This window comes from Enterobacter adelaidei (assembly GCF_041937165.1).
Lineage (GTDB): Bacteria > Pseudomonadota > Gammaproteobacteria > Enterobacterales > Enterobacteriaceae > Enterobacter > Enterobacter adelaidei.
This window is the reverse complement of record NZ_CP154353.1, coordinates 3720783-3951468: the sequence shown is the minus strand read 5'-3', so window position 1 is coordinate 3951468 and position 230686 is coordinate 3720783. Positions and strand designations below refer to the sequence as shown.

The 230686-nt window shown below is 54.1% G+C and carries 208 protein-coding genes, 5 tRNA genes, 1 other RNA gene and 3 pseudogenes (1 of these 217 running past the window's edge); 145 read left to right on the top strand and 72 right to left on the bottom strand.

The annotated features are described in order from the left end of the window. On the bottom strand, positions 1–1303 hold the 5' portion of the coding sequence (qseC, locus tag AAHF05_RS19180) for a quorum sensing histidine kinase QseC (RefSeq protein WP_129324661.1). The gene continues 35 nt to the left of window position 1, outside the view; only the first 1303 of its 1338 coding nucleotides appear in the window; its start codon is at positions 1301–1303; the stop codon falls past the left edge of the window. Further along, a complete protein-coding gene (gene qseB, locus AAHF05_RS19175; RefSeq protein ID WP_129324660.1) occupies positions 1300–1959 on the bottom strand; it encodes a quorum sensing response regulator transcription factor QseB in 660 nt (219 codons plus the stop codon). Before qseB ends, qseC begins: the two co-directional genes overlap by 4 nt. 138 nt (positions 1960–2097) lie before the next feature. On the opposite strand from qseB, the gene AAHF05_RS19170 reads away from it, so the two are divergent. The 4 genes from AAHF05_RS19170 (at position 2098) to ftsP (ending at position 7248) form a co-directional block, all read left to right on the top strand. Further along, on the top strand, positions 2098–2499 hold the full coding sequence (locus AAHF05_RS19170) for a YgiW/YdeI family stress tolerance OB fold protein (RefSeq protein ID WP_108090468.1): 402 nt from the start codon (positions 2098–2100) through the stop codon (positions 2497–2499). 118 nt (positions 2500–2617) lie between these two features. Further along, positions 2618–4876, top strand: a complete 2259-nt coding sequence (gene parC, locus AAHF05_RS19165) for a DNA topoisomerase IV subunit A (protein WP_129324659.1) — start codon at positions 2618–2620, stop codon at positions 4874–4876. 163 nt (positions 4877–5039) lie between these two features. Continuing rightward, on the top strand, positions 5040–5777 hold the full coding sequence (gene plsC / locus AAHF05_RS19160; RefSeq protein ID WP_049005051.1) for a 1-acylglycerol-3-phosphate O-acyltransferase: 738 nt from the start codon (positions 5040–5042) through the stop codon (positions 5775–5777). A gap of 58 nt (positions 5778–5835) precedes the next feature. After that, positions 5836–7248, top strand: a complete 1413-nt coding sequence (ftsP, locus tag AAHF05_RS19155) for a cell division protein FtsP (protein WP_028017172.1) — start codon at positions 5836–5838, stop codon at positions 7246–7248. A gap of 32 nt (positions 7249–7280) precedes the next feature. Here ftsP and AAHF05_RS19150 read toward each other — a convergent pair whose 3' ends face one another. Further along, positions 7281–8756 carry a TrkH family potassium uptake protein gene (locus AAHF05_RS19150; RefSeq protein ID WP_028017173.1) on the bottom strand — a complete coding sequence of 492 codons (1476 nt, stop codon included), beginning with the start codon at positions 8754–8756 and terminating at the stop codon, positions 7281–7283. Positions 8757–8956: 200 nt separating this feature from the next. On the opposite strand from AAHF05_RS19150, the gene AAHF05_RS19145 reads away from it, so the two are divergent. Beyond that, positions 8957–11128 carry a YgiQ family radical SAM protein gene (locus AAHF05_RS19145; RefSeq protein WP_049005048.1) on the top strand — a complete coding sequence of 724 codons (2172 nt, stop codon included), beginning with the start codon at positions 8957–8959 and terminating at the stop codon, positions 11126–11128. 33 nt (positions 11129–11161) lie between these two features. Here AAHF05_RS19145 and dkgA read toward each other — a convergent pair whose 3' ends face one another. Continuing rightward, positions 11162–11989, bottom strand: coding sequence for a 2,5-didehydrogluconate reductase DkgA (gene dkgA / locus AAHF05_RS19140; RefSeq protein WP_049005047.1), 828 nt, complete (start codon positions 11987–11989; stop codon positions 11162–11164). Between the two features lie 105 nt (positions 11990–12094). Beyond that, positions 12095–13258, bottom strand: coding sequence for an alcohol dehydrogenase (gene yqhD / locus AAHF05_RS19135; protein ID WP_129324658.1), 1164 nt, complete (start codon positions 13256–13258; stop codon positions 12095–12097). Between the two features lie 195 nt (positions 13259–13453). Here yqhD and AAHF05_RS19130 point away from each other — a divergent pair, with 195 nt between their 5' ends. Further along, positions 13454–14353: an AraC family transcriptional regulator gene (locus AAHF05_RS19130; protein WP_129324657.1), complete on the top strand. Its 900-nt coding sequence runs from the start codon at positions 13454–13456 to the stop codon at positions 14351–14353. A gap of 46 nt (positions 14354–14399) precedes the next feature. Here AAHF05_RS19130 and yghB read toward each other — a convergent pair whose 3' ends face one another. Next, on the bottom strand, positions 14400–15059 hold the full coding sequence (gene yghB / locus AAHF05_RS19125) for a DedA family general envelope maintenance protein YghB (protein WP_028019647.1): 660 nt from the start codon (positions 15057–15059) through the stop codon (positions 14400–14402). Between the two features lie 143 nt (positions 15060–15202). Then, complete coding sequence (metC, locus tag AAHF05_RS19120; RefSeq protein WP_129324656.1) at positions 15203–16390, bottom strand: cystathionine beta-lyase; 1188 nt, start codon at positions 16388–16390, stop codon at positions 15203–15205. A 251-nt stretch (positions 16391–16641) separates the two neighbouring features. Between metC and exbB the strand changes: the two genes are divergently transcribed. Together exbB and exbD are read left to right on the top strand one after the other, a co-directional pair. Further along, positions 16642–17373, top strand: a complete 732-nt coding sequence (gene exbB, locus AAHF05_RS19115) for a tol-pal system-associated acyl-CoA thioesterase (protein ID WP_028019649.1) — start codon at positions 16642–16644, stop codon at positions 17371–17373. A gap of 4 nt (positions 17374–17377) precedes the next feature. Beyond that, on the top strand, positions 17378–17803 hold the full coding sequence (gene exbD, locus AAHF05_RS19110) for a TonB system transport protein ExbD (RefSeq protein ID WP_028019650.1): 426 nt from the start codon (positions 17378–17380) through the stop codon (positions 17801–17803). 45 nt (positions 17804–17848) lie between these two features. On the opposite strand, the gene AAHF05_RS19105 is transcribed toward exbD, so the two are convergent. Both AAHF05_RS19105 and AAHF05_RS19100 read right to left on the bottom strand, forming a co-directional pair. Further along, positions 17849–18301, bottom strand: coding sequence for a hypothetical protein (locus AAHF05_RS19105; protein WP_028019651.1), 453 nt, complete (start codon positions 18299–18301; stop codon positions 17849–17851). 1 nt (position 18302) lies between these two features. After that, a complete protein-coding gene (locus AAHF05_RS19100) occupies positions 18303–18707 on the bottom strand; it encodes a hypothetical protein (protein ID WP_028019652.1) in 405 nt (134 codons plus the stop codon). 103 nt (positions 18708–18810) lie between these two features. Here AAHF05_RS19100 and AAHF05_RS19095 point away from each other — a divergent pair, with 103 nt between their 5' ends. Together AAHF05_RS19095 and AAHF05_RS19090 are read left to right on the top strand one after the other, a co-directional pair. Further along, positions 18811–19314, top strand: coding sequence for an ESA_00282 family adhesion-associated protein (locus AAHF05_RS19095; protein ID WP_028019653.1), 504 nt, complete (start codon positions 18811–18813; stop codon positions 19312–19314). 81 nt (positions 19315–19395) lie between these two features. Then, positions 19396–19884 carry a TIGR00645 family protein gene (locus tag AAHF05_RS19090; protein WP_023309169.1) on the top strand — a complete coding sequence of 163 codons (489 nt, stop codon included), beginning with the start codon at positions 19396–19398 and terminating at the stop codon, positions 19882–19884. 45 nt (positions 19885–19929) lie between these two features. Here the strand turns inward: AAHF05_RS19090 and AAHF05_RS19085 are convergent, their stop codons facing one another. After that, the gene (locus AAHF05_RS19085) at positions 19930–20970 is read right to left on the bottom strand and encodes an aldo/keto reductase (protein WP_129324655.1); all 1041 of its coding nucleotides are present in this window, start codon (positions 20968–20970) and stop codon (positions 19930–19932) included. A gap of 229 nt (positions 20971–21199) precedes the next feature. Here AAHF05_RS19085 and AAHF05_RS19080 point away from each other — a divergent pair, with 229 nt between their 5' ends. The 3 genes from AAHF05_RS19080 (at position 21200) to AAHF05_RS19070 (ending at position 23798) form a co-directional block, all read left to right on the top strand. Further along, positions 21200–22747 carry a methyl-accepting chemotaxis protein gene (locus AAHF05_RS19080; protein ID WP_028019655.1) on the top strand — a complete coding sequence of 516 codons (1548 nt, stop codon included), beginning with the start codon at positions 21200–21202 and terminating at the stop codon, positions 22745–22747. Positions 22748–22874: 127 nt separating this feature from the next. Continuing rightward, positions 22875–23129, top strand: coding sequence for a hypothetical protein (locus AAHF05_RS19075; RefSeq protein WP_049005040.1), 255 nt, complete (start codon positions 22875–22877; stop codon positions 23127–23129). A 390-nt stretch (positions 23130–23519) separates the two neighbouring features. Beyond that, positions 23520–23798, top strand: coding sequence for a hypothetical protein (locus tag AAHF05_RS19070; protein ID WP_028019657.1), 279 nt, complete (start codon positions 23520–23522; stop codon positions 23796–23798). A 10-nt stretch (positions 23799–23808) separates the two neighbouring features. On the opposite strand, the gene AAHF05_RS19065 is transcribed toward AAHF05_RS19070, so the two are convergent. Further along, entirely contained in the window at positions 23809–24399 is a 591-nt protein-coding gene (locus AAHF05_RS19065; RefSeq protein ID WP_023333391.1) for a TetR/AcrR family transcriptional regulator, read from the bottom strand. 141 nt (positions 24400–24540) lie between these two features. Here AAHF05_RS19065 and AAHF05_RS19060 point away from each other — a divergent pair, with 141 nt between their 5' ends. The 3 genes and pseudogenes from AAHF05_RS19060 (at position 24541) to AAHF05_RS19050 (ending at position 27408) form a co-directional block, all read left to right on the top strand. Beyond that, positions 24541–25569: a sugar phosphate isomerase/epimerase gene (locus AAHF05_RS19060; protein WP_129324654.1), complete on the top strand. Its 1029-nt coding sequence runs from the start codon at positions 24541–24543 to the stop codon at positions 25567–25569. 51 nt (positions 25570–25620) lie between these two features. Beyond that, positions 25621–26517, top strand: coding sequence for an alpha/beta fold hydrolase (locus tag AAHF05_RS19055; RefSeq protein WP_129324653.1), 897 nt, complete (start codon positions 25621–25623; stop codon positions 26515–26517). Beyond that, positions 26507–27408 (top strand): annotated as a pseudogene (locus AAHF05_RS19050) (alpha/beta hydrolase). Before AAHF05_RS19055 ends, AAHF05_RS19050 begins: the two are co-directional and overlap by 11 nt. Positions 27409–27481: 73 nt before the next feature. On the opposite strand, the gene AAHF05_RS19045 reads toward AAHF05_RS19050, so the two are convergent. Then, positions 27482–27814, bottom strand: a complete 333-nt coding sequence (locus AAHF05_RS19045) for a YMGG-like glycine zipper-containing protein (RefSeq protein ID WP_028019661.1) — start codon at positions 27812–27814, stop codon at positions 27482–27484. A gap of 160 nt (positions 27815–27974) precedes the next feature. Then, a complete protein-coding gene (gene yghU / locus AAHF05_RS19040; RefSeq protein WP_129324652.1) occupies positions 27975–28841 on the bottom strand; it encodes a glutathione-dependent disulfide-bond oxidoreductase in 867 nt (288 codons plus the stop codon). A gap of 245 nt (positions 28842–29086) precedes the next feature. On the opposite strand from yghU, the gene AAHF05_RS19035 reads away from it, so the two are divergent. The 42 genes and pseudogenes from AAHF05_RS19035 (at position 29087) to AAHF05_RS18830 (ending at position 76276) form a co-directional block, all read left to right on the top strand. Then, positions 29087–30676, top strand: a complete 1590-nt coding sequence (locus tag AAHF05_RS19035) for an ABC transporter substrate-binding protein (RefSeq protein ID WP_049005036.1) — start codon at positions 29087–29089, stop codon at positions 30674–30676. Positions 30677–30721: 45 nt separating this feature from the next. After that, a complete protein-coding gene (locus tag AAHF05_RS19030) occupies positions 30722–31675 on the top strand; it encodes an ABC transporter permease (RefSeq protein WP_010435561.1) in 954 nt (317 codons plus the stop codon). Positions 31676–31679: 4 nt separating this feature from the next. Continuing rightward, entirely contained in the window at positions 31680–32525 is an 846-nt protein-coding gene (locus AAHF05_RS19025) for an ABC transporter permease (RefSeq protein WP_129324651.1), read from the top strand. Continuing rightward, positions 32518–33495: an ABC transporter ATP-binding protein gene (locus AAHF05_RS19020; RefSeq protein ID WP_049005035.1), complete on the top strand. Its 978-nt coding sequence runs from the start codon at positions 32518–32520 to the stop codon at positions 33493–33495. The genes AAHF05_RS19025 and AAHF05_RS19020 overlap by 8 nt, the downstream gene beginning before the upstream one ends. Further along, the gene (locus tag AAHF05_RS19015; RefSeq protein ID WP_129324650.1) at positions 33492–34469 is read left to right on the top strand and encodes an ABC transporter ATP-binding protein; all 978 of its coding nucleotides are present in this window, start codon (positions 33492–33494) and stop codon (positions 34467–34469) included. Before AAHF05_RS19020 ends, AAHF05_RS19015 begins: the two co-directional genes overlap by 4 nt. A gap of 109 nt (positions 34470–34578) precedes the next feature. Beyond that, a complete protein-coding gene (gene gss / locus AAHF05_RS19010; RefSeq protein WP_129324649.1) occupies positions 34579–36441 on the top strand; it encodes a bifunctional glutathionylspermidine amidase/synthase in 1863 nt (620 codons plus the stop codon). 129 nt (positions 36442–36570) lie between these two features. Next, positions 36571–37122, top strand: a complete 552-nt coding sequence (locus AAHF05_RS19005; protein WP_028019669.1) for a peroxiredoxin — start codon at positions 36571–36573, stop codon at positions 37120–37122. A 20-nt stretch (positions 37123–37142) separates the two neighbouring features. After that, complete coding sequence (locus AAHF05_RS19000; RefSeq protein ID WP_129324648.1) at positions 37143–38375, top strand: protein-disulfide reductase DsbD; 1233 nt, start codon at positions 37143–37145, stop codon at positions 38373–38375. Between the two features lie 20 nt (positions 38376–38395). Further along, positions 38396–38953, top strand: coding sequence for a sigma-70 family RNA polymerase sigma factor (locus AAHF05_RS18995; RefSeq protein WP_129324647.1), 558 nt, complete (start codon positions 38396–38398; stop codon positions 38951–38953). Further along, positions 38940–39569, top strand: a complete 630-nt coding sequence (locus tag AAHF05_RS18990; RefSeq protein ID WP_049005029.1) for an NrsF family protein — start codon at positions 38940–38942, stop codon at positions 39567–39569. Before AAHF05_RS18995 ends, AAHF05_RS18990 begins: the two co-directional genes overlap by 14 nt. A 662-nt stretch (positions 39570–40231) precedes the next feature. Next, positions 40232–40732, top strand: coding sequence for a type VI secretion system contractile sheath small subunit (tssB, locus tag AAHF05_RS18985; protein ID WP_028019673.1), 501 nt, complete (start codon positions 40232–40234; stop codon positions 40730–40732). A 33-nt stretch (positions 40733–40765) separates the two neighbouring features. Beyond that, on the top strand, positions 40766–42313 hold the full coding sequence (gene tssC / locus AAHF05_RS18980) for a type VI secretion system contractile sheath large subunit (protein ID WP_028019674.1): 1548 nt from the start codon (positions 40766–40768) through the stop codon (positions 42311–42313). An 18-nt stretch (positions 42314–42331) separates the two neighbouring features. Further along, the gene (tssK, locus tag AAHF05_RS18975; RefSeq protein WP_028019675.1) at positions 42332–43681 is read left to right on the top strand and encodes a type VI secretion system baseplate subunit TssK; all 1350 of its coding nucleotides are present in this window, start codon (positions 42332–42334) and stop codon (positions 43679–43681) included. Then, entirely contained in the window at positions 43678–44397 is a 720-nt protein-coding gene (tssL, locus tag AAHF05_RS18970) for a type VI secretion system protein TssL, short form (RefSeq protein WP_129324646.1), read from the top strand. The genes tssK and tssL overlap by 4 nt, the downstream gene beginning before the upstream one ends. Further along, positions 44397–46064, top strand: a complete 1668-nt coding sequence (locus AAHF05_RS18965; protein ID WP_129324645.1) for an OmpA family protein — start codon at positions 44397–44399, stop codon at positions 46062–46064. Before tssL ends, AAHF05_RS18965 begins: the two co-directional genes overlap by 1 nt. 13 nt (positions 46065–46077) lie before the next feature. After that, entirely contained in the window at positions 46078–46569 is a 492-nt protein-coding gene (gene hcp / locus AAHF05_RS18960) for a type VI secretion system effector Hcp (protein ID WP_028019678.1), read from the top strand. Between the two features lie 172 nt (positions 46570–46741). Further along, the gene (gene tssH / locus AAHF05_RS18955) at positions 46742–49402 is read left to right on the top strand and encodes a type VI secretion system ATPase TssH (protein ID WP_129324644.1); all 2661 of its coding nucleotides are present in this window, start codon (positions 46742–46744) and stop codon (positions 49400–49402) included. A 5-nt stretch (positions 49403–49407) separates the two neighbouring features. Beyond that, positions 49408–51765: a type VI secretion system Vgr family protein gene (locus tag AAHF05_RS18950; protein WP_129324643.1), complete on the top strand. Its 2358-nt coding sequence runs from the start codon at positions 49408–49410 to the stop codon at positions 51763–51765. Positions 51766–51879: 114 nt separating this feature from the next. Next, positions 51880–52422, top strand: a complete 543-nt coding sequence (locus AAHF05_RS18945; protein WP_129324642.1) for a DUF3828 domain-containing protein — start codon at positions 51880–51882, stop codon at positions 52420–52422. Between the two features lie 13 nt (positions 52423–52435). After that, positions 52436–55222 carry a hypothetical protein gene (locus AAHF05_RS18940; protein WP_206737114.1) on the top strand — a complete coding sequence of 929 codons (2787 nt, stop codon included), beginning with the start codon at positions 52436–52438 and terminating at the stop codon, positions 55220–55222. Further along, positions 55209–55805, top strand: a complete 597-nt coding sequence (locus AAHF05_RS18935) for a hypothetical protein (protein ID WP_129324641.1) — start codon at positions 55209–55211, stop codon at positions 55803–55805. The genes AAHF05_RS18940 and AAHF05_RS18935 overlap by 14 nt, the downstream gene beginning before the upstream one ends. An 87-nt stretch (positions 55806–55892) precedes the next feature. Next, positions 55893–56192, top strand: coding sequence for a hypothetical protein (locus AAHF05_RS18930; RefSeq protein WP_129324640.1), 300 nt, complete (start codon positions 55893–55895; stop codon positions 56190–56192). Then, positions 56189–56416, top strand: a complete 228-nt coding sequence (locus tag AAHF05_RS18925) for a DUF1311 domain-containing protein (RefSeq protein WP_129324639.1) — start codon at positions 56189–56191, stop codon at positions 56414–56416. Before AAHF05_RS18930 ends, AAHF05_RS18925 begins: the two co-directional genes overlap by 4 nt. Positions 56417–56460: 44 nt before the next feature. Then, the gene (locus tag AAHF05_RS18920; protein WP_129324638.1) at positions 56461–56724 is read left to right on the top strand and encodes a PAAR domain-containing protein; all 264 of its coding nucleotides are present in this window, start codon (positions 56461–56463) and stop codon (positions 56722–56724) included. A 2-nt stretch (positions 56725–56726) separates the two neighbouring features. Continuing rightward, positions 56727–57929: a hypothetical protein gene (locus AAHF05_RS18915; RefSeq protein ID WP_374936412.1), complete on the top strand. Its 1203-nt coding sequence runs from the start codon at positions 56727–56729 to the stop codon at positions 57927–57929. Next, positions 57926–61342 (top strand): ImcF-related family protein, encoded by a 3417-nt coding sequence (locus tag AAHF05_RS18910; RefSeq protein WP_129324636.1) that lies wholly within the window; start codon positions 57926–57928, stop codon positions 61340–61342. Before AAHF05_RS18915 ends, AAHF05_RS18910 begins: the two co-directional genes overlap by 4 nt. A gap of 1 nt (position 61343) precedes the next feature. Further along, a complete protein-coding gene (gene tssA, locus AAHF05_RS18905) occupies positions 61344–62954 on the top strand; it encodes a type VI secretion system protein TssA (RefSeq protein WP_374936411.1) in 1611 nt (536 codons plus the stop codon). A 58-nt stretch (positions 62955–63012) separates the two neighbouring features. Beyond that, on the top strand, positions 63013–64782 hold the full coding sequence (gene tssF, locus AAHF05_RS18900) for a type VI secretion system baseplate subunit TssF (RefSeq protein ID WP_129324634.1): 1770 nt from the start codon (positions 63013–63015) through the stop codon (positions 64780–64782). After that, on the top strand, positions 64746–65828 hold the full coding sequence (gene tssG, locus AAHF05_RS18895; protein WP_129324633.1) for a type VI secretion system baseplate subunit TssG: 1083 nt from the start codon (positions 64746–64748) through the stop codon (positions 65826–65828). Before tssF ends, tssG begins: the two co-directional genes overlap by 37 nt. Before the next feature lie 31 nt (positions 65829–65859). Further along, positions 65860–66384 (top strand): type VI secretion system lipoprotein TssJ, encoded by a 525-nt coding sequence (gene tssJ / locus AAHF05_RS18890; RefSeq protein ID WP_129324632.1) that lies wholly within the window; start codon positions 65860–65862, stop codon positions 66382–66384. Between the two features lie 11 nt (positions 66385–66395). After that, positions 66396–68867: a type VI secretion system Vgr family protein gene (locus AAHF05_RS18885; RefSeq protein WP_129324684.1), complete on the top strand. Its 2472-nt coding sequence runs from the start codon at positions 66396–66398 to the stop codon at positions 68865–68867. Then, complete coding sequence (locus AAHF05_RS18880; RefSeq protein ID WP_129324631.1) at positions 68867–69736, top strand: DUF6402 family protein; 870 nt, start codon at positions 68867–68869, stop codon at positions 69734–69736. The genes AAHF05_RS18885 and AAHF05_RS18880 overlap by 1 nt, the downstream gene beginning before the upstream one ends. Continuing rightward, positions 69733–70128, top strand: coding sequence for a DUF6201 family protein (locus AAHF05_RS18875; protein ID WP_332614408.1), 396 nt, complete (start codon positions 69733–69735; stop codon positions 70126–70128). Before AAHF05_RS18880 ends, AAHF05_RS18875 begins: the two co-directional genes overlap by 4 nt. A gap of 129 nt (positions 70129–70257) precedes the next feature. Continuing rightward, positions 70258–70416: pseudogene (locus AAHF05_RS18870) on the top strand (type VI secretion system tip protein VgrG); the annotation flags it as partial. Beyond that, positions 70367–71371, top strand: a complete 1005-nt coding sequence (locus AAHF05_RS18865; RefSeq protein ID WP_129325500.1) for a hypothetical protein — start codon at positions 70367–70369, stop codon at positions 71369–71371. The pseudogene AAHF05_RS18870 and the gene AAHF05_RS18865, both read left to right, overlap by 50 nt. A 5-nt stretch (positions 71372–71376) precedes the next feature. After that, positions 71377–72462 (top strand): Imm72 family immunity protein, encoded by a 1086-nt coding sequence (locus tag AAHF05_RS18860; protein WP_129325499.1) that lies wholly within the window; start codon positions 71377–71379, stop codon positions 72460–72462. Positions 72463–72499: 37 nt separating this feature from the next. Further along, positions 72500–72646 (top strand): hypothetical protein, encoded by a 147-nt coding sequence (locus AAHF05_RS18855; protein WP_164989137.1) that lies wholly within the window; start codon positions 72500–72502, stop codon positions 72644–72646. Between the two features lie 261 nt (positions 72647–72907). Then, entirely contained in the window at positions 72908–73315 is a 408-nt protein-coding gene (locus AAHF05_RS18850) for a hypothetical protein (protein ID WP_129325498.1), read from the top strand. 43 nt (positions 73316–73358) lie between these two features. Beyond that, a complete protein-coding gene (locus AAHF05_RS18845; protein WP_129325497.1) occupies positions 73359–73607 on the top strand; it encodes a hypothetical protein in 249 nt (82 codons plus the stop codon). Positions 73608–73925: 318 nt separating this feature from the next. Beyond that, positions 73926–74390 (top strand): type VI secretion system baseplate subunit TssE, encoded by a 465-nt coding sequence (tssE, locus tag AAHF05_RS18840; protein WP_129323764.1) that lies wholly within the window; start codon positions 73926–73928, stop codon positions 74388–74390. A gap of 40 nt (positions 74391–74430) precedes the next feature. Beyond that, on the top strand, positions 74431–74883 hold the full coding sequence (locus tag AAHF05_RS18835) for a hypothetical protein (protein WP_241697865.1): 453 nt from the start codon (positions 74431–74433) through the stop codon (positions 74881–74883). A 37-nt stretch (positions 74884–74920) separates the two neighbouring features. After that, positions 74921–76276, top strand: coding sequence for a VasL domain-containing protein (locus AAHF05_RS18830; protein ID WP_129323762.1), 1356 nt, complete (start codon positions 74921–74923; stop codon positions 76274–76276). Between the two features lie 110 nt (positions 76277–76386). On the opposite strand, the gene AAHF05_RS18825 is transcribed toward AAHF05_RS18830, so the two are convergent. Both AAHF05_RS18825 and AAHF05_RS18820 read right to left on the bottom strand, forming a co-directional pair. Further along, positions 76387–76462 (bottom strand) — tRNA-Phe (locus tag AAHF05_RS18825). 95 nt (positions 76463–76557) lie between these two features. Continuing rightward, the gene (locus AAHF05_RS18820) at positions 76558–77274 is read right to left on the bottom strand and encodes a DUF554 domain-containing protein (RefSeq protein ID WP_028018403.1); all 717 of its coding nucleotides are present in this window, start codon (positions 77272–77274) and stop codon (positions 76558–76560) included. Between the two features lie 181 nt (positions 77275–77455). On the opposite strand from AAHF05_RS18820, the gene AAHF05_RS18815 reads away from it, so the two are divergent. Further along, complete coding sequence (locus tag AAHF05_RS18815) at positions 77456–79591, top strand: ornithine decarboxylase (RefSeq protein ID WP_129323761.1); 2136 nt, start codon at positions 77456–77458, stop codon at positions 79589–79591. Between the two features lie 54 nt (positions 79592–79645). Here AAHF05_RS18815 and AAHF05_RS18810 read toward each other — a convergent pair whose 3' ends face one another. Both AAHF05_RS18810 and AAHF05_RS18805 read right to left on the bottom strand, forming a co-directional pair. Further along, positions 79646–80338: a response regulator gene (locus AAHF05_RS18810; RefSeq protein WP_049004965.1), complete on the bottom strand. Its 693-nt coding sequence runs from the start codon at positions 80336–80338 to the stop codon at positions 79646–79648. Then, positions 80328–81953: a sensor histidine kinase gene (locus tag AAHF05_RS18805; RefSeq protein ID WP_049004964.1), complete on the bottom strand. Its 1626-nt coding sequence runs from the start codon at positions 81951–81953 to the stop codon at positions 80328–80330. Before AAHF05_RS18805 ends, AAHF05_RS18810 begins: the two co-directional genes overlap by 11 nt. 345 nt (positions 81954–82298) lie before the next feature. Here AAHF05_RS18805 and AAHF05_RS18800 point away from each other — a divergent pair, with 345 nt between their 5' ends. The 8 genes from AAHF05_RS18800 to citG are packed head-to-tail and all read left to right on the top strand — an operon-like array spanning position 82299 to position 89610. Then, on the top strand, positions 82299–83660 hold the full coding sequence (locus AAHF05_RS18800; protein WP_128347269.1) for a 2-hydroxycarboxylate transporter family protein: 1362 nt from the start codon (positions 82299–82301) through the stop codon (positions 83658–83660). A gap of 17 nt (positions 83661–83677) precedes the next feature. Then, on the top strand, positions 83678–84541 hold the full coding sequence (locus AAHF05_RS18795; protein ID WP_128347270.1) for a fumarylacetoacetate hydrolase family protein: 864 nt from the start codon (positions 83678–83680) through the stop codon (positions 84539–84541). Positions 84542–84554: 13 nt separating this feature from the next. Further along, the gene (gene citC, locus AAHF05_RS18790; RefSeq protein WP_129323760.1) at positions 84555–85577 is read left to right on the top strand and encodes a [citrate (pro-3S)-lyase] ligase; all 1023 of its coding nucleotides are present in this window, start codon (positions 84555–84557) and stop codon (positions 85575–85577) included. Positions 85578–85593: 16 nt separating this feature from the next. Then, the gene (gene citD, locus AAHF05_RS18785; RefSeq protein ID WP_025760234.1) at positions 85594–85887 is read left to right on the top strand and encodes a citrate lyase acyl carrier protein; all 294 of its coding nucleotides are present in this window, start codon (positions 85594–85596) and stop codon (positions 85885–85887) included. After that, positions 85884–86759 carry a citrate (pro-3S)-lyase subunit beta gene (citE, locus tag AAHF05_RS18780; protein WP_023306921.1) on the top strand — a complete coding sequence of 292 codons (876 nt, stop codon included), beginning with the start codon at positions 85884–85886 and terminating at the stop codon, positions 86757–86759. Before citD ends, citE begins: the two co-directional genes overlap by 4 nt. A 10-nt stretch (positions 86760–86769) precedes the next feature. After that, positions 86770–88287 (top strand): citrate lyase subunit alpha, encoded by a 1518-nt coding sequence (gene citF / locus AAHF05_RS18775; protein WP_129323759.1) that lies wholly within the window; start codon positions 86770–86772, stop codon positions 88285–88287. Between the two features lie 2 nt (positions 88288–88289). After that, positions 88290–88829: a citrate lyase holo-[acyl-carrier protein] synthase gene (gene citX / locus AAHF05_RS18770; RefSeq protein WP_128347273.1), complete on the top strand. Its 540-nt coding sequence runs from the start codon at positions 88290–88292 to the stop codon at positions 88827–88829. Next, positions 88807–89610 (top strand): triphosphoribosyl-dephospho-CoA synthase CitG, encoded by an 804-nt coding sequence (citG, locus tag AAHF05_RS18765; RefSeq protein WP_129323758.1) that lies wholly within the window; start codon positions 88807–88809, stop codon positions 89608–89610. The genes citX and citG overlap by 23 nt, the downstream gene beginning before the upstream one ends. Positions 89611–89689: 79 nt before the next feature. On the opposite strand, the gene AAHF05_RS18760 is transcribed toward citG, so the two are convergent. The 4 genes from AAHF05_RS18760 to mutY all read right to left on the bottom strand — a co-directional run bounded on the left by AAHF05_RS18760 (position 89690) and on the right by mutY (position 93647). After that, positions 89690–90946 carry a nucleoside permease gene (locus AAHF05_RS18760; RefSeq protein ID WP_049004957.1) on the bottom strand — a complete coding sequence of 419 codons (1257 nt, stop codon included), beginning with the start codon at positions 90944–90946 and terminating at the stop codon, positions 89690–89692. A 217-nt stretch (positions 90947–91163) separates the two neighbouring features. Beyond that, positions 91164–92240 (bottom strand): membrane-bound lytic murein transglycosylase MltC, encoded by a 1077-nt coding sequence (gene mltC / locus AAHF05_RS18755; RefSeq protein ID WP_028018392.1) that lies wholly within the window; start codon positions 92238–92240, stop codon positions 91164–91166. Positions 92241–92296: 56 nt separating this feature from the next. After that, positions 92297–92569 (bottom strand): oxidative damage protection protein, encoded by a 273-nt coding sequence (locus AAHF05_RS18750; RefSeq protein ID WP_023309138.1) that lies wholly within the window; start codon positions 92567–92569, stop codon positions 92297–92299. Between the two features lie 25 nt (positions 92570–92594). Next, a complete protein-coding gene (gene mutY, locus AAHF05_RS18745) occupies positions 92595–93647 on the bottom strand; it encodes an A/G-specific adenine glycosylase (protein ID WP_192831221.1) in 1053 nt (350 codons plus the stop codon). 144 nt (positions 93648–93791) lie between these two features. Between mutY and trmB the strand changes: the two genes are divergently transcribed. The 3 genes from trmB to AAHF05_RS18730 are packed head-to-tail and all read left to right on the top strand — an operon-like array spanning position 93792 to position 95610. Next, positions 93792–94511: a tRNA (guanosine(46)-N7)-methyltransferase TrmB gene (gene trmB, locus AAHF05_RS18740; protein ID WP_049004955.1), complete on the top strand. Its 720-nt coding sequence runs from the start codon at positions 93792–93794 to the stop codon at positions 94509–94511. Continuing rightward, positions 94511–94837, top strand: a complete 327-nt coding sequence (locus tag AAHF05_RS18735; RefSeq protein ID WP_014885198.1) for a YggL family protein — start codon at positions 94511–94513, stop codon at positions 94835–94837. The genes trmB and AAHF05_RS18735 overlap by 1 nt, the downstream gene beginning before the upstream one ends. A 56-nt stretch (positions 94838–94893) precedes the next feature. Next, positions 94894–95610, top strand: coding sequence for a DUF2884 domain-containing protein (locus tag AAHF05_RS18730; RefSeq protein WP_008499762.1), 717 nt, complete (start codon positions 94894–94896; stop codon positions 95608–95610). Here AAHF05_RS18730 and AAHF05_RS18725 read toward each other — a convergent pair. From AAHF05_RS18725 to AAHF05_RS18700, 6 genes are read right to left on the bottom strand one after another with little or no spacing between them, the layout of a single operon-like run. Then, positions 95496–95744 (bottom strand): hypothetical protein, encoded by a 249-nt coding sequence (locus AAHF05_RS18725; protein ID WP_332614626.1) that lies wholly within the window; start codon positions 95742–95744, stop codon positions 95496–95498. The two genes, AAHF05_RS18730 and AAHF05_RS18725, sit on opposite strands and share 115 nt — an antisense overlap. Before the next feature lie 57 nt (positions 95745–95801). Beyond that, positions 95802–96944: a radical SAM family heme chaperone HemW gene (gene hemW / locus AAHF05_RS18720; RefSeq protein WP_128347278.1), complete on the bottom strand. Its 1143-nt coding sequence runs from the start codon at positions 96942–96944 to the stop codon at positions 95802–95804. After that, positions 96937–97530, bottom strand: coding sequence for an XTP/dITP diphosphatase (locus AAHF05_RS18715; RefSeq protein WP_129323757.1), 594 nt, complete (start codon positions 97528–97530; stop codon positions 96937–96939). Before AAHF05_RS18715 ends, hemW begins: the two co-directional genes overlap by 8 nt. A gap of 3 nt (positions 97531–97533) precedes the next feature. After that, the gene (gene yggU / locus AAHF05_RS18710; protein ID WP_129323756.1) at positions 97534–97830 is read right to left on the bottom strand and encodes a DUF167 family protein YggU; all 297 of its coding nucleotides are present in this window, start codon (positions 97828–97830) and stop codon (positions 97534–97536) included. After that, positions 97827–98393, bottom strand: a complete 567-nt coding sequence (locus AAHF05_RS18705; protein ID WP_028018384.1) for a YggT family protein — start codon at positions 98391–98393, stop codon at positions 97827–97829. Before AAHF05_RS18705 ends, yggU begins: the two co-directional genes overlap by 4 nt. Positions 98394–98414: 21 nt before the next feature. Then, entirely contained in the window at positions 98415–99116 is a 702-nt protein-coding gene (locus AAHF05_RS18700) for a YggS family pyridoxal phosphate-dependent enzyme (RefSeq protein WP_129323755.1), read from the bottom strand. Positions 99117–99133: 17 nt separating this feature from the next. On the opposite strand from AAHF05_RS18700, the gene AAHF05_RS18695 reads away from it, so the two are divergent. Next, complete coding sequence (locus tag AAHF05_RS18695; RefSeq protein WP_129323754.1) at positions 99134–100132, top strand: type IV pilus twitching motility protein PilT; 999 nt, start codon at positions 99134–99136, stop codon at positions 100130–100132. Here the strand turns inward: AAHF05_RS18695 and ruvX are convergent. From ruvX to metK, 8 genes are all read right to left on the bottom strand, one after another. Continuing rightward, a complete protein-coding gene (gene ruvX, locus AAHF05_RS18690; protein ID WP_006811925.1) occupies positions 100126–100542 on the bottom strand; it encodes a Holliday junction resolvase RuvX in 417 nt (138 codons plus the stop codon). The two genes, AAHF05_RS18695 and ruvX, sit on opposite strands and share 7 nt — an antisense overlap. Then, entirely contained in the window at positions 100542–101102 is a 561-nt protein-coding gene (locus AAHF05_RS18685) for a YqgE/AlgH family protein (RefSeq protein WP_028018381.1), read from the bottom strand. Before AAHF05_RS18685 ends, ruvX begins: the two co-directional genes overlap by 1 nt. A gap of 87 nt (positions 101103–101189) precedes the next feature. Beyond that, the gene (gene gshB / locus AAHF05_RS18680; RefSeq protein WP_129323753.1) at positions 101190–102137 is read right to left on the bottom strand and encodes a glutathione synthase; all 948 of its coding nucleotides are present in this window, start codon (positions 102135–102137) and stop codon (positions 101190–101192) included. Positions 102138–102156: 19 nt separating this feature from the next. Continuing rightward, positions 102157–102888, bottom strand: a complete 732-nt coding sequence (gene rsmE, locus AAHF05_RS18675) for a 16S rRNA (uracil(1498)-N(3))-methyltransferase (RefSeq protein ID WP_129323752.1) — start codon at positions 102886–102888, stop codon at positions 102157–102159. 52 nt (positions 102889–102940) lie between these two features. Further along, on the bottom strand, positions 102941–103648 hold the full coding sequence (gene endA / locus AAHF05_RS18670) for a deoxyribonuclease I (RefSeq protein WP_028018378.1): 708 nt from the start codon (positions 103646–103648) through the stop codon (positions 102941–102943). Positions 103649–103742: 94 nt separating this feature from the next. Beyond that, positions 103743–104240 carry a SprT family zinc-dependent metalloprotease gene (locus AAHF05_RS18665; RefSeq protein ID WP_129323751.1) on the bottom strand — a complete coding sequence of 166 codons (498 nt, stop codon included), beginning with the start codon at positions 104238–104240 and terminating at the stop codon, positions 103743–103745. Positions 104241–104299: 59 nt separating this feature from the next. Continuing rightward, positions 104300–105697, bottom strand: coding sequence for a galactose/proton symporter (galP, locus tag AAHF05_RS18660; RefSeq protein ID WP_028018377.1), 1398 nt, complete (start codon positions 105695–105697; stop codon positions 104300–104302). Positions 105698–106041: 344 nt separating this feature from the next. Beyond that, positions 106042–107196, bottom strand: coding sequence for a methionine adenosyltransferase (gene metK, locus AAHF05_RS18655; RefSeq protein ID WP_129323750.1), 1155 nt, complete (start codon positions 107194–107196; stop codon positions 106042–106044). Positions 107197–107858: 662 nt separating this feature from the next. Here metK and yqgB point away from each other — a divergent pair. The 3 genes from yqgB to speB all read left to right on the top strand — a co-directional run bounded on the left by yqgB (position 107859) and on the right by speB (position 111106). Beyond that, positions 107859–107990 (top strand): acid stress response protein YqgB, encoded by a 132-nt coding sequence (gene yqgB / locus AAHF05_RS18650; RefSeq protein ID WP_127312443.1) that lies wholly within the window; start codon positions 107859–107861, stop codon positions 107988–107990. 8 nt (positions 107991–107998) lie between these two features. After that, positions 107999–109975, top strand: a complete 1977-nt coding sequence (gene speA, locus AAHF05_RS18645; RefSeq protein WP_028016973.1) for a biosynthetic arginine decarboxylase — start codon at positions 107999–108001, stop codon at positions 109973–109975. A gap of 210 nt (positions 109976–110185) precedes the next feature. Further along, positions 110186–111106, top strand: a complete 921-nt coding sequence (speB, locus tag AAHF05_RS18640; RefSeq protein WP_025757725.1) for an agmatinase — start codon at positions 110186–110188, stop codon at positions 111104–111106. Between the two features lie 86 nt (positions 111107–111192). Here the strand turns inward: speB and AAHF05_RS18635 are convergent, their stop codons facing one another. Continuing rightward, positions 111193–111951: a M48 family metallopeptidase gene (locus tag AAHF05_RS18635; protein WP_129323749.1), complete on the bottom strand. Its 759-nt coding sequence runs from the start codon at positions 111949–111951 to the stop codon at positions 111193–111195. 272 nt (positions 111952–112223) lie between these two features. Here AAHF05_RS18635 and tkt point away from each other — a divergent pair, with 272 nt between their 5' ends. The 7 genes from tkt (at position 112224) to AAHF05_RS18600 (ending at position 120593) form a co-directional block, all read left to right on the top strand. Further along, the gene (tkt, locus tag AAHF05_RS18630; RefSeq protein WP_049004948.1) at positions 112224–114215 is read left to right on the top strand and encodes a transketolase; all 1992 of its coding nucleotides are present in this window, start codon (positions 112224–112226) and stop codon (positions 114213–114215) included. Positions 114216–114540: 325 nt separating this feature from the next. Continuing rightward, positions 114541–115560 (top strand): erythrose-4-phosphate dehydrogenase, encoded by a 1020-nt coding sequence (gene epd, locus AAHF05_RS18625; RefSeq protein WP_049004947.1) that lies wholly within the window; start codon positions 114541–114543, stop codon positions 115558–115560. Positions 115561–115609: 49 nt separating this feature from the next. Further along, a complete protein-coding gene (pgk, locus tag AAHF05_RS18620; RefSeq protein ID WP_128347284.1) occupies positions 115610–116773 on the top strand; it encodes a phosphoglycerate kinase in 1164 nt (387 codons plus the stop codon). Between the two features lie 92 nt (positions 116774–116865). Then, complete coding sequence (fbaA, locus tag AAHF05_RS18615; protein WP_028016969.1) at positions 116866–117945, top strand: class II fructose-bisphosphate aldolase; 1080 nt, start codon at positions 116866–116868, stop codon at positions 117943–117945. Between the two features lie 187 nt (positions 117946–118132). Beyond that, a complete protein-coding gene (locus AAHF05_RS18610; protein WP_028016968.1) occupies positions 118133–118987 on the top strand; it encodes a small-conductance mechanosensitive channel MscS in 855 nt (284 codons plus the stop codon). Between the two features lie 145 nt (positions 118988–119132). After that, entirely contained in the window at positions 119133–119768 is a 636-nt protein-coding gene (gene argO, locus AAHF05_RS18605; protein WP_021242063.1) for an arginine exporter ArgO, read from the top strand. A 93-nt stretch (positions 119769–119861) separates the two neighbouring features. After that, a complete protein-coding gene (locus AAHF05_RS18600) occupies positions 119862–120593 on the top strand; it encodes an oxidative stress defense protein (RefSeq protein WP_028016967.1) in 732 nt (243 codons plus the stop codon). A gap of 42 nt (positions 120594–120635) precedes the next feature. Here the strand turns inward: AAHF05_RS18600 and argP are convergent, their stop codons facing one another. Further along, a complete protein-coding gene (gene argP, locus AAHF05_RS18595; RefSeq protein WP_008499727.1) occupies positions 120636–121529 on the bottom strand; it encodes a DNA-binding transcriptional regulator ArgP in 894 nt (297 codons plus the stop codon). Between the two features lie 127 nt (positions 121530–121656). Between argP and rpiA the strand changes: the two genes are divergently transcribed. Together rpiA and serA are read left to right on the top strand one after the other, a co-directional pair. Beyond that, entirely contained in the window at positions 121657–122316 is a 660-nt protein-coding gene (gene rpiA / locus AAHF05_RS18590; protein WP_003860091.1) for a ribose-5-phosphate isomerase RpiA, read from the top strand. A gap of 267 nt (positions 122317–122583) precedes the next feature. Then, the gene (gene serA, locus AAHF05_RS18585; protein ID WP_028016965.1) at positions 122584–123816 is read left to right on the top strand and encodes a phosphoglycerate dehydrogenase; all 1233 of its coding nucleotides are present in this window, start codon (positions 122584–122586) and stop codon (positions 123814–123816) included. Positions 123817–123857: 41 nt separating this feature from the next. Here serA and AAHF05_RS18580 read toward each other — a convergent pair whose 3' ends face one another. From AAHF05_RS18580 to zapA, 3 genes are all read right to left on the bottom strand, one after another. After that, positions 123858–124454 carry a 5-formyltetrahydrofolate cyclo-ligase gene (locus tag AAHF05_RS18580; protein WP_129323748.1) on the bottom strand — a complete coding sequence of 199 codons (597 nt, stop codon included), beginning with the start codon at positions 124452–124454 and terminating at the stop codon, positions 123858–123860. 24 nt (positions 124455–124478) lie between these two features. Further along, a non-coding RNA gene (gene ssrS / locus AAHF05_RS18575) (6S RNA) lies at positions 124479–124662 on the bottom strand. Between the two features lie 41 nt (positions 124663–124703). Continuing rightward, the gene (gene zapA, locus AAHF05_RS18570) at positions 124704–125033 is read right to left on the bottom strand and encodes a cell division protein ZapA (protein WP_006811891.1); all 330 of its coding nucleotides are present in this window, start codon (positions 125031–125033) and stop codon (positions 124704–124706) included. A 168-nt stretch (positions 125034–125201) separates the two neighbouring features. Between zapA and AAHF05_RS18565 the strand changes: the two genes are divergently transcribed. From AAHF05_RS18565 to AAHF05_RS18530, 8 genes are all read left to right on the top strand, one after another. After that, positions 125202–125780: a YecA family protein gene (locus AAHF05_RS18565; protein WP_028016963.1), complete on the top strand. Its 579-nt coding sequence runs from the start codon at positions 125202–125204 to the stop codon at positions 125778–125780. A gap of 31 nt (positions 125781–125811) precedes the next feature. After that, positions 125812–127125 (top strand): Xaa-Pro aminopeptidase, encoded by a 1314-nt coding sequence (pepP, locus tag AAHF05_RS18560; RefSeq protein ID WP_129323769.1) that lies wholly within the window; start codon positions 125812–125814, stop codon positions 127123–127125. Further along, complete coding sequence (gene ubiH / locus AAHF05_RS18555) at positions 127122–128300, top strand: 2-octaprenyl-6-methoxyphenyl hydroxylase (protein ID WP_129323747.1); 1179 nt, start codon at positions 127122–127124, stop codon at positions 128298–128300. Before pepP ends, ubiH begins: the two co-directional genes overlap by 4 nt. 12 nt (positions 128301–128312) lie before the next feature. Further along, a complete protein-coding gene (gene ubiI, locus AAHF05_RS18550; protein WP_028016960.1) occupies positions 128313–129515 on the top strand; it encodes an FAD-dependent 2-octaprenylphenol hydroxylase in 1203 nt (400 codons plus the stop codon). Between the two features lie 397 nt (positions 129516–129912). After that, positions 129913–131007 carry a glycine cleavage system aminomethyltransferase GcvT gene (gene gcvT, locus AAHF05_RS18545; RefSeq protein ID WP_129323746.1) on the top strand — a complete coding sequence of 365 codons (1095 nt, stop codon included), beginning with the start codon at positions 129913–129915 and terminating at the stop codon, positions 131005–131007. A 23-nt stretch (positions 131008–131030) separates the two neighbouring features. Beyond that, on the top strand, positions 131031–131420 hold the full coding sequence (gcvH, locus tag AAHF05_RS18540) for a glycine cleavage system protein GcvH (RefSeq protein ID WP_129323745.1): 390 nt from the start codon (positions 131031–131033) through the stop codon (positions 131418–131420). A 124-nt stretch (positions 131421–131544) separates the two neighbouring features. Beyond that, positions 131545–134418, top strand: a complete 2874-nt coding sequence (gene gcvP / locus AAHF05_RS18535; protein WP_129323744.1) for an aminomethyl-transferring glycine dehydrogenase — start codon at positions 131545–131547, stop codon at positions 134416–134418. Between the two features lie 70 nt (positions 134419–134488). Then, positions 134489–135232, top strand: a complete 744-nt coding sequence (locus tag AAHF05_RS18530; RefSeq protein WP_028016956.1) for an SDR family oxidoreductase — start codon at positions 134489–134491, stop codon at positions 135230–135232. Positions 135233–135264: 32 nt separating this feature from the next. Here AAHF05_RS18530 and bglA read toward each other — a convergent pair whose 3' ends face one another. Next, on the bottom strand, positions 135265–136698 hold the full coding sequence (bglA, locus tag AAHF05_RS18525; protein ID WP_129323768.1) for a 6-phospho-beta-glucosidase BglA: 1434 nt from the start codon (positions 136696–136698) through the stop codon (positions 135265–135267). A 116-nt stretch (positions 136699–136814) separates the two neighbouring features. Next, entirely contained in the window at positions 136815–137546 is a 732-nt protein-coding gene (locus AAHF05_RS18520; RefSeq protein ID WP_129323767.1) for a MurR/RpiR family transcriptional regulator, read from the bottom strand. Between the two features lie 265 nt (positions 137547–137811). Between AAHF05_RS18520 and AAHF05_RS18515 the strand changes: the two genes are divergently transcribed. Next, positions 137812–138471, top strand: coding sequence for a hemolysin III family protein (locus tag AAHF05_RS18515; RefSeq protein WP_028016953.1), 660 nt, complete (start codon positions 137812–137814; stop codon positions 138469–138471). An 84-nt stretch (positions 138472–138555) separates the two neighbouring features. Here the strand turns inward: AAHF05_RS18515 and ygfZ are convergent, their stop codons facing one another. Next, complete coding sequence (ygfZ, locus tag AAHF05_RS18510) at positions 138556–139536, bottom strand: tRNA-modifying protein YgfZ (protein ID WP_028016952.1); 981 nt, start codon at positions 139534–139536, stop codon at positions 138556–138558. A 294-nt stretch (positions 139537–139830) separates the two neighbouring features. Between ygfZ and sdhE the strand changes: the two genes are divergently transcribed. Beyond that, on the top strand, positions 139831–140097 hold the full coding sequence (gene sdhE, locus AAHF05_RS18505) for an FAD assembly factor SdhE (RefSeq protein WP_010435322.1): 267 nt from the start codon (positions 139831–139833) through the stop codon (positions 140095–140097). Next, positions 140078–140488, top strand: a complete 411-nt coding sequence (locus AAHF05_RS18500) for a protein YgfX (RefSeq protein WP_028016951.1) — start codon at positions 140078–140080, stop codon at positions 140486–140488. Before sdhE ends, AAHF05_RS18500 begins: the two co-directional genes overlap by 20 nt. A 6-nt stretch (positions 140489–140494) precedes the next feature. On the opposite strand, the gene fldB is transcribed toward AAHF05_RS18500, so the two are convergent. Continuing rightward, positions 140495–141016 carry a flavodoxin FldB gene (gene fldB, locus AAHF05_RS18495; RefSeq protein WP_028016950.1) on the bottom strand — a complete coding sequence of 174 codons (522 nt, stop codon included), beginning with the start codon at positions 141014–141016 and terminating at the stop codon, positions 140495–140497. 101 nt (positions 141017–141117) lie between these two features. Between fldB and xerD the strand changes: the two genes are divergently transcribed. From xerD to lysS, 5 genes are all read left to right on the top strand, one after another. Next, positions 141118–142014, top strand: coding sequence for a site-specific tyrosine recombinase XerD (gene xerD, locus AAHF05_RS18490; protein WP_024906583.1), 897 nt, complete (start codon positions 141118–141120; stop codon positions 142012–142014). Between the two features lie 28 nt (positions 142015–142042). Beyond that, a complete protein-coding gene (gene dsbC, locus AAHF05_RS18485; protein ID WP_028016948.1) occupies positions 142043–142756 on the top strand; it encodes a bifunctional protein-disulfide isomerase/oxidoreductase DsbC in 714 nt (237 codons plus the stop codon). 5 nt (positions 142757–142761) lie between these two features. Then, on the top strand, positions 142762–144495 hold the full coding sequence (recJ, locus tag AAHF05_RS18480; RefSeq protein ID WP_129323743.1) for a single-stranded-DNA-specific exonuclease RecJ: 1734 nt from the start codon (positions 142762–142764) through the stop codon (positions 144493–144495). Positions 144496–144585: 90 nt separating this feature from the next. After that, positions 144586–145684, top strand: a protein-coding gene (gene prfB / locus AAHF05_RS18475; RefSeq protein WP_129323742.1) for a peptide chain release factor 2 whose coding sequence is annotated in 2 segments (ribosomal slippage) — positions 144586–144660 and positions 144662–145684 — 1098 coding nt in all. Because the reading frame shifts where the segments join, the coding sequence is not laid out codon by codon here. 9 nt (positions 145685–145693) lie between these two features. Next, entirely contained in the window at positions 145694–147211 is a 1518-nt protein-coding gene (gene lysS / locus AAHF05_RS18470; RefSeq protein WP_129323741.1) for a lysine--tRNA ligase, read from the top strand. A gap of 38 nt (positions 147212–147249) precedes the next feature. Here the strand turns inward: lysS and idi are convergent, their stop codons facing one another. Further along, positions 147250–147792, bottom strand: a complete 543-nt coding sequence (gene idi / locus AAHF05_RS18465; RefSeq protein ID WP_374936410.1) for an isopentenyl-diphosphate Delta-isomerase — start codon at positions 147790–147792, stop codon at positions 147250–147252. Between the two features lie 213 nt (positions 147793–148005). Here idi and actS point away from each other — a divergent pair, with 213 nt between their 5' ends. After that, positions 148006–148698, top strand: a complete 693-nt coding sequence (actS, locus tag AAHF05_RS18460) for an amidase activator ActS (RefSeq protein WP_206737104.1) — start codon at positions 148006–148008, stop codon at positions 148696–148698. Positions 148699–148778: 80 nt separating this feature from the next. Beyond that, positions 148779–148852: transfer RNA gene (locus tag AAHF05_RS18455), tRNA-Gly, on the top strand. Positions 148853–149523: 671 nt separating this feature from the next. On the opposite strand, the gene AAHF05_RS18450 is transcribed toward AAHF05_RS18455, so the two are convergent. The 5 genes from AAHF05_RS18450 to AAHF05_RS18430 form a co-directional block, all read right to left on the bottom strand. Next, entirely contained in the window at positions 149524–150594 is a 1071-nt protein-coding gene (locus tag AAHF05_RS18450) for an ABC transporter ATP-binding protein (protein ID WP_128347295.1), read from the bottom strand. Further along, positions 150587–152356, bottom strand: coding sequence for an ABC transporter permease (locus AAHF05_RS18445; RefSeq protein ID WP_374936409.1), 1770 nt, complete (start codon positions 152354–152356; stop codon positions 150587–150589). Before AAHF05_RS18445 ends, AAHF05_RS18450 begins: the two co-directional genes overlap by 8 nt. 80 nt (positions 152357–152436) lie before the next feature. Next, a complete protein-coding gene (locus tag AAHF05_RS18440; protein WP_028016941.1) occupies positions 152437–153525 on the bottom strand; it encodes an ABC transporter substrate-binding protein in 1089 nt (362 codons plus the stop codon). Positions 153526–153693: 168 nt separating this feature from the next. After that, entirely contained in the window at positions 153694–154389 is a 696-nt protein-coding gene (locus AAHF05_RS18435; RefSeq protein WP_129323674.1) for a response regulator, read from the bottom strand. Beyond that, positions 154373–156013 carry a sensor histidine kinase gene (locus AAHF05_RS18430; RefSeq protein ID WP_129323673.1) on the bottom strand — a complete coding sequence of 547 codons (1641 nt, stop codon included), beginning with the start codon at positions 156011–156013 and terminating at the stop codon, positions 154373–154375. The genes AAHF05_RS18435 and AAHF05_RS18430 overlap by 17 nt, the downstream gene beginning before the upstream one ends. A 178-nt stretch (positions 156014–156191) precedes the next feature. Here AAHF05_RS18430 and yjdI point away from each other — a divergent pair, with 178 nt between their 5' ends. Together yjdI and AAHF05_RS18420 are read left to right on the top strand one after the other, a co-directional pair. Continuing rightward, a complete protein-coding gene (gene yjdI / locus AAHF05_RS18425) occupies positions 156192–156422 on the top strand; it encodes a 4Fe-4S mono-cluster protein YjdI (protein WP_008499689.1) in 231 nt (76 codons plus the stop codon). A 10-nt stretch (positions 156423–156432) separates the two neighbouring features. Continuing rightward, positions 156433–156705: a GNAT family N-acetyltransferase gene (locus AAHF05_RS18420; protein WP_115876217.1), complete on the top strand. Its 273-nt coding sequence runs from the start codon at positions 156433–156435 to the stop codon at positions 156703–156705. Between the two features lie 26 nt (positions 156706–156731). Here the strand turns inward: AAHF05_RS18420 and AAHF05_RS18415 are convergent, their stop codons facing one another. Then, the gene (locus AAHF05_RS18415) at positions 156732–157343 is read right to left on the bottom strand and encodes a LysE family translocator (RefSeq protein ID WP_129323672.1); all 612 of its coding nucleotides are present in this window, start codon (positions 157341–157343) and stop codon (positions 156732–156734) included. A 115-nt stretch (positions 157344–157458) separates the two neighbouring features. Here AAHF05_RS18415 and AAHF05_RS18410 point away from each other — a divergent pair, with 115 nt between their 5' ends. Further along, entirely contained in the window at positions 157459–157929 is a 471-nt protein-coding gene (locus AAHF05_RS18410) for an Lrp/AsnC family transcriptional regulator (RefSeq protein WP_114978561.1), read from the top strand. Positions 157930–157965: 36 nt separating this feature from the next. Here AAHF05_RS18410 and AAHF05_RS18405 read toward each other — a convergent pair whose 3' ends face one another. Together AAHF05_RS18405 and AAHF05_RS18400 are read right to left on the bottom strand one after the other, a co-directional pair. Then, a complete protein-coding gene (locus AAHF05_RS18405) occupies positions 157966–159195 on the bottom strand; it encodes an amino acid permease (protein WP_028016935.1) in 1230 nt (409 codons plus the stop codon). Positions 159196–159332: 137 nt separating this feature from the next. After that, a pseudogene (locus tag AAHF05_RS18400) lies at positions 159333–159776 on the bottom strand (multidrug/biocide efflux PACE transporter); the annotation flags it as partial. 105 nt (positions 159777–159881) lie between these two features. Here AAHF05_RS18400 and AAHF05_RS18395 point away from each other — a divergent pair. From AAHF05_RS18395 to AAHF05_RS18365, 7 genes are all read left to right on the top strand, one after another. Further along, on the top strand, positions 159882–160748 hold the full coding sequence (locus AAHF05_RS18395; RefSeq protein WP_129323670.1) for a LysR family transcriptional regulator: 867 nt from the start codon (positions 159882–159884) through the stop codon (positions 160746–160748). 93 nt (positions 160749–160841) lie between these two features. Next, positions 160842–162020: an acetyl-CoA C-acetyltransferase gene (locus AAHF05_RS18390; protein WP_028016932.1), complete on the top strand. Its 1179-nt coding sequence runs from the start codon at positions 160842–160844 to the stop codon at positions 162018–162020. 236 nt (positions 162021–162256) lie between these two features. Then, on the top strand, positions 162257–163093 hold the full coding sequence (kduI, locus tag AAHF05_RS18385) for a 5-dehydro-4-deoxy-D-glucuronate isomerase (protein ID WP_129323669.1): 837 nt from the start codon (positions 162257–162259) through the stop codon (positions 163091–163093). 63 nt (positions 163094–163156) lie between these two features. Next, on the top strand, positions 163157–163918 hold the full coding sequence (kduD, locus tag AAHF05_RS18380; protein WP_129323668.1) for a 2-dehydro-3-deoxy-D-gluconate 5-dehydrogenase KduD: 762 nt from the start codon (positions 163157–163159) through the stop codon (positions 163916–163918). Positions 163919–164230: 312 nt separating this feature from the next. Continuing rightward, positions 164231–165646, top strand: a complete 1416-nt coding sequence (locus AAHF05_RS18375) for a sugar porter family MFS transporter (protein WP_108090399.1) — start codon at positions 164231–164233, stop codon at positions 165644–165646. A 212-nt stretch (positions 165647–165858) separates the two neighbouring features. Continuing rightward, a complete protein-coding gene (gene wzz(fepE), locus AAHF05_RS18370) occupies positions 165859–166983 on the top strand; it encodes an LPS O-antigen length regulator Wzz(fepE) (RefSeq protein WP_374936408.1) in 1125 nt (374 codons plus the stop codon). A gap of 89 nt (positions 166984–167072) precedes the next feature. Then, the gene (locus AAHF05_RS18365; RefSeq protein ID WP_129323666.1) at positions 167073–167765 is read left to right on the top strand and encodes an aspartate/glutamate racemase; all 693 of its coding nucleotides are present in this window, start codon (positions 167073–167075) and stop codon (positions 167763–167765) included. Positions 167766–167792: 27 nt separating this feature from the next. Here the strand turns inward: AAHF05_RS18365 and AAHF05_RS18360 are convergent, their stop codons facing one another. Then, the gene (locus tag AAHF05_RS18360; RefSeq protein ID WP_129323665.1) at positions 167793–168191 is read right to left on the bottom strand and encodes a helix-turn-helix domain-containing protein; all 399 of its coding nucleotides are present in this window, start codon (positions 168189–168191) and stop codon (positions 167793–167795) included. 189 nt (positions 168192–168380) lie between these two features. Between AAHF05_RS18360 and AAHF05_RS18355 the strand changes: the two genes are divergently transcribed. Further along, positions 168381–168929: a flavodoxin family protein gene (locus AAHF05_RS18355; protein ID WP_028016925.1), complete on the top strand. Its 549-nt coding sequence runs from the start codon at positions 168381–168383 to the stop codon at positions 168927–168929. Between the two features lie 20 nt (positions 168930–168949). Here the strand turns inward: AAHF05_RS18355 and AAHF05_RS18350 are convergent, their stop codons facing one another. After that, complete coding sequence (locus tag AAHF05_RS18350) at positions 168950–169882, bottom strand: LysR family transcriptional regulator (protein ID WP_129323664.1); 933 nt, start codon at positions 169880–169882, stop codon at positions 168950–168952. Positions 169883–170004: 122 nt separating this feature from the next. Between AAHF05_RS18350 and lysA the strand changes: the two genes are divergently transcribed. Then, a complete protein-coding gene (gene lysA / locus AAHF05_RS18345) occupies positions 170005–171267 on the top strand; it encodes a diaminopimelate decarboxylase (protein WP_129323663.1) in 1263 nt (420 codons plus the stop codon). On the opposite strand, the gene AAHF05_RS18340 is transcribed toward lysA, so the two are convergent. Continuing rightward, a complete protein-coding gene (locus AAHF05_RS18340; protein WP_049006174.1) occupies positions 171237–172274 on the bottom strand; it encodes a LacI family DNA-binding transcriptional regulator in 1038 nt (345 codons plus the stop codon). The genes lysA and AAHF05_RS18340 overlap by 31 nt on opposite strands. A 232-nt stretch (positions 172275–172506) precedes the next feature. On the opposite strand from AAHF05_RS18340, the gene AAHF05_RS18335 reads away from it, so the two are divergent. Beyond that, positions 172507–172992, top strand: coding sequence for a GNAT family N-acetyltransferase (locus tag AAHF05_RS18335; RefSeq protein WP_129323662.1), 486 nt, complete (start codon positions 172507–172509; stop codon positions 172990–172992). On the opposite strand, the gene galR is transcribed toward AAHF05_RS18335, so the two are convergent. After that, on the bottom strand, positions 172953–173969 hold the full coding sequence (gene galR / locus AAHF05_RS18330; RefSeq protein WP_049006176.1) for an HTH-type transcriptional regulator GalR: 1017 nt from the start codon (positions 173967–173969) through the stop codon (positions 172953–172955). The two genes, AAHF05_RS18335 and galR, sit on opposite strands and share 40 nt — an antisense overlap. Before the next feature lie 425 nt (positions 173970–174394). Between galR and aas the strand changes: the two genes are divergently transcribed. Together aas and lplT are read left to right on the top strand one after the other, a co-directional pair. After that, on the top strand, positions 174395–176554 hold the full coding sequence (gene aas / locus AAHF05_RS18325; protein ID WP_129323661.1) for a bifunctional acyl-ACP--phospholipid O-acyltransferase/long-chain-fatty-acid--ACP ligase: 2160 nt from the start codon (positions 174395–174397) through the stop codon (positions 176552–176554). Continuing rightward, on the top strand, positions 176547–177740 hold the full coding sequence (lplT, locus tag AAHF05_RS18320) for a lysophospholipid transporter LplT (protein ID WP_028016918.1): 1194 nt from the start codon (positions 176547–176549) through the stop codon (positions 177738–177740). Before aas ends, lplT begins: the two co-directional genes overlap by 8 nt. 47 nt (positions 177741–177787) lie before the next feature. Here lplT and AAHF05_RS18315 read toward each other — a convergent pair whose 3' ends face one another. The 3 genes from AAHF05_RS18315 to mutH all read right to left on the bottom strand — a co-directional run bounded on the left by AAHF05_RS18315 (position 177788) and on the right by mutH (position 180000). After that, positions 177788–178828: an NADP(H)-dependent aldo-keto reductase gene (locus tag AAHF05_RS18315; protein ID WP_374936407.1), complete on the bottom strand. Its 1041-nt coding sequence runs from the start codon at positions 178826–178828 to the stop codon at positions 177788–177790. A gap of 132 nt (positions 178829–178960) precedes the next feature. Next, positions 178961–179179 (bottom strand): YgdI/YgdR family lipoprotein, encoded by a 219-nt coding sequence (locus AAHF05_RS18310; RefSeq protein ID WP_114978579.1) that lies wholly within the window; start codon positions 179177–179179, stop codon positions 178961–178963. 128 nt (positions 179180–179307) lie between these two features. Continuing rightward, positions 179308–180000: a DNA mismatch repair endonuclease MutH gene (gene mutH / locus AAHF05_RS18305; RefSeq protein WP_129323659.1), complete on the bottom strand. Its 693-nt coding sequence runs from the start codon at positions 179998–180000 to the stop codon at positions 179308–179310. A gap of 683 nt (positions 180001–180683) precedes the next feature. Here mutH and rppH point away from each other — a divergent pair. From rppH to recD, 12 genes are all read left to right on the top strand, one after another. Continuing rightward, positions 180684–181214 carry an RNA pyrophosphohydrolase gene (rppH, locus tag AAHF05_RS18300; RefSeq protein ID WP_013098553.1) on the top strand — a complete coding sequence of 177 codons (531 nt, stop codon included), beginning with the start codon at positions 180684–180686 and terminating at the stop codon, positions 181212–181214. A 12-nt stretch (positions 181215–181226) separates the two neighbouring features. Beyond that, entirely contained in the window at positions 181227–183473 is a 2247-nt protein-coding gene (gene ptsP, locus AAHF05_RS18295) for a phosphoenolpyruvate--protein phosphotransferase (protein WP_028016914.1), read from the top strand. 194 nt (positions 183474–183667) lie between these two features. After that, complete coding sequence (gene lgt, locus AAHF05_RS18290; RefSeq protein WP_023309046.1) at positions 183668–184543, top strand: prolipoprotein diacylglyceryl transferase; 876 nt, start codon at positions 183668–183670, stop codon at positions 184541–184543. A gap of 6 nt (positions 184544–184549) precedes the next feature. Then, the gene (gene thyA / locus AAHF05_RS18285) at positions 184550–185344 is read left to right on the top strand and encodes a thymidylate synthase (RefSeq protein ID WP_129323658.1); all 795 of its coding nucleotides are present in this window, start codon (positions 184550–184552) and stop codon (positions 185342–185344) included. Between the two features lie 184 nt (positions 185345–185528). Continuing rightward, positions 185529–185993: a prepilin peptidase-dependent protein gene (locus tag AAHF05_RS18280; protein ID WP_108090390.1), complete on the top strand. Its 465-nt coding sequence runs from the start codon at positions 185529–185531 to the stop codon at positions 185991–185993. Continuing rightward, the gene (locus AAHF05_RS18275) at positions 185984–186544 is read left to right on the top strand and encodes a prepilin peptidase-dependent protein (protein ID WP_129323657.1); all 561 of its coding nucleotides are present in this window, start codon (positions 185984–185986) and stop codon (positions 186542–186544) included. The genes AAHF05_RS18280 and AAHF05_RS18275 overlap by 10 nt, the downstream gene beginning before the upstream one ends. Continuing rightward, positions 186541–186942, top strand: a complete 402-nt coding sequence (locus tag AAHF05_RS18270) for a DUF2509 family protein (RefSeq protein ID WP_129323656.1) — start codon at positions 186541–186543, stop codon at positions 186940–186942. Before AAHF05_RS18275 ends, AAHF05_RS18270 begins: the two co-directional genes overlap by 4 nt. Further along, complete coding sequence (locus AAHF05_RS18265) at positions 186927–187250, top strand: prepilin-type N-terminal cleavage/methylation domain-containing protein (RefSeq protein WP_128347306.1); 324 nt, start codon at positions 186927–186929, stop codon at positions 187248–187250. Before AAHF05_RS18270 ends, AAHF05_RS18265 begins: the two co-directional genes overlap by 16 nt. Positions 187251–187262: 12 nt before the next feature. After that, positions 187263–190637: an exodeoxyribonuclease V subunit gamma gene (gene recC / locus AAHF05_RS18260; RefSeq protein WP_332614603.1), complete on the top strand. Its 3375-nt coding sequence runs from the start codon at positions 187263–187265 to the stop codon at positions 190635–190637. Positions 190638–190776: 139 nt separating this feature from the next. Further along, entirely contained in the window at positions 190777–193659 is a 2883-nt protein-coding gene (ptrA, locus tag AAHF05_RS18255) for a pitrilysin (RefSeq protein WP_129323654.1), read from the top strand. Then, positions 193656–197198 carry an exodeoxyribonuclease V subunit beta gene (gene recB / locus AAHF05_RS18250; protein WP_129323653.1) on the top strand — a complete coding sequence of 1181 codons (3543 nt, stop codon included), beginning with the start codon at positions 193656–193658 and terminating at the stop codon, positions 197196–197198. Before ptrA ends, recB begins: the two co-directional genes overlap by 4 nt. Beyond that, the gene (gene recD, locus AAHF05_RS18245; RefSeq protein WP_129323652.1) at positions 197195–199015 is read left to right on the top strand and encodes an exodeoxyribonuclease V subunit alpha; all 1821 of its coding nucleotides are present in this window, start codon (positions 197195–197197) and stop codon (positions 199013–199015) included. The genes recB and recD overlap by 4 nt, the downstream gene beginning before the upstream one ends. Before the next feature lie 34 nt (positions 199016–199049). Here the strand turns inward: recD and argA are convergent, their stop codons facing one another. Then, a complete protein-coding gene (gene argA, locus AAHF05_RS18240; RefSeq protein ID WP_028016905.1) occupies positions 199050–200381 on the bottom strand; it encodes an amino-acid N-acetyltransferase in 1332 nt (443 codons plus the stop codon). Between the two features lie 227 nt (positions 200382–200608). Here argA and amiC point away from each other — a divergent pair, with 227 nt between their 5' ends. After that, on the top strand, positions 200609–201862 hold the full coding sequence (gene amiC, locus AAHF05_RS18235) for an N-acetylmuramoyl-L-alanine amidase AmiC (RefSeq protein ID WP_028016904.1): 1254 nt from the start codon (positions 200609–200611) through the stop codon (positions 201860–201862). A gap of 89 nt (positions 201863–201951) precedes the next feature. On the opposite strand, the gene AAHF05_RS18230 is transcribed toward amiC, so the two are convergent. The 3 genes from AAHF05_RS18230 to AAHF05_RS18220 form a co-directional block, all read right to left on the bottom strand. Beyond that, positions 201952–202028, bottom strand: a tRNA-Met gene (locus AAHF05_RS18230). A 44-nt stretch (positions 202029–202072) separates the two neighbouring features. Further along, positions 202073–202149, bottom strand: a tRNA-Met gene (locus AAHF05_RS18225). Between the two features lie 44 nt (positions 202150–202193). Then, positions 202194–202270 (bottom strand) — tRNA-Met (locus AAHF05_RS18220). Between the two features lie 208 nt (positions 202271–202478). On the opposite strand from AAHF05_RS18220, the gene mltA reads away from it, so the two are divergent. Further along, on the top strand, positions 202479–203576 hold the full coding sequence (gene mltA / locus AAHF05_RS18215) for a murein transglycosylase A (protein WP_028016903.1): 1098 nt from the start codon (positions 202479–202481) through the stop codon (positions 203574–203576). Positions 203577–203652: 76 nt separating this feature from the next. After that, positions 203653–204459 (top strand): tRNA cyclic N6-threonylcarbamoyladenosine(37) synthase TcdA, encoded by an 807-nt coding sequence (gene tcdA, locus AAHF05_RS18210; protein ID WP_049005906.1) that lies wholly within the window; start codon positions 203653–203655, stop codon positions 204457–204459. Here the strand turns inward: tcdA and csdE are convergent. Together csdE and csdA are read right to left on the bottom strand one after the other, a co-directional pair. Beyond that, entirely contained in the window at positions 204450–204896 is a 447-nt protein-coding gene (csdE, locus tag AAHF05_RS18205; RefSeq protein ID WP_108091058.1) for a cysteine desulfurase sulfur acceptor subunit CsdE, read from the bottom strand. The genes tcdA and csdE overlap by 10 nt on opposite strands. Next, positions 204896–206101 carry a cysteine desulfurase CsdA gene (gene csdA, locus AAHF05_RS18200; protein ID WP_129323651.1) on the bottom strand — a complete coding sequence of 402 codons (1206 nt, stop codon included), beginning with the start codon at positions 206099–206101 and terminating at the stop codon, positions 204896–204898. The genes csdE and csdA overlap by 1 nt, the downstream gene beginning before the upstream one ends. A 192-nt stretch (positions 206102–206293) precedes the next feature. On the opposite strand from csdA, the gene AAHF05_RS18195 reads away from it, so the two are divergent. The 4 genes from AAHF05_RS18195 to rlmM all read left to right on the top strand — a co-directional run bounded on the left by AAHF05_RS18195 (position 206294) and on the right by rlmM (position 209314). Next, positions 206294–206521: a YgdI/YgdR family lipoprotein gene (locus AAHF05_RS18195; RefSeq protein WP_028016899.1), complete on the top strand. Its 228-nt coding sequence runs from the start codon at positions 206294–206296 to the stop codon at positions 206519–206521. Between the two features lie 347 nt (positions 206522–206868). Beyond that, positions 206869–207786: a glycine cleavage system transcriptional regulator GcvA gene (gene gcvA, locus AAHF05_RS18190; protein WP_028016898.1), complete on the top strand. Its 918-nt coding sequence runs from the start codon at positions 206869–206871 to the stop codon at positions 207784–207786. A 39-nt stretch (positions 207787–207825) separates the two neighbouring features. Further along, positions 207826–208221, top strand: coding sequence for a DUF423 domain-containing protein (locus AAHF05_RS18185; protein ID WP_028014272.1), 396 nt, complete (start codon positions 207826–207828; stop codon positions 208219–208221). Next, a complete protein-coding gene (gene rlmM / locus AAHF05_RS18180; RefSeq protein WP_049005912.1) occupies positions 208214–209314 on the top strand; it encodes a 23S rRNA (cytidine(2498)-2'-O)-methyltransferase RlmM in 1101 nt (366 codons plus the stop codon). Before AAHF05_RS18185 ends, rlmM begins: the two co-directional genes overlap by 8 nt. Before the next feature lie 60 nt (positions 209315–209374). Here rlmM and xni read toward each other — a convergent pair whose 3' ends face one another. The 5 genes from xni to queF form a co-directional block, all read right to left on the bottom strand. After that, on the bottom strand, positions 209375–210130 hold the full coding sequence (gene xni / locus AAHF05_RS18175; protein ID WP_049005913.1) for a flap endonuclease Xni: 756 nt from the start codon (positions 210128–210130) through the stop codon (positions 209375–209377). A gap of 112 nt (positions 210131–210242) precedes the next feature. Further along, the gene (locus AAHF05_RS18170) at positions 210243–211610 is read right to left on the bottom strand and encodes an L-serine ammonia-lyase (RefSeq protein WP_108091055.1); all 1368 of its coding nucleotides are present in this window, start codon (positions 211608–211610) and stop codon (positions 210243–210245) included. 63 nt (positions 211611–211673) lie between these two features. Continuing rightward, positions 211674–212963, bottom strand: a complete 1290-nt coding sequence (locus tag AAHF05_RS18165) for an HAAAP family serine/threonine permease (protein WP_028016894.1) — start codon at positions 212961–212963, stop codon at positions 211674–211676. A gap of 513 nt (positions 212964–213476) precedes the next feature. Further along, complete coding sequence (gene ppnN, locus AAHF05_RS18160; protein WP_108091054.1) at positions 213477–214841, bottom strand: nucleotide 5'-monophosphate nucleosidase PpnN; 1365 nt, start codon at positions 214839–214841, stop codon at positions 213477–213479. Between the two features lie 116 nt (positions 214842–214957). After that, entirely contained in the window at positions 214958–215800 is an 843-nt protein-coding gene (gene queF, locus AAHF05_RS18155) for an NADPH-dependent 7-cyano-7-deazaguanine reductase QueF (protein ID WP_374936406.1), read from the bottom strand. 69 nt (positions 215801–215869) lie between these two features. On the opposite strand from queF, the gene syd reads away from it, so the two are divergent. The 8 genes from syd (at position 215870) to AAHF05_RS18115 (ending at position 224183) form a co-directional block, all read left to right on the top strand. Next, a complete protein-coding gene (gene syd, locus AAHF05_RS18150) occupies positions 215870–216415 on the top strand; it encodes a SecY-interacting protein (protein ID WP_129323649.1) in 546 nt (181 codons plus the stop codon). Between the two features lie 630 nt (positions 216416–217045). Continuing rightward, positions 217046–217375, top strand: a complete 330-nt coding sequence (locus AAHF05_RS18145; RefSeq protein ID WP_028016890.1) for a YqcC family protein — start codon at positions 217046–217048, stop codon at positions 217373–217375. Further along, positions 217372–218148 carry a tRNA pseudouridine(65) synthase TruC gene (gene truC, locus AAHF05_RS18140; protein WP_129323648.1) on the top strand — a complete coding sequence of 259 codons (777 nt, stop codon included), beginning with the start codon at positions 217372–217374 and terminating at the stop codon, positions 218146–218148. The genes AAHF05_RS18145 and truC overlap by 4 nt, the downstream gene beginning before the upstream one ends. Before the next feature lie 24 nt (positions 218149–218172). Continuing rightward, on the top strand, positions 218173–218622 hold the full coding sequence (locus AAHF05_RS18135; RefSeq protein ID WP_029741558.1) for a flavodoxin: 450 nt from the start codon (positions 218173–218175) through the stop codon (positions 218620–218622). A gap of 295 nt (positions 218623–218917) precedes the next feature. Beyond that, on the top strand, positions 218918–220273 hold the full coding sequence (gene gudP / locus AAHF05_RS18130) for a galactarate/glucarate/glycerate transporter GudP (protein ID WP_129323647.1): 1356 nt from the start codon (positions 218918–218920) through the stop codon (positions 220271–220273). After that, positions 220273–221613: an enolase C-terminal domain-like protein gene (locus tag AAHF05_RS18125; protein ID WP_129323766.1), complete on the top strand. Its 1341-nt coding sequence runs from the start codon at positions 220273–220275 to the stop codon at positions 221611–221613. Before gudP ends, AAHF05_RS18125 begins: the two co-directional genes overlap by 1 nt. A gap of 15 nt (positions 221614–221628) precedes the next feature. Continuing rightward, positions 221629–222966 carry a glucarate dehydratase gene (gene gudD / locus AAHF05_RS18120; RefSeq protein WP_129323646.1) on the top strand — a complete coding sequence of 446 codons (1338 nt, stop codon included), beginning with the start codon at positions 221629–221631 and terminating at the stop codon, positions 222964–222966. A 77-nt stretch (positions 222967–223043) separates the two neighbouring features. After that, positions 223044–224183, top strand: coding sequence for a glycerate kinase (locus tag AAHF05_RS18115; RefSeq protein WP_129323645.1), 1140 nt, complete (start codon positions 223044–223046; stop codon positions 224181–224183). Positions 224184–224226: 43 nt separating this feature from the next. Here AAHF05_RS18115 and barA read toward each other — a convergent pair whose 3' ends face one another. Further along, entirely contained in the window at positions 224227–226986 is a 2760-nt protein-coding gene (gene barA / locus AAHF05_RS18110; protein ID WP_129323644.1) for a two-component sensor histidine kinase BarA, read from the bottom strand. Positions 226987–227043: 57 nt separating this feature from the next. Here barA and rlmD point away from each other — a divergent pair, with 57 nt between their 5' ends. Together rlmD and relA are read left to right on the top strand one after the other, a co-directional pair. Further along, positions 227044–228342 carry a 23S rRNA (uracil(1939)-C(5))-methyltransferase RlmD gene (gene rlmD / locus AAHF05_RS18105; protein WP_129323643.1) on the top strand — a complete coding sequence of 433 codons (1299 nt, stop codon included), beginning with the start codon at positions 227044–227046 and terminating at the stop codon, positions 228340–228342. A gap of 51 nt (positions 228343–228393) precedes the next feature. Next, positions 228394–230625 carry a GTP diphosphokinase gene (gene relA, locus AAHF05_RS18100; RefSeq protein ID WP_028016881.1) on the top strand — a complete coding sequence of 744 codons (2232 nt, stop codon included), beginning with the start codon at positions 228394–228396 and terminating at the stop codon, positions 230623–230625. Positions 230626–230686 lie beyond the last annotated feature (61 nt).

Here is a 230686-nt window from a genome sequence, read left to right as displayed (position 1 = left end):
CCACATTGCTTAATGAAACACGCATACCGTGCAGGGCGGCGATACGCTTCACAATGGATAATCCGAGCCCGCTGCCCGTGGCATCCTGCCCCGGTGGTCGATAAAATCGCTCGCCGAGGCGCGCCAGCGCATCAGGCGAAATACCAGGGCCGTTGTCGCGCACGGTAAAGCTTCGGGTGTCCAGCGTCACGTCCACCACGCTGCCTCGCGGGCTATAACGAATGGCGTTATCCAGCAGGTTGCGAACAAGCAGGCTCAGGAGCAGCTGCTGACCCGTGCGTGTAACCTCTGGCGCATTGATGTTCAGCCGGATATCAATGCCTGCCTGTTGAGCGGGATGCCAGATATCCAGCACTGCCGACTGCAGTAAATCGGCAAGGGTAATCGGTTCGACATCGTCAAGATTATCCAGTGAATCCAGACGCGACAGCGTAAGAAGTTGATCCACCAGCCGGGACGCACGGTCAATACCCGCATGCAGTTGTGTGAGCGCTTTTGCCTGCGCCTGCGGATCGTCCGAGGAGAGCTGTGCCACGTCAGTTTGCACTTTCAGGGCCGCCAGCGGACTGCGTAATTCGTGGGCGGCATCGGAGGTAAAACGGCGCTCGCGGGTCATCATCTCCTGGGTGCGGGCGAACAGATGATTCAGCAAGTCGAGCAGGGGGCGCACTTCCGTGGGGACACCCTGAACCGTCAGCGGTTCGGTGGCATCTGGCGAGCGGGAGCGCAGGGTCTGCGCCAGTTTTTTCAGCGGCCTGAGTTCACGGCTTAACAGTAGGATTAGCAACAACAGCATCACGGGGAGCGCCACCAGCCACGGCGTAAGCTGCGAACTGACTATATCCAGCGCCATATCCTGCCGGTACTCCCGCTCCTGGCCGATCACCACGCGGTACTTTCCGTCGGGGGAGGTCAGCCATAAAAAACGCCACTCGTCGTTGTCGCCCTGCAGCTGCCCGTTATCAAACCCGTCGCGGCGATAGTGGTACGGAATATCACGCCCGTTTTCCCCGTCGTTCAGTATCATTTTGCCGTCGACGGTATAGATGGCGAAAGCCAGCGCGTCGTCATCCAGACGACCATGCTTCGCTTTCTTTGGGATCTCACGCATGCGCTCGGGGGCACGGATCTCATCAAGATCCATTGTCAGCAGCCGTTTGGCAAATAGCATTTGCTGGGTATCAAACAGCTTATCGAGCTTATGTGTCGTCTGCTGCCAGGCGACCAGGCTGGCGGCAAACCAGGCCGTCAGAGAGAGCAGCAGGAAGAGAAGCGTCAGGCGAAGTTTCAGGCTCAGTTTCATGCGTCACCCAGGGTATAGCCGATGCCATGCACGGTGCGGATAAACTCGCTACCAAGTTTACGGCGCAGATGATGGACGTGAACCTCTATGGCATTGCTGGAGACCTCATCGTCCCAGGTATACAGTTTTTCTTCGATCAGCTTACGCGGCAACACCCGGCCTGCATTACGCATCAGCAGCTCAAGCAGCGCGAATTCTTTGGGTTTGAGCGTCAGCGTTTCGCCGTCCAGCGTGGCGATGAGACGGGTCGGATCGAGCGTGACGTTGCCGTGGCGAAGCTCGCTGCGTGCCTGTCCATGGCTGCGGCGGACCAGTGCTTCGAGACGGGCACCGACCTCGATCAGGGCGAACGGCTTACAAAGGTAATCATCCGCGCCCAGACGCAACCCTTCAACACGCTGGTTCAGTGCATCCCGCGCGGTCAGGATCAGCACCGGTTCGCTGCGCCCGCTTTCGCGCCAGCCACGCAGGATCTCCAGCCCGTCAATTTCCGGTAACGTCAGATCCAGCACCACGGCATCATACGGCGCGCTATACAGTGCTGCCTGACCCGTTTTTCCGTCGGTAAACCAGTCCACGCTAAAGCCCATTTTGCCTAAACCCGTTTTGATGCCATCGCCGATTAACCTGTCATCTTCTACCAGTAAAATGCGCATGTTCCCTCCTTGATGTCGTCAGTAAACCCTCTGTAAGCGCCTGCTGTACAGCAATAATAAATAAATTTTTCCCTTAAGAAGTTGTTAAGGATTACCCTGTTAAATGGACTGCGAAACCAGATTAAAGGGAGAGTTAATATGAAAAAATTCGCTGCAATTGCCGCCATCATGATGATGACCACTGCCCCTGTTTTTGCTGCACAGGGTGGATTTAACGGCCCGTCGGCCACACAAACCCAGACCCAAACGCAGGCAGGCGGCTTTGTCGATAATGACGCGAACCTCACCACCGCGGTGAAGGTGAAAGAGATGAAGGATGACAGCTGGGTGAAGCTGCGCGGGAACATCACCCAGCGCCTGTCCGACGATCGCTATACCTTCCGCGATGAGACCGGCACGGTCAACGTGGAGATTGACCACAAGCGCTGGAACGGCGTGACTGTAAGTCCACAGGATAAAGTGGAAATCCAGGGTAAGGTCGATAAAGAGTGGAACGACTTCGAAATCGACGTGAAGCAGGTTATTAAGCTGAACAAATAACCCGGAAAAGGCCGCATAAGCGGCCCTTTTTCTTTGTGACTCAACACGGCAGATAAGGTAGTATCTGCGGCAATATTGCCTGAAACCCTTCGGTTTCTGAGTTGAGGAATCACACGTAATGAGCGATATGGCAGAGCGCCTCGCGCTACATGAATTCACGGAAAACGCCTACCTGAACTACTCCATGTACGTCATCATGGACAGGGCGTTGCCGTTTATCGGGGATGGCCTGAAGCCTGTTCAGCGCCGCATCGTCTATGCGATGTCCGAGCTGGGGCTGAATGCCAGCGCCAAGTTCAAGAAATCCGCCCGTACCGTTGGTGATGTACTGGGTAAATACCATCCACACGGCGACAGCGCCTGTTATGAAGCGATGGTGTTGATGGCACAGCCGTTCTCTTACCGCTATCCACTGGTGGATGGCCAGGGGAACTGGGGGGCGCCGGACGATCCAAAATCCTTCGCAGCGATGCGTTATACCGAATCCCGTCTGTCTAAATATGCCGAAGTGCTGCTGGGCGAACTGGGTCAGGGAACCGTTGACTGGGTGCCAAACTTCGACGGCACGATGCAGGAGCCGAAGATGCTGCCTGCGCGCCTGCCGAACATTCTGCTGAACGGCACCACCGGTATCGCGGTTGGTATGGCGACAGACATCCCGCCGCACAACCTGCGTGAAGTGGCGAAAGCCGCCATCACCCTGATTGAACAGCCGAAAACCTCGCTGGACGAGCTGCTGGATATTGTGCAGGGGCCGGACTATCCAACCGAAGCGGAGATCATCACCTCCCGCGCGGAAATCCGTAAAATCTACCAGAACGGTCGCGGCTCCGTGCGTATGCGCGCGGTGTGGACCAAAGAAGACGGTGCGGTGGTGATCACCGCGCTGCCGCATCAGGTCTCCGGCGCCAAAGTGCTGGAACAGATTGCCGCCCAGATGCGCAATAAGAAGCTGCCGATGGTGGACGATCTGCGCGACGAATCGGATCACGAGAACCCGACTCGTCTGGTGATCGTGCCGCGTTCCAACCGCGTGGACATGGAGCAGGTGATGAACCACCTGTTTGCCACCACCGATCTGGAAAAAAGCTACCGCATCAACCTGAACATGATTGGCCTCGACGGGCGTCCGGCGGTGAAAAACCTGCTGGAGATCCTCACCGAATGGCTGACCTTCCGCCGCGATACGGTACGCCGTCGTCTGAACCACCGTCTGGAGAAAGTGCTTAAGCGCCTGCATATCCTCGAAGGTTTGCTGGTGGCGTTCCTCAATATCGACGAAGTGATTGAGATCATTCGTACCGAGGACGAGCCTAAGCCTGCGCTGATGTCGCGCTTTGGCATCAGCGAAACCCAGGCCGAAGCGATCCTCGAACTGAAACTGCGCCATCTTGCCAAACTGGAAGAGATGAAGATCCGCGGTGAGCAGAGCGATCTGGAAAAAGAGCGCGATCAGCTGCAGGCGATCCTCGCGTCCGAACGCAAGATGAACAACCTGCTGAAAAAAGAGCTGCAGGCCGATGCCGACGCATTTGGTGATGACCGTCGTTCTCCGCTGCACGAGCGCGAAGAAGCGAAGGCAATGAACGAGCACGACATGCAGCCGTCCGAGCCGGTGACCATTGTCCTGTCACAAAGCGGCTGGGTGCGCAGCGCTAAAGGCCACGACATCGACGCGCCAGGGCTGAGCTACAAAGCGGGCGACAGCTTCAAAGCCGCCGTGAAAGGGAAGAGCAACCAGCCGGTGGCGTTTATCGACTCTACGGGCCGTAGCTACGCGATTGACCCAATCACGCTGCCTTCCGCGCGCGGGCAGGGCGAGCCGCTCACCGGCAAGCTGACGCTGCCGCCGGGTGCCACGGTTGACCATATGCTGATGGAAGCCGACGAGCAGAAACTGCTGCTGGCGTCTGATGCCGGTTACGGTTTTATCTGTACCTTTAACGATCTTGTCTCTCGCAACCGTGCCGGTAAGGCGCTGATTAGCCTGCCGGATAACGCCCACGTTATGCCGCCGCTGGTGATTGAGAATGAGAGTGACATGCTGCTGGCGATCACCACCGCCGGGCGTATGCTGATGTTCCCGGTTAGCGATCTGCCTGAACTGTCAAAAGGCAAGGGTAACAAGATCATCAACATCCCGTCGGCGGAAGCAGCGAAGGGTGAAGATGGTCTCGCGCACCTCTTCCTTCTGCCGCCGCAGAGCACGCTGACCATTCATGTCGGTAAGCGTAAAATCAAACTTCGTCCGGAAGAGTTGCAGAAGGTCGTCGGTGAGCGCGGCCGTCGCGGTTCACTGATGCGTGGCCTGCAGCGTATTGACCGCGTGGAGATTGACTCTCCTGCACGCAGCACCGCAGGTGACAGCGAAGAGTAATGTCGTGATATCCCCCTCTGTCCGGAGGGGGAGTTTCAATAAAATTTCCCGTAAAATCGTTGTTAATTCGTGCGTTGCGATTAACAATACGCGCTCGTAATAAAGTCCTTACCTGGCCACAGGTGAAGTATAATTGTCAGCTGTTGGGGCTTCAGAGGTCGCTATGCTATACATTGTTCGTCTTATTCTTACCGTTATCTACTGCATTCTGGTCTGTATTTTCGGCTCTATTTATTGCCTGTTCAGCCCGCGTAATCCGAAGCATGTTGCCACCTTTGGTCATATGTTTGGTCGTCTTGCGCCGCTGTTTGGTCTGAAGGTTGAAAAACGTTTGCCGGAAGGCGCTGAGAATTTCGGTAATGCCATCTTTATCGCCAACCATCAGAACAACTACGATATGGTGACGGCCTCTAATATCGTTCTTCCACCAACCGTGACGGTGGGGAAAAAGAGCCTGCTGTGGATCCCGTTTTTCGGCCAGTTGTACTGGCTCACCGGTAACCTGCTGATCGACCGTAATAACCGTGCAAAAGCGCACAGCACTATTGCGGAAGTCGTGAATCATTTTAAAAAACGCAGAATATCCATCTGGATGTTCCCGGAAGGGACGCGCAGCCGTGGTCGTGGCCTGCTGCCGTTTAAAACTGGCGCGTTTCATGCCGCAATTGCGGCAGGTGTTCCAATTATTCCTGTGTGTGTTTCCAATACTTCTAATAAGATTAATCTTAATCGCCTGAATAATGGGTTGGTAATTGTCGAAATGCTGCCACCCGTCGATACCAGCAAATACGGTAAAGATCAGGTGCGTGAGCTGGCAGCACACTGCCGCGAGCTGATGGCTCAGCATATTGCGCTGCTCGACAAAGAAGTCGCAGAGAGAGAAGCCGCCGGTAAGATTTAATCCGGCGTTAAAGGGAAAACGAATTCCCGCGTTGTTAGTCGTTTCAGATGGAGCTTATATGTCACTCAGTCGGCGTCAGTTTATTCAGGCTTCAGGGATCGCCCTTTGTGCGGGTGCGATGCCGCTGACAGCCAGCGCCGCCGGGCAGCAACAGCCGCTGCCCATTCCGCCGTTAATTGAATCCCGTCGCGGACAACCGCTTTTCCTGACATTACAGCGCAGCCACTGGTCCTTTACCCAGGGGACGCGTGCGCCGGTATGGGGCATTAACGGGCGTTACCTTGGGCCGACCATACGCGTATGGAATGGCGATGACGTTAAACTCATCTACAGTAACCGCACGTCCGAAAATGTTGCCATGACCATCAGCGGTTTACAGGTTCCTGGCCCGCTGATTGGCGGTGCGCCGAGGATGATGTCACCCAATGCTGACTGGGCGCCAGTGCTGCCCATTCGTCAGAGTGCGGCAACGCTGTGGTATCACGCCAATACCCCTAACCGCACTGCACAACAGGTGTATAACGGTCTGGCCGGGATGTGGCTGGTAGAAGATGAGGTCAGCAAATCCCTGCCGATCCCGAATCACTACGGTGTGGATGATTTCCCGATCATTATCCAGGACAAACGTCTGGATAATTTCGGTACGCCGGAATACAGCGAGCCGGGCAGCGGTGGCTTCGTCGGCGACACGCTGCTGGTCAATGGTGCGCAAAGCCCTTACGTTGAAGTCTCGCGTGGCTGGGTGCGTCTGCGTCTGCTCAACGCCTCAAACTCGCGCCGTTATCAGCTGAAAATGAGTGATGGCCGCGCGCTGCACGTGATCTCCGGTGACCAGGGCTTTTTACCTGCGCCGGTTTCCGTCAAACAACTGGCGCTGTCGCCGGGTGAACGTCGTGAAATTCTCATTGATATGACGAATGGGGATGAAGTGTCTGTCACCTGCGGTGAAGCAGCAAGTATTGTTGACCGTATTCGAGGGTTCTTTGAGCCGTCGAGCATTCTTGTTTCTACTCTGGTGCTGACCCTGCGCCCAACCGGTCTGCTGCCGTTGGTGACCGACAGCCTGCCCATGCGCCTGCTGCCGCAGGAGATCATGAGCGGTTCGCCTGTGCGCAGCCGCGATATCAGCCTGGGCGACGATCCGGGTATCAACGGCGCGCTGTGGGACGTCAACCGTATCGACATTACCGCGCAGCAGGGTAGTTGGGAGCGCTGGACCGTGCGTTCCGACATGCCGCAGTCGTTCCATATTGAAGGTGTGTCATTCCTGATCCGCAACGTGAACGGCGCGATGCCTTTCCCGGAAGACCGTGGCTGGAAAGACACCGTCTGGGTGGATGGTCAGGTCGAACTGCTTGTCTACTATGGTCAGCCTTCGTGGCCGCACTTCCCGTTCCTGTTCCACAGCCAGACGCTGGAGATGATGGACAGGGGGTCAGTGGGGCAGATGCTGGTCAACCCTGCGCCATAACCCCCCGACATTCCCGGTTCGCCGGGAATGTTTTATGCCCGCCAGAAAAAGCGCGAGAAGAGGATCAGCACCGGATAAATTTCCAGACGCCCTAAGATCATCGCTGCGCACATCAACAGCTTGGCCTCTTCTTTTAACGTCCCGAAGGTGGACGCGGTCTCGCCAAAACCCAGCCCCATGTTATTGATACAGGCAGCGACCGTTGCAAATGACGTAAACAGGTCGTAGCCCATCAGATTGAGCGCCCAGACAAAAAAGCCCGTAATCATCACGTAGAGGAAAAAGAAGCTCCATACCGAGCGCAGGACGCGTTCATTCACCACGCTTTTACCGACCTTGATACTCAGTAGCGCGCGCGGATGTGCAAGCTGATTCATTTCCTGAATACTCTGTTTGAACATGATCAGAAAACGCAGTGCTTTGATCCCGCCACAGGTCGAACCCACGCAGCCACCAAAAAAGCTGGCGCTCAACAGCAGGAAAATGGTGTGGGCAGGCCAGTGCGCATAATCGGCCGTCGAAAGACCGTTATCGGTCATCATCGAACTGGCCAGGAAGAAAGCATGAACCAGGCTATCCGTCGCGTTGTACATCCCCGCATGCCAGACCTGCCAGGCGGTAATGACAATCACCACTGCGGCGGCACCCAGAAAGAATTTAACCTCCGGGCTGCGGCGAATCGGCTTCAGGGTGCGTCTGACAATCGCGACGTACCAGAGGGTGAAGTTGAACGCGGAGAGCAGCGAAAACGCGCCGGCGACGAGTTCAATCGCGTGGCTGTCGTAAAAACCAATGCTCTCGCTGCGGGTGGAGAATCCGCCCAATGACACGGTCGAAAGCCCGTGACAGATGGCGTCAAAAAAAGACATGCCCGCCAGCCAGTAGGCCAGGGTGCAGGCCGCGCCCAGCGCGAAGTAAGTTACCCACAGCGTGCGCGCGGTATCGGCAAGGCGGGGAGTCAGACGCTCCTCCTTGAACGGCCCCGGCATCTCTGACTGATACAGTTTCATGCCACCGATGCCCAGCAGCGGCAGGACCGCGACGGCCAACACGATGACGCCTAAGCCACCAATGAAATTCAGCTGGGCGCGGTAATATAGGTACGACTTAGGCAGGGCGCTGACGTCCCCGATTACCGTTGCACCGGTAGTGGTTATCCCGGAAACCCCTTCGAAGAGCGCGTCAGCAAAGGAAAGATGCAGACCATCGTCCATCCATAACGGCATGGCACTGATCAATGAAAACAGCAGCCAGAACAGCACGATAATCACAAACCCGTCGCGGGTGCGCAACTGAATACCGGCATGACGGGTTGCCCTCCACGTCACTCCACCCAGGCTGAAAAAGGTTAAAAAGGTGGTTAAAAACGCAAAGTAGGTCCGCTCTTTATTCAGCAGGGCGATGACCATTGGCGGCAGCATCGAAAGGCTGTACAGCAGAACCAGAAAACCGCAGAGGTGAAGGACAACCCGCAGCTGGGAAATGTGTAACGAATCGTTGGACTTCACAGCAGAACTCCGCGCAAGAACACGTTCCGGGGGCAAAACACCGGAAGATATAGTGGATATTATGATCCAAAATTAACAGGGCGCTGTATTTTAACGACTTCCAGGAATATCTGTCTGCTTCATGCATCCTTTTCTTCAAATGTGGCGGATGAACAGCGTATAATCCGGCTCCTTTTGTCTATTTTTTCTTCGGAAGCATTATGAGCGCAATTTCCCTGATCCAGCCGGATCGTGACCTCTTCTCCTGGCCCCAGTACTGGGCGGCCTGCTTTGGACCGGCGCCGTTCCTGCCGATGTCCCGGGAAGAGATGGACCAACTGGGCTGGGACAGCTGCGACATCATTCTGGTCACGGGCGATGCCTACGTTGACCATCCGAGCTTCGGCATGGCCATTTGTGGCCGCATGCTCGAAGCACAAGGCTTCCGCGTGGGGATCATCTCTCAGCCGGACTGGAACAGCAAAGACGACTTCATGCGTCTGGGTAAACCCAACCTGTTCTTCGGTGTGACCGCCGGCAATATGGACTCAATGATCAACCGCTATACCGCTGACCGTAAGCTGCGTCATGACGATGCCTACACCCCGGATAACGTGGCGGGCAAACGTCCGGACCGCGCCACCCTGGTGTATACCCAACGCTGTAAAGAAGCCTGGAAAGATGTGCCGGTGATCCTGGGCGGCATTGAAGCAAGTCTGCGCCGCACCGCGCACTACGATTACTGGTCAGATACCGTGCGCCGCTCGGTGCTGGTAGATTCCAAAGCCGATATGCTGATTTACGGTAACGGCGAGCGTCCGCTGGTGGAAGTGGCGCACCGTCTGTCGCAGGGCGAGCCGGTGAGCAGCATCCGCGACGTGCGCAATACCGCGATTATGGTGAAAGAGGCGCTGCCGGGCTGGAGCGGGGTGGATTCCCGTATTATTGATATGCCGGGCAAAATCGACCCGATCCCGCATCCGTATGGTGAAGATTTGCCGTGTGCCGATAACAAGCCGGTTGAGCCAAAGAAAGCGGAAGCGAAGGCGATTGTCGTGCAGCCGCCACGCCCGAAACCGTGGGAAAAAACCTACGTACTGCTGCCGTCCTACGAGAAGGTAAAAGCTGACAAAGTGCTCTACGCGCATGCGTCGCGTATTCTGCACCATGAAACCAACCCGGGCTGTGCCCGCGCACTGCTGCAGAAACACGGCGAGCGCTATATCTGGATCAACCCGCCAGCGATCCCGCTGTCAACTGAAGAGATGGATAGCGTCTTTGCGCTGCCTTATAAGCGCGTGCCGCACCCGGCATATGGCAACGCCCGTATCCCGGCGTATGAGATGATCCGCTTCTCGATCAACATCATGCGCGGCTGCTTCGGCGGGTGCTCGTTCTGCTCTATTACCGAGCATGAAGGACGCATCATCCAGAGCCGCTCTGAAGATTCGATCATCAATGAGATCGAAGCTATTCGCGATACCGTACCGGGTTTTACTGGCGTGATCTCCGATCTTGGCGGCCCAACCGCCAACATGTACATGCTGCGCTGTAAGTCGCCGCGTGCAGAGCAAACCTGCCGTCGTCTGTCCTGCGTCTATCCGGATATCTGCCAGCACATGGATACCAACCATGAGCCGACAATCAATCTCTATCGCCGCGCCCGCGACCTTAAAGGCATCAAGAAGATCCTCATCGCCTCCGGAGTACGTTACGACATCGCCGTGGAAGATCCGCGCTACATCAAAGAGCTGGCAACGCACCACGTTGGCGGCTATCTGAAGATTGCGCCGGAGCACACCGAAGAAGGCCCGCTGTCGAAAATGATGAAGCCGGGCATGGGCAGCTATGATCGCTTTAAACAGTTGTTCGATACCTACTCTAAGCAGGCAGGGAAAGAGCAGTACCTAATCCCTTACTTCATCTCTGCCCACCCGGGTACGCGCGATGAGGACATGGTGAACCTGGCGCTGTGGCTGAAACAGCGTCGCTTCCGTCTGGATCAGGTGCAGAACTTCTACCCGTCACCGCTCGCCAACTCGACGACCATGTATTACACCGGCAAGAACCCGCTGAGTAAGATTGGTTATAAGAGCGAAGACGTGGTGGTGCCAAAAGGGGATAAACAGCGCCGTCTGCACAAAGCGCTGCTGCGTTATCACGATCCGAAAAACTGGCCGCTGATCCGTCAGGCGCTGGAAGATATGGGTAAAAAGCACCTGATTGGCTCGCGTCGCGACTGTCTGGTACCGGCTCCTACCCTGGATGAAATGCGCGAGGCGCGTCGTCAGAATCGCAATACGCGCCCGGCGTTGACCAAGCACACACCGATCGTGCACCAGCGTTCAAACGGTGGGACGACGGCGAAGAAGCCAGCCAAACGTAAAGCGTAAAATAAAAACCCCGGCAAGCCGGGGTTTTTTTATCTATCCGCCAAACTGATCCGGGTCTGGCCCAAGCCGTTTGCCCTTATCCAGTTTCGCAATCTCACCCAACTCATCTTTGTCCAGGCGGAAATCCCAGACGTCGAAGTTCTCGGCGATGCGCGAAGGGGTGACCGATTTCGGGATCACCACCAGGCCGTTATCCAGATGCCAGCGAATCACAATCTGTGCTGGCGTCTTACCGTATTTATCCGCCAGGTCGCGAATAATTTTCTGATCAAATACGCCTTCACCACCCTGAGCCAGCGGGCTCCAGGATTCGGTCTGGATATTGTGGGTTGCGTTCCAGGCGTGAAGCTGGCGCTGCTGCATCAGCGGGTGCAGCTCGATCTGATTGATGACAGGAGCGATACCCGTCTCGTCGATCAGGCGCTGCAGATGGTGAACCTGGAAATTACAAACACCGATACTTTTCACCCGTCCCTCTTTTTGCAGCTCAATCATTCCTTTCCAGGCATCAACATAATGGTCGATAGCCGGAACAGGCCAGTGCATCAGCCAGAGATCGATGTAATCGAGCTGGAGCTTGTCCAGGCTCTCCTGCAGGGCTTCGCGGGGGCGCTTTTGATCGTCGTTCCACAGTTTAGTGGTAATGAAAAGGTCGTCGCGGGGCAGGCCAGCGCTGGCCAGTGCCTTACCCACACCGTCTTCGTTTTTGTACGCAGCGGCGGTATCAATCGACCTGTAGCCGACTTCCAGGGCTTTATGAATGGCGGAGACGACCTCGTCGTTACCGGCTTTCCATACGCCGAGCCCCAGTTGGGGCATCACGTTGCCGTCCTTCAGCCTGATTACGGTTTGGTTTGCCATTTTTCCTCCTTCAGGTGCGCATCGTCGGAGGGTTTCTCCGACGATGGGGTGTGCATTAAGTCTGGACGAAATGTCAAAAAACGAAAGTCGGGAGGACAAAAACGCTTAGCGTGCCGCTTCGTAGATACGACGGCTCACGTCCAGCGTGATGTCGCCGTGCTCACCCAGGTGAGTCATACCGTGTTCTTCCAGTTTCGCCAGCAGGGTAGGGATGGAGCTACCATCCAGGCCGTAGCCAGAGAGACGCGTTGGCACGCCCAGGCCTTCAAAGAAGTTGCGGGTCGCTTCGATGGCGGCATCAATACGCGCATCGTCAGAACCTTCGGTAATGTTCCACACGCGCTCGGCGTACTGCAGCAGTTTGGCGCGTTTGGTGTCACGTTTTTCGTTCCACAGCGCAGGCAGTACTACGGCCAGCGTCTGAGCGTGATCCAGACCGTGCATGGCCGTCAGTTCGTGGCCCAGCATATGGGTTGCCCAGTCCTGAGGCACACCCGCACCGATCAGGCCATTAAGCGCCTGCGTTGCCGCCCACATCACATTGGCGCGAACATCGTAGTTTTCTGGCTCTTTCAGCGCTTTCGGACCTTCTTCAACCAGCGTCAGCAAAATGCCTTCCGCGAAGCGATCCTGAATTTTGGCATCCACCGGGTAGGTCACGTACTGCTCAACGGTATGCACAAAGGCGTCGACCACACCGTTAGCCACCTGACGTGCAGGCAGGGTGTAGGTGTAAACCGGGTCGAGGATGGCGAACACAGGCTGAACGTGTTCGTTCATAAAGGCCTGTTTATCACCGGTGGTTTTGCGGGAGATCACGGCACCTTTGTTGGATTCAGAGCCCGTGGCTGGCAGAGTCAGTACGGAGCCCATCGGGATAGCGCTTTTCACGTCGCTGCCACGGGTTTCCAGGATATGCCATGGGTCGATGCCGTCAGCGTAATGTGCCGCTGCGGCGATGAACTTAGTGCCATCCAGCACTGAGCCACCGCCAACGGCCAGCAGGAAGGTGATGTTCTCTTCGCGGGCGATTTTCACTGCATTCATCAGCGTTTCGTAAGACGGGTTTGGCTCAATGCCGCCGAATTCACGCACGTCCAGACCTTCCAGGGCACTGTAAACCTGATCCAGCACGCCGGTTTTTTTCACGCTGCCGCCACCGTAGGTGATCAGTACGCGGGCGTCAGCAGGGATCTGTGCGCGCAACTCGGCAATAGCGCCTTTACCAAACAGAATGCGGGTTGGGGTGTGGAGATTAAAGTTGTTCATTGCTCGTTCCCTTATGTGGGTGAAAAATCGTGGTGGCGCAGAAGGCTACCTGATGCTGCACATTGTGGCTGTCCGGGGCTATCCTCTCAATGCACATTCCTGCCGATGTCTTGCCCATTTCTACAGCGCGCTGGAGAAAGCGCGGAAAAGCACGCACACTATCAACGTCGGAAACCGTACCCGGAGTAACGTAATATGAACCGTGAAGCGATCTGTCATCAGCTCACAATGCAGATTAAGAGACTGATAGATAATGAAAATAGTGTCAGCAATTTGCTGCCGGACATTCGCCTGCTCTACGGTACGCAACCCGGGACGCGCACGCCGGTCATGTATCAACCAGGCATCGTTTTTCTCTTTTCTGGCCATAAAATTGGCTATATCAATGAACGAGTCTTCCGTTACGACACCAATGAATACCTGCTGCTGACAGTACCTTTACCCTTTGAATGTGAAACTTTCGCGACAGAGGCCGTTCCGCTGGCGGGTATTCGCGTCAATGTCGATATTCTTCAGTTGCAGGAGCTGCTGATGGAGATTGGTGAAGACGAGCTTTTCCAGCCTTCAATGGCATCAAGCGGGATTAACTCCGCGACATTATCTGAAGAGATCCTCTGCGCCATTGAGCGTCTGCTGGACGTAATGGACAGGCCGCTGGATGCACGTATTCTCGGCAAGCAGATTATCCGCGAAATTCTCTACCATGTACTGCTGGGGCCGGGGGGAGGGGCTTTACTCGCGCTGGTGAGCCGACAGACCCACTTCAGCCTGATAAGCCGCGTGCTCAAGCGTATTGAAAGTCAGTACACGGAAAACCTGAGCGTCGACCAGCTCGCGGCAGAAGCGAATATGAGTGTTTCGGCGTTTCACCATAATTTTAAGTCGGTGACCAGCACTTCACCGCTGCAGTATCTCAAAACCTACCGCCTGCATAAGGCGCGAATGCTGATGATCCACGATGGCATGAAGGCCAGCGCGGCGGCGATGAGGGTGGGCTATGAAAGTGCGTCGCAGTTCAGTCGGGAGTTTAAGCGCTACTTCGGCGTCACGCCGGGGGAAGATGCGTCACGTATAAGAACCATGCAGGGAGCGTGAAGGGGAAGCTTAGGCCGGGTAAGCGGTAGCGCCACCCGGCTTTTGTTTATGCACTGCAGTACTTTTTCTTAATCACTACCGCGATGGTCCCTACCAGCCCTGCCACCAGCAGGAAAATCGGCAGCACCATCAGGAAGGTCATCACCTGATCTTCGTGGTGTTTCACGAACGGGATCATATTCAGCGCGTAGCCGAGCGTCGTGACCACACCAACCCACAACAGGGCGCTCAGCCAGTTAAAGAACTGGAAGCGGCGGTTCGACAGACCAGAAATGCCCGCCATTGTTGGCAGCAGAGTACGAACAAACGCCAGAAAACGCCCGGCCAGCAGTGCCAGCAGGCCATGCCGATCAAACATGCAGGTCGCACGTTGATGATATTTATGCGGTAACTGGGCCAGCCAGCTTTTCACGACGCGCGTGTTCCCAAGCCAGCGGCCCTGCAAATAGCTCAGCCAGCAGCCCAGGCTGGCTGCGGAAGTGAGGATCACCATCGTTGGCGTGAAGTCCATGACGCCTTTGCCGATCAACGCCCCGGCAAGTAAAAGCAAACTGTCACCGGGTAAAAATGACGCTGGCAGTAATCCATTTTCCAGAAACAGAGTCGCGAACATCACGAAGTAGACGATACCTAAGACGTGAGGGTCCGCCAGCGCGGCAAAATCATGTTGCCAGAGCGCTGCGATAATATCTTGAATAACAGCCATGGACTTTCCTGTGGAACAGCAGATATGAAACTATTGTACTCCTTTATTTGCGCTTCGGGTTTGATCACGGGCGCAACTCATACAGACTTTTCTGGTAGCAATGTTCACAAAAACGTCCAGGGAGTACATTTTCAGCCTGCACTCTACACGATACGTTCAAACCCTGCCGCTAAATCCGCGATTAAATCGTCAACATTTTCTAAACCGATATGCAGTCGAATCAGGGTTCCGCTGAAGTCCACTTCGCCGCCGGGACGTAAAGCCGCGATCTGCTCCGGCTGGTTAGGCAGGATCAGGGATTCAAAGCCGCCCCAGGAATAGGCCATGCTGAAGAGGGTAAAATTATCCAGATAGTTTGCCAGTTCGTCATTATCCAGCCGTTTTTTAAGAACGAATGAGAACAAACCGCTACTCCCCGTAAAGTCACGTTGCCAGTATTCATGACCTTTGCTGCCGGGTAACGCCGGATGGTTGACGCGTTCAACCTGCGGGTGTTGCGCCAGCCATTCGGCTATTTTCAGGCTGCTTTCGTGATGCTGACGCAGGCGCACGCCCAGCGTACGGATCCCGCGGCTGGTCATATAGGCGGTATCCGCATCAACCATTTGCCCCATCAGGTAGGCATTTTCGCGCAGCTGATCCCAGCAGCGTGCATTGGATACCGCAGTACCAATCATGCCGTCAGAATGGCCAATCAGGTATTTGGTCGCCGCCTGAATCGAGATATCAATGTCAAACTCCAGTGCTTTAAACAGCACGCCCGCCGCCCACGTGTTATCGATCATGATGATCGCCTCTGGCGCTTTGCGGCGTACCGCTTTCACGATAGCCGGGACGTCGTGCACTTCCATGGTGAGTGACCCTGGAGATTCCAGGAACACAATGCGCGTGTTTGGCTGAATAAGTTCTGCAATACCTTCGCCGATCAGCGGGTCGAACCAACCGGTTGTTACGCCGAGCTTACTGAGGATTTTGGTGCAGAAGTCCTGGCTGGGTTCATAGGCGGTGTTGGTCATCAGGATATGATCGCCTTGTTCCACAAACGCCAGAATCGTATTGGCGACCGCAGCCGCCCCGCACGGGAACAGCGCACAGCCCACGCCGCCTTCCAGCTCGCACATGGCCTCCTGGAGTGAAAAATGGGTTAGCGTGCCGCGACGACCATAAAAAAGTCCGCCTTTTGCGCGGTTGCGCGTGGCGTTTTTTTTCTCCTCAACGGTATCAAACACTAATGAGGAGGCGCGTTGAATCACGCTATTGACCGATCCCTGGGTGTATTTTTTGCTGCGTCCTGCCTGTACCAGCGTGGTATCAAGATGCTTCTTTGTCATGTTCGCTAACCCTGTTTTTATACGTCTGGACGTCCAGACTACCACGATTGTAAAAAACTGCACCCGGATGCTTATCGAATAAGCAGAAAATATTAGCAAAAAACCGCATAAGAAATTTTTACTGCGTAAGCGCAAGGAAAGTGAGCGAAAATTACGGCACCATGCAAATACTAATGAGAACTACTATCAATTCGACGACGTTTTGATATTATTACGCTCAGATTTTGTGATTTGCGTCCTGGAGATACAGAGTGGGTAATAATTTGATGCAGACGGATCTCTCCGTTTGGGGCATGTATCAACATGCTGACATCGTGGTTAAGATTGTGATGATCGGCCTGATTCTGGCGTCCGTTGTCACCTGGGCTATCTTCTTCAGCAAAAGTGCTGAACTGCTTTCGCAGAAGCGTCGCCTTAAGCGGGAGCAACAGCAACTGGCTGAAGCCCGCTCTCTGGATCAGGCTTCAGATATGACCTCATCCTTCCACGTAAAAAGCCTGACCACCCTGTTAGTTAATGAAGCTCAGAACGAGCTGGAACTTTCCGCTGGCAGTGAAGATAACGAAGGTATTAAAGAACGTACCGGCTTCCGTCTGGAGCGTCGTGTTGCCGCTGTAGGTCGACATATGGGCCGTGGCAATGGTTATCTGGCGACGATCGGTGCGATCTCGCCGTTCATCGGGCTTTTCGGTACGGTCTGGGGCATCATGAACAGCTTTATCGGTATCGCGCAGTCTCAAACTACCAACCTTGCGGTGGTTGCGCCGGGTATCGCGGAAGCGCTGCTGGCGACGGCAATCGGTCTGGTTGCAGCAATCCCGGCTGTGGTTATCTACAACATCTTCGCGCGTATGATTGGCAGTTACAAAGCCACTCTCGGCGATGTTGCAGCACAGGTTCTGCTGCTGCAAAGTCGCGATCTTGATTTGAATGCCAGCTCGGTTAAGCCGGTGCACGCGGCGTCTAAACTGCGCGCAGGTTGATACTATGGCGATGCGTCTGAACGAAAATCTGGACGATAACGGCGAAATGCATGAAATCAACGTAACGCCGTTTATCGACGTTATGCTGGTTCTGCTGATTATCTTCATGGTGGCTGCGCCGCTGGCGACGGTGGATGTGAAGGTGAATCTACCTGCCTCTTCCAGCCAGCCACAGCCGCGCCCGGAGAAGCCAATCTATATCTCGGTAAAAGCGGATAAATCCATGTTCCTCGGGAACGACCCGGTGACGGCCGACTCTGTCATCCCGGCGCTGGATCAGCTCACGGGTGGCAAGAAGGACACCACGGTCTTCTTCCGTGCGGATAAAACCGTCGATTATGAAACCATGATGAAGGTAATGGACACGCTGCATCAGGCGGGTTATCTGAAGATTGGGCTGGTCGGCGAAGAGAAAGCGACCGTGAAGTAAAAAAGAGCTGGCGAAAGCCGGCTTTTTTTATGCATATCGGTTTGATTATTTTTTTGTATCAGTGGATGCAGGAGCGGTCGGGTGAGAAGCCAGCGCGTCCTCATCAAGCGCCACGCAGGTGACGTTTGAGGTACGGTACTCACCGTCTGACAGCTTGCGCGTCAGACGCAGGGTGGCGATTTCTCTGGCAAGCAGATACTGATAATTGGCCTCAAGACGTCCCAGCACCTTCTCTTTCAGCTCTGGACGCTGCTCGATGATGGCATTCACCACGGCACCGTAAATTTCTTCTTTGACCTGTAGCGGGTAAATTTCACGGCGATTCTGCCATTTCAGACGCACCAGCGTCGCCGGGATCGATACCAAATCTTGTGTTATACGCGTCATCTCGTCATTTTTTGTCTTTCTCAGCGCGTCGAGATTTTGCTTTAAGATAAATTCATCACTTTTTTTATCATCTAAAGTCAAATAAACGTCGTTATTTTTAATTTCTTTCACGTTAATCTTCCCCCAGGGTGTAAAATATAGGGTTGTTTTTTTCTCGTGTAATTAGATTAAGCCAAATTTCATTGCCCGCTTCATTTATTTCTTCTGTTTTTTCGGCCATTATTTGACTTAGTTTCTGGGCATCTATTTCGCCTTCGGCTTGCAGGTCATTCAGCAGATGGACAAAGGCTTCAATTTTTATAGCGCGAAATAAGCGGTCCTTTATATGACGATCGTGCTCTTCCAGCAACATATTACGGGATTTCCCTGTTTGGGAAACGCCAATTAATATGTCAGGCTCGAAATCGGAGAGCTTTCTTTTTCCCTGAGTGAAACTCGCCTCTTTTTCTGCTTCCGCGGGTTGCTGTTCCACAGACGCAATGTGGTACTTAGCCGGGACGAGATAGTCGGGCAGCATTTTTAATTTCCTTTAATTTCAACAGGGTGGGGTTGGTAAAGGCGTGAGATTCGTTGACAATATCATGAGGCAATTTTAAAATCAAAAAAAATGGAGCCTACCCATGAACAGCATCTTTTTTACGGTCATCACATTACTATTACTGACCGCTGGTGTTCTTTTATTGATGCAGGAATTCAATAAAACGAAAGTGTCGAAGGACGCCAGTGAACCTCCACAACCTGAACGGATGACAAAAGAGGAAGGGGAAGATCATTTCTCTGTATTGATGAACTCAGTAACGCCTGTTTGGTACTGGCGGGTGAACCATGAATATATCGACTTTTTACACGCGACAATTAAACGCATGAAAATGTCGGAAATTAATGATACGCCCGGACTGTTTGAGGCACAGCGTCGCTGCAGCGACCTGAATTCAGCAGTGTATAAATATTATGATAATATCAAAAAACGCTGTCTGAACGGTGAGAAAGTATCATATTCTGACCTCGACGTATTAAATCTGCGTCAGTGCTTTCGTGAGTTCAGTCTGGAAGCCTATCCTGAGCTGGTGGCGCTTGTCTGGCCTGAGTACGCACGTCCGGAGGTTAACCCGGATAACGTCTGAGTGACGTACCGTTGAGTTATTGCAAACAGTCAGCGCCGTTGAGATATACTGGGCGCTGGTTTCTTTTGCAAACAGGACTTTATGGAACGCTTTTTTGAAAATGCCATGTACGCCTCTCGCTGGATACTGGCTCCCGTCTATTTTGGCCTTTCGCTGGCGCTTATCGCTCTGACGATTAAGTTCTTTCAGGAAATCTGGCATGTTCTGCCGAACATTTTTTCCATTGCCGAAGCGGATTTGATTCTGGTTCTGCTGTCGCTGGTAGATATGACCCTGGTGGGCGGACTGCTGGTGATGGTGATGTTCTCTGGCTACGAAAATTTTGTCTCCCAGCTGGATATTGATGAGCGTAAAGAGAAACTCAGCTGGCTGGGCAAAATGGATGCCTCGTCGCTGAAGAATAAAGTGGCAGCGTCGATTGTGGCGATCTCCTCTATCCACCTGTTACGCGTATTTATGGACGCGAAAAATGTCCCGGATAACAAACTGATGTGGTACGTCATTATCCATCTGACGTTTGTGTTGTCAGCGTTTGTGATGGGGTATCTGGATAAGATCAGTAAGAAGTAAAGTACGTATCCCCCTCGCCCTACGGGCTGAGGGGGCGAAAAAGACCTATTTATCCGATGATGCCTGCCACAGGTTCAACTCCCCGTCCGCAACATGTCGATCAATCCTTTCCAGCTCATCTTCGCTGAAGTGCAGGTTATCCAGGGCCCGAACGTTTTCTTCGATCTGGGCCGGGCGACTTGCACCGATCAGCACTGAGGTGACGCGTTCATCCTTGAGCAACCAGCTCAGTGCCATCTGCGCCATCGTCTGTCCACGGACATGCGCCATTTCACTCAGCAAACGCAGGCTGTTGAGATTGGCTTCGGTCAGCATTTTTTCCGTCAGGCCGCGTACCTTTTTACCCTCGCGCTGCATGCGAGAATCTTCAGGGATCCCGTTCAGGTATTTTCCGGTAAGCAACCCCTGCGCCAGCGGGGTAAACGCAATACAACCCGTCCCGTTTTGCTTAAGCGTATCCAACAGGCCGGTCTTATCTACCCAGCGGTTGAGCAGGTTGTAGGATGGCTGATGCATAAGCAGCGGAATTTTCCACTCATGCAACAGGTCAGCCATTTTCTGGGTGCGCTCCGTTGAATAGGATGAAATCCCGATATACAGCGCTTTACCGCTTAGCACAGCATGGGCCAGTGCCGCCGCAGTCTCTTCCATCGGCGTATTTTCATCGACGCGATGGGAATAGAAAATATCAACATACTCCAGACCCATCCGCTTCAGACTTTGATCGAGACTGGCAAGCAAATATTTACGCGAACCGCCAGACCCATACGGCCCCGACCACATGTCGTAACCCGCTTTAGTGGAGATAATCAGTTCGTCGCGATACCCGGCAAAATCCTCCCGCAGAAGGCGGCCAAAATTTTCTTCTGCACTACCCGCTGGTGGACCGTAGTTGTTGGCAAGATCAAAATGGGTAATACCGAGATCGAAGGCTTTGCGCAGCAGCGCGCGCTGGGATTCGAGAGGGTGTACGTGGCCAAAGCTATGCCACAAACCAAGCGACAGTGCTGGCAGGCGCAAGCCGCTTTTTCCGCAGTAGCGGTACTGCATATTTTCATAGCGGGCGGGGTCAGGGTTCCAGGACATGATGTCTCCTTTTTTATCGTTGAATTTTCGAAACAACGTTTTCATTCTGAACTTATCACATCACAAATGACATAACTAAGCGCGAGGTGATGGTTAACGTCAGCTGTGTGACTAATGAAGCCACGCTAATCAAAAATGATCACAAAACGTTATAATTTCCCCGGTTCCTGCCGATAACGAGAGAAGTACTCGCCTCTGGGCGAATTCACCCTCACGGCAAGGAAGACTTATGAATATGCTCCGTAATTTCACGATCCGCTTCGTCATGCTGACGATTCTCGGGATCTTTTGTTTAATGTGGGCGGGTGTTGGCCTGTACAGTACCTGGTCCCTTTCGCGTGTTTCGGATGGCAATGACGTGGATCGTCAACTGGTCAAACAGATGACGGTACTCAGTCAGGGCAACGATCAGTATTTCCGCTTTGTGACCCGTTTGAGCCGTGCGATGGAAGTCAAAGCCGCAGGCGGCACGCCGGATTTGGCCTCTGCCCAACAGGCGCTGGATAACATGGGTAAGAAACTGGCCGAGATGAAAGCGATCTCGCCAGGACCAATGGACGAACAGATTTCTGCTCAGGTTATCGGTACCTGGCAGGCGTTGCTTGATCAAGGTATCACGCCGCAAATGCAGCAGGCGAAGCTGGAGACTCTGGATGGCTATCGCCAGCAGGCCAATAACGTTACCCCGCCGCTAAGCCGTGCGTTTGGTGCTGCTGCCGAGAACTTTAACAACGCGGCCGCGAAGGCGCTCGACAGCACCCGCGTGGTGGTGGACAACCTGACCAGCATGACGCGTACGGTGATTATCACCGCCACTATTATCGGCCTGCTGATCCTGCTTTTCACCGACCGCTACCTGGTCGCGATGCTGGTCAAACCGCTGGACCGCATTCGCCAGCAGTTCCGCCAGATTGCCCAGGGCGATCTCAGTCAGCCAATTGAACCCTTCGGCCGCAACTGCGTGGGACAGTTGGTTCCTCTGTTGAGCGCGATGCAGGACAGTCTGCGCGAAGCGGTCAGCACTATCCGCTCCGGCAGTGAAAATATCTGGCGCGGTGCGACGGAAATCTCCAGCGGTAATAACGATCTCTCTTCCCGTACCGAAGAGCAGGCTGCCGCACTGGAAGAGACGGCTGCCAGCATGGAACAACTGACTGCAACCGTGAAACTGAATGCGGAAAGCGCGCGTCAGGCAAGCCAACTGGCAGATGTGGCATCGACCACCGCCAGCCGTGGCGGCTCGCTGGTGGAAGAAGTGGTGACCACCATGAGCGGCATTTCTGAAAGCTCGAAGAAAATTGCTGAAATCACTAACGTCATCAACAGCATTGCCTTCCAGACCAACATTCTGGCACTCAATGCGGCCGTTGAAGCGGCGCGCGCGGGTGAGCAGGGGCGTGGTTTCGCCGTGGTGGCGGGTGAAGTCCGTAACCTGGCAAGCCGTAGCGCCAACGCGGCAAAAGAAATTGAAGGGCTGATCGCTGATTCCGTTAATCGGGTAGAGCAGGGGGCGCAGCTGGTGGGCGACACAGGCACCACCATGGATGCGATTTTGCGCGACGTGACGGAAGTGACAACCATTATGAAGCAAATCGCCTCCGCCTCTGAGGAGCAAAGCAAGGGCATTTCGCAGGTCGGGATTGCCATTACCCAGATGGACGGCGTTACCCAGCAAAACGCCTCGCTGGTGGAAGAGGTTTCTGCGGCAGCGGCAGCGCTGGAGCGTCAGACCGAAGATCTTCAGCGCTCGGTGCAAAAGTTCCGCCTGACGGCATAACGCAACGTTGCAAGGCCGCCTGGTGTGGCCTTGCATTATTAACACCTTCCTCATTCAGCGCGCGCTGAAACTGCTATTCTTTTGCTAACCCCACTGACGTTCTGGGCTCCTTCTACGAGGTGTTGCTATGAACAGATCGTTGTCCGTCATCCCTGTCCTTTCTGTCATGTTTCTTGTGCTGTTTTCGGTATCTGCCAGCGCCACCCAACAGGCGCAGGAGCGGCGCGTGTCGCGTGATGTCAGGCAGGAAACCCGCGATGCGTCGCGACAGGTGAAGCAGACCTGCGTGGCAAACAATAACCAGAGTAACCACGACTGCCGTCAGGACAAGCGTCAGATGAAACAGGCCGGACGGCAAAAAGCGCGGGATATTAAGTATTAATCAGATTTGCGAGACGGCTTCCGGGAATGCCCCTTGTCGGCTCGGGCAATACTGCCAGGTCTTAACCCAGTTGCTGCTCGGTCGCGCCCTGCCAGAGGAGATGGCGCGCGTGATAGAGGATTTGCTGTGTGAGCTGGTGGGATATTACGCCGATACGCTGAAAGCGCCGCGCTGGATAAATACGCCGGAAGGTCATATCGCGATTAATTAAAATTGTTTTATGTTGCCGGGCGGCGGCTGCGCCTTGCCCGGCCTACGTTATTATTTTCATGTGTTAATGTAACAATATATTTGGCATTTTCTGCACCGTAACGGCGATGGGAATTAATATAGCCTTAAACTCCTCCCGACATTATTAATTTTCTTATTTTACCGGAAATAATACAGTCTATGAAAAAGTCCTATATTGTATTGGCCGTCATGGCAGGCTTGGCTATGGTTAATTCAGCAATGGCGCAAAGCGTCACCGTGGATGTCCCGAGCGGTTATAAAGTGGTGATTGTCCCGTCATCCACCACGGTTCCGCAGGCGGTAACCGTCGCGCCTGCACCGTCACAAACTGTCTATGCCGCGCCAGCGCCTGCTCCGGTTTATCACCCGCGTGCGCGGCATGTGGCGAGCGTGGCGGAAGGGATGGTGATTGAGCATCAGTACGACGATCATCATTGATGCTTCGCACTCAGCAATGCGGCAGCAGGCTAAGCGCTTGCTTAACTGCCGCCTGCAAACGAGATTCCGGAACACCGTCCCTGGCCTGCACCGACAAACCATGTAAAAAGACGGCAAAATAGTCTCCCAGACTCTCTGCATCGGTCGTATCCGGCAGTTCACCGTTATGCACTGCCTGGTGGAGACGATCGATGATCTGCTGCGTACGCTGCAGGCGATGCTGTGCCAGCCAGGTTTTGAGCGTTTCATTTTCCGCACTGACGCTGGCTGCAGAGGCCACCACCATACATCCTTGCGGCAAATCCGGATGGCAGTACAGGTGAACCGCATCCATTAACAGCGTCTGGATGGTATCCCGCACGTTGCCCCCTGCGGATAAGGCCCGATCCGCAAAACCGCCTTCCTGTTTTTCGTAATCGGCGATAGCTTCCCGAAAGAGCTGCTCTTTTGAACCGAACGCCTTGTAAATCCGTGCCGATGCAATCCCCAGTTCTGCCACCAGATCCGACATTGAGGTTCCTTCATAACCCTGTCGCCAGAACAGGTTGCGCGCTTTGATAAGCGCCTGGTCACGATCGAACTGGCGCGGTCTGCCTGCCATTTTGTTGCTCCGGTTGGTCCTGAATTCAGTGAAACAGGATCGCCTAAATCATCTGGATTACCAACGAATTTATAATTTTCGCTTGCGGTTATCCGGCTTTACTCCTATTGTTTGTCAATCGACAAACAATAGGAGTATACGATGAAAACCCTCAAAGGTCCCTCTCTCCATCTGGCTCAGTTCAGCGATGATGCGGCCCCATTCAATAATTTGCCTGCGATAGCCCGGTGGGCGGCGGAAACGGGGTTTAGCGCTCTGCAAATCCCGGTATGGGATCGCCGTCTCTTCGACGTGGCGACGGCGGCAGAAAGCCAGACCTACTGCGACGATCTGACCGGTATGCTGGCGGAGCATGGCCTGGTGGTGAGTGAGCTGACCAGCCACATCTTCGGCCAACTGATGGCGGTACATCCTGCTTACGACAGCTTATGCGACAGCTTTGCGCCGCCGGAAGTCCACGGCAACCCACAGGCCCGCGGCGAATGGGCACAGCAACAGCTGCTGATGGCGGTCAAGGCCTCTGCCAGGCTTGGACTCAGCGATCTGGGTACCTTCTCTGGCTCGCTGGCGTGGCCCTATTTGTTCCCGTTCCCGCAGCGCCCGGAAGGGTTAATTGAAACCGCCTTTGACGAGCTGGCCAGGCGCTGGATGCCGGTGCTTAACGCCTGTGACGAGCAGGGTATTAACCTCTGCTATGAGATCCACCCGAGCGAAGATCTGCATGATGGGGTGACGTTTGAAATGTTTTATCAAAGGGTGAAAGAGCATCCCCGCTGCCGGATACTTTTCGACCCCAGCCACATGGTGCTACAGCAGCTTAACTATCTGGAGTTTATTGATATTTATAAGGACATGATCAACATGTTCCACGTCAAAGACGCTGAATTTAATCCGACCGGGCGTCAGGGTATTTATGGTGGCTATCAGTCGTGGGTCGATCGTGCAGGACGTTTTCGCTCATTAGGTGACGGCCAGGTAGATTTCAGGGCTATTTTCTCGAAGCTGACTCAATATGATTATGCCGGCTGGGCAACCCTGGAATGGGAGTGCTGTCTGAAAAATCCGCTGGATGGTGCCAGAGAAGGGGCTGCGTTCATCCGCGACCACATTATTCACATCACCGATAAAGTCTTCGATGATTTCGCCGGTGCGCCAGTTAACCCTCAGTAAATCAATACATTACTCGGCATCCGCTAAGCCACGACATCACAGGGAGTCCCCATGGAACAACAATACGGTGAGATCGCGCACGCGGATCTCAGGGCAGAACACGTCTATACGAAAGTGAACGGACAGCGCATCCATTGCGTCGTGGCGGGAAAAGGACAACCGGTATTGCTGATACCGGGCTGGCCGCAGACCTGGTATACCTGGCGCTATGTCCTTCAGGCGCTGGCGGCGGCGGGTTTTCAGGCGATAGCGGTCGACCCTCCGGGCATTGGTGAGTCAGATAAACCGCGCGACGGCTATGATACCGGACGTGTCGGTGCCATGCTGCATACCATGATGGCGCAGCTGGGCCATGCGCGTTATAGCATAGTGGGTCACGATATCGGCATGTGGGTGGGTTATGCCATGGCGAGCGATTTTCCTCAGGCGATAGAAAGACTTGTGCTGACAGAAGCGGTTATCCCTGGACTGGCACCACCACCGCCGATTTTTGTCGCACCGGAAGAGAACATCTTTCTCTGGCACTTCATGTTCAATCAACTGGCGGATCTACCGGAAACCCTGACCAGCGGGCGCGAATCACAGTATCTCAGCTATATTTTCGACCGCTGGTCTCATCGACGTGAACGGGTTGCCGCAGAGGTGTATATCGCCGCCTATTCAACACCCGGCGGGCTGCGTGCGGGCTTCGACTATTATCGCGCTATCCCGGAAACCATCCGGCAGAACCAGCGCCGTGCGCAAACGCCGCTAACCATGCCGGTGTTAACGGTGGGGGCCGAACATGCGACGCGCGATGCGCCGTTGATAACCCTACAGGGCAATGCCCTTGATTTGCGTGGCGAGACGGTGGCGGACTGCGGGCATTTTATTACCGAAGAGTGTCATGAGGCGTTTATTGGGCTAATCGTACCCTTTCTCTCAGAGGACACCGATCGTGCCGCTTGATAAACACATTGCTGACTTTCTGGCTGCGTCATCGGGCGCGCCGCAACCGGCGTCGTTAGCCGACCTGCGTGCCGCCACCGAAGTGGATTTGTTGCGGCTACAGGGTGAGGAGGAAACAGGTTGCGGCATTCAACATTACGTTGTTATCGCTGATGATGGTTACGCTATCGGTCTTCGCGCGTATACGCCTGCTGCCTCAAACGCTGAAATCGCGCTGCCTGCAATACTCTTTGCTCACGGCGGCGGATGGTGTCTGGGCTCGCTGTCGCTGTACAATCGGCCCTGTCAGGCACTGGCCAATGCTACTGGTCGGAAAATACTCTCCGTTGATTACCGTCTGGCACCGGAGTTCCCCTTCCCAAGGCCGTTAGAAGATGTTTATCAGGCACTGTGCTGGGCCAGTGAACAGGCCGCGCTTTTGGGGATAGATGCGACCCGTCTGGCGGTGGGCGGCGACAGTGCTGGCGGCAATCTTGCTGCCGCGACAGCTCTGCTGGCCCGGGATCGCGGCGGACCACACATTGAGCATCAGTTGCTGCTCTACCCGGCGTTAAGTCGCGAAATGTCGTCCCAAAGCTATTGTGAATTTGCTGAAGGTTATTATTTAACGCGTGATGCGATGGTGTTTTGCTGGGAGAACTATCTGGGAGAATGTCGTCATCCTTATGCCGAGCCGCTGCATATGGCCTCGCTGAGGGGGTTACCGCCAGCAACCATCCTGAGTTGTGAATATGATCCCTTGCGCGATGAGGCTGAAGAGTATGCTCTGCGGCTTGAGGAGGCGGGGGGCCAGTACGCTGCGAACGGTTGCCGGGAATGGTGCATGCCTGCATTCATATGTCAGGGTTAACGCCAGCCGCGCGTCGGTTGTTCGAACGGGCTTGTATCTAATTCAAAAGCACAAAAAACCCAGCGCGATCGCTGGGTTTATTATTCATGCCTGTTCACAAGGTGGCACACAGCCTTAGTGCGTCGCTTCACCAATCAGCGCGCCTGTACCCGCACCAACCGCCGCACCTTTCAGCACGCTCTTGCCGGTAACCGCCGCGGCACCTGCGCCCACGGCAGCACCTACCGCACCACCTTTACGCGCGTCTTTGCCTTTTTCGCCGTTTTTGAACATCGCACCCGTACCTGCGCCAACGACGGCACCGCCAACGGTTGATTTCAGATCTTTGCCCGTGGCTGCGCCAATGGCCGCGCCTGCTACCGCGCCGGCAGCGGTTTTGTCGATGGCCATTCCCGAGGTAGAAAAAATGAGAGCGCTGATAACCAGCGTTGTTTTAATGAGTTTCATAACAGATCCTTTGTGACTGCTGTCGGTTAATTCGTCGTATCTCACGGTCTGGTGTGAGAAAAACGGACAAATAGTGCCAGCAATATGGGGGCAGCCTTTAAGCTAATCATGCCCTGGGAAAGGATCCTTGCAGCCGGGCGGTGTCCCGCCCGGCCAGCTATCACGCCTGACGTTTGTCTTCGGTATTTGTCTCGAAGTCACTCGCCGCGTGGCGTTCGTGAAGCTGCTCGTTCAGCTCGCCGCTGGTGCGGTTAACGATGCGTCCGCGCTTAACGGCATGGCGGTTCGCCACGTCTTTCGCCCAGCGCTGCACGTGAGTGTACTTTTCCGCGTCCAGGAACTCGGCGGCGTTATAAACGCTTCCCAGCGCGACGCAGCCAAACCACGGCCAGATTGCCATATCCGCGATGGTGTATTCCTCACCGGCCACGTAACGGCCGCGGGCCAGCTGTTTATCCAGCACGTCGAACAGGCGTTTGGCTTCCATGGTGAAGCGGTCAATCGCATATTCAATTTTCACCGGAGCATAGTTGTAGAAGTGGCCAAACCCGCCGCCGAGGAACGGGGCGGCCCCTTGCAGCCAGAACAACCAGTTCAGGGTTTCCGTGCGGCCTGCCGGATCTTTTGGCAGGAAGTGACCAAATTTTTCTGCCAGGTAAAGCAGAATGCTGCCGGATTCAAATACGCGCGTCGGCGGAGTCGTGGAGTGATCGCGCAGCGCGGGTATTTTTGAGTTCGGGTTCACCTCTACAAACCCGCTGGAGAACTGATCGCCTTCGCCAATGCGGATCAACCATGCGTCGTACTCGGCGCCCGTCACGCCCAGCGCCAGCAGCTCTTCGAGCATGATCGTTACTTTCTGACCGTTCGGTGTGCCCAGGGAGTAGAGCTGTAGCGGATGAGAACCCACAGGGAGCTCTTTCTCATGTGTCGCACCGGAGATGGGACGGTTGATGTTGGCGAATGCACCGCCGTTGTTCTTTTTCCATTCCCACACTTTCGGTGGCTGATAAGTGTTGTCTGACATGTTGGCCTGCCTTTTGAGTGATGTGTTGAGGCAGTGTAGCAGGAGATTTGTGAACCGTTTAACGATGTGAGCGCAATCAATTAACCGCTATTCCTTCTGGCGCTTATTTATATCAAATTCGGCATAAGCTTAATCGAAAATCGCATTTTCATAATTAATGCGGAAACCGATAAAGCTGCATATGATGCTTCAACATAAATAAAAGATGCAGTAATAAACACTCTATAAGGCAAGGAGTTAGTGAGATGCGCAAGCTTCTGTTATCGGCAGTGCTGGTTTCGCTCGCGTTAGGCCTGGCTGGCTGTGATGATGCGAAAAATAAAGAGACAAATACGCCCTCAGCGGCAAAAAGCGACGCGCCAAAAGAGGGCGGTTCGCTGATTATTGGTATAACCTCCGGCGACCCGTTAGCCGTTAATCCGCTCTATGCCAGCGACCGTACCACGTTAACGATCATGCAGGCGCTCTATGCCCCGCTGTATAGCTTTAATAACGGCAACATTGAGTGGGGTCTGGCGGAAAGCCTGACGCCCTCCGCCGACAACCTGAGTTATACCCTGACGTTAAAACCCAACCTCAAATGGCAGGATGGACAGCCGCTGACGGCGGACGACGTGGTCTTTACGTTCAATAAGCTGCTGGATGCCAAACAGCATAGCTTCTTCCGCAGCATGTTTACCTGGGGCGGCAAGCCCGTTGAGGTGAGCAAGGTTGACGACCGCACCGTTAAGTTCACGTTACCGCAGGTCAGTGCGGCCTTTACCGGCACTCTGGTACAGATCTACCCGATACCGCAGCACGTGTTCGCCGGTGAAGGTGACCTGGAAAAGAGCAGCAAAAACGATGCGCCAGTGGGTTCTGGCCCGTTCAAATTCAAAGAGTACCGCGCCGGACAATATTACGCCCTGACCCGTTTCGATGATTACTGGAACGGCAAAGCGAAGCTTGATTCGGTCACCTACCGTTTCGCCAAAGACAGTAACGCCGCCAACCTTGCGCTGCAAAACGGTGAAATCAACCTCAAGATGGTTGATCCGCAGGATGTGAATCGCCTGAAAAATACCGGGAAGTTTGACTTTGTGGTCTATCCGGAAGGCCGTTTGGCCTATATGACGTTCAACCAGAACGTGCCGGTGATGAAGAGCAAAGAACTGCGACAGGCCATCGCGTATGCCATCAACAAAGATGAGCTAACCCAGACCGCGTTTACCTCGCTTGACTACGCTAAACCGGCGACGTCCTTCCTGACGCCCGATACGCTTTACAAGACGGATGACGTTGAACAGTACAAATTCGATCTGCAAAAAGCCAAAGACCTGCTGAAGACGTCCGGCGCGCCGGGCAACCTCAAGCTGCGCCTGGCGTATGTGAACACCAACAAAACCCAGGAGAGCATGGCGCTCTATATTCAGCAGGCGCTGAAGGGCATTGGGGTGAGCGTGGAGCTGATGCCGCTGGACTCCAACGCCATGTCTCAGCGCAGCCTCGATATGAACAATACCGCGTGGGAGCTGAACCTGGGCGGCTACATTATGGGCTCCGAGCCGGATGGTTACAAATCGCTGTTCATGAGCAACGAGGCCTATAACTACGCGCACTACAAAAATCCGCAGTTTGATGCCCTGTGGGATAAAGGCGCAGTGGAAACCGACGCCGCGAAACGTGCCGATATCTACAAGCAAATTCAGCAGACGGTGGCGAATGACATGACGTACTACCCGATTGCCTACACCAATGCGACCGTCGCGGTGGACAAGCGTTTCGGCGGCACCCAGGAGGCAGAGCCGAAACCAGTCTACCTCTTCCAGGATCTGTCAAAAATCTATCAGAAATAAGTGATTGCCCCGGCCGTCGGGTCGGGGCTTTGGTAAGGGCACGTCGTGAACACACTTCTTACGCGTCGGCTGCTGCAACTGCTGCCGATGCTGTTCTTTATTTCACTGGTGGCGTTTTTGCTGGTCAAACTCGCACCCGGCGATCCGGTGGCGGCCTACATTACGCCGCGCATGGCCCCGGAAGATATCGAGCGTATTCGCCAGAGCCTGGGGCTGGATAAGCCCCTGGTCACGCAGTACGTCCTGTGGCTAAAAAACGTCCTGCAGGGCGATCTCGGCTATTCGCTGATTTACCACCGCCCGGTGCTGGAGATGATCGGCGAACGCATTCCGGCCACGCTGGGGCTGATGGGCGCGTCGCTGCTGATGGCTATCGTGCTGGCGATCCCGCTGGGGCTGCTGGCGGGGGCATTTAAGCACCGCTGGCTGGATCATCTGCTCAATTTATTCGCCTATATCGGCATCTCGGTACCGATTTTCTGGTTCGGCATTTTGCTCATCACCGTTTTTGCCGTGCAGCTTAACTGGTTCCCCAGCATGGGGATGCGCACCATCGGCATGGAGGACAACGGGCTGGATCTGCTGCGCCACGGCGTGCTGCCGTGTATTGCCCTCACGTTCTATAACCTCTCCAGCTATGTGCGCTACATCCGCTCCAACACCATCTCGCAGCTCTCGGCCGACTACGTGCAGACCCAACTGGCTTACGGTGCCACGCGCTCCAGTATTCTGTTCCGCCATGTGCTGAAAAACGTGTTGCTGCCGGTGATCACCCTGTTCGGCCTGTCGTTCGGTGAGCTGATTGTGGGGGCCTATGTGACGGAAAGCGTCTTCTCCTGGCCAGGGATGGGGCTACTTGGGATCCAGTCGATCGCTTCGCTGGACTACCCGCTGATCATGGCGATCATCATGCTCTCGTCGATGATGCTGATCGTCGGTAACCTGATCGCCGACGTGCTTTATCGCTTCGCCGATCCCCGCATTCGTACGCTGAGGTAACCGGATGAGCAGACGCTGGCAGCAGGTTCGTCACCAGCTGCGCCGCAACCGTCCGGCGCAGTTCTCCCTGTTTGTGCTTTTTATTTTCGTTGTCGCCGCGCTCTGTGCGGGCTTAAGTCCGTACGATCCTGATCGGATGGCGCTCGGCGCACGCACGTTGTCACCGGATGCCGCGCACTGGTTCGGCACCGACGAGTACGGACGCGACTACTTCACCCGCACGCTGTATGGCGGCCAGATCTCCCTGATGGTCGGTTTTCTCGCCATGCTCTTTTCCACGCTTATCGGCACGGTAGTGGGAACGGTGAGCGGCTATTTTGGCGGCTGGCTGGATAACCTGATGATGCGCGCCGTTGATATCCTGATGGCCATTCCGGCCTTCTTCCTGCTGCTGGTGGTGAATGCTTACCTCAAGCCGGGCGTGGATAACATCATTCTGATTATCAGCCTGCTGACGTGGATGAACATGTCGCGGCTGGTGCGTGCTGAAACCTTATCGGTGAAAGAGCGCGAGTACGTGCTGTATGCCCGCGCGTCGGGGGAGCATCCTCTGCGCATTATCATGCGCCACATTATTCCCGGCGTGCTGCCGACCATTATCGTGGCGGCCACGCTCAATATCGCCTCGGCCATTCTGATGGAGTCAACGCTCAGCTTCCTGGGGCTGGGCGTGCAGGCGCCTGCGGCGTCGTGGGGAAGCATGCTTAACAACGCGCAGTCTTACATTGGCGAGGCATCGTGGCTGGCGATGTTCCCCGGCATTCTGATCCTGTTGACGGTGTTCAGCTTTAACGTGCTGGGCGATGTATTTCGTACCGCCTTTGAGCCAGGAGCGAATCGCGATGAGTAACTTATTAGCGCTTGAGAACCTGCAAACCACGTTCCGCACCCGCGAGGGCGAGGTTCATGCGGTGCGCGGCGTGAGCTTTCAGGTGCAGCCGGGGGAACTTGTCGGCATTGTTGGCGAGTCGGGCTGCGGGAAAAGCGTCACCTGTAAGTCGATCATTCAGCTTCTGGGGAACAACGGACGGATCGCCGGGGGCAGTATCCGGTTCCAGAACGAGGATCTGGCGCAGAAAACCCCCGCGCAGATGCGCGCCATTCGGGGCAACGAGATCGCGATGATTTTCCAGGATCCGATGACCGCCCTGAACCCGGTGCTGACCATCGGCAAACAGATGGCTGAGATCCTGATGCGCAATAAAGGACTGACCAAAAAAGCGGCCAGGGCAGCGGCGATCGCCATGCTGGAACAGGTGGGTATTGCCGAGGCGGAACGCCGATACGACCAGTATCCGCACGAGTTCAGCGGCGGGATGCGCCAGCGGGTAATGATCGCAATTGCGCTCTCCTGCAACCCGAAGCTTCTTATAGCCGATGAGCCGACCACCGCGCTGGACGTGACCATTCAGGCGCAGATCCTGCGCCTGCTGAAAAGCCTGCAAAAGCAGACCCAAACCGCGATTCTGCTGATCACCCACGATCTCGGCGTGGTGGCGCAGGTCTGCAGTCGCGTGGTGGTGATGTACGGCGGGCTGGTGATGGAGGAAGGGAGCGTGGAAGATATTTTTTATCGCCCTGCGCATCCTTACACCCAGGGGCTGCTGGCCTCGCTGCCGCGCCCGGATGAGGTGAATCAGCGTTTATCGCCGATTGAAGGTTCGCCGCCTGGCCTGCTTAACCCGCCGCCGGGCTGTCCGTTCGCGGAACGCTGCCCGAAACGCACGCCTCAGTGTGAACGACAACCCGCATTTTACACCGCAGGAGAGGGGCATCGTGCTGCCTGCTGGCTATGGGCCGACAAGGAGATTCAGGCATGAGTGAACAACAGGCGCCATTAGTGAGCGTGCGCGATCTGCGCAAGCACTATCCGCTCAACGGCGGTTTGCTGCGTAAAGGCGTGGCCGTGAAAGCGGTTGATGGCGTGAGCTTTGATATCCAGCCTGGCGAAACGTTTGGCCTGGTGGGGGAGTCCGGCTGCGGGAAATCCACCCTCGGGCGCGCCATCCTGCGCCTTTTCGATATCACCTCGGGCGAGATCCACTTTGCCGGGCAGGCGATCGCCCACGCCCGCGAAAAAGAGCTTAAGCCGCTGCGTAAGCGGATGCAGGCGATTTTTCAGGATCCTTATTCCTCGCTCAACCCCGGAATGACCGTGCGACAGCTGGTGGCCGAGCCGATGCAGATCCACGGCTACAGCCGCGAAGAACAGCGGGAACGCACGGAAACGCTGCTCTACAAAGTGGGGCTCAAGCACGAACATCTTGAACGATTCCCGCATGAGTTCAGCGGCGGGCAGCGTCAGCGCATCAGTATCGCCCGCGCGTTGTCCGTGCATCCTGAATTTGTGCTGTGCGATGAGCCGCTCTCGGCGCTGGACGTCTCGGTGCAGGCGCAGGTGGTGAATATTCTGCAGGATCTGCAGCAGGAGCTGGGGCTAACCTATCTGTTCATCGCCCACGATCTCTCCATGGTGCGGCATATCTCCAGCCGCATTGGGGTGATGTATCTCGGCAAACTGGTGGAGGTGGCCCCGGCGAATGAACTGTATCAGCGTCCGGCGCACCCTTACACCCGCGTGCTGCTGGCGGCGGTTCCCCAACCCGATCCGCGCATTCGCAATCTCGAAGATGCAACCCTGCGCGGCGACATTCCTGGCCCCACGTCCGCGCTCGCGGGCTGTAAGTTCTGCAGCCGCTGCCCGCACGCCATGCCGGTTTGCAAGACGCAGGAGCCTGCCATGCAGGAGATTGCACCAGGACATTTCGCGGCATGTTGGTTGTTTAACATGTAATTAATGTGCCTTGCAGGTGTATGATAAATCCACCTCTGTCAGGTTAATTACAACGTGCAGACGACAACCCTTTCAAAAAATTGCCGCCTGCCTGTTTTAGGTTGGATACATGCGTAAAGGAAAGTTAAGCAGTGACGCGCCATTCGGGACGTTATTAGGCTATGCGCCGGGTGGCGTGGCGATTTACTCTTCAAATTACGGCAGTCTCGATCCGCGTAAGTACCCGGAAGATGCGGATTTTCGCAGCTATATCGGCAATGAATACATGGGCCACAAGTGGCAATGTGTTGAGTTTGCCCGCCGTTTCCTGTTCCTCAACTATGGTTTCGTTTTTACCGATGTCGGCATGGCGTGGGAGATCTTCTCCCTGCGCTTTTTGCGCCAGGTAGTGAACGATAACATTCTGCCGTTACAGGCCTTTTCCAACGGTTCGAAACGCGCGCCGCGAGCCGGAGCGCTGCTTATCTGGCAAAAGGGTGGGGAGTTTCATGAGACCGGCCACGTAGCGGTGATCACCCAGCTTCTGGACGATAAGGTCCGTATCGCGGAGCAGAACGTCATTCACTCACCATTGCCGCTTGGGCAGCAGTGGACGCGCGAACTGCGTTTGAGCGTCAAGAACGGGTGCTACACCATTCATGACACCTTCAACGACACTGAAATTCTCGGCTGGATGATCCAGACGGACGACACGGAACACAGCATTCCCCAGCCGGAAATCGACGGTGCGCTGTTGAAAATCAGCGGCGCGCGGCTGAAAAACAAACGTCAGTTCGACGGTAAATGGCTTAACGAAAATGACGCGTTGCAGCAGGCATATGTCCGCGCGAACGGCCACTTTATCAATAAAGATCCCTGCCAGTACTTCACCATTACCGAAAGCGCCGAGCAGGAGCTGATCAAAGCGACTAACGAACTGCACCTGATGTACCTGCATGCGACCGACAAAGTGTTGAAAGACGACAACTTACTGGCACTTTTCGACATCCCTAAAATTCTCTGGCCACGTCTGCGCCTCTCCTGGCAGTGGCGCCGTCACCATATGATTACCGGTCGTATGGATTTCTGCATGGATGAGCGGGGCATCAAGGTTTACGAGTACAACGCCGACTCCGCGTCCTGCCACACCGAGGGTGGACTAATTCTCGAAGAGTGGGTGAAAAACGGCTATCGCGGCAACGGACATAACCCGGCGGAAGGGCTGCTGGAAGAGCTAACCGGGGCCTGGAAACACAGCCATGCGCGTCCGTTTGTGCATATCATGCAGGACAACGATGTCGAGGAGGATTATCACGCGCTGTTTATTCAGCGTTCTCTGCTGCAGGCCGGGTTTGAAACCAAAATTCTGCATGGGCTCGGCGCACTGAGCTGGGATGCTGCCGGACAGCTGATTGACGACGAAGGCCGTCACGTGAATTGCGTGTGGAAGACCTGGGCGTGGGAAACCGCGATCGAACAGATCCGCGAGGTGAGCGAAACCGAGTATGCCGCCGTGCCGATCCGCACCGGACATCCTGAAGGTGAAGTGCGCCTGATTGACGTCCTGCTGCGCCCGGAGGTGCTGGTGTTTGAACCGCTGTGGACGGTTATTCCCGGCAACAAGGCAATCCTCCCGGTACTCTGGCAGCTGTTCCCGAATCATCGTTACCTGCTTGATACCGATTTTGAGGTTAACGACCTGCTGAAACAGACCGGCTATGCCGTTAAACCGATTGCCGGACGCTGCGGCAGCAATATCGATCTGATCAGCCCTGAGGATGAGCTGCTTGATAAATCCAGCGGCAAGTTTGTCGACCGCAAAAACATCTACCAGCAGCTGTGGTGCCTGCCAAACGTTGATGGCAAGCACATTCAGGTCTGTACCTTTACCGTGGGCGGTAACTACGGCGGAACCTGCCTGCGCGGCGACGACTCGCTGGTGGTGAAGAAAGAGAGCGATATTGAGCCATTGATTGTGGTGAAAGATGAATAGCCTCCGCAGAGCGTAAGCAAAGATCCGCAAGCGACCCTTGCGGATTTTTTTTATCCGTGAGCGAAACCTTCAGGCGTTAGCGTGCGAACTATTATTCATACAGCACCTTTTTCTCTGATGGAGCCGCCCATGAAACGTTTGAATACCTTGTTAGCCGCCGCCGTTCTGAGTCTTTCCCTTTTCACCCTTAGTGCCCATGCTGCCCTTGAAGCCGGTGCGAAAGCGCCGGATTTCAGTTTGCAGGGGGCGCTTGGCGGCAAACCGCTCACCTTCTCTCTTCAGCAGGCGCTGCAGAAAGGCCCGGTGGTGCTCTATTTCTTCCCGGCGGCATTTACCAAAGGCTGCACCCTTGAGGCTCATGCTTTCGCTGAAGCGACGGATGACTTCAGGAAACTGGGCGCAACCGTGGTGGGGGTAACTGCCGGGAATGTCGATCAGGTGGATGAATTCTCGAAGCTGGAGTGTCGCGATAAATTTGCCGTTGCGGCTGACCCTGGCGCGAAAGTGGCAGCCGAATACCAGACGTTGATGCAGATGAACGGTAAAACGGTGTCTGACCGTACCTCATTCGTTATCGCGCCGGATGGCAAAATCCTGCTGAGTTATACCGATCGTAACCCTGACGAGCACATCCAGAAAACCATGGATGCCGTGAAAAAATACGCAAATTCGCACTCGTAATTTAGCCGCCGGGGTTTGCTATGTTAACAGCCATGCTGGCCGCCTTTGTGGGCGGCATTATTCTCAACTTTATGCCCTGTGTGTTCCCGGTCATTTCCCTTAAGGCGTTAGGGATTTTACGTCATCAGGGTGATACCCGGAGCGCGCGCACCGAAGGGATTGGGTTTCTGCTGGGTGTGATTTTTACCATGCTGGTCTTAGCAGGCGTACTGCTGGCGCTGCGGGCGGGTGGAATGGCTGTTGGCTGGGGGTTCCAGCTTCAGTCTCCGCTGGTCATTGCTGCACTGGCGCTGGTTATTCTGGGGGCGTCACTGAACCTGCTCGGTGTGTTTGAGGTGGGGCTACCGCTTCAACGAGCAGGGGAAATCTCGGTCGGGCGCGGCGCCTTTACCCGCTCAGCATTAACCGGTGCGCTGGCGATTGTGGTCGCGACACCGTGCTCAGCGCCCTTTATGGCCGGGGCGGTAGGGTATGCGCTGGTGCAGACTCCGGCCGTTTCGCTGGGTATTTTTCTCGCGCTGGCACTCGGGTTCGCGGCACCGTTTACGCTGATCTCACTCTTTCCGGCTATTGCCGAACGCTTGCCCCGACCAGGTGCCTGGATGGATATCCTTAAGCATGGTCTGGCATTCCCAATGCTCGGTGCCTTTGCCTGGCTGGTGTGGGTACTTACACAGCAGGCAGGTACGACGGCGTTGGCGGCTCTGCTTGCGAGTGCGGTGGTGGTGAGCTTTGCGGCGTGGTTGTACGGTATGGCACAGCGCAGACGCTATACCGGTCAGCCCTATAAAGTGCTGTTGGCGGTCACTGCGGTGCTGTTGATTGCGGCTATCGGCCCGCTACCGGGTGTGATGCACACCCAGTCCTCTCAGCCGGAAGTGCTGAGCGCAGAAAACATCACGCGGGTAACGTGGTCACCGCAGACGGTAGAAAAGATGCGCGGGCATGGCAAAGCCATTTTTGTGGATTTTACGGCGTCGTGGTGTATCACCTGCCAGGTGAACGAGCGAACGTCACTCTCAACCGCGGCGGTGAAACAGGCCCTGGCCGAAACGGGAACGGTTTATATGGTGGCGGATTCCACCAGATTTAACGCCGATATTGATGATGCGATGAACACCTTCGGGCAGGGTGGGTTACCTCTCTACGTGGTTTACCCTGCAGATGGTAGCGCACCGAAAGTGCTTCCTCAGGTTCTGACGCCATCAATTGTCGTTAACGCCCTGAATCAGGCATCCGGTAAAAAAGCATGAGGTAACTGCCATGGCGAAAAATGGATAGCGGTTTAGCGCCGCGTGAAGCCTGGCCCGCGCTAATGGCTCGCGCTCAGGCGGGCGAACGCGAGGCTTATACACAGTTGTTGCGGGCTATCGTCCCGGCGATCCGGGCGATTGTTCGCAAGCAGATTTCCGACAGCGTGCTGGTGGACGACGTTATTCAGGACGTCCTGTTGACGGTTCACCGGGTGCGGCATACCTACGATCCGGCCTGTCCTTTTTTGCCCTGGTTGATGGCTATCGCCCGGGCCAGAACCGTTGACGCATTACGCAGGCGTGGCCATCACTGGCTACGTGAAACGGGTGATGGGCAGATTGCAGAGGAGGTCTCTGACAACACCCCGGAAGATGAAGAAAGGGAAGAAGAGTTGGCGATGATATTAGACCAGCTTCCTTCGCGTCAGCGCCAGATTGTGGAGCATATCCATCTACAGGAATTGAGTCTTGCGGAGGCTGCTGCTCGTCATAATTTAAGCATTGCTGCCGTGAAATCGTTACTACACAGAGCACTAACCAACCTTCGCCGGATGGGAGCGAACCATGGCCGATCATAATCTTTTAATTGCAAAACTCAGTCAGGATGCCAGTCCGATACGTCGGCCCTGGGCAAGCAACCGACGCGTTGTCGCGTGGCTGCTGATGGCACTGCCGTGTGGCTGGTTAAGCAGTCTGGTATTTCAGCGTGTGGCAACGGACTGGACGCAATCCGGCGCAATACTGGCGGCGTTTCAGCTTATTCTGGCATTTGTCATGGGGACACTGGCCATTCGCAATGCGTTTCTGCTGAGTATTGCCGGGCGTAAGCTGTTGGGCTGGAAAGGGTTCGCACCGTTGATTGCACTCTGGCTGGGGGGCGTGGTGTTAAGCCTCGGACGGACGCATATTCAGGCCCATCATCCCGACGAGGTGAATTGCTATCTGTTTATGATGGCGGTCAGCACGCCAATGGTCGCGATTGTGATCGCGTATTTACGCAGAACGCGGACGCTGTATCCGTTGCGCACGCTAGCTATCGCTGGAGCGGGGGTGTCCTGTATGGCGCTGACGTTACTGTCATTTTGCCATCCGGTGGAGGTACATCCATTGGATTTTCTGCTGCATGTGGCGGCGGGAGTGACGATTGTGGCGGCGACAATGGCTATTGGATGGCGGTGGGTCAGAGTAAGGTGAATTCAAACGCATCGCCGGAGCGTGATTGCATTGCTCACAGCGGTAATTATCTTATATTTTTTTTCGATACTCTTCTGTAGTGGACTACTGATATATATTTTTTGTGAATAATTTCGTGTGTGTTAAATGATCTTGTAAATGAATTAATGTTGCACGCCATGCTGGGTGTGCATGCTATTTTAAACATACTCATTCCCTTCCAATCTCTCATTTTTTTTAAAAAGTACAAAATCAGATATTTCACGAGTTAGGTGAGATTTTGCTCGATTTCATCTCTAAGTTAAATCGGTCGCTTACTAAGCAGCCTTATCCCATGGGGTTTACATGGATGTCTTAAAGAAAATTCTTATAAATCAGAATGATGATCTTTTTGTGTTAAATTTGAATTTGTAACTTTCTGTTACATATTTTCATTTCCAGTCCCGTAGGGAACGTTCCTACACTCACCGCTAGTGGGTCTTATCCGAAATTTTTTATTTCAGAGAAATACCCAAAATACAGTGTCGACATGCTGGTGAATAGAATGCGCTCGCTTTTAACTCCGGGATTTTGATTCTCGTCGGATTATGTGAACCAGGAAGATGTTCTGGCTGGGTTTGCCATTCTTATTAAATTCTCGCTGGTATTGATCGTTTTTATAACTCCATAGAACAGGGACAGCTATGTCTAACTCTTCCTATCAATCCGAAATTCCCAAGGCACGTATTAATCTAAAACTGGATCTGCATACCGGTGGCGCGAGTAAGAAAACGGAGCTTCCTCTGAAATTACTGGTGGCGGGCGATTTCAGTCATGGCCAGGAGTCCGCGTCATTATCCGAGCGTAAAAAAGTTAATCTCAACAAAAATAACTTTGACTCTGTGCTTTCCGAATATTCCCCAAAAGTAAATCTGACCGTCAAAAACACGCTTGCCGGTGATGGCAGTGAAGACAATATCAGTCTGACATTCCAGAGCATGAAGGATTTCACACCGGAACAGGTCTCACGACAAATTCCACAGCTGAAGGCGATGCTGTCCATGCGTAATTTGCTGCGTGATTTAAAAGCAAACCTGCTGGATAACCAGGCATTCCGAAAGGAGTTGGAAAAAATTCTCCTCGACCCGGAATTAAGCGCAGAACTCAGAACTGAGCTGTCAGCTCTGGCACCGAAACAGCCATAACGGTCACGTTGTTCAAACGGATTAATAAGGAAGATGTTGATGTCTGTAAAAAATGAGAATGCCGCTGGTGGCGAGAGTGTGGTGCTTGAACGTCCTGCAGCTGGTGGGGTTTACGCGTCTCTGTTTGAGAAAATCAATCTGAACCCGGTGTCTGAACTGAGTGCACTGGATATCTGGCAGGACGCGCAGGCGATGTCGGATGCGACTGCGGATGAGCGTTTAACGGCGGGAATGCAGGTGTTTCTGGAGTGCCTGACAAAATCGGGCTCAAAAGTTGAAAAACTCGACAAAAACCTGATTGACCATCATATCGCAGAGCTGGACTACCAGATTAGCCGTCAGCTTGACGCTGTCATGCACCATGAAGACTTTCAGGCGGTAGAAAGTCTGTGGCGCGGCGTTAAATCCCTTGTCGACAAAACCGATTTCCGCCAGAACGTGAAAGTCGAACTGCTTGATATGTCTAAAGAAGATCTGCGTCAGGACTTCGAAGACAGCCCGGAAATTATCCAGAGCGGATTATATAAACAGACATACATTGATGAGTATGACACGCCGGGTGGAGAGCCTATTGCTGCGCTGATTTCCGCATACGAATTTGACGCGTCTGCACAGGACGTTGCCCTGTTGCGTAACATCTCGAAAGTCTCAGCTGCCGCGCATATGCCGTTTATCGGCTCTGCAGGTCCGAAATTCTTCCTGAAAGATACCATGGAAGATGTCGCGGCCATCAAAGACATTGGTAACTACTTCGACCGCGCGGAGTACATCAAGTGGAAATCGTTCCGCGAGACGGATGATTCCCGTTATATCGGCCTGGTGATGCCACGCGTGCTGGGACGTCTGCCGTATGGCCCGGATACCGTGCCAGTGCGGAGCTTCAACTACGTGGAAGAAGTGAAAGGCCCGGATCACGATAAATACCTGTGGACCAACGCATCCTTCGCCTTTGCATCCAACATGGTTCGCAGCTTCATCAACAACGGCTGGTGTGTACAAATTCGTGGCCCGCAGGCCGGTGGTGCCGTTCAGGATCTGCCAATCCATCTGTACGACCTGGGCACCGGTAATCAGGTCAAGATCCCGTCAGAAGTGATGATCCCGGAAACCCGCGAGTTTGAATTTGCGAATCTGGGGTTCATTCCCTTGTCCTACTACCGCAACCGCGACTATGCGTGCTTCTTCTCTGCGAACTCTACCCAGAAACCGGCGCTGTACGACACCGCTGATGCTACCGCCAACAGCCGCATCAACGCCCGTCTGCCGTACATTTTCCTGCTGTCGCGTATTGCGCACTACCTTAAGCTGATTCAGCGCGAAAACATCGGCACCACTAAGGATCGTCGTTTGCTGGAACTTGAGCTCAACACCTGGGTTCGCGGTCTGGTGACGGAAATGACCGATCCGGGGGATGAGCTGCAGGCGTCACACCCGCTGCGCGATGCGAAAGTGGTGGTAGAAGACATCGAGGATAACCCGGGCTTCTTCCGCGTGAAGCTGTTTGCTATCCCGCACTTCCAGGTGGAAGGGATGGACGTCAACCTGTCACTGGTTTCCCAGATGCCGAAGGCCAAGTCGTAAGGCGAGGGAAAATCAGGGATGAAAATATATCGTCCGTTATGGAACGAAGGGGCCTTGCTGGCCCCACAACAGTTCCAGCAGCAGTCTGAATGGGAGGCGTTTTCCCGTGCAGGCCTGTCCACGTTGACCAGCCCCTTCCCGTGGGGGGTCGAACGCGTGGAACTGAATGAAGCGCTCCTGGCTTCCGGACGAGTACAGGCGCAGTCGCTGCGCCTGTGGTTGCCGGATGGCACGCTGATTGATACCCAAAGTAGCGATCTGTCGCCAGAGCCTCGCGAAATTCTGCCTCCGAATTCCGGCCGTACGGACAGCGTGACCGTGTTTGTCGCTCTGCCGGTCATGCAGCCAGGGATTGTGAACGTTCAGACCGATACGGTGCCTGCGGAGCGTCCGCTGCGCTATCGCGAAGAGTGGGTGACGGTTCAGGATGCCTTCGGACAGGAAGAAGAGCCGATGGCGGTGGCCCGATTTAATCTGGCATTCCGCTTCGATCACGAAAGTAACGATGCCTGGCAGACCTGTGCTGTCGCTCGTCTGCTGCGTGACGGGCAAGGTGCATGGCGTCAGGATCCTGATTTTGTGCCGCCGATGGTAATGTTCTCAGCGAGCAATCTCCTGCGTGAACGTCTGGTCTTGCTGAATCGCCAGTTGCGTTCCCGCCGTCAGCGTCTGATGGCAATGCGTCGTGAAAGTAACGATCGCATGGCGGATTTTGCCGTGGCGGACGTCTCTCTGTTCTGGTTGCTGAATGCGCTGAATACCCATGCCCGCGTGCTGACTGAGTTCGAACGCTTCCCGGCCCGGCATCCTGAACAGGTTTGGGCTGAACTGGTGCGCCTGGCTGGCAGTATGTTGACGTTCTCACTGGACCGCGATCTGGATGCCATCCCGGGATACGACCATCAGGTACCGGAAAATACCTTCCCACCGCTGTTTGAGTTGATCAGTGAACTGCTGGAAGCCAGCCTGCCGTCGCGTGTTGTTGCCGTGAACATGACCCGTCAGGACGAGCAGACCTGGAAGGCGGTACTGCACGATATTCGTCTGCGCGAAGAAGCCGATTTCTACCTGTCTGTCCGTTCGAATCTGCCTGCCTGGCAGGTGGCCGAGAAGTTTGCCGAAATGGCGATGGCCGGTACACCGGACGATGTGGGGCAGATTTCCGGTGTGGCGATGGAAGGCATTGGTCTTATCCCTCTCAGCCGCGTGCCTGCGGCATTGCCGGTGCGCCTGGAAAATCAGTACTTCGTGCTGGATATGGAGAGTCGTGCGGCGCATGACATGTTGGAGCAGGGCGTGTGCCTGTTCTACGTACCGTCACTGCTGGGTGAGCTTGAACTTGAACTATTTGCGGTGCTGCGCTCATGAGAAAGGATATCGATATCGACAGCCTGATGGCGGACACCTGGCTTACCGTGGCGCAGCTGCGTCACGGTGCCAGGGCACCGGATGGGCAGGCGCTGTATAAAAACTGCTGCGTGCAGGTGGAAAGCGTTCGTGAAGCACTGGAGCGGGCCGGTTATGACAGCGAGAGCATCACGCATATTTCTTATGCGCAATGCGCTTTGCTGGATGAAGCGGTGATGAACCGTAAACCTGTCGTTGCTGCTCCTGAAGCGGATGCTGGTGAATCTGGGTCTGAAGGGGGGCAGAAGAACGATGTGGACGAAGGTATCAAAGCCTGGCGTGCTGCACCGCTGCAGGCCCGTTACTTTGGTTCGCTGCGTGCGGGCGGCGCGTTATACGACCGTATTGCTGAAGTGCTGCGCCAGCCGTCTCCGGTCCCGGCTGTGCTGACCTGCTACCAGCGTGTTCTTGCGCTGGGGTTCCAGGGGCAGTTCAGCCTCTCCGGCGTCGGGCAGGAGCAGCGTGAAGAAGTCATTGCTGCCCTGAATGAGCGAGTGCCACCTCTGGAGACCGGTGTGGATCTGGTCGTACAGAAAACCGGAAAACGTCGTTACAACCTTCTGCGTTCCGTGTGGTTCTGGATAATCCTGGCCGTGGTGCTCACGGTGCTGGTCTGGGCGGGTGGTCACCTGTGGTTGCAGGACCTGCTGCACCAGCAACTTCCGGAGCTGCTCTGATGCGAAGATCTGCACTACTACGGGCTGTATTTCCGGTGCTGATTTGCCTGGCTGCTGCACTCTGGGTTCTCTGGGGATTTCTGAATATCTCTGCGCTGTTCAAAAGCGCGCTGACGCTCGCAGGGATCATTTTAGCCTTGCTGGTGATTCGTCGCCGCTATCGTCGTCAGCAGCCTGCCGGGAAGCAAGCCGATGAGGGCGTGTATCCTCCATCTGGTTTTACCGGGCCAGTTTTGTTGGTGTGCGGCGATCTCAGCGATCACCTTTTTACGGAAGGTGGGTGTCGTACCACTGCGCAGGGCTGCTATCTGAACGTCGGTGCAACGGATCAGTTAAGTAAATTTGCCGATCGCTTACTGGCGCGTGAGCCTCGCATGGCCGGACAACTGGTGGTGATGTTCCGCTGCCTGCCGGATTTGCACGAGGATGAAGGATTGCTGCGTGCCTCCCTGAAAGTGCTCCGCCAGCAGGTGAAACAGCTGAAGAATCTTTCTGGCTACCTGCCGCCAGTTGTACTGGTGGGTGAGTTTTCCGGCCCAGAAACACCGTGGATTGTGATCCGGGGTAAAACTCCGCTGGTCTGCCCGGCGGATGAACCGGCGCTGACGCTGGATGAGTGGCGGGCTCTTCCGCAAAACGTGACTCGTCTGCCATATCTATCCCATGCTATGAGCATGTTACAACAGGTGGTGATGGATGAGCTGACCAAAGTGGACAGTCTGTGCCCGGCCGTCACGCCGTTTGCGGTGGTTGTTCGCAGTGGCTCTCTTCGTACTCTTACAGAGGCTGTCTGGCCACAGTGGTTGTTCCGCCATTCGAAATTGCTCCCTCCAGTTGCAACCGCGACGTATCCCGCACTGTGGCACTTTGCAGACCCTGTTCTGCCTTTGCTTGCACCTTTTGCCATGCCACTTCAGGGCGGGAAAACCGGGCGTCGGGTGGTGATGTTCCTGCTGTTCTGCATTGTCAGTGCACTTGGTCTGTCTGTGCTACATAACCAGTCCCTAATCGGGCGTATCGCCTCCGATCTGCAGCGCTGGTATGCCATTCCAATGACGCACTACGCACCGAAGGCGCAGTCCCTGTATGCCCTACAGCAGGACGCTTTACTGCTGGAACGCTGGCAGCGCCAGGGCGAGCCGCAGCGTTATGGTCTGGGACTCTATCCGGGCGATCGCCTGTGGCTGAGCGTTCAGCAGGCCATCGATACCTACGTACCACCTCCGCCGCCGCCAAAACCAAAAGTGGTGCCGAAAATTGTTCGCCTCGACAGCATGTCGCTGTTCGACTCGGGCAAATTCGAGCTCAAATCCGGCTCCACCAAACTGCTGGTCAACTCGCTGGTGGGCATCAAGGCCAAACCAGGCTGGCTGATTGTCGTGTCCGGGCATACCGATAACACCGGCAATCCGCAACTGAACCAGACGTTGTCCCTTAAGCGTGCCGAAGCGGTACGCGACTGGATGCGTGACACCGGTGACGTGCCGGAAAGCTGTTTTGCGGTGCAGGGCTATGGCGAGAGCCGCCCGGTCGCAACCAATGACACCCCGGAGGGCAGAGCGCTCAACCGCCGTGTCGAAATCAGTCTGGTACCGCAGGCAAATGCCTGTCAGATACCCGGCAAAACCTCAGCGTCATCGCAGGATGATGACGTTTCTCAACATTAATGGAGTAAATCCGATGGCAATTCCTGTTTATCTTTGGCTGAAAGACGACGGCGGTGCGGACATCAAAGGTTCTGTGGACGTTCAGGATCGTGAAGGCAGCATCGAAGTGGTTGCACAGCAGCATAACCTGTACATCCCAACCGATAACAACACCGGCAAGTTGACTGGTACCCGTATCCACACCCCATTCCTGTTCACCAAGGAAATCGACTCCTCCAGCCCGTACCTCTACAAGGCTGTGACCACCGGTCAGACCCTGAAGTCTGCGGAATTCAAGTGGTACAAGATCAACGACGCTGGCCAGGAAGTGGAGTACTTCAACACCAAACTGGAAAACGTGAAAGTTGTGAAAGTGAACCCTGTGATGCACGACATCAAGGATCCTTCTTTCGAGAAGCACAACCACCTCGAGCAGATCGAACTGCGTTACGAAAAAATCACCTGGACCTACAAAGACGGCAACATCATTCATTCCGATTCCTGGAATGAACGCGCTACTGCGTAAGTCGCATGCGGACAGGGCCCTGTCCGCAGTTTTTTGCTGAGCGTCCGCTGGCATGGGCGCTCAGCAAAGAATCACACAATCTGCCTGCCTGACCTGATGCGCTTTGGGTTCCTGATGAACAGGGAACAGCGAGGGGCGGTAGCGTGCCCGGGAATCATCAAGAGAGAGAAAAATGGAAAACTCAGCCGTCCTGTTACGTCGTCTCAATCCTTACTGCGCTCGTGCGCTGGAAGGCGCTGCCTCCCTGTGCCAGACTCGCGCACACGCGGAAATCCTGCCGGAGCACTGGTTGCTCAAGCTGCTGGAGCAGGTCGAAGGCGACCTCACGGTGCTGGCGCGCCGCTACGAGTGGGACATGGACGGTATATGGCAGGCACTGCTGGGATGGCTGGATGGGCTTCCGCGCTCGGTTCGTAGCAGCCCGCAGCTTGCCGACTCTCTCAATACGCTGTTGAAACAGGCGTGGATTGCGGCCTCACTGCAGGGTGAAGAATACATTCGTAGTCAGCACTTGCTGATGGCGCTAATTGAAAGCCCGAAGTTGATCCACTGTGATGGCCTGTGGCCACTGCTTACCCTGGGTCAGAGCCAGCTGGAGCGCCTGCGCCCGCTGCTGGATGCGCAGTCCGACGAGCGCCCGGAAGTGCAGCAGGAAGCAGAGCAGGTACAGTCTTCCGCTGGCGATGCGGAAATTATTGGCCGCCCGGTGGGTAACGAAGTGAAAGAAGGTGAACTCCGTCCGGCATTGCAGAACGCACTGGATAAATTCACCCTCGACGTTACCGCCAAAGCGAAAGAGGGCAAGATCGACCCGGTCTTTGGTCGTGATACCGAAATTCGCCAGATGGTGGACATTCTCTCCCGCCGTCGCAAGAACAACCCGATTCTGGTGGGCGAACCTGGCGTCGGCAAAACGGCGCTGGTCGAAGGCCTGGCGCTGCGTATCGCCGAGGGCAATGTGCCGGAATCCCTCAAGCCAGTGGTACTGCGCACCCTGGATCTCGGCCTGCTGCAGGCGGGTGCAGGCGTGAAGGGCGAATTCGAGCAGCGTCTGAAAAACGTCATTGATGCCGTGCAGCAGTCACCAGTGCCAATCCTGCTGTTTATTGACGAAGCCCACACTATCATTGGTGCCGGTAACCAGGCCGGCGGCGCGGATGCGGCGAACCTGCTGAAACCCGCGCTGGCACGTGGCGAACTGCGCACCATTGCGGCCACCACCTGGTCTGAATACAAACAATACTTCGAGCGCGACGCCGCCCTGGAACGCCGCTTCCAGATGGTGAAAGTCGACGAGCCGGACGATGACACTGCTTGCCTGATGCTGCGCGGCCTGAAATCCCGCTACGCCGAACATCACAACGTGCATATCACAGACGATGCGGTCCGTGCCGCGGTCACGCTTTCACGTCGCTACCTGACCGGCCGCCAGTTGCCGGACAAGGCGGTTGATCTGTTGGACACCGCCGCTGCGCGCGTGCGTATGAGCCTCGACACTATGCCGGAACAACTGACCCGCATCCGCGCGCAGATTACCTCTCTTGAAATGGAGAAGCAGGCGCTGCTGGAAGATATTGCGGTCGGCAATCAGTGCCACGGTGAACGCCTGACCGACATCGAGCAGGAAGAGAACGACCTTATCGTCGGGCTCGACGAACTGGAAACCCAGTACGGTCAGGAGCTGAAACTCACCGAACAACTGCTGGAATGCCGCCAGGACATCTCCCGCCAGAGCGAGACCCACGCGCTGCAACAGGAACTCAATCAAATGCAGCGCAGCAACCCGCTGCTCTCCGTTGATGTGGACGTACGCACCGTTGCCACCGTGATTGCCGACTGGACGGGCGTACCACTCTCCTCGCTGATGAAGGACGAGCAAACTGAGCTGTTAACCCTGGAAAATGAAATTGGCAAACGCGTGGTTGGGCAGGATGTGGCGCTGACCGCCATCGCCCAGCGCTTGCGTGCGGCGAAAACCGGGCTTACGTCCGAGAACGGTCCGCAGGGCGTGTTCCTGCTGGTTGGCCCGAGTGGCGTCGGTAAGACTGAAACTGCGCTTGCACTGGCAGACGTGATGTACGGCGGTGAAAAATCGCTGATTACCATCAACCTGTCCGAGTACCAGGAGCCGCACACTGTTTCCCAGTTGAAGGGCTCGCCTCCGGGTTACGTCGGTTACGGACAGGGCGGGATTCTCACTGAAGCGGTGCGTAAGCGCCCTTACAGCGTGGTACTGCTCGATGAAGTGGAAAAGGCGCACCGAGACGTCATGAACCTGTTCTATCAGGTGTTCGATCGCGGTTTTATGCGTGATGGAGAAGGCCGAGAAATCGACTTCCGTAACACCGTCATTCTGATGACCTCGAATCTTGGCAGCGACCACCTGATGCAGTTGCTCGACGAACAGCCGGAGGCCACCGAAGGCGATCTCCACGAACTGCTGCGTCCGATACTGCGAGACCACTTCCAGCCGGCGCTGCTTGCCCGCTTCCAGACCGTGATTTACCGCCCGCTGGCGGAAGCGGCTATGCGCACCATCGTTGAGATGAAGTTCGCACAAGTCAGCAAGCGCTTACATCGCCACTACGGCCTGACCACGCAAATCGATGAAAGCCTGTATGACGCGCTCACATCCGCTTGCCTGCTTCCTGATACCGGAGCGCGTAACGTCGACAGCCTGCTCAACCAGCAAATTCTGCCGGTGCTTAGCCAGCAGCTGCTCAGCCATATGGCGGCGAAGCAGAAACCGACTTCACTGACGTTAGGGTGGAATGAGGAAGAAGGGATCGTGCTGGTATTTGACGAACCGGCTACTGAGCCTGTCAGAGGATAAACGCCATGAGTGATTCAGTGATTACCCTGGAAAAGGAAAAAATCGACGAACTTCTGGGGATGTCCCGCTACAAGCTGAACGTTCACGAGTGCCCGCACTTTCTGGATGTCTTCAATTTCAAAGCGGAGGAGAAACTCAGCGAACCGTGGCACTACACCGTTAAAGTGACCTGCACCGCTGGCGATATTGCCAGCGACAGCATGTTGCTTAAACCAGCGTCGTTCACGTTTCAGGTTCCGTTGTATAACGGTCTGCCTGCCACGCCTGTGCGTACCGTCTATGGTGTGGTTGAGACATTCCAGCGTCTTTCGACTTCGGCGGATGAAACGTACTACACGCTGAAAATTGTGCCGCGCATCGCGCTGTTACAGCACACAAAACGCAGCGAGATTTACCTCAATCAGTCCGTTGTGGAAGTCGTGGAGCAGATCCTGCGTTCTCACGGGCTGGAAGGGGCTGATTTCGAATTCCGCCTGTCGCAGGCTTATCCGGCACGCGAGCTGATCACCCAGTGGCGCGAAACCGACCTTGAGTTCGTGCAGCGCCTGCTGGCAGAAGTCGGGATTTTCTGGCGCTTTGAAATGGACGCCTGCCTTGAACAGGATGTGGTGATTTTCCAGGACAGCCAGGAGCAGTATCAGTTTGGCGTCACCCTGCCGCTGATCCAGCCGTCACGCACCAGTGATAACGGCCAGCTCAGCGTCTGGGATATCAAAACCGGGCATCTGGTGGTGTCTGAAAGCGTTGCCAACCGCGACTACAACTACCGCGAAGCGCTGACGCCGCAGGACAGTTCCGCGTCAGTCAGCACGACGGATGGCCTCACCACGGGGGAGGTATATCACTACGCCGAGCCTTTCCTGAGTGAAGGGGATACCGACACCCCGGAAAGCGGGGCGTATTATGCCCGTCTGCGTCATGAACGTATTCTGAATGCGCAGCAGGCGGTCACAGGGAAAACGACCAGCCCGGTGCTGGCACCGGGTGAAGTACTTGAGCCGCAGGGCTCACTGCCAGCCAGCCTGAAAGACGGTATCGTCATTACGGGTGTGCAGAGCAGCGGGTCGCGCAAAAAAAGTTTTCAGATGACCTTTACCGGGCTCCCTTACAGCGAAGCCGTGTGCTACCGCCCGCCGCTGCATAACCGCCCGGTGATCGCCGGAACGTTGCCCGCGCGTGTGGAAAGCACCGAGAAAGGCGATACCTATGCCTGGTTGGACAATCAGGGCCGCTACCGCACGAAGCTCGACTTTGACCGCAGCAGCAGTGAGCAGGGCTATGCCTATCTGTGGCTGCGTATGGCGAAGCCATATGCTGGCGACAACTACGGCTTCCACGCACCATTGCTGGACGGTACCGAAGTCTCGGTGATGTTCGACGCGGGCGATCCCGATCGCCCGTATATCGCCCATGCCCAGCACGATTCGGAACATCCTGATCACGTTACTGACGATAACCACACGCGCAACGTTCTGCGAACGCCTGCAAACAACAAACTCCGCCTGGAAGACAAGCGCCAGGAAGAGCACATTAAGCTCGCGACGGAGTTTGGCAAGACCCAGCTCAATATCGGCCACCTGGTCGATGCCCGGCGTGAACAGCGCGGTACCGGCTTTGAACTGCGCACGGATGAATTTGGTGCCGTGCGTGCCGCCCGCGGTGTTTACCTGACAGCGGATGCCCAGACCAAAGGCCAGGGGCAGGTGCTGGAGATGAACCCGGCAGTCAGTCAGATTACCCAGGCCAACAGCGAAATGCAGGCGCTGAACGGCGCAGCCGAACAGGCAAAAGCGCTGACCTGCGATATTCAGACGCAGACCAACCTGATCCAGAGCCGCCTGAAAGATTTGCAGTCGGCAGTGGTGCTGGCCTCTGCCCCGCAGGGGGTGGCCCTGACCTCCGGCGAGCATCTGCAGCTGACCAGCGCAAAAAACACCATGGTCACCGCAGGCCAGCATGTCGATATCGGGGCAATGAAAAATGTCACGGTGAGCGCTGAGCAGTCTCTGGGGCTGTTTGCCCATAAGGCCGGGGCGAAAGTTATCGCCAACCTGGGCAATGTTGAAGTTCGCGCACAGCACAGTACGCTGGAAATGAGCGCCGACCAGCAGTTCACGGTCACCAGCAGTCAGGATGAAATCACCATCAGCACCCCGAAAGCCCTGACGCTGAATGGCGGGGGGTCTTACCTCAAGCTGAGTGAAAGCGGGATTGAGCACGGGTCTAACGGGGATTTCATTACGAAAGCCGCAAGTTATGAAGTGCCGGGCTCCGGAAATAACCTGCCTGTTGAGGCACCTGACTTTAATGTGACTGACATTTCGCAAATGAAAAATGTCACTAGCAAATCACTGAGTGATTGATATTACTCTTGAAGTAAAGATTGTTGTCATAAAAGAATAAATAACGATAGATGAGTTCCCTATGGTGCAAAGCTAATGGCTATTTTCTACGGCCTTTATTATTGAGAGGGTTTTATGATTTTTAAAAAGAAATGTCTTGGTCAGTTTGCTATTCTGGTGGTGTTTATTCTTTTTTCGAGACTGTCTTATTCTTCTCAATTAGATTCAGCAGAGAAAGTTTTGAATTATTTTTATCACTCTTACATTAGTGAGGATAAGGCTGCGAGCTCTGATCTTGTTACTACCTATGTTCTAAGTGATGTTATTAAGAGCGTGAACAACTCGTCTCTGTGCAACTATGATTCTGATGATTCAGCAAGTGGTGAGGACCTGGAAAAAATGTGTGCTAAAAAAAGAGATTGCAAAAGTAGTAAAGGAGATTATATCTGTAATTGGGATGGTGTCTGGGTTGAGACCGATGTTAACTATTTTACAAAGTCTCAGGATATTTATCCTACCTGGAAAAAAGTTATTAACATAACTCCTCTAAAGAAAAGTGACGCTAGTGCTGATTTTAAAGTGTCTTTAGGAAAGTATCCGGAGCCTGTAATGCGGTTAAAAGTTTCATTAGTACCTGTTGAACGCAGCTGGAAAATTAGCCGTGTGACTAAATATTAAAAAGGCTGATAATATGTGGGATAAAAATCGTTCAATCGGCTATGTCAATAGTCATGCTGAGCCCAGGAGTCTGGGTAAATGTGCTGCGTACGTTAGAAGAGCAACTGAAGCAGGTGGGGTACATATTCGAATCCCTCCTCCCAGAATAGGAAATTCTGCGTCAGCATGTGACTATGGCCCCTCTTTTGTCGAGGTAGGATTCAAGGTTGTATATACCTACTCAGGAAACGGCTCTGTTGATACTGCAATTATTCCAGGCCAACAAGCTGGTGATGTCGTTGTTATTCAACCTATTGACGGTCATCCGCACGGACATATCGCAATCTTCAATGGTACTAACTGGGTATCGGACTTTGTGCAACTAAGAGGATTTTATCCGGGTCAGCTTTATCGGAATACAAAACCAGCTTTTGTAATGTATCGCTATGGGGCGACGGAACAAACAGCAACACAACCTGAAAACAGTCAACCCGGCAAAATAAAAATCTGTTACCCGATAAAAAAACAAAACGGTCAGGAATTTGTTCCAGTAGAAGACATTCTTGCGCACCTGGATGGCGAACCGACGGGAACCTACATGCTGGGCCGCAACGGCATGTGGCATGGCGGTATTCATATTACCAACACGACTACGCCGTGGTGTGCGCTGAGTGGCAAGGCTGCATCTGAAGCGGTCGATTTCCCCGTGCCTTACAAAGGCGAACAGGCCGTGCGCTGTATGGCGGATGGTGAGGTGGTTGCTTACCGCATTTGCCGCGATTACGTGGATGCACCATGGGAAACTGGGCCGATGAAACTCTCCGGTTCGTTTGTGCTGGTAAAGCACTACGTTCAGCCGGGAGAGGAAAAAGAAAGCGGCCTGCATTTCTACACGCTTTATATGCATCTGGCTCCGTGGTCTGCGTACAGCGCAAGTGACGGGAAAAAGCAGTGGACGGTCAACGACAGCCTTTCGGCCTATAAGCCGGAATGGCTGCTGAGTGCCGGTGCTGACAGCAAAAGTGTGAATGATTCGTACCGGGTGGCGACAATGCCAAAAGGTTCCCGGGTGGAGTGGGATGATGCCGATACAAGCCTGAGAACGACAAGCGCAGGGCGTAGTTACGGGCTGGTGACTTTCCTGGGGCTTTCCCCGGAAGACACAAAAAGTAAAACCAAACTGCAACCGGGCCAGCAGTACTGGATTCTGGTGGACAAGAAAAACGTCATTCCGGTAAAGGGAGAAGCCACCCGTCCGGCCTGGTGGACACAGCTTCTGCCACCTTTCACACAGACCATGCTGTTTGACAGCGTGGCGTGCCCGACGCCGTATGCGATTAAGGCTGGCGATGCCGTTGGGCACCTCGGGTATTTCCAGGCCCCGAAAGAGGGAGGATATGAATCCCGCTATCAGGTACATATCGAGTGTCTGAGCATGGATGACAATCTGGAAGCTTTCCTGAAAAACCCGGAAAAAGTCGGACAGGCAACTCCGCTCTGGCTGAAGTGTCCGGCAGGTCTGCCGCTGTATGAGAAAAACGTGAAAACGGGTGCGTTCACTAACGAAGGCAGAACGAGTGATGGCGAAGCTATTCTGAAGCTGAGTCAGGTGAAAACGGAGCAGGATGCGAAGAAGAAGGCATTTTATTACCTGCCGTTTGCCCACGGCTATGTTCCAACTGACGGCAAAGGTGTGGAAAAACTTTCGCAGTACGATTTTGAAAAGCTGGGTTTTAAAACCATTATCGATGAAGCCACCACCTTCGACCATCTGGACGGCAAAACACCGCCGGATGGTCTGGTGAAAAACATTTTCGAGACTCTGTTGGCCGCAGCAAAAGCAGACCCGAGAATGAGCCACAGCAGCGTGCCGTTTAACTACCAGCGGCTGTTGAACAAGATAGAAAGCAGAGAGACGCCGTATTCCCCTCAGGAATATCTGAGTGCCGTGCAGAACCCGTCATACCGTGATGCCAGAAGCAAACTTATCGTGAAGCATCCGAGTGAGTGGTACTACAAAAAGGGTGATACCATCTGGCAGCCGTTCCTGAAAAACCTGACCAAAGATGCACCGGAGTGGAAGACCTACAGCGAAGGATATATCGATAAGATGGTCTGGATGCAGGAGGCGGCGAAAGAGAAGCTGGGGCCGATGATATGGCATATGCATCCGGTGATGTTTTTGGGGGCGTTACTGAAGAGCAAAACTGGATGGGCGCACAGTAAGTTTGCAGATTTTCTTGGAAATGTTGAATCTAAGAATGACTACACGGCTTATAATGTTCATGTGACTTATACTCCGCATTACAAGACAAACCTTACGGCAATGACTTTACAGCAAGTACGAGATTGTCAGGATGATGCATCATCTAATGGATTATTTGCGACTGGAAGGTTCCAGATTACACCTGATGCATTGAAAGCAGCAATAAAATCATTGGGTTTAAATACAAATGATTTATATAACGAGGCTATGCAAGATAGAATATTTGAGGGTTATTTAATTAAAGTAAAACGCCCGGCTATAATCAACTATCTTGAAGGGAATGGCAGCGTAGAGGATGCGATATACGATTGGGCAAAAGAGTTCGCTTCAGCAGGTGTTCGCAAAGGTAAAGAAATTAGTCGCTCGAAGACGGAGTTCGAAAAAAATGATGATGGTAGTTTCAAAAGAGATAAGAATAATAAAAAAATAGGCGTAAGGCGCTATGCTCAAAGTGAGGGTGTTTCTTATTATTCTGGTGATGGAATAAATAAAGCACATATCAAGCCAGATGATATGGTCAGAGTTCTTGAGGAGTCAAAAAATGAAAGTAGTTAACATTCTGTTTGTTTTCTTTGTTTTATTCTCATTTGATGCTTTTTCTGAGGATGGTTCAAGTCCAAAGTTTTCAGATTATTCGACTGTGATTAGCTCTGGTCCATTCGTGAACAAAGTTGAGCTAACGGCAGTTCAGCGAGGCTTCTCGGCTGATTGGCGTTCGCTTATCGAGAATGAGTTGGTTAAACCAGTAAATTTTTCTGGGCATTATCGTCTGGTGATCAGTAAGGGGGGGGTATTATCAAAAGAATGCGGAAATGATGGTTGGGTTTGCGGATGGGTTATCGATAAAAAAACGGGAAGGGTTGTATCTACTCTACCAGAATTTAATGGCAATACTAAATACTTCGCTACTATTGACAACGGAACACCATCTCCTGATTCATTTTCTATCGAATACTACCCAAATAGTTCTTTGGTATGGGTATCTGGACAGAACAAACCAGAAAATGGGGATTTTAAACAAACTAAGTGCGCCAATGCTGCCTACAAATACAATGCTAATACATTTAGCGTGGTAACATCGTCACGGTGCGAAATTGACACTGGTGATGATGAAGGCGCAGATAAATACCTTCCTTGACTATGCTGTTGAGGGGGGCTGAAGACAGGCGTATTCACTAATAAAGGTCTAGCGAAAGACGGCGGAGCAATCCTGAAGCTGAGCCAGGTGAAAACAGAGCAGAATGCGAAGAAGAAGGCATATTATTACCTGCCGTTTGCCCACGGCTATGTTCCAACTGACGGCAAAGGTGTGGAAAAACTTTCGCAGTACGATTTTGAAAAGCTGGGTTTTAAAACCATCACCGATGAAGCCACCACCTTCGACCATCTGGACGGCAAAACACCGCCGGATGGTCTGGTGAAAAACATTTTTGAGACCCTGCTGGCGGCAGCAAAAGCAGACCTGCAAATGAGCCACAGCAGCGTGCCGTTTAACTACCAGCAGCTGCTACAAAGAAAGACATGAAAGTCATCTATCAAAAAATTTATACAATAATAGAATCCCGAAATGTTCCCGATGTCGCTAAAAATTTCGAGTTGGCACAAAAGAGCTGGCTTGTTTCTCGTGAGAACTGGTGTGATGTTCAGGGTTTTATGATTGGCTCTCCAATGTATAGCGTATTTCGTATGGATATGAATATCTCGAGAGTCGATGATTTAAATGACTTGCTGGACCAAATTCAAAATTAATACTTTTTCGTCTGTCAGGTTTTTAATTTAAAAAGGTTTCCATAATGCTACCCATTATCCGTAAAGGCGACAAAACAACTCACGGCGGTTCAGTATTAACCTGTTCTTCCACAATGAAGTTCGGCGGCATTGGTGTCGCTCGTAAAGGCGATAAAGTGACATGCCCGGTTGAGGGGCACGGCCCGACAACCATTGTCGAAGGCAATCCCAATTATCTTGATAACGGCGTCCCCGTTGCCTTTCATGGCCATAAATGCGGGTGTGGCTGCACGCTTATTAGTTCGTTTTCTGCAGGAAAGGTTGGCTGAAAATGCCGGTTTATCTGGATGAAGTTCCCGCCGATGCTGAAAAGATCGTGCGGCCGCTAACCCTGCGCTGGGTTATTTGTTTGTTTATTCTTCTGATAGCAGGCACCACGCTAACGCTCTGGCAATGGACGGATGAACGAAGTGGGTTTGTATTCTGGTTCACCGCACTGGGGCTGCCTTTTTGCCTGTGGGGGATATTGTTCAACTTCCGGCGGGTGGGCTACAGAATTGAACAAAAGGGCGGGGCTGGCTTTACCTACGAGTGTGATCTTATTGAAAGCGATGAGATCTCCCGTGGGAGACGTTTTGCCTGGATTCTGGATGCGTTTGTGCAGACTCAGGCTGGTCGTGGTGTGGGGACCCTGCTGGTGGCAATAGAGCAGGGCATGCCAGTGATGGATACCGTCAAACCTCGCGTGGGAAATATTGCTGTACGACATTCCAGATTGACTGAATTTGACACTAACCCTGCTGCCCTTGAAGAGGCGCTCACCAAAGCGGCAATTCGCGTTAAGAATGTACTCGAACAGCTTCCTGAAACGCTTGAATGTTGGGTGATGTTTGAATGTGATGCGGGATTATCAGAACAAGAAGAGGCTGCATTGCTTCAACTGGTGATGCTGAAATCAGAAAGATCGCTGCGCAGGTTATCTGTTAACGGACCTGCCTGCGTGGACTACTGGCTGGATCGCTACTGGGAAAAACCTTCCGTATTGATCGTGCTCACTGTTTCATTACGCTCAACGCCTGAAGAAAACGACGCTGAAGCCATTACGTCGATAGTGCTCTGTAACCGCAAAAGTCATCGATTCCCGGATGCAGTCAGATTGCACCGTCCTCAAAAAAGCCGTAACGAGACGCTGACCCACAATATGATGCATGCCCTGCGCTGGGCGGAAATAAAGCCGGAAGGGATAAAGAGAATATGGATGACTGGCGAGGGGGTAACCTCTTTGTCAGGGTTGAATCAGGCCTGCGAAGATAACAAAACAACGCTCAGCCTGACTGACGATATTAAAAATATAGATGAAGTTCTCGGGTTTCCCGGAAACGCATCGTTCTGGATAGCGGTTGCATTAGCCGGTGAAGTTGTTCAGGAAAGTGGCGTGCAGTTTATTGCCGCCCATTCTGACCCCAGGAGTGACGATATCTGGCTTGACACTATTACAGCAGAAGAACGACAGAAGGAAGTAATCAGGGAATGACAAAATTAAAAGAAAAAGCCAAAGAAAAATCACTTCTTGGTGCGACGTTTTTAGCTCTCATATTTCTGAATGCCATCATTGTTTTTTTGCTGACCTCGGGCAGCGATTATATGGCATCAAAGTTTGGACTGGGGCCTTATGCCATTGAACGGGTGCTTTTAGTCTGCGCAACAATCAGTGTTGCTGTTCTTCTGATTGCCTGGGGGTTGGAAAAGCACTTTTTCTTTGCCGGTCGTAGTGGCGCACGCAAGCAGTGGGGGAAAAACAAAAGTGATTCTGCCAGTGCGCCAGCGTCTAATCTGGCGAATACGTTCGTTGATGAAAAGGAACGGATCGAAGGTAGTTTTCTCGCCGAACCACTCATCGATCACCTCCGCCTGCGCTACGGCCGTCGCTGGAAATCCAAAGTCCGCTTACTGTTGGTGCAGGGCACAGATGATCATATCGAGAAAGTGGTACCGGGCCTTAAGCGTGACCACTGGCAGGAAAACAACGGCATTGTGCTGACCCATGCGGGCCAGGCAAAAGCCACGCCCGAACCTGAATTTGTTGATGTGCTGTATGAGATTCGTCCTCAGCGCCCGGTGGACGGTATTGTGCAGGTGATGGATTGTGCCCAGCTTCCGGATGCTGCCGCGCTAGATACGCTCGTTCGCAGCCGCCAGAAAGGGGATTCGCTGTTTGGCTGGCAGGCTCCGGTCTGGCTGTGGTTTATCCGTGAAGAAGCCTGGAGCCAGGAGGGCGAGGGCGTTCCGGCGACTGGTTCATTGTTCGGGCCGGGGGCTGCACCGGAAGCGGCGGTTGAATCACTGACCACGCTGTCTTCCCGTTTACGCGATGCGGGCATGCCCGTGCTGCTGAGTGATACCCGACACGACTGGCTGCTACAACTCTCCGATCAGCTGCGCGGGCCTCTCAAACAGCAGTTAACGCCGCTGCTGACCAGCCTGATGACAGACCCGGCACCTTATCGCCTGCGTGGGGTGATGTTCAGCCCTGCTCAGGTGGCGACTCCCACGCTGCCGAATGCACGCTTAAGTCCGCCTGCATGGCAGGCGCTGGAAGATGATTGTCTCCATGTTCACGCCCGTAAAATTGGCTTCCACTGGCCGCGAGTTCTGCGATTCGTGTTGCTGGCGCTGGTTCTGCTGTGGGGCGCGGGAACGCTGCTTTCACTGGTGGTTAATCGGGCGCAGATTTATCAGGCGCAGGAAACGGCGCGTGTTGCTGCCGATACCCGCCAGCCGCTGACAGAACGTCTGCGCAACCAGCTGGTTCTGCAACAGGCCATCGCCCGTTTGCAGGACCGGGAAGCTCACGGCGCGCCATGGTACACAACGTTTGGCCTGAATCAGGACCGTGAAACGTTGAATTCACTCTGGCCCCTGTATGCCCGCAATAATCAGGGGCTGATGCGTGATGCGTTGGCCGATGAGCTCCACCGCCAACTGGACGCCTTCGTGCAACTGCCTCCTGCCAGTGATGCGCGAACTGCCGCCACCCAAAAAACCTATAACCTGCTCAAGGGCTACCTGATGCTGGCGCGCCCCGATAAAGCGGATGGTCCCTGGCTGGCAGCAAACATGCTGAAAGTCTGGCCGACGCGTGCGGGCGTAACCGACAGCGCATGGCAAACCCAGGCTCCAAAACTGCTTGGCTTCTATGCCCAGAATCTGCCGTCTCATCCCGAGTGGGCAATCAAACCGGATGCCGAGCTGGTGGGGACTGTGCGTCAGATTTTGCTTAAGCAGATTGGTCAGCGTAATGCGGAGTCTGGTCTGTATCAGGAAATGCTGCAGCGCATCGCCCGTAACTGGCCGGATTTAACCCTGGCAGATATGACCAGTGATACCAATGCCTCAACGCTGTTCAGTACCGAAGGAGTGGTGCCGGGGATGTTCACCCGGCAGGCGTGGGAAGAGCAGGTTGAAACTGCTATTGATGAAGTGGTGAAAACTCGCCGCGCAGAAATCGACTGGGTGCTGACGGATAAGACTCATCAGGCTGGTAGCGATATCTCGCCGGAAGCGCTGAAGCAGCGCCTGACCGAGCGTTACTTTACCGATTTCGGTAATGCCTGGTTGAACCTGGCGAACAGCATTCAGTGGCACGAGGCGGAATCGCTGTCTGAAGCGATTGCCCAGCTCAACCTGCTGGCGGATGTGCGTCAGTCACCGCTGGTGGCGCTGATGAACACGCTAGCCTGGCAGGGGCAGACGGGAGCCAAGGGCGAAGCACTGGCGGATTCAATTGTCGATTCGGCGAAGAAGCTGGTGGGCCGTAAAAAGAACGCACAGCAGTTTATTGAACAGGCTCAGGGGCCAAAAGGTCCGCTGGACGGTGTGTTTGGCCCGCTCAATGGCCTGATGGTCGGGAAAGACGGCACGGGCAGTAACGGCAACCTGAGCTTCCAGTCTTGGCTGGCGCGTGTGACGCAGGTGCGCCTCAAGCTGCAACAGGTGACCAGTGCGCCGGATCCGCAGGCGATGGCTCAGATGCTGGCCCAGACCGTGTTTCAGGGTAAAGCGATTGACCTGACCGACACCCGCGATTACGGCAGCCTTGTGGCGGCAAGCCTTGGACAAGAGTGGAACGGTTTTGGCCAGGCGCTGTTTGTGCAGCCTCTTGAGCTGGCCTGGCGCCAAGTGCTGGCCCCGGCGGCAGGCAGCCTCAATGCCCGCTGGCAGAGCACTATCGTCTCGCAGTGGAATACGGCATTTGCCGGGCGCTATCCGTTTAAGGCTACGGGAAGTGATGCTTCACTTCCTCTTCTGGCGCAGTTCCTGCGTGGTGATTCCGGGCGTATCGCGGCATTCCTCAAAACGAACCTTGGCGGGATCCTGCATCAGGAAGGCAACCACTGGGTGGTCGATCCTTCCGCAAGTCAGGGGGTGACCGTCAACCCAGTATTCCTGGCGGCGATCAACCAACTAGCGGATATCTCCGATATTGTCTTTGCGCAGGGGGATGCAGGCGTGCATTTTGAACTGATGGCGCGTCCTTCACGAGATGTTGCACGTATCCAACTGGCGCTGGACGGGCAGAATCTGGATTACTTCAACCAGATGGAAAGCTGGCAGAGCTTCACCTGGCCGGGGAATACCTATTATCCAGGCGTCGACCTGAGCTGGCGCAGCAATACCGCAGGAATGCGTCTGTACGAACACAACCAGGGTAACTGGGGCTTTATCCGTCTGCTGGATAAAGCGCTGATCACCCCGCTCGACAGCAGCCGAACCCAGCTGGTATGGATAACACAGGACGGCAATCCGCTGAAATTTATTATGCGCAGCGAGCTGGGCGATGGCCCGCTGGCGCTGCTGAAGCTACAGGGGTTCAGCCTGCCGGCATCGATTTTCTCGGTCAGCGCCGATGCTGTGAATAACACCTTTGCATCCACGGAGGGGGAATAAGATGGCAACTGTAAAAGCACTGCTTGCACTGTGCGTGCCTGATGACGCGCAGCAGTCCGCGCTGCTCGCCCGTCAACAGGGCAGCCTGACACACTGGGATAACTGGCTTAAGCCGTTAACGGACGGCGATGGGGCAGGGGAAGACCCGGCCTATGACGACGATTTCCAGCTAATGCGCGAGGAAATCAACAAGCTCTCTGGAACGGATTCAGAAAAACTGAATCAGCTGGCTGAAAAGATCCTCTGTTATACCGCCCGGGATTTAAGGGTTGTCACCTGGTATATCTTCGCCCGTCTACAGTTGGAGGGGGAATCAGGGTTATGTGAAGGGCTGCAGTTGCTGGCTGCAGTGCTGAGCTGCTACGGTGAGAATTGTCATCCGCGTCGCCCGAATGCACGCAAGTCTGCGCTGGAGTGGCTGAACAGCACGAAGATACAGGACACGCTTTCTCTTTGGCCAGATGCTACCCGCGAACAGACCTCACAGACGGCAGCGGTTCTCTGCCTGCTGGAAACGCTGCTGGAAAGCTGGCCGGAGAGCGATCGTCCTTCTCTCGACGGTTTATCCCGTGCGCTGGAAATCCGTCTGGCAGGCTCCGGTGGGCTGGATGGCTTAACGCCACAGGGCACCGGTACGGCAGAAAGTACCCCTGTTTCAACAGTCAGGTCGTCTGCCCCGGATATTGTTGTGAAGTCAGAAGGTGAATTTTTCAGCCAGTCAAAGGTGCTCTCCCGCTGGCTGGCCGACCAGCAGGACGGCTGGCTGGCGTCGCACCGGCTGATGAAAGCGGTTCGCTGGGATACGGTGGGTCAGATCCCAGCGCTGGATGCCAGCGGCCGCACGCGTCTTTCACCGCCAAAACCGGATTACCGCGCGCAGCTTAAAAGATTGTATCTACAGCAGAGCTGGACGGAGCTGGTGGAGCAGGCGAGTACGATGTTCTGTGAAGGCGGCAACCGTTTCTGGCTCGATTTGCAGTGGTACCTTTGGCAGGGGCTGACCCGCGCCGGACAGCCCTGGGATGGCTGGGCGGATTACATCCTCAGCGACCTGAAGCTGCTGCTGGGCCGCCTGCATGGCCTTGAGCAGCTCTCGTGGAGCGACGGCACGCCGTTTGCCGATGAAGTGACGCTGACCTGGATTGCCGAAAAAGTGAATGACGACATGCCGGGATTTGGTAATGAACCTGCCGCGGTTGCCGGAGGAGAGCAAACGGATGACATTCTCGCGCTGGAAGCGGAGGCGATGGAAAAGGGTGACAGCGATGGCCCGGAGGCGGCGCTTGGCTGGCTTCAGAGTCGTCCGGGTATGGAGTCCTCCCGTAACCGCTGGTTACTGCGTCTGCTCATGGCCCGCGTTGCAGAGCAGTTCGGGCGCAATGAAATGGCGCTCCATCTGCTTGGCGAACTCACCAGCAGCGCACCACAACTGACGCTCAATGACTGGGAACCTGCGTTGCTGTTTGAAGTGCAGGCCCGCCGCCTGAAATTACTTCGCCTCAAAGCAGGCCGCAGCGAAAGCGACAAAACCCGCCTCGCCCCTGAAATGGACGAGCTGTTGGCTGGCCTGATTGCCATTGACCCCGCCCGGGCAATGGTGCTGTGTGGCTGATAAGGCCACATCTGATTTCCACTTTTTTTGACTACCACGATACTCAGGAAACCCGTGCATGGATGATTTAACCCTGCGCTATTACGAAGCAGAGATGCGCTATCTGCGCGAAGCCGGTAAAGAATTTGCCCGCGCCCACCCCGATCGCGCTGCCATGCTCAATCTGGATAAAACCGGTGCCCGCGACCCGTATGTCGAGCGCCTGTTTGAAGGGTTTGCCTTCCTGATGGGGCGTCTGCGCGAAAAGCTCGACGATGACTTGCCGGAACTGACCGAAGGGCTGGTCAGTCTGCTCTGGCCACACTATATGCGCACCATTCCGTCACTCTCCGTAGTGTCCTTCGAGCCGGAATGGCAACAGCTGAAGCAGGCCGAAGTGCTGCCTGAAGGTTTTTCGGTATTGTCGCGTCCGGTCGGGCCGGACAAAACCGTTTGTCAGTACCGCACCACTCGCGACATCACCCTGCAACCCATTCATCTGGCTGATGCGCGTTTGCAGACCGAGCCTGACGGGCGCGCGGCGATTCGTCTGCGTTTTGAATGCAGCAGCAAAGTGGACTGGGCGAAAAGTGGCATTGATAAAGTCGCCCTTTATCTTGATGCCGAAAGCCCGGTAGCGTCGGCCCTGCATCTGGCGCTGACCCGCCGGGTGCATACAATGTATGTCCGCCATGCGGCAACGCGCACTGAACGCATCTGCTTTGATGGCTGGTGCAAGCCGATGGGCTTTGAAGACAATGAGCGTCTGTGGCCGAAAGGCGACTCGGCATTCAGCGGCTATCAGCTGCTGCTGGAGTATTTCAGCTTCCGACAGAAGTTTATGTTCGTGGAGCTACGTGGGCTGGAGCTGACCGGGCTGAATCGGGACACTACCTGGTTTGAAATCGACATCGTGCTCAACGGCGGCTGGCAATCCGATATGCCGTTCGAAACTGAAAACTTCCGCCTGCACTGCTCACCGGTGATAAATCTTTTCACTCTGGAAGCGGATCCGCTGACCATCGATCCGCTGGAAAACGAATACCTGCTGCGCCCGATGCGCGTGCAGGACGGGCACACTGAAATCTACAGCGTCGATAACATTCACGGAGCGGTGAAAAACGGTAAGCACCCGTATGTACCGTTCACCAGCTTCCGTCATCGCGGCGGCATGATGCGTCACGATGCGCCGGAACGTTACTTCCACACGCGAGTGAAGCGCGGCCCGTCTGGTCTGTACGACACCTGGCTGATTCTCGGTGGGCGTTCGTTTGAAATTGAACAACTGGCAGATAAGCCAGAATCACTCTCCATGCGCATCACCGGCACCAACGGGCAGATGCCCCGTAAGGCGCTGGAAAGTACGCTGCTCGACCGGGTCGTGAAAGCAGGCAAGGTTCCGGTAAAGGTTCTGAACCTGATTGCGCCGAGCCTGCCGCTCTATCCGCCCGCGAATGACCGTTTCCACTGGCGGGTGATGAGCCATCTGGGCTCGAGTTTCTTAAGCATGATGGATAACCCGGAAGTGCTGCGCGGTACGCTGGCTCTGTACGACTGGACCGACGACGAGATGAACCGCCGCCGCCTGGAAGCCATCGTGGCGGTGAAACACACGCTGGTACGCCGCTTTGAGCGTGGCTACATGCTGCGCGGTGTGGAGATTGAAGTCACCCTTAATGCCGACAACTTTGCCGGAGAGGGCGATGTGAATCTCTTTGGCGAAATGCTGCATCGCTTCTTTGCGCTGTATGCCGATGTACACCTCTTCAATCAGCTCACGCTGGTACTGCAACCGACAGGGAAACGACTGAGATGGACAGAGAATCACAGCCAGCACGTACCGGGCTGACAGAGCTGCTTGGCAAGGATATTTGGCGGGTTAACTTTTACCGTTACTGCCAGTTGCTGGAACAGGAAAATCCTGACGCACCCCGGCTGGGTACCGCTGAAAAGCCAACCGCCGATCCGGTGCGCTTCCGTCCCTGGCCGGGGATGGGCTTTCCGGCCAGTGAACTGCGAACCGTTGAAACCGACGAAGACCACCCGGAATTGCCGCCCACGGTGCGCACCACGTTCCTCGGGATGTATGGCGTAGATTCACCCCTGCCGACGGCGTATCTGGACGACATTGCCCAGCGCCGCGAGGGGTATGAAGCGACCACGGCGTTTCTCGATATCTTCAGCCACCGAATTACCACTCAGTATTACCGTATCTGGCGTAAATATGCTTACCCGGCGACGTTTGAAATGGGGGGGACCGACGACACCTCTCAGTGCCTGTTAGGGCTGGTGGGCCTCGGGATCCCCGGCACGGCGGAACACGTTGCCACACCCGTTTCTCGCTTTCTCGCCTTGCTCGGTGCGATGCGCCTGCCGACCCGTAACGCCGAGGGCATTCGACAGCTCGTAGGGCTACTGGCCCCGGAGACTACCGCGACCATCATCAGCCCGGACCCGGTGAAAGTGCTGGTGGCACAGCGCAGCGGCCTGGGGAAAGGAAACCGGATAGCCCTGTCGCAGCGCGCCACGCTTGGCAAAACCGGGAAAGAAGCCTGTAGTCGGATCCTGCTGATACTTTCGACCAATAATCCTGAAGAGGCCGAAGGCTGGCTGCCCGGTGGTCAACTGCATACAGATTTGCTGGTGCTGCTGCGTGTGTATCTCGGCTACCGCTCGGATGTACGCCTGCGTCTGACCGTTCCGGTGAGTGTGTTACCCGATCCTCGTCTTGGGCAAAAACGCCGTATTCAACTGGGCCGTACCGGTATTCTGGGGCTAAAAGGCGGGACTCTCAGTACTGGCCGCAGCCACCTTACCGTCAGCCTGGGCTGTTATGAAGGGCTGGACTGCAAACCGCTACTTCCTGCCCAGGATGGCGGTTACCGCTTTGATTAATTCTGCTGTTTATTCTGAAAGGAACCTCTGAATGACATCCGTTCCCCTGCGACAGATTGCTCTGCTCGCGCTCTGCGGTTTGCTGGCCGGCTGCGGCCTGACCCAGACTGTTTCCGATGGTGCGGTCAGCATGACCAAAGCCATCTTCTACAAAAAGATTAAGGTGCTTCATCTCGACTTTGAGCCGCGCTCTGCCGCCAATGCTGATGAAGCGCAGACGCCGCTGGCGACCATGGTACGCGTCTATCAGCTGAAAGACCGTCAGAAGGTGGATGCCGCCGATTACCAGAAGCTGTTGCGTGATGCCGACACCGTGCTGAAAGAAGACATTGTGGCGAGTAAATCCCTGCTGGTGATGCCTAAAGGCAGCGTGATGCTCAATATGCCGATGGATGAAGAGGCGCAGTACGTCGCGGTTATTGGATTGTTCAACCGCCCAGATATGAAAAATAATACCTGGCGGCTGGTGTTAAGCCGCGACGATCTTGACCCGGACAAGCCACGCAACATCGAGCTTGGCAATGGCTTCCTGACGCTGGTGCCTGTTAAGGAGTGACAATAATGGCGATGGATAACTGGCTGGCACTGTTCGACGGACAGACGCGTTACACGCTGGAGATAAACGACAGCCGGGTCAACCCGGATGTGCTGAACTTCCACGGACGCGAAGCGCTGAGCGCCCCGTCTGAATGGCGCATTGCGTTCACCTCGCTGCAGAGCGATGTGGCAGCAGAGGATGTACTGCTGAAGTACGCCACGCTGCGCATGCTCAGCGGACGGGAAGTGCACGGCGTGATTACGGGCTTTGAGTGGCTGGGTACGACCGACGACCAGACGCACTACAGCGTGACGATATCTTCACGCCTGGCGCTGCTCTCGCATACCCGCCGCTGTGCGGTGTACCAGAACCTCTCCGTGCCGGAGCTGGTGGAGCAGGTGCTGCGTGCGCACGGTCTGGAAGGGGCGGACTTTGAGTTTCGCCTGGAGAAGAGCTATCCGCAGCGCGAGCTCATAACCCAGTGGCGGGAAACCGACCTGCAGTTTATCCAGCGCATTCTTTCTGAAGTCGGCATCTGGTTCCGTACCGGCGTCAACGATGTCACCGGGCTGGATACGGTGACCTTTGCCGACAGCCAGCAGTTCTACCGGTTTGGCGAACATCTGCCTTATCAGGAGCCGTCTGCGCTTTATGACGGTGCCGCCGAATCCGTATGGGGGCTGCGCACCTGGCACAACACCGTGACCGGGCTGGTCCGCACCCGCGATTACAACTACCGCACGGCGACCACGCCGATGGACTCCGCCGTCACCGTCCGGAACAACGCCACGACGACCGGGGAACATTACCGCTATGCGACACCGTTCCTGGAAGCCGGTGATGACGGTACCTCTGCGCCAGAAGTCGAAAGCGGGGCGTTTTACGCGCGTATCCACCATGAGCGTGAGCTGAATAAATCGGTCCGGCTGCACCTGTTCAGCAACGCCGCCGGGCTGATGCCGGGCATGGTGCTGGAAGCCGACGGCAGCAATCTCAGTGACCTGAAAGAAGGTGTGCTGATAACCCTCACCACATACAGCGCTGCACGCGACAGCCGCCTGCATGTGTCTGTGTGGGGCATACCGTACAGCGAACAGTTCTGCTTCCGTCCGGTGGAAAAACCGCGTCCGAAGATGAACGGCACGCTCACGGCACGTGTTGAGAGCCGCGAGAAGAATGACACCTACGCCCATCTTGATAATCAGGGCCGCTACCGGGTGAAAATGGACTTCAGCCGGGAAGAGGCCGGGCCGGGTTATCACTATCTGTGGATACGCCAGGCGAAGCCGTACGCTGGTGATACTTACGGCTGGCACACGCCGCTGACTGACGGCACGGAAGTGGGCATCGCCTGGGACGACGGCGATATCGACCGCCCGTATATCGCCCATGCGTTCCACGATTCAGAACACCAGGACATCGTCACCCGCGACAACCGCAGTCAGAACATTCTGCGCACGGCGGCAGATAACGAACTACGAATGGAAGACCAGCGCGGACAGGAACACATCGCGCTCACCACACCTTACGGTGCCACGCAGCTTAATCAGGGCCATATCGTTGATGAGCAGAACAAACAGCGGGGCGCAGGCTTTGAGCTGCGCACCGATGAACACGGCGTTATTCGCGTGGCAAAAGGCCTGTTTATCACCGCCGACGGGCAAACCAAAGCTGCGGGTGAAGTGCTGGACATGGACGCGGCGCTGAAAGAAATCGACATCTGCCAGCAGCAGCTGAAAGCCCTGGCCGCAGCAGCAGCCCAGGCGCAGGCACTGGAAGCCGATATCGCGAGTCAGAAAGCGATGTTCGACCAGCGCCTGAAACCGCTGAATGAAATGATCCACTTCCACGGCCCGCAAGGGGTGGCGTTTACCAGCGGCGAGCATATGCAGATGACCGCCAGCCAGAACGTGGTGATGAATGCGGGTGGGGATTTCAGCAGCGGCTCAATGGGAAATACTGCGATTCTTGCCGGGGAAGGCGTCGGCCTGTTTGCAAGAACAGGCTCGCTGACCCTGAACGCCAGCGAAGGCCCGGTGCAGATTCAGGCGCAGAACGGTGAGGTGCACATCTCCGCAGAGCAGAAGCTGAGCCTGATATCGGCGAGCGACATGCTGTTTGCCGGCAAGAAGAAGGTGACGCTGATTGGTGGCGGCAGCTATCTGAAAATCGAAGGCGGGAAGATAGAGTACGGGACCAGTACGACGTATACGCGCAAGATTAAGCGGTCGGTGATGACGGGGAGTGTCAGACAAAATGCGAGTCTACCCGAGATGCCTTCGATTTTACCTGCATTGTCTTGTGGCCCGAATGCCGCATGCTTCCGAGTTACAGATGCCCTGACTGGTGCGGAAGACATAGAATTTGCCTACCAAATACAAACGCCAACAGGGGCGATTCAGGGAAGAACAGCTACCGCTCTGACACAGACGGTTAATTCAAATTCAGAAGAAAACGTGACTCTGGATTATGTTTTCCAGATTAAAGCGGGGATAAAATAATGGCTGTGTCATCGACAACAACTGTCGCTGAAAAAGAACAACAGGAAAAAAAGGTTGATGCCGATTTTTTTCATATCGATATGATTCCGGGTGCGATGGATAAAATGGATTGGCATGTTGCAGCGAAGTTAATGAGACATTGGTTCAGCATAAAACCAGCTTTTGCTTTTGACATCGCCAGCAAAGATCAGGCTGTTAATGGAGATCCTCATAACCTACCGCCCTCTGAGATAAATGTTGATATAGTTAAAATGTCATGGGCTTTGCAATTTGAACAAGTTAAAAATGGGATCGATGCACTTAAAAAAACATGGTGCAGCCCAAATGGCAAGAAATTACTCATTGAACGCTTGTTAAATATTGGTGATTACTCTAAGGAAAGTATTTCCATTGGATATTCTAATGACATAGTCAATCTGGACTCAACCGCTCAAGTTAATTTTAAGTCGATAGGGAGTAAACTCGATACCATTAACGCATGGTATGGAGCAATGGGAAATAGCACCTTAAAAGTTTGTGTTCGTGGAAAGACGAAAAAGATAGATGGGAGAGATGCATTCATTGTCGAGTCATTAGGTTTTTATCTAAAGGATACATATGATTTTGTTGACGAGGGGATAAAACCGGAACCGTTAGGTATCTGGAGTAAGGATCGTATTTTAGATAAAAAAGAGTCCGCGATATACATATACTCATACACTCAAGGCCTATTCGGTTGGTTGGCACGCCATTACTCCGGTTTTGTGCCTGTATTTAATAGCGATTTTAGACGTTGGCAAGAAAAACATGGTTCCGGTGGGGATTATATTATTCTATCTGATGTGTATTGGACAAACCCGCTGCCATTAGATGAGGTCGTTTATTTATGAGTCTGATTAGAGATAAATTCAAAATAAGGATTTTTGTTCTGATTTTTGTTATTGTTTACCTGGTTTTCCCTACATCTTTTTTTTATGGTGAAAATAATAAGCTTTTTGAAACTTCAAGTCCTGATAGTTCATTTAAAGTGGTTGTTTACAAATCCGGCTTATACAATCTATACTCATTATATAAATACATAAATAACGAAGATTACTTTTTTGTTGTATATGATAAATGCGCTAATGTTGTGTTTAAACCTTCTCTATGGTTTGGTGTCAGTCAATCTGTAGTTTATGGTGGCTTTCATTTTTCAAAGCATAATCGAAATGAGTTGTTCTTTCCAACAAATGATGGAGTTGACTCAACGGAATTAACCGAAGGTTCTAGCTGTTCGCCATAGTGGGGAGTAGTTAGATGAATGAATAATAACTCATTGGATAAAGCCAAAGTAGTTCATCGGATTCGGTCGGATAATGAGGCATAACTATTATGTCATTGTATTTTGCAATTCATTTAGCTAAGCAATAACAACTACCACACCGTTACCACGCCGATGGACTCCGCCGTCACCGTCCGGAACAACGCCACGACGACCGGGGAACATTACCGCTATGCGGCACCGTTCCTGGAAGCCGGCGATGACGGTACCTCTGAGCCAGAAGACGAAAGCGGGGCGTTTTACGCGCGTACGGGATGGATTTGTGGTCCTGAAATCGCTGGATGCAAAACTGCGTGTAGTTCAGGGAATGGTTTATAAAGGACAAATTCATACTGTAGCGACGGCATCAGGTCGAGCGACTATCGCCCGTGAAGCGGAAGCCTCTTTGCTGGAGCGGGAAGTAGTGTACCGGGCGGCAAAACAGGGAAGTCGTTTTCCGAGTAATAGGGCTGAGGTAGAAGATAAAGAATTATTTCATCAGCTTTATTCCAAGATCGGTTATCCAGATTTGTTCGCTGTAGAAGCGAAAAGTCCGGCGTTTGGTGAAAAAATAGTCTATGCGCATATCGCGTCATTTAGCGGAAAAGTTACTTCCATGAATGCAGAAGAATTGGCCGGGAAAACGATTTATCGGGTGTTTGGTAACGCAGAAGGCGCAGCGAGCGCAAGCTCTGCGGGGGGCAGAACACCTTGGTTTTGGGGATATGGTAAGGCATCTGAATCAGCGGAGGAATGGCGTATTCAGGCAACAGTTCTGGATGAATGGAATGCTAATGGGTTTATTGTGATCGCACATTTGCCGAAAGATTTTGCTTCAAGAATGCCAGAAGCGGCCGCGTGGCATGGAAAAATAGCTGAGCAGTTTGGCAATAAATTGGCTAATCAATATCTTGAAGGTGGCGGCGAACAGTTGATTGTCAATTTGGGTGATTTGGCTGCGCAAGTTCATTCAATTGGTGAGGAAGTCAAAGCGACCAGGCAGGCCGTAACCAGAGAAATTAATAGTGTAAAACTGGATTTTCATCCGACGGGCTGGAAAGATGTCAATGGTAAATATGGCTTTGGTGACCCTGAAAAATTCACCCCCCCTCTCGTTGAGACGCGTCAACTATCCGACAGTGAACTGCAAAGCAAAACTGGACGGCGCGCAGTGACTGGGGCAGCCCGTATCGAGCACCAGACCTCACAAAATGAACAGGATTAATGTGAATGACTTATTCAATGAATGATGATGACACTCGCCGGAAGGTTCTCTGGATGCTCAAAAGGCTTAGTAGCTATAGCCTCTGGAAGCGAAAAAGAGATGCCTGGGCTATATTTGCCGATGCTTATGAACACGCGGTAAAAACCTGGCCAGAAAGTGATCCTGACGCATTAAACCCGGACAATCTGGTCTATATATACCAGGCTTTGAGGTTGTATGACCAGGGACTTGAAGAGTTAAAGGTTGGTCATCGACATGTCTGGAGAACACAAGGGGACTTAAATCAACTTCATAGACCTGTTAATTTGGTGAGGTCATTTTTCTTCAGCCCATGTCATGAACGCTGGAATCAAATATGGGCTTATCCTCCTAAGGTTGAGGAGATTAACAAACTAAGATTGAAAGAAGAATATGCCGGCGCACGTTTCGTATGGGAGTCATCAAATATGGATGCACAGATCTCAAATGCCGGGTTTTTATTTAGTAATGCCTTTTATGAAAAAGAATTTTATTCATTGCCTCGACCTGTTTTCCCCAATACACTTCCTCCAGTCCCTGACGAACGGAAAAAAATAATTAAAACAGGTGATATGGTTCCGTGCGATGGCATTTGGGAACCGGGGTATTTAAGTTTTGATTATAAATGGAAGGTGATCCCTGTTGGTGTGCGGGAGTTTACTAACAAAGGGTGCTTTAACTATCTTCTCAGAGGAAGCAGGGCCCCCTTAATCGATGATATAGATAGTACTGAAATCAAATCAATCAAGGTTGAATGGCGTCTCATTTGGGAAGATACCCGCTATTGTGATGGCATCATTCCTGACGAATCAGAATATTTCCTCGAAGAAGATCCGGGAAAACGCATTACCTGCAAGAGCGGTGAAGCGTGCCCTCATAGTGGCCGTTGGGCAACGCTGGCTGGCGGGCAGCAGCAGTTTGCTCAGGTTGAGATGGGTGTTGTTATGCCACAGGCAGCTCAATATCAACGAGAGTTCTGGAATCCGGCTATTTTGATCCCGGCGACATGGACCCTCTTAAACCGTGATGACGGCGGTAGTGTTTATCTACCGACAAAAAAGGGGGAAGCATAACGGCCTTGTGCTGCGCGTGTCGAAAACCGGGAGAAATGTGACATCTACGCCCACCTTGATAGCCAGGGTCAAACGGGATGCGCTGAACTTCCACGGACGCGAAGCGCTGAGCGCCCCGTCTGAATTGCGCATTGAGTTCACCTCGCTGCGCATGCTCAGCGGACGGGAAGTGCACGGCGGTTAGGTTATTGGGGTTGGGATAATGTGATAAAGCCCGGTATAATAAGTGAACTCATGAAAAAGAGTGTGATAAATAAAGATGGTAAAGATTGCTACAGAGTGACAAATAGTTCTTTTGTCCAATATAGAAATAAGTGCCGAAAAGAAAAATCGGATATAACAGGAGATTTTTTTGTATTCTCTACGGTGAAGGAAATATCAGTGGATATTGTAATACATCTAAGTGGCATAGATCTCGAAGAATATGCAGCAAGGAGTCCACGGGATGTTTAGAAAGTTCAAGTTAATAGCAGTGCCTATATTTGCAATTATTTTACTCACATGCGTTGCCTTACTCACAGTTAAAATATTAGCTTACAGAAATGCTATCCCTGGCGAGAAATATTGGAATGAGAGCAAAACATGCTATTTAATAGCTTATAGGCCAAACTACAAGCCTTATGGAGGCATTGGTCGGGTTTTGAACTTATTCTCAAGCCAATCTTTTTTTGCTGTCTATAATATAAATGACGAGAAATTGGAAAGTTCTGCTTGGTATTTTTGGCAATATCAATTTTCTGATTTGGTGGCTCCAGAGTGGTCAGGTATGGATGTATTATACCCATCTGATCAAGGATGGTCTGGTTGGACATTACATGAATGTAGTTTAGTAAAATATAACGAAATTAATTAATGGAATAAGTGTTTATTTTAGAGTGGTGACAAATAGAGCAACGATGGGAATTAATATTTTTAAGTTATTTAAGAGAAAGGAGTCGATTCAAAATGATTTTTCTAAGTCAGGGTTTCAGTCTTTGGACGTTAAAGAACTAATTTACCCATTATTCATACCACTTGAAAAGAAAGGTTTGTTAGCCTATTCAACCCGCTTTATGGTTAAGTCGGAAGACTTGTCAAAAGTTGAAGATTTAGTGGAGCGATATTATCATAAAGAAAATATGCAAGAAAAAAGAGCATCTTTATGATTATGGCAAATATTTTGTTACTATAAATTTGATTATTTAAATTTTATTTCTATTGATAGTATAGTCAATAACATTAACTTTTTCTAAACTGGTTTGTTTGAAAATAGAATCACCATCCCCAGATGAAGTATTTGCTCATCTGGATCTTGATTTCTATGGTAGTTTGCAAGGAGATATGGAGTTTTGGTGGGATGTATATTGGAGACCCTTCTGGTCAAGTTTGACAGAAGAAAAAAGAACTCAATATATTGAGCGATGCAATCTTTCTGAAGATATAATTCAATTTCTGAAATACCATAACTAGTTAATAAAAAGCATATGTCGAATAACTCACCTTCACTCTATGAAACTCTCTTCGGTAACTTTACCGGAGGCCTCGACCTCCATCAGGTCAGCGAGCAAAATCAGGTGATTTTGTCCGTGCTCGATAACATGCAGCGGATCCTCAACTGTCGTACCGGCACGCTGGCGCATCTGCCGGACTATGGTCTGCCTGACTTGACCAAAATTCTGCAGGGGATGCCGGGTACCGCACACCAGTTGCTGCAGATCTTCTCCGGGGTGCTGCTCAAATACGAACCGCGCCTGAAAAGTATCAATGTGATTCTGCTTGACCAGGAAATCCCCGGCGAATTGCGTTACGCCATTGATGCCGAGCTAAAAGGCATCGGCCTTGTCCGCTACGGCACGGAGTTTATGCCGGAAGGGCGAGTGCTGATTCGCCACCTCAAACAGCAGAATTATCTCGATACCAAATCCCATATACAGGGATCATTTATCTGACGAAAACCACAGGGAAAGTATGTCAGCCAAAGCACGATTTATGAAAAAACTGCAGGAGCAGCAGCCCCGCAGCCGCGTTTTTGACAGCAAAAGTCAGGCCGATATTGCCGAGTTTTGTGAGCGAATGAACCAGCTTCAGGAAACAATGGAAAGCTGGCTCACCGGGACGGGCATCAGCATTGAAGCGATGCCGGTGTCGGTTCTTGACACCTTTGCGGGCAATCATTCCTTCACCGTCCCCGCTATTGCTTTGCGTTATGGAAACCGAATGGTGAAATTCACCCCTGTGTTTTTGTACGGGCAGGGTGTGACGGGGGGGATCGAAGTGACGCTATGCAGTGACGGTCGCATTACGCCGTTATACCGCCTGTTTATGCGTTCGGGAGAGGATGCGAACTGGTCATTCAGTACATTTGGCCGCCCGGCGGCTCCCCGAACGGTATTCAGTGAAAATGCATTTTTCGACATGATTAGCGTACTGCTACCAGAGTAAACCTCGCTTTCTGCTTATCCTCAGGGATGGAACCACTATGCACGATGTTCAACCTCGCCCGGTGAAAACCGGCAGTGACCCACGTCAGCTACCTGATTTTATTGCGCTGCGCGATGAGATGGCCAAACTCACCCATCCGGCACGTCCCGACGTGAACTGGTCGCAGGTGGAGGCGCTATCGCTCTCATTATTTGAGCTAAATGGCGTCGAGTTACAAACCGGTGCGTGGTATACGCTTGCACGTAGCCACCTGGCCCGTATCAATGGCCTGAACGAAGGGCTGGCTATCCTGAATGCCCTGATGAGCCATCAATGGGCGCAGTTCTGGCCGCAACCGATTCATGCTCGCGCAGAAATCCTCAACGGGCTTTTGCAGCGCTTGCAGAAGCTTTTTCGCACATTTTCACTCGATCATGGTGATTTGTCTGCGCTAGTGCAGACAGAAGGGCTGCTACGATCCATCAATGATATTTTGGTGCGTCAGGAGCTGAAACATGTCTGTCTGACTGCGCCGCTGATGCAGCAGATACAAGGTGCGTTGACACGTCTTGAAAACAGCTCGGCACATGACAGTGGACTGCAGGCGGTGACGCTGCCACCACAGGCGCTGGTCGCGGAATCGGCCCTGGAAAACCCCTCTTCTACCAGCCGCCTGGTGTACGTTATTCGTCCTGAGCCAGAGCTGAATGTGCAGGTCGTGCATGCGGCAACACCGCAGCCGAAGCGCTGTCCGATGTTTCTGGCGGGAGTCTGTTCCGCATTGGTGTTGAGTTCTATTGCACTCACTGGCTGGTACTATATATCCAGGGTAGATGAGGCTACGGATGCGCTTGCAGCTTCGGTGGCTCCTCTTCCTCAGGCGCTGAGCAGTGCTCAAGTGCAGACACTTCAGCAATCTGATAAAGACAAACTTGACCCTACAGGCTGGCTGAAAAATGCATCATTGCAGCTGGACAGTCTGGCCGCACTTCCCCCTGACTGGAAATATCAGTATGGCAATGGTTTGCTGGCACAGGCAAAAGTGCTGTGGCCACAGAAACCCGAAGTCGCTGAACTACAGCAGCAGTGGCAACAACGACAGGCCGAAAACAAACTCTCTGCAAGCGCATTAACTGGCTGGCATGACGGCATGCAGCAACTTCAGATGATGGCCGACAGGCTCAATACGCTGGACGGACAGAAAGGCAAATACATCACCGTCAGCGAACTGAAATCCAGCGTCTATCAGACGATGAACAGCTTTAGACAGACGATCCCACTGGAGGAGCAACTTCGTGTGATGCAGGGCCAGCAGGGCGATGCCGCACTGGTTACGCAACAGCAAATTCAGCGTCATTTGAACGGGGTGACTCAGTTATTTGCGGAGCAAAAATCTCCCCCTGGAACGCCTTAAAAAGGGGATAACAGCTTCAGTTTGGCAAACGGAGTTGCGACGATAATGAAAGCGATGATGGGGCTTAAAACGAAAAACGGACGTCTTTCGACGTCCGTTAATACTGAATTTGGTGCCCGGACTCGGAATCGAACCAAGGACACGGGGATTTTCAATCCCCTGCTCTACCGACTGAGCTATCCGGGCAACGGGGCGCATTAAACCCGATCTGCCCCCGGTCGTCAACGAAATTTGTTGTTTTCGTTACAGACTGCGCAATCTCTCACCATTTCGCCGCAAACTTAAGCGAAAAGGTGCGTCCAGAGCGCAGAGAGCGGCATGGCGATCAATAGTGCAGGCAGCATATTCACCACGGCAAACATCTTAATTCCGCAGATGCGCAACCCGGTTGCCAGCAGGAGCAGTCCGCCAACGGCAGTGAAATCGGCCATCATCGCCGGCGTTGTCAGCGGGAGAATCAATGTGGCGCAGGTGGCGAGCGCCAGCTGGATTATCAGCATCGGGACGCAAATCACCGCAACGGCGACGCCAAGGGTAGTGGCGAAAATGGTGGCGGTGAAGAAATCGAGAAACGCTTTCGCAATCAATATGCTCGGGTCGCCAGTCATCCCTTCCTGCATCGAACCAAAAATCCCCGTACCGCTGGCGCAAAACAGAATAATGATTGCTACATAGTTCTGAATAAACGACTCGTGCGTGCCGTGTTTCGCTTTGCCGCCTGGTCGGGAAATCAGGTTTTTGGCTCTACTCACCGCACTGTTAATGCCTTTTTCCAGATAGCAGAATTCGCCAATCAGCGCGCCGAGCAGGGTCGCCAGCACCATCACCGGCAGGTTGGCGCATTTGATCACCAGCAGAATGCCAATTCCTAACGACGCCAGACCGAATATAGAAGGCATAGATGAGCGAATACGCTCCGGCAACCGCTGACTCAACACTGCGCCGAGAACACCGCCCAGCAATACGGCTCCCGCATTGATAAATGGCCCGATAACCACGCTTAACTCCTGTTACTTAATCATTGGTATTGCATGATTATGACATGTTAGTGCTGCATTACGCTTGGCTTTGGGTGGTTTAATGCATAATGATTCTTTCTTGCACCTGAAAATAAAAGGTGACATTATTGCGCGAATTTTCTCCTCCCTGTCTCACCACTCGGTGAGGGTAACTGCGCTTATGAAAACCATGAAAATCGCCGTCAGCCGCGAGCTGCTCTCTTCTGTGTCTACGCACCGTGAAAAGGTGACGCTGGACAATACTGATTTCACCGATGTGGCGGCAGTCGTCATCACAACAGCTGAAAGTCGCAGCGGCATTCTTGCACTGCTGAAACGCACGGGCTTTCAGCTACCGGTGTTTATTTTCTCTCAGGAGCCAACGGATGTACCTGACGGCGCCACCGCGGTTATCTCGGGAAAAGCTCAGGAGTTTCTGGAACTGGAAACTGCTGCCAGCCGTTATGAAGAGAATCTGTTGCCACCCTTTTTCGACACCCTGAGCCAGTATGTGGAAATGGGCAACAGCACCTTTGCCTGCCCGGGACACCAGCACGGTGCATTTTTCAAAAAACACCCAGCAGGGCGGCAGTTCTATGATTTCTTCGGGGAGAACGTGTTCCGCGCCGATATGTGCAATGCTGATGTGAAACTGGGCGATCTTTTGATCCACGAAGGGTCCGCTAAGCACGCGCAAAAGTTCGCGGCAAAAGTGTTCAACGCGGATAAAACCTACTTTGTGCTGAACGGTACGTCGGCGGCCAACAAGGTCGTGACCAACGCGCTGTTGACCCGCGGCGACCTGGTGCTTTTTGATCGCAACAACCATAAATCTAACCACCACGGGGCGCTGATCCAGGCGGGGGCCACGCCGGTTTATCTGGAGGCTGCACGTAACCCGTTTGGTTTTATTGGCGGGATTGACGAGCACTGCTTTAATGACGCTTATTTGCGGGACCTGATCCGCGAGGCGGCTCCGGAGAAAGCCGACGAGGCGCGTCCATTCCGCCTGGCGATCATTCAGCTTGGCACCTACGATGGGACGATCTACAACGCCCGCCAGGTGATCGACAAGATCGGTCATCTTTGTGACTACATCCTTTTTGACTCGGCCTGGGTGGGCTACGAGCAATTTATTCCGATGATGGCGGAAACATCCCCGCTGTTACTGGAGCTGAACGAGAACGATCCGGGCATTTTCGTGACCCAGTCGGTGCATAAACAGCAGGCCGGGTTCTCGCAAACCTCTCAGATCCATAAAAAGGATAACCATATTCGCGGTCAGGCACGTTTCTGTCCGCACAAGCGGCTGAACAATGCGTTTATGCTGCATGCCTCCACCAGTCCATTTTATCCGCTGTTCGCAGCGCTGGATGTGAATGCCAAGATCCACGAAGGGGAAAGCGGACGCAGGCTGTGGGCGGAGTGCGTCGAGCTGGGTATTGAAGCGCGCAAGGCAATCATTGCCAACTGTCATATGATCAAACCGTTTATCCCACCAGTGGTGGCGGGGCGGCCGTGGCAGGATCATCCGACGCATGCCATTGCCAGTGAGCTGCGCTTCTTCAGCTTTGAGCCGGGTGCCAAATGGCACGGGTTTGAGGGGTATGCCAGCGAGCAGTACTTTGTCGACCCGTGCAAGCTGCTGCTGACCACGCCGGGCATTGATGCCGAAACGGGGGAGTACACGGATTTCGGGATCCCGGCGACGATTCTGGCACACTACCTGCGTGAAAACGGCATCGTGCCGGAGAAATGCGATCTCAACTCGATCCTGTTCCTGCTGACGCCCGCCGAAAACAGCGAGAAGCTGGCGCAGCTGGTGGCGATGCTGGGGCAGTTTGAACAGCATATCGAAGACGATACGCCGCTGGCTGACGTGCTGCCGACGATCTTCCAGAAATACCCGGTGCGCTATCGGGATTATACGCTCCGACAGCTGTGTCAGGAGATGCACGATCTCTACGTCAGCTTCGACGTGAAGGATTTGCAGAAGGCGATGTTCCGCAAGGAGAGCCTGCCGGAGGTGGTGATGAATCCGCAGGATGCCAACCAGGCGTATATTCGCGGTAACGTAGAGCTGGTGCGCATACGAGATGCGGAAGGACGCATTGCTGCCGAGGGGGCGCTGCCATACCCGCCAGGCGTACTGTGCGTGGTACCGGGTGAAATCTGGGGCGGGGCGGTACAGCGTTACTTCCTGGCGCTGGAGGAGGGCATTAATCTGCTGCCGGGCTTCTCGCCGGAACTACAGGGTGTGTACAGCGAGAAGGATGCCGATGGGATCAAGCGGCTGTATGGGTATGTGTTGAGATAGTGCAGGCTGTTGCCCTCACCCTAACCCTCTCCCTGTGGGAGAGGGAACATTTCATCAAACCGCACTACGCCTGTACATCCTCCTCGGATGCCCAATCTTGCCGTACAGCATCTCCACCGTCAGAAACCCCGCTTCCACACAGTGCTCCAGATAGCGCCGGGTAGTAGTTTTACTTAACCCGGTTTCCTGTACCACCTCATCGACTGAAAAACAGTGTGTGGCCTGATCGTTAAACAGCGCCTGCACCCGCGCCAGCGTATTTTCCTCAATGCCTTTGCTGCCGTTGTCCTGGCGGTAGTTTTTCGCCTGTAGCTGATACAGCGAATCCACGTTTTGCTGGTCGACAATCTTCCAGACGCGCTGTTGCTCGGCGAATTGGACAAACCGCTCCAGCGACTGGCTGAGCCGCTTCCAGGAGACGGGTTTGAGGATGTAGTCGAACGCGCCATTACGAATCGCCTGGCTGCAGGTGTCCATATCGCTGGCGGCGGTGATGAAAATCACCGAGCAGTTGGCACGGGCGAGCATGGGGTTATTGATAAGCGAGATACCTTTGCCATCAGGCAGATAGTTATCCAGCAGCACGAGCTGCGGCTGTTTGCTTTCAAGCTCTGCCTGGGCTGCAGCCAGCGACGAGGCAATGCCCACCAGCCTCAGACGCGGATGCTTGCCTATCAGCTCCGCGTGCAGCTGCGCCAGCTCGTTCTCGTCTTCCACAATCAGTACGTCGATAAGTTCATGTCGCATAGTCGGTGTTTTCCAGTTGCCGGGCGGTTCCCGTGGCCGGGATAAACAAGGAGAAAATGGCGCCGCGCGGGGTATTATCGGCAACTTCTATCGCGCCGCCAGCCTGCGTAACATAGCTTTCGATCAGATACAGGCCAATCCCATGATCGCCGCGCGTTTTGGTGGTGATACCGCGTTCAAATATCCTGTCACGGATCTCCGGTTGAATGCCCACGCCCTGGTCCGCCACTTCAATAATCAGCTCCTGTTCGCTGAGCTTAATCAGTACCTCCACCGGCGCGTGGGGCAGTGGCGACCGCTGCGTCGCTTCAATGGCGTTATCCAGCAGGTTACCAATAATTGAAATCAGCTCTTGTTCCCCAAGGGGCAGGAACGGTCTGTCCAGTCGACAGGCCGGGTCGAAACTCAGTTCAACACCTTTCTCCCGCGCGCGGGCGGCTTTCCCCAGCAGCAGACCGCACAGAGTTGGAGAGCTGAAGCGAGAGGAGATAAAGTCCAGCAACTCCTGGGCGTGTTCAGACTGCGCCTGAATGTAGCCAATCGCCTCTTCATAGCGTCCCATATGCAGCAGGCCGGACAAGGTCGTCATCCGGTTTAACTGCTCGTGGCGCATAATGCGCAGGTTATCTACATAGCGTTTTACCTGGCTGAGCTGGGCGCTAAGCGAGTCTATTTCATTGCGATCGCGGAAGGTGATCACCCAACCCTGCAGCGACCCCTCAAGCATGATGTGGACCCGGCTGGCAATCACCGTGAGATCGTTAAAACGGCAAATCTCGTCGTGGGTATCTTTCGCCAGCATCGTCTGCGTGTCGAAGAACGGGACCGGATCGATCACCTGGCTTATCAGCTGTCCGCGCAGTTCGCGGGCCGGCTGGCTCAGACCGAGCAGTTTGCGCGCTGCCTGGTTGATCACTTCAATGCGCCGCCGATCGTCAATGGCAATCACCCCTTCATAAATAGACTCCATCATCGCCTTTTGCTGCCGCACCAGCAGACCGATTTCTCGCGGTTCGAGGGAGAAAATCTGCTTCTTAATGCTGCGGGTAAAGAACCAGGAGAAGATGAAGAGGGCCATCAACAACAGCACGGCGGCAATCAGGATATTGACGACCTTACTGACGGTAACGGTATCAAGGTAGCTGGTGAGATAGCCTACCGAAACAATGCCCACTACCTGCCCGGCATCGTTGAAAATGGGGGCTTTACTGCGTAGCGAAATGCCCAACCCTCCTTTACGGATGGTGATGGTACTTTTTCCCTGCAAAACGGCTTCGTTGTCTCCGCCAACCAGCGTAGTACCAACTCTGTCAGCAAAAACGGAATGAAAAAGGTGCTGTCCCTTATTATCTCCAATCACAATAAAGCTGGCGTCACTGTGTGAAGCTATTTTCTGCATAAAGTCGTGAATGCTTTTGATATCTTTTTGTTCAACTTCATCACGTAATGTAGGAATAATCGCAATTTCTTCTGCCTGTATTTTGGCTCGCGCACTCATTTCCTGATAAAGCTGTTTACCGACGTCGACATAATAATATCCGCCCAGTAACGCGAAAAGCACTGAGAAAAAGGCAACCAGCGAAATAAACAGCTTGATCTGGAAAGATACTTTCATAACTATCACGCGAGGTAGCAACAAAGAAAGCCAATATATCATCTTTTCTCGAGTGGATGGCCGCTTTGCCGAAAACTTGTGATCCCTTGCACAGCAGGGGTTGTAAAAGATTTATCCGGAAGACTTATGCGCTTCAGAGCGCGCAAACAAATGTTATTTGTTTGTTCAAATCGGAAAAGAAACCATAAAAACCACGATAATAAATAAGGTGTAAATCACATTAAATAAAAGAAACCATTAAAACCATAGCTGCCATTAAAACTTCGCTTTTAATATGCCATTCCTCACATAAAGTAAGCCTTTGTGACTCTAAGCTGAACGCACAAAATAACCAAGGGGCTTATTATGAGCACAACTGACGATTCTTTCTCTGTTACCCACGACCCGATTGAAATTCAGCGACCTTCGCTCAAAGAGCGCTGGTGGCATATTATGGATACCTGGAAAATCGGGATTATTCCTCTGCCACTGTTCATTCTTGCTGGTGCGCTGATTGCGATTGATTGTCTGGGCGGGAAACTGCCGAGTGATATCGTGGTAATGGTGGCGACGCTGGCTTTCTTTGGCTTTGCCTGCGGCGAGTTTGGCAAACGCCTGCCGATTGTCGGCAAGCTGGGCGCGGCGGCGATTTGCGCCACCTTTATCCCTTCCGCGCTGGTCTATTACGGCCTGCTGCCGGATGTGGTGGTCGAGTCCACGACCAAGTTCTACAAATCTACCAACATTCTCTATCTCTACATCTGCTGCATCATTGTCGGCAGCATCATGAGTATGAACCGCACGGTACTGATTCAGGGCTTCCTGCGCATCTTCTTCCCGATGCTGTGCGGCGAAATCGTCGGCATGCTGGTGGGGATGGGCGTCGGTCTGGCGCTGGGTCTTGAGCCATTCCAGATCTTCTTCTTTATCATTCTGCCGATTATGGCGGGCGGCGTTGGGGAAGGGGCGATCCCGCTTTCTATCGGTTATGCCACCCTGTTGCATATGGACCAGGGAGTGGCGCTCGGTCGCGTGTTGCCGATGGTGATGCTCGGTGGTCTGACGGCGATCATTATCTCCGGCTGCCTGAACCAACTGGGTAAACGCTACCCACACCTGACTGGTGAAGGCCAACTGATGCCAAACCGCGCCAATGCGGATACCTCCGTCTCTCAACCTGCCTTCTCCGGTAAAGCGGATGTCACCACGATTGCTTCTGGCGCGCTGCTGGCGGTATTGCTCTACATGCTGGGGATGCTCGGTCACAAACTGATTGGTCTGCCTGCACCGGTTGGCATGCTGTTTATGGCGGTACTGGTGAAGCTGTGCAACGGTGCTTCTCCGCGCCTGCTGGAAGGTTCTCAGGTGGTCTACAAATTCTTCCAGACCTCAGTAACTTACCCGATTCTCTTCGCCGTTGGCGTGGCGATCACCCCGTGGCATGAGCTGGTGGCCGCGTTCACCGTGAGCAACCTGTTAGTCATCGTCAGCACTGTTTCTGCACTGGTGGCGACCGGTTTCTTCGTCGGAAAAAAGATTGGTATGCACCCGATTGATGTCGCCATCGTCTCCTGCTGCCAGAGTGGCCAGGGCGGTACCGGCGATGTGGCGATCCTGACCGCAGGTAACCGTATGAGCCTGATGCCATTCGCCCAGATTGCAACCCGTATCGGCGGCGCGATTAACGTCTCTATCTCACTGCTGATTCTGGGCAACTTCCTCGTTTAAGTTTTCAGGAAAGAACAATGAAACTCGCAAGCTTTGTATACCAGGGAAAACGCAGCTACGGCATCGTGCAGGCCGAAGGTGTGATTGATTTAGGTCGCCGTCTGGGCGACCGCTACAGCGACCTTAAAGCGCTGTTGCAGGGCAACGGGCTGGCGCAGGCCACCCGTTATCTGAACGATGCCGTGGATGTACCTCTGAATGCCATCACCTTCTTACCGGTGATTGAGCAACCGGAAAAAATTCTCTGCGTGGGCATGAACTACGCCGATAAGCGCAAGGAGTTTGACCAGCATAACCCGGCCCCGACGCTGTTTGTACGCTTCCCGGATTCCCAGACCGGCCACAACGAGCCGGTACTGAAACCGCGCCATTCCAGCGAATTTGACTATGAAGGCGAGCTGGCGGTGATCATCGGTAAAGGCGGGGAGAACATCAGCCGTGACGACGCGCTGCGCCACGTTGCAGGTTACAGCTGCTACATGGACGGTTCCGCCCGCGACTGGCAGCACACATGGTTTACCGCCGGTAAAAACTGGCGTCAGACCGGCGCGTTTGGCCCATGGATGGCGACGGCCGATGAGATCCCGGACCCGCATCAGCTGGCGATCCGCACCTGGCTGAACGGCCGTATGGTGCAGGAGGACAATACCAGCAGCATGATCCACAAGGTGGCGGAGCTTATCGAGTACATCAGCACCTTTACCCGCCTCAGCCCAGGCGATGTGATCATCACCGGCTCCCCTGGCGGTGTGGGTAAAAAACGTAACCCGCCGCTGTTTATGAAAGAGGGCGATCGCATTGAGGTAGAGATCGAGCATATCGGTCATCTGAGCAATGTGATCATGGAAGCGCCAGCCACCGGGCTTGCGGTAGCACACTAAGTAAGGCGGCAGTATGCAATCGCAACCCATTGATTTTCGCCACACCCTCGTGGCGAAACACCCGGAACGCTTAAGCCAGATCCGTTACCTGCTGGCAGACAGCGGCCTTGGCCTGGACAACGACATTGAGCTGTTTGTCGAAGCCTGGTCCGGCACGCAGTTAGTGGGTTGTGTCGGGCTCGCCGCAAACGTCATCAAGTGTGTGGCCGTAAACGAGCAGCTTCGTGGGGAGAACCTCAGCGCGCGCCTGCTGGCAGAGGTGCAAAATGCGGCGCTGGAGCGCGGCCATTTTCACCTCTTCCTCTGCACCCGCCCGTGCAACAGGGAGCGCTTTGCCCGCAGCGGTTTCTGGCCGATTGCCCAGAGCGGTAACAACGCCGTACTGATGGAGAACACCCCGCAGGGGATCGAACGCTACTGCCGATCTCTGCGCGCGAAGCGCAAGTGCGGGGAGAACATTGGCGCGATCGTAATGAACGCCAATCCGTTCACCCTCGGCCATCGTCATCTGGTGGAGCAGGCGGCGCAGCAGTGCGATGCCCTGCATCTGTTCGTGGTGCGCGAAGACGCCTCGTTCTTCCCCTTCTGCGCACGCATCGAGATGGTGCGGGCGGGCGTGGCGCATCTGCCGAACGTGGTGGTGCATGAAGGCTCGCAGTACATCATCTCCCGCGCCACATTTCCGGCTTATTTCCTGAAGGAGACCGGCAAAGTGCAGCAGGCGTGGAGCGAAATCGACGTGCTGATCTTCCGCGACTTCATCGCTCCGGCACTGGGCATCACCCATCGCTTCATCGGCTCGGAGCCGTTTTGCGATATCACCCGTCAGTACAACCAGACGCTGCACGACCTGCTGGTCACGCATATCGAGGTGGTGGAGATGCCGCGCATCAAGGCCACCGGTAACGCTATTTCGGCGTCAGAAGTACGCCGCTTACTCAAGACACAGCAGTTTTCCCGGATCCGGGACATTGTCCCAGACTCCACCTTCGCGCATCTCGAAACGCATTACCGTGCGAGTGCGGAAGTCGCTTAATTACCAGGAATTTATCATGAAAATTGTAAGGGAGGCGCTGGCCGGAACGCAGGAGTCCAGCGACCTGATGGTGAAAATCGCTCCCGCTCACGGCGAGCTGGAGGTTGTCATCCACAGTGAAGTGATTAAGCAGTTTGGCGAGCAGATCCGCCAGGTGGTCAACGACACATTGCGCGCTATGAACGTGCACCAGGGATTAATCATTATTGAAGATAAAGGGGCGCTGGACTGTGTGATCCGCGCCCGCCTGCAGAGCGCACTCCTGCGTGCTGCGGATGAACAGGCTATCAACTGGGGGGCGCTGAAATGAGCAAACTCCGTCGCAGCATGCTGTTCCTGCCTGGTGCTAACGCCGCCATGCTCTCAACCGCGTTTATCTACCGTCCTGACTCCATCATGTTTGACCTTGAAGACGCCGTCGCTCTGCGCGAGAAAGACACCGCCCGCATGCTGGTGTTCCACGCGCTGCAGCACCCGATGTACCAGGATATCGAAACCGTGGTGCGCATTAACCCGCTGAGCACGCCGTTTGGCTTGCTGGATCTGGAAGCCGCCGTGCGGGCTGGCGTGGACGTGATCCGTCTGCCGAAAACCGATACCCCGGATGACATCTACGAACTGGAAGGCCACCTGGAACGCATTGAGCAAGAATGCGGGCGCGAGGTCGGTTCTACCCGTGTGATGGCGGCCATAGAGTCAGCCATTGGTGTGATTAACGCCGTGGCAATTGCCCGCAGCTCTCCGCGCTTGATCGGTATCGCGCTGGCCGCCTTTGACTACGTGATGGATATGCAGACCGAGCGCGGCGACGGCACCGAGCTGTTCTACGCCCGCTGTGCCGTGCTGCACGCCGCTCGTGCGGCAGGCATCGACGCCTTCGACGTGGTGTGGTCAGACGTTAACGACGAGGCCGGGTTCCTGCGCGAGGTCGATCTGATCCGCAAGATGGGCTTTAACGGCAAATCGCTGATTAACCCGCGCCAGATCGACCTGCTGCATAACGCTTATGCCCCGACGCAGGAAGAGGTGGATCACGCGAAGCGGGTGATTGAAGCGGCAGAAGAGGGCGAGCGCAACGGGCTGGGCGTGGTGTCGCTCAATGGCAAAATGGTGGATGCACCGATTATTAACCACGCGCAGGTGGTGCTGGAACGCGCGGCGGCTTCCGGCGTGCGTCGTTAAGGATGAGATAATGAATCAGACAGAACTGCTCCATGTGAATTTTCCCCATCTGCGGGACTTAAAACCGTTTGATACCGCCCACAGCACGACGCCGTGGCTGAACAATCCAGAAGAAAAACATACCCGTAAACTGTGTGCTTCCGTTGAAGAGGCCGTGTTACGTAGCGGCTTGCAGGACGGGATGACCATTTCGTTTCACCATGCGTTTCGCGAAGGCGACCGGGTGATCAATAACGTCGTGGCACTGTTGGCGAAGATGGGTTTCAAAAACCTGACCCTGGCCTCCAGCTCACTGATGACCTGCAACGATGCGTTGATTGAACATATTGAACGCGGCGTGATCACCCGAATTTACACCTCCGGGATGCGTGGCAGGCTGGCAGATGCCATCTCTCACGGCCTGATGGACGAGCCGGTGCAAATTCACTCCCACGGTGGGCGCGTGAAGCTGTTGCAGGACGGCGAACTGAACATCGACGTGGCGTTCCTTGGCGTGCCATGCAGCGATGAGTTCGGCAATGCCAACGGCACGCACGGCAAATCGAGCTGCGGCTCGCTGGGCTACGCCATGGTGGACGCGCACTTTGCCAGCAAGGTAGTACTGCTGACCGAAGAGCTGGTGCCGTTCCCCAATATGCCGGCCAGTCTGGTGCAGGACCAGGTGGACTACATTGTGCAGGTTGAGAGCGTGGGCGATCCGGCGAAAATTAGCGTCGGCGCGGCGCGCGTCACCAGCAATCCGCGCGAGCTGATGATTGCCCGTTATGCGGCAGATGTGATTGAGCACTCCGGCTACTTCAAACCAGGCTTCTCGATGCAGACCGGCTCCGGCGCGGCGGCCACCGCCTGCACGCGCTTTATGGAAGAGAAGATGGAGCGCAGCGGCGTGAAGGCACGTTTTGCGCTCGGCGGCATCACCGGTAGCCTGGTGGATCTGCACGAAAAAGGGCTGATCGAAAAGCTGCTGGACACCCAGTGCTTTGACGGCCAGGCAGCAGCATCGCTGGCGCGCAACCCGAACCACGTGGAGATCTCCACCAACGTTTATGCCAACCCGGGCAGTAAGGCGGCAAGCTGCGACCAGCTCGACGTGGTGATCCTCAGTGCGCTGGAGATCGACGTTGATTTCAACGTCAACGTCATCACCGGTTCCGACGGCGTGATGCGCGGCGCCTCCGGCGGGCACTGCGACGTGGCCGCCGCAGCGAACCTGACCATTGTGGTCGCGCCACTGTTGCGCAGCCGCATTCCGACGGTCGTGAAGCGAGTCACCACGCGCCTCACGCCGGGCGAAAGCATCGACGTGCTGGTTACCGATCATGGCATTGCAGTCAACCCGGCACGCCCGGAGATCCGCGAGCGGCTGCTGGACGCCGGGCTGAAGGTTGTGGATATCAACGCGCTTTACGAACGGGCGATTTCCCTGACGGGCGTGCCCAAACCGATTGAATTTACCGACAAGATCGTCGGGGTGATCCGCTACCGTGATGGCAGCGTGATCGACACCGTTCGACAGGTGAAGGAGTAGTTATGACTTTAGCGACACCCGTGCGGGCGGGTGTCAGCCTGGACGAACTGCTGGCGGCGAAAGAGTGCCGCGCAGCGCGTCAGGCTGACTGGCTTACGCACTATCAGCAACCGGTGATTTCCCTCACGCTGGTTACGCCAGGAGAAATCAAAGACAGCCTGCGCTATCGCAATACCATGGGCGTGGCATTACAGATGTGCGATCAACTGCTGTGGGAAAACCGCTGGCAGGTGCTCGACCGCCAGGTGCTGTGGTTGCCAACCGGGCCCGAAGCGCTTTGGTGTGTGGCCCATCCGGCGGTGGAAATCAAAGCGCACTGTGCGGAGCTGGAGCAAACGCACCCGCTTGGCAGGCTGTGGGATCTGGACGTGATCTGCCCTCAGCACGGCCATGTTGGGCGCCAGTCGCTGGGAACCAATCTCAGGCGCTGTCTGATTTGCGATGAACCGGCCCACGCCTGTTCCCGTTCGCGTAACCATCCCGTTGAACAGGTGGTTTCTCGCGTGGAGAAGATGATCGATGACTGGTTTGCTCGCGACTAAACCGCGCCAGGCTGACGTGCCTGCGCTTGCCGAAGCCGCGTTGTGGCAGGAGCTGGAACTGACGCCCAAGCCGGGGCTGGTGGACAAACTCAATAACGGTTCCCATCGCGATATGAACCACGCGCTGTTTGTCCGCAGTATTGCGGCGATTACGCCGTGGTTTTCGCGCTTTGCAGAACTCGGTAACGCGCATGCAGATAGGCCCGCAGATGAACAGTTACGGATTATTCGCCCGATGGGAATGGCCTGCGAGCAGGCGATGTACGCCGCGACGAAAGGAGTGAACACGCACAAAGGCGGAATTTTTGCCCTGGGTTTACTGTGCTATGCCGCCGGGCGTGTGAAAAATGTCTCCCCAGAAAGCCTCTGCTGTGAGGTCAGTAACATCTGCAGTGGGATGGTGTCGCGGGAGCTGGTCGCCCGCAGCGGACAGGCAACGGCGGGAGAGCGTCAGTTTCAGCAGTACGGTTTAACCGGCGCGCGCGGTGAGGCAGAAAGCGGCTTTGCTACGGTACGTAAGGCGCTGGCACAGTGGAACGGACTGTCACTTCACGGCCTGCTGTTACGCCTGATGACGATTAATCAGGACAGCAATCTGGTGTCGCGTGGCGGCATTGAGGGGCTGCGCTATGTGCAGGGCTATGCGCGCGAATTACTGGCTAACGGCTGGGATCGCGAGGCGTTGCTTAGAATGGATAAGGCATTGATTGAACGCAATCTGAGTCCGGGGGGGAGCGCGGATTTACTGTCGGTGGGGTGGGTGCTCTCTGCAATAAAATAGCCGGGTGGCGGCTTCGCCTTACCCGGCCTACGGTCTGGTTTTGTAGGCCCGGTAAGCGCAGCGCCACCGGGCACAACAATCAATGCGCGATAGGCTGCGCGCCGTGTGCTTCGCGGACGTGCTTGTACTTGAACAGAGCGATGAACGCGAAGAACAGCACCAGCGAATATGCTGCGAAGATGAGCCACACTGGCTGCCAGTTGGTGATGCCGTTAGTGGTATACATCTCAACCACTTTACCGCTCACCACACCGCCCAGAATACAGCCGAAGCCGTTGGTCATCATCAGGAACATGCCCTGCGCACTGGCGCGGATTTCAGGCTTCACTTCTTTTTCCACAAACACCGAACCGGAGATGTTGAAGAAGTCGAAGGCACAGCCGTAAACAATCATCGACAGAACCAGCAGCACGGTACCGAACGGGCTTGGGTCGCCATAGGCGAACAGACCGAAGCGCAACATCCACGCCGCGATACTGATAAGCATCACGTTCTTGATGCCGTAGCGGCTCAGGAAGAACGGGATGGTCAGGATGAACAGAGTCTCAGAGATCTGAGAGATGGACATCATCACTGACGCATGTTCAACGATAAAGCTGCCAGAGAACAGCGGGTTGTTATCGAAGCTGTGCAGGAAGGTGTTGCCAAACATGTTGGTGATCTGCAGCTCAGCTCCCAGCAGCATGGAGAAGATAAAGAAGATCGCCATGCGTTTGTTTTTGAACAGCGCGAACGCGTCCAGGCCGAGCATGGTACTCCAGCTCTGGTTTTTCTGCTGGTTTGAGACCGGAATATGCGGCAGCGTCAGGGTGAAGATCGCCAGCACCACGGAGAGCGCTGCACCGATATAGAGCTGCATATGGCTCAGTTCGAAGCCTGCGAAGCTCACGCCCCACATCGCCATAATAAAGCCGATGGTGCCCCAGATACGGATTGGCGGGAAATCGGTCACGATATCCATATCATTGGATTTCAGGCGGTAGTAGGAGATGGTGTTGATCAGCCCAAGCGTTGGCATGTAGGCCAGCGAGTTAAGCAGGATCACCATGAACATCGCCCCCGGCGTGGTTACCTGGGCTGCCATAAACAGCGTCCCCGCGCCTACCAGATGGCAAAGCATGTACAGCCATTTCGCACTTAACCACTTATCCGCCACGATACCCAGCAGCGTTGGCATGAAAACAGCCGCAATACCGAGCGAGCTGTATACGGCACCGATTGACGCGCCATCGAACTTGAGCGTCACAAACATATAGGAGCCGAGCGTAGTCAGCCAGCTACCCCACAGGCAGAACTGCAGAAACGACAATATTTTAAGCTGCAGCTTAAGGTTCATGTTACTTTCCTCACAAGTGAGCGGGAGATATGTTGTTTTGGGAACATTCAGGGTTGTTATTTGATGCAATTCTATCAGTTGGCAACGATATGTTTTGTTACCTCCCGCAAAAAAATGCAATCCACATTAATTTGCAGTTTGGATTGTGATGCAAATAACATTTTCGTATGGGTGGGGGAAACAGAACACCTTCTCCGTTTAGGAGAAGGTGTGTTGATCAACGGCGGCGGTAGTTTTTCTGTGCCGTATTCACCTTATACAGATAGCGGCGGGATTCCGCAGACGGGTGGCGAGTGGTGAGGGTTGAGTAGACATCCCCCGGCGCCATGCTGTTGATGATGTTCGCGGCCTGCACTTTGTCATTCGAGAACACGCGCAACACGCTGCCCGCACCGCCGTTATACGCAGTAATCACCGCATAACGACGTGACGTCGGGTTATCAATTCCGCCCAGGTACACATTGTTGAGCATCGCCAGATAAGCCGTACCGGTATCAATGTTGCTCTGTGGATCGAACAGATAGCCGCGGCTTGGTGTGCCGGATTTCCCCTGAGCACGGAAGACATCTTTACCGGCGCTGTGTTGCACAACCTGCATCAGCCCCAGAGCATCGGAACGACTTACCGCGTATGGGTTAAAAGAAGATTCCGTTTGCATGATCGCCAGGATCAGCGACTCATCCACACCATATTTACGTGAGGCCTGACGCACCATTCCCAGGTACTTATGCGCACGCTTGTCGAGGTGGTTCGGGACGAGGTTGATGGTGACGCTGTAGATAATCTTCAGGCCGTTTGAGCGGCTTTTCAGACGGGTCTGCAGCAAATAGTCAGCAAATTTTGTGGCGCGACCTTCCCAGCGGATTGGCTGTCCGGTCTGATCGACCACCTGACCGTACAGGAACGGCTCTTTCGAGATCGTAATATCGTCGGCATCGGAGTAGAGATCGATAGAGCCTGGATCGTCACCCATCAGCAGGGTTTTGATAATTGCCTGCCGTAACCGTGCCGCCGGATCCGTACCTGCGATGGTCTCTATCGTGATCGTACCTTCATCAAAGTTGATGTGGCTACGGGTCAGATAAGCGTCGGTGTACTTAACGTAGTCCTTAGGTCCGGCAATAAGAACTTCGTTAAATCCCCATATGTTCTCGATGTTGTGGGCAAACTGCCCCATCAAAATGTCAAAACCGTTGGTGTCCTTGATCCAGGCTTCGTTGTAATCTTCGCCTTTTTTTGACGAACACGAGACAAGCAACGGCGCAACAAGGGCTAGCGCTAAAAGTTTTTTCATCATTCCGGGAGTGCGTGTTGTGTTTGCTTTAACGGCGGGGGTATCCCCGCGCGCTGTTATTTTTCCGGCGGCGTATAGCCTTCGATGTGTACGTCTTTGCCTTCAAACAGGAAGCTCACCATCTCCTGTTCCAGCAGCTTGCGGTGTTCCGGGTTCATCATGCTGAGTTTTTTCTCGTTGATCAGCATGGTCTGTTTTTTCTGCCACTGTCCCCAGGCTTCTTTGGATATTTCGTTATAAATGCGCTTACCCAGATCGCCCGGATAAAGCTGGAAGTCCTGGCCTTCAGCGTCACGCTGCAGGAAAGTACAAAAAATCGTTCTGGCCATACTCATTCCTCTTTTTTAGCCGATGCTAAACCATTGCACCGGCACGTAATTGCTGTAACAGGCGCTCCACGGGAGCCGCCAGTCCGACTGATGGCGGTTGCGCTAAGTTATACCAGAGAGCAGTGCCTTCATCCATGCATGAGGTGAATGAGGACACGGGAAGCCACATCGGAACAATATCCAGATGGAAATGGCTAAAGGTGTGGCGAAACGCGGTCAGCTGCATCATTTTATCGGCAGCAATCCCGCGCTTTTTAAGCCATTCGCGCAGCAAATCTTCATCTTCAAACTGTGGGAAACAATACAGACCGCCCCACAGACCGCTCGGTGGACGCTGGGCGAGGAAAACGTCGTCCCCGTGTTGCATCAACAACATATAGCCCGTGCGCTCCGGCAGAGTTTGTTTAGGTTTCTTGCCCGGATACTGTGCCCATGAATGGTTGGCATATGCCGCACAGAGATTATTGACCGGGCAGAGCTCGCATTTCGGTTTTGAGCGCGTGCAGACCATTGCGCCCAGATCCATCATCGCCTGGTTAAAACGCTCTACACCTTTGGCTGGGGTCACGTCTTCACTGATCTCCCAGAGCCGTTTTTCAACGTCCTTCTTCCCTGGCCAGCCATCGACGGCATAGCAGCGTGCCAGTACGCGTTTTACGTTTCCGTCGAGGATCGGGAAATGTTTGCCGAGTGACAACGAGAGAATGGCACCTGCGGTTGAACGTCCGACGCCAGGCAAGTCCGCCACCTCGTCGAAGGTTTCCGGGAATTGTCCGTTGTGGCGCGTCGCGACCTGCTGTGCGGCCTTGTGAAGGTTGCGTGCGCGGGCGTAATAGCCAAGCCCCGTCCACAGGTGTAGCACTTCGTCCAGCGGCGCATTGGCCAGATCGGTCACCGTCGGGAAACGCGCCATAAAACGCTCAAAATAAGGAATTACCGTGGCGACCTGCGTTTGTTGCAACATCACCTCGGAGAGCCATACTTTGTAAGGCGTTTTTTCAATTTGCCAGGGCAGGGTTTTACGCCCGTATTTGTCGTACCAGTCCAGCACCTGGGCTGAAAATTGAGAGGCTTGCATGGTCATCGATTCGCATAATCAGGGACGCAGATTGCAGCACAGCGTCAATCTGCTGTAAACCGGATCTTTCCCATGCTTGCATAGAAGCCTTAACTTTGGATAATGCCCGTTTCCCGAACATTCTCACAAGCAGACAACTCTTTTATGAAAAACGACGTCATTTCACCGGAATTTGATGAAAACGGTCGCCCGCTGCGCCGTATTCGCAGCTTTGTCCGCCGTCAGGGGCGCCTGACTAAAGGGCAGCAACACGCGCTGGACAACTACTGGCCGGTGATGGGCGTTGAGTTCACCGAACAGCCTGTCGACTTTGCCGAGCTGTTTGGCCGCGAAGCGCCTGTGACGCTTGAGATTGGTTTTGGTATGGGGACCTCGCTGGTGGCCATGGCCAAAGCCCGCCCTGAGCAGAACTTCCTCGGCATCGAAGTACACTCGCCTGGTGTAGGTGCATGCCTGGCAACGGCTCATGAAGAGGGCGTTGAGAACCTGCGCGTGATGTGTCACGACGCGGTGGAAGTGCTGCACAAAATGATTCCTGACAATTCTTTGAACATGGTTCAGCTCTTTTTCCCTGACCCATGGCACAAAGCACGTCATAATAAACGCCGTATCGTTCAGGCTCCGTTTGCGGAGCTGCTGAAAAGTAAGTTAAAACTGGGCGGTGTCTTCCACATGGCGACCGACTGGGAACCTTATGCGGAACATATGCTGGAAGTAATGTCTTCGCTGGACGGGTATAAAAACCAGTCTGAAAGCAATGACTATGTACCGCGTCCGGATTCGCGTCCGGTAACGAAATTTGAACAGCGTGGCCATCGTCTTGGCCACGGTGTATGGGACTTAATGTTCGAGAGGGTGAAATAATGGCAAAGAATCGTAGCCGTCGTCTGCGTAAAAAAATGCACATCGAAGAATTCCAGGAAGTGGGTTTCTCCGTTGCGTGGCGTTTCCCGGAAGGCACCAGTGTAGAACAGATCGATCAGGACGTAGATGCGTTCATCAATGACGTGATCGAACCTAACAAGCTGGCCTTCGACGGTAGCGGCTACCTGGCATGGGAAGGTCTGATCTGCACCCAGGAAGTGGGTAAATGCACCGAAGAACATCAGGCTCTGGTACGCAAATGGCTTGAGGACCACAAACTGGAAGATGTCCGCGTCAGCGAACTTTTCGACGTTTGGTGGGACTAATAAAGAAGTCAAGGGCCAGCATTAGCTGGCCCATTTTGTCTGAGGGAGTGTGTAAGATGCGCAAAACGTTGCTGGCTGTTGCTTTGATGGCAACCGGATTCACCGCCCATGCGGATTATCAATGTAGCGTCACCCCGCGTGATGACGTGGTGTTAAGCCCGCAAACCGTGCAGGTCAAAGGCGAGAACGGCAATCTGGTGATTACGCCAGAAGGGAACGTCACCTATAACGGCAAGCAGTACAACCTGACTGCCGCACAGCGCGAGCAGGCGAAAGACTACCAGTCCGAATTGCGTACCGCGCTGCCGTGGATTAACGAAGGTGCCCTGACGCGCGTCGAAAAGAGCCGCGTGGCGCTGGATAAGATCATCACCAAAGAGGTGGGGGAGAGCAGTAACATGCGCACCCGCCTTACGAAGCTGGACAAGCAGCTTAAAGAGCAGATGAACCGGATTATCGAGACGCGCTCCGACGGCCTGACGTTCCACTACAAGGCGATTGATCAGGTCCGTGCCGACGGGCAGCAGCTGGTGAACCAGGCGATGGGCGGCATTCTGCAGGACAGTATCAACGAGATGGGTGCTAAAGCGGTGCTGAAGGGCGGCGGTAACCCGCTTCAGGGCGTGCTGGGCAGTCTGGGCGGTCTGCAGACCTCAATTCAGAACGAGTGGAAGAACCAGGAAGATGATTTCCAGCAGTTCGGCAAAGACGTGTGTAAACGCGTGGTTTCGCTGGAAGACAGCAGAAAGGCGCTGGTGGGGACGCTGAAGTAATTTCCCCTCACCCTAACCCTCTCCCTTTCAGGGTGTACAGCCCGGGGTGAGGGTTGCAGCATTTTCAGTGTTTCAGGGATCTTTTCTAACACCGCCTCTTCGTCATTCCAGAGTTCGTTGTTCCAGAATCGAATGACATGCCAGCTTTTCCCTCAGCTGGCAGAACGGGATGCAAAATCCTGAATCAGCCTTCAGGGATCTTCAGCGAGGAACAGCTCAAGAAGAGAGTTTAAGAACAGTTTGCCGTGCTCGGTGATTTGCCAGTATTCATCACACTCGGTCAGATACCCCTGCGCCAGCGCTTCGTCAATCTGCGGACGAATCACCGCTTCCGGCAGGCCGGTGTAGAGTTCGAACTCTTTACGCGGCGCGGCTTCCAGCAGGCGGAAGCGGTTCATAAAGAACTCAAACGGCTTATCCGCCGCCTCGACGTCGTGCTGACGCTCCAGGTAGCGGCCTTCCATATACCCGCGCGGGTGGCGGGTTTTGGCGGTGCGCAGAATGCGTCCGTCCGGGAAAGTCACCTTGCCGTGCGCGCCGCAGCCAATCCCCAGATAGTCGCCAAAGCGCCAGTAGTTCAGGTTGTGCTGACACTGGTAGCCCGGCTTCGCGTACGCGGACGTTTCATACTGCTGGTAACCCGCAGCGGTCAGAAGCTGATGGCCCTGCTCGAAGATATCCCACAGCGCGTCGTCATCCGGCAGTACCGGAGGGCGGGAACCAAACAGGGTGTTCGGCTCAATGGTGAGCTGGTACCACGAAAGATGCGGTGGGTTCAGCTCAATCGCCTGGCGCAAATCGTCCAGCGCCTCGTCCAGCGACTGGTCCGGCAGGCCGTGCATCAAATCAAGGTTAAAGCTGCGCAGGCCCAGCCCTGTCGCCAGCTTTGCCGCACGCTTCGCCTCTTCCGGGCCGTGAATGCGCCCCAGACGTTTTAACTTCGGTTCGCTAAAGCTCTGCACGCCGATGGAGATACGGTTAACGCCCGCACGTTGATAATCGACAAAACGGTCAGCCTCAACAGTGCCGGGGTTGGCTTCCATCGTGATTTCAGCATCAGCTGCCAGGTTCAGGCGAGCACGCACGCCGTCCAGCAGCGTTTGCATCGCCGGACCTGACAGCAGGCTCGGTGTACCGCCACCAATAAAAATGGTCTTAACTTCACGTCCCTGTGCATAAGGTACATCGGTATCCAGGTCGGCCAGCAGATGTGCAACGTAGTCATCGTGTGGCACTTCACCTTTCAGCGCGTGCGAGTTGAAATCGCAGTACGGACATTTCTGCACGCACCACGGGATGTGAATATAAAGACTCAGAGGTGGCAAATTAGCCATTACGTAACGCTTCCAGTAACAATTTCAATGCGCGTCCACGGTGGGATATCGCGCTTTTCTCTTCACGGGTCAGTTCCGCCGCGGTTTTACCCTCAGACGGGACAAAGAAAATCGGGTCATAACCAAAGCCGCCATTGCCTGCTGCTTCACGGGTAATCACACCCGGCCAGCTACCGTGGCAGACGATGGGGGTTGGGTCTTCCGCATGACGCATATACACCAGCACACAGTGGAACTGCGCGGTACGCTGTTCGGCCGGCACATCTTTCAGTGCAACAAGCAGCTTTTCCAGATTCTGCTGGTCGGTTGCATCTACGCCAGAATAGCGAGCGGAGTAGATCCCCGGCGCGCCGCCGAGAAAATCCACGGCAAGACCGGAATCATCGGCAATTGCGGGCAGGCCCGTTATCTGCGCGGCATGGCGTGCTTTCAGGATCGCATTTTCGATAAACGTCAGGCCTGTCTCTTCGGCTGAGTCGACACCGAGTTCGGTCTGGGCAACCACATCCAGCCCAAAATCATTTAATAGCGAGGCCAGCTCGCGTACTTTACCGGCATTACCGGTCGCGAGAACAACTTTCTGCATGGTTTAGTCCTGTTCTGTCAGTGCCGCGACTTCCGTCGGGATAGATTGCGGGTTGAGGATTTTTACCTGTTTATGCCGCCCAAGTTCGCCTTTTTCGATGATGACCTGGCTTTTCGCCACGCGAAACTGTTTTGCCAGATATTTGGTCAGATGCGCGTTCGCCTGGCCGTCAACGGGTGAGGCAGTGATGGCGACTTTTAACTCGTCGCCATGCAGTCCAACAATACTGTCGCGGCTGGCTTTCGGCTGAATATACAGCCGCAAAACCAGCCCGTCAGCGCAGGTGCTTACTGCGCTCATAGCGCCATCCACAGCCCCGGCAGCAACATATCGCCCGTGGACTGTAATAGCTCAGCGATGCCCATGTTGATCACGTAGAGCAGCAGAACCAGGATCATTGGGGAAAAATCGATGCCGCCCATAGACGGAAGCAGGTTACGGATCGGGCGCAGCAGAGGTTCGGCCAGTTGCATCAGCGCGTACTCCACCGGGCTACGACCCTGGCTCACCCAGCTCATAATTGCCATGACCAGCAGCACCCAGAAGATCAGCAGACCGACGGTTTTAATCAGGATCAGTACCGCCGCAATCCAGATAATCGGCTGGAACGTGATGACCATAAACAGCACAATCGCTTTGATAATGCTCAGAATAAACGCCACCAGCACAGAAGCGCTGTCGATGGGGCCCATCGCCGGGATAATGCGACGCAACGGTCCGACAACAGGCTGCGTGATTTTCACGACAAACTGCGAGAATGGGTTGTAAAAATCAACACGGGCCCACTGCATCCAGACGCGCAGCAAAAGCGCCATCGTATACAGCTCAATGACCGTTGAGAGCAGGAAAGTCAACGTCTTCATGGCGTTCCTCAGGTTTCCTTATTATTTTGAGTAGTCGCGCGCACCGAAAATTGCCGTACCGATGCGCACCATAGTGCTGCCTGCCGCGATGGCGGCTTCCATATCATCCGACATGCCCAGAGAAAGCGTGTCTACCGTTTGATAGCGCGATTTAAGCGCCTCAAATGCTACAGCCATTTGCTGTGCCACGGCAAACTGCCTTTCATAACTTGACTCAGGCGCTGGAATTGCCATCAGCCCGCGCAGGGTTAAACGCGGCAATGCGGCGACTTCAGCCGCCAGCGCATCCAGTTCGTCCAGTGTAATGCCGGACTTGCTGTTTTCGTCACTGATGTTGACCTGAATCAGCACATTAAGAGCGGGCATTTCAGCCGGACGCTGCTCGTTCAGGCGGGTAGCGATGCGCAGACGGTCAATGGTATGACACCAGTCGAAGTGTTCAGCGACCAGTCGGCTTTTGTTCGACTGCAGTGGGCCAATAAAGTGCCATTGCAGATCCGTCATCCCCTGTTCCTGAAAGTCGCGAATTTTATCCACGCCTTCCTGCACGTAGTTTTCGCCAAACGCCCGCTGGCCTGCGTCAATGGCTTCTGCGATGGCGCTCGCAGGCTTCGTTTTGCTGACTGCAAGTAACGTAATTTCTTCTGAAGCACGGCCGCAACGTGTTGCTGCAGTTGAGATTTTGTCCCGGACCTGTGCCAGGTTATGCGCAATGTCGTTCATTTTCCGAGGAGTAGTCTATGGATGTGGAAGAAATTGTGGCCCTTAGTGTAAAGCATAACGTCTCCGATCTACACCTGTGCAGTGATTCACCACCCCGATGGCGCAGATTAGGCCGTCTTGAACCGGCACCGTTTCCGCCCCCTGATGTCGAGTCACTGCTAAAAGCGTGGCTCAACGATGAACAGCAAGGAGCATGGTGGGCAAACGGACAAGTGGATTTTGCCGTAACCATTGCAGGAGGCCAGCGTTTGCGCGGCAGTGCCTTTAAACAGATGAAGGGGGTCTCTGTGACGCTACGGCTGTTGCCGCGAAGCTGTCCGCAACTCTTTTCGCTGGGGGTACCACGGGCTGTGCCGGAACTGCTAACGAACGACAACGGATTGATTCTGGTCACGGGGGCGACCGGCAGCGGCAAATCCACCACGCTGGCGGCGATGGTCGATTTTCTCAACCGCAATACTGACGGCCATATCCTGACGCTCGAAGATCCGGTGGAGTTTATGTACCAGAGTGAACGCTGCCTGATACAGCAGCGAGAGATTGGCCAGCACAGTCCGTCATTCGCCGAGGCGCTACGTAGCGCGTTACGCGAGGATCCTGACATTATTCTGCTGGGGGAACTGCGCGACAGCGAAACGATCCGCCTGGCGCTGACGGCGGCTGAAACCGGGCATCTGGTGCTGGCAACATTGCATACGCGCGGTGCATCCCAGGCGATTGAACGGCTGGTCGATACGTTCCCGGCTCAGGAAAAAGATCCGGTGCGTAATCAACTGGCCGGCAGCCTGCGGGCGGTACTGGCGCAAAAGCTACTCCCTGATTTACAGGGTGGGCGCGTGGCGCTGTATGAGCTACTGGTGAATACCGCTGCCGCGGCGAATCTCATTCGTGAAGGAAAAACATGGCAACTGCCCGGCATCATTCAAACCGGTCAACAAACGGGGATGCAGAACTTTGACCAGAGCCTGGCAGAGAGGCGGGCACAGGGGCGACTTCAGGCTCCCTGTGCTCAGTAGCCCTGTTCGAAATAGCTTTCGAGAATGATGACGGCAGAAGCAGAGTCTACGCTGCCTTTGTTGAGCGCCCGGAAACCCCCGTGCTCAAACAGACCCGCACGCGCTTCGACAGTGCTAAGACGCTCGTCGTGAAGCTTCACGGAGACGCCAAAGCGGCCATGGATTTTATTGGCAAACTTCCGCGCTCTGGCGGTCAGTGGCTGCTCTGTACCATCCATATTCAGCGGTAGTCCAACGATAACATCATCCGGCTGCCACTCTTTGAGCAGACGCTCAATCAGATTCCAGTCAGGCGTGCCGTCGTTGGCCTTCAGAGCCGTTAGCGGACGGGCAGTACCCGTGATGCGTTGACCCACGGCGACACCGATGCTTTTCGTACCAAAATCGAAAGCCAGAAGTGTTCCGCTCATCAGGCGTGCCCCGCTACGCCAGGCATGGTCAGAATATCAATGCCAATCAGTTTCGCCGCCTCACGCCAGCGATCGGCGATAGGGGTTTTAAACAGGATATTCATGTCCGCAGGTGCCGTAAGCCAGGCGTTATCGAGAAGCTCTTGCTCAAGCTGGCCTTTTTCCCATGACGAGTAGCCCAGCGCCACCAGTACTTCAGAAGGCTGCTCTGCAGTTCCCAGCGTTTCGAGCACGTCGCGTGAGGTTGTGATGACGGTATTATCAGAGATTCGAATACTGGAAGAGAACTCAGGCGGCGTGTGCAGGATAAAACCACGATCTTCTGCAAGCGGTCCGCCCAGCATCACCGGTTTATCAAGCCGGATTTCCGGCAGGCGGGCTTCAGCCGAAATTTTCAGCTTTTCCAGAATCCCCTCAACCTGGAGGTTTTCCAGCGGTTTGTTGATGATGATACCCATCGCACCGTCTTCGTTGTATTCGCAAATATAAACCACGGCGCGGCGAAAAATCGGATCCTGGAGAGCAGGCATGGCAATAAGAAAGTGATGCTGTAAATTCATTGTCAGAGGTACTGTTTCCTGGTTTAAAAAGCGACAGCACCCAGTATGCGGACAAACTGTGGGGCTGTCACTAATAGTATTAGTAAGTTATTTCTGGATACGTTTCTCGATCGCGTCCATCAGCATTCCGGTAATCGAAATCGGGAATTCCGCTTCGATTTCACGAATGCAGGTCGGGCTGGTAACGTTCACTTCGGTCAGGCGGTCGCCAATGATATCCAGACCCACAAAAATCAGACCTTTGGCTTTAAGCGTCGGGCCGACACGGCGGGCAATTTCCCAGTCGCTTTCGGTCAACGGACGCGGCTCGCCGCGGCCACCTGCCGCCAGGTTGCCACGGGTTTCTCCACCCTGCGGAATACGTGCAAGGCAGTAAGGAACCGGTTCGCCATCCACGACCAGAACACGTTTATCCCCATCTTTAATGGCCGGAAGGTAGTTCTGTGCCATGCAGTAACGGGTGCCGAGTTCGGTCAGCGTTTCGGCAATCACGCCAATATTCGGATCGCTTTCTTTCACGCGGAAGATTGACGCACCACCCATCCCATCCAGCGGTTTCATGATGATATCGCCGTGCTTCTGCCAGAATTCCTTCAGCTGCGCCTTGCTGCGGGTCACCAGGGTTTCCGGCGTCAGGTCAGAGAACCAGGCGGTGTAGAGCTTCTCGTTACAGTCGCGCAGGCTCTGCGGCTTGTTAACGATCAGGGTGCCTTTCTCTTCAGCACGCTCAAGAATGTAGGTGCTGTAGATGTATTCGGTGTCGAACGGCGGATCTTTACGCATCAGGATAACGTTAAGGTCGGCCAGGGCGATGTCCTGCTCGGTGCCGAATTCGTACCATTTGTCGTAGTTCTGCTCGACGTTAACGATGCGGGTGCGCGCGCGAGCTTCACCGTTGATCAGGTAAAGATCGTTCATCTCCATGTAGTGGAGTTCATAGCCACGACGCTGCGCTTCCAGCAGCATTGCGAAGCTGGAATCTTTCTTGATATTGATGTTTGCGATGGGGTCCATCACGATGCCGAGCTTGATCATGTTCTTCTCCGTTAATGCTTCAACCCAGATCGCCAAACCGTACCTGTAGCGCGGTAATGGCCGTGAGTGCCGTTGTCTCAGTGCGCAGAACGCGAGGTCCCAACAGAATATCAGTAAACTGGTAACGTGCCGTCATCGCAATTTCGTCGGCCGATAGGCCACCTTCCGGGCCAATCAACAGGCGTACGCGCTCAACGGGCAGCGGCAGCGTATTGATGCTGGCGCTGGCGCGCGGATGAAGATTGAGCTTCAGCCCACTGTCATCTTCTGCACACCAGTCCTCCAGATCCATCGCCGGGCGGATCTCCGGAATACGGTTGCGGCCACTCTGTTCACAGGCCGCAATAGCGATTTTCTGCCACTGCTGGATCTTTTTGTTCAGACGTTCCGCATCCAGTTTAACGCCACAGCGCTCAGAAAAAAGTGGCGTAATGAGGCTTACACCCAGTTCAATCGATTTCTGGATGGTAAATTCCATCTTTTCACCGCGCGACATTACCTGGCCTAAATGAATATGCAGCGGCGATTCACGGTCATCCACTTCGCCACGCAGCACATTTACGTGCACACTTTTCTTATCCGCTCGCGTGATTTCGGCGTCGAAAACCTGATTAGAGCCGTCAAATAGCTGTATGGCCTGGCCTGCACCCATGCGCAACACGCGGCCAACGTGGTTGGCGGCTTCATCAGACAGGGCGATTTCGCGGCCTGCGGTAATCAGTTCAGGGTGGTAGATGCGAGGGATGCGCATAGTCAGAAATTCCATTAGTCATGCGATGTAAGCGAATTGCCGCTAGTGTAGGTTAGCTCTTTTGCGCCTGGCAAGCCCGCTGGACATAAGGGTTATGATTCCCCTGAACTTTAGCGATACGCTCATCACGCTGGCATTCCCACTCCGTCACCGGGTATTGCTTGTCCCATGCATTGAACAGCTGGGTTTGCTGGCGCGAAAGGTTGAGGTCGTAACGGTCACGCATATAGAAGTAGGTGCGGGCGATACTGCCGCGCGCGCGGGCTGGGGGCTCGGCGACTTTCTCTTTGAAATCAACCTTCATACCGCACTGTCCGTACTGGCCTTCGCCACCGTTCCACTGGCTGTACATAAAATTGCCGCGGTCGCCGTTCACTTCACCCACGGCGGGTTGCAGGTTATGCATATCGCTTTCCATCTGGCGATAAACCGGGTCGCTGGCGCAGTTTTTACGTCCGCCATCCTGCCAGCACTGACGCTGGTGGCCAAACTGCCATGCCGGCACAACATGTTCCCATTCGATGCGGCTGGCGCGATTCTCGTTTTTACGCACTTTATAGCCGCAGGACTCTAGGTCAACGACCCCTTTTTTACCCTGCCAGTTAATTTTACAGCCGCAGTAGAAATCGCCTGGCACGTCAGCGTTGACCTTTACACCGGCCGCTTTAGCCTGAGAGAAACTGTTGATACCATCGGCCAGCACATGGCCTGAGAATGCCGTCGCCAGAAAAGCGACCGCGAGAGAGAAATTACGGGACATCTTACACTCCGTGTCAAAACGAGCCCGCAACGTAACGAATGTTGTTCCTGTATGCAATCAGTCAGATTAGGAAAGTTCCTGAAAGTTCAGCTGATTATTCCGCGATCAGCGGCTCGCCGCATTTGACGCAGCGGTAGGTTGCCTCGCCGCGCACCACGCGATTGTGACGGCGAACGGTGAGCTGATGCTGCTGACACTGGCAGCGGTAAGGGAAGGTATTGCGGCGAACAGACTCGAGCTCGAACTGATGGGTTCTGCGAGCCGGAACACCGAGCACGGCTTCCATCATCCATTTCCACTCTTTTCCGTGGGGCGCGACGCGGCCAAAGTGTTTCCACACCAGAAGATGGGCCAGCTCGTGCGGAACCACTTCCTTGATAAACGCCTGTTGGTTTTCCATCATTAGCACCGGGTTAAGGCGGATCTCGTAAGACTCCAGCCACGCTGTGCCCGCTGCGGTTCCACGCTGCTGGTAGACGAGTTTGGGTTCAGGATAATTGCGGCCGAGCTTCAGGTTCGCCTGGGCGAGTTTTTCCCGCAGGCTGCGCATAACGGCTTGCTGGATGGCAATGGGGAGACGGGGTGCTTTCATAGGGGCAGAGCATAAAACGCGAAGCGGGGAGGTGCAAGGGGCACCTCCCCGTGAGGGGATTAGTCGTGGGCGCCGATTTCACGCAGCGGACGACCTTTCATCAGGTTACGTTCTATATGTTCCAGCGAAACGTGTTTGGTTTCTGGAACCAGCCAGATAGTCAGAACAATAAAGAACAGGTTCAGACCGGAGTAAATCCAGAATGTGTTGGCATTCCCCAGACTGTTGAGCATGGTCAGGAAGGTTGCGCCGACAATCATGTTTGCCACCCAGTTGGTCGCAGTTGAGCAGGTGATACCAAAATCACGCCCTTTCAGCGGCTGAATTTCGGAGCACAGCACCCAGATCAGCGGGCCGGCACTCATCGCAAACCCGACGATAAACATCAGCAGCATGCCTACCGCGAAGTACTGGGCTGTTGGTGAGTGAATACCCACATGCATCATTGTACCGAGGACGCCCATACCGGCCGCCATCACCAGGAAGCCCAGCGTCAGCGTTGGCTTACGTCCCCAGCGATCAACCAGGCCGATGGCGATAAAGGTCGCCAGCACGTTGGTCAGACCCACGATGACGGTACCCCACATCTGCTCGGTGGTGTTGGTGTAACCCGCCAGTTCAAAGATTTTTGGCGCGTAGTACATGATGACGTTCATCCCGGTGAACTGCTGCATCACTTGCAATAACACGCCCAGGAATACGGCGCGACGGAAGTTACTGTTCTCTTTAAACAGCGCCCAGCCGGACTGTTTCACCTTCAGGCTTTCGCGGATCTCTTCCAGCTCGTTTTTCGCTTCTGCGCTGGTATCACGCAGGCGCAGCAGCACGCGTTCTGCATCAACGAAGCGGCGTTTGGCGGCAAACCAGCGCGGGCTGTCCGGCAGGAAGAAAACACCAATCAGCAACAGAATTGCCGGGATGATGATCACGCCGAGCATCCAGCGCCATGCGCCGCTGTAGCTAAATGCGGTATCGGAAAGGTAGGCCCCCAAAATACCGATGGTGATCATCAGCTGGTACATGGAAATCATACTGCCACGGATTTTCTCAGGGGCGATTTCTGACAGGTAAAGCGGGGCGGTATAAGAGGCAACGCCCACGGCGAGGCCCAACAGCACGCGGGAGACCAACAGCACCTCTACGTTTGGCGCCGCCGCCGAGAACAGTGAACCGGCCACAAACAGAATAGCGCCGATCATCAGGCTTTTTTTACGGCCCAGTTTGAACGAGAGCCAGCCGCTGCCAACCGCACCAACCGCTGCACCGAACATCATGGAGCTCACCACCCATTCCTGAGTGTGGGCACTTATTTGAAACTCATCGGTGATGAAGGGGAGCGCGCCGGCAATCACGCCGATATCCAGGCCAAAGAGTAATCCTGCCAGGGCTGCGAGGAAGCAGACGAAGAAAGTCATCGCCTTGTTGGACGTACGCCCCTGTTTTTTATTGTCAGGCATTATGCCCTCCAGTTGGGTTATCAGTTTTATTGATATTAAGGGTAGGTGAGCGACCCGCAAAAATATGTGAGACAAATCACAATGGTGTAATCGGTTACACTAGCTTGTGACCGTAAATAAAATTAATGCTTTGAAAATATAGAGGTAAATTGGGTGAGGTGCATCGCGAAAGACGACATTTCAGACTTAACTGAAACTAGATGTAACAGCAGAAGAAAGGCGATCATGCAAAGAGATTTTTCTGAAATCAGGGTATATCCTGTGTGGTGTAATCGATTCCATTATCTCTAAAATGCAAAAAGCCAGCACGAAGGCTGGCCTTTTAAACAACAACTGTCAGTCGATTATTTCAGACCGGCAGCTTCACGCAGCAGAGCGGCTTTGTCGGTTTTTTCCCATGGGAAATGTTCACGACCAAAGTGACCGTATGCCGCGGTTTCTTTGTAGATTGGGTGCAGCAGATCCAGCATCTGGATCAGGCCGTATGGACGCAGGTCGAAGAACTCGCGCACCAGCAGCGTCAGCTGTTCTGAAGGGACTTTCTCAGTACCGAAGGTTTCAACCATGATGGAGGTTGGTTCAGCTACACCAATAGCGTAGGACACCTGGATCTCACAACGATCGGCCAGACCTGCAGCAACGATGTTTTTCGCAACATAACGTGCAGCATACGCTGCAGAGCGGTCAACTTTTGATGGATCTTTACCAGAGAACGCACCGCCACCGTGACGCGCCATGCCGCCGTAGGTATCAACGATGATTTTACGACCGGTCAGACCGCAGTCACCCATTGGGCCGCCGATAACAAAGCGTCCGGTTGGGTTGATGAAGAATTTGGTTGCAGAGCTCAGCCATTCGGTCGGCAGAACCGGCTTGATGATCTCTTCCATCACTGCTTCTTGCAGGGATTTCTGATCGATATCTTCGGAATGCTGGGTAGACAGAACCACCGCGTCAATCCCGACGATTTTGCCGTCGTCATACTGGAAGGTCACCTGGCTTTTTGCATCCGGGCGCAGCCACGGCAGGGCGCCGTTTTTACGCACTTCAGCCTGACGCTGCACCAGACGGTGTGCGTAGGTCACAGGTGCTGGCATCAGCACGTCGGTTTCATTGGTTGCATAGCCGAACATCAGGCCCTGGTCGCCCGCGCCCTGTTCCAGTGGATCGGCACGATCAACGCCCTGGTTGATGTCTGGGGACTGTTTACCAATTGCGCTCAGTACCGCACAGGAGTTGGCATCAAAGCCCATATCAGAATGCACATAGCCGATCTCACGCACCGTGTTACGGGTGATCTCTTCGATATCAACCCATGCGCTGGTGGTGATCTCACCGCCAACCAGAACCATGCCGGTTTTGACATAGGTTTCACACGCTACGCGCGCTTTAGGATCCTGGGTCAGGATCGCGTCCAGCACTGCATCGGAGATTTGGTCAGCAATTTTATCAGGATGTCCTTCTGATACGGACTCGGACGTAAACAGGTGTTTTGCCATGTTTTATTTCACCTAAGAGGAATTTGGTTAGCTCAAGCTGCTGTGTGGATTAGCCAAAGGAGATAATTCTACCAAGGCCTGCAGGTTTTTGACACTGGCAGTATGAGTGTTAATCAGTATAGATGGATTAACATCTGGACGTCTATTTTAGGTCACTTCTTCACCCGATTTCCAGTTTTTTTTGACTAACCTCTCACTCAGTTGAAATTACGGCTGGCAATAATTCCTGACGGCCCTGGCAACACGCACATTTATCTTTTGCTTTTTACCCCTGTTCTCGGTATAAAACGCGGCGCGCGGCTCATACAAAAAAGCGCTCGATGAACTCATCGTGTCGCCACTTCCAGCCGGGTTAAGCAGTGAACTTTTAGCTTTGGCTTGTGGTCCGTTTCAGCAGAGGCGGCCGTGGAGGTGATACGAGATAATGAACCATCGTTTTCCGCTAATTCAGCGCAGCCGTTCTGGCGCGCATTTGATTCCCGCAACCCGCATTTCTAGTCTGCAAACCTGCCGATGTTATACCCATCTCGGCGCTTCTCAGGATTCCAGGGCCGGTCACGCTTTGTGAAAACTGAACAAGGGCGCTCTTGTTAATACAAGAGTTTTCTCGTGGTTTCGCCGAACCTTGTCATACAGAGTTCGGATACGTGTTTTACAATGATATGAATAAGAAACCGGTCGCACGGTCTGGATTTCAGCATACTCTGCTGGGAAACGGAGCCGTTTATGGGTTGTTATCGCCGTATAACGCTGCGATAGTAGTCAACTGTTTTACACTTAATACAAAGAGTTGAGGTTCGCTATGTCTGACGACATGTCTTCTTTTTCGCCTTCGTCAGCGGGCGAACAGGGTGTACTACGTTCTATGCAGGAGGTTGCGATGAGCTCCCAGGAAGCCAGCAAGATGCTGCGCACTTACAATATTGCCTGGTGGGGCAATAACTACTACGACGTCAACGAACTGGGCCACATCAGCGTTTGCCCGGACCCTGACGTCCCTGAAGCGCGCGTGGATCTCGCCAAACTGGTGAAAGCCCGCGAAGCACAGGGCCAGCGTTTGCCTGCACTGTTCTGCTTCCCGCAGATCCTGCAACACCGCCTGCGTTCGATTAACGCCGCGTTCAAACGTGCGCGTGAATCCTACGGTTATAAAGGCGACTATTTCCTGGTTTACCCGATCAAGGTGAACCAGCACCGCCGCGTGATTGAATCGCTAATCCACTCCGGCGAACCGCTGGGTCTGGAAGCAGGTTCAAAAGCAGAACTGATGGCCGTGCTGGCGCATGCGGGCATGACCCGTTCGGTTATCGTCTGCAACGGCTATAAAGACCGTGAATATATTCGTCTGGCGCTTATTGGCGAAAAGATGGGTCATAAGGTCTATCTGGTTATCGAGAAGATGACCGAAATCGCTATTGTGCTGGAAGAAGCCGAGCGTCTGAACGTGATCCCACGCCTCGGTGTACGTGCGCGTCTGGCCTCTCAGGGGTCTGGTAAATGGCAGTCCTCCGGTGGCGAAAAATCCAAGTTCGGCCTGGCGGCGAACCAGGTACTGCAACTGGTGGAGATCCTGCGCGAGCGCGGTCGTCTGGACAGCATTCAGCTGCTGCACTTCCACCTCGGTTCGCAGATGGCCAACATTCGCGACATCGCGACAGGCGTACGTGAGTCGGCGCGTTTCTACGTTGAGCTGCACAAGCTTGGCGTGAATATTCAGTGCTTCGACGTGGGCGGCGGCCTGGGCGTGGACTATGAAGGCACGCGTTCTCAGTCTGACTGCTCTGTGAACTACGGCCTGAACGAATATGCTAACAACATCATCTGGGCGATTGGCGATGCGTGTGAAGAACACGGTTTGCCGCATCCGACGGTGATCACTGAATCCGGCCGCGCAGTAACCGCGCACCATACGGTGCTGGTGTCCAACATTATCGGCGTAGAGCGTAGCGAAATTTCCGAAGCCACGCCGCCGCAGGATGATGCGCCTCGTTCCCTGCAAAATATGTGGGAAACCTGGCAGGAGATGCACGAACCGGGCACCCGCCGTTCCCTGCGCGAGTGGCTGCACGACAGCCAGATGGATCTGCACGATATTCACGTTGGCTACTCTTCAGGTAACTTTAGCCTGCAGGAGCGCGCGTGGGCCGAACAGCTCTATCTGAACATGTGTCATGAAGTGCAGAAACAGCTCGACCCGAGCAACCGCGCGCACCGTCCGATTATCGACGAGCTGCAGGAACGTATGGCGGACAAGATTTACGTCAACTTCTCCCTGTTCCAGTCGATGCCGGATGCATGGGGTATCGATCAGCTGTTCCCGGTTCTGCCGCTGGAAGGGTTGAACCATGCTCCGGAACGTCGAGCGGTGCTGCTCGACATCACCTGTGATTCCGACGGCGCTATCGACCACTACGTGGATGGCGATGGTATTGCGACCACCATGCCAATGCCGGAATACGACCCTGAGAACCCGCCAATGCTGGGCTTCTTCATGGTCGGGGCATACCAGGAGATCCTCGGTAACATGCACAACCTGTTCGGTGATACCGAAGCGGTTGACGTGTTTGTCTTCCCGGATGGCAGCGTGGAAGTGGAGCTGTCTGACGAAGGGGATACAGTGGCGGACATGCTGGAATACGTTCAGCTGGATCCGAAAACGTTGCTCACCCAGTTCCGCGACCAGGTGAAAAATACCGGTCTTGACGAAACATTGCAGCAGCAGTTCCTGGAAGAGTTTGAAGCGGGTCTGTACGGGTACACCTACCTGGAAGACGAGTAAGGTAAATCTCCCTTTCCCTATGGGAGAGGGGCGGGTGAGGGCATCAGACCGCACAATGCCCTATACTCTCTTGAACCCGTATGAATTAGCGGCGATAATTCGCCCCAATATGCTATTTACGAATCAATCCCTTCCTCGTCGGGTTTAACGACGCGGAGGGGATTTTTTTTCATCTGTTTTTAATGTATCGACTTTAAAAGAGGTCAGGACATGAGCACTTTAGGTCATCAGTACGATAACTCTCTGGTATCTAACGCGTTTGGTTTTTTACGCCTTCCGATGAACTTCCAGCCGTACGACAGCGATGCCGACTGGGTTATCACTGGCGTGCCATTTGATATGGCAACCTCCGGTCGTGCCGGTGGCCGTCATGGCCCGGCGGCGATCCGTCAGGTATCGACTAACCTGGCTTGGGAGCACAACCGCTTCCCGTGGAACTTTGACATGCGCGAGCGTCTGAACGTGGTGGACTGCGGTGACCTGGTGTATGCCTTCGGCGACGCGCGTGAGATGAGCGAAAAACTCCAGGCGCACGCCGAGAAGCTGCTGGCTGCCGGTAAGCGCATGCTCTCCTTCGGTGGTGACCACTTCGTGACCCTACCGCTGCTGCGCGCCCATGCCAAGCACTTCGGTAAAATGGCGTTGGTGCACTTTGATGCACATACCGACACTTATGCGAACGGCTGCGAGTTTGACCACGGCACCATGTTCTTCACCGCGCCAAACGAAGGCCTTATCGATCCAAACCACTCTGTGCAGATCGGTATTCGTACTGAGTTCGATAAAGATAACGGCTTTACCGTGCTGGACGCCTGCCAGGTGAACGATCGCGGTGTTGACGACATCATCGCGCAGGTGAAGCAGATTGTGGGCGATATGCCGGTCTACCTGACCTTCGATATCGATTGTCTGGATCCGGCGTTTGCACCAGGTACCGGTACTCCGGTGATCGGCGGCCTGACTTCTGACCGTGCTATCAAACTGGTTCGTGGTCTGAAAGATCTGAACATCGTCGGGATGGACGTGGTGGAAGTGGCTCCGGCTTACGATCAGTCCGAAATTACCGCTCTGGCTGCGGCGACTCTGGCACTGGAAATGCTTTACATCCAGGCGGCGAAAAAAGGCGAGTAAGTTTAGCGGTTAAGTAAAAGCCCTCACCAGCAGGTGAGGGCTTTTTTGTGTTTTTGAAAAGGAGGCACAACAGCCTCCTTCTGAAATTATTTAATTCCGTCTGCGGCCATACGGTCGCGAATATGCTGCGCGCGTTCTTCTGAGGCTGGGTGATCATCAAACATTGAGCTTTGACGTCCTGCTTCCAGTTTGGCCAGTTTTTCGAAGCTGGTGGCTAAACCTGATGGATTAATGCCGCGTTTGCGCAACAGGTCGTAGGAGTAGTCATCCGCTTCGGACTCCTGACGCTGGGAGAACTGAGAATTAACCAGCTTCTCTCCGACATCGCCAAGCTGCGACTGCGACAGGCTTCCAACAATACCGCCCGCTGAAGCCGCTGCTGCGCGAATGGCGTTGGTGCCTAAGGCAACCTGCATCCCTTTCTTCACGTGACCGAGCGCAACGTGGCCCATTTCATGGCCGATCACCGCTTCAACTTCGTTGTCGGTCATCATATCCAACAGGCCGCTGTAAACGCGGATACAACCGTTCGCCATCGCGAAAGCGTTCACGTCTTTGGCCATGTAAACCTTGTAGTTTACCGGCTGGCCATTGATATTATCGCCCAGCGCGGAAGCAATCTTATTCAGACGCTGCGTGTAGGTACTGTTAGCTGGAGCAAGTGTGGCTTTTCCGTCCATATCTTTACAGGCCTGGTCGCTCAGCGCTTTTACCTGCGCGTCGCTCAGGGAATAAGCCTGAAAAGCTTCTGCGCCTGAGGTCATCAGGCCGTTAGAATCCATATTCTGACAGCCACTCAGCAGGAGCGTTGTTCCCAGGGCCAGCACTATTGCACGCATTTTCATGTGGTTGCTTCCGTACTCGTTAATCTGAATAAAATCCGAAAAGTACACCGGCAACGAAGCCGGGGTCGGGCTAAGTATAAGGAATATCTACGGGGCTGGGCGAGCAGATTGCGCAACATGCGAGCATGATCCAGAGATTTCTTAAGCTGCAAAAGAATGCTCCATGTACATGGCATGCCGCTTGGGTTACATTGTTGGCACTTTTTTCCGGCGTAGCCCAAAACGCGCTGTCGTCAAGGGCATGGCCTTTAACAGTCCGATCTGGAGTTAAAATGTCCTCACGTAAAGAGCTTGCTAATGCTATTCGTGCGCTGAGCATGGACGCAGTACAGAAAGCCAAATCCGGCCACCCAGGGGCCCCTATGGGTATGGCTGATATCGCCGAAGTCCTGTGGCGTGATTTCCTGAACCACAACCCGCAGAACCCGGCATGGGCTGACCGCGACCGTTTCGTGCTGTCCAACGGCCACGGCTCTATGCTGATCTATAGCCTGTTGCACCTCACTGGCTACGATCTGCCAATTGAAGAGCTGAAAAACTTCCGTCAGCTGCACTCCAAAACTCCAGGTCACCCGGAAGTGGGTTACACCGCTGGTGTTGAAACCACGACCGGTCCACTGGGCCAGGGTATTGCGAACGCTGTGGGTATGGCGATTGCTGAGAAGACCCTGGCGGCGCAGTTCAACCGTCCTGGCCACGACATCGTAGACCACTTCACCTATGCGTTCATGGGTGATGGCTGCATGATGGAAGGCATTTCTCACGAAGTGTGCTCCCTGGCGGGGACCCTGAAACTGGGCAAACTGGTTGCGTTCTACGACGACAATGGTATCTCCATTGACGGTCACGTTGAGGGCTGGTTCACCGATGACACCGCTAAACGTTTTGAAGCCTATGGCTGGCACGTTGTGCGTGGTGTTGATGGCCACGATGCTGACTCGATTAAACGTGCAGTAGAAGAAGCGCGCGCTGTCACTGACAAACCATCCCTGCTGATGTGCAAAACCATTATCGGCTTCGGTTCACCGAACAAAGCCGGTACCCACGATTCCCACGGTGCGCCACTGGGCGACGCGGAAATTGCACTGACGCGCGAAGCGCTGGGCTGGAAACACCCGGCATTCGAAATCCCATCTGACATTTATGCTCAGTGGGATGCCAAAGAAGCAGGTCAGGCGAAAGAAGCCGCATGGAACGAGAAGTTCGCTGCGTATGCTAAAGCCTTCCCACAGGAAGCTGCTGAGTTCACCCGTCGCATGAAAGGCGATATGCCGTCTGACTTCGATGCGAAAGCGAACGAGTTCATCGCTAAGCTGCAGGCGAACCCATCTAAAATTGCCAGCCGTAAAGCGTCTCAAAATGCGATTGAAGCATTTGGCCCACTGTTGCCTGAATTCCTGGGCGGTTCTGCTGACCTGGCGCCTTCTAACCTGACCCTGTGGTCCGGTTCTAAAGCGATCAATGAAGATACTGCCGGTAACTACATCCATTATGGTGTACGTGAATTCGGTATGACGGCAATTGCTAACGGTATCTCCCTGCACGGTGGTTTCCTGCCGTATACCTCCACCTTCCTGATGTTCGTAGAGTACGCACGTAACGCCGTACGTATGGCTGCGCTGATGAAACAGCGTCAGGTGATGGTCTACACCCACGACTCCATCGGTCTGGGCGAAGATGGTCCAACTCACCAGCCGGTAGAGCAGGTGGCTTCTCTGCGTGTGACTCCGAACATGAGCACATGGCGTCCATGTGACCAGGTTGAATCCGCAGTGGCGTGGAAATACGGTGTTGAGCGTCAGGATGGCCCAACCGCACTGATCCTCTCCCGCCAGAACCTGGCACAGCAGGATCGTACCCCAGAGCAGCTGGCGAACATTGCTCGCGGTGGTTATGTGCTGAAAGATTGTGCAGGTCAGCCTGAACTGATCTTCATCGCTACCGGTTCTGAAGTTGAGCTGGCTGTTGCGGCATGGGACAAACTGTCTGCCGAAGGCGTTAAAGCGCGTGTGGTCTCCATGCCGTCTACCGATGCGTTCGACAAGCAGGATGCTGCATACCGCGAGTCCGTACTGCCTAAAGCGGTTACTGCTCGTGTGGCGGTGGAAGCGGGTATTGCTGACTACTGGTTCAAATATGTGGGCCTGAATGGCGCAATCGTCGGTATGACCACCTTCGGTGAGTCCGCACCGGCAGAGCTGCTGTTCGAAGAGTTCGGTTTCACCGTTGAGAACGTTGTAGCGAAAGCGAAAGAACTGCTGTAATCGCCGTTTTGCCCGGTGGCGCTACGCTAACCGGGCCTACAAATGGCTCGAAAGTAGGCCGGGTTAGCGTTAGCGCGCCACCCGGCTTTTTTGTTGTCATTATTCCACCTAAAATGTGACGCAAGTCATATAGCTCGCTTATTCATCTGGACAGACATTCCTTTTATTCCCCGATTCGCTTATTCTTGCTGAAGCGTTTCAGTCGATTAAATGTTCGACAATTGACCAATCAATCGCAGTTTGTGACAGCAAGGATTCCCCTTCGGGCGTAGCTGGATTACTCTTTCAGCCACCTCAAACCCAGGGATAGCTTTGCAGGAGATCTATGACCGTACGCGTAGCGATTAATGGCTTCGGTCGCATCGGACGTAATGTGGTTCGTGCTTTGTATGAATCCGGACGTCGGGCGGAAATGACCGTGGTGGCAATCAATGAACTGGCGGATGCTACGGGCATGGCGCATTTGTTGAAATATGACACCAGCCACGGACGCTTTGCCTGGGATGTGCGCCAGGAAAGAGATCAGCTTTTTGTAGGTGATGACGCTATTCGTGTGCTGCATGAGAACAGCATTACCGGGCTACCCTGGCGTGAATTGGGTGTGGATGTGGTGCTTGACTGTACCGGCGTGTATGGCAACCGCGAACATGGCGAAGCCCATCTGGCAGCAGGTGCGAAAAAAGTCCTGTTCTCTCATCCCGGCAGCAACGATCTCGACGCGACCGTCGTGTTTGGCGTCAACCAGCATGAGCTGCAAGCTGAACATCGCATTGTCTCCAACGCCTCCTGTACCACTAACTGCATTATTCCGGTCATTAAACTGTTAGACGATGCATATGGCATTGAATCCGGTACTGTGACCACGATTCACTCCGCCATGCATGACCAGCAGGTGATCGACGCCTACCATCCGGACTTACGACGCACTCGCGCGGCGAGCCAGTCAATCATTCCGGTGGACACAAAACTGGCAGCAGGGATCACACGTATTTTCCCGCAGTTTAATGACCGTTTTGAAGCGATTGCCGTGCGCGTTCCGACGATTAACGTCACTGCAATTGACCTTAGTGTGACGGTGAAAAAACCGGTAAAAGCCTGTGAAGTCAACATGTTGCTGCAAAAAGCGGCACAGGGTGCATTTCATGGTATAGTTGACTATACGGAATTGCCGTTGGTCTCAGTAGATTTTAACCACGACCCGCACAGCGCCATCGTTGATGGCACTCAAACGCGCGTCAGTGGCGCACACCTTATCAAGACGCTGGTCTGGTGTGATAACGAATGGGGCTTTGCTAACCGAATGCTCGACACTACGTTAGCAATGGCCGCTCAAGGTTTCAGGTAAGACGCATCGTGCGTCTGCAAAACTTTAAGAATCAACGAGAGGATTCACCATGTCTGTAATTAAGATGACCGATCTGGATCTGGCTGGTAAACGCGTTTTCATCCGTGCTGATCTGAACGTACCGGTTAAAGAGGGTAAAGTGACCAGCGACGCGCGTATCCGTGCATCTTTGCCAACCATCGAACTGGCTCTGAAGCAGGGCGCTAAAGTGATGGTAACCTCCCACCTGGGTCGTCCAACCGAAGGCGAGTACAACGAAGAGTTCTCTCTGCTGCCAGTTGTTAATTACCTGAAAGACAAACTGTCCAACCCGGTTCGCCTGGTGAAAGATTACCTGGACGGCGTTGAAGTTGCTGCCGGTGAGCTGGTTGTTCTGGAAAACGTTCGCTTCAACAAAGGCGAGAAGAAAGACGACGAAGCACTGTCCAAAAAATACGCTGCGCTGTGCGACGTATTCGTAATGGATGCCTTCGGTACTGCTCACCGTGCGCAGGCTTCTACCCACGGTATCGGTAAATTCGCAGACGTAGCCTGTGCAGGTCCTCTGCTGGCTGACGAACTGGAAGCGCTGGGTAAAGCACTGAAAGAACCTGCTCGTCCAATGGTTGCTATTGTTGGTGGTTCTAAAGTTTCTACCAAACTGACCGTTCTGGACTCACTGTCTAAAATTGCTGACCAGCTGATCGTTGGCGGTGGTATCGCGAACACCTTCGTTGCCGCTCAAGGCCACAACGTGGGTAAATCCCTATACGAAGCAGACCTGGTTGACGAAGCTAAACGCCTGCTGAGCACCTGTGATATTCCAGTTCCAACAGATGTTCGTGTTGCTACTGAGTTCTCTGAAACTGCAACGGCGACCCTGAAGTCTGTAAACGACATCAAAGACGAAGAGCAAATTCTGGACCTGGGCGACGTTTCTGCACAGAAACTGGCTGAAATCCTGAAAAACGCAAAAACTATCCTGTGGAATGGTCCTGTTGGCGTGTTCGAATTCCCGAACTTCCGCAAAGGGACTGAAATCGTTGCTAACGCTATTGCAGACAGCGAAGCGTTCTCTATCGCAGGTGGTGGTGACACCCTGGCGGCAATCGACCTGTTCGGTATCGCTGACAAGATCTCCTACATCTCCACTGGTGGCGGTGCATTCCTCGAATTCGTGGAAGGCAAAGTACTGCCAGCAGTAGCAATGCTCGAAGAGCGCGCTAAGAAGTAAGCCATTCAAGGGCAGGGAAACCTGCCCAATTTTCAGCGCGCTTTTAAGAGCTCGCACCTTTTCTAACGGCCGAAGATACAGGACTAAGCAACATGTCTAAAATTTTTGATTTCGTAAAACCTGGCGTTATCACTGGTGATGACGTACAGAAAGTGTTCCAGGTAGCTAAAGAAAACAACTTCGCTCTGCCAGCAGTTAACTGCGTCGGTACCGACTCCATCAACGCCGTACTGGAAGCCGCTGCAAAAGTTAAAGCACCGGTTATCGTTCAGTTCTCTAACGGCGGTGCTGCGTTCATCGCTGGTAAAGGCGTGAAAACTGACGTTCCTCAGGGTGCTGCAATCCTGGGTGCTATCTCTGGTGCGCACCACGTACACCAGATGGCTGAACACTACGGTGTTCCAGTTATCCTGCACACTGACCACTGCGCGAAGAAACTGCTGCCGTGGATCGACGGTCTGCTGGACGCGGGTGAAAAACACTTCGCTGCTACCGGTAAGCCACTGTTCTCTTCTCATATGATCGACCTGTCTGAAGAGTCACTGCACGAAAACATCGAAATCTGCTCCAAATACCTGGCGCGCATGGCCAAAATGGACATGACCCTGGAAATCGAACTGGGTTGCACCGGTGGTGAAGAAGACGGCGTGGACAACAGCCACATGGATGCTTCTGCACTGTACACCCAGCCAGAAGACGTTGATTACGCTTACACCGAGCTGAGCAAAATCAGCCCACGCTTCACCATTGCAGCGTCCTTCGGTAACGTGCACGGCGTTTACAAACCAGGTAACGTGGTTCTGACCCCAACTATCCTGCGTGATTCTCAGGAATATGTGTCTAAGAAACACAACCTGCCGCACAACAGCCTGAACTTCGTCTTCCACGGCGGTTCCGGTTCTTCTGCTCAGGAAATCAAAGATTCCGTAAGCTACGGTGTAGTGAAAATGAACATTGATACCGATACCCAGTGGGCTACCTGGGACGGTATTCTGCAGTACTACAAAACTAACGAAGCTTACCTGCAGGGCCAGCTGGGCAACCCGAAAGGCGAAGACCAGCCGAACAAGAAATACTACGATCCACGCGTATGGCTGCGCGCAGCGCAGACTTCCATGGTGACCCGTCTGGAGCAGGCTTTCAAAGAACTGAACGCGGTTGACGTTCTGTAATTTGAGCTGCTAACAGCATCTGAAGGCCCGCAAATGCGGGCCTTTTTTTATGCTTTTTCAAGAACCTGCTATACAGGTTTTTGTGATCTGTTTGGCAAAACCGGTGCTTTTTGTTTACCCTTTACTGACCTGCCTGTCTCCATGGGGGATGGATTTTTGTGTTTTGGTTTAACAAAAGGAAGAATAAATGGAACAACTCGATGTCGTAGACAGCATCAATAACGCCGGTACCTGGCTGGTGCGTAACCAGGAGTTGCTGCTGAGCTACGCCGTAAACATCGTAGCGGCTATTGCCATCCTCATCGTCGGGATGATCGTGGCACGTATCGTATCAAACACCGTCAACCGCGTGATGCGCGCCCGAAATATTGATGCCACGGTTGCAGACTTCCTCTCTGCACTGGTGCGTTACGGTATTATCGCTTTTACGCTAATTGCAGCGCTGGGACGCGTCGGCGTACAGACCGCATCGGTAATCGCCGTGCTTGGTGCAGCAGGTTTGGCTATTGGCCTTGCATTGCAGGGCTCGCTCTCGAACCTGGCCGCCGGCGTACTGCTGGTCACCTTCCGCCCATTCCGTTCTGGTGAGTACGTGGATCTTGGTGGGATTGCCGGAACGGTACTTCAGGTACAGATTTTCTCTACCACCCTGCGTACCGTTGATGGTCGTATCGTTGTTGTGCCAAACGGGAAAATTATTGCAGGCAACATCATCAACTTTTCCCGCGAACCTGTGCGCCGAAATGAGCTGATCATCAGCGTGGCATATGATTCCGATATCGATCAGGTGAAGTCGCTGATTAGCAATATCATTGCTTCAGACGATCGCATTCTGAAAGACAAAGAGCAGACCGTACGCCTGAACGAACTGGGTGCTTCTTCGATTAACTTCGTGGTACGTATCTGGAGCAAAAGCAGCGATCTGCAAAACGTTTACTGGGATGTTCTGGAGCGTATCAAACGTGAGTTCGATGCTAACGGCATCAGCTTCCCATACCCGCAGATGGACGTAAACGTCAAAAAAGTCAAAGAAGCAGAATAACTTCACCACCAGACCCGGTAAGCGCTAGCGCCACCGGGCATTATTTTTATAAGCACGACTAATCCCCAATTAATATTATCAATTTCCTCTAATGTGATTCGCGCAGTATAGTCTGCTTCCAGAACAACACTGTGAGAGTTTCGTCATGTTATCCTATTACTTTCAAGGGCTTGCCTTAGGTGCGGCCATGATCCTTCCGCTTGGCCCGCAAAATGCGTTCGTGATGAACCAGGGCATTCGCCGCCAGTATCATCTGATGATTGCTCTCCTGTGCGCGGTAAGCGATTTGCTGCTGATCTGCGCCGGGATTTTTGGCGGTAGTGCATTGCTGATGCAGTCGCCGTGGCTTCTTGCATTGGTTACCTGGGGCGGCGTGGCGTTCCTGCTGTGGTACGGTTTTGGCGCACTGAAAACGGCCATGAGCAGCAACCTTGAACTCGCAAGCGCTGAAGTCATGAAGCAGGGGCGCTGGAAGATCATCGTCACCATGCTGGCGGTTACCTGGCTTAACCCGCACGTTTATCTCGATACTTTTGTGGTGCTAGGGAGCCTGGGCGGACAGTTGGATGTTGAGCCGAAGCGCTGGTTTGCGCTTGGCACGGTCAGCGCCTCTTTCCTCTGGTTCTTCGGTCTCGCCATACTTGCGGCATGGCTGGCCCCTCGTCTTCGCACTGCTAAAGCGCAGCGGATCATCAACACGCTGGTGGGTCTCGTGATGTGGTTTATCGCCTTCCAGTTGGCAAAAGAGGGCATTCACCATGTCCAGGAATTGTTCAACTAAGCCATTGTCTTATGGACAACTGAACAAGACCCGCTAAGCTTGCTGGCATGCGCCCTGTTGTTGGGGCACTCTTCGCAACATGGAGGAATGACAGTGAAGTTTAAAGTGATGGCCCTGGCGGCATTAGTGAGTTTAGGTGCGGTGTCGGTGCAGGCAAGTGAACTGCCAGATGGCCCGCACATCGTCACTTCAGGCACCGCAAGTGTGGATGCGGTACCGGATGTTGCAACCCTGGCGATTGAAGTCAATGTGGCTGCGAAAGATGCGGCATCTGCCAAGAAGCAGGCTGACGATCGTGTTGCGCAATATCTCTCTTTTCTTGAGCAGAACGGTGTAGGTAAAAAAGATATCAACTCCGCTAACCTGCGTACTCAACCCGATTACGACTACCAGAACGGCAAAAGCATTCTGAAAGGCTACCGTGCTGTGCGTACTGTCGAAGTGACGGTGCGTCAACTGGACAAGCTGAATGCATTATTGGATGGCGCGCTGAAGGCGGGGCTGAACGAAATTCGCTCTGTGTCGCTGGGCGTTGCGCAACCGGAGAAATACAAAGACGAAGCGCGTAAAGCGGCGATTGATGATGCGATGCATCAGGCGCAACAGCTGGCCGCTGGCTTTAACAGCAAGCTCGGCCCGGTTTACAGCGTGCGTTACCACGTCTCTAACTATCAGCCAAGCCCGATGGTGCGGATGATGAAAGCCGATGCGGCGCCAGTATCTGCTCAGGAAACTTACGAGCAGCCGACGATCCAGTTCGACGATCAGGTCGATGTGGTGTTCCAGCTGGAGCCTGTTGCAGCACAGCAGAAAACAGCTCAGTAATCTGCAGGCCGGGTAAGGCGAAGCCGCCACCCGGCTTATTTTTTAATCCTGTCTCAACACCTTATGTCCGTACGCCAGTAACGCATCGGTTACGTTGCGCATCATGCGGCTTTCCGGCGCAAAACGGTGCCAGTAGAGCATCCGGCGCTGATACAGCCCCGGCGTTAGGTCAATCAGCTCTCCGCTTTTCAACTCTTTCTCAATCTGCAGATGCGGGATCATGCAGCAGGTGGTGCCCTGACGCGCAAGCTGCACGAAGGCTTCAGACGAGTTGACGATATGACACGGTACGCTGCCCGGCGGCAGGTCAAAGTTTTGCTGCAGGAACGCCTGATGCATATCGTCCAGATGGTCGAACGCTACGGCGGGAGCTTTCAGCAGCGCGGCGCGGGTGACGCCGTTCGGGAAGTAGCGCTCGGCAAAGGCTTTTGAACCCACAAACAGGTAGTCCAGTGCGCCTAACTGATCGACAAGACAGCTCGGCAGCGCCTGAGGCTGAATACTGACCGCACCAACCACTTCACCACGACGCAGGCGCTCCTGGGTACGGGTTTCATCTTCAACCTGTAAATTCAGACGGATAGGTGAATCTGCCAATACCGGGGCCAGGGCCGGCAGCAGCCAGGTTGCCAGACTGTCGGCGTTGACCGCCAGAGAGAGCAGCAGTGGCGTAGAGCCCGTTTGTTCGTCACCCAACCACTCATCTTCCAGCAGTTCAACCTGGCGCAGCAGGGCGAGGAGCTTTTGCCCTTGCTCGGTTGGACGTGGCGGCACGGTACGCACCAGCAGCGGCTGGCCGAACATATTTTCAAGCTGTTTGATACGCTGTGATACGGCGGACTGCGTGATGCAAAGCTTTTGCGCCGCGCGCTCAAAACCTCGTTCACGAATAACTGCATCAAGTGCCTGTAGTGTTCTGTAGTCCGGACGTTTCATTGCTCTGGCTGGCTCCTTAATTTGGCTTATTCTGCACTATGACACAATTTTCCCTTTGTGACAGACGAATTCCACCTCACGTGTTCTATAATGCGGCCTAAGTTTTCACACCACAGGCAAAACGATCATGACGCAGGATGAACTGAAAAAAGCAGTAGGATGGGCCGCTCTCCAGTATGTACAGCCGGGTACCATTGTCGGTGTCGGTACGGGATCAACCGCGGCACACTTTATCGATGCGCTGGGCACGATGAAGGGGCAAATCGAGGGCGCGGTTTCCAGCTCCGATGCTTCCACGGAAAAGCTGAAAAGCCTCGGCATTACCGTTTTCGATCTCAACGAAGTGGATCGTCTGGGGATTTACGTTGATGGCGCGGATGAAATCAACGGCCACATGCAGATGATCAAAGGCGGCGGCGCGGCGCTGACGCGTGAAAAAATCATCGCCTCCGTTGCGGACAAGTTCATCTGCATCGCGGACGCCTCCAAGCAGGTCGATATTCTGGGTAATTTCCCGCTGCCGGTGGAAGTGATCCCGATGGCCCGTAGCGCGGTTGCCCGTCAGCTGGTGAAGCTGGGCGGTCGTCCGGAATATCGTCAGGGCGTAGTCACTGATAACGGTAACGTGATCCTCGACGTTCACGGTCTGGAAATCCTTGATGCTATCGCGCTGGAAAATGCCATCAACGGCATTCCAGGCGTAGTGACCGTAGGGCTATTCGCCAACCGTGGCGCGGATGTGGCGCTGATCGGTACCGCTGACGGTGTGAAAACCATCGTAAAATGATCTGACGGGGGGAGTCCTCCCCCCGCTAAAAAATTTTTGAAAAGCTAAATTCGGTGACTTGTGTCACGTTTTTACGCCTCTTTTGCCGATCCTGCCGCATTCACAAATTTCTGTAGCATTTTCCTCTGTCATTTTACCCTGTATGACTTTTCTTCAGAGTGCCGACGCAAACGTTCATATTGCTGCAATAGTTTTTTTTGATATGTTGGCTATAGCGGATTTAAATCCAGCACAACATCAGTTCAGATAAAATACAGGGTCGGGTAAATGGCAAAGGTATCACTGGAGAAAGACAAGATTAAATTCCTGCTGGTAGAAGGCGTGCATCAGAAAGCGCTTGATAGCCTTCGTGCAGCGGGTTACACCAACATCGAATTTCACAAAGGCGCGCTGGACACCGAAGAGCTGAAAGCGGCCATCCGTGATGCCCACTTCATTGGTCTGCGATCCCGTACCCACCTGACTGAAGATGTAATTGCTGCGGCGGAAAAACTGGTTGCCATTGGCTGTTTCTGTATCGGCACCAATCAGGTCGATCTGAATGCAGCCGCCAAACGCGGTATTCCAGTGTTCAACGCCCCGTTCTCCAACACTCGTTCCGTGGCGGAGTTAGTGATTGGCGAGTTGTTGCTGCTGCTACGCGGTATCCCTGAAGCTAACGCCAAAGCACACCGCGGTGTCTGGAATAAACTGGCAGCGGGGTCATATGAAGCCCGTGGTAAAAAACTGGGTATCATTGGTTATGGTCACATTGGTACTCAACTGGGGATTCTGGCTGAATCTCTCGGGATGCATGTCTATTTTTACGATATTGAAAGCAAGCTGCCTCTGGGTAACGCGACGCAGGTTCAGCACCTGTCTGATCTGCTGAACATGAGCGACGTGGTGAGCCTCCACGTGCCGGAAAATGCCTCCACCAAAAACATGATGGGCGCGGAAGAGCTGGCGCTGATGAAGCCGGGCTCACTGCTGATCAACGCCGCGCGCGGCACGGTTGTCGATATCCCGGCACTGGCGGATGCGCTGAAGCGTAAGCATCTGGCGGGTGCGGCCATCGACGTCTTCCCGACGGAGCCTGCGACCAACAGCGATCCGTTTAATTCTCCGCTGTGCGAGTTCGATAACGTGATCCTGACGCCACACATTGGCGGCTCGACCCAGGAAGCGCAGGAGAACATCGGTCTGGAAGTGGCGGGTAAACTGAGCAAATATTCTGACAACGGTTCTACGCTCTCTGCGGTGAACTTCCCGGAAGTGTCTCTGCCGCTGCACGGTGGTCGTCGCTTGCTGCACATTCACGAAAACCGTCCGGGTGTGCTGACCGCCATTAACCAGATCTTTGCCGAGCAGAGCGTCAACATCGCCGCGCAGTATCTGCAGACGAATTCTCAGATGGGTTATGTGGTGATTGATATTGAAGCGGATGACGATGTTGCCGAGAAAGCACTGCAGAGCATGAAGGCGCTTCCGGGGACGATTCGCGCGCGTCTGCTGTACTGATTGTGTGGTGTCGGGTGGCGGCTGCGCCACCCGGCTTTATTCTACCAGGTCCAGGTTTTACTGGGCGTCACCACCGCCGGCAGCGGCACATCCCATTTTTCCACCGGCAATGCCTCCACGCCCTGACAATCATGCGCGTAACCCACCGGCTGTAGCCCATACTGTTGCCAGTTTTGCAGCGTCCGGTCGTAAAAGCCGCCGCCCATCCCTAAACGCTGGCCCTGTTCATCAAACGCCACCAGAGGCGTAATCAGCACATCCAGCTGTGACAGCGGCAGCACGTCACGAACATCCAGTTTTGGCTCAGTGATTTTCAGACGATTCACGACCAGCTCGCTGTGCGGGTGGTAGTGCAGAAACAGTAGATTACCTTCGCTAAACGGATGCAGCACTGGCAGGTAAACCTTCTTCCCGGCTCGCCAGAGTTGCTCAATGAGAGGTTGGGTATCCAGCTCGCCATCAAATGAGAGAAACAAGGCGACGGTATGCGCCATCACAACAGGTGGATACGCCATCATGCGAGCGGCAGCCAGCTGGGCAAAATGCGCTTGCTGATCGGGGGTTAACGCACGACGGCGTTGACGAATTAACTGACGAATGTCCTGGCGTGAAGCAGAAACTTCAGGGAATTGAGTCATGGTAGTCGGTAGAAGAAAAGAGAGGGAATCTCCGAGATGCCGCCGCAGGCTGTAACCCTTGAACCCTTGGTTCAAGGTGAATGTGTCGTCATAGTTTTAAGGCTTCTCGGACGGACCGAGCATGCTCACCAACCATGGAGCGCCACATTCTTGTGGTATGAAATATCGGCTCAGGGGACTGGCCCGCTTGCGAACATCTCAGAGAAATTTTGTCTTCACAGTTACTCTACCATAGTCAACTGAGAAGTGTTATTCAAACTTTGGTCCCGGTCTTTCGGGATTGCGACCTTGATCAAGCAATGCCTGTTCTATGGTCTGCTGGAGCATTTTAATGCGCTGCTCCATACTTGCCGCGTAGTCGCGGGTCTTCGCTTTTTCCTGAGTCAGTTCATAGCTGATGTTCAACGCGGCGATGAAAACCAGCTGCTCAGTATTTGTGACTCTAGTGCGTTCTTTTAGATCTTGCAACCGCTGATTCAAATCGTCCGCAGCCTGATTCAGGGCATCCCTTTGTTCAGGTGGACAATTCACTCGCAGTGAACGGCCAAAAATCTGGAGATCGACGGGTTGTGCAGACATGCCACCTTCCTGCTGATTGACTGCGCTGCCTTCGCTTACTGCCCCGGGGGCCGCGAAGGGGCGACACTATAGCTACCCTGATGTGAAGATACAAGCCCTTTTCTGGTATCACCAGGGTCCAAAGTGGTAGCATATCATGAAACTTCCCCCCTTTGATGACGAATGCTCATGTCTATACAGAACGAAATGCCTGGTTACAACGATTTAAACCAGTTACTGAACCAGCAGGGAGTGGGTTTAACCCCTGCCGAAATGCACGGTTTGATCAGTGGCATGCTGTGCGGCGGAAACAGCGACAGCTCATGGCAGCCGCTGATCCACGACCTCACGAACGAAGGGCTGGCGTTTGGTCACGAGCTGGCGGAGGCACTGCGTAAAATGCACGCCGCCATCAGTGATTCACTGGAAGACGATGGCTTCCTTTTTCAGCTTTATCTGCCTGAGGGCGATGACGTAAGCGTGTTTGATCGCGCTGATGCGCTGGCAGGTTGGGTAAACCACTATCTGCTGGGGCTGGGTGTGACACAGCCTAAACTCGATAAAGTGACCGGCGAAGCCGGTGAGGCGATCGACGATCTGCGAAACATTGCACAGCTTGGTTACGATGAAGACGAAGACCAGGAAGAGCTGGAAATGTCTCTCGAAGAGATCATCGAGTATGTGCGCGTGGCGGCGTTGCTGTGCCACGACAACTTTACGCGCTCACAGCCGACCGCGCCGGAAGTCCGCAAACCAACCTTACATTAAGAAAAATAACGCACAGGAGGGTGTCATGGTTATCTCGAATCAAGAGTATTCGCGCCGCCGCCAGGCGCTGCTCGCCAAAATGCAGCCGGGAAGCGCTGCGCTGATTTTTGCCGCGCCCGAAGTAACGCGCAGCGCCGACAGCGAATATCCCTATCGACAGAGCAGCGATTTCTGGTACTTCACCGGCTTTAACGAGCCGGAAGCGGTACTGGTGCTGATTAAAAGCAATGACACCCACAACCACAGCGTGATTTTCAACCGCGTACGCGATCTGACGGCCGAAATCTGGTTTGGCCGCCGCTTAGGCCAGGAGGCCGCGCCGGCGAAGCTGGGCGTTGACCGTGCGCTGGCGTTTAGCGAAATCAATCAGCAGCTCTATCAGTTGTTGAATGGTCTGGATGTGCTTTACCACGCCCAGGGCGAATACGCGTATGCCGATGAAATTGTCTTTACCGCCCTGGATAAGCTGCGCAAAGGCTCGCGGCAGAACCTGTCCGCCCCCGCCACGCTCACAGACTGGCGTCCGGTGGTGCATGAGATGCGCCTGTTCAAGTCTGAAGAAGAGCTGAATTTGATGCGCCGTGCGGGCGAAATCAGCGCGCTGGCGCACACCCGCGCGATGGAGAAATGCCGTCCCGGAATGTTCGAATACCAGCTGGAAGGCGAAATTCACCACGAATTTAACCGCCACGGCGCGCGTTATCCCTCTTACAACACCATCGTTGGCGGCGGAGAAAACGGCTGCATTCTGCATTACACCGAAAACGAAAGCGCGCTGCGCGACGGCGATCTGGTGCTGATTGACGCCGGTTGCGAATATCAGGGCTACGCGGGGGACATCACCCGTACCTTCCCGGTGAACGGTAAATTCTCACCGGCGCAGCGCGCGATTTACGACATTGTTCTGGAATCCCTTGAGGCGGCGCTCAGACTGTATCGTCCGGGTACGTCCATCCAGGAAGTGACCGGCGAAGTGGTGCGCATCATGATTACCGGTCTGGTCAGGCTCGGTATCCTGAAAGGGGATGTAGACACTCTGATTGCTGAAAATGCACATCGACCGTATTTTATGCACGGCCTGAGCCACTGGTTAGGGCTGGATGTGCATGATGTGGGGGCGTATGGCGCAGAGCGTTCGCGCGTGCTGGAGCCGGGCATGGTATTAACCGTAGAGCCTGGGCTGTATATCGCACCTGATGCCGATGTGCCTGAAGAGTACCGCGGGATTGGCATCCGCATTGAAGACGATATCGTCATTACCGAAAGCGGCAACGAGAACCTGACGGCCAGCGTGGTCAAAAATGCTGACGATATCGAGGCGCTGATGGCAGCGGCACACAAATGAGCGTGATTATTGTTGGCGGCGGAATGACGGGGGCCACGCTGGCACTCGCTATTTCGCACATGACACAGGGGAAACTCCCGGTGCATCTGGTGGAGGCCGTTGCTCCAGAGGCTTCAGACCACCCCGGTTTTGATGCCCGCGCCATTGCGCTGGCGCAGGGGACATGTCAGCAACTGTCGCGAATTGGTATCTGGCAGGCAATTGCCGACTGTGCGACGGCGATCAACACCGTTCATGTTAGCGATCGCGGTCATGCGGGTTTTGTCACGCTGGATGCGCAGGATTATCGTATCGATGCCCTGGGGCAGGTCGTTGAGCTGCACGACGTCGGATTACGTCTGTTCCGTCAGCTCCAGGATGCACCAGGCGTCACGCTGCATTGTCCGGCGCGTGTAGCCGGTTTTAGGCGCACTGAAGGGGCGGTCAGTGTAACGCTGGAAAATGGCACTGTTCTTGAAGGCCAGCTTCTGGTTGCCGCAGATGGTTCTCGATCCGCGCTCGGTACCCAGTGTGGTATCGAGTGGCGTCAGCAGGCTTATGGGCAGGTGGCGGTCATCGCGAATGTCTCCACGGCCGGAGCGCACAGCGGCAGGGCGTTTGAACGTTTTACACAGTATGGCCCGCTGGCGATGCTGCCGATGTCGAACGGACGCTGCTCGCTGGTGTGGTGCCATCCCCAGAGTAAGTCTGAAGAGATTCAGTCCTGGTCTGACGAACGTTTTTGCACTGAGTTGCAAAAAGCCTTTGGCTGGCGGCTGGGGCGTATCACCCATGCCGGCCAGCGGGCGGTCTACCCGCTTTCGTTGACTACGGCGTCTCAGTCCATCTCGCATCGTGTCGTGCTAGTGGGTAATGCCGCGCAGACGCTGCATCCGATTGCGGGTCAGGGCTTTAACCTCGGGTTACGTGATGTCATGAGCCTTGCTGAAACCCTTTCGCAAGCGTGGGGTGAGCAAAAAGATTGCGGTGCGTACTCAGTGTTAAGCCATTACCAGAAGCGACGTCAGGCGGATAAAGAGGCGACGATTGGTGTCACTGATGGCCTGGTTCATCTTTTTGCCAATCGCTGGGCGCCGCTGGTTGCGGGCCGTAACCTCGGGCTGATGGCGATGGAATTATTCATTCCGGCACGTGACGTGCTGGCGCAGCGGACCCTTGGTTGGGTCGCGCGTTAAGGAGTTATCACCGTGCAAAATGTTGATGTCGCCATCGTTGGCGGCGGAATGGTTGGACTGGCGCTGGCCTGTGGTTTACAGGGCAGCGGCCTGCGCGTGGCCGTGCTGGAGCAAAAGCAGCCCCAGCGTGTCGCACAGGATGCGCCGCCGGAACTCCGCGTCTCGGCAATTAATGCGGCCAGCGAAAAGCTGCTGACGCGTCTTGGTGTCTGGTCAGATATCGTGGCGCAGCGTGTCAGTTGCTATCACGGCATGGAAGTATGGGATAAAGACAGCTTTGGTCATATCGCTTTTGATGACGAAAGTATGGGATATAGCCATCTCGGTCACATCATCGAGAATGCCGTTATCCATCATGCGCTGTGGCAAAAAGCGCAGTCATGTAACGATGTTACCCTGATGGCACCTGCTCAAATCCAGCAGGTCGCGTGGGGTGAAAACGAGGCGTTTATCACCCTGCAAAGCGGCGACATGTTGACTGCACGTCTGGTCGTTGGCGCTGATGGTGCGAACTCCTGGCTGCGTAATAAAGCCGATATTCCGCTGACGTTCTGGGATTATCGTCATCATGCTCTGGTGGCGACGATCCGCACTGAAGAGCCGCACGGCGGTGTCGCGCGTCAGATCTTCCACAATGACGGCATTCTGGCCTTCCTGCCGTTAAGCGATCCGCATCTGTGCTCGATTGTCTGGTCCCTGGTGCCAGAAAAAGCGCAGCTGATGCAGGAGGCCACGCCAGATGCGTTCAACCAGGCACTGTGTATGGCGTTTGATAACCGTCTTGGGTTATGCACGCTTGAGAGCGAGCGTCTGGTGTTTCCGTTAACCGGACGCTACGCGCGTCAGTTTGCGGCTCACCGTCTGGCGCTGGTGGGGGATGCGGCACACACAATTCATCCGCTGGCCGGGCAGGGCGTTAACCTTGGCTTTATGGATGCGGCAGAGCTGGTTGAAGAACTGCGTCGTCTGCATCGTGAAGGGAAAGACATTGGTCAGCATCTGTATCTGCGTCGCTATGAGCGTAGCCGCAAGCACAGCGCGGCAATGATGCTGGCGGGTATGCAGGGTTTCCGTGAGTTGTTTGCCGGTGCCAATCCGGCGAAAAAACTGCTACGCGACATCGGCCTCAAGCTCGCTGATACGCTTCCCGGCGTTAAACCTCAGCTTCTTCGTCAGGCGATGGGTCTTAACGACCTACCGGACTGGCTACGCTAATTTAGAACCCCGTCACATTTTATTTTCCCGGCCTCTGTGCCGGGGAAATTCCCTCGTTTGAAATATTCTAATTTCACCTCATTTTTCGCATTAGATAATCTAATCTGGCTGATTTTATGTTACGGAAATTTGGCCCATTTTTCCGCAGGAAATATCACCACGTGCTAAATCCTGTTAGAACATTGTTAATTTTGTGCGGGGTTAATCGCATTTTTCCAGTGAATAACTCTGTAGGCTTTTCAGCGTTTTTTGGTCATAAGCTAATGTGATGACCCATTTTACCTTATGGTTAATCGCCGGTTTCGGTGGTAAGTTCAGGTAAAAGAGAACGTTTGCGTCGGCCCCTGAAAACGAGGCTGATACCGGGTTTCACGGTGAATTTTTCAACGAGGACAAGATGGCTCAACAGACTCCTTTGTACGAACAACACGTGTTATGCGGCGCCCGCATGGTGGACTTCCATGGCTGGATGATGCCGCTGCACTACGGCTCGCAGATTGATGAGCACCACGCGGTGCGCACCGATGCCGGTATGTTCGACGTGTCCCACATGACGATTGTCGATCTGCGCGGTAGCCGCACCCGGGAGTTTTTACGTTATCTGCTGGCAAACGACGTCGCCAAACTCAAGACGCCGGGTAAAGCGCTCTATACCGGCATGCTAAATGCCTCCGGCGGCGTGATTGACGACCTCATCGTCTATTACTTCACAGAAGATTTCTTCCGCCTCGTTGTTAACTCCGCTACCCGCGAAAAAGACCTCACCTGGATTACCCAACACGCTGAACCTTACGCCATCGACATCACCGTTCGTGACGATCTGTCGTTGATTGCCGTACAGGGCCCGAACGCCCAGGCGAAAGCCGCATCTCTGTTCAGCGACGAGCAGCGTAAAGCGACTGAAGGCATGAAGCCGTTCTTCGGCGTGCAGGCAGGTGATTTGTTTATCGCTACCACCGGCTACACCGGTGAAGCGGGTTACGAAATTGCGATGCCAAATGAGAAAGCCGCAGATTTCTGGCGTGCGCTGGTGGAAGCCGGTGTGAAGCCAGCGGGTCTGGGCGCACGTGATACGTTGCGTCTGGAAGCGGGTATGAACCTTTACGGTCAGGAGATGGATGAAGGAGTCTCTCCGCTGGCGGCCAATATGGGCTGGACCATCGCGTGGGAACCTGCTGAACGTGAATTTATTGGCCGTGAAGCACTGGAAATTCAGCGTGAGAAGGGCACTGAACAACTGGTGGGTCTGGTGATGACCGAGAAAGGCGTACTGCGTGGTGAACTGCCGGTGCGTTTTACCGATGCTGATGGCAATCCGCGTGAAGGCGTGATCACCAGCGGTACCTTCTCCCCGACGCTGGGCTACAGTATTGCACTGGCACGCGTGCCTGCAGGCATTGGCGAAACGGCGGTAGTACAAATCCGCAACCGTGAAATGCCGGTCAACGTGACCAAACCGATTTTTGTTCGCGCCGGTAAGCCGGTCGCCTAATCATTTTTATCAGGAGAAATTCAATGAGCAATGTGCCAGCAGAACTGAAATACAGCAAAGAACACGAATGGCTGCGCAAAGAGGCGGACGGCACTTACACCGTAGGGATCACCGAGCACGCACAAGAGCTGCTGGGCGACATGGTGTTTGTTGATCTGCCAGAAGTGGGCACGACCGTAGGTGCAGGCGATGACTGCGCTGTGGCGGAGTCCGTAAAAGCGGCATCTGACATCTACGCCCCTGTGAGCGGCGAAATCGTTTCCGTCAACGACGCGCTGAGCGACTCCCCGGAGCTGGTGAACAGCGAGCCTTATGAAGGCGGCTGGATCTTCAAGATCAAAGCCAGCGACGAAGCGGAAGTTGCTGCACTGCTGGATGCGACCGCGTACGAAGCACTGCTAGAAGACGAGTAATTGTTAATCCCCCTCTCCCTTCGGGAGAGGGCAGGGGTGAGGGTGCTCATCTTCCCCTCACCCTAACCCTCTCCCTGTGGGAGAGGGAACTTAAATTCACTGCACGTTTCAGGAACCATCGCTCATGACACAGACTTTAAGCCAGCTTGAAAACCGTGGCGCCTTCATTGAACGTCACATTGGGCCGGATGCTCAGCAACAGCAGGAGATGCTGAAGACAGTTGGCGCGGATTCATTAAACGCACTGATCGGCCAGATTGTGCCAAAAGATATCCAGCTTGCCACGCCGCCTCAGGTGGGGGAAGCCACTACGGAGTTCGCCGCACTGGCGGAGCTGAAGGCCATTGCCGGCCTGAACAAGCGCTACAAGTCTTACATTGGCATGGGCTACACCAACGTGCAGTTACCGCCGGTTATCCTGCGCAATATGCTGGAAAATCCAGGCTGGTACACCGCTTATACACCTTATCAGCCAGAAGTGTCTCAGGGCCGTCTGGAAGCGCTGCTGAATTTCCAGCAGGTAACGCTGGATCTGACTGGCCTCGATATCGCTTCCGCGTCTCTGCTGGATGAAGCGACTGCCGCGGCAGAAGCCATGGCAATGGCCAAACGCGTAAGCAAGCTGAAAAATGCGAACCGCTTCTTCGTGGCCGCCGATGTTCATCCGCAAACCCTGGACGTTGTTCGCACCCGTGCGGAAACCTTCGGTTTTGACGTGATTGTCGACGATGCAGACAAAGTGCTGGATCATCAGGACGTCTTCGGCGTGCTGCTGCAGCAGGTAGGCACCACCGGTGAAGTTCACGACTACAGCGCACTGATTGCCGAGCTGAAATCCCGCAAAGTTGTTGTCAGCGTCGCCGCTGATTTTATGGCGCTGGTATTGCTGACTGCGCCGGGCAAACAGGGCGCGGATATTGTCTTCGGCTCTGCACAGCGCTTCGGTGTGCCGATGGGCTACGGTGGCCCACACGCGGCGTTCTTCGCTGCAAAAGATGAATTCAAACGCTCCATGCCGGGCCGTATTATCGGGGTCTCAAAAGACGCTGCCGGTAACACTGCGCTGCGCATGGCGATGCAGACTCGTGAGCAGCATATCCGCCGCGAGAAAGCGAACTCCAACATTTGTACCTCGCAGGTTCTGCTGGCCAACATCGCCAGCCTGTACGCGGTCTTCCACGGTTCGGTTGGCCTAAAACGTATTGCCAGCCGTATTCACCGCCTGGCGGATATTCTGGCCTGCGGCCTGCAACAGAAAGGCCTCAAGCTGCGTCATGCCCATTACTTTGACACGCTGTGTGTTGAAGTGGCAGACAAAGCAGCAGTACTGGCGCGTGCGGATGCCGCGGAGATCAACCTGCGCAGCGATATTCACAATGCGGTCGGTATTACGCTGGATGAAAGCACCACCCGCGACGATATCCTGAACCTGTTTAACGTGTTGCTGGGTGATGCACACTGCCTGGACATTGATACGCTCGATAAAGAGGTTGCCCTCGACAGCCGTTCTATCCAGCAAAGCATGCTGCGTGATGATGCGATCCTGACGCATCCGGTCTTCAATCGCTACCACAGCGAAACCGAGGTGATGCGCTATATGCACTCTCTGGAGCGCAAAGATCTGGCGCTGAATCAGGCGATGATCCCTCTGGGCTCTTGCACCATGAAGTTGAACGCCGCTGCTGAGATGATCCCTATCACCTGGCCTGAGTTCTCTGAACTGCACCCGTTCTGCCCACCAGAGCAGGCGGAAGGTTATCACCTGATGATCAATCAGCTTTCTGACTGGCTGGTGAAGCTGACGGGGTATGACGCGCTCTGCATGCAGCCAAACTCCGGTGCGCAGGGTGAATATGCTGGTCTGCTGGCGATTCGTCATTATCACGAAAGCCGTAACGAAGGGCATCGTGATATCTGCCTGATCCCAAGCTCTGCACACGGTACCAACCCGGCCTCTGCCCAGATGGCGGGCATGGAAGTGGTGGTGGTTGCTTGCGATAAGAACGGTAACATTGACCTCGCGGACCTGCGTGCAAAAGCCGAACAGGCTGGCGACAAGCTCTCCTGCATCATGGTGACCTACCCGTCTACTCACGGTGTGTATGAAGAGACAATCCGTGAAGTGTGCGAAGTAGTGCATCAGTTTGGCGGCCAGGTTTACCTCGACGGCGCGAACATGAACGCCCAGGTTGGCATTACCTCTCCGGGCTTTATCGGCGCGGATGTGTCGCACCTGAACCTGCATAAAACTTTCTGCATTCCGCACGGCGGTGGCGGCCCGGGCATGGGGCCAATCGGCGTAAAAGCGCACCTGGCACCGTTTGTTCCGGGTCACAGCGTAGTGCAAATCGAAGGGATGCTCACCCGTCAGGGCGCGGTCTCTGCGGCACCGTTTGGTAGCGCCTCTATTCTGCCAATCAGCTGGATGTACATCCGCATGATGGGTGCAGAAGGGCTGAAGCAGGCAAGCCAGGTGGCGATCCTGAACGCCAACTATATTGCGACTCGCCTGAAGTCTGCTTTCCCGGTGCTCTATACCGGCCGTGATGGTCGCGTGGCGCACGAGTGCATTCTGGATATTCGTCCACTGAAAGAGCAGAGCGGCATCAGCGAACTGGATATCGCCAAGCGTCTGATCGACTACGGATTCCACGCCCCGACTATGTCGTTCCCGGTAGCGGGTACGCTGATGGTGGAGCCAACGGAGTCCGAAAGCAAAGCCGAGCTGGACCGCTTTATTGATGCGATGCTGGCGATCCGCATGGAGATCGATCGCGTGCTGGACGGCGAGTGGACGCTGGAAGATAACCCGCTGGTTAACGCACCGCACACCCAGCATGAGATGGTGGCAGAGTGGAACCACGGTTATTCCCGCGAACTGGCGGTCTTCCCGGCAGGTGTGGCAAACAAATACTGGCCGACCGTGAAGCGTCTTGATGACGTGTACGGCGACCGCAACCTGTTCTGCTCCTGCGTGCCGATGAGCGAATACCAGTAATATTGTTGGTGTAGTAACCCAGGCCGGGTAAGGCGTAGCCGCCACCCGGCTTTTTTATTGGGAGAAGCGTATGAGCATTGCACTTGTAACAGGCGCCAGCCGCGGCATCGGGAAAGCCACCGCGCTGCAACTGGCACGCGAAGGCTATACCGTAGCGGTGAATTATCAGCACAACATTAAAGCCGCGACGGACGTCATCAGGCAGATCGTTGAAGCGGGCGGTAAAGCCTTTGCCGTCCGCGCAGATATCAGCGATGAAGCTCAGGTGATGGCGATGTTCGACAGCCTCGATCGTGACGGTGAGCCGCTTTGTGCGCTGGTCAATAATGCGGGGATTCTGTTTGAGCAATCTACTATCGAAAATCTCTCCGCTGAGCGCATTAACCGCGTCCTGGCGACCAACGTTACGGGCTACTTCCTCTGCTGCCGGGAAGCGGTGAAGCGTATGTCCTTCAAACATGGCGGCAAGGGTGGGGCGATCGTGAATGTCTCTTCCGCGGCGTCCCGGCTCGGCGCGCCGGGAGAATATGTGGATTATGCCGCGTCCAAGGGGGCGGTGGATTCGCTGACAACCGGGTTAGCGCTCGAGGTAGCGGCGCAGGGCATTCGCGTAAACTGCGTGCGACCGGGACTGATTTATACCGATATCCACGCCTCAGGCGGGGAACCGGGGCGCGTGGATCGCGTGAAATCGTTGCTGCCGATGCAGCGCGGCGGCCAGCCGGAAGAGGTGGCGCAGGCGATTGTCTGGCTGCTGAGCGAGAAGGCGTCGTACGTCACGGGCAGTTTTATAGAGCTGGCTGGCGGGAAATAAATGCCGGGTAGCGTCATGCCACCCGGAAAAAATTACAGCGCCTCGCCGTTGCTGGCAATCACGCCTTTATACCACTCGAAGCTTTTCTTACGGGAACGCGACATGTCGCCAGTACCGTCGTCGTGTTTGTTCACATAGATAAAGCCGTAGCGCTTGCTGTACTGGCCGGTGGTGAACGACACGCAGTCGATGCAGCCCCACGGGGTATACCCCATAAGATCCACACCATCGTGCGTGACCGCCTTCATCATTTCTTCCACGTGAGCACGCAAATAGTCGATGCGATAGTCGTCGTTGATGCTGCCGTCTTCTTCTACTTTGTCGTATGCGCCAAAACCGTTTTCTACGATAAACAGCGGTTTCTGATAACGCTCGTACAGCTCGCACAGGGAATAACGCAGGCCAACCGGATCAATCTGCCAGCCCCAGTCAGATGCTTTCACATGTGGGTTTGGTACGCTGCCCTCGAAGCCGGAAATGGCATCACCGGTGCCGCCTTCCGCTTTCACGGCGTTGGTCATGTAATAGCTGAAACCTAAGAAGTCACAGGTTCCTTCACGCAGGATCTCTTCGTCACCCGCTTCCATTTTGATGGAGAAACCACGGCGTTCCCACTCGTTCAGCACATAAGATGGGTAGTAACCACGCAGCTGGACGTCGGTAAAGACATAGCGCTCGCGCATGGATTCCTGAGCAAACATCACATCTTCTGGTTTGCAGGAGAATGGATAGAGTGCAACCATCGCCAGCATGCAGCCGACTTTCATCTCTGGGTTAATACGACGGGCGGCTTTTACCGCCAGAGCGCTGGCCACGAACTGGTGGTGCAGCACCTGATACATGGTTTCTTCCGGGTTGTCGTGCTCGGTATAGACCACCCCAGAGCAGCAGTAGCCGAACAGCGGCGCGCGCCAGTTGCGCTGGTTGTTGATTTCGTTAAAGGTCATCCAGTATTTGACCTTGTTTTTGTAGCGCTCAAATACCACTTCCGCGAAGCGCACAAAGAAATCGACCACTTTACGGTTAGTCCAGCTGCCATACTCCTGAACCAGATGCAGCGGCATTTCGAAGTGGGAGAGGGTGATGACCGGCTCGATGTTGTATTTGAGCAGCTCGTCGAACATGTCGTCGTAGAACTTCAGCCCTTCTTCGTTTGGCTGCGTCTCATCCCCTTTCGGGAAGATGCGCGTCCAGGCGATAGAGGTACGGAAGCACTTGAAGCCCATTTCCGCAAACAGCTTGATGTCTTCTTTGTAGTGACCGTGGAAATCAATCGCTTCATGGTTTGGGTAGTATTTACCCGGCACCACTTCCCGGGTGATTTCTCGCGGAACGCCGTGTGCGCCACCGGTCAATACGTCGCAGATGCTTGGCCCTTTACCGCCTTTGTTCCAGCCGCCTTCAACCTGGTGAGCGGCAACTGCGCCACCCCATAAAAAATCTTTTGGTAAGGTCAATTTTTTCATCATTACTATTCTCAATATATGGCTTATTGATTTCGAGTCTAGCAAAGTGAAATTAAATGTCACGATATAACAATTTGTGTGAAATGTGATTTGTCACATCAAAAAAACAGGGTGTTTTATTCTGTCAATTTCTTCGCCAGTTTGCGGCCGAGAGATTCCAGAATATAGATAACGGGGATTTGCGTGGTGATATCATAAACGCCCCCAATACGCGTCTGGGGGACATGCCATGAGAGATTAAAGTCTGCCAGCTTTGCCAGACGCGAGTGTTCGTGGCTGGTAATGGAGAGCACCTTGCAGTGATGCAGGCTGAACTGGCTGGCGAAACGCAGGATCTCCTCAGTCTCACCGGAGACAGAAAGCACAATCGCCAGCGCATTTTTAGCCATATCATTGGTGACCGGGAAATAAGGATCGTCGATATGGTTGCTGAATTTACCAATATTTGAAAAGAAACGTGCGCCATATTTTGCCAGAGAGCCTGAAGTACCCGCACCGACAAATATAATTCGCTCAGAAGACAAAATAATATCTACCGCGTTATCTAATAACGCATCGAACTCTTCATTATTCACGCTTTTAAAGAAGCTGATAATTTCGCTGGTACCGAAGTTTGCCTGCTGGGGCTCGTTTTGCTCCAGATAGAGTTTGAAGCGTACGCGAAATTCAGAATAACCTTCGCAGTTGAGCTTGCGGCAAAAGCGCAGGATCGTAGTGGTTGAGACACCAGCCGCGTCCGCCAGCTCGCGGATGGTCATGTACATGACTTTGTCACGATTTTTAATGACATAGTTGTAGACCATCATCTCCAGGTTATTGAGACTGGCAATGGCGGCGTGGGTGAACATACTCACAATGGCAAAACTCTCATTCGGACCTCATCTGTCCATCATAACATGCAGCCAGAAGGCAGGATCCAATTTTATGCTATTGATTCATAATGACTAAATTTTTATGTGAACAAATGTTAGGTGAATAAATTATTTATATATATGATTTTCATGAATAAAATTTATGGTGAAAATATTTTAGCTAACAGGTGTTCACTGGAATCATTCTCAGTTAGCATAGTCATGCGATGAATAATCATCTTTTGTTTTCCCGGAGTTTTGTATGGCGAGCAGACCATTAATCGCACAGGGATATTCGCTGGCTGAGGAAATAGCCAACAGCATCAGCCACGGTATTGGCCTGGTGTTTGGGATTGTCGGTTTAGTATTATTGCTGGTGCAGGCGGTAGACACCAATGCCAGCGCGATGGCCATTACCAGCTATAGCCTGTATGGCGGGAGTATGATCCTGCTGTTTCTGGCTTCTACGCTGTATCACGCAATTCCGCATCAACGGGCCAAGATGTGGCTTAAGAAATTTGACCACTGTGCCATCTATCTTCTTATTGCCGGTACCTATACGCCTTTTCTGCTGGTGGGGCTCGATTCACCGCTCGCCCGCGGCCTGATGATTGTTATCTGGAGCCTGGCACTGCTGGGGATCCTGTTTAAGCTGACGATTGCCCACCGGTTTAAGATATTGTCACTGGTGACCTATTTGACGATGGGCTGGCTGTCGCTGATTGTGGTTTATCAGTTGGCAATCAAACTGGCTGCGGGTGGGGTAACATTGCTGGCTGTTGGCGGGGTGGTTTATTCGCTGGGCGTGATTTTCTACGTTTGCAAGCGTATCCCTTACAACCACGCTATCTGGCACGGTTTTGTACTGGGCGGTAGCGTGTGTCATTTCCTGGCGATTTATTTGTACGTCGGGCAGGTGTAGTTTTTAGTCGGGTGGTGGCGGCGCCTTACCCGACCTACGGGATCTGTAGGCCCGGTAAGAGCAGCGCCACCGGGCGATACAGAATTACTCTTCCAGCGAATACGGTAGTGGCTCAATACTCAATGTATTGGCATCGTCACGCACGCGAAACACGCTATTGGCTTCCATGTCATTATTCATAACGGCCTGAACAAGAAGACGGCCATCTTCCAGCTGTACGGCTGCTAACACGGTGCCGGTGCGGCGCCAGTTATCACCCATCTTCAGCTCTAAATCTTCGCCCGCTTCAGGTACACGGCTGGCATGACCCGCCAGTGTCCACAGCGCACGTTTGTTTGCCCCGCGGAATTTTGCACGAGCCACCATCTCCTGGCCGGTGTAACAGCCTTTCTTAAAGCTGATACCGCCCAGAGCCTGGAGGTTGGTTGCCTGAGGAATAAACTGCGCGCTGTTTGCTGCGTCAATCACCGGCAGACCTGCTTCAATGTTCAGTGCCAACCACTGCTGACTGTTGTTGAACTGAGCCTCACCGCGTAGCGCCTCGGTCACGCGCTCTGCTGTGGCGGCATCCGTCACTAACAGGAAACGCTCCTCCGGGTGTTCGAACCACAGGATAGAGGTAGCACCTTCGCTGACTACCTGTTTTTCTGCATCGGGCAATTCGCTGAACAGATTTTTCAGCGCGGCACGCGCCTGAAAACCCGCCACACCCAGCAGGATATGTTCGTCGTCCGGGGCAATCGCGACTTTGGAAAAGACGGCGTACTTTTTCAGCTCTTTGAGTTGGGCGTCTTGCAGGCTACGGCGCTCAATAAAGGCAAAGCCGTCCTGACGGCGGAAGAGACGCAGGTTGCTCCACATTTTGCCTTTAGGGTCGCAATGTGCGGCCAGCAGGTGCTGGTGTTCAGTCATCTGGCTGACATCGGCGGTCACCTGACCCTGCAAGTATTTTTCGGCATCGGCACCGGTGAGTGTTGCCAGCGCCCAGTCATCAAGAGAAATAAGCGTCAGCGGCAGACGCGCAGAGGCGGCGGGCTGGCGAGGAGAAAATGGTGTAAATGCCATAACGATATCCTGAATTGCTTAACGCTTTGATAATGCCTAATGGTAAAAGAGCCTGCTGGCAATGCAAGCGCTTTCAGCAGACCATTTGTGCCATAAACCGGTTCTGCGTAACGCCACGCAAAATAGTGTAATCCGCTGTCTTCGTGGGGTTTATTCTGGAAGCCTGCTTGTAGATCGCAAGATTCCAGTAAAGAAACGGTCAAAAACACGTTACACTAGCTGGTGTCCCCGTAGCGAAATCAAGAACACTGAACGGGGTACCGACTGTGCCAAACGTAATGCAGGAAACAGAACATGGATATTAACAACAAGGCCCGTATTCACTGGGCATGCCGTCGCGGCATGCGTGAACTTGATATTTCCATCATGCCTTTCTTCGAATATGAGTATGACAGCTTAAGCGATGATGATAAGCGTCTGTTTGTTCGCCTGCTTGAGTCTGACGATCCAGATTTATTCAACTGGCTGATGAACCACGGCAAACCCGCCGACACCGAGTTGCAACGGATGGTGCAATTAATTCAAACACGGAATCGGGAACGTGGTCCTGTGGCAATCTGATCTTCGCGTCTCGTGGCGTTCTCAGTGGATGTCTTTATTGCTCCACGGCCTGGTTGCGGCCATTGTATTACTGATGCCATGGCCGTTGAGCTATACGCCTCTGTGGCTGCTGTTACTGTCATTTGTCGTTTTTGACAGCGTACGCAGCCAGCGTCGCATTAATGCCCGTCAGGGAGAAATTAAACTCCTGATGGATTCCCGCCTGCGCTGGCAGGGTAAAGAGTGGGATATTCTCGGGATGCCCTGGATGCTCAACTCCGGCATGATGTTACGGTTACGCAATGTGGACGGTGGGCGTTGTCAGCATCTGTGGTTGGCGGCTGACAGTATGGATGCTTCAGAGTGGCGAGACCTGCGCCGGATGTTATTGCAACAGTCGACGCAGGAGTAAAGTGCGTTAGCTAAACTGTTCTGCCATTTCGCCCAGAATCTGCTCGCACCAGGTTTGCAGGCGATCATCGCTGAGATCGTACTGGTTGGTTTCATCCAGCGCGAGTCCAACAAACAGCTCGCCATCGGCAATAATCGGCTTTTTACTGGTGAACTCATACCCTTCGGTTGGCCAGTAGCCGATAAACGTAACGCCTTTCGGTACCAGTTTATCGTGCAACATGCCGAGTGCATCCAGGAACCATTCTCCGTAACCTAATTGATCACCCATGCCGTACATGGCGATAATTTTGCCGCTGAGGTTGAGCGTATCAAGCTGGTCCCAGATAGCTTCCCAGTCTTCCTGTATCTCACCGAAATCCCAGGTTGGGATACCGAGGATCAACACGTCGTACTGCTCCATCAGCGTGAGCGCGTCGTCTTTCAGGTTATGCAACGTCACCAGTTCCGGGCCAATGATGTCGCGAATTTTCTCTGCCGCCATTTCGGTGTAGCAGGTGCTGGAACCATAGAACAGACCAATATTCATCGCGTAACTATCTCAATTCTTGCTTTGACTTTGCGCGTAGTGTACCAGAAACCTGTAGCAATCAGGCATAATGGCCTGACTGCAGAATCAAAGGGGCTGATGTGGAAAAGGATCTCGCACTGATCGAACAGTTTCTCGACGCACTGTGGCTGGAGAAAAATCTGGCTGAGAATACGCTCAGTGCGTACCGGCGCGATCTCACCATGCTGGTGGAGTGGCTGGCTCGTCGGCAGCTCTCGCTGGCGAGCGCGCAAAGCGACGACCTACAGGCACTGCTCGGTGAACGTGTGGAAGGGGGATACAAAGCGACCAGCTCAGCGCGCTTGCTCAGCGCCATGCGTCGGCTGTTCCAGCACCTCTATCGTGAGAAAATTCGCGAAGACGATCCCAGCGCGCTGCTGGCATCCCCGAAACTTCCGCAGCGGCTGCCTAAAGATCTTAGCGAAGCACAAGTTGAGAGATTATTACAGTCACCCGCAGTTGACCTGCCGCTGGAGTTACGCGATAAAGCCATGCTTGAGCTATTGTATGCTACCGGCTTGCGCGTTTCTGAACTGGTTGGCCTGACGATGAGCGACATAAGCCTGCGTCAGGGTGTGGTTCGTGTAATCGGTAAAGGAAACAAGGAAAGGCTGGTACCGCTGGGAGAAGAGGCGGTTTACTGGCTGGAAACGTACCTGGAGCACGGCCGTCCGTGGTTGCTCAATGGTGCTTCTATCGATGTTCTGTTCCCGAGCCAGCGCGCGCAGCAGATGACACGGCAAACGTTCTGGCATCGCATCAAGCATTACGCCACACTGGCGGGTATCGACAGTGAAAAGCTTTCGCCGCACGTATTGCGTCATGCTTTCGCGACGCATCTGTTAAACCACGGCGCTGATTTACGCGTGGTGCAGATGTTGCTGGGGCATAGCGACCTTTCCACGACGCAAATTTATACCCATGTCGCGACGGAACGCCTGCGGCAGCTACACCAACAGCACCACCCTCGTGCGTGAGTGCCGACGAATTGTAACAGGATCAAATATGAAAAAGTCTTTTGCGCTGTTCACCCTGCTGGCAGCCTCATTTACCGGTTTCGCCCATGCGGATGACGCCGCAATCAAACAGTCGCTGGCTAAGCTTGGCGTCACGGGTAGCGATATTCAGCCAGCACCGGTTGCTGGCATGAAAACGGTGCTGACGAGCAGCGGCGTGCTGTATGTCACCGAAGACGGCAAACACATTATTCAGGGGCCAATGTACGATGTGAGCGGCGCGCAGCCGGTAAACGTCACCAACCAGCTGCTGATGAAAAACCTGAACGCGCTCGAAAAAGAGATGATTGTCTACAAAGCGGCGCAGGAAAAACATGTTATTACCGTCTTCACTGACATCACCTGTGGCTACTGCCACAAACTGCATGAAGAGATGAAAGACTACAACGCGCTGGGCATTACCGTGCGTTACCTGGCTTTCCCACGTGCAGGCGTGCAGAGCCAGCCAGAGCAGGATATGAAAGCTATCTGGTGTGCAAAAGACCGCAACAAAGCGTTTGATGATGCGATGAACGGTAAAGCTGTTACACCTGCATCCTGCGACATTGACATTGCCAACCACTATGCACTGGGCGTGCAATTTGGCGTGAGCGGTACGCCGGCGATTGTCCTGAGCAACGGCTATGTTGTTCCAGGTTACCAGGGACCAAAAGAGATGAAAGAGTTCCTCGACGCGCACCAGAAACAGTTTGGTGGTAAATAATCCGCGTGAAAGCCCCAATAAAATTGCGCCGCCGCGAGGTGGCCGAGCAGATTGATTTGCCAGACGATCTTCCACCACTGCTGAAACGGCTCTACGCCAGCCGTGGCGTGCGTACCGCTGAAGATCTTGAGCGGAGCGTGAAAGGGATGCTGCCCTGGCAACAGCTGAATGGCATCGAAAAAGCCGTGGAAATGCTCTACAACGCGTTTCTGGAAGGAACGCGAATCGTGGTGGTGGGGGATTTCGATGCAGACGGAGCAACCAGCACTGCATTAAGTGTACTCAGCCTGCGCGCGCTGGGTTGCAATAACGTGACCTATCTTGTGCCGAACCGGTTTGAAGACGGCTACGGCCTCAGCCCGGAAGTGGTCGATCAGGCTCATGCCCGTGGCGCACAGATGATCATGACCGTGGACAATGGGATCTCTTCTCATGCGGGCGTCGATCATGCCCATAAGCTTGGGATCCCGGTACTGGTCACCGATCACCACCTGCCGGGTGACACACTCCCTGCGGCGGAAGCGATCATCAACCCAAACCTGCGCGACTGCGATTTTCCGTCGAAATCACTGGCGGGTGTGGGGGTGGCGTTTTATCTGATGCTGGCGCTGCGTACGCTGTTGCGTGATAAAGGCTGGTTCGACTCCCGCGGGATTACCGTACCCAATCTCGCCGAGTATCTCGACCTGGTGGCGCTGGGAACAGTCGCGGACGTGGTGCCGCTTGATGCCAATAATCGTATTTTGACCTGGCAGGGTTTAAGCCGCATTCGGGCGGGCAAATGCCGTCCGGGAATTAAGGCCTTGCTGGAGATTGCCAACCGTGACCCGCTCAAACTGGCGGCCAGTGATTTGGGCTTTGCCATCGGACCGCGTTTGAACGCAGCCGGAAGGCTGGACGATATGTCCGTTGGTGTCGCTCTGCTGCTTTGCGACAATATTGGTGAAGCGCGTGTCCTTGCCAATGAACTGGACGCTCTGAACCAGACCCGTAAAGAGATTGAGCAGGGAATGCAGGCAGAAGCGCTGACCTTGTGCGAAAAACTTGAACGGAGTGGCGATACGCTGCCTGGCGGTCTGGCGATGTATCACCCCGAGTGGCATCAGGGCGTAGTAGGCATTCTGGCGTCGCGCATTAAAGAGCGTTTCCACCGCCCGGTGATCGCGTTTGCCCCGGCAGGGGACGGCACGCTGAAAGGCTCCGGTCGTTCGATTCAGGGCCTGCACATGCGCGATGCGCTGGAGCGTCTTGATACGCTTTACCCGAATCTCATGATCAAGTTTGGTGGCCACGCGATGGCAGCAGGCTTGTCGCTGGAAGAGGCGAAATTCGATGAGTTCCAGCGTCTGTTTGGCGAGCTGGTGACCGACTGGATCGACCCGGCCCTGTTGCAAGGGGAAGTAGTATCTGATGGCGAGCTTGCACCCGCTGAGATGACGATGGATGTGGCACAAATGCTCCGCGATGCCGGTCCATGGGGGCAGATGTTCCCGGAACCGTTATTTGACGGCCGTTTCCGTCTGTTGCAACAGCGTATTGTCGGCGAACGCCATCTGAAAGTGATGGTTGAACCCGTGGGCGGAGGTCCGTTGCTGGATGGTATTGCCTTCAACGTTGACACGGCGATATGGCCGGACAACGGCGTGCGCGAGGTTGAGCTGGTGTACAAACTGGACATCAACGAGTTTCGCGGTAACCGCAGCCTCCAGATCATCATCGACAATATCTGGCCAATTTAGCGGCAGTAATCTCTATAAAAAAGGGCGTGGATTCGGTACAATCCCGCTCTTATAACCGCATTTTGACAAGTCCATAAAAGAAAACAGACCATGTTTGAAATTAATCCGGTAAAAAACCGTATTCAGGACCTCACGGAGCGCTCTGACGTTCTTAGGGGGTATCTTTGACTACGATGCCAAGAAAGAGCGTCTTGAAGAAGTAAACGCCGAGCTGGAACAGCCTGACGTCTGGAACGAACCTGAGCGCGCACAGGCGCTGGGTAAAGAGCGTTCCTCTCTCGAAGCTATCGTAGATACGCTGGATCAAATGGCTCAGGGGCTGGAAGATGTTTCCGGTTTACTGGAGCTGGCTGTAGAAGCCGACGACGAAGAAACCTTTAACGAAGCCGTGGCAGAACTCGACGTTCTGGAAGAGAAGCTGGCGCAGCTTGAGTTCCGTCGTATGTTCTCCGGTGAATATGACAGCGCTGACTGCTATATCGATATTCAGGCAGGTTCTGGCGGTACTGAAGCACAGGACTGGGCCAGTATGCTGACGCGTATGTATCTGCGTTGGGCAGAAGCGCGCGGCTTCAAAACCGAAATTATCGAAGAATCTGAAGGTGAAGTTGCGGGTCTGAAATCCGTGACCATCAAAATCATTGGCGATTACGCCTACGGCTGGTTGCGTACTGAAACCGGCGTTCACCGCCTGGTACGTAAGAGCCCGTTCGACTCCGGTGGACGTCGTCATACCTCCTTTAGTTCTGCATTCGTTTACCCGGAAGTTGACGAAGATATTGATATCGAAATTAACCCGGCTGACCTGCGTATTGACGTTTACCGCGCATCTGGTGCGGGTGGTCAGCACGTTAACCGTACAGAATCTGCGGTGCGTATCACCCACATTCCAACCGGGCTGGTAACGCAATGCCAGAATGACCGTTCCCAGCATAAAAACAAAGACCAGGCCATGAAGCAGATGAAAGCGAAGCTTTATGAACTGGAAATGCAGAAGAAAAATGCTGAGAAACAGGCGATGGAAGATAACAAGTCTGACATCGGTTGGGGCAGCCAGATCCGTTCTTATGTCCTCGATGACTCCCGCATCAAAGACTTGCGTACCGGGGTTGAAACCCGCAACACGCAGGCGGTGCTGGATGGCAGCCTGGACCAATTTATCGAAGCAAGTTTGAAAGCAGGGTTATGAGGAACCAACATGTCTGAACAACAAGCACAGGGCGCTGACGCGGTAGTCGATCTTAACAACGAACTGAAAACCCGCCGCGAGAAGCTGGCAGCACTGCGTGAGCAGGGCGTGCCGTTCCCGAACGATTTTCGTCGTGACCATACCTCAGACCAACTGCACGCTGATTTCGACGGTAAAGAGAACGAAGAGCTGGAAGCTCTGAACGTAGAAGTGTCAGTGGCAGGCCGTATGATGACCCGTCGTATCATGGGTAAAGCCTCTTTCGTGACCTTGCAGGACGTTGGCGGCCGTATTCAGTTGTACGTTTCCCGTGACGATCTGCCAGAAGGCATCTACAACGAGCAGTTCAAGAAGTGGGATCTGGGCGATATCCTGGGCGCGAAAGGTAAACTGTTCAAAACTAAGACCGGTGAACTGTCGATCCACTGCACCGAGCTGCGTCTGCTGACCAAAGCCCTGCGCCCGCTGCCGGACAAATTCCACGGCCTGCAGGATCAGGAAGCGCGTTATCGTCAGCGTTACCTGGATCTCATCTCTAACGATGAATCCCGCAATACATTCAAAATTCGCTCCCGGATCATGGCCGGTATCCGCCAGTTCATGGTTAACCGCGACTTTATGGAAGTGGAAACCCCGATGATGCAGGTGATCCCTGGCGGTGCGTCTGCACGTCCGTTCATCACCCATCACAACGCCCTGGACCTGGACATGTACCTGCGTATCGCGCCGGAACTGTACCTGAAGCGTCTGGTGGTGGGTGGTTTCGACCGCGTGTTTGAAATCAACCGTAACTTCCGTAACGAAGGTATCTCCGTTCGTCATAACCCAGAGTTCACCATGATGGAACTCTATATGGCGTATGCGGATTACAAAGATCTGATCGAGCTGACTGAATCCCTGTTCCGCACCCTGGCGCAGGATATTCTGGGCACCACGCAGGTTCCTTACGGTGAAGAAGTGTTCGACTTCGGCAAGCCGTTCGAAAAACTGACCATGCGCGAAGCGATCAAGAAATACCGTCCGGAAACCAATATGGCCGATCTGGATAGCTTCGACTCTGCGAAAGCGATCGCGGAAAGCATCGGTATCAAGGTTGAGAAGAGCTGGGGTCTGGGCCGTATCGTGACCGAGATCTTCGAAGAAGTGGCCGAGGCGCACCTGATTCAGCCAACCTTCATTACCGAATACCCGGCTGAAGTCTCTCCGCTGGCTCGTCGTAACGATGTGAACCCGGAAATTACCGATCGTTTCGAATTCTTCATCGGCGGCCGTGAAATCGGCAACGGCTTTAGCGAGCTGAACGATGCGGAAGATCAGGCGCAGCGCTTCCAGGATCAGGTTGATGCGAAAGCGGCAGGCGACGACGAAGCGATGTTCTTCGACGAAGACTACGTGACCGCGCTGGAACACGGCCTGCCGCCAACTGCAGGTCTGGGTATTGGTATCGACCGTATGGTGATGCTGTTCACCAACAGCCACACCATCCGCGACGTGATCCTGTTCCCGGCGATGCGTCCGGTGAAGTAAGACGTCAAGATGTGAAAAAAGCCCCGAAAGGGGCTTTTTTATTGCGCTGCGAAGACTTTGAGTTTTTCGCGGGCGGTCGTTGCTTCCATGACCATCCACGGGCTAAACGCCCAGGGCGTCGCGTCCAGCGCGCGGAATAACGCGTCCAGATCAACCCACTGATACTCCATCACTTCATCTTCGTTTATCGTCACGTCATTGGTGATGCGGGCAGCAAATACCGGGCAAATTTCGTTTTCCACGATCCCGGAAGGGTCAGTTTCGCGGTAGCGAAACTCGGATGCGACAGGGGTTATATCGGTAATTTCGGCGCCGACCTCATAGCGGCAGCGTCGGATAATAGCCTGCTCCGTCTCTTCACCGGATTGCGGATGTCCGCACACGGAGTTAGTCCAGACACCCGGCCAGGCTTTTTTGCTTAACGCGCGTCGGGTCACCAGGCATTCGCCTTCGGCATTAAACAGCCAGGTGGAGAAAGCCAGATGCAGCGGGGTATGCGAGGTGTGAGCGGCGTACTTTTCCTGAGTGCCAATCACCATTCCCTGGTCATTTACCAAAATAACGTGTTCTTGAATACTCATTCATGCTCCAGTGCCAAAATGCCGAGTGGTTCAGCACCATCAGCCGGGGCATTATACGGCATTCTTATACGAACGGTTTATCCCACAGAGCGGAAAAGGGCTGACCCATATCTATCCGGACTGTTATCATAGAGCGCCATTCACGCTGACCGAGGATCTGTTTTGTTTGCAGGAAGCCTGACGAGAAATCCCATTACCGCCATTATTTACCTGATGCTAACGCTATTGCTGGCAGGTTGTTCAGGGAGCAAATCTTCGGATATGGGTAGCTATTCCGGTTCGGTCTATACCGTTAAGCGCGGGGACACCCTGTATCGAATTTCGCGCGCAACGGGGACCAGCGTGAAGGATCTGGCGCGGTTAAATAATCTCTCTCCGCCATACACCATCGAGGTGGGTCAGCAGTTGAAGGTTAGCGGTGGATCATCCTCTGGTAAAAAATCCTCGTCGAAAGGCAAAACGGCCAAAGTGACGCCATCCTATCAGGTGCCGCAATCGTCATGGCCACCGGTTGGACAGCGCTGCTGGATTTGGCCTGCCAGCGGTAAAGTGGTCGCCCCTTACTCACTCTCTGAAGGTGGCAACAAGGGTATTGATATCGCCGCTGCGCGCGGTACACCGGTTTATGCCTCCGGGGCAGGGAAGGTGGTTTACGTGGGTAACCAGCTGCGCGGCTACGGTAACCTGATCATGATTAAGCATGGCGAAGACTACATCACGGCCTATGCGCATAACGACACGATGCTGGTCAACAACGGGCAGAACGTCAAAGCAGGGCAGAAGATTGCCACCATGGGCAGCACCGGTACGGATGCGGTGAAGCTGCATTTCCAGATCCGCTATAAGGCGACGGCCATCGATCCGCAGCGTTATCTTCCGGCTCCTGGCAGCAAACCGAAGTGCTAAGTGATTATTTTATCGCCATTTAGTTGTGAAGAGGCTTGTATGAAGGTGCGTAAGGTCTATAATGCCATACGCACCTCAAAGCGGGCGTAGTTCAATGGTAGAACGAGAGCTTCCCAAGCTCTATACGAGGGTTCGATTCCCTTCGCCCGCTCCAGTTTCAACTCTTCAGAAGTCTTCCAAACTCAATTTTCATTCGATAAAACAGCGATTACAGTCTTTTAAGAGTCTCTTACATATGGAATATTTCCGCTCTGAAATATTTCTCGATTAAAGATCCTGACTGTCACCATCCTTTCCTTCCTGATAATAATCATCCAAATAACAACATCATGAAATTACCGGACAACTACCTTTGTGAGATCCGACTTTCCTATTTAGAGCACATCACGTGCACACTGTTCGAATCGAGATCTATCTACAGGGATGGTGCCCGGCGGTCGTCCGAAAGCGAAAGGCCGGAAAGATCATGACTGTCTGCCTGCTGAAGAAGTAGGTCCTGAGCAGAGATAACCTGTGTAACACAGACATCAGATTCCCATTCGTCTTCGGCATACTAATGGCCATATTTGATCATGCAGTCATCCTTTGCCGGCAGCGTCATAAAGGCAACACAGGAGGCCTTATGGAACAACACAACGTTGTACCGTTCCTCCTGATCCGCCTCTCTGAATTTTCGACGTGCGTTCGTTCTGCAGGTTTTCATACGAGCTGGTGAGATTAATGGTGATATCGGAATACTCAGCGCGGAACTTATCCCGACGGCGCAACAGCCAAGACACATACACAAACAGAAAAGGCCGCATCCCGCAGCCTTTTCTCACACACTCACCCTTTCGGGAACACCCAAACATGCTTCTCCGGCAACGAAAGATGGCAGTGCTGTGGATCGCGAACCTCATGCCCATACGCGCGGATTACAAAATCATCCCCCGCCGTGCGGAACAGGTACTCCCAGCGGTCGCCAAGATACATGCTGGTGAGCAGCGGTAGCTCAAGCTGATTTTCCCCAGGTCCCTCGACCACCGCCACGCGCTCGACGCGGATCACCGCCGTGGCTTCATCACCGCTTTGCACCCCTTCGCCCGCCTGGCCCCACAGCACCCAGCCTTTCCCCTCGATGCGCGCTTTGCCGTCGCGTACTTCGGTGACCTTGCCGTGCAGGCGGTTGTTGCTGCCCATAAACTCGGCGGTAAACAGCGTTTTCGGCGAGCCATACATCTCCTGCGGCGTGCCCTGTTGCTCAATTTTACCGTTGTTGAGCAGCAGGATGCGGTCAGAAATGGACATTGCTTCATTCTGGTCGTGCGTCACCATCAGTGCCGATAACCCGAGCTTGATAATCAGCTCGCGCAAGAACACGCGGGCCTCTTCGCGCAGCTTGGCGTCGAGGTTAGAAAGCGGCTCGTCCAGCAAAATCACCGGTGGGTTGTAGACCAGCGCCCGGCCAATCGCCACGCGCTGCTGCTGTCCGCCGGAGAGCTGGTGCGGGTGACGTTTGCCAAGATGCCCCAGACCAAGCTGATCCAGCACATCCTGCACGCGCTGCTGGATCTCTTTGGCCGGGACTTTACGCAGTTTGAGCGGGTAAGCCACGTTTTCAAAAACGGTTTTGTGCGGCCACAGGGCATATGACTGGAACACCAGCCCCAGGTTACGCTCTTCCGCAGGGACCTCACTGCGCGGCGTGCCGTCGTAAACTTTGTTTTTGCCAATAATAATCGAACCCTGGGTGGGTTTCTCCAGGCCCGCTACTGCACGAAGCAGGGTGGTTTTGCCGCTGCCGGAAGGGCCTAACAGGGAGACCACTTCGCCGCGCTTGAGGTTCATGGAGACACCTTTTAAAACAGGATTGTCGCCGTAGGTTAAGTGCAGATCGTCAACCGCTAATTCAATCATGTATTTTGACTCCGAAACGAAGGGCAATGCCCAGACCTACCACGACCAGCAGGATGTTAATGAAAGAGAGCGCCGCCACGATATCAATGGCACCCGCAGCCCAGAGGGAAACCAGCATCGAGCCGATGGTTTCCGTGCCGGGCGAAAGCAGGTACACACCCGTTGAGTATTCGCGTTCAAAGATCAGGAACATCAGCAGCCACGAACCAATAAGACCGTAGCGGGAAAGCGGAATGGTAACGTGACGGGTGATCTGGCCACGCGTTGCCCCGGTGCTGCGCGCCGCTTCTTCAAGCTCCGGCCCCACCTGCAGCAGCGTGGAAGAGATGAGCCTCAGCCCGTAAGCCATCCACACCACGGTATAGGCCAGCCAGACGCTGAAAATGGTGCTGCGCAGCGAACGCAGCCAGACGATGACGTTTTCGCGCATCCAGTCCGTCCAGGCAAACCCGGAAAGCCAGCCGGATTTCAGCGCGTTATCCAGCCACATCGGCAGGAACAGGAACACCCACAGGAATGCCAGACCCGCCAGCAGGCCAGGCACGGCGCGCGGTACCAGCACGCTGTAGTCCAGGAAACGCGTGGTGTTGTCCGGTTTACGGTGCATGGCAATGCCGACAAACAGGTAGCAGACCACCGCCAGCGCGCCGCCAATCACGCCAATCGCCATGGAGTTGACGATGGCGCGCAGCAGGTTGGGCTGCGCCCAGATGGTGCGGAAGGTGTTCAGAGAGAGCTCATCCCACAGCGAAACGCCCACGCCCCAGTTGGAGATAAACGCGCGCAATACCACGCCGAGCAGCGGAACGCCGATGGTGACGGTGAGCCAGAAGGCAATCACCGCGCCAGCAACCCAGCGCCATTTACCCAGCGGTAACGCACGGGCCTGAGAGGCTTTTCCCTTCATGGTGACGAAGCGGTTGGCGGTGCGCATCAGGCGACGCTGGAGCATCACCAGCGGGATGGTGATGCAGATCAGCACCACCGCAACCGCCTCCATCAGGTTATAGGATGGGGTACCCATCTTGTTCGTCAGCTTATAGAGATAGGTCGCCAGCACCATGTTGCCTTCCGGGTCGCCGAGGACCAGCATCAGGCCGAACACTTCCAGCCCCAGGAAGAACAGCAGCACGGTGGCGTACAGAATGGACGGGCGCACCATCGGCAGGCTAACGGAGGTCATCACCTGCCAGGGCGACGCCCCCGCGGTGCGCGCGGCCTCTTCCACATCGGAACCCACGCTGCGCAGCGCTGACGAGATATACAGATAGGCATGCGGGACGTGCGTCAGGCCGGCGATGACCACAATGCTCGACATGTCGTAGATATTCCACGGCACGAAGCCAATCAGCGCCTCAGCCCACTGGGAGAGAAAGCCTACTGGACCGGCGGCTACCACGTAGCCGAAGCCCAGCACCATCGGTGAAACGAAAATCGGGACCAGGATCAGCGGCTCAATCAGCCGGCGACCGGGCAGGTCGGTACGCACCATCAGAAACGCCAGCACGCCGCCCAACGGAATAGAGATAAAGACCAGCCCGAAAGCAAGAATAAAACCACTTTTCAGGGCTTTATAAAAATCAGGGTCGGTGAAAATAAACTCAAATGATTCAAAGCTCCACTCTTTTGACGGCGAAAAGAACGGGGCGGACAGGAAGCTCTGTATCACGATAAACGACAGCGGCGTGTAGATAACCAGGGCGGTTATCAGCACGACGATGCCTCGCGGCAGGCTTTGCCACTTTCTGCGTAATGTATTCATGGGGTATCCCTGGTGTTGCAGCCCAGAAAAACGAACTCAGTCGATAAGGGAGCGCGGCGGCCTGCGCCGCGCTCAGACGCTTATTTGCCGGCGGCGGTACGCCACTCTTTGATGTACTCCAGGCGTTTTTTCGGCTGCAGGTATTCCAGAAGCGTTTCATCAACCGGGATCGGCTTCAGCGCGTTGCCGAGGATTTTGGTCAGGCCGTCGATATCATTTTTCCCTTCGATATCGTTACGAATGGACGGAATGTCAGCCTGGTTTGCCAGAATGTTTTGCCCTTGTTCAGACAGCACATAGTCCAGCCACAGTTTTGCCGCATTGCTGTTTTGCGATTGCTGGCTGATGAACGACACGCGCGACAGCACCAGGGTGTAATCTTTTGGATAGGAGATGCCGAGCGACGGATCGTTCTTCGCACGTGCTTCCGCATAAGATCCGAGGATATTAAAGCCGATCAGGTTTTCACCGGAGGAGACGCGCTCCATCATGGTACCGGTAGAGGACTGTACCGATAAACCACCTTTGGCAACGTCTGCCAGGGTTTTGAAGTAATTAGGATCGGCGTTGTGATCCTGGACTGAAAGCATAAAGCCCAGACCCGATTTTTCGATGTCGTAGGTGGTGACTTTGCCCTTGAATTTGTCCGTCTGGCTGGCAATCAGCTTCGCCAGCGCGGTGTGAGAGTCCGGCACGTCGCCGGCCGGGATCAGACGCTTGTTGTAGATAAAGACCACCGGCTCATAGGTGGTGCCGTATGCCTTATCTTTCCAGACTGCCCATTTCGGCAGCTGGCTCTGCTCCGGAGATTTGTACTCCATGGCGTAGTCGGTGGCGAGCTTCAGACCGGTGTCCATGGATGAGCTCCAGACCACGTCGCCGCTCACACCACCTGAGGCCTGTTCGCTGATGAAACGGTTGTACAGCTCGGTGCTGTTCATGTCGTTGTATTCAACTTTGATGCCCGGGTAGGTTTTTTCGAAGCCCTGGATCAGCGGCCCGGCAGCTTTGATGTCGGTGGTGGAGTAGATAACAACCTTGCCCTCTTTCGTTGCGGCATCAACAACTTTTTGATACTCAGCAGGATAGCCCTGCGGCAGGGCAGACAGTGCAGAAGCAGAGAATAGTACAGTAGCGGTAAGCAGAGAAATTCGGAACGTGTTCGACATTATAGTTAACCTTTTAGTTACATTTGAGGAACTAATTGTCAACATAGCGCAGTGGGCTCCACCCACAATAGGGTGAAGCGGGCAATGATTCCGAAGTGTGATTGTTGCCGTCGTTTCAGCAATTAACACCATAAAATCCGCGAACGTTAGCCTGTGAACGGTTTCGGATTACGGTTTATCGGCGGCTTTGCGGTACAACCTTCGCGGATGACCAATATTGCCATACAGCATTTCGATGCTGATTAACCCGCTCTCCACGCAGTATTCAAGATAGCGACGCCCCGTGGTTTTACTGATCCCGACGTTCTCCACTACCTCTTCCACCGACATCGCCCTGTCGGGATTGTCGGCGAAAAATTGTTTCATCCGTTCCAGCGTTTGGGGCTCAATCCCTTTCGTTGACGGTGTAACGGACGATTCCGCGGCAGGCAGGTTAAACAGGCGATCCAGCGCATGCTGGTCGACCACCTTCACCTGCTGCACGGTATGGATGAAGCGCATAAACCGCTCAAGAGAGGCGTGCAGACGCTGGAAAAAGACGGGCTTAATCAGATAGTCGAACGCACCGCTGCGCATGGCATGGCTGCAGGTTTGCATATCGCTGGCGGCGGTGATGAAGATCACCGAGCATTCGTAGCTTTTTAGCAGTGGGTTGTCGATTAACTCCACGCCTTTACCGTCCGGAAGATAGTTATCCAGCAAAATTAGCCGCGGCTGATGCTGACGAATCAGGCTACAGGCCTGCTCAATGGACGCGGCGATGCCCACCACGCGCAAATGGAAATTTTGCTCGATATACTCGCGATGCAGCTCCGCCAGGTGCGGTTCATCTTCAACTATCACAACATCAAGTGGTCGGGTCATGCTGTTGCCCATTCGGAATAAACACAGAAAAAATAGTGCCCTGTGGCGTGTTGTCGGCGATCTCAATACTGCCGCCAGCCTTATCGATATATCCTGCCACCAGAAACAGACCAATACCGTGCTCGGTGCCGACAATGTCGTTCTCACTGTCTGGTTTACTGCTGAACCCCTGGCGGAAGATATGCGGCTTCATCGTATCATCCACCCCACAGCCACGGTCAGCCACCTCTATCAATAACTCCTGATTGCGGTCAGAAATGTAGAGCTCAACAGGTGCAGGCACCGGCGCTTTCAGGGTTGCATCCACGGCGTTATCCAGCAGATTACCAATAATGGACATCAGCTCCGTTTCATTGAGGGTGGCTGGCATGCGGGTGAGCTGACAGGCGGGATCAAACAGCAGTTCAATGCCTTTTTCGCGTGCGCTGACATATTTTCCTAACAGTAGCCCACACAACGCCGGAGAAACAAAACGGGCAGAGACAAAGTCCAGCACGCGCTGCGCCCCTTCTGACTGCACCTGGATGTAACGGATCGCCTCGTCGTAGTGTTTCATCTGCAGCAACCCCACCAGCGTGGCGGTCCAGTTCAGCTGTTCGTGGCGCATAATGCGCAGGTTATCCGCATAGCGCTTGATCTGACTGAGCTGGCTGCTAAGCGTGTTAATGTCGTTTTTGTCGCGAAAGCTATATACCCAACCACTCTCGACACCCGGTTCAACCTCGATCGCCACGCGGTTAACGATCACCTCTCGCTGATTAAGCACCGCAATCTGGTCGTGGTTGCCGCTGCTCACCGAAGCGTAGCGCTGAGACAGGAATCCCGGGGAGGTTTGCAGAACCTCTTCCAGCGGTTTGCCGATAAGGTCTTTCTCACTTTGCCGAATATCCAGCATCTCTCGTGCCGCACGGTTAATGAGAATCAACTGTTTATCTTTATTAATGGCGAATATCCCTTCATACATGGCTTCCAGCAACGCTCTTTGCTGCAAAACCAGTTGAGCAATATCCTTTGGTTCAAGCCGGAACATCTGCTTTTTAAGATTGCGGGTAAACAGCCATGAGAATATAAACAGCAGCAGCAGAAGACCTGCACCGTACAACCCGGATTGCCAGAGAATGCGGGCATTAATATTGGCGATATATGAGGTCAGATAGCCGACGGAGACAATGCCAATCACCTGGTGCTGTGCGTTAAAGATGGGGGCTTTGCTGCGCAGTGAAACCCCAATCCCACCCTGACGCACGGAAATAATGGTTTTGCCTTTTAACACCTCGGCATTATCCCCTCCGATCATCGGTAAATTAATCCGCTCCGGGGATTCAGAATGATAAAGGTGCTGTTCCTGGGGATCGCCAATCACAATATAGCTGGCATCGCTTTCGGCACGCAGCGGCTGAATTAACCGGGCAATGCCGGGGATATCTCTGGCCGCAACCATTGCCGCCAGACCCGGCATCAGCGCGATCTGACTGGCCTGAACCCTGGCGCGCTGGCCAAGATCGTGATGGAGCTGTCGGTCAATAAAATGAAACAGGATCGTTCCCAGCAGAACTAACAGCAGGCAGGAGAAGCATACCAGCGCTAAAAAAAGCTTTACCTGAAAAGAGAGTCTGCGTTTCATTCAACCTGCGGTAGCCATTTAAAAGTGAGAGATTTGCGGAGCCTGACATGCACATCAGGGGCGCGCAATCCGGTATGAAAAGAGTTGTGACCTGGATTTTCGTTTTCGGTGTAATAGCCATCGGGATCGCGTAAGGCTATGCTTCATTTCATACCAGAATAATTACAGAGGCAATGTCATGGATAAAGAACTACTGGATGCAGGTTACCGGGCCTATACCGGCGAGAAAATTGATGTTTACTTCAATACCGGGATCTGTAAACACTCAGGTAACTGCGTACGCGGAAGCGCTAAGCTGTTTAACCTGAAGCGTAAACCGTGGATCATTCCCGATGAAGTGGACGTTGAAACGGTTGTACGTGTGATTGATACCTGCCCGAGCGGTGCGTTGAAGTATCGCCAAAAATAAGCGAGGAACCATGGATATTCTGGAAGGCCATAACAAGTTTTACGTGAACGATGCGAGCGGCAACCAGGTTGCGGAGATTGTCTTCGTGCCAACCGGCGAGCACCTGAGCATTATCGAGCACACCGATGTGGATGAGAGCCTGAAAGGGCAGGGCGTTGGTAAACAGCTGGTGGCGAAGGTGGTGGAGAAGATGCGCGGTGAGAACCGTAAAATTATTCCGCTGTGCCCGTTTGCGAAACATGAGTTTGATAAAACGCGGGAATATGACGATATTCGGGCGTAAGTAACACCGGCGATGGCCGGTGTTTTTTATCTTACCTGCTCAAACAGCAATACCATCGCTATCAGCACCATCAACCCTCCCGATGCTCTGCTCACCAGACGCGCCGCCTGTGGCCGGGTCGCCAGCACGGCTTTCGAGCCATACCCCACCAGCAGGTAGACCAGCGTACAGGTGATAAGATGCATCATCCCAAGCGCAGACATCTGCATCGCTATCGACCAACTTCCGGTTGGGTCTGTAAATTGCGGAAGCAGGGCCAGGAACAGCAAAAAAACTTTCGGGTTTAGGCCGCTAATACAGAGTCCTTTCACCGCCCACTGTGTCCAGTTTCCCGTATGGCGGGTGGCCTTTTCCGGTGCGGCTGGGTGACGCAATAACGTTATGCCAAGCCACAGGAGATACAGGGCTCCCGCCACGGTCAGCCCGGCTAACGCCATTGGATGTTGAGCAATTAAAACGCCCACGCCCGCAACCACGATCATCGTAGCCAGCAGATGACCGGACATCAGCCCCATCACAGCCGGGACCACGCGTCGACCGTTAATCCCGGCGCTAATGGCATAGGCCCAGTCCGCCCCCGGTGTCATGATAAGCAGAAAAGAAACCACCCAAAAGCCGGCCACAATACTCATTTCCATCGTCCTGAAGACCCCCGCAGTGCGTCAAACGTTGAGAAAAAGAATATCGCTAACCCTGCGAAATAGGCTTTCAATGTTATGCTTACAACACGGTAAAACTGAGAAAATCTTCCACATGGATAGCATTGATCGAAAAATTCTTGCGGAGCTGCAATCTGACGGTCGTTTATCACTTACGGAGCTGGCAGAGCGGGTGAATCTGAGCCTCTCGCCGTGCCATCGCCGCGTGCGGGCGCTGGAGCAAAGCGGAGCCATAACGGGATACCGCGCCAGCCTCGATCCCGCCAAAATGGGATTTAACTTCCTGGCGATAGTATTTGCGACGCTTAAAGAGGGTGACAGAAAAGCGGTTAGCGCCTTTGAAGATGCGGTGGAAGAGATACCGCAAATCGTGCTGGCACAGCGTTTATTTGGCGATCCCGATTATCTGATGCATGTTGTAACGCGTGACCTGTCGGCATTTCAAAAACTCTATGACGAGAAACTCTCAGCGATGCCGGGCGTGCAGCATCTTCGCTCGACGCTTGTCATGAAAACGGTCGTTCAGGACAGACCCTTTCCTCTGGAGACGACGGGACGAGACTGAATGGCGTGCCCGGCAGAGCGCCGGGCACGAAAGGGATTAGCCGACAAACATCACCGACACGCACAGCACGCCGACGATCAGCGTCAGCAGGTTGCCAATGGAACGGTACTGTTTCAGGGATGGGATCAGATACGTCGACAGCGTCGGCATGATAAACAGGATCATGGCGATAAGCGGACCGCTGATGGCATAAATCATCGAAATGGCATTCGGGTTTATGCAGCAGACCGCAAAGGTGATTAACGACACCCCGATAATGGAAACTGCACGGTTAAAGGCGCGGCTTTTTTTCACGCCCACCTGATTCAGCGACGACTTCACGATCTCCGTCGCCCCTTCAATCACGCCAAAATAGGTGCCGAGGAATGATTTCGACATCGCAATAATCGCCACGATAATCCCGGAAATACCCAGCCATGCCGGAGAGGAAGGCATCATCGACAGCGCGGACAGGATCGTAACCCCTTGCTCTTTGGCGGTCACAATATACGACGGTGGTATAGAGAGCAGACAGCTGAAGACAAAGAACAGCACGCTCAGGCAGATAATGAGGTACGCCACCTTCATGATTTTCTTGCATTTATCCATAGCACCGTCAGCAAACTTCTCACGACGGTCAACGGCAAACGTTGAGATAATCGGGGTATGGCTGAAAGCAAAAACCATCACCGGAATCGAAATCCATACCTGATGCAGGGTATGTTGATCAAATGCCATCTGGCTGGTGAGCAGCGACGGCTGCCAGCTTCCCGTCAGATACAGCGAGACAAACAGGAAATAGGCAATCAACGGAAACACCAGGAAGCCCATCACTTTTATCGTGATATGTCGTCCCATCAGGAAGATCAGATTAAGAACCAGTACCACCCCCAGGCTGACCAGTACGCGAACGGCGGTATCCACCGTCAGGTGTTTTGCCAGTTGCTCCGTGAGCGAGTTGGTGATGGCCACCGCATAAATCTGCACCACCACAAAGAAGGCGATGAAATAGAGCGTGGTGATCAGGTTGCCAATCTTCCTGCCGTAATAGTGCGATACGGCGCCGGTGATCCCTTCATTGCCTTTGGTTTTCGACGACAGGATAAATTGTGCCAGCGCTCGGTGCGGCCAGTAGGTTAACGGATAAGCCACAAGGGCGGTAATAAACAGGACGATAGCGCCTGCGGAGCCCAGCTGAATGGGCAAGAACAGCGTTCCTGCGCCCACGGCCGTGCCGTAGAGAGCGAAACTCCAGAGAGTCTCATCTTTTGACCAAATTTTCGACATTAGAGCAACGTATCAACTATCAAACCATCGGAATGGAGTGCAATTTACCATAGTTATGCGTAGAGAGCGCAGTTGCTTCGACGGAGTTTGGCCGGACCAGTAGTCCGGCCAGGGGGGAGTGAGCCTGCCAGGGCGCGTCTTTGCTGACGACGCTTAAAGAATTTTTCACGTAACGTGTCATATGCCCAGTTGTAGAACATGGTGTAAGGCAGGAAGAACAGGAAGAAACCTATTTCCAGCGTGAATGCCTCTAGCAGCGTGACGCCCAGTACGGCGGCGACAATCGACAGGCCGATCACGATGAACCCGCATTCGAACCCCAGGGCATGCAGCGCACGGACTTTTGCCGTACGTTTGACGCGCTGAACAGGCCAGAAACGGTCGAAGCCGAAGTTATAAATAATGTTCCAGAGCATGGCGGTGGTGGCCAGAATAATGGTTAACCCGCCCATCTCAACCACGGAACGCTGCATGAGCCACGCCGCCGTAGGGGCGAGGATCGCCGTGGCAATCCCTTCGAAACAGACAGCATGAAAGATCCGCTCCGGCAGTTTACGTTGGAGTGCATCCTGGTGTTGCATAGTCATAGACCTCGTTAATTCGCCGGTATGGGCGTTGATGGGGCCTATTTTTATCGTTAAAGCTGATATATTAAAGATGGTATCCATCGTAAAAGTAGATAGATCATGCGCTATTCCCCCGAAGCCCTTACTGCGTTTGTTGAAACCGTCGCGGCGGGTTCTTTTTCTGCTGCCGCACGCCGGTTGCGTAAAAGCCAGTCGACAATCAGCACGTCCATTGCCAATCTTGAAGCCGATCTGGGTTTCGAGCTGTTTGACCGCTCGGCGCGCCAGCCGGTGTTGACGGCTCAAGGGGAGCAGGTGATGGGCTATGTGCAGGCTATCCTCGCCGCCAGCACGCGGCTTGATGAGCTGGCAGTATCATTAACGGCGCAAACGGAGGCGCGTCTGACATTTGTCCTTTCCGATACCCTCAATCCGGATGTGCTGGAAGATCTCATGAACCAGTTTGACCGGCGCTTTCCTCATACGGAATTCGAATGCCTGATTGGCGAAGAAGAGGACGTCATCGATCTGCTGCAAAAGGAGCGCGCGCAGATTGGCCTGACGGAAGCGCGGGACAGTTACCCTACGGATATCGGCTTCACACGGCTGCCGATGCAGACCCGCATGGCAATATATGTTGCGACCACGCATCCTCTGACCGGCCAACCTGAAATTCAGGCCGACGAACTGCACGGCTGGCGAGAGTTGCGGCTCAGCACCTATCTTGAGCGCGAGGCGGCGCTCGCGCGCGGGCCCGTCTGGTCAGCGCCGAATTACCTGTTACTCTTGAGTATGGCAGTACAGGGATTTGGCTGGTGCGTGTTGCCGTGCGCACTGGTGGATGAATTTGCCGCCGCGAAATCGTTGGTACAGCTAAATGTCCCCGGCTGGCCGCGGGCGACAGGGATCGATCTGCTATGGAATAAACGATCCCCACCAGGTATTGCCGGAAGCTGGCTGCGGCAGTATCTGCAGGATGCGCGCTGATCCTTGTGATTAAACTCACTATTTTTAAACAATTAAGATAATTGCCAGTAACAATCCTCTACTATCGTCATGTCATTTAACACAGAGGTCGTGATGAAAGATGTCGTAATAGTGGGTGCGTTGCGTACAGCTATCGGCTGTTTTCAGGGAGCGCTTGCGCGTCACTCGGCGGTTGACCTGGGTAGCGTGGTAGTAAAAGCGCTGGTGGAACGTAGCGGGATCGCAGCCCATGAAATTGATGAGGTGATCCTGGGACAGGTTCTGACTGCCGGAGCCGGGCAAAACCCTGCGCGCCAGGCGGCGCTGAAAGGTGGGTTGCCCAATACCGTCTCCGCAATCACCATTAACGACGTCTGTGGATCAGGACTAAAAGCGCTACATCTTGCAACGCAAGCCATTCAGTGCGGTGAAGCGGATGTGGTCATTGCGGGCGGACAAGAGAACATGAGCCGCGCGCCGCACGTATTGACCGACAGCCGTACCGGCGCACAGTTAGGCAACAGCCAGTTGCTTGATAGCCTGGTGCATGACGGGCTCTGGGATGCGTTCAATGATTATCATATGGGTGTGACGGCGGAAAACCTGGCGCGCGAGTACGGCATCAGTCGTGAGCTGCAGGATGCTTATGCCTTAAGCTCGCAGCAAAAGGCGCGCGCGGCGATTGATTCCGGCCGTTTTCGCGATGAAATTGTCCCGGTCAGCACGCAGCGTCAGAACGGTGAGGTTGTCGTGGTGGATACCGATGAGCAGCCGCGTACCGACGCCAGCGCTGAAGGTCTGGCGAGGCTTAACCCTGCTTTTGAAATGCAGGGGTCGGTTACGGCGGGAAATGCTTCCTCCATTAATGATGGCGCAGCGGCCGTCATGATGATGAGCGAAAGCAAAGCCCTTGAGCTGGATCTCCCCGTAATGGCCCGCATCAAGGCGTTTGCCAGCGTAGGTGTTGATCCTGCGTTAATGGGGATCGCGCCAGTGTATGCCACCCGTCGCTGCCTGGACCGTGCGGGGTGGCAGCTCTCAGATGTGGATCTGATCGAAGTAAACGAAGCCTTTGCCGCGCAGGCGATCTCGGTCGGCAAAATGCTGGAGTGGGATCCCCTGCGGGTAAACGTCAACGGCGGGGCGATCGCGCTGGGACATCCTATTGGTGCGTCCGGCTGCCGGATCCTGGTATCGCTGGTCCACGAAATGAAAAAGCGGAACGCCCGTAAAGGCATTGCCACACTCTGTATAGGTGGCGGGCAGGGGGTGGCGCTGGCCATCGAACGTTAACCTCTTCTCATTCTAAAAAACCTCCTGCGGGAGGTTTTTTTATGGTGCTGTTTTTCTCAATCCCCATTTATCGTGATCCGAACGTCATTTCCGATACAAACAAAAATAAAAATGAAACGTTGTTTTAAATATAATTGAAAAGCCCACTTTATGCCGATAGTATGTGCTCATCATGAAAACGGAACGCTGTTTCGTTTATTTTCTGCCTTCGGGCATGACCACATCTGGAGGTTATCGTGGACATCAGACAAAGCATCCACAGTGCGCACGCCAAAACGCTGGACACTCAAGGGCTGCGCAATGAGTTTTTAGTCGAGCAGGTGTTCGAGGCCGACAAGTACACCCTGGTCTACAGCCATATCGACCGCATTATTGTGGGCGGGATTATGCCCGTCACGCGCAGCGTCTCCGTTGGCGGTGAGGTCGGTAAACAGCTGGGCGTGAGCTATTTCCTCGAGCGTCGCGAGCTGGGTGTGATTAACATCGGCGGGCCGGGTACCATCACCGTAGACGGACAGTGCTATGAGATTGGCCATCGCGAGGCGCTTTACGTGGGTAAAGGGGCAAAAGACGTGGTCTTCGCCAGCATCGACGGCAGCAAACCCGCGAAGTTTTACTACAACTGCGCGCCGGCTCACTCTACCTACCCAACCAAAAAAGTGACCACGGCAGACGTCGCACCCGTGACGCTGGGCGACAACCTCACCAGCAATCGCCGCACCATCAATAAATACTTCGTGCCGGATGTGCTGGAGACCTGCCAGCTCAGCATGGGGCTGACCGAACTCGCGCCGGGTAACCTGTGGAACACCATGCCGTGCCACACCCACGAGCGCCGCATGGAAGTCTACTTCTATTTCAACATGGACGAGGACGCCTGCGTGTTCCACATGATGGGACAGCCGCAGGAAACGCGCCATATCGTGATGCATAACGAGCAGGCGGTGATTTCACCGAGCTGGTCCATTCACTCCGGCGTAGGGACGAAAGCCTACACCTTTATCTGGGGAATGGTGGGCGAAAACCAGGTCTTCGATGATATGGACCATATTGCGGTCAGCGATCTGCGCTAGTCGCGGGCAGTGAAGCATAAACCTGCCTGTGAGTGACAGGCGTTGAAAGAGTAAGGAATAAACATGATTCTGGATTCATTCTCTCTTCAGGGGAAAGTGGCTGTGGTTTCCGGGTGTGACACCGGACTGGGTCAGGGGATGGCGTTAGGTCTGGCGGAAGCGGGTTGCGATATTGTGGGGATTAATATTGTTGAACCGACTGAAACCATTGAACGCGTGACGGCACTGGGTCGCCGTTTCCTGAGCCTGACTACCGATCTGCGTAAAATCGACGCCATTCCTGAACTGCTGGAACGTGCTGTCGCGGAATTCGGGCATATCGACATTCTGGTAAACAATGCCGGACTGATTCGTCGTGAAGATGCGATTAGCTTCACTGAACGCGACTGGGACGACGTGATGGATCTGAACATCAAGAGCGTGTTCTTTATGTCCCAGGCAGCGGCGAAGCACTTCATCGCACAAGGGAAAGGCGGCAAGATCATTAATATTGCCTCGATGCTCTCTTTCCAGGGCGGTATCCGCGTGCCGTCTTACACCGCGTCCAAAAGCGCCGTAATGGGCGTGACCCGCCTGCTTGCAAACGAATGGGCGAAACATAATATCAACGTCAATGCGATTGCACCGGGCTACATGGCGACCAACAACACGCAGCAGCTGCGTGCGGATGAACAGCGTAGCGCGGAAATCCTTGAACGTATTCCTGCTGGCCGTTGGGGGCTGCCGGGCGATCTTATGGGGCCGATTGTCTTCCTGGCCTCCCCGGCATCGGATTACATCAACGGTTACACCGTGGCTGTAGACGGTGGCTGGCTGGCGCGTTAATTCCATCTGTATTAAGCACCTCTGCCCATGGGCGGAGGTTTTTTTTACGTAAAATTGGCTTAGTCCATATCGGTAAAGATGAAAAATCCATACTGAAAAATCATAAATGACGGTAATCACACTTTTATTTCTTAAATATTAATTGATTAGTAAAAATACGTGATTTTTCGCCACGAGTTGAAATTGTAATGTCCATCACAGAACCGTATGCCGTAGCGGAATAATCCATAACTTCGCGATTTCCGGCCTGACACTTTTCCTCGCTTTCTCGTAATTTCAGTTAACGAATTTTGCTGTTGAGGCAGGAAAAATATGACATCTATAAATGACTCTACCCTTATGCCCGCTGCGCTGCGTGATACCCGCCGCATGAATCAGTTTGTTTCCATTGCGGCCGCGGTAGCGGGCTTATTATTTGGACTGGATATCGGCGTGATCGCCGGTGCATTACCGTTTATAACCGATCACTTTACCCTGAGTAGCCGTCTGCAGGAGTGGGTGGTGAGTAGCATGATGCTCGGCGCGGCCATCGGCGCGCTGTTTAATGGCTGGCTCTCGTTCCGCCTGGGGCGTAAGTACAGCCTGATGGTCGGGGCGATTCTGTTTGTTGCCGGCTCCATTGGTTCCGCGTTTGCCACGAACGTTGAAGTGTTGCTGCTTTCCCGTGTGCTGCTCGGTGTGGCGGTCGGGATTGCTTCTTATACGGCACCGCTCTACCTCTCCGAAATGGCGAGTGAAAACGTGCGTGGCAGGATGATCAGCATGTATCAACTGATGGTGACGCTGGGTATTGTTTTGGCGTTCCTGTCCGATACCTACTTCAGCTACAGCGGCAACTGGCGCGCGATGCTCGGCGTGCTGGCTTTACCGGCACTGGTGCTGATTGTACTGGTGGTTTTCCTGCCAAACAGTCCGCGCTGGCTGGCGCAAAAAGGACGTCATGTGGAAGCCGAAGAGGTGCTGCGCATGTTGCGCGATACCTCGGAAAAAGCACGGGAAGAGCTGAACGAGATCCGTGAAAGCCTGAAGCTGAAGCAGGGAGGCTGGGCGTTATTTAAGATCAACCGCAACGTGCGCCGCGCGGTGTTCCTCGGCATGTTGCTGCAGGCAATGCAGCAGTTCACCGGGATGAATATCATCATGTACTACGCGCCGCGCATATTCAAAATGGCGGGATTCACTACCACGGAACAGCAGATGATGGCCACACTGGTGGTGGGGCTTACCTTTATGTTCGCCACTTTTATTGCGGTGTTCACCGTGGATAAAGCCGGACGCAAGCCGGCGCTGAAAATTGGTTTCAGCGTAATGGCGCTCGGTACGCTGATCCTCGGATACTGCCTGATGCAGTTTGATAACGGTACGGCCTCAAGTGGTCTTTCCTGGCTCTCCGTCGGTATGACCATGATGTGTATTGCCGGGTATGCGATGAGCGCCGCGCCTGTGGTGTGGATCTTGTGCTCCGAAATTCAGCCGCTCAAATGCCGTGACTTTGGCATCACCTGTTCCACGACCACCAACTGGGTATCGAATATGATCATCGGCGCGACATTCCTGACGCTGCTGGACGCAATTGGCGCGGCGGGAACGTTCTGGCTCTATACGGTGCTGAACGTGGCGTTTATTGGCGTCACGTTCTGGTTAATTCCAGAAACAAAAGGCGTCACGCTGGAACATATTGAACGCAAGCTGATGGCGGGAGAGAAACTGCGTAATATAGGCGTGTGATCGTATTGCCTGTTTAAGCGCTTACAACGTATGCCGGAAGGGCATAAAGGGGGCGCTTAATCACAATAATCAGGTGGTGAAATTCACTACTAATTTTGGCAGGGGACAGATAAATCAAAAGATTTCATTTTAAGATAATTCTTAAGTTGCGGTATCATCGGACCACCGCTAACGTTTGAGCAAAGATGCACTGCATCCTAAAAATATTTCATATGTCTGAGATGGATATCAAAAAAAGCACCGATCTTGATTTTCCCCATTATGCCCCCCCGGCCGTACACGCTAAAGAGATAGATCTTCTCGGCCTGGTAGCAGTTCTTGTGGCAGCGAAAAAGCGTATTGTCACCATTACCCTTGTTTTTGCACTGGTGGGGTTGGCCGTTTCATTTTTACTGCCGCAGAAGTGGACCAGTAAAGCGGTGATTACCCCGGCAGAACAATCGCAGTGGAACCCGCTGCGCCAGATGATGGTGGCATTACAGGTGCTTGATGTAGACGTGAAGATTACCCGTCCGGAAGTCTTTGACCTGTTCATTAAAAAGTTTCAGTCGCAGTCATTGCTTGAAGAGTATCTGAAATCCTCTCCTTACGTGATGTCGCAGCTTAAAGACGCCGAGGTGGATCCGCTTGAACTGCATCGGGCGATAGTCAATATCTCAGATGGAATGAAAGCGGTGAATGACGCCCAGGGAAAAGACGCGGACAAAGCGCCATTTGTCTCCTGGACATTAAGCTTCACCGCGCCGACAGCGGGTGATGCCCAATCCGTCCTGGAGGGATATATCGACTCTATTACGGCTATTGTCGAGAAAGAGACGGTGCAGAATATCCGTGACCAGATCGCCCTCAAAAAGAACGTTGTTGAGCAGCAGCTGGAACTGGATCGCGTCCGCCTGACCAATATTCACAATACTAACCTGCAGCGACTGAATTATTCGCTGGAAGTGGCGAATGCAGCAGGCATCAAGAAGCCGGTCTACAGCAACGGACAGGCGGTAAAAGATGACCCGGACTACTCTGTTTCGCTCGGCGCTGACGGGATCGCACAAAAGCTGCAGATTGAAAAAAATCTGAAGGACGTGACCGAGCTGAATGCGGATTTCCAGAACCGCGAATACCACCTGGCGCAGCTGAAAAAACTCTCCTTTGCCGATGTCAAACTTGAGCCATTCAGATACCAGCTTTCCCCCTCCATGCCGGTGAAAAAAGATGGTCCGGGTAAGGCATTGATTGTCGTTCTGGCGGCGCTTCTGGGGGGGCTGTTTGCCTGCGGTAGCGTTTTATTGCGCGAAGCGATGCTCACCCGTAATCCGCTGCCGGAGCCGGTGACGGAATAAACTCTGCAGGTTAACAAGGCGCTGAATACAGCGCCTTTTTTTATTGGCGTCGGTTGTGTTAAAAGAGAGACAAGAGATAAGGAGGGGTGATGAAAACAATCGGTCTGTTAGGTGGAATGAGCTGGGAATCAACAATCCCGTATTACCGCCTGATTAATGAAGGGGTAAAGCAGCGTCTGGGCGGCCTGCACTCCGCAAGCTTGCTGCTGCACAGCGTTGATTTCCATGAAATCGAGGCCTGCCAGTCGAGCGGTGAATGGGATAAAGCCGGGGAGATCCTGGCACAGGCGGCGCTGGGGCTGGAGCGTGCGGGAGCAGAGGGAATTTTGCTCTGTACGAACACCATGCATAAAGTTGCTTCCCGGATAGAAGAGCGTTGCTCGTTACCCTTTCTGCATATCGCCGATGCGACCGGGCGTAAAATTGCTGCATCCGGAATTTCGCGTGTGGCACTGCTGGGTACGCGCTATACCATGGAGCAGGATTTCTATCGCGGTCGCTTGAGTAGTGAGTTTGGGATTGAAAGCCTGATCCCGGATGAGGCTGACCGGAAACGCATCAATCAGATTATCTTTGATGAGCTTTGCCTGGGGACATTCAGTGAACCTTCCCGCGCGTATTACGTCAGCGTGATCGAGAAGCTTGCACAGCAGGGGGCAGAAGGTGTGATCTTTGGCTGTACTGAGATCGGCTTACTGGTTCCGGTAGCGCGCAGCCCAATCCCGGTGTTTGATACCACAGCGATTCATGCTGCCGATGCCGTGGAGTTTATGCTCTCCTGAGCGGGCTTGCGCCGGGAACGTCCCGGCTCAGGTCTGTGCATTGGCGGCGTCATAAGCGGATTGCGCCGCCACAATCGCATCCATATTACTTTCCACCCAGTGTGCCAGCACGGTCACTGTTTCGGTTAACGCCTGTCCCAGCGGCGTCAGACTGTACTCCACCGTCACCGGAACGGTCGCGAAAACCTCACGTGAAACCAGCCCATCGCGTTCCAGCTTGCGTAATGCCTGGGTCAGTACCTTTTTGGTGATCCGCTGAATATCCCGTTGCAGCTTGTTAAAGCGCATTGGCCCGTTTTCAAGACGCGCGAGGATCAGCAGCGCCCATTTGTCGGCGATACGCGCCAGCACGTCGCGGGTAGGGCAGCGCTCATCGAACACGTTATAAGGAGGTATCTCCTTTTTCAGTACGACAGACTCAGTCATGGTGGTTCCCTCGAGGTAACCAGGTGAGGTAAAAGTGCCTTCTTACGCCCGCGAATATTTGCGTGTATAAAACGACGTAAGGTTTCTATTTGATACCAGGGAACCGAAAATGGCAACTGCTCGCAGAGCAATTTTAAAACCGTCTTAATCTTTTGACTCACAAGGCAATATTGCATCAGGAGATCTATTATGAGCGTTGTAGTTATCTATTATTCAGGCTACGGCCACACCCAACGTGTTGCTGAAACAGTCGCAGAGGGCGCGCAGGCTGAACTGATCGCCATCGACAGCAATGGTGAAATTCAGGAAAGCGACTGGCAAAAATTGAACGAGGCAAAGGCGATTATTTTTGGTGCGCCAACTTACATGGGCGGTGTGCCGTGGCAGTTTAAGAAATTTGCTGATGCCACCTCTAAAGCCTGGTTCGTTCGCAGCTGGCAGGATAAAGTGTTCGCGGGCTTCAGTAACAGTGCGAGCCTGAACGGTGACAAGCAAGTTTCCCTGCAATACCTGCAAACGCTGGCATCGCAGCATGGTGGGATTTGGGTGAGCCTGGGCCTGCCACCATCGAATACGCAGGCTGCAACGCGTCAGGATATCAACAACCTCGGTGGCTCTGTCGGGCTGCTGGTACAGTCTCCGTCAGATGCGGATGCGGGCGCGATTGCCAGCGGCGATCTGCAAACGGCAGTAAAATTCGGTGAGCGTGTTGCCGCTGTGGCTAAGCGTTTTAACTGAGTCAGAGGACGCCCGCTGACTTAGTCGGGCGTCTTTTCCAGTACCTTCTTCAGTTGTGCGGTTAGCGTGCTTAACCCACTTTGCAGATGTTCGCTGAACGCGTCTACCAGCGCAGAGGCCGGACGATGCATCGGGCGGATCAGGCTGACGGTAAAGGGGACTGAAACGCTAAACTGTCGAACCACAATCCCACTTTCCGCATAATCCAGCGCCGTGAGCGGATTAACCACCGCGACGCCCACGCCGGCACGAACCATTGCGCAAATAGATGCGGCACTGTGCGTTTCGACCACCATTCTTCGTTTCACCCGATGCTCGGTAAAGAGCGTATCCAGCAGCTGTCGGTAGCTGTCCGTCTGTGACAGGCTGATGTAGTTCTCGCCGTGGAAATCCGCAGGGGTCAGTACGCTTTTTTTGGCAAGGGGATGGCCAGCAGGCAGGACGCAGACCTCATCTAGCGCCAGTAATTCTGTGCGCTGCGTTCCCGCCGGCGTAGCGAGGGTTTCGGTTAATCCCAGGTCATGACGCTGCGCCGAAAGCCACTCTTCAAGCAGCGGTGACTCCTGCGGGACGATGGTCAGGTTCACCTCGGGATAACGGGCCAGAAAAGGCTGTATCAGCATCGGCAGAAACGACTGCGAAAACACGGGCAGACAGACAATCGACAGCTCGCCCTGGCGAAATTCACGCAGGCTCTCCGCCGCGCTGACAATTCGGTCCAGCCCGTACCAGGAGCGCTGAACTTCCTCGAACAGACGCAACCCTTGCACCGTTGGGTGTAACCTGCCGCGGGTGCGTTCAAACAGCTTCAACTCAAGCACCTGCTCGAAGCGTGCCAGTTCCCGGCTCACCGTCGGCTGTGAGGTATGCAGCATCTGCGCGGCTTCGGTGAGATTGCCGGTGGTCATCACAGCGTGAAAAATCTCGATATGGCGTAAGTTGACGGCGGGCATAGGGCACCTGAAAGCAGAGGAGTATCCATATCATTTTTGCATAGACTCACGATAAAACGATATTTTTTATTCTTTTTCCGCTGTGGCGTAATCATAAAAAATGAATTTATCCGGAGAAGACCATGCCACGCCCACTCGACCAGACTGATACCGATTTGAACGCTGAAAACCTGCTGCGCTTGCCAGCCGAGTTTGGCTGCCCGGTGTGGGTCTACGACGCGCAGATCGTTCGCGAGAAGATCGCCGCTCTGCATCAGTTTGACTTGGTGCGCTTTGCTCAAAAGGCATGCTCCAATATTCACATTCTGCGCCTGATGCGTGAGCAGGGCGTGAAAGTGGATTCCGTTTCACTGGGCGAAATCGAGCGTGCGCTGGTGGCCGGGTTTGATCCGAAAACCGATCCAGATGCGATCGTCTTCACTGCCGATGTGATCGATGATGCGACGCTTGCGCGCGTACATGAATTGCAGGTACCGGTGAATGCCGGGTCTGTGGATATGCTTGAGCAGCTAGGCCAGGTTTCACCAGGTCATCGCGTCTGGTTACGCGTGAACCCGGGTTTTGGTCATGGTCATAGCCAAAAAACCAACACCGGCGGCGAAAACAGCAAACACGGTATCTGGTATGCCGATATGCCAGCCGCGCTTGACGTGTTGCAGCGTTATAATCTGAAGCTGGTCGGCATTCATATGCACATTGGCTCTGGCGTGGATTATGCACATCTTGAGCAGGTCTGCGGGGCGATGGTGCGTCAGGTTGTCGATTTTGGTCAGGACCTGGAGGCGATCTCCGCAGGTGGCGGGCTTTCTATTCCTTACCGTGAAGGTGAAGAGGCGATCGATACCGATCACTATTACGGTCTGTGGAGCGCCGCGCGTGACCAAATCGCTGCGCATCTGGGTCACGCTGTGAAGCTGGAAATTGAGCCGGGGCGTTTCCTGGTTGCCGAAGCCGGCGTGCTGGTGGCGCAGGTTCGCAGTGTGAAAGAGATGGGCTCACGTCATTTCGTGTTGATTGATGCCGGTTTTAACGACCTGATGCGTCCGTCCATGTACGGCAGCTATCACCATATAACGGCACTGGCTGCCGATGGTCGCGATTTAACGCACGCGCCGCGCCGTGAGACAGTCGTTGCGGGGCCGCTGTGCGAATCGGGTGACGTGTTCACTCAGCAGGAAGGTGGCAAAGTGGAAACACGTGCGCTGCCAGAGGTCAAACCTGGCGATTATCTTGTGCTGCATGATACTGGTGCGTATGGGGCTTCTATGTCATCTAACTACAATAGTCGCCCGCTGCTGCCGGAAGTGTTGTTTGATCACGGCAAGGCACGGCTGATCCGCCGTCGCCAGACCATTCAGGAACTGCTGGCGCTGGAACTCATTTGATTAAAGTACGGCCCCGTGGTGACCGAATCGCGAAGTACCAGCGTGCCGGTAAACGGCGGGATCGCATCGACAGGCTGGTTTTTTGCCAGCCTGATGGCCTGATCGATAGCGGTGACAATCATATTGTCGATGGGCAGATAAACCGATGAAAGTGCAGGTTCCAGCCATTTTGCGCTTGGGGCATCGTCAAAACCGAACAGCGAAATATCCTGCGGGATCTTAAGCCCCGCCTGGTGTAACGCTTTGGATGCACCCAGCGCCATATCATCGTTACAGGCAAACAGGGCGCTAAACGACACGCCATCGGCAATGAGCTCTTTACACAGCTCATATCCCCGCGTCATTCCCGCATCGCCATACTTTACCCGGCGTTCGTCCAGACGAATGCCGTGCTTTTCCAGAGCCTTACGGTAGCCCATCAGTCTCGCTTTCCCGGTTGGGGTATGGATCGGGACGGTGATACAGGCGATCTCCCGGTGACCCTGATTGATCAGGTAATCCACTGCCTTAAAGGCAGCATCCTGTTGTTCGAAGAACACACAGCGATCCGGCGCCTGGCTGACTTCACGGTTGATAACCACCAGCGGGGTTTGCACGGTATTCATCAGTTTGATGATCGCTTTTTCGCTCATATAACGCGTGTACAGCACAATGGCATCACATTTGCGATCGGCCAGCATCTGCACTGCCTGTTCTTCCTGCTCTGGTGCGTCGTGTCCATCCGTGACGATCAGCTGTTTCCCGTGGGTTTCGGTCTGCCGTGATGCCTGTTGCAGAAGGCGACCAAAGTAAAAACCATCGAAGGTTGAGACGACCAGACCAATGCTGTTGCTGGTCTGGTTAGCCAGTGAACGCGCGAGAAAGTTCGGGCGGTAGCCCAGCTCTTCCATCGCAGCAAACACCTGCTGACGCGTACTCTCTTTAACCTGACCTGTGCCGTTCAGTACGCGCGATACCGTGGCCTTCGACACGCCCGCACGCAGTGAGACATCCAGCATTGTTGCCATTCTACATTCCTGCTTCCACGTAATGGTCTGCAGTTTAACACAGACCTCGCAGCGTATAAGCGATGCGGGGGACGCAAAACTTCTGCCACGATCACGCTTTTTGGTAACGATCCGCCCGCCGACATAACGGCCTGCCCGCAGTCAACGAAAATGGCCGGGTTCTGGTAAAATAGTGTACAAACTGGCCGGGGGCATCAGGCCTGAGCATCGAACTGAAAAACACAGGTAAAACATGGATAAGGCTGACATTCTGCCGCTTTACGCCGCACCGCAGTATGCGGAGCAAGTGACCGACTGGATCTGGCACGCCTTTGGTGAGGGGCTTCCCCGGGCGTTTTTTCATAGCATTGTTGAGCACAGCCAGACGCCGGGTGCTTTGCCATTGACCTTTATTGCTGTGCAAAACGAACAGCTTCTCGGCACTGTGGGGCTCTGGCGTTGCGATCTGATCACCCGGCAGGATCTCTTCCCGTGGCTGGCGGCGTTGTACGTTGACGACGCGGCGCGTGGTAAAGGGTTAGCCGGGAAACTCCAGCAGCATGTTATGACCTATGCTGCTCAGGCCGGGTATCGCGAGCTGCATTTGTGGTCTGCCTGCCGTGACTTCTATGAACGTTACGGCTGGCAGTATATTGGCGATGCACTGGAGTACCCGAATAAAACGGTACACCTTTATCGCTATTCCTCTCCTGCTTCTGCTGGCGATGCTACGGAGTGACGGCGCACTAAGGTCGGGCTGAAGAGATGGGTAATGTCCGGTGGCTGGCGTTTCTCAGCCAGGGCTAACGCCAGCTCTGCGGCCTGCGTTGCCATCGTGATGATAGGATAACGTACCGTGGTCAGGCGCGGGCGCACGTAGCGGGAGACCAGCACATCATCGAAACCAATGAGTGAAATTTCTGACGGCACCTCAATCCCGTTGTCATTTAGCACCCCCATTGCCCCGGCGGCCATGGAGTCGTTATAACAGGCAACGGCGGTGAAATTTCGTCCACGGCCAAGCAGCTCAGTCATAGTCTGCTCACCGCCGCTCTCATCCGGCTCACCGTAGGCTACCAGGCGGTCATTACACGGGAGACCGTTTTCGCGCAAGGCATCGTAGTAACCTTGTAGCCGATCTTCCGCATCAGAAATGGGATGGTTTGAACAGAGATAACCAATTCGTGTGTGTCCCTGTTGAATCAGATGACGGGTCGCGAGCCAGGCACCATAGCGGTCATCGAGCGCCACGCAGCGTTTTTCAAACCCGGGAATAATACGGTTGATGATCACCATGCCGGGGATCTGCTTCATCAGATGAATAAGTTCGGTATCGGGAAGCATTTTGGCGTGAACAACCAGCGCCGCGCAGCGGTGGCGGATAAGCTGTTCGATGGCCTGGCGTTCTTTTTGTTCATTATGGTAGCCATTACCGATCAGCAAAAAATTGCCTGTCTGATAAGACACTTGCTCCACCGCTTTAACCATCGCGCCGAAAAAGGGATCAGACACGTCACCCACAACCAGCCCAATGGTTTCAGTGGACTGCTGGGCCAGCGCGCGGGCATTGGCATTGGGATGGTAGTTCAGGGATTCCATGGCGTTTTGCACAGCCTGGCGTGATGCGTCACTGGCTTTTGGCGAGTCGTTAATCACGCGCGAGACGGTTGCCACCGAAACTCCTGCCAGACGGGCCACATCCTTTATTGTCGCCATTAAATACCTTCTTAGTGGGGGTAAGCGTTTACACACCCGGTAGTGTTGCGGAAAAGTGGTGCGCATTCAAGGGGAGTGGATTTCAGTTCTCCACAAACGTGACGCAGCACAACCCTGACGGTGTAATCGTTACACGACCAGTCATGTCTGAATAATGTCAATCTGAACCTTTAGTTACACTTTGCCTCAGGCTGTTGCGATTGTCCGATAGCGAGGACGTGAAAGAGGTTGGTAGAGTTGAGATCCCAGAGGTATTGATTGGTGAGAATTCTTAGTACGGTTTCGTACTCATCTCTTGCACCAACCTGCGCGGATGCGCAGGTTTTTTTTCGCCTCCACTTTAGCTGTCGCTCCAGTATCACTTCTCGTGTAATCTGCCACCATTTACTATCAACCCTCCACACTGGCTGGCAAAGGGAGTTGAGATGCTATTTGGGTTCTTCCGTACACTTTTTCGTATTCTTTTTCGAATCCGCGTCACTGGCGATGCCCAGGCGCTTCGCGGCGAACGCGTTCTTATCACACCAAACCATATTTCCTTTATAGATGGCATTTTACTGGCGCTGTTTTTGCCTGTGCGTCCGGTGTTTGCGGTTTATACCTCCATCAGCCAGCAGTGGTATATGCGTTGGCTCACACCGCTGATTGATTTCGTGCCGCTCGACCCGACTAAACCGATGATGATTAAACATCTGGTACGTCTGGTGGAGCAGGGGCGTCCGGTGGTCATTTTCCCTGAGGGACGCATCTCGGTGACGGGCTCGCTGATGAAAATCTACGACGGCGCGGGGTTTGTGGCGGCAAAGTCAAAAGCCACCGTGGTGCCACTGCGTATTGAAGGGGCGGAGTTAACCCGCTTCAGCCGTCTTAAGGGACTGGTAAAGCAGCGCCTGTTCCCCAAAATAACGCTGCATATTCTGCCGCCAACCTCGTTACCGATGCCTGACGCACCGCGTGCCCGCGATCGTCGTAAAATCGCGGGTGAAATGCTGCACCAGATTATGATGGAAGCGCGTATGGCCGTTCGTCCGCGCGAAACGCTCTACGAGTCCCTCCTTTCCGCACAATACCGCTATGGGGCGAAGAAAAACTGTATCGAAGACATCAACTTTATCCCGGATACCTATCGCAAACTGCTGACTAAGACCCTGTTTGTGGGCCGCATTCTGGAAAAATACAGTAAGAAGGGTGAAAAAATTGGTCTGATGCTGCCTAACGCGGGCATCAGCGCTGCAGTGATTTTTGGTGCCGTTTCGCGTGGTCGTATACCGGCGATGATGAACTACACGGCGGGTGTGAAGGGGCTGACCAGCGCCATCACCGCCGCTCAGATTAACACTGTTTTTACCTCTCGACAGTTCCTGGATAAAGGCAAGCTCTGGCATCTTCCCGAACAGCTCACCCAGGTGCGCTGGGTCTTCCTGGAAGATCTGAAAGCAGACGTGACCACTGGCGATAAGCTGTGGATTTTTGCGCACCTGCTGATGCCGCGTCTGGCGCAGGTCAAACAGCAGCCGGAAGATGATGCGATTATCCTCTTTACCTCTGGTTCGGAAGGTAACCCCAAAGGTGTTGTCCACAGTCACAAGAGTATTCTGGCGAACGTCGAGCAGATCAAAAGCATTGCTGACTTTACTGCGAAAGACCGTTTTATGTCGGCGCTACCGCTGTTCCACTCCTTTGGGCTGACGGTGGGGCTGTTTACGCCGCTGCTGACCGGTGCTGAAGTGTTCCTCTATCCAAGCCCGCTGCATTACCGCATTGTGCCGGAGCTGGTGTATGACCGTAACTGCACCGTCCTGTTCGGGACATCTACTTTCCTGGGTAACTATGCGCGTTTTGCCAACCCGTATGATTTTTATCGCGTGCGGTATGTGGTAGCTGGCGCAGAAAAGCTGCAGGAGAGCACGCGTCAAATCTGGCAGGACAAGTTTGGTTTGCGCATTCTTGAAGGCTATGGTGTGACCGAGTGCGCACCGGTGGTTTCGATTAACGTGCCGATGGCGGCAAAACCGGGTACGGTTGGCCGAATTCTGCCGGGGATGGATGCGCGCTTGCTGGCCGTGCCGGGCATTGAGGACGGTGGCCGTCTGCAATTGAAAGGACCAAACGTGATGAACGGTTATCTGCGCGTGGAAAACCCGGGTGTGCTGGAAGCGCCGACGGCGGAAAACGTTAAGGGTGAGGTTGAAACGGGATGGTACGACACCGGCGATATTGTCCGTTTTGATGAACAAGGTTTTGTGCAGATCCAGGGGCGTGCAAAGCGCTTCGCCAAAATTGCCGGCGAAATGGTCTCTCTGGAAATGGTTGAGCAACTGGCGACGGCCGTCTCCGCGGATAAGATTCATGCGACCGTGGTGAAGAGTGATGCCAGCAAAGGTGAGGCGCTGGTGCTGTTTACCACTGACAGTGAGCTTAAGCGCGACAGGCTACTTAGCTATGCGCGTGAACATGGTATCCCTGAACTGGCGGTGCCGCGCGATATTCGCTACCTGAAGCAGCTCCCGGTGCTGGGGAGCGGGAAGCCCGATTTCGTGACCCTGAAAGGCATGGTTGAAGAGGCGGAACAGCAAAATGCGTGAGTCAGTACACACTAACACATCGCTCAGATCAAAAGGCATGATGGCGGTCATCGCCGCGCAGTTTCTCTCTGCGTTCGGTGATAACGCGCTGTTGTTTGCCACTCTGGCGCTGCTGAAAGCCGAGTTTTATCCGGACTGGAGCCAGCCGATCCTGCAGATGGTGTTTGTGGGCGCTTACATTATCTTTGCCCCCTTTGTGGGGCAGGTGGCGGACAGTTTCCCGAAAGGCCGGGTGATGATGTTTGCTAACGGCCTGAAATTGCTGGGTGCCGCAAGCATTTGTTTTGGTTTTAATCCGTTCATTGGCTATACGCTGGTGGGGATTGGCGCTGCCGCTTACTCCCCGGCGAAATATGGCATCCTCGGGGAGCTGACAACGGGTGATAAGCTGGTGAAAGCCAATGGTCTGATGGAGTCTTCCACCATTGCGGCCATCCTGCTCGGCTCCGTTGCGGGTGGGGTGCTTGCCGACTGGCATGTGCTGGCCGCTCTGGGGGTCTGTGCGGTGGTGTATGGCGGGGCGGTTGTGGCTAACCTGTTTATCCCGAAGCTGCCAGTTGCACGCCCGGGACAATCCTGGCGCTTTAAGCCGATGACCGGCAGTTTCTTCAACGCCTGTCGCGTGCTGTGGCGTAACGGTGAAACGCGCTTCTCCCTGATGGGAACCAGTATGTTCTGGGGAGCGGGTGTCACGCTGCGCTTCCTGCTGGTGCTATGGGTGCCGGTGGCGCTGGGTATCACCGACAATGCGACTCCAACCTACCTTAATGCGATGGTCGCAATCGGGATTGTTGTTGGTGCGGGGGCGGCAGCGAAACTGGTGACGCTTGAGACGGTGGCGCGCTGTATGCCGGCAGGGATCCTTATTGGCGTAGTCGTGCTTATTTTCTCGCTGCAACACGCGCTATTGCCAGCTTATGCCCTCCTGATCCTGATTGGTATTCTGGGTGGATTCTTCGTGGTGCCGCTGAATGCGCTACTGCAGGAACGTGGCAAGCAAACTGTCGGTGCAGGCAACGCCATTGCGGTACAAAACCTGGGTGAAAACCTGGCGATGCTGTTGATGTTGGGACTTTACTCGCTGGCGGTAAAAGTGGGCGTGCCGGTGGTGGGGATTGGCGTCGGGTTTGGTGGGCTGTTTGCGCTGGCGATTGCTGGCTTGTGGATCTGGCAGCGTCGGCGTTGAGTTCTTTGCCGGGTCAGGCGAAGCCGCCACCCGGCAAAAGCGTCCAGCTATGGTGCCGGGTATGTATATACCTGATGCACCGCTTCAATCTCCGCTAACACCTCTTCACTCAGGTTCAGATGGAAACTCTCAATGTTGGTTTTCAACTGTTCCATAGTGGTCGCGCCCAGTAGGGTGCTCGCAACAAACGGCTGACGCCGTACGAAGGCCAGCGCCATCTGCGCCGGATCAAGACCGTGACGTTTCGCGATATCTACATAGGCTGCAACGGCTTTCTGCGTCTGCTCGCCGCTGTAGCGGGTAAAGCGGCTAAAGAGGGTATTACGCGCGCCAGCCGGTTTCGCGCTGTTCAGGTATTTCCCCGTCAGCGTGCCAAATCCGAGACAGGAATAGGCGAGCAGTTCCACTTCTTCATACTGCGTCACTTCGGCCAGTCCCACTTCATAGCTGCGATTAAGCAGGCTGTACGGATTCTGGATGGTAACGATACGCGGCAGATCGTGTTTATCCGCCAGGTGTAGGTAACGCATCACACCAAAGGCCGTTTCGTTAGATACGCCGATGTAGCGGATTTTACCCGCTCGCTGGCACTCGGTCAGCGCTTCCAGCGTTTCCAGTAGCGTAACGGCAGGGGCGCTCTCATTCCAGCTGTAGCCGAGTTTACCAAAGCAGTTTGTTGGACGCTGAGGCCAGTGAACCTGGTACAGGTCGAGATAATCTGTTTGCAGGCGCTTCAGGCTGGCATCGAGCGCGGCACGGATATTCTTGCGATCGAGGATCTGATTTGGACGGATCCCAGCATCGTTATTACGTGCGGGGCCGCTGACTTTCGACGCAATGACCAGCTTTTCACGGTTGCCACGTTTTGTCAGCCAGTTACCGACGTAGGTTTCGGTAAGCCCCTGTGTTTCCGGACGCGGGGGGACAGGGTACATCTCTGCGACATCAATCAGGTTAATCCCCTGGCTGACGGCATAATCGAGTTGCGCATGGGCATCGGCTTCGCTGTTTTGTTCACCAAATGTCATCGTGCCCAACCCCAATTGGCTTATCTCCAGAGAGCTGTGGGGGATACGGTGATAATGCATAGCCGGCTTCCTTCAATAGACATGTAGACCGCGTCAGGAACTTCCCGACAAAGGAATATAAACATGGCAGAGGGGAAGCAAAAGGGGAAGAGAAAAATCAAAAAGGCCAGCAAGTGACTGACCTCTCTCTGTTTATCGCTCGATAATTTGTGAGACTTCGTCGCGGTTGATCTGCATTTTATTGCCTTCCTGGTCACGATAGCTGACCAGACCGGTATCATCATCGACTTCGGGTTTGCCGTCGGTCAGGATCATCCGACCATCTTTTGTCGCCATGACATAATCACTGCTACAGCCCGATACTGCAAACGCTAAGCCGACTGCTGAAATTAACACTGCCCATTTTTTCATCGTTATCGTCCTCACCTGGCTGGTATCAAATCATAGTGTAGTATTAACCCGATATGCCGGCAGGAGGAAGCGGTAAAATCTTAAAAACCAGATGATTATGTTTGGGATCTCTCAAAATGAGTAAAAAACTATGTTTTCAGTAAAAAATGGCGTGCAAGCAGCGCACCGGTGAAATTCTTTTTGAGATAAAAGCCGCGCGGTAACGTTAGTATTGGCTCGCCCTGCGCACCGATCGCCTCGGTAAGCGCTTTACTGTTGGCTGCCTTCGGACGCAGCTGTAACACTTCCCCGTGTCGGGCTGTGATGCGCTCTACCTGGCCAAGAACGATCATATCCATCAGTTCCTCCCAGTCCAGACGCAATTGATGCTCCTCCTCTTCATTCGGGCTCCAGAGCACCGGAGCACCAACGCGACGCTCGGCCAGGGGAATGTGGCGTTCACCTTCAACCGGTACCCAAAGCACGCGTTTCAGCTTATGACGAACGTGGCTGGTTTCCCATGTCACACCGGTATTGCCGGTTAATGGCGCAACGCAGACAAAGGTGGTCTCAAGTGGCTTCCCCTGGCTGTCTATGGGAATGGTTTTTAACTCTACGCCAAGAGCCGCAAAATCTTGCTCTGGTTTACTCCCCGCACTGGCACCCAGCCACAGTTCAAGCAGCATGCCCGTCCAGCCTTTATCCCGTTTCAGATCCTTCGGGATCGGAATCCCGGCCATTGCCGCCAGCTCGCCCAGCGAAAAGCCAGCCAGGCGTTGAGCCTGCTGGAGCAACTGGCCTTCGCTGGATGGAGGTGAAAGCAAGGGTGTAAGCGGATGCATGAAGATAACCTTTTGATTAAAAAATAAACGAAGAAATTGTCCCCTGTGGATAGAGTTTAACTTTTTCTGTACGAATATTCCATGTGTATGATTTATATGTTTTTTTATTAGTTTGAAATCGTTTCACCTGAGAAGAAAAACCGGTTGTTCAAATCTGGTCACTGACAATGAACAGGATCTTACACCATGTTATCCACAGAAAAATGGGATAACTGGGCATAACCCTGACTACTGTTTCAATTTACAGCCTTGACGTGCGATGAAAATCGAATTTTCAGACAATTTGTGCCTAACTTATTGGCACAATCTGTGGATAAAACCGACGCTGTTCGATCTTTCATCAGCGCGACGATCCCTGATGTGATGATCGTCACGCTATTCTGTGTTTTGTTTGTGGTAACACACTTAACTACATGAAAATAATGTCATTATATAATATTGATGAAAGCGGGGCGCTGACGGGGATTGAGGTTGTTCATCGGTAATCAGACACTTTTTCACAACTATATCCACAGAAAAGGTGAATAAAAATCCCTTTGCTGGCTCTTATCTGTTTATAACTCAGCACTTATTTGTGAGTTATTCAAATGTTATTAGGTTGCAGGCCTGTAAGAGAGTGGTTTACCGCCTCCCTGTAGTGTGAAACAATCATTCATATATAAGGTTTAGTTTGGGGTAGTCCGGTGATTGATGACGATGGCTACCGCCCGAACGTAGGAATAGTAATTTGTAATCGTCAGGGCCAGGTAATGTGGGCCCGGCGATATGGTCAGCACTCCTGGCAGTTCCCGCAAGGCGGGATCAATCCAGGAGAGTCCCCAGAACAAGCGATGTACCGGGAGCTTTTTGAAGAGGTCGGTTTAAGCCGAAAAGATGTTCGCATCCTGGCTTCGACCCGCAACTGGTTGCGTTACAAGTTACCGAAACGTTTGGTGCGTTGGGACACAAAGCCGGTTTGTATCGGCCAGAAACAGAAGTGGTTTCTGTTGCAGTTGGTGGGCAACGATTCAGACATCAATATGCAAACCAGCAGTACGCCGGAGTTTGATGGTTGGCGCTGGGTAAGCTATTGGTATCCTGTTCGTCAGGTCGTGTCATTTAAACGCGATGTTTACCGTAGGGTGATGAAAGAGTTCGCAAGTGTGGTAATGCAGCTTCAGGAGATCCCCCCTAAGCCGCAGAGCGCACCTGCCTGGCGACGTAAAAGAGGTTAAGCTACGCAAATCATGCTCACCCGCTTGCGAGAAATAGTCGAGAAGGTGGCCAGTGCTCCGCGTCTCAATGAGGCGCTGAACATTCTGGTCACTGACATCTGTCTTGCGATGGAGACCGAGGTCTGTTCGGTGTATCTGGCCGACCACGATCGGCGCTGCTATTACCTGATGGCAACCCGTGGTTTGAAAAAACCACGCGGACGCACCGTAACGCTCGCATTTGATGAAGGTATCGTGGGTCTGGTTGGGCGGCTGGCTGAACCTATCAACCTTGCCGACGCGCAAAAACACCCCAGTTTTAAATACATCCCTTCCGTAAAAGAGGAGCGCTTCCGCGCGTTTCTTGGTGTGCCGATTATCCAGCGTCGCCAGTTGCTTGGTGTGCTGGTTGTTCAGCAGCGTGAGCTGCGTCAGTACGATGAAAGCGAAGAGTCTTTCCTCGTTACCCTGGCCACGCAGATGGCGGCGATCCTCTCCCAGTCTCAGCTTGCCGCTCTTTTCGGTCAGTATCGCCACACGCGCATTCGCGCCCTTCCGGCATCGCCTGGTGTGGCGATTGCAGAAGGCTGGATGGACGCCACACTGCCGTTAATGGAGCAGGTTTACGAAGCCTCAACGCTTGATGAAGCGCTTGAGCGCGAGCGTCTTACTGCTGCGCTGGAAGAGGCGGCGAATGAATTTCGTCGTTACAGCAAACGCTTTGCCGCAGGTGCGCAAAAAGAGACGGCGGCCATTTTTGATCTCTATTCACACCTGCTTTCCGATGCGCGTTTGCGTCGCGAGCTTTTTGCGGAAGTGGATAAAGGCTCGGTCGCGGAGTGGGCCGTTAAAAAGGTTATCGAAAAATTTGCCGAGCAATTTGCGGCACTGACTGATGGTTACCTGAAAGAGCGGGCGGGAGATCTCCGAACCCTGGGACAACGACTGCTGTTCCATCTGGATGACACCATTCAGGGGCCAAATGCCTGGCCAAAACGGTTTGTGCTGGTCGCCGATGAACTCTCCGCGACGACGCTGGCTGAGCTGCCTCAGGACAGGCTGGCCGGTGTGGTAGTGCGCGATGGTGCCGCCAACTCACACGCTGCCATTATGGTGCGTGCACTGGGTATTCCTACCGTGATGGGCGCAGATATCCAGCCGTCAGTGCTGCATCGACGCACGCTGGTTGTCGATGGCTATCGCGGTGAGCTGTTGGTTGATCCTGAGCCGGTTCTGCTCCAGGAATACCAGCGTCTTATCAGTGAAGAGAACGAATTAAGCAAGCTGGCAGAAGATGACGTTAACCTGCCCGCACAGCTAAAGAGCGGTGAGCGGATCAAAGTCATGCTCAACGCCGGCTTAAGCCCTGAGCACGAAGAAAAGCTTGGCAGTCGCATTGATGGTATCGGCTTATACCGCACCGAAATCCCGTTCATGCTGCAAAGTGGGTTCCCCTCAGAAGAAGAGCAGGTTGCGCAGTATCAGGGAATGCTGCAAATGTTTAACGATAAACCTGTCACCCTGCGTACTCTGGATGTCGGCGCTGATAAACAGCTGCCCTATATGCCGATCAGCGAAGAGAACCCGTGCCTGGGCTGGCGTGGGATCCGCATTACGCTCGATCAGCCGGAGATCTTTCTGATCCAGGTGCGCGCCATGCTGCGCGCGAATGCCGCGACGGGCAATCTCAGCATTTTACTGCCGATGGTCACCAGCATTGATGAGATCGACGAATCGCGGCGCTTGATCGAACGTGCTGGCCGTGAAGTCGAAGAGATGATTGGCTACGCGATCCCGAAACCGCGGATTGGGGTGATGCTCGAAGTGCCGTCTATGGTCTTCATGTTGCCGCAACTGGCCAACCGGGTTGATTTTATCTCTGTCGGCACGAACGACCTGACGCAATATATCCTGGCCGTCGACCGTAACAACACCCGTGTCGCCAGTATCTACGACAGCCTGCACCCGGCGATAATCCGCGCGTTAGCGATGATCGCTCGTGATGCGGAACAGTACGGGATTGATTTACGCCTGTGTGGTGAAATGGCCGGGGATTCAATGTGCGTCGCGATCCTGATTGGTCTGGGATACCGCCATCTGTCGATGAACGGTCGCGCCGTTGCACGTGTGAAGTACCTGTTGCGGCATATTGAAATCGACGATGCCCGAGAGCTGGCTGAACGCAGCCTGGAAGCGCAACTGGCTACTGAAGTCCGTCATCAGGTTGCTGCGTTTATGGAACGACGCGGTATGGGCGGCCTGATCCGCGGCGGGCGCTAATCATCTTTCTCCCTCTCCCTGTGGGAGGGGGGCACCAGCGCGCATAAAACCCTATACACATCTTTTACATCTCTGGCGCATCCTCCGCGCCCGCCTTATGCTATGATTCGCAACTTTGGAGCCTCTGCTTACGGCAGAATCGCATTTCTACCGCTGTCCACTTTCAGCGGAATAACAACATCTTGTGGTGACAGATGAACAGTGGTTATCTGCATTTTCCGGAATTTGATCCGGTCATTTTCTCAGTAGGACCTGTTTCGCTTCACTGGTACGGTTTGATGTACCTGGTGGGCTTCATTTTTGCCATGTGGCTCGCTGGCCGTCGCGCCAGCCGTCCTGGCAGCGGCTGGACCAAAAACGAAGTTGAAAACCTGCTGTATGCGGGCTTCCTCGGCGTGTTCCTCGGTGGCCGTATTGGGTATGTGCTGTTCTATAACTTCCCGGTATTCCTGAACGATCCGCTCTATCTGTTCCGCGTGTGGGATGGTGGTATGTCCTTCCACGGCGGCCTGATCGGCGTGATTCTGGTGATGGTTATTTTTGCTAAACGCACCAAACGCAACTTCTTCCAGGTTTCAGATTTTATCGCACCGCTGATCCCGTTTGGTCTCGGCGCTGGCCGTCTGGGCAACTTTATCAACGGTGAACTGTGGGGGCGCGTTGACCCAAGCGTGCCGTACACGATGCTCTTCCCGGGCTCCCGCGCAGAAGATATCGCGCTGCTGCCATCACACCCGGAGTGGCAGTCCATTTTTGATACCTATGGCGTTCTGCCGCGCCATATGTCCCAGCTTTACGAACTGGCGCTGGAAGGCGTGGTGCTGTTTATCATCCTGAATCTGTTTATCCGCAAACCGCGTCCGATGGGGGCTGTTTCTGGCCTGTTCCTGATTGGCTACGGTGCGTTCCGTATCATCGTCGAGTTCTTCCGTCAGCCAGATGCACAGTTTACCGGCGAGTGGGTGCAGTACATCAGCATGGGGCAAATTCTCTCCATTCCGATGATTGTCGCGGGTGCCATTATGATGATTTGGGCGTATCGTCGTCGTCCACAGCAACAAATTTCCTGAGGAACCATGAAACAGTATCTTGAATTGATGAAAAAAGTGCTCGCTGAGGGCACGCCGAAAAACGACCGTACCGGTACCGGCACGCTCTCCATTTTTGGCCACCAGATGCGCTTCAATCTGCAAGAAGGCTTCCCTCTGGTGACGACAAAGCGCTGCCATCTGCGCTCGATCATTCATGAACTGCTCTGGTTTCTGCAAGGCGATACCAACGTTGCGTATCTGCACGAAAACAACGTCTCAATCTGGGACGAATGGGCAGACGAAAACGGCAATCTGGGCCCGGTTTACGGTAAACAGTGGCGCGCATGGCCAACGCCTGATGGCCGCCATATTGACCAGATCACCACCGTGATGAACCAGCTGAAAAACGATCCGGACTCGCGTCGTATTATCGTTTCCGCCTGGAACGTAGGGGAACTGGATAAAATGGCGCTGGCCCCGTGCCACGCGTTCTTCCAGTTCTACGTGGCAGACGGCAAGCTCTCCTGCCAGCTCTACCAGCGCTCCTGCGACGTGTTCCTCGGCCTGCCGTTTAACATTGCCAGCTATGCGCTGTTAGTCCACATGATGGCGCAGCAGTGCGACCTGGAAGTGGGCGATTTCGTCTGGACCGGTGGGGACACCCATCTTTACAGTAACCATATGGAACAGACGCATCTCCAGCTGACCCGCGAACCGCGTGCGCTGCCGAAGCTGATTATCAAACGCAAACCGGAGTCTATCTTCGACTACCGCTTTGATGATTTTGAGATTGAGGGCTACGACCCGCACCCTGGCATCAAAGCGCCCGTCGCTATCTGATGTAGCAAAGCGTGACACAACCGGTGCTTTTTAGCGCCGGTTTTTTTTCGCCTTCATCCCGTTTCACGAAGCGATATCCAGAAAGCGTGCAACACGCTGCAACTCGGTCGATTCTCTGGATAACGACTCGGAAAACAGCAATCCGCTGCTCGTCACTTTCACGGCACTTCGCCACACTCCCGGTATGAAAAAAGAGAATGGTTTTACGCTTATCGAAACACTGGTAGCGATTTCGTTGATTGTCATCCTCAGCGCGTCAGGGTTATACGGCTGGGACAGCTGGCAACGACAGCAGCGGCTGTGGCAAACCGCCAGTCAGGTTCGCGATTACCTGGTGTTTCTGCGCAACAATGCCAACCGGCACAACCGCGACCATCAGGTAACCCTTCAGCGGATTGGAGGCAGGGACTGCCTGGTGAGCTCAGTTATGAAGAGTTGCGAGAAGGGAAGTCCCTTTGTGCTGATGCCACTCTGGCCTGAAGTCACGGTGAGTGAACTAACACCGTCATTAGGGTTTTATGGATTAAGAGATACGGCATGGGCAGGGCGGATACGCGTACAAAGTCGAGCAGGAGAATGGCTGATTATTGTCTCAAATGGAGGACGCATCAGAATGTGCAAAAGTTCAGGGGACGGTTCATGTCAATGAGACAGCGCGGTTTCTCACTGATTGAAGTGCTGATTGCTACGGCGATCAGCAGCCTTTTGCTGGTAAGCGCATCGCGTTTTTTACCCGGGTTGCAGCGGGCTGTACTACTGCAATCCGGCCAGCGAGAGCTGGAAGAAGAGGTCTGGCAGCGCCTGTTCGCCCTCGGTAAACATCTTCAGCGCGCAGGATATTGTGCCGGAAACTGTCAGGGACAAGGGCTGGTGATTGGCAGGGAAGGGAGCTGTGCCATTGTACGGTGGGATGCTAACAGTAACGGCAATTGGGATAACACCGCATCAGAAAATGACAGCACCGGTTTTCGTCTGGAAGCAGGAGCGCTGGAAATGCTGCGTGGGGCAACTTCGTGTGAAGGAAAGGGATGGGAAAAGCTCACCGAACCAGACAAGCTTGTGATCCTGCACTTTATGGTGCGTAAAGTTGAGCATGCCGGTTTTGCACCAGAGTTGAATATCGAACTCACCGCCAGTCGTAAAGGTGAGCAGGGGGAGCCATATCAGACTGTATATCAGGTCACGGGGTATAACCTGTGAGCCGTCAGCGTGGAATGTCTTCGCTGGCCCTGGTTTTGCTTTTACTGGTGCTCGGTACCCTGATCCTCACGGGGCTCAACCAGCAACTCACAACGTTTAGTGCGCTCGTGGGTGATGAGAGCCGTTCACTCCAGCAGCAGGCGTCTGTGCAATCTGCACTTGAGTGGGGACGCGTTCAGGATTGGTCGTCAGAGCCCCAGATTCAGTGCAAAAAGGCATCGTCATGGCGAGTTTGTTTGCGGCTATTAAGTGAGAAGGATGTTTTGCTCATTGCTGGAGTCAACGACCTGCTGCTCTGGCGCACAGGAGAGATAATCGACGGCAAGATTCGCTTCTCGCCTCACGGTTGGAGTGATTTTTGTCCGCTAAAGGGGAGTGTGTTATGCCTGTTGCCATGAACAAAGAAAGAGGGTTTAGCATGGTTGAAGTTCTCCTGGCGATGATGCTGATGGTGATAATCGTGACCGCACTGTCAGGTTACCACCGGGCACTGGCGACGCGGTTCACCTTGTTTAGCCAATATCGTCAGCTCTGGCACCATGCCTGGAACCAGTCCCAGCTCTCAACAAATGCGCTACCGGAAGGCTGGCAGGCCAACCGGGGGCAGACAACGCTCGCCGGATGTGTCAGCATCACGGTTACACTTATTTCTCCTCTGGGGCGACGCGGTGAGATAACGCGTCTGCATTGCCCGGTTAGCCAGTAGTCGGGAGCGTCTATGTTAAGGGTTTACCACTCAAATCGTCTGGATGTGCTGGAAGCACTGATGGAATATATCGTTGAGCGCGAGCGGCTTGACGATCCTTTTGAGCCTGAAATGGTGCTGGTGCAGAGCACCGGTATGGCACAGTGGCTGCAAATGTCGCTTTCCCGCAAATTTGGCATTGCCGCGAACATTGAGTTCCCACTACCCGCGAGCTTTATCTGGGAGATGTTTGTCCGCGTATTGCCGGATATCCCGGAGCAAAGTGCGTTCAACAAGCAAAGCATGAGCTGGAAGCTGATGGCGTTGCTGCCGGAAATGCTTCAGCGTGATGAGTTCGCGATGCTGAACCACTATCTCAATGACGATACCGATAAACGCAAGCTGTTCCAGCTCGCGTCGCGTACCGCCGATCTCTACGATCAATATCTTGTTTATCGTTCTGACTGGTTAATTCGTTGGGAAGCAGGTGAGCTGGTGGAGGGGTTACCGGAGGCGCAAATCTGGCAGGCGCCGCTGTGGAAAGCGCTGGTGGAGCATACGGAGAAACTTGGCCAGCCTAAGTGGCACCGTGCCAATCTGTACGATCGGTTTATCTCCATACTTGAAAATACGTCGGAGCGACCAGCCCGACTGCCATCACGCGTGTTTATCTGTGGAATATCTGCATTACCCCCAGTCTATCTCAAGGCGTTGAATGCGCTGGGTAAACATATTGATATTCATATTTTGTTTACCAACCCTTGCCGGCAATATTGGGGGGATATCCTCGACCAACGCTGGCTTTCGCGGCTGGTGACTCGCCAACGAAAACGCCTTTTTGAAGAACGAACCATCCCGCTGTTTAAAGACGGCTCGACTGCCGGGCAACTTTTCGATGAAGAAGGTATCCAGAACCTGCCCAATCCGCTGCTTGCTTCGTGGGGGAAGCTGGGGCGTGATTACATTCACATGCTTTCTGATATCACTTCATCAGGTGAAGGCGACGTGGATGCCTTTGTTGAGATCTCCCCGGATAGCCTGCTGCATAATATTCAGTTAGATATTCTGGAGCTGGAGAACCGTGCCGTCATGGGGGTTACGGCGCAAGAGTTTGAACGCAGCGACAGGAAGCGGAGGCTGGATCCTGACGATCGCAGTGTCACCATCCACGTTTGCCACAGCCCGCAGCGTGAAGTTGAAATTCTCCATGACCAGCTGTTGCATATGCTGCAGGATGATCCTGAGCTGACGCCGCGCGATATCGTGGTGATGGTGGCGGATATCGACAATTACAGTCCCTTCATTCAGGCCGTTTTTGGCAGTGCGACGGGTGAACGATACCTGCCTTACGCTATCTCGGACCGCCGTGCCCGTCAGTCTCACCCGGCTTTGCAGGCCTTCATCACCCTGTTGTCACTGCCTGATAGTCGGTTTATCTCCGAAGATGTTCTGGCATTACTGGATGTTCCAGTTCTGGCTGCCCGCTTCAACATCAATGAAGAGGGGCTACGCTACCTTCGCCAGTGGGTGAACGAATCGGGTGTTCGCTGGGGGATCGATGACGATAACGTCCAGGCGTTCGGACTCCCCCCAACCGGGCAGCATACCTGGCGGTTTGGCCTGACACGTATGCTGTTGGGATATGCCATGGAAAGCAGTCAGGGGGAATGGAATGAGGTACTGCCTTACGATGAGACCAGTGGGTTAATTGCTGAACTGGTGGGGCATTTGGCTTCACTATTGATGCAGCTTAACCGCTGGAGAAGTGAGTTAATGCAACCGCGAACTCTGGAAGAATGGCTCCCGGTTTGCAGGGCATTGCTCAATGATTTCTTCCTGCCAGACAGTGACACTGAAGCCGCAATGGCGCTCATTGAAACGCAGTGGCAGGCTATCGTCGAGGAGGGCGTGAACTCCCATTATCACGAAGAGATCCCCTTGTCACTGCTGAGGGATGAGTTGACGCAGCGGCTTGACCAGGAGCGAATCAGTCAGCGTTTCCTGGCGGGCCCGGTGAATATCTGCACCCTGATGCCAATGCGTTCTATCCCGTTCAAAGTGGTGTGTCTGCTTGGCATGAATGACGGTATTTATCCACGTGCACTGGCACCACTGGGATTTGATCTGATGAGTGCTAATCCAAAGCGGGGTGACCGTAGTCGTCGTGATGACGATCGCTATCTCTTTCTTGAAGCGCTCATTTCCGCCCAAAGTAAGCTCTATATCAGTTACATCGGCCGTTCAATTCAGGACAACAGTGAGCGTTTCCCTTCTGTTCTGGTGCAGGAGCTGGTGGATTATATCGGACAGAGCCACTACCTGCCGGGGGATGAAGAACGTAACTGCGATGAAAGTGACAAGCGGGTGAAAGCGCATATCACCTGTTGTCATAGCCGCATGCCGTTTGACCCGGTGAACTACGTGGTGAGTGAGCACCAGAGCTATGCTCACGAGTGGCTTCCTGCGGCGAAAAAAGAGGGAACAGCGCATACCGATTTCATTCAGGCGCTTGATCCTCGGCCCATTGACACACTGACATTTGAACAGCTTCAGCGGTTTTGGGCGCACCCGGTGCGGGCCTTTTTCCAGCAGCGATTACAGGTCAATTTCCGCTCTGAAGAGAACGAAATTCCCGATGCGGAGCCCTTTACGCTGGAAGGGCTGGAGCGCTATCAGTTAAACCTGCAGCTGTTGAATGCACTGGTTGATCAGGAAGATGCTGACAAACTTTTTCGCCGTTACCGCGCAGCAGGGCAACTGCCTTATGGGGCGTTTGGTGAAATTGTCTGGGAGGCGCAGTGCCAGGAGATGACAGCGCTGGCCGAGCGCGTAAGGGAGTGTCGACAACCCGGTAAAAGCATTGAAATTGATCTCAACTGTAACGGCGTTCAGTTGACGGGCTGGCTAACCCAGGTTCAGCCGGACGGGCTGCTACGCTGGCGACCTTCTATGCTTAGCGTTTCTCAAGGGTTGCAACTCTGGCTGGAACATCTTGTCTACAGTGCGATGGGTAATAAAGGCGAAAGCCGGATATTCGTGCGCAAAGAGGGCGAATGGCGCTTCCCGCCGATGGAGTCTGAACAGGCGTTACGTTATCTGTCTTTGTATATTGAGGGCTACCGTCAGGGCATGAACAAACCACTTTTGTTACTGCCTGAGAGTGGCGGTGCCTGGATAAAAGCCTGTTATGACGTACAGAATGATGCAATGTTAACGGATGAGGCGTCACTGCAGAAAGCGCGAAGTAAATTTATACAAGCCTATGAAGGAAACATGATGGTACGTGGCGAAGGTGAAGATGTCTGGTATCAGCGCTTATGGCGCACTCTTGAACCAGAGTACTTCGAGACGATCACGGAAGAGGCACTGCGTTACCTTTTACCGTTGTTCAAATTTAATCAGTCCTGAGTGTTGTATAAAAATTGCACAGGAAAGGGTGTTCATTTATGATGCACCTGTTATCACGGACTGATGTACTCAAAGAAAGAGATGCTGGCGTGCCCAGCACGCAGTTTGTTAATGATGTAGCCGTGATAAAGAGGTCGTAATGCCAGGCAGCACCTTGTTTAAAGCGTTGGTTTTGTTTGTCGCCCTTTGGGCTCCCTTCACTCAAGCAGACTCCGGTTGGCAACCTGTTCAGGAAACTATCCGTAAGAGCGAAAAAGATACCCGTCAGTATCAGGCTATTCGCCTTGATAACGGCATGACCGTGCTGCTGGTTTCCGATCCGCAGGCGGTGAAATCCCTCTCGGCGCTGGTGGTGCCGATTGGGTCACTGGAAGATCCTGATGCCCATCCTGGGCTTGCGCACTATCTGGAACATATGACGCTGATGGGGTCTAAAAAATACCCGCAGCCAGATAGCCTGTCCGAATATCTGAAAATGCACGGTGGTAGTCATAATGCCAGCACAGCACCGTACCGTACGGCTTTTTATCTCGAAGTCGAAAATGATGCACTGGAAGGGGCGGTCGATCGCCTTGCTGATTCCATCGCTGCACCGCTTCTGGATAAAAAATATGCTGAACGTGAACGCAATGCCGTTAATGCTGAGTTAACCCTTGCCCGTACGCGAGACGGTATGCGCATGGCCCAGGTGAGCGCCGAAACCATTAACCCGGCGCATCCGGGTTCGCGTTTCTCCGGTGGTAACCTGGAAACATTAAGCGATAAGCCAAACAGCCCGGTGCTTGATGCGCTGCATGCGTTTCGCGACAAATATTACTCCGCGAACCTGATGAAAGCGGTTATCTACAGCAACAAACCGCTGCCAGAGCTGGCAAACATGGCCGCTCAGACGTTTGGTCGTGTGCCGAATAAAAATATCGACTTGCCTCAGATAACCGTTCCGGTAGTCACGGACGCTCAAAAAGGGATTGTTATCCACTACGTGCCCGCCTTGCCGCGCAAGGTGTTACGTGTTGAATTCCGCATTGATAACAACACGGCACAGTTTCGCAGTAAAACCGACGAGCTGGTGACCTATCTGATTGGCAACCGTAGCCCGGGTACGCTTTCTGACTGGCTGCAAAAACAAGGGCTGGTGGAAGGGATTCGAGCCGACTCCGATCCCGTTGTGAACGGCAATAGCGGTGTGCTGGCGATATCTGCGACCCTGACCGACAAAGGGCAGGCAAACCGTGATGAAGTGGTGGCGGCGATCTTTAGCTACCTTTCTCTGCTGCGTGATAAAGGCGTCGATAAACGCTACTTTGATGAACTGGCTCACGTGCTGGATCTCGATTTCCGTTACCCGTCCATTACCCGCGACATGGACTATGTGGAGTGGCTGGCGGATACCATGATCCGCGTGCCGGTGGAACATACTCTCGATGCGGTCAATATCGCCGATCAGTATGATGCTGACGCCGTAAAAGCTCGCCTTGCGATGATGACCCCGCAGAATGCTCGCATCTGGTACATCAGCCCGAATGAACCCCATAACAAAACGGCCTATTTTGTAGACGCCCCTTATCAGGTGGACAAAATCAGCGCCCAGACCTTCGCCGACTGGCAGAAAAGAGCAGGGGAGATTGCGTTGAAACTGCCGGAGTTGAACCCCTACATTCCGGATGATTTCTCGCTGATCAAAACCACGAAGGACTATCCGCACCCGGAGCTGATTATTGATGAGCCGACGCTTCGCGTGGTGTATACCCCAAGCCGGTATTTTGCGAGCGAGCCAAAAGCCGATGTCAGCGTTGTTCTGCGTAACCCTAAGGCGATGAATAGCGCCAAAAATCAGGTGATGTTCGCCCTGAATGACTATCTTGCTGGCATCGCGCTCGATCAGCTCAGCAATCAGGCGGCCGTGGGGGGAATCAGCTTCTCAACCAATGCCAATAACGGTTTGATGGTCAATGCAAATGGCTACACTCAGCGCCTGCCTCAGCTGTTCCAGGCGCTGCTTGAGGGCTATTTTAGTTACACGCCGACGGAAGAGCAGCTTGAGCAGGCCAAATCCTGGTATGCGCAGATGATGGACTCTGCGGAGAAGGGCAAAGCTTACGATCTTGCGCTTATGCCAGCGCAAATGTTGTCGCAAATTCCTTATTTCCAGCGTGAAGATCGCCGCGCGTTACTGCCTTCTATCTCATTGAAAGATGTCCTCGCTTACCGTGATGCATTGAAAACCAACACGCGTCCCGAGTTCCTTATCGTCGGCAACATGAGTGAAGAGCAGGCCAAAACGCTGGCGGAGAATGTACGCACCCAGCTCGGCTCGAAAGGTGACGAGTGGTGCCGCAACCAGGATGTGCTGGTTGAGAAAAAACAGAATGTGATTTTTGAAAAGGCGGGCACTAGTACGGATTCTGCGCTGGCAGCGGTGTTTGTACCAACGGGTTATGATGAATTCTCTAGTTCAGCGCGGAGTGCCGTTCTGGGACAGATTATTCAGCCGTGGTTCTATAACCAGCTACGTACAGAAGAGCAACTTGGCTATGCGGTCTTTGCGTTCTCCATGAACGTTGGCCGCCAGTGGGGACTGGGTTTCCTGCTGCAAAGTAGCGATAAACAACCGGCTTATCTCTGGCAGCGTTATCAGGCTTTCTTCTCAAAAGTGGAAGCAAAACTGCGCGCCATGAAACCGGACGAATTTGCCCAGATCCAGCAGGCCGTCATCGCCCAGGTGATGCAGCCACCGCAGACATTGGGTGAAGAAGCGTCACAGCTCAGCAAAGATTTTGATCGCGGTAATCTGAACTTTGATTCGCGTGATAAAGTAGTGGCCGAGATAAAACAGCTGACGCCTCAGAAGGTTGCCGAGTTCTTCCATCAGGCGGTGATTAAGCCGCAGGGAATGACCATCCTGTCTCAGGTTTCCGGTAGCCAGAACGGGAAAACGGAGTACGTGAACCCGAAAGGCTGGAAAGTCTGGAAGAGCGTCAGCGCGCTGCAGCAAACTATGCCCTGGAGTAAGAAAGAATGACCGATACCGCTGAGCCTCTTGATCCCTTACGTTTACCTCTACAGGGTGAACGATTGATTGAAGCTTCAGCGGGAACGGGAAAAACCTTCACCATTGCCGCGCTCTATCTGCGCCTGCTGTTAGGGCTTGGCGGTAACGCGGCTTTTCCACGTCCTTTAAGCGTGGAAGAGCTGCTGGTCGTCACCTTCACCGAGGCTGCCACCGCGGAGTTGCGCGGCCGTATTCGTTCCAATATCCATGAGCTGCGTATCGCCTGTCTGCGTCAGAGTACGGATAACCCTCTCTACGCGAGCCTTCTGGAAGAGATTGCTGATAAGCAACAGGCCGCCCAGTGGTTGCTTCTCGCTGAACGGCAGATGGACGAAGCGTCCGTCTTCACCATTCACGGTTTTTGTCAGCGCATGCTGAGCCTGAATGCGTTTGAATCTGGCATGCTGTTTGAGCAGCAGCTCATTGAAGATGAATCCGTGCTTCGCTATCAGGCCTGCGCGGATTTCTGGCGTCGCCATTGCTACCCCTTACCGCGAGATATCGCAGAAGCGGTACATGCGTTATGGAAGGGCCCCGAGGAGCTTCTGCGTGCCATCGATCGCTATCTTCAGGGTGAAGCACCGGTAATCAAATCTCCGCCGCCAGCAGATGAAACTCTCGCTTCTCGCCATGAAAAAATTACCGCCAAAATTGCGGCCATCAAGCAAAAGTGGAATACGTCGGTCGGCGAGATTGAGGCGATCATCGAAAATTCCGGGATCGACAGACGTAAATTTAACCGTGCAAATCAGGGGAAATGGATCGATAAGATCAGCGCCTGGGCACAGGAAGAGACGCGAGGGTATCAGCTCCCGGATGCGCTTGAAAAATTCTCTCAGCGTTTTCTGGTTGAACGAACCAAACCCGATGGCATTGTGCCGGAGCATCCGCTGTTTGTGGCTATCGAAGCCCTGCTGGCCGAACCGTTGACGCTCAATGACCTGATGATCACCCGCGCTATGGTGGAGATCCGTGAAACCGTCTCGCGTGAAAAGCGTCGCCGCAGTGAACTTGGGTTTGACGATATGTTGAGCCGCCTGGATGCCGCGTTATGCAGCGAAAATGGTGAAGCGCTTGCCGCGGCTATTCGTAACCGTTTCCCGGTTGCGATGATTGACGAGTTCCAGGATACCGACCCGCAGCAGTACCGCATTTTCCGCCGTATCTGGCGACAACAGCCTGATACCGCGCTGTTGTTAATTGGCGATCCTAAACAGGCTATTTACGCTTTTCGTGGTGCGGACATTTTCACCTATATGAAAGCCCGCAGCGAAGTTGACGCACATTACACACTGGATACCAACTGGCGTTCATCTCCCGGGATGGTAGAGAGCGTCAATGCGCTTTTCAGCCGCATGGATACGGCATTTATGTTCCGGGAGATCCCTTTCCAGCCGGTAAAATTTGCGACAAAAAATGCCTCATTGCGCTTCGAGTTCAACGGTACGACTCAGCCCGCCATGAACTTCTGGCTGCTGGACGGAGAAGGCTGTGGCGTTGCGGACTATCAAAATGCCATGGCACAGCACTGTGCCGCGCAAATCCGTGACTGGCTCAGTGCGGGGGCACGTGGCGAGGCGGTGCTCTGGAGGGGCGAGGAGTCAACCCCTGTAAAGGCATCGGATATTACGGTGCTGGTGCGTAGCCGTCAGGAGGCCGCGCTTATCCGCGATGCCCTGACATTGCTGAACATTCCGTCCGTCTACCTCTCAAACCGGGACAGTGTTTTCGAAACGCTGGAAGCGCAGGAGATGTTATGGCTGCTGCAGGCGGTGCTGGCCCCGGAGAGGGAGAGCACGCTTCGCAGCGCGTTAGCCAGCGCGATGCTCGGGCTGAATGCGCGTGATATTGATGCGCTCAACAACGACGAAGACGCGTGGGATGCGGTAGTGGAAGAGTTTGTTTACTACCGGGATAAATGGCACAGACGCGGTGTAATGGCGATGGTACGTGAGCTCATGGCGCAGCGTCACATTGCGGAGAATATGCTTGCGACCGCGGGCGGTGAACGTCGTCTGACCGACATTTTGCACATCAGTGAACTGCTGCAGGAAGCGGGCACGCAACTGGAGAGTGAACACGCTCTGGTGCGCTGGCTGGCGCAACAGATTGCCGACCCGAACAGTAATTCGTCCAGTCAGCAGATGCGTCTTGAAAGTGATAAACATCTGGTGCAGATCGTCACCATTCACAAGTCGAAAGGCCTGGAGTATCCGCTGGTCTGGTTGCCGTTTATTGCCAATTACCGCGTGCAGGAGCAGGCCTTTTACCACGATCGCGAGTCATTTGAGGCGGTGCTTGATCTCAGTAAAGCAGAGTCCAGCGTTGAACTGGCAGAGGCCGAACGTCTGGCGGAAGATTTACGCCTGCTCTATGTAGCGTTGACCCGTTCGGTCTGGCACTGCAGCCTGGGTGTAGCCCCACTGTTTCGTCGCCGTGGTGAGAAGACCGGGGAGAGCGATTTTCATCTGAGTGCGCTGGGGCGGCTTATTCAGCTCGGCGAACCCAAAGATGCAGCAGGTCTGCGTCAGTGCATCGAATCACTTTGTGGGGATCATACTGCCCTGCACATTCCGTCGCAGCCCGATAATAGCCGCTGGCAAATGCCGGAGCTGCGCGAGTCTGAGCTCCATGCCCGCCAGGTTGTGCGCACAATTGCTGACGACTGGCGTGTGACGAGTTATTCCGGTTTACAGCAGCACGGGCAGAGCATTGCGCAGGATCTGATGCCAAAACTGGACGTCGATGCAGCAGGGACCGGTAGCGTACCTGTTGAGCCAGTACTCACTCCGCATCAATTCCCGCGTGGCGCCTCACGAGGCACATTTTTACATAGCCTGTTTGAAGAGCTGGATTTTACCCAGCCAGTCTCTGAAGAGTGGGTGCTGAAGATGTTGCAGAGTGGAGGCTATGACGCACAGTGGCAAGCGGTTCTCACAGACTGGATCAGCACCGTTCTGCACGCTCCGCTTACTGCGCAAGGGATCTCGCTGAGCCAGTTGAGTGCCAAAGATAAACAGGTGGAGATGGAGTTTTATCTTCCTATTGCCAGCCCGCTCAGGGCCGACGCGCTTGATGCGTTGATCCGCGAGCATGATCCGTTGTCTGCCGGTTGTCCTCCGCTGAACTTCCGCCAGGTGCAAGGAATGTTAAAAGGTTTTATTGACCTGGTTTTCCGCCACGAAGGGCGTTACTACCTGCTGGACTACAAATCAAACTGGTTGGGTGAAAACAGCGAAGCCTATACCCAGCAGGCGATGGCATCAGCCATGCAAGCACATCGCTACGATCTGCAGTATCAGCTCTATACCCTGGCGCTGCATCGGTACCTGCGGCATCGCATTGCCGATTATCGTTACGAAGACCATTTTGGCGGCGTTATTTACCTGTTCCTGCGCGGAGTGGATGCTAGCGACCCGCGCTCTGGCATCTTTAGTACGCGTCCGGCTGTGGAACTGATTGAAAAAATGGATAACTTGTTTGCCGCAAGCACAGAGGAGGTGGCATGACGATGCAGGCGCTATTGCTGGAAGCGGTAGAACAACGATTACTCCGCCACCTCGATGTACAGTTCGCCATGATGGTGGCAGGCGATGAACCCGCCGTGATGCTCGCCGCCGCAATCCTGAGTAAAGACGCGGGAGAGGGGCATGTCTGCCTGCCGCTGTCGCGTCTGGTTGTTGATGAGAAAATGCCTCCGGCTTTACAGGCGTGTTTCACGTTGCTGGATGACGCAGTGGACTGGCAGGCGATATTACTCGGCTCGCCCGCCGTGAGCGGAACCGATACCGGGACGCCGATGATCCTGAGCGGCGAACGTTTGTACCTTAACCGGCTGTGGCGCAATGAACTGACGGTGGCGCGTTTCTTCAGCGAGACGAATGCGCCTCTGCCTTGCGATGACGCGCAACTCCGGCACGTGCTGGATACGCTGTTTACCTCTGATGAGGCGACAGACTGGCAAAAAGTCGCGGCAGCCGTGGCGTTGACGCGGCGGATCTCGGTTATCTCTGGTGGCCCGGGAACCGGGAAAACGACCACCGTGGCAAAACTGCTTGCCGCGTTGATCCAGCTATCGGGCGAGCACAAGTGCCGTATTCGTCTGGCGGCCCCCACTGGCAAAGCGGCGGCTCGTCTGACGGAATCGTTAGGTGGGGCATTGCAAAAGCTGCCGCTCACCGGGGAGCAACTTGCGCTTTTCCCAAATGAAGCCAGCACGCTGCACCGATTACTCGGTGCTCAGCCAGGTAGCCAGCGTCTGCGATATCATGCGGGTAACCCGTTGCATCTGGACGTACTGGTGGTAGATGAAGCATCGATGATCGACCTGACGATGATGTCGCGGTTGATTGATGCTCTGCCGCCCCATGCGCGTGTCATTTTTCTGGGCGATCGTGACCAGCTTGCTTCAGTGGAAGCTGGGGCGGTGCTGGGGGATATTTGTACTTACGCCAGCTTTGGCTACACCACCGCGCGTGCTCAGGAGCTGGAGCGTTTGACCGGATGCGTACTTGAACCCGATAACTCGCCGGTGGCGGGAGCGCTACGTGACAGCCTGTGCCTGCTGCAAAAAAGCTATCGTTTCGGCAGCGACTCCGGTATCGGCCAACTGGCTGCCGCGGTAAACCGTGGCGATCGGCACAGTACGCGTGCGGTGTTTGACGGTACGTTTACCGACATCGAGAAAAAATCACTGCAAAGCGGAGAAGAGTATCAGGTGATGCTGGATGACGCCCTGGAGGGGTATCAGCATTTCCTGGCATGTGTCCAACAGCGCAACTCACCAGAGCGGGTCATTGCCGCCTTTGGTGAGTACCAGTTACTGTGTGCACTGAGGGAAGGGCCGTTTGGCGTCAGTGGGCTGAACGACAGGCTGGAGCAGCTTCTTGTTCAGAAGCACAAAATCAACCGGATGCCGCATTCGCGCTGGTTTGAAGGACGACCCGTAATGATCTCCCGCAACGACAGTGTGCTGGGGTTGTTTAACGGGGATATCGGGATTGCGCTCGATCGCGGCCAGGGGCTGCGCGTCTGGTTCCAGTTGCCGGACGGTAGCGTGAAGTCTTTCCAGCCCAGCCGTTTGCCTGAGCATGAAACCGCGTGGGCGATGACGGTGCATAAATCCCAGGGCTCCGAGTTTAACCATGCGGCGCTGATCCTGCCGACACAGCTTTCACCTGTTATTACCCGCGAGCTGATTTATACCGCGATTACTCGCGCGCGTCAGCGCTTGTCACTCTATACCGATGAACGTGTGCTGGTGCAGGCCATTGCCACCCGTACAGAGCGCCGGAGCGGACTGAGCGCGATATTTGAGTCTCTTTAAGCGAAAGCCCTCACCAGACGGTGAGGGCATCGTATCATCCCAGATCAGCCATCAGCACTTTTGAGCGGCGCTGATAGTTGTACATCTCTTTCTTCGTTTCTGGCAGATAATCTATATCCACCGGCGTGAATCCACGCTCCTGGAACCAGTGAATGCTGCGTGTCGTCAGGACGAACAGCTTGCTCAGGCCCATCTGGCGGGCTTGCGCTGCCACGCGCTCAAGCAGCATTTCGCCGCGTGAGGAGCTGCGGTAATCAGGATGCACCGCCACGCAGGCCATTTCACCGATCTTCTCTTCCGGGAATGGATAGAGTGCGGCACAGGCAATGGTCAGGTTATCGCGCTGAATAATGGTGAATTTGTCGATCTCCATTTCCAGCTGTTCCCGCGAACGACGCACCAGAATACCCTGTTGCTCCAGCGGCCGGATCAGTTCCAGAATACCGCCGATATCATTGATGGTGGCGCGGCGGATCTGCTCCGCACTCTCCATCACAATCTGTGTACCAATACCGTCGCGGGAGAACAGCTCCTGCAGTAGGGCGCCGTCTTCCTGATAGCTGATCAGGTGGCTGCGGCGCACGCCGCTGCGACAGGCTTTCACCGCACCACGCAGAAAACGCACGGTACCAGAATGGTAGTCACCTTCAGCTTCCAGTGCTTCTACGCGGGCCTGGGCTTCATTAGGGAAGAGTTCGGGCACAATCACCCCTTCATCGTTTACGACACCCTGGGAAGAGCAGAACCCAATCATTTTTTCCGCCTTCAGCTTGATCGCCAGCTGCGTGGCAATCTCTTCAGACGTCAGGTTAAAGCTTTCTCCGGTCACGGAAACGGCGACCGGGCCCATCAGCACGATGGCACCGCTGTCCAGCTGGCGGTGAATAGCTTCTTCATCAATACGACGAATACGGCCGCTATGGCAGTAATCGACGCCATCGTCCACGCCGAGCGGCTGGGCAATGATGAAGTTACCGCTCACGACGTTGATATGCGCACCCTGCAATGGCGTGTTGTTCAGGCTCATCGACAGGCGAGCCGTAATATCCAGCTGCAGCAGACCTGCAGCTTGCTTCACCAGCTCCAGGGTTTTCGCATCCGTAACGCGGGTATGTTTGTGGTAAATCGGCTCGTGGTGGTGTGCGGCCAGGTTGGCGTCGATCTGCGGGCGCGCGCCATAGACCACCACCAGGCGGATCCCGAGGCTGTGTAGCAGGCCAATGTCATTGACGATGCTGGAAAAATTTTCATGCTCAATGGCTTCGCCGCCAAGCATGATGACAAACGTTTTTCCCCGATGGGCGTTGATATAGGGAACAGAATGGCGGAATCCCTGGACCAGTTCGGTTCTACGCTCCTTCACCATGGCACAACCCTTAATGAATGTTTATTCGTAATTTCTGTATTTTTATTCGATTGTGGGCGTGTGTGCAAGCGCAAATTTTCCGCGACCCACAGAAATTAATAAGTAATCCGTGCGTTAACGTATGATTGTTTACCCTTTTATAGATGACAGTTTTTGCGTCATTCGTTAAAGTTTTCGGTCAATTTGGACATTTTGTATATCAGTCAGTTTTCTTGCTCGGGAGAAGCATGTCGGGATCCAACTCAGCAATAAGCCGTCGCCGTTTGTTAAAAGGGGCCGGGGCAATGTGGTTGCTTAGCGTCAGTCAGGTAGGATTAGCCGCCACAAGTCAGGTGGTGGCGGTTCGCGTCTGGCCGTCGTCGACCTATACGCGCGTGACGGTTGAATCCAATCGCGTGTTGAAATATAAGCAATTTGCCTTAAGCAATCCTGAACGCGTGGTCGTGGATCTCGAAGGGGTGAATCTCAATTCCGTGCTGAAGGGGATGGCGGCGCAGATCCGCGGTGACGATCCGTTTATTAAATCGGCGCGCGTCGGGCAGTTTGATCCGCAAACCGTGCGTATGGTGTTTGAGCTGAAGCAGAACGTTAAGCCTCAACTGTTTGCTCTCGCGCCTGTTGCGACCTTCAAAGAGCGTCTGGTAATGGATCTCTACCCGGCGAATGCGACGGATATTCAGGATCCTCTGTTGGCGTTACTGGAAGATTATAACCAGGGCAATCTTGAGAAGCAGGTTCCACCTGCGCAAAGTGGCCCACAGCCGGGTAAAGCAGGGCGCGATCGTCCGATTGTGATCATGCTTGATCCGGGGCACGGCGGGGAAGACTCGGGTGCTGTCGGAAAATATCGCACCCGCGAAAAAGACGTGGTGCTGCAAATCGCCCGCCGTCTGAAGGCGTTGATCGATAAAGAAGGCAATATGCGCGCCTATATGACGCGTAATGAAGATGTCTTTATTCCGCTGAAAGTTCGCGTGGCAAAAGCGCAGAAGCAGCGCGCCGATTTGTTTGTGTCTATCCATGCGGATGCGTTTACCAGCCGCCAGCCAAGCGGTTCTTCGGTGTTTGCGCTCTCAACCAAAGGGGCGACCAGTACTGCCGCGAGATATCTCGCGGATACCCAGAACGCCTCGGATCTTATCGGTGGTGTGGGCAAAAGCGGCGACCGTTATGTCGATCACACCATGTTCGATATGGTGCAATCACTGACCATCAACGACAGCCTGAAATTTGGTAAAGCGGTGTTGGGCAAGCTGGGTAACATCAATAAGCTGCATAAAAACAGCGTAGAACAGGCCGGGTTTGCGGTGCTCAAGGCGCCGGACATTCCGTCCATTCTGGTTGAGACGGCTTTTATCAGTAATGTTGAAGAAGAGCGTAAGCTCAAGACGGCAAAATTCCAGCAGGAGGTAGCGGAGTCGATTCTGGCAGGGATCCGAGCGTATTTCTCTGATGGGGCGACGCTGGCGCGACGCGGGTAAATCTTTCAGCCGGGTGAAATACCCGGCAAATTCACAAACGACAGATACAAAAAAACACCCTTAAGGGTGTTTATTGTTTTAAGAAGTGTTGGTTGCGGGGGCCGGATTTGAACCGACGACCTTCGGGTTATGAGCCCGACGAGCTACCAGGCTGCTCCACCCCGCGTCCGTCTTTCTACTTCTGTAGAAACTTACTTCTTCAAATTTGATTGGTTGCGGGGGCCGGATTTGAACCGACGACCTTCGGGTTATGAGCCCGACGAGCTACCAGGCTGCTCCACCCCGCGTCCGTCTTTCTACTGTTGTAGAAGATACTTCATCAAATTTTAATTGGTTGCGGGGGCCGGATTTGAACCGACGACCTTCGGGTTATGAGCCCGACGAGCTACCAGGCTGCTCCACCCCGCGTCCGTGGATGCGCACTATACTCGGATAGGTTTGTGATGCAACCCCTTTTTCACATAAATCATGATTTTGTATGCAAATTGAACGGCATGGCTCTGTTTGGACTATTTTTTGCGCAAAGTTTGCCAAAGGTCATGCGATCGCATTTCATTAGCCCTGGCGGTTTGTTATCTTCATTACGCGGAAATGGGCAACTTTAAGACGAGATATAATGAAAGGACGTTGGGCGAAGTATCTGATGACGGGCGCAATGGTAGCCATTCTTGCGGCCTGCTCTTCCAAACCGACCGATCGCGGTCAACAGTACAAAGACGGGAAATTATCCCAGCCTTTCTCCTTAGTTAACCAGCCTGATGCTGTTGGCGCACCGATTAACGCCGGAGATTTCTCCGAGCAGGTCTATCAGATCCGCAATGCGTCACCACGCCTGTATGGCTCACAAAACAATGTTTACAGTGCAGTACAGGACTGGCTGCGCGCGGGCGGCGATACGCGCAACATGCGCCAGTTTGGTATCGACGCCTGGCAGATGGAAGGGGCAGATAACTACGGGAACGTCCAGTTCACGGGGTATTACACGCCAGTGATTCAGGCGCGCCACTCCCGCCAGGGCGAATTCCAGTATCCAATTTATCGTATGCCGCCAAAACGCGGCCGCCTGCCGTCCCGTGCAGAAATCTACTCTGGTGCGTTGAGCGAAAACTACGTCCTGGCTTACAGCAATTCACTGATGGATAACTTCATCATGGATGTTCAGGGCAGCGGTTATATTGATTTCGGTGATGGTTCGCCGCTTAACTTCTTCAGCTATTCCGGTAAAAACGGCCATGCCTATCGTAGTATTGGTAAGGTGTTGATCGATCGCGGCGAAGTGAAGAAAGAAGATATGTCGATGCAGGCGATCCGCGAGTGGGGTGAAAAACACAGCGAAGCCGAGGTGCGCGAGCTGCTGGAACAAAACCCGTCGTTTGTCTTCTTTAAACCGCAAAACTTTGCTCCGGTGAAAGGGGCGAGCGCTGTACCGCTGATTGGTCGTGCGTCTGTGGCATCGGATCGTTCAATTATTCCTGCTGGCACTACGCTGCTCGCGGAAGTGCCTCTGCTGGATAATAATGGCAAATTTAACGGCCAGTATGAGCTACGTCTGATGGTGGCGCTGGATGTGGGTGGGGCGATTAAAGGTCAGCACTTCGATATCTATCAGGGGATTGGTCCGGATGCGGGTCACCGTGCCGGCTGGTATAACCACTACGGACGCGTATGGGTGCTCAAAGCAGCGCCGGGTGCAGGAAGCGTATTCAGCGGCTGATTGTGGTATTCTGAGCGCAATACGGATTCATGTTCAGGGTGAGGAGAAACCTCACCCTTTTTACATCTGAGGTTTTATGTCAGTGGTAATCAGCGATGCCTGGCGTCAGCGTTTTGGCGGCACGGCACGTCTCTATGGTGAAAAAGCCCTGCAGCTGTTTGCGGATGCGCACGTCTGCGTCGTGGGTATTGGTGGTGTGGGTTCCTGGGCGGCAGAAGCGCTGGCGAGAACCGGTATTGGCGCAATCACGCTGATTGATATGGACGACGTGTGCGTCACCAACACCAACCGTCAAATCCATGCCCTGCGTGATAACGTCGGTCTGGCAAAATCTGAGGTCATGGCGGAGCGTATTCGTCTGATCAACCCTGAATGCCGGGTGACGGTCATTGACGACTTTGTGACAGCCGATAACGTCGCAGAGTACATGAATAAAGGCTACAGCTATGTGATTGATGCCATTGACAGCGTACGCCCTAAAGCGGCGTTGATCGCTTACTGTCGTCGTTACAAGGTACCTCTGGTCACCACTGGTGGCGCAGGAGGGCAGATCGACCCTACGCAGATCCAGGTGGCCGATCTGGCGAAAACCATTCAGGATCCGCTGGCTGCCAAGCTGCGTGAAAGGCTGAAGAGCGACTTCAACGTGGTGAAGAACAGCAAAGGCAAGCTCGGCGTTGACTGCGTGTTTTCTACAGAAGCGCTGGTCTACCCGCAGGCTGATGGTTCTGTCTGTGCGATGAAAAGTACGGCGGAAGGGCCAAAACGTATGGATTGTGCCTCAGGCTTTGGTGCGGCCACTATGGTGACCGCGTCCTTCGGTTTTATAGCTGTATCCCACGCCCTGAAGAAAATGATGGCGAAGGCAGAACGTCAGGCCTGAGCCTGACGTGCCGCATCCTGCACCGCTTCGCTGAGCGCGATCAGACCCTGGCCGCGTGAGGCGCTAAGCTGCGCCCGCAGCCCAAGCTCATCAAACAGCGCCAGCGGCGAGTGTGCCAGCAACTCCGCCGCGCTTTTCCCCTCGACGGCGGTTAACAGTACCGCCAACAGCCCGCGGACAATACGTCCTTCGCTGTCGCCAAAGAAATGCAGCTTCTCGCCGGCGACGCTTACGCCCAGCCAGACGCGGTTCTCGCAGCCAGCGATCTCTTTTGCCTGCGCTTTTAGGTCGTCAGACAGCGTCGGGAGCTGTTTACCGAGAAGGATTAACTGGCGATATTTATCTTCCCATTGTGAGAGAGGGGCGAAGGTCTGTTTTAAGGTCTCTTCTGTGATGACCGTGCCAAACGGGTGTCCGGCTAAAGCAGCGTGAGTCATTAATCCACCAGTATTTCAAGGGCGCGGTCGACGGCGGCAACCAGCGCATCAACATCGCTTTGGGTATTATATGGCGCAAACGAGGCGCGTAGCGTACCGCTAACGCCGAGTGCCGCCAGGAGCGGCTGGGCACAATGCTGTCCGGCACGCAGGGCAATGCCATACCCGGCAAGTAGCGTCACCATGTCGCTATGATGAACGCCCGCAAAATCAAAGGCGAGCAGGCTGGAATCCTGAACGCGGAACGAGCGGAAACCCGGGCGCTTTTTGAGTTCTTCCTCTGCGAGCGTCGCCAGTCCGCGGCTCCAGCTTTCAGCCTGAGCAGTGTCTGTTTCAGCAAGCCATTCGAGAGCGGCACTCAGACCAATGACGCCGGCCACGTTTGGCGTACCGGCTTCAAGGCGATAGGGAATCTCCTGGGTTTTAAAGCCGTCGAAGGTCACTTCGGTAATCATTTTGCCGCCACCGAGCCACGGTGTCATTTGCGCCAGCAGTTCCGGCTTACCGTACAACGCTCCGATGCCGGTGGGGCCGTACAGCTTGTGTGCAGAGAAAGCGTAAAAATCAATATCCAGCTTTTGCACATCAGCAGGGAAATGCACGATCCCTTGTGCGCCATCGACCATCACCACCATGCCGCTGGCATGGGCGATGCGAATGGCCTGAGCCAGATCCGGACATCCCCCCGTGACGTTCGACATCTGCCCGAGGGCCAGAATGCGGCTGCGTGGAGTAATCAACTCAGGCAGTTGAGCCACGTCGGGCAGGAGATCTGATCCCAGTGGGAGTTTCACAATACGTGCCCCCGTTTGCTCAGCGACCATCAACCACGGTACCAGGTTGGCATGGTGCTCTGCCTCACTGACGATGATCTCATCTCCTGGCTGTAGCAACGGGCGTGCATAGCACTGGGCCACCATATTGATGGCTTCGGTCGTGCCCCGCGTCCAGGCGATATTTTTCCCGCCTTCTGCATTGATCAAACGTGCTACCTGATCGCGTGCGGCTTCATAGCGCGCGGTCAGACGCTGCGCTTCGGCAAACTGGCTGCGATGCACATTCCCGGCGCTCAGGCTGTAGAACTGCTGCGTCGCTTCAATAACCGCCTGTGGCTTCAGGGCGGTGGCAGCGCTATCAAGATAAATACCGGCATCGGCCAGCGCCGGAAACTGTTCGCGAAAATGTGCGGGACTGAAAGCGTTCATGGGATTCCTCATTTCAATAGCAAGATCGTCGCGCAATTTCAGCGGCAGGGCAAGGAGGTTGATATCTATCAGAATTGTCTGCTTATCCTGATGACCCCAAAAAAGCAGGTTATGCTAAATAGTGTTAGGCGGATGTTTTAGCCTGTTATAAATCGAGGTTTGAATAGCATTAATTGCTAAAGGAGAATAATCATGAACAAGACAGCTGCAATCATTTCTGCCTGTGCGTTTACTTTTGCCCTGAGCGCCTGTTCTGGTAACAACTACGTGATGCACACCAACGATGGTCGTTCCATCGTTTCGGAAGGGAAACCGTCAACTGATAATGATACCGGGATGATTTCATACAAAGATGCCAACGGGAACAAGCAGCAGATCAACCGAAGCGATGTTAAAGAGATGGTTGAGATTCAGCACTAAGATCGCAGGCGAAAAAAAAGCACCGCAAATTGGCGGTGCTACATTAATCACTATGGACAGACAGGGTAAATGTACAGGAAGTGAAAAATTGGTAGCGTTGCTACCGTGGTCTGAATCGCAGACCAATTGCAAACACAACAACACAACATCACAACCGTAAGCCAAAAGCCCTTCAGAACACGCATTCCAAAAAAAGCTCTTCGTTCCGGCTCAGGAAGTGCCGCCACTATAGGTATTTGCTGGTAGTTCCTCAACGGACAAATTATAATGTCTCAGATAAAAAAAACTAATAGGTTAAACGTTGTTTCCTGTTTGTTAAAATCCGTTAACATCTAAGCCAGATAACCATGTCGAAGCGATTGCCACCCCTTAATGCATTACGTGTTTTTGATGCAGCAGCACGTCACCTGAGCTTTACACGTGCAGCAGATGAGCTTTTTGTGACACAGGCCGCAGTAAGTCACCAAATCAAGTCCCTGGAGGATTTTCTGGGCCTTAAGCTGTTTCGTCGACGCAACCGTTCGTTGCTGTTGACCGAAGAGGGGCAGAGCTATTTTCAGGATATTAAAGAGATTTTTTCCCAGCTCACGGAGGCCACGCGTAAGCTGCAGGCCCGAAGTGCAAAAGGTGCCCTGACTGTTAGTTTATTGCCCAGTTTTGCCATTCAATGGCTGGTGCCAAGACTCTCAAGCTTTAACTCAGCTTATCCGGGGATCGACGTTCGAATCCAGGCGGTAGATCGTCAGGAAGACAAGCTGGCAGATGACGTAGATGTCGCCATTTTTTACGGTCGCGGTAACTGGCCGGGCTTGCGCGTCGAAAAATTATACGCAGAATATCTCCTGCCGGTCTGTTCGCCTCTGCTATTAACGGGTGAAAAGGCGCTGAAGACACCTGCTGACCTGGCGCAACATACACTTTTACATGATGCGTCTCGCCGTGACTGGCAAACTTATACCCGTCAATTAGGTCTTACTCATATAAACGTGCAGCAGGGGCCGATTTTTAGCCACAGTGCGATGGTGTTACAGGCTGCTATTCACGGGCAGGGCGTGGCGTTGGCGAACAACGTCATGGCGCAGTCCGAAATTGAGGCAGGCCGCCTGGTTTGCCCTTTTAATGATGTTCTGGTCAGCAAGAATGCGTTTTATCTGGTTTGTCATGACAGTCAGGCAGAACTGGGTAAAATAGCCGCTTTCCGGCAGTGGATACTGGCGAAAGCGGCAAGCGAGCAAGAAAAATTCCGCTTCAGGTATGAACAATAACGTTTGTGTGCCGGGCACGCATCAATTCAGGACTTAAACATGACCAGCCGATTCATGCTGATTTTTGCCGCGGTGAGTGGCTTTATTTTTGTTGCACTGGGCGCTTTTGGCGCACATGTATTAAGCAAGTCTTTGGGCGCAGTAGAGATGGGCTGGATCCAGACCGGCCTTGAATATCAGGCATTCCACACGTTGGCTATTTTTGGGCTGGCCGTGGCGATGCAGCGCCGTATCAGTATCTGGTTTTACTGGAGCAGCGTCTTTATGGCGTTGGGCACCGTGCTTTTCAGTGGCAGTCTCTACTGTCTGGCACTTTCGCATTTACGCCTGTGGGCGTTTGTTACACCTGTCGGTGGCGTTAGCTTCCTGGCGGGTTGGGTATTAATGTTTATCGGAGCTATCCGTCTGAAACGCAAGGGCGTTGTTCATGAATAAGGTTGTTTTATATTGTCGCCCGGGGTTTGAGAAAGAGTGCGCCGCGGAAATTACCGATAAAGCGGCAAAGCGCGAGGTCTTCGGCTTTGCGCGTGTTAAAGAGAATGCAGGCTATGTGGTATTTGAATGCTATCAGCCTGAAGACGCGGATAAGCTGGCGCGTGAACTACCTTTCAACTCATTGATCTTTGCCCGCCAGATGTTTGTCGCGGGTGAGCTGCTGAAGGATCTTCCGCCGGAAGACCGTATCACCCCAATTGTCGGCATGCTGCAGGGCGTGGTGGAGAAGGGCGGGGATCTGCGCGTTGAAGTGGCGGATACCAATGAAAGCAAAGAGCTGATGAAGTTCTGCCGCAAATTTACCGTACCGCTGCGTGCAGCGCTGCGTGATGCGGGTATCCTGACGAACTACGAAACGCCTAAACGTCCGGTGGTGCATATCTTCTTTATCGCACCAGGCTGCTGCTATACGGGGTATTCATACACCACCAACAACTCTCCCTTCTTTATGGGCATCCCGCGTTTGCGCTTCCCGGCCGATGCGCCGAGCCGTTCAACGCTGAAGCTGGAAGAAGCCTTCCACGTCTTTATCCCGGCAGATGAGTGGGACGAGCGTCTGGCAAACGGCATGTATGCCGTCGATCTCGGTGCGTGCCCGGGCGGCTGGACCTACCAACTGGTGAAACGTAACATGTGGGTTTCATCTGTCGATAACGGCCCGATGGCACAAAGCCTGATGGATACCGGGCAGGTTACCTGGCTGCGTGAAGATGGTTTCCGCTATCGTCCGAACCGGAACAACATCTCCTGGATGGTGTGCGATATGGTTGAGAAACCGGCCAAAGTGGCCGCGCTGATGGCTTCCTGGCTGGTGAACGGCTGGTGTCGTGAGACGATCTTCAACCTCAAGTTGCCAATGAAAAAGCGCTATGAGGAAGTGTCGCAGAATCTGGCTTATATTCAGCAGCAACTGGATGAGCATGGCATTAACGCGGAGATCCAGGCGCGTCAGCTGTATCACGACCGCGAAGAGGTGACGGTGCATATTCGTCGCTGGTGGGCCGCTGTCGGTGGACGTCGCGACGAGCGATAGTGTGTGCTTTATTTTGCCCGGTGGCGCTGTGCTTGCCGGGCAGACAAATCGTGAATTGTATTAACGTTCCAGCCTTAACTGCTGCAAATTCCCGTCCAGCTGTAAACTCGTTTGTAGCGTCGCTACATCCCGGCAGATAAAGGCCATCTCTTTGTGTGCTTCAAGCTTCTTGCGCCATTTTTCCGGCACCTCATCCAGCCTGGCGTAAATCCCTTCCAGACTCTGAAAATCCGTTAGCAACTGAGCGGCACTTTTTGGTCCTATACCCGCGACACCCGGCACCTTCGAGCTGCTGATCCCCGCCAGCCCCCAGTAATCTGGCAGCTGTTCAGGCGAGACGCCAAACTCACTGGCAATGAAAGGGGCATCGAGCCAGCGTTTCTGGAAGTAATCACGGATGCGGATCGTAGGCGAGAGCAGCTGGCAGTAGCCTTTATCGGTTGAAACAATTGTCGCCTGATGCCCGACGCTGGCGACTTTAACCGCAAGTGTTGCCGCCAGATCGTCAGCTTCATTGCCATGCGCCCCCCAGCAAGGTACGCCGCGCTGTTCAAAGGCGGCGCGAATGGCGGGCATCTCGGCATGCAGATCGTCTGGCATCGGGGCACGTCCGGCCTTGTAATCCGGAAGACGCTGATGTCGCCAGCCAGTATTACGCGCTTCGTCGTCAAACACGGCCACAACATGGGTCGGTTCGCTATGGCGGATAAGCTGCTCCAGTGCGTGCAGGCAAGTGTCTTTACAGGGGGTGCCTTGTACCGCATGGATCCGGCGAATCAGGTTGAGTGCGTCGACAATAAGCAAATGAACAGCCACAGAGATTCTCCCTTAAATCTGATGGGTAAAGGGTAACACTGTCGGCAGGATGAAACGAATAGTGTGAGGGGAAACAGGAAGAAGCCTCGCAAAACGAGGCTTCCTGAGAGGCTTAATCGCAGGTAACGATCTTCATCGCCAGACCGCCGCGAGAGGTTTCGCGGTATTTGGCGTTCATATCTTTCCCGGTTTCGTACATGGTTTCGATAACTTTATCGAGACAGACGCGCGGTTCGCTGGTACGACGCAGGGCCATACGTGCAGCGTTCACCGCTTTCACGGAAGCGATCGCGTTACGCTCGATACACGGCACCTGTACCTGTCCGGCAACCGGGTCACAGGTCAGCCCCAGGTTATGTTCCATGCCAATTTCTGCAGCAATGCACACCTGCGTTGGGCTTGCACCCAACAGCTCAGCCAGACCCGCCGCCGCCATAGAGCAAGCCACACCGACTTCACCCTGACAGCCTACTTCCGCACCAGAAATTGACGCGTTCATCTTATACAGGGAACCGATTGCACTGGCGACCAGCAGGTAGCGCGCCAGAGAGTTAGCGTTCACTTCGCGGATAAACTTGTCGTAGTACGCGAGCACGGCCGGAACGATACCGCAGGCACCGTTGGTCGGCGCGGTGACCACGCGGCCACCTGCGGCGTTCTCCTCGTTTACTGCCAGCGCGAACATATTGATCCAGTCCACGACTGCCATAGGATCTGTTGTCGTTTTGTCGGTGCTAACCAACATACGGCGTAGCGCTGCTGCACGACGCGGCACGCGAAGCTTGCCAGGCAGAACGCCTTCGGTGGTGATCCCGCGCTCAATACCGCCGCGCATCACTTCCCAAACGTTAGCAAAGTGCTGTTCCAGCTCCGCTTTGCTGTGAAGTGCCAGCTCGTTTTTCATCATCAGGCCGGAGAGGGAAAGTCCTGTCTCCTGGCAGTGACGCTGAAGGTCCGCCGCAGTTTTGTACGGATAAGGCACATCGACCGAAGAGGTACTGGTTTGACCAAAGTGGTCTTCGTCGACGATAAAACCACCGCCGATAGAGTAGTAAGTCTGGCTGTATACCGCTTTGTCGCCGGCCAGCGCAGTGATACGCATACCGTTTTCGTGCAGCGACAGGTTGTCAGCATGGAAATTCATGCAGCGATCAACCGGGAATTCCACTTCATGTTCGCCATTTGCCAGCAGCAGGCGACCGTGGGTATTAACGTCCTGGATGAAGCCAGGGATCGCGTCAATATCAACGGTATCCGGCAGGTTTCCCGCCAGGCCCATGATAATGGCGATATCGGTATGGTGGCCTTTCCCGGTCAGGGAAAGAGAACCGTAAACATCAACAACCACGCGGGTTACGTCATGCAGAATGCCGCGTGCAATCAAGTCATCCGTGAACTGCTTACCGGCTTTCATTGGTCCGACGGTGTGAGAGCTGGAAGGACCAATACCGATTTTGAAAATATCGAATACGCTAATCATGATGCGTCCATTGCTTTCAGTCAGAGAGGAAGAATGCGCCGCCCGAGGACGGCGCAGGAGGTATTAGCTGAACAGTGAGAAGAAAATAGCGGAGATGGCAATCAGACCCATCACAACAACGAAGACGTTGCTGATGTGGCCGCTGTATTTACGCATCGCAGGCACTTTCTGAATCGCGTACATCGGCATCAGGAACAGAATCATCGCGATAACCGGGCCACCCAGAGTTTCAATCATGCCCAGGATGCTTGGGTTCAGAGTCGCAACTGCCCAGGTGGTGATCAGCATGAACAGAGCGGTGATTTTGTTCAGCTTGCTGATTTCAATGCTCTTGCCTTTACCGCGCAGAGATTTGATCACCATACCGTTGAAGCCTTCACGCGCGCCCAGGTAGTGACCGAGGAAGGATTTGGTGATGGCGATAATTGCGATGATAGGTGCCATCCACGCAATGACTGGTGCGTTAAAGTGGTTCGCCAGGTAAGACAGAATAGAGATGTTCTGCTCTTTCGCTGCTGCCAGATCCGCCGGGGAGAGGCTCAGTACGCAGCTGAACACGAAGAACATCACGGTCAGTACCATCATGATGTGTGCACGTGCCAGGATGCTGGAGCATTTCTTCTCTGCACCGTTGCCGTACTCTTCACGCTTCGCCACTGCGAAGGAGGAGATGATTGGGGAGTGGTTGAAGGAGAAGACCATTACCGGAATCGCCAGCCACAGGGTCATCAGCAGGCCGTTACCGGTTGCAGATGCGCTGCTCAGGGACAGAGTTTCCAGTGCTGCACCGTTCCACTGTGGGATCAGGTAGCAAGCCAGTACCATCAGAGCAATCACGAACGGGAAGACCAGTACGCTCATTGCTTTAACAATCATCTGCTCACCGAAGCGCACGATAGTCATCATGCCTACGATCAGGATCAGAGACAGAATTGCACGCGGAGGCGGCGTCATGTGCAGCTGGTGCGTCATGAAGCTTTCAACGGTGTTGGTGATTGCCACGCTGTAAACCAGCAGAATTGGGTAAATCGCGAAGAAGTAGAGCAGGGTAATCAGTTTACCTGCGCCGATACCGAAGTGCTCTTCAACCACTTCAGTGATGTCTTCGCCCGGGTTTTTACCGGACAGCACGAAGCGGGTCAGACCGCGGTGTGCGAAGAAGGTCATCGGGAAAGCAATGATGGCCATGATGATCAGCGGGATCAGACCGCCGACGCCTGCGTTGATAGGAAGGAACAGTACACCAGCGCCGATTGCTGTGCCGTAAAGGCCAAGCATCCACATGGTATCCGTTTTGCGCCAACCACTTCGGGATTCAATCGAAGCAACGGTGCTGGTTTGAGTGGTTTCCATCTGTATCTCCTGGAGGAAGCAAATTGTCAGGTTTTAAGTCAAATCCGATGAAAAAGTGCCTGACGGTAATATGAAATTCGTTCAGTGACGGTTTTTTAATAATTTTCACCCGTAACTATTGGCGGGCGGAAAGATACATTCTCGTTATGAATCTATCAGTGATCGCGATCTCAAATGCAATAATCCACTTATGATGTGGGCATCTTTAGACCATTTATCTGTTAAAAAAACATCAAAGAGAATTTACGGGCGCGAAGGCTACCACCAACAACATGCAGGCTGAAAGAGAGACCCGTGATATACGAGTCTTACGCTGTAAAGAAATGGGTTTATAGGATTTTATGGCAGGTAAGTTAGATTAAGGCTGATAATTTACGGTTGTAAAATCAAGGTAATCGTTTGCGTCCAGGTGTGATTTGTAAAAGACATAAGCGATCTCTATGAATTGTTTCGGTAATAAAAAAGCCGGGACGCGTTGTACGATGACCCGGCTTTAAGAGAAGACGCTAAGGGTTAAGTGCAGATTTCGTAGCAAGGAATGTAGGCAGAGCCTGGCAGCTTCATGCGGTGTTGGGCGACAAAGCCCTGCAGCATATCGTCCATGCGACGCATCATCTCCCGGTCACCGTGAATTTTGTACGGACCATGTTGTTCAATGGCGCGGATGCCCATCTCTTTCACGTTCCCCGCCACAATCCCGGAGAAGGCACGACGCAGATCGGCAGCCAGGACTTCCACCGGTTGATCCGGGTAGAGTTTCAGGTTCGCCATATTCTCGTGCGTAGGTTCGAATGGGATCTGCAGGTCCGGTGCAATACGAATTGACCAGTTGAAGCTGTAAGCATCGCCGGTATCACGACGATTCTCTTTCACCAGCGGCATCGATTTTTTCATCTGACGAGCCACTTCTGCTGCATCATCAATGATGATGCGATAGTGACGACGCGCGGATTCCCCCAGCGTATGCACGATGAACTCGTCCAGCACGCGGAAGTAGTCGGCGCTCTCTTTTGGTCCGGTCAGGATCAACGGCAGAACCTGATCTTTATTGGCCGGGTTCATCAGAATGCCCAGCAGATAAAGCAACTCTTCCGCTGTCCCCACACCGCCCGGGAAGATGATTATGCCGTGGGCGATACGGACAAACGCCTCAAGACGTTTCTCGATATCCGGCATGATAATCAGCTCATTAACCAGCGGGTTAGGTGGCTCAGCAGCGATGATTGACGGTTCGGTCATACCGATAAATCGCCCCTCTTTGTAACGCTGTTGCGCATGTCCAACCGCGGCACCTTTCATTGGCGCTTCCATTGCCCCTGGGCCACAGCCCGTACAGATATTCAGTTCACGCAGGCCGAGTTGCGTTCCCACCCGACGGGCATAGAGATATTCGGTTTCGTTAATGGAGTGGCCGCCCCAGCAAACGACCATGTTCGGTGCTTCGCCGACGTGCAGGGCACGAGCGTTTCGCAAAATCGAGAACACCAGGTTGGTGATATGAACAGAGCTTTCCAGGTCGAGATGCTGGAAACGGCCTGCGTTGTGGATCTGCCCGTTAACAAACAGGATGTCACGCAGCACGGCAAACAGGTTGGCCTGAAGTGAGCGAATAATGCGCCCGTCGACGAAGGCGTCTTCCGGCGGGTTGATCACTTCCAGTTTCACGCCACGCTCGCGGCGCAGCACGTTGATATCAAAGCTTTCGAAGCGGGACAGCAGTTCTTTACTGTTATCTGTCAGGCTTCCGGAGTTCAGTACGGCAAGTGAACAGTTACGAAACAGTTGATAAAGATCGCTGCTGGCCGTGCGTTTAAGCATGTCCACTTCCAGCTGCGACAACATATCCATTGAGCCAAGCGGGCTAATATGTGTAATCAAGTGAGCTCCTTACGGGACGATTATCGTCTTTCCCTGTTGATTACAATAGCCCTGGCTTATGAGATTTCACAACACTTCGGGCGGAATACCGCCCGCATATTATGAAAATATTTATGTTACTGACGCACCAGACGGCCAGTCGCAGGCACAAAATCGGTATTGGTGCGCCACGGGTTAATATCCAGCCCACCACGTCGGGTATAGCGCGCGTAAACGCTCAGCGTCTCAGGATGGCAGAAACGCTGAATGTCATTAAAGATGCGCTCCACGCACTGCTCGTGGAATTCATTGTGATGACGGAACGACACCAGATAGCGCAGCAGTTTTTCCCGGTCAATTTTCGGGCCACGATACTGGATCTGCACGGAACCCCAGTCCGGCTGATGGGTAATCAGGCAGTTGGACTTCAGCAAATGGCTGACCAGCGTCTCTTCGACCACCTTCCCGCTCGCCGCGTTTTCGAGATAATCAGTGCTGAATTCGTAGCTGTTCACCTCAATATCCTGATCGTCGATGCAGGTACCGTTGAAGTGGGCAATGGGCTGCCCTTCGAGTTCATCCAGACGATACAATGAAACGCTTACGTTGCCCTGAGCGCAGGCACTTAAATCACGTTCCAGGGTGTGCTGAACGTCGTCCCAGCTATTGAATTTTGTCTGGTTAAAACTGTTGAGATAGAGCTTAAAACTTTTGGACTCAACGAGATTAACGCTGGCGTAATCCAGCTCAACATGGCCCACCGCCACCTGCGGCAAACCGCGAGCATTTAGCCATGAGAGTTCGTACAGCGTCCAGATATCTCCGCCGACAAACGGCAGTGCATCCGCGTGCAAACCCAGAGGATCGCGATTCAGGCTGCGCGGTACACTCTGCAGCAGGCTTGCATCGTAGGTGTCGCGGTAATCGGTCGATTTACCCAACGTTAAGCCGGTTAACGCCTGATGATTTTCGTAAGACATGTTTCATAGCCACTTTACAGGTACACTTATGGCCTGAGTTTATCCTGTCTTACAAGAAGAGAGAAATCGGTGGACATCGAAACTGCAAATGCCCTCACTACCTTCACGACCCGTTATTGCGATGCATGGCATGAAAAGCACGGCACATGGCCGCAAAGTGCTGATTTATATGGCGTGCCATCGCCATGCATTATCTCTTCTCAGGATGATTACGTGATCTGGCAGCCGAAGCCCAACACCGGTGAGCAAAATGTAAATGCGGTTGAACGGGCAATGGATATTGTGATACAACCTGCTGTTCATGCGTTTTATACCACGCAATTTGCAGGGGATATGCCTGCACGCTTTGCTGATATTACGTTGACCCTGTTGCAGACCTGGAGTGAAGACGATCTGCAGCGTGTTCAGGAAAACCTGATTGGTCATTTGGTTACGCAAAAGCGCCTTAAGCTTTCTCCGACACTCTTTATTGCCACGCTGGATAGCGAACTGGATGTGATATCCGTCTGCAACCTGTCTGGTGAAGTGGTTAAAGAGACAATCGGAACCCGCAATCGCGAGATCCTCGCCCCCTCTCTTGCGGATTTCCTTACCCGAATTGAGCCACTTCTGTAATCCGTGATGCTACAGCGCGTGTGAGAGATCTCTTACAAGGTTTGTGAGAGATCGCTGGAACATTCAGTATTACCTTATTAAATTAAGATTAATATCACTCTGTTTTTCAATGAATTACTTGTTCATTGCATTACTTATAGTGCTTTCTTACGGCTTACACAGCGGACAGGGTGGGTTGTAAGACGAAGCGGAATAGCGGATTCTATCTCTGTCGACAGGACGCCGACGCGAGAAACGAACATCAGGATGATGGCGTTTCTTACTCAGGACACGTCAGGATGGCGCTGCAGGAAGGCTTCAGGATGAAGCAAAAGGATAACGCAGGATGCGTAAGGGACACCTCCAGGAAGGAGAATGAGAGCCGGTCAGGATGAGCGGTGGGTCAGGAAGGCCAGGATGTTTCAGGATGAAACAAACATATCAGGACGATATGTGCAGGATGCATCGGTTTACGGATGACCAGGCCTTCGGGCATCAGGAAAAGTTGTCACGGATGAGCAGGGAGCACGAATTGTAGCTGGAATGCTGCGAAACGAACCGGGAGCACTGTTTTTACAGTGCTCCCTTTTTTTATTTCTGCCTTCCGCAATGCTATGCTGCGCGCCGTTCACTTTTTCAGTTGAGGTTACTATGACGCAACACGATCGCGTTCGTGCCCGGTTGCACGCCATCGAAGCCCTTTTGCGCCAACATCAGCTGTGGCAGGAGACTGCGCCGCAGCCAGAAGCGTTCGCAAGCACCCAGCCATTCTGCCTGGATACGCTGGCACCGTTCGAGTGGCTCCAGTGGGTATTAATTCCGCGTATGCACGCACTGCTGGAAGGCGGTCATCCGCTGCCACAGGCGTTTGCTGTCTCTCCCTATTATGAAATGGCGCTGGAGGCGACGCACCCTGCGCGCGATGTGATGCTGGTCGAACTGGAAAAACTGGATGCCCTGTTTGCCGGTGAAGATGCATGACGCTTGAGATCCTCTATCAGGATGAGTGGCTGGTGGCGGTGAATAAACCGTCTGGCTGGCTGGTGCACCGAAGCTGGCTGGATCGCGACGAGAAAGTCGTGGTGATGCAAACCGTGCGCGACCAGATCGGCCAGCATGTTTTTACTGCTCATCGTCTCGACAGGCCGACCTCCGGCGTTCTGCTGATGGGGCTGTCCAGCGAGGCAGGCCGCCTGCTGGCGCAGCAGTTCGAACAGCACCAGATCCAGAAACGCTACCACGCGATTGTCCGTGGCTGGCTGACGGAAAGTGCCACACTGGACTATCCGCTGGTGGAGGAGCTGGACAAAATTGCCGATAAATTTTCCCGTGATGACAAAGGCCCGCAGCCCGCGGTGACGGATTATCGCGGCATGGCGACTACCGAAATGCCGGTGGCAACCAGCAAGTTTCCGACCACACGCTACAGCCTGGTTGAGCTTCTGCCTAAAACCGGGCGTAAGCACCAGCTGCGACGCCATCTAGCGCACCTGCGCCACCCGATTATTGGCGACAGCAAACACGGCGATTTGCGCCAGAACCGCAGCGCGGCCGAACACTTTGGTTGCCATCGTCTGATGTTGCACGCCAGCGAGCTGAGCCTGACGCACCCGTTTACCGGTGAACCGCTGACTATCCGCGCGGGGCTGGACGACGTCTGGATGCAGGCGCTGTCACAGTTTGGCTGGCTGGGACAACTCCCCGAAAATGAAAGGGTTGAGTTTGTATCGGGCAACGTTCAGGATGAACAGTAAACGCATTCAATATGGGAAAATATCATGGCTGAAGTAGGCATTTTTGTCGGCACAATGTACGGCAACTCGCTGCTGGTAGCGGAAGAGGCTGAGGCAATACTCGCCAGCCAGGGCCACAAAGCCACGGTCTATGAAGACCCGGAACTGGCCGACTGGGAAAAGTATAAGGATAAATACATTCTGGTGGTGACCTCCACCACCGGACAGGGCGATCTCCCGGACAGCATCGTGCCGCTTTTCCAGGGAATTAAAGACCAGCTCGGCTATCAGCCGGACGTTCACTACGGCATCATTGCGCTGGGTGATAGCTCTTACGCCAACTTCTGCGGCGGCGGTAAGCAGTTCGATGCACTCCTGCAGGAACAAAGCGCCCAACGCGTCGGCGAGATGCTGCTGATTGATGCGGGTGAACACCCTGAGCCTGAAAGCGAGTCGAACCCATGGGTTGAACACTGGGCCACGCTCCTTAAATAGTTCTGTATGCCGGGTAAGGCGTAGCCGCCACCCGGCAGTACACCCCGCGCCAAACGCCAATTCCGTGAACCATCTTCCACTCCCCTGGGCTTATGCCATAAACAACCTCTCATACCCCCTTCAATACTGTGTTTTTGCACGGTGAGAGAACGTGTCACTCCTTCATATACTTTTCCGGTCACTACAAAACGGCTTCAGGCCGTACCAAAACGACAAAATACAAATCTCATTCTGATTACCCTACAGGTGCTGTACAGAATGAACCTGGCGAAAGCTATGTTTCAGGAGTGCAACAATGAGTACATTAAGCCAAGCAGCGAGCAGCGCTGAGAAGCGCACCAATGCCCGCTACTGGATAGTGGTGATGCTGTTTATCGTCACGTCCTTTAACTATGGTGACCGCGCCACGCTGTCGATTGCCGGCTCGGAAATGGCAAAAGACATCGGCCTTGATCCGGTGGGCATGGGTTACGTTTTCTCTGCATTCTCATGGGCCTACGTTATCGGGCAAATTCCCGGTGGCTGGCTGCTGGACCGCTTTGGTTCTAAACGCGTTTACTTCTGGTCCATCTTTATCTGGTCTGCTTTTACCCTCTTGCAGGGTTTCGTCGATATCTTCAGCGGCTTCGGCATTATCGTGGCGCTCTTCACGCTGCGCTTCCTGGTGGGCTTAGCGGAAGCGCCTTCCTTCCCGGGCAACAGCCGCATCGTAGCGGCGTGGTTCCCGGCGCAGGAAAGGGGAACCGCGGTAGCGATTTTTAACTCTGCACAGTACTTCGCAACGGTGATCTTCGCGCCAATCATGGGCTGGCTGACGCATGAGGTGGGTTGGTCGCACGTATTCTTCTTCATGGGCGGGCTTGGGATCGTCATCAGCTTCATCTGGCTGAAAGTGATCCATGAACCTAACCAGCATCCCGGCGTGAACAAGAAAGAGCTGGAGTACATTGCCGAAGGCGGCGCGCTGATCAACATGGATCAAAAATCCGCAAAAGCAAAAGTCCCGTTCAGTCAGAAATGGGCACAGATCAAACAGCTTGTCGGCTCGCGGATGATGATCGGGATCTATCTTGGCCAGTATTGCATCAACGCCCTAACTTACTTCTTTATCACCTGGTTCCCGGTTTATCTGGTGCAGGCGCGTGGTATGTCGATTCTGAAAGCGGGGTTTGTTGCCTCTGTTCCGGCAATCTGCGGCTTCGTTGGGGGAGTGCTCGGCGGGGTGATTTCCGACTGGCTGATGCGCCGCACCGGTTCCCTGAACATCGCGCGGAAAACGCCGATTGTGCTCGGCATGCTGCTCTCCATGACCATGGTGTTCTGTAACTACGTAAATACCGAGTGGATGATTATCGGCTTCATGGCGATGGCTTTCTTCGGTAAAGGGATCGGTGCGCTGGGCTGGGCAGTGATGGCGGATACTGCGCCAAAAGAGATCAGTGGTTTGAGCGGCGGCCTGTTCAACATGTTCGGCAACATCTCCGGGATTGTCACCCCCATCGCTATCGGCTACATCGTCGGCACGACGGGCTCTTTCAACGGTGCGCTGATCTACGTGGGTGTGCATGCGCTGGTGGCGGTGCTGAGTTACCTGGTGCTGGTGGGGGATATCAAACGCGTCGAACTTAAACCTGTTGCGGAGCGTGGATGATGACAACGCAATCAAGCCCAATCGTCACTGAGATGAAGGTCATCCCGGTGGCCGGGCAGGACAGTATGCTGCTGAATATTGGCGGCGCACATAACGCCTGGTTTACCCGTAATATCGTTGTGCTGACAGACAGTGCAGGGAATACCGGCGTGGGCGAAGCGCCTGGCGGAGAGGTGATTTATCAGACGCTGGTCGATGCCATACCTCGGGTGGTGGGTCAGGAGATCGCCCGGTTGAATAGGGTGGTCCAGCAGGTACATAAGGGAAATCAGTCGGCAGACTTTGATACCTTCGGAAAAGGGGCGTGGACGTTTGAACTGCGCGTCAACGCTGTCGCCGCTCTGGAAGCCGCCCTGCTTGATTTACTGGGCAAGACCTTGCATGTCCCGGTCTGCGAATTGCTGGGGCCAGGCAAGCAGCGCGATGCGGTGACGGTGCTCGGCTATCTGTTTTATGTTGGCGATCGCAACAAAACCGACCTGCCTTATCTGGCTCACTCGCCGGGCAGCCACGAGTGGTATCACCTGCGTCATCAGGAAGCGCTCTCCGGTGAAAGCGTTGTCCGGCTGGCTGAGGCGGCCCAGGATCGTTACGGTTTTAAAGATTTCAAGCTTAAAGGCGGCGTACTGCCAGGTGAGCAGGAGATTGAAACGGCCCGGGCGCTGAAAACACGCTTCCCGGAGGCGCGTATCACGGTTGATCCGAACGGAGCATGGCTGCTGGATGAAGCGATCAGCTTGTGTAAAGGGCTGGGGAATGTCCTGACCTATGCGGAAGATCCCTGCGGCGCCGAACAGGGATTCTCGGGTCGTGAAGTCATGGCCGAGTTCCGTCGCGCCACCGGGTTGCCAGTCGCCACCAACATGATCGCGACCAACTGGCGCGAAATGGGTCACGCTGTGATGCTGAACGCTGTCGATATTCCGCTGGCTGACCCGCATTTCTGGACGCTTTCAGGTGCAGTACGTGTCGCACAGCTGTGCGATGACTGGGGGCTAACCTGGGGCTGCCACTCCAACAACCACTTTGATATTTCGCTGGCGATGTTTACCCACGTTGGCGCGGCGGTACCGGGTAACCCCACCGCTATCGACACCCACTGGATTTGGCAGGAGGGTGAAGCTCGCCTGACCAAAAATCCGCTTGAGATCAAAAACGGCAAAATTGCTGTGCCGGATGCGCCTGGGCTGGGTGTAGAGCTTGACTGGGATCAGGTTCATAAAGCCCATGAGGCGTATAAAAAACTGCCTGGTGGTGCGCGTAACGACGCAGGACCGATGCAGTATCTTATCCCCGGTTGGACATTTGACCGTAAGCGCCCTGTTTTCGGACGTCACTGATAAAAGGATTGAACGATGAGCACTTTTTCTACCCCCGTAGTCACTTCCATGCAGATCATTCCGGTTGCGGGCCATGACAGCATGCTGATGAACCTGAGTGGTGCGCATGCGCCATTCTTTACCCGCAATATCGTGATTATCAAAGACAACTCCGGTCATACTGGTGTAGGCGAAATTCCGGGTGGGGAGAAGATCCGTACTACGCTGGAAGATGCCATTCCATTAGTTGTCGGTAAAACGCTGGGCGAGTACAAAAATGTGCTGAATACCGTGCGCAATACTTTCGCTGACCGCGATGCGGCTGGACGTGGGCTGCAAACGTTCGATCTGCGTACCACTATCCATGTGGTGACCGGTATCGAAGCGGCAATGCTGGACTTGTTAGGCCAGCATCTGGGCGTTAACGTCGCGTCACTGTTAGGCGATGGCCAGCAGCGCAGCGAAGTGGAAATGCTGGGCTATCTGTTCTTTGTCGGCGACCGCAAACTGACGCCTCTGGCGTATCAGAGTCAGCCAGATGAACAATGCGACTGGTACCGACTTCGCCACGATGAGGCGATGACTCCGGATGCGGTGGTGCGTCTGGCGGAAGCCGCTTATGAGAAATACGGCTTCAACGATTTCAAACTGAAGGGGGGCGTGCTGGCGGGCGAAGAAGAGGCGGAAGCCATATCTGCTCTGGCGAAACGTTTCCCGCAAGCGCGCGTAACGCTTGATCCGAATGGGGCCTGGTCTCTTGATGAAGCGATCAGAATCGGTAAACAGCTGAAAGGCGTGCTGGCTTATGCGGAAGATCCGTGCGGGGCTGAACAAGGTTTCTCCGGCCGCGAAGTGATGGCGGAATTCCGCCGTGCAACAGGTTTGCCAACGGCAACAAACATGATAGCAACCGACTGGCGCCAGATGGGGCATACGCTTTCTCTGCAATCTGTCGATATTCCGCTGGCTGACCCGCACTTCTGGACGATGCAGGGTTCAGTTCGCGTGGCGCAGATGTGTCATGAGTTTGGCCTGACCTGGGGCTCGCATTCCAACAACCACTTTGATGTGTCGCTGGCAATGTTCACTCACGTTGCCGCTGCCGCACCGGGTACGATCACTGCGATCGACACGCACTGGATCTGGCAGGAAGGCAATCAGCGCCTGACCAAAGAGCCGTTTGAGATCAAAGGGGGCATGGTGCAGGTGCCGTCCACACCGGGGTTAGGTGTTGAGCTGGATATGGATCAGGTAATGAAAGCTCACGAGCTGTATCAGAAACATGGCCTGGGTGCGCGCGATGATGCGATGGCGATGCAGTATCTCATCCCGGGCTGGTCATTTGATAATAAACGTCCGTGCATGGTGCGATAAATGTGCAGGGAACGCTCCCATTGCTGGTCATTTGCGTGGTGTATGCTTAACGTAACAACGATGCGTAAGGATGGCTTATGAAAATTGTTATCGCACCGGACTCATATAAGGAAAGTTTGAGTGCGCTTGAGGTTGCGACAGCGATAGAGCGTGGTTTTCGCGAGATCTTCCCCGAGGCGGTTTACGTCAAACTGCCGGTCGCGGACGGTGGCGAAGGGACGGTTGAGGCGATGATCGCGGCAACGCAGGGAAGCATTATGCATGTTCCGGTGACCGGCCCGCTGGGCGAGCACGTGGACGGGTTTTATGGTTTGTCCGGTGATAAGCAGAGCGCCTTTATTGAAATGGCAGCGGCCAGCGGCCTGGAGCTGGTTGCGCCTTCGCAGCGTAATCCTCTGAGAACCACCTCCTGGGGAACAGGTGAGCTTATCCGTCATGCGCTGGATGCGGGCGTTAAGCATATCATTATTGGCATTGGCGGGAGTGCCACCAATGACGGCGGTGCAGGGATGGTGCAGGCGCTGGGCGCTAAATTGCTCGATGCGAGTGAAGAGCCTCTTGGGCAGGGCGGGGGCGAGCTGGGAAAACTCGCGCGTATCGACCTGAGCGGGCTGGATAAACGTCTGGCGGAGTGCCGGATTGAGGTGGCCTGTGATGTCACTAATCCGCTCACCGGAAAGGATGGCGCGTCAGCCGTATTTGGTCCGCAAAAGGGGGCCACACCCGAGATGATCGTCACCCTGGACAACGCGCTTGCTCAGTATGCGCGGGTCATTGCCCGGGATCTGGATATCGATGTGTTGAACCTTGCTGGCGGTGGCGCAGCGGGCGGTATGGGGGCAGCACTGTATGCCTTTTGCGGTGCGCAGTTGCGCCAGGGGATTGAGATCGTGACCGATGCGCTACACCTGGCCGAGCAGGTGGCCGATGCGGATTTGGTGATCACGGGTGAAGGACGCATCGACAGTCAGACGATCCACGGCAAAGTCCCGGTAGGTGTGGCGAAAGTGGCCAAACGCTTTAACAAACCCGTCATCGGTATTGCGGGGAGTTTGACGGCGGATGTTGGCGTGGTACACGAACACGGCATTGATGCGGTGTTTAGCGTGATCTACACCATCTGCTCACTGGAAGACGCGCTGGAAAATGCCAGTGAAAATGTCCAGATGGCCGCAAGGAATATCGCGGCGGCGCTGAAAATAGGGCAGGCATTTTAGCTGTGATTGCCGGGTAAGGCGAAACCGCCACCCGGCTTTTACCTCAGCTTCCCAGCACTTTCATCGCTTCCCGCGTCACATTATCCATCTCATCCAGCAGCTCCAGAAATTCCGGTTCAAGCTCAGATTCCGGCGTACCGGCACGCAGTTGCTGCTCCAGCAACTGGCAGAGATTTTTCAGCCGCGGCACGCCGCTGTATCCACAGCTGCCGTGCAGCTTGTGAATCGCTTCCAGCAGATCGTCCGGGTTTTCACCCACCAGTTGCTCTTCAACCTTATTGCGAATTTCCGGTAGAAACGCGACGAGCATTTGCAGCATTTCGCGCGCTAAGTCGGGTTTTCCTGCTGCCTGACGCAGCGCAAGCTGCCAGTCAAAAGTCGCGTTCTGATTGACGCTAATCTCAACTGGCTCGGCAGATGGCGTGTACGTCCCGCCTGAATGCCCCGGTTTATAGCGTAACAACAGGTTATGAAGTTTCTCTTCGTCGATAGGTTTAGCCAGATAATCATTCATCCCGGCACTCAATAGCTTCTCTTTCTGACCGGCCATCGCATGCGCGGTGACCGCAATCACCGGGGTCTGCTGCTGATGCGGGAGCTGATGGATCAGCTCACAGGCCCGAATGCCATCCATACCCGGCATTTGAATATCCATCAGAATTAAATCGAACTGCATCTGTTTAGCCTGTTCAACCGCCTGCGTGCCACTGGTACACAGTTCAACATGCTGAACTTGGTCTTCAAGCAATACGCCAATGAGCTTCAGGTTGGCCGGGTTATCATCCACGGCCATCACGCTCATCGGCAATTTTTGCTCATTGTCAATCGGTGGCAGGGCATTCTGGCTAAGACGGCAATATTCCGTCAACGCTGGCAGCAGTCGGGTCGCGGTGAGCGGTTTTAGCAGACACGCGGCGGCCCCGTCATTCTTCAACTCTTCTGCATTGAGCTGGGCATGGCATGGGAGCGCCAGCAGCAGAGAGTCGGTCATTGACGCGGCTTTCGCCAGCCGTTCCTGTTGCATGGTCAGTTCGCCGGTGAAAGTGACCGGGATCCCCATCAGCAGAATGTCGTAGTGTTCAACGGCAAGGGCTGAGAAGGTTGGGCTGTAGACCACTTCCAGCGGCGTGGTGCTTAAAATATCGAGCGCACACTGCGCCGCCGCCGCGTTAGGCTCGACGTAGGCCAGACGCTTGCCTTTCAGGCAGTCTGTCACAGGACCATCGGTCAGCACGTTCGGGTTGAGGTCCAGATTAATGTGGAACCAGAAGGTTGACCCCCGGTTCGGCTGGCTGTGGAAAGAGATATCTCCTCCCATCTCATTCACCAGTCTCTGCGTGATCACCAGCCCCAGACCAGTACCGCCATGACGGCGAGAGATACTGGCGTCTGCCTGACGAAACGCCTGGAACAACCGCGACTGATCGCGCTCAGGGATACCGATGCCGGTATCGCGGATCTGCACTTCAATCTGAACCTTGTTATTACTGATAGAACGTTTTTCCACCAGAATGTCGATGTTACCGCTTTCGGTGAACTTAATGGCATTTCCGACAAGGTTAGTAATAACCTGCTGCAGACGTAGCGGGTCGCCAATGACGTTATCCGGCACATCGTTCTTGATGTTAAGTGTCAACTCCAGCCCTTTATCGTGCGAGGAGTGTGCGAGAAGCGTGACCACTTCATCCAGTGTGCTCCGCAACGGGAACGGGATACTCTCCAGAATAAGCTTGCCTGCTTCCAGCTTGGAGAAGTCCAGCACGTCGTTAATGATCGCTAACAGGTTGTTAGCGGAGCGCTCGATAGTGTGCAGATGGTCGCGCTGAGTTGGGTTAAGCTCGCTTTTCAGCGTCAGGCGGGTAAAGCCGATCACACCATTGAGCGGTGTACGCAGCTCGTGTGACATATTGGCAAGGAATTCAGATTTAATACGTGCTGCTTCCTGCGCACGCTTTTTCGCCAGATCCAGCTCAACGTTCTGAATCTCCATCTGTTCCAGCGTTTCGCGCAGGTCAGACGTGGCCTGGTCAACGTTGTGCTGCATCTCTTCGTGATACGCCGCCAGAGACATCGCCATCGAGTTGATGCCATTTTTCAGCATATCCAGCTCGCCCAGCATAAACCCTTCAACGCGGCTGTCGAGCTGACCCCGGCGAATACGGTCAACCGTGTTGACCATGTTGCGGATGGGCCCCGTCACATCGCGCATCAGACGCCAGCCGAAGATCAGTGCAATACCGATGCAGAACAACATCATCACGCCAGAGATGAAAATTTCTTTGTACTGCTGTAGCCGTACCGACTTGAGATCCAGCTCCAGTGCGACATATCCCAGCATATTATTGCTGGATTTGGCGTCAGATTGCGCAGACTCATCGGGTGAATAACTTTCTGAAATGATCGGCGTGCGCAGGATCAAGATATCCCCGCGCCGAAGCACTGTGAGCTGGCGCGGGAACGGTGTGCCGTCAGGGATTTTCAGGGACGCCGGATCGAGATGAAAATTCGAGGTCACAAACAGACGGTTATGTTCGTCGTAAACTGAAATGGCACGAACAATGTCCGAGTGACGACGGTGGAGCACGCTGATTAACTGACCAATGGACTCGCGGTTTTGCAGGTTCATCCCATACTCACTGGAAACGGCTAGCGGTTCGATGATGCTGGCGCCAGCACCTTCCAGTTGACGCTGCAAATCGTTATAGCGATGCACCACAAAGAAGATACTCAGCAGCAAACCGATAAGAACGGTGGGGGCGAGGATCAAAATCATCATGCGCGCGCGCAGGCTGTAGTTGGTCATGGCGTTCCGTTATGGGACAATTAAGATAATTATGTTTATGTGAGAAAAATCTCGGCGATGGCGCAATTCTACTCTGCAAAACGACGCGTGACGACGCGTCAAATCATCACTGTTGAAGCTACGGACCTGGATCCTTTTGGCCAGGGGGTTGCTCGACATAATGGTAAGACTCTGTTTATAACAGGTTTACTGCCAACAGAACGAGCAGAAATTACGCTGACAGAAGATAAACGGCAGTACGCCCGTGGACAGGTGAAGCGTCGCCTCAACGATAGCCCGCAGCGTGTGGAACCTCGTTGCCCGCACTTTGGTATCTGCGGAGGCTGTCAGCAACAGCATGCGAGCACAGAATTACAGCAAAAAAGCAAAAGCAGTGCCCTGGCGCGTCTGCTTAAACATGACGTTAGCGAGATTATTGCCGATGAGCCGTGGGGTTATCGCCGCCGTGCGCGCCTGAGTCTCAGCTTTCAACCAAAAACTGAGCGGCTGGAGATGGGGTTTCGCAAAGCCGGCTCCAGCGATATCGTTGATGTGAAGCATTGCCCTGTTTTGGTGCCCCATCTTGAGGCATTGCTTCCAAAAGTGCGCATTTGTCTCTCCGGGCTGGAGGGTGTTCGCCACCTTGGGCATGTCGAACTGGTCATGGCAAATAATGGCCCGCTGATGGTTTTGCGCCACACCACGCCGTTGTCGAAAAAAGATCGCGAAAAACTGGAACACTTTTCGCATTCCCACGACCTGGCGCTTTTCCTGGCACCACAAAGCGAGATACTTGAGCAGGTTACAGGTGACGCGCCCTGGTATGCGTCAAACGGACTACGCTTAACGTTCAGCCCGCGGGATTTCATTCAGGTAAATGATGGCGTTAACCAGCAGATGGTTGAGAAAGCGCTGGCGTGGCTGGATGTTCAGAAAAGCGATCGGGTGCTCGATCTGTTCTGCGGAATGGGTAACTTCACGCTGCCGTTGGCGCTAAAAGCCGCCAGCGTCGTCGGCGTGGAAGGTGTTGAGGCGCTGGTGGCTAAAGGGCAGGAGAACGCAGAGCAGAACGGCTTGCAAAATGTGACCTTCTTTCATCAAAATCTTGAGGAAGATGTCACCCAACAGCCGTGGGCGAAGCAGGGCTTTGATAAAATTTTACTCGACCCGGCTCGTGCTGGTGCACCGGGTGTCATGGCACATATTATTAAACTCGCGCCGAAGCGTGTGGTCTATGTTTCCTGTAACCCAGCAACGCTTGCCCGTGACAGTGAGGCATTAATCAGTGCGGGTTACCAGATTCGGCGTCTGGCAATGCTGGACATGTTCCCGCACACTGGACATCTGGAATCGATGGTGTTGTTCGAGCACATCTAATTTGTTTGGCTTGTCGACTTCGACAGGCCCTGGTCCCTAAAGGAGAGGACAATGGTTGCGGTAAGAAGTGCACATCTTAATAAAGCTGGGGAATTTGACCCACAAAAATGGATCGCAAGTCTGGGAATTTCCAGCCAGCAGTCGTGTGAACGCTTAACCGAAACCTGGGCCTATTGTTTGCGCACCACGCAGGGGCATCAGGATGCCGATCTTCTCTTATGGCGTGGCGTGGAGATGGTTGAAATCTTATCCATGCTGAACATGGATATCGAAACGCTGCAGGCCGCGCTTCTGTTCCCGCTTGCCGATGCGGACGTCGTCACTGAAGACGTACTGCGCGAAAGCGTTGGAAAATCGGTCGTGGCGCTGATCCACGGCGTACGCGATATGGCTGCCATCCGCCAGCTCAAGGCAGCGCACACTGACTCTGTCTCTTCAGAACAGGTCGATAACGTTCGCCGCATGCTGCTGGCCATGGTGGATGATTTCCGCTGTGTGGTCATCAAACTTGCCGAGCGTATTGCCCATCTGCGTGAAGTGAAGGATGCGCCGGAAGACGAGCGCGTGCTGGCCGCCAAAGAGTGTACAAACATCTATGCGCCGCTCGCAAACCGTTTAGGGATTGGTCAACTGAAATGGGAACTGGAAGATTATTGCTTCCGCTACCTGCACCCGGCGGAATATAAACGCATTGCCAAACTGCTGCATGAGCGCCGTATCGACCGCGAGCACTATATCGAGGAGTTTGTCAGCGGGTTGCGTCAGTCAATGAAAGAAGAGAATGTGCGTGCCGAAGTCTACGGTCGACCAAAGCACATCTACAGTATCTGGCGCAAAATGCAGAAGAAACATCTCGCTTTTGACGAGCTGTTTGACGTGCGCGCGGTACGTATCGTGGCGGAGCGTCTGCAGGACTGCTATGCCGCGCTGGGGATAGTGCACACGCACTTCCGCCACCTGCCGGATGAGTTCGATGACTATGTCGCGAACCCGAAACCTAACGGCTACCAGTCTATTCATACCGTTGTGCTCGGCCCTGGCGGCAAAACGGTCGAAATTCAGATCCGCACCAAACAGATGCACGAAGACGCCGAACTGGGCGTTGCCGCGCACTGGAAATATAAAGAAGGCACCTCCGGTGGGGCGCGTTCCGGCCATGAAGATCGTATCGCCTGGCTGCGTAAGCTGATTGCGTGGCAGGAAGAGATGGCCGACTCCGGCGAGATGCTTGACGAGGTGCGCAGCCAGGTCTTTGACGACCGGGTGTATGTCTTTACCCCGAAAGGGGATGTCGTTGATCTGCCTGCGGGCTCTACACCGCTCGATTTTGCCTACCATATCCACAGTGATGTGGGGCACCGCTGTATCGGGGCGAAAATCGGCGGGCGCATTGTACCGTTCACCTACCAGCTGCAGATGGGCGACCAGATTGAAATTATCACCCAGAAGCAGCCAAACCCGAGCCGGGACTGGCTGAATCCAAACCTGGGTTACGTGACGACCAGCCGTGGGCGTTCCAAAATTCACGCCTGGTTCCGTAAACAGGATCGTGACAAGAACATCCTTGCGGGTCGTCAAATCCTTGATGATGAGCTGGAGCATATTGGCATCAGCCTGAAAGAGGCGGAGAAGTTCCTGCTGCCGCGCTACAACTTTAACGAGCTTGATGAGCTGTTAGCGGCCATTGGCGGCGGCGATATCCGTCTGAATCAGATGGTGAACTTCCTGCAGGCGCAGTTCAATAAGCCGAGTGCGGCAGAGCAGGATGCAGCCGCGCTGAAGCAGTTGCAGCAGAAAACCTATGCCCCGCAGCAGCGCAGCAAAGACAATGGTCGCGTGGTGGTGGAAGGCGTAGGCAATCTTATGCACCACATTGCGCGCTGCTGCCAGCCTATCCCGGGCGACGATATCGTCGGCTTTATCACCCAGGGGCGCGGGATTTCGATTCACCGCTCCGACTGCGACCAGCTTGCCGAGCTACAATCGCATGCGCCTGAGCGCATCGTGGAAGCGGTCTGGGGCGAGAGCTATTCCGCGGGTTACTCGCTGGTGGTGCGTGTTACTGCCAACGATCGCAGCGGGCTGCTCCGCGACATTACCACCATTCTCGCCAACGAGAAGGTCAACGTGCTGGGCGTCGCCAGCCGCAGCGATACCCGCGAGCAGCTTGCCACCATCGATATGACCATCGAAATCTATAACCTGCAGGTGCTGGGCCGCGTGCTTGGCAAACTGAACCAGGTGCCGGATGTGATCGACGCGCGTCGTCTGCACGGCGGTTAAACACACTCTTCTGTAAGCCGGGTAAGGCTTTGCCGCCACCCGGCTTGTTTTTTTAATGGAA

Excerpts from the sequence above, each read along its gene's own strand:
- AAHF05_RS18440 (WP_028016941.1), bottom strand. The coding sequence starts at position 153,525 with ATGTCGAACACGTTCCGAATTTCTCTGCTTACCGCTACTGTACTATTC.
- AAHF05_RS18800 (WP_128347269.1), top strand. The coding sequence starts at position 82,299 with ATGAGCACAACTGACGATTCTTTCTCTGTTACCCACGACCCGATTGAA.
- AAHF05_RS18530 (WP_028016956.1), top strand. The coding sequence starts at position 134,489 with ATGAGCATTGCACTTGTAACAGGCGCCAGCCGCGGCATCGGGAAAGCC.
- ruvX (WP_006811925.1), bottom strand. The coding sequence starts at position 100,542 with ATGAGCGGAACACTTCTGGCTTTCGATTTTGGTACGAAAAGCATCGGT.
- AAHF05_RS18565 (WP_028016963.1), top strand. The coding sequence starts at position 125,202 with ATGTCTATACAGAACGAAATGCCTGGTTACAACGATTTAAACCAGTTA.
- AAHF05_RS18435 (WP_129323674.1), bottom strand. The coding sequence starts at position 154,389 with ATGACCCGACCACTTGATGTTGTGATAGTTGAAGATGAACCGCACCTG.
- citE (WP_023306921.1), top strand. The coding sequence starts at position 85,884 with ATGAGCAAACTCCGTCGCAGCATGCTGTTCCTGCCTGGTGCTAACGCC.
- AAHF05_RS18810 (WP_049004965.1), bottom strand. The coding sequence starts at position 80,338 with ATGCGACATGAACTTATCGACGTACTGATTGTGGAAGACGAGAACGAG.
- truC (WP_129323648.1), top strand. The coding sequence starts at position 217,372 with ATGACGCTTGAGATCCTCTATCAGGATGAGTGGCTGGTGGCGGTGAAT.
- plsC (WP_049005051.1), top strand. The coding sequence starts at position 5,040 with ATGCTATACATTGTTCGTCTTATTCTTACCGTTATCTACTGCATTCTG.
- speA (WP_028016973.1), top strand. The coding sequence starts at position 107,999 with ATGTCTGACGACATGTCTTCTTTTTCGCCTTCGTCAGCGGGCGAACAG.
- csdA (WP_129323651.1), bottom strand. The coding sequence starts at position 206,101 with ATGAACGCTTTCAGTCCCGCACATTTTCGCGAACAGTTTCCGGCGCTG.
- tssC (WP_028019674.1), top strand. The coding sequence starts at position 40,766 with ATGTTGATGTCTGTAAAAAATGAGAATGCCGCTGGTGGCGAGAGTGTG.
- tcdA (WP_049005906.1), top strand. The coding sequence starts at position 203,653 with ATGTCAGTGGTAATCAGCGATGCCTGGCGTCAGCGTTTTGGCGGCACG.
- AAHF05_RS19005 (WP_028019669.1), top strand. The coding sequence starts at position 36,571 with ATGAAACGTTTGAATACCTTGTTAGCCGCCGCCGTTCTGAGTCTTTCC.
- AAHF05_RS18515 (WP_028016953.1), top strand. The coding sequence starts at position 137,812 with ATGGCGAGCAGACCATTAATCGCACAGGGATATTCGCTGGCTGAGGAA.
- AAHF05_RS18950 (WP_129324643.1), top strand. The coding sequence starts at position 49,408 with ATGAGTGATTCAGTGATTACCCTGGAAAAGGAAAAAATCGACGAACTT.
- AAHF05_RS19130 (WP_129324657.1), top strand. The coding sequence starts at position 13,454 with ATGAACCGTGAAGCGATCTGTCATCAGCTCACAATGCAGATTAAGAGA.
- citF (WP_129323759.1), top strand. The coding sequence starts at position 86,770 with ATGAATCAGACAGAACTGCTCCATGTGAATTTTCCCCATCTGCGGGAC.
- argO (WP_021242063.1), top strand. The coding sequence starts at position 119,133 with ATGTTATCCTATTACTTTCAAGGGCTTGCCTTAGGTGCGGCCATGATC.
- AAHF05_RS18195 (WP_028016899.1), top strand. The coding sequence starts at position 206,294 with ATGAACAAGACAGCTGCAATCATTTCTGCCTGTGCGTTTACTTTTGCC.
- argP (WP_008499727.1), bottom strand. The coding sequence starts at position 121,529 with ATGAAACGTCCGGACTACAGAACACTACAGGCACTTGATGCAGTTATT.
- AAHF05_RS18995 (WP_129324647.1), top strand. The coding sequence starts at position 38,396 with ATGGATAGCGGTTTAGCGCCGCGTGAAGCCTGGCCCGCGCTAATGGCT.
- AAHF05_RS19095 (WP_028019653.1), top strand. The coding sequence starts at position 18,811 with ATGAACAGCATCTTTTTTACGGTCATCACATTACTATTACTGACCGCT.
- AAHF05_RS18860 (WP_129325499.1), top strand. The coding sequence starts at position 71,377 with ATGACTTATTCAATGAATGATGATGACACTCGCCGGAAGGTTCTCTGG.
- endA (WP_028018378.1), bottom strand. The coding sequence starts at position 103,648 with ATGTCCCGTAATTTCTCTCTCGCGGTCGCTTTTCTGGCGACGGCATTC.
- thyA (WP_129323658.1), top strand. The coding sequence starts at position 184,550 with ATGAAACAGTATCTTGAATTGATGAAAAAAGTGCTCGCTGAGGGCACG.
- fbaA (WP_028016969.1), top strand. The coding sequence starts at position 116,866 with ATGTCTAAAATTTTTGATTTCGTAAAACCTGGCGTTATCACTGGTGAT.
- dsbC (WP_028016948.1), top strand. The coding sequence starts at position 142,043 with ATGAAAAAGTCTTTTGCGCTGTTCACCCTGCTGGCAGCCTCATTTACC.
- mutH (WP_129323659.1), bottom strand. The coding sequence starts at position 180,000 with ATGCATCCGCTTACACCCTTGCTTTCACCTCCATCCAGCGAAGGCCAG.
- AAHF05_RS18390 (WP_028016932.1), top strand. The coding sequence starts at position 160,842 with ATGAAAGATGTCGTAATAGTGGGTGCGTTGCGTACAGCTATCGGCTGT.
- lgt (WP_023309046.1), top strand. The coding sequence starts at position 183,668 with ATGAACAGTGGTTATCTGCATTTTCCGGAATTTGATCCGGTCATTTTC.
- dkgA (WP_049005047.1), bottom strand. The coding sequence starts at position 11,989 with ATGGCAAACCAAACCGTAATCAGGCTGAAGGACGGCAACGTGATGCCC.
- AAHF05_RS18125 (WP_129323766.1), top strand. The coding sequence starts at position 220,273 with ATGACAACGCAATCAAGCCCAATCGTCACTGAGATGAAGGTCATCCCG.
- exbD (WP_028019650.1), top strand. The coding sequence starts at position 17,378 with ATGGCGATGCGTCTGAACGAAAATCTGGACGATAACGGCGAAATGCAT.
- AAHF05_RS18375 (WP_108090399.1), top strand. The coding sequence starts at position 164,231 with ATGACATCTATAAATGACTCTACCCTTATGCCCGCTGCGCTGCGTGAT.
- actS (WP_206737104.1), top strand. The coding sequence starts at position 148,006 with ATGCTAACGCTATTGCTGGCAGGTTGTTCAGGGAGCAAATCTTCGGAT.
- AAHF05_RS19065 (WP_023333391.1), bottom strand. The coding sequence starts at position 24,399 with ATGGCAGGCAGACCGCGCCAGTTCGATCGTGACCAGGCGCTTATCAAA.
- AAHF05_RS19080 (WP_028019655.1), top strand. The coding sequence starts at position 21,200 with ATGAATATGCTCCGTAATTTCACGATCCGCTTCGTCATGCTGACGATT.
- AAHF05_RS19045 (WP_028019661.1), bottom strand. The coding sequence starts at position 27,814 with ATGAAACTCATTAAAACAACGCTGGTTATCAGCGCTCTCATTTTTTCT.
- yqgB (WP_127312443.1), top strand. The coding sequence starts at position 107,859 with ATGAATAAGAAACCGGTCGCACGGTCTGGATTTCAGCATACTCTGCTG.
- hcp (WP_028019678.1), top strand. The coding sequence starts at position 46,078 with ATGGCAATTCCTGTTTATCTTTGGCTGAAAGACGACGGCGGTGCGGAC.
- AAHF05_RS18580 (WP_129323748.1), bottom strand. The coding sequence starts at position 124,454 with ATGACTCAATTCCCTGAAGTTTCTGCTTCACGCCAGGACATTCGTCAG.
- tssA (WP_374936411.1), top strand. The coding sequence starts at position 61,344 with ATGGCAACTGTAAAAGCACTGCTTGCACTGTGCGTGCCTGATGACGCG.
- AAHF05_RS18705 (WP_028018384.1), bottom strand. The coding sequence starts at position 98,393 with ATGAAGACGTTGACTTTCCTGCTCTCAACGGTCATTGAGCTGTATACG.
- AAHF05_RS18865 (WP_129325500.1), top strand. The coding sequence starts at position 70,367 with ATGACGGTACCTCTGAGCCAGAAGACGAAAGCGGGGCGTTTTACGCGC.
- yjdI (WP_008499689.1), top strand. The coding sequence starts at position 156,192 with ATGGATAAAGAACTACTGGATGCAGGTTACCGGGCCTATACCGGCGAG.
- speB (WP_025757725.1), top strand. The coding sequence starts at position 110,186 with ATGAGCACTTTAGGTCATCAGTACGATAACTCTCTGGTATCTAACGCG.
- AAHF05_RS19000 (WP_129324648.1), top strand. The coding sequence starts at position 37,143 with ATGTTAACAGCCATGCTGGCCGCCTTTGTGGGCGGCATTATTCTCAAC.
- AAHF05_RS18275 (WP_129323657.1), top strand. The coding sequence starts at position 185,984 with ATGTCAATGAGACAGCGCGGTTTCTCACTGATTGAAGTGCTGATTGCT.
- parC (WP_129324659.1), top strand. The coding sequence starts at position 2,618 with ATGAGCGATATGGCAGAGCGCCTCGCGCTACATGAATTCACGGAAAAC.
- AAHF05_RS18700 (WP_129323755.1), bottom strand. The coding sequence starts at position 99,116 with ATGAACGACATTGCGCATAACCTGGCACAGGTCCGGGACAAAATCTCA.
- AAHF05_RS18315 (WP_374936407.1), bottom strand. The coding sequence starts at position 178,828 with ATGCATTATCACCGTATCCCCCACAGCTCTCTGGAGATAAGCCAATTG.
- AAHF05_RS18610 (WP_028016968.1), top strand. The coding sequence starts at position 118,133 with ATGGAACAACTCGATGTCGTAGACAGCATCAATAACGCCGGTACCTGG.
- AAHF05_RS19025 (WP_129324651.1), top strand. The coding sequence starts at position 31,680 with ATGAGCAGACGCTGGCAGCAGGTTCGTCACCAGCTGCGCCGCAACCGT.
- AAHF05_RS18795 (WP_128347270.1), top strand. The coding sequence starts at position 83,678 with ATGAAACTCGCAAGCTTTGTATACCAGGGAAAACGCAGCTACGGCATC.
- AAHF05_RS18280 (WP_108090390.1), top strand. The coding sequence starts at position 185,529 with ATGAAAAAAGAGAATGGTTTTACGCTTATCGAAACACTGGTAGCGATT.
- mutY (WP_192831221.1), bottom strand. The coding sequence starts at position 93,647 with ATGCAAGCCTCTCAATTTTCAGCCCAGGTGCTGGACTGGTACGACAAA.
- metK (WP_129323750.1), bottom strand. The coding sequence starts at position 107,196 with ATGGCAAAACACCTGTTTACGTCCGAGTCCGTATCAGAAGGACATCCT.
- gcvT (WP_129323746.1), top strand. The coding sequence starts at position 129,913 with ATGGCTCAACAGACTCCTTTGTACGAACAACACGTGTTATGCGGCGCC.
- recB (WP_129323653.1), top strand. The coding sequence starts at position 193,656 with ATGACCGATACCGCTGAGCCTCTTGATCCCTTACGTTTACCTCTACAG.
- sdhE (WP_010435322.1), top strand. The coding sequence starts at position 139,831 with ATGGATATTAACAACAAGGCCCGTATTCACTGGGCATGCCGTCGCGGC.
- AAHF05_RS19060 (WP_129324654.1), top strand. The coding sequence starts at position 24,541 with ATGAAAACCCTCAAAGGTCCCTCTCTCCATCTGGCTCAGTTCAGCGAT.
- AAHF05_RS18845 (WP_129325497.1), top strand. The coding sequence starts at position 73,359 with ATGGGAATTAATATTTTTAAGTTATTTAAGAGAAAGGAGTCGATTCAA.
- AAHF05_RS18405 (WP_028016935.1), bottom strand. The coding sequence starts at position 159,195 with ATGTCGAAAATTTGGTCAAAAGATGAGACTCTCTGGAGTTTCGCTCTC.
- citD (WP_025760234.1), top strand. The coding sequence starts at position 85,594 with ATGAAAATTGTAAGGGAGGCGCTGGCCGGAACGCAGGAGTCCAGCGAC.
- AAHF05_RS18850 (WP_129325498.1), top strand. The coding sequence starts at position 72,908 with ATGTTTAGAAAGTTCAAGTTAATAGCAGTGCCTATATTTGCAATTATT.
- AAHF05_RS18185 (WP_028014272.1), top strand. The coding sequence starts at position 207,826 with ATGACCAGCCGATTCATGCTGATTTTTGCCGCGGTGAGTGGCTTTATT.
- ptrA (WP_129323654.1), top strand. The coding sequence starts at position 190,777 with ATGCCAGGCAGCACCTTGTTTAAAGCGTTGGTTTTGTTTGTCGCCCTT.
- AAHF05_RS18665 (WP_129323751.1), bottom strand. The coding sequence starts at position 104,240 with ATGAAAGCACCCCGTCTCCCCATTGCCATCCAGCAAGCCGTTATGCGC.
- serA (WP_028016965.1), top strand. The coding sequence starts at position 122,584 with ATGGCAAAGGTATCACTGGAGAAAGACAAGATTAAATTCCTGCTGGTA.
- AAHF05_RS18420 (WP_115876217.1), top strand. The coding sequence starts at position 156,433 with ATGGATATTCTGGAAGGCCATAACAAGTTTTACGTGAACGATGCGAGC.
- AAHF05_RS18135 (WP_029741558.1), top strand. The coding sequence starts at position 218,173 with ATGGCTGAAGTAGGCATTTTTGTCGGCACAATGTACGGCAACTCGCTG.
- lysS (WP_129323741.1), top strand. The coding sequence starts at position 145,694 with ATGTCTGAACAACAAGCACAGGGCGCTGACGCGGTAGTCGATCTTAAC.
- gcvP (WP_129323744.1), top strand. The coding sequence starts at position 131,545 with ATGACACAGACTTTAAGCCAGCTTGAAAACCGTGGCGCCTTCATTGAA.
- gcvA (WP_028016898.1), top strand. The coding sequence starts at position 206,869 with ATGTCGAAGCGATTGCCACCCCTTAATGCATTACGTGTTTTTGATGCA.
- csdE (WP_108091058.1), bottom strand. The coding sequence starts at position 204,896 with ATGACTCACGCTGCTTTAGCCGGACACCCGTTTGGCACGGTCATCACA.
- AAHF05_RS18415 (WP_129323672.1), bottom strand. The coding sequence starts at position 157,343 with ATGGAAATGAGTATTGTGGCCGGCTTTTGGGTGGTTTCTTTTCTGCTT.
- AAHF05_RS18920 (WP_129324638.1), top strand. The coding sequence starts at position 56,461 with ATGCTACCCATTATCCGTAAAGGCGACAAAACAACTCACGGCGGTTCA.
- AAHF05_RS18685 (WP_028018381.1), bottom strand. The coding sequence starts at position 101,102 with ATGAATTTACAGCATCACTTTCTTATTGCCATGCCTGCTCTCCAGGAT.
- AAHF05_RS18735 (WP_014885198.1), top strand. The coding sequence starts at position 94,511 with ATGGCAAAGAATCGTAGCCGTCGTCTGCGTAAAAAAATGCACATCGAA.
- AAHF05_RS18520 (WP_129323767.1), bottom strand. The coding sequence starts at position 137,546 with ATGTTCACCCACGCCGCCATTGCCAGTCTCAATAACCTGGAGATGATG.
- AAHF05_RS19085 (WP_129324655.1), bottom strand. The coding sequence starts at position 20,970 with ATGTCCTGGAACCCTGACCCCGCCCGCTATGAAAATATGCAGTACCGC.
- AAHF05_RS18410 (WP_114978561.1), top strand. The coding sequence starts at position 157,459 with ATGGATAGCATTGATCGAAAAATTCTTGCGGAGCTGCAATCTGACGGT.
- queF (WP_374936406.1), bottom strand. The coding sequence starts at position 215,800 with ATGTCTTACGAAAATCATCAGGCGTTAACCGGCTTAACGTTGGGTAAA.
- gss (WP_129324649.1), top strand. The coding sequence starts at position 34,579 with ATGCGTAAAGGAAAGTTAAGCAGTGACGCGCCATTCGGGACGTTATTA.
- AAHF05_RS19100 (WP_028019652.1), bottom strand. The coding sequence starts at position 18,707 with ATGCTGCCCGACTATCTCGTCCCGGCTAAGTACCACATTGCGTCTGTG.
- AAHF05_RS19170 (WP_108090468.1), top strand. The coding sequence starts at position 2,098 with ATGAAAAAATTCGCTGCAATTGCCGCCATCATGATGATGACCACTGCC.
- AAHF05_RS18360 (WP_129323665.1), bottom strand. The coding sequence starts at position 168,191 with ATGACTGAGTCTGTCGTACTGAAAAAGGAGATACCTCCTTATAACGTG.
- AAHF05_RS18350 (WP_129323664.1), bottom strand. The coding sequence starts at position 169,882 with ATGCCCGCCGTCAACTTACGCCATATCGAGATTTTTCACGCTGTGATG.
- tssE (WP_129323764.1), top strand. The coding sequence starts at position 73,926 with ATGTCGAATAACTCACCTTCACTCTATGAAACTCTCTTCGGTAACTTT.
- AAHF05_RS18835 (WP_241697865.1), top strand. The coding sequence starts at position 74,431 with ATGAAAAAACTGCAGGAGCAGCAGCCCCGCAGCCGCGTTTTTGACAGC.
- AAHF05_RS18715 (WP_129323757.1), bottom strand. The coding sequence starts at position 97,530 with ATGCAGAAAGTTGTTCTCGCGACCGGTAATGCCGGTAAAGTACGCGAG.
- yghB (WP_028019647.1), bottom strand. The coding sequence starts at position 15,059 with ATGGCTGTTATTCAAGATATTATCGCAGCGCTCTGGCAACATGATTTT.
- AAHF05_RS18165 (WP_028016894.1), bottom strand. The coding sequence starts at position 212,963 with ATGGAAACCACTCAAACCAGCACCGTTGCTTCGATTGAATCCCGAAGT.
- fldB (WP_028016950.1), bottom strand. The coding sequence starts at position 141,016 with ATGAATATTGGTCTGTTCTATGGTTCCAGCACCTGCTACACCGAAATG.
- AAHF05_RS18115 (WP_129323645.1), top strand. The coding sequence starts at position 223,044 with ATGAAAATTGTTATCGCACCGGACTCATATAAGGAAAGTTTGAGTGCG.
- ygfZ (WP_028016952.1), bottom strand. The coding sequence starts at position 139,536 with ATGGCATTTACACCATTTTCTCCTCGCCAGCCCGCCGCCTCTGCGCGT.
- AAHF05_RS18265 (WP_128347306.1), top strand. The coding sequence starts at position 186,927 with ATGCCTGTTGCCATGAACAAAGAAAGAGGGTTTAGCATGGTTGAAGTT.
- ftsP (WP_028017172.1), top strand. The coding sequence starts at position 5,836 with ATGTCACTCAGTCGGCGTCAGTTTATTCAGGCTTCAGGGATCGCCCTT.
- AAHF05_RS18335 (WP_129323662.1), top strand. The coding sequence starts at position 172,507 with ATGGATAAGGCTGACATTCTGCCGCTTTACGCCGCACCGCAGTATGCG.
- tssL (WP_129324646.1), top strand. The coding sequence starts at position 43,678 with ATGAGAAAGGATATCGATATCGACAGCCTGATGGCGGACACCTGGCTT.
- citG (WP_129323758.1), top strand. The coding sequence starts at position 88,807 with ATGACTGGTTTGCTCGCGACTAAACCGCGCCAGGCTGACGTGCCTGCG.
- yqhD (WP_129324658.1), bottom strand. The coding sequence starts at position 13,258 with ATGAACAACTTTAATCTCCACACCCCAACCCGCATTCTGTTTGGTAAA.
- gcvH (WP_129323745.1), top strand. The coding sequence starts at position 131,031 with ATGAGCAATGTGCCAGCAGAACTGAAATACAGCAAAGAACACGAATGG.
- AAHF05_RS18885 (WP_129324684.1), top strand. The coding sequence starts at position 66,396 with ATGGATAACTGGCTGGCACTGTTCGACGGACAGACGCGTTACACGCTG.
- AAHF05_RS18445 (WP_374936409.1), bottom strand. The coding sequence starts at position 152,356 with ATGAATACATTACGCAGAAAGTGGCAAAGCCTGCCGCGAGGCATCGTC.
- tssB (WP_028019673.1), top strand. The coding sequence starts at position 40,232 with ATGTCTAACTCTTCCTATCAATCCGAAATTCCCAAGGCACGTATTAAT.
- lysA (WP_129323663.1), top strand. The coding sequence starts at position 170,005 with ATGCCACGCCCACTCGACCAGACTGATACCGATTTGAACGCTGAAAAC.
- citX (WP_128347273.1), top strand. The coding sequence starts at position 88,290 with ATGACTTTAGCGACACCCGTGCGGGCGGGTGTCAGCCTGGACGAACTG.
- AAHF05_RS18875 (WP_332614408.1), top strand. The coding sequence starts at position 69,733 with ATGAGTCTGATTAGAGATAAATTCAAAATAAGGATTTTTGTTCTGATT.
- AAHF05_RS19070 (WP_028019657.1), top strand. The coding sequence starts at position 23,520 with ATGAAAAAGTCCTATATTGTATTGGCCGTCATGGCAGGCTTGGCTATG.
- galR (WP_049006176.1), bottom strand. The coding sequence starts at position 173,969 with ATGGCGACAATAAAGGATGTGGCCCGTCTGGCAGGAGTTTCGGTGGCA.
- mltC (WP_028018392.1), bottom strand. The coding sequence starts at position 92,240 with ATGAAAAAACTTTTAGCGCTAGCCCTTGTTGCGCCGTTGCTTGTCTCG.
- recC (WP_332614603.1), top strand. The coding sequence starts at position 187,263 with ATGTTAAGGGTTTACCACTCAAATCGTCTGGATGTGCTGGAAGCACTG.
- AAHF05_RS18925 (WP_129324639.1), top strand. The coding sequence starts at position 56,189 with ATGAAAGTCATCTATCAAAAAATTTATACAATAATAGAATCCCGAAAT.
- AAHF05_RS19055 (WP_129324653.1), top strand. The coding sequence starts at position 25,621 with ATGGAACAACAATACGGTGAGATCGCGCACGCGGATCTCAGGGCAGAA.
- AAHF05_RS18365 (WP_129323666.1), top strand. The coding sequence starts at position 167,073 with ATGAAAACAATCGGTCTGTTAGGTGGAATGAGCTGGGAATCAACAATC.
- yghU (WP_129324652.1), bottom strand. The coding sequence starts at position 28,841 with ATGTCAGACAACACTTATCAGCCACCGAAAGTGTGGGAATGGAAAAAG.
- AAHF05_RS18310 (WP_114978579.1), bottom strand. The coding sequence starts at position 179,179 with ATGAAAAAATGGGCAGTGTTAATTTCAGCAGTCGGCTTAGCGTTTGCA.
- ubiH (WP_129323747.1), top strand. The coding sequence starts at position 127,122 with ATGAGCGTGATTATTGTTGGCGGCGGAATGACGGGGGCCACGCTGGCA.
- AAHF05_RS18450 (WP_128347295.1), bottom strand. The coding sequence starts at position 150,594 with ATGATTGAATTAGCGGTTGACGATCTGCACTTAACCTACGGCGACAAT.
- AAHF05_RS19035 (WP_049005036.1), top strand. The coding sequence starts at position 29,087 with ATGCGCAAGCTTCTGTTATCGGCAGTGCTGGTTTCGCTCGCGTTAGGC.
- bglA (WP_129323768.1), bottom strand. The coding sequence starts at position 136,698 with ATGAAAAAATTGACCTTACCAAAAGATTTTTTATGGGGTGGCGCAGTT.
- kduD (WP_129323668.1), top strand. The coding sequence starts at position 163,157 with ATGATTCTGGATTCATTCTCTCTTCAGGGGAAAGTGGCTGTGGTTTCC.
- AAHF05_RS18965 (WP_129324645.1), top strand. The coding sequence starts at position 44,397 with ATGCGAAGATCTGCACTACTACGGGCTGTATTTCCGGTGCTGATTTGC.
- epd (WP_049004947.1), top strand. The coding sequence starts at position 114,541 with ATGACCGTACGCGTAGCGATTAATGGCTTCGGTCGCATCGGACGTAAT.
- hemW (WP_128347278.1), bottom strand. The coding sequence starts at position 96,944 with ATGGCTAATTTGCCACCTCTGAGTCTTTATATTCACATCCCGTGGTGC.
- AAHF05_RS18910 (WP_129324636.1), top strand. The coding sequence starts at position 57,926 with ATGACAAAATTAAAAGAAAAAGCCAAAGAAAAATCACTTCTTGGTGCG.
- lplT (WP_028016918.1), top strand. The coding sequence starts at position 176,547 with ATGCGTGAGTCAGTACACACTAACACATCGCTCAGATCAAAAGGCATG.
- AAHF05_RS19075 (WP_049005040.1), top strand. The coding sequence starts at position 22,875 with ATGAACAGATCGTTGTCCGTCATCCCTGTCCTTTCTGTCATGTTTCTT.
- gshB (WP_129323753.1), bottom strand. The coding sequence starts at position 102,137 with ATGATCAAGCTCGGCATCGTGATGGACCCCATCGCAAACATCAATATC.
- AAHF05_RS18805 (WP_049004964.1), bottom strand. The coding sequence starts at position 81,953 with ATGAAAGTATCTTTCCAGATCAAGCTGTTTATTTCGCTGGTTGCCTTT.
- AAHF05_RS18990 (WP_049005029.1), top strand. The coding sequence starts at position 38,940 with ATGGCCGATCATAATCTTTTAATTGCAAAACTCAGTCAGGATGCCAGT.
- ptsP (WP_028016914.1), top strand. The coding sequence starts at position 181,227 with ATGCTCACCCGCTTGCGAGAAATAGTCGAGAAGGTGGCCAGTGCTCCG.
- AAHF05_RS18945 (WP_129324642.1), top strand. The coding sequence starts at position 51,880 with ATGATTTTTAAAAAGAAATGTCTTGGTCAGTTTGCTATTCTGGTGGTG.
- rpiA (WP_003860091.1), top strand. The coding sequence starts at position 121,657 with ATGACGCAGGATGAACTGAAAAAAGCAGTAGGATGGGCCGCTCTCCAG.
- tssJ (WP_129324632.1), top strand. The coding sequence starts at position 65,860 with ATGACATCCGTTCCCCTGCGACAGATTGCTCTGCTCGCGCTCTGCGGT.
- galP (WP_028018377.1), bottom strand. The coding sequence starts at position 105,697 with ATGCCTGACAATAAAAAACAGGGGCGTACGTCCAACAAGGCGATGACT.
- zapA (WP_006811891.1), bottom strand. The coding sequence starts at position 125,033 with ATGTCTGCACAACCCGTCGATCTCCAGATTTTTGGCCGTTCACTGCGA.
- barA (WP_129323644.1), bottom strand. The coding sequence starts at position 226,986 with ATGACCAACTACAGCCTGCGCGCGCGCATGATGATTTTGATCCTCGCC.
- AAHF05_RS18395 (WP_129323670.1), top strand. The coding sequence starts at position 159,882 with ATGCGCTATTCCCCCGAAGCCCTTACTGCGTTTGTTGAAACCGTCGCG.
- relA (WP_028016881.1), top strand. The coding sequence starts at position 228,394 with ATGGTTGCGGTAAGAAGTGCACATCTTAATAAAGCTGGGGAATTTGAC.
- mltA (WP_028016903.1), top strand. The coding sequence starts at position 202,479 with ATGAAAGGACGTTGGGCGAAGTATCTGATGACGGGCGCAATGGTAGCC.
- tssF (WP_129324634.1), top strand. The coding sequence starts at position 63,013 with ATGGATGATTTAACCCTGCGCTATTACGAAGCAGAGATGCGCTATCTG.
- rlmM (WP_049005912.1), top strand. The coding sequence starts at position 208,214 with ATGAATAAGGTTGTTTTATATTGTCGCCCGGGGTTTGAGAAAGAGTGC.
- AAHF05_RS18940 (WP_206737114.1), top strand. The coding sequence starts at position 52,436 with ATGTGGGATAAAAATCGTTCAATCGGCTATGTCAATAGTCATGCTGAG.
- AAHF05_RS18815 (WP_129323761.1), top strand. The coding sequence starts at position 77,456 with ATGAAAACCATGAAAATCGCCGTCAGCCGCGAGCTGCTCTCTTCTGTG.
- yggU (WP_129323756.1), bottom strand. The coding sequence starts at position 97,830 with ATGAGCGCAGTAAGCACCTGCGCTGACGGGCTGGTTTTGCGGCTGTAT.
- AAHF05_RS19020 (WP_049005035.1), top strand. The coding sequence starts at position 32,518 with ATGAGTAACTTATTAGCGCTTGAGAACCTGCAAACCACGTTCCGCACC.
- aas (WP_129323661.1), top strand. The coding sequence starts at position 174,395 with ATGCTATTTGGGTTCTTCCGTACACTTTTTCGTATTCTTTTTCGAATC.
- AAHF05_RS19145 (WP_049005048.1), top strand. The coding sequence starts at position 8,957 with ATGAGCGCAATTTCCCTGATCCAGCCGGATCGTGACCTCTTCTCCTGG.
- AAHF05_RS18915 (WP_374936412.1), top strand. The coding sequence starts at position 56,727 with ATGCCGGTTTATCTGGATGAAGTTCCCGCCGATGCTGAAAAGATCGTG.
- idi (WP_374936410.1), bottom strand. The coding sequence starts at position 147,792 with ATGAGTATTCAAGAACACGTTATTTTGGTAAATGACCAGGGAATGGTG.
- qseB (WP_129324660.1), bottom strand. The coding sequence starts at position 1,959 with ATGCGCATTTTACTGGTAGAAGATGACAGGTTAATCGGCGATGGCATC.
- AAHF05_RS18355 (WP_028016925.1), top strand. The coding sequence starts at position 168,381 with ATGAGCGTTGTAGTTATCTATTATTCAGGCTACGGCCACACCCAACGT.
- AAHF05_RS18170 (WP_108091055.1), bottom strand. The coding sequence starts at position 211,610 with ATGATTAGCGTATTCGATATTTTCAAAATCGGTATTGGTCCTTCCAGC.
- amiC (WP_028016904.1), top strand. The coding sequence starts at position 200,609 with ATGTCGGGATCCAACTCAGCAATAAGCCGTCGCCGTTTGTTAAAAGGG.
- AAHF05_RS18730 (WP_008499762.1), top strand. The coding sequence starts at position 94,894 with ATGCGCAAAACGTTGCTGGCTGTTGCTTTGATGGCAACCGGATTCACC.
- rsmE (WP_129323752.1), bottom strand. The coding sequence starts at position 102,888 with ATGCGCATCCCTCGCATCTACCACCCTGAACTGATTACCGCAGGCCGC.
- metC (WP_129324656.1), bottom strand. The coding sequence starts at position 16,390 with ATGACAAAGAAGCATCTTGATACCACGCTGGTACAGGCAGGACGCAGC.
- pgk (WP_128347284.1), top strand. The coding sequence starts at position 115,610 with ATGTCTGTAATTAAGATGACCGATCTGGATCTGGCTGGTAAACGCGTT.
- tkt (WP_049004948.1), top strand. The coding sequence starts at position 112,224 with ATGTCCTCACGTAAAGAGCTTGCTAATGCTATTCGTGCGCTGAGCATG.
- tssG (WP_129324633.1), top strand. The coding sequence starts at position 64,746 with ATGGACAGAGAATCACAGCCAGCACGTACCGGGCTGACAGAGCTGCTT.
- tssH (WP_129324644.1), top strand. The coding sequence starts at position 46,742 with ATGGAAAACTCAGCCGTCCTGTTACGTCGTCTCAATCCTTACTGCGCT.
- trmB (WP_049004955.1), top strand. The coding sequence starts at position 93,792 with ATGAAAAACGACGTCATTTCACCGGAATTTGATGAAAACGGTCGCCCG.
- citC (WP_129323760.1), top strand. The coding sequence starts at position 84,555 with ATGCAATCGCAACCCATTGATTTTCGCCACACCCTCGTGGCGAAACAC.
- AAHF05_RS18880 (WP_129324631.1), top strand. The coding sequence starts at position 68,867 with ATGGCTGTGTCATCGACAACAACTGTCGCTGAAAAAGAACAACAGGAA.
- AAHF05_RS18340 (WP_049006174.1), bottom strand. The coding sequence starts at position 172,274 with ATGGCAACAATGCTGGATGTCTCACTGCGTGCGGGCGTGTCGAAGGCC.
- AAHF05_RS18430 (WP_129323673.1), bottom strand. The coding sequence starts at position 156,013 with ATGAAACGCAGACTCTCTTTTCAGGTAAAGCTTTTTTTAGCGCTGGTA.
- AAHF05_RS18635 (WP_129323749.1), bottom strand. The coding sequence starts at position 111,951 with ATGAAAATGCGTGCAATAGTGCTGGCCCTGGGAACAACGCTCCTGCTG.
- tssK (WP_028019675.1), top strand. The coding sequence starts at position 42,332 with ATGAAAATATATCGTCCGTTATGGAACGAAGGGGCCTTGCTGGCCCCA.
- AAHF05_RS19015 (WP_129324650.1), top strand. The coding sequence starts at position 33,492 with ATGAGTGAACAACAGGCGCCATTAGTGAGCGTGCGCGATCTGCGCAAG.
- AAHF05_RS18935 (WP_129324641.1), top strand. The coding sequence starts at position 55,209 with ATGAAAGTAGTTAACATTCTGTTTGTTTTCTTTGTTTTATTCTCATTT.
- AAHF05_RS18145 (WP_028016890.1), top strand. The coding sequence starts at position 217,046 with ATGACGCAACACGATCGCGTTCGTGCCCGGTTGCACGCCATCGAAGCC.
- rlmD (WP_129323643.1), top strand. The coding sequence starts at position 227,044 with ATGGCGCAATTCTACTCTGCAAAACGACGCGTGACGACGCGTCAAATC.
- AAHF05_RS18830 (WP_129323762.1), top strand. The coding sequence starts at position 74,921 with ATGCACGATGTTCAACCTCGCCCGGTGAAAACCGGCAGTGACCCACGT.
- AAHF05_RS19090 (WP_023309169.1), top strand. The coding sequence starts at position 19,396 with ATGGAACGCTTTTTTGAAAATGCCATGTACGCCTCTCGCTGGATACTG.
- argA (WP_028016905.1), bottom strand. The coding sequence starts at position 200,381 with ATGGTGAAGGAGCGTAGAACCGAACTGGTCCAGGGATTCCGCCATTCT.
- AAHF05_RS18695 (WP_129323754.1), top strand. The coding sequence starts at position 99,134 with ATGGATGTGGAAGAAATTGTGGCCCTTAGTGTAAAGCATAACGTCTCC.
- gudP (WP_129323647.1), top strand. The coding sequence starts at position 218,918 with ATGAGTACATTAAGCCAAGCAGCGAGCAGCGCTGAGAAGCGCACCAAT.
- gudD (WP_129323646.1), top strand. The coding sequence starts at position 221,629 with ATGAGCACTTTTTCTACCCCCGTAGTCACTTCCATGCAGATCATTCCG.
- AAHF05_RS18760 (WP_049004957.1), bottom strand. The coding sequence starts at position 90,946 with ATGAACCTTAAGCTGCAGCTTAAAATATTGTCGTTTCTGCAGTTCTGC.
- recD (WP_129323652.1), top strand. The coding sequence starts at position 197,195 with ATGACGATGCAGGCGCTATTGCTGGAAGCGGTAGAACAACGATTACTC.
- AAHF05_RS18750 (WP_023309138.1), bottom strand. The coding sequence starts at position 92,569 with ATGGCCAGAACGATTTTTTGTACTTTCCTGCAGCGTGACGCTGAAGGC.